This is a genomic window from Chitinimonas naiadis (assembly GCF_054780835.1).
The window spans coordinates 1,015,302-1,236,689 of record NZ_BAAGVO010000004.1 but is presented as its reverse complement, the minus strand read 5'-3'; the positions used below and the strand labels follow the sequence as shown (position 1 = coordinate 1,236,689).

Sequence of the window (221,388 nt, the reverse complement as noted above, 5' to 3'; positions counted from 1 at the left end):
ATGGTGGCGTTTTTCAGGCTGGCTAGCTGCTTGTAGCGGCCCTTTTTGGCCAGGACTTTCTGGCTGGTCACAAAGTAGCCGGTACTGAAATCCATGTCCCGTTCTGCCTCCGGTGTCTTACCCATGTTGGCGATCAACATATCCACCTTGTGGAGCTTGAGTTGCTTGACGCGTTCAAAAGGCTCCACGCTGACGACCTCGACCTTCACCCCCAGCTCCTTGGCAATGGCGAGCGCAAAATCCACGTCATAGCCCGAGATGGAGCCATTAGCATTCCTTACCCCGAATGGGACGACGCCCACATTCACGCCGACTGTCATCTTTCCTCGCTTGAGGATATCGGCAAGACCGTCTGCCAGCGCAAACGACGGGAGCAGCAATAGTGCGAGCACTAGGGGTAGTTTTTTCACGAACGTACTCCAGTCAATAAAGAAGGGCCGGGTGGTCAAAACCGTTATTGACGGTTGGCCGCTGCATTCAGGTTAGTAGACCCGACACCGCTGCACAAAGGTACGCTGCTAAACGTGAATATCGTGGTGGAGCTTGGGGTTGGGTCTTGTATTTTGCGTGGTATCGGCATGCAAAATACAAGACGGTATGCGGGCTCAGATCTTGTTTTCGGCCAATGCTTCTCTGGCGCGATGCCCAGCGGGGATTACGCCCTGGCTTGCTTTTGGGTTGGCCATCACCTTGACCGAAAGGTTAGACCGCGCGCTTTGGTTTGGCGACGAATCCGCGCTCCACATCCCCGTTGAATCCAACTGACTCATAGAGCCTGTGTGCTTCAGCGCGTTGTGCGCCAGACAGGAGCATGACTTTGTAGCAGCCCAGCGACCAGGCTAGCGCGAGGGCGTGTTCCAGCACAACGCGTGCATGGCCTTTGCCGCGATGGGCTGATAGCGTGACTACGTGTTCGATGACGCCATAGGGACGTGCGCCGCTCGCGAGATTGGGAATGACGGCCAGCGTACAGGTGGCGACCAGCACTGCATCTACCTCGCAGACAAGCACATGCACATAGCCTTGGTTGAGCAGATTTGAGAAGCTCGCTGCTGCAATGGCGGGAGCAAGTTCGGGATCATGTGGCCTCAGCTCCCGATAGAGCGCGAGGATGCCTTCAAGGTCTTTGGTCTCAGCTTTGCGGACGCTCATTGTCATCTCTCAAGCCCTTTGTCGCGATCCTGTCCGTAAACACCTCCCAATACAAGGCTGTGCGAGGCATACGGCGCAATGTCCTGCGGGGATTGCGCCCTACGGGCTTATTAAAGGGCAGCTTTGGACTGTAACGTCGACCGAAAGGTTAGGCAGCGTTGCCACGAATTGCTTCCCTAATGTGTGCATTCGTATTCACAAGGCGCTGTAGTAATAGCAGCGACTTAGAAATGAGTTCCTCACTACGGTCTGGATCGATCCAATGGCCGTTGAACTTACCGCCGTGATAGAGATTGTTTCGTACACGACGAATGTGAGCGAATAAGGTCTGCGCGGAACGTTCGGTATCAGCGACAACACTCCACTCAACAGCGCCATCCAGCCAGACTTGGCGTTTTGGAGGGCGTTCAAAGATATAGGTCCTGGCTTCTATAACGCCTTGGTTCTGATCGGAAAGAAGGACCGTCCCAACTTCGTTTGCAAATCTATCCCAATCAGCTTCTGCTGCGCTCGTCTTCTGAGCGGCCCGCCCGTAGCCCATGGCTTTCAACGCGTATTCGTATTGGGCGAAGAGCTTGAAGAACTGAAACGCTAGCTCGTCTAAGTGGGCTGACATAACTGAAGTTGCCTAACAGTGTTTATACGGACAGCCCGTAGGGCGCAATCCCCGCAGGGCATTGCGCCGTATTGTTGCGTATCGGCGCGAAAAATACCAAGCGGCACAGGCTCCACCTTGGTGATGATTAACGCTGCTCCGCCGCAATCAATCCCTTGCCCGGCCGGCGCTTGGATTGCACGCCCGAGTGCCAGCACTTGGGGCAGACGGCCAGGTAGCGGTCGTTGCCGCCGATCTCGATCTGCTTGCCCTCGGTGACCCGCTTGCCGTTTTCGTCGATGCGCATATTGTGCCGGGCCTTGCCGCCGCAGCCGCAGATGGTGGGGAGCTCCTCGATCTCGTCGGCCAGGGCGAGGAGATAGGTCGAGCCGGGGAAGGGCTCGCCCAGGAAGTCGGTCCGCAGGCCATAGCAGATGATGGGGATGCCGTACACATGGACCAGGGTGTGCAGTTGCAGCACCTGTTCGCGGGTCAGGAACTGCGCCTCATCGATGAAAATACAGGCGACATCCGGCGCCAGCCGGACGATCAGGTCCAGGTCGAAGCGGGTGCTGGTATTGAAGGTGTTGGCCTCGCGCTGGATGCCCAGCCGGGTGGTGATCACGCCGCTGCCATCGCGCGTATCGATCTCTGCGGTGAACAGCAGCGGCACCATGCCCCGCTCGACATAGTTGTGCGCCGCCAGCAGCAGTATGCCGCTCTTGCCGGCGTTCATGGCGGCATAGCGGAAGTAGAGGTTGGCCATGGGGGCTCCGGAATTCAGGGTCAGTGCTTGTATTTTGCCTTGCGGCGGGATGCAAAGTACAAGACTTGGCTCGATATCCCCAACGATTCTTTGGGACAAAACGCCGCGGAGACCGTCTGGCTGGCGGGTCACGCTGCTTTGTAACCGGTGTGGCGGTTTACCCAGCCAGTGCCCGGCTTGGCGAGTGCTTATGCGTCCCTGGGGGAAGGCGCTGCGTTAAGCGGGATTGTTGGCGCGGTCGTGCGGCTCATCCTCCCGCGCTACTCGTCATCCAACCCTTTGCCATCAAGAATCAGCGGTATGGCCTTCTCGACCCGTGAGGCTCGCGTCTTGGATTGCTTGGCCGTAGAGAAGTGGAGCAGGTAGGCACGCTGCCGGCCAGGGGTCAGTGCCTCGAACGCGGTTTTCAAGGCGGGCGTGCTGTCCAGCTTGATCTGGAATTCTTCAGGAATCGCGAACTCTGCGGTCTGCTTGAATGGCACCTTCAGGCCGGCCTTTTCTACCGCAATGGCTTCTTGCACATAAGAGCGCAAGGTTGCTTCCTGTTGGGTGACTTCCTGCAGGCTGGTGAACCGTATCTGGCGTGCTGCTTGCACGTTCTCGGTCTGGATGACGAGCACGCCCTTCGGGTCCTTCAATAGCGCGCCCTTGAAGAACAGTACCGCGCAGTAATCCTTGAAGCCATGTATCAAGACGATATTGCTGCCCTCGGCAACGTAGCAGGGCACGCCCCACTTCAGTTCTTCGGTCAGCTTGCAATCCAGCAGGATCGCTCTCAGCGTCTCGAACTCCTCGCGCCACTGCTTGGTCTTGCTCAGGAATGCATCAACCTTGGGGTTCATCTTCTTGTTCCTCCGGGAAAAAATCGTAGCGGCCGATGGGGTCATTTTTGTTTGCCCTGCCTCGGTACGGGTCAGGCAGGTGGCTGGACTCCGGCATCACTATAGATCGGGTTGTACTTGTTCCCGCACCGTTGCTACCTAGGGTGGGGCATGGCGCCCACTGTGCGACAGCCGCTCTGCGAGGCGGCACCTTATGCGCTACCTTGTTTTTGCCAACAAGGCATCGTAACGCCGCTTTTCCTCCGGCGTCAGCAGGGCTTCGAAGTCGCGTTGTGCTTGCAAGGCGGCTGGGTCTTGCGCATTGAACTGGTCCACCGCCTGGATGACGGCCAGGCCCAGATCGGTCTTGTTGCAGGAGACGTGCAGCGGCAATAGCTTGGTGGCCCCCGTGATCGGGAAGTAGTCCAGGGCGGGCAGCTCCGGGTTGTTGCGGCGCAAGTATTCGGCCTCGACGGTATAGACCAGGGTCAGGTCGAAGCGGTCGCGTACCATGATATGCAGCAGGTCCCGAATCGATGCGGTACCGGTCTCCCGAAAATCTCTGAATATCTGTGGGCGACTGGTCCGTAGTGTTTCAAGCTGCTGGTCGATGGCCTCGCCAAAACGGCGGGCCGGGTAGATGCCCAGTGTGTATTGGCCACGGTTCAGTACCTCGACCAGCGGGATTTCATCTCCGTCCAGCTCCTTTTTCAAGGAGTTGCCGATCTTGCGTGTTGCCACCAGGCGAGGGGGCAGCAGGAACATGAAGGGGCGTTGGGCAAACACGGCGTAGCGTGTACGTTCCGGGGTGCTGAGCCGGCTGACGGTGCAGGACGGCTGCGCTGTTTTCATCAAGGCGTCGCGGCGTTGAAAGCCCACTACATCGATACTGTGCTGAAACTGTGGCAAGCGCTGGATCACGGTTTGCATATAGCGATCCATCAATCCACGGTCGCTATCCGGGCCGCTGTGTATCTCGTAAGGGGGGAAGTCGATGGCCAGCCAATGTATGGGTGACGCCGGTTCAGCCCGGGCCGGTGAGGCGAGCAAGGCGATGGGCAGCCAGAGCAAGGTGTAGGCGATACAGCGTATCCACGTCACGTCGTGTCTCGGGGCGATGTAGGGGCAGGCGGCACTGGTACTGCCTTGGCGCGCGGCTTACCCGTCGCATGCTGCTCCAGGAGAGGCAGGAGCGGGGTGCCTGCCGCTGAAATATAGGGTCATCGATGCCGTTTTTGCCAATCCGTTTGCGCTTGGCGGCGTTAGCTGTTGCAGGGCTGACCTACGATCTGCGGCTGCGCTGTGCCCTTGCGGGGTGAGCGCTATACCGGTTTCACGCCGGTGATGCCGCTAGTTGGCGCCTGCCAATTCTTGATACTTCTGATTCCACCATACCACTAACAGTCGATGCTGCTCATGCGTGACCCAAGTCAGGTTTGCCGGGTCGTTGGGGTCGCCGCCAAAGGCCAGTGGGGTGACATACCACTTAACCCTATCGGTGAACCTGCCGTCCCACTCCAGTTGTGCAAATTGCGGCAGCGTAAAAGGCTTGGTGTGATTCGCCAGCAAGGGTACCGATGGGACGGTGAACAAGTGCCCGGTGCTGTCCCGCACCAAGAGATCATCCCAACCACGAAGGCCTATAACCATGGCGTCTGGCATCGTGCCACCTAATGGGTACTGCGCCGTGGCTAGGCTTGCTTCTTCTTCATCAAACAGGACGAGATACTCGTCGCTGAGCCAGCCTTCTCTCAATCTTTTTCCTTGGTAGTTGGTTGCTCGGACTACGCCAATACGGAGCCATGCTCTTCTGAGATTGGGCCTGACGCGCTACGACCCGCAGATCACCGGCAGTAAGCTCCCGCGCAGGCATGATGGCATGCTGAGCCAGCACCTTGACATGGTCTGGGAGACCGCGAGCGTGAACGGGTATGGCAGCGTTGGCATCCGGATTTGGCCGATAGCTGCGGGGAAGTATTTACAGCAGCCTCCAAGACATTTGATAGGCGGGACCGGATGTCGCGTATCTTTGTTGGCCTTCGATGTAAATCACTTGTGCTCTCGCTCGCTTAGCGCCTTGAGGTGGTGCTGCGCGACAGGCTGCTAAAAGTAAGTCGATTTCGTCCCATCGTTTGTTGACGCCAAGATGTCCCGGATGGGTCTTACTGCTGACTAGTCCGGCTTCGTATTGCTCGTTCCAGGTAACGAATATTTCCCACTGTTCTTGCTCAAGAGCAAGCTCCGAATCCTCGATGGGCCACACTAGAAATGTTCCCATGTACTCATCTTCTTGTTCGTCGTACTGGGACCAAAACCTATGGGGTTTGCCATTAAGGTCTGTCACACCAACACGCGGGCCGTCGTACCACTCGTTTTCGACATAGACCCGCTGTGGGGCACTGTACTCAAGAATCAGCGATGTCATTATGGTCTTCATGTGCCGTTGATAAAAAATGTGAGTGACCGGTTTGCAGCGACGACATCGAGCGGCCGCTACTGGCCGAAGCCTGTCCCAACCTGCCAAGTGCCCCAAGGGCTGCTTAGTAAGCAATACCTGACCCCAAGCGTACTGTAACCAGGCATCCGGTTATATCCTCCATATGGGGACGGCTGCCGACCCAAAGCGACGATACCTACATGGAGAAGTGGACACTAACGTTTGCGTCGCTCCATGGCGGCAATAAGCTGATACAAGCGCCGCTTATTGTATTGCTGGAGCAAGCACGGATAGAGGTTGCCGATAGTATTGAAAAAAACAAAGCTGAGACCTGTCTTCGGTCCGTATGCGCCCCAGGCGTAGATCGTCAGTACCATCATCACAGCAAAGCCCACCCAATGGGACACTTCCGCGGTCGCAATGTGCTTTCGAATCTCCTTCAGCAATTGCAGGTCACGATGCTTCGGCAGCTTGATGTTGGTATTGAAAATCCGTAGCGGCGTCGCTAGCAGAATCTTCCGAAACCACTCGACCCCAAGACTTTCATACGTCTTTGAATCCGCAAACAAGTAGCGCGCGCTCATCCATCCGTAAAACGGCATCCGGCGCAGCACAAGATCCGCGAGGGCGCCGATGATGAACGACAGAAACATGACGGCGATTGCGTTGTTGAGAAGTGTCATTCTTTATTCCTCAAGTATTCCCGAATGTCTGGGTTACGGAGGTCGCGCATTGGTTTCTATGCATAACGTTGGAGGTAACGGCAGTCGGAACTACGAAGCAGCGGAGGGGACGCAAAGCGAAAATTAGGGTCAGGCCTTTAATTTTGAATATGTATGCATCGCAAAATACAAAACCTGACCCTGAATTTTGCGGTCTCACCCCGGCTGCCCGGCTCGGGGGAGCCGGTGCCAGGTCTTGCAATCACACATAGCTTTGTTGGATTGCAAGACCTGCCCCCGAGTTGCGCTCAAGCGGACGGCAGCTAGGTCGCTCTGTAGCGAAAGCGAAAGGGAGACGGAACGTATATGTCATCAATAGTTTGGCCAATGAGTTCCGATTCAATACTCTGAATCGGCAGTATGGCAAAGAAGCGCTCACCTACAGCGAGGCGGCGAAGACTATGATCGGATACGATCGATAGAAATCCACGAGACCACTCTTCATTCTCTGACCATGCGTGCTCGAAGTGTTGGAGGGCGAGTACAACATTCGGTGCTTCGATTTCGAAGCCATCTCGTAGTGCTGCCAAATTCCTTGACTGGGGGTCGAGTGAGTAACCGAACTGCTCTTGCCAACAAAAGTACTCACCAAGCCGGGCAATAACTGGGGAGATACCGTTCAGGAAGTTGAAGCTGAGTAAGGAGTAGCCATTGTTTTTGAGCCACTCCTCACAAGAATCCATCGTAGCCGCTTCAACCGTGGCAATACCACGGCCTACAACAATCCCCCAAATGTCCGGATTGTCCCAAATAATATTCGAGAACGCTGTCATTTCAGGTACGACCAAACTTGTCTTATAAGAATTGAAATTCGGCTCAACCAACCTGCTCATGGCTGAACGTGCGAATGTCTGTTCTATGGCGGGCAGTCAATCGGCCGCTCAGGACCGAACGGCGACACCACGCAACACTCGCCTCAACAGCAGAATACCAACCCTAAGCGCTCACCAACAGCACGGCTTGTTGAATCGGTAAACAAGCACCGGCATCGCCGGTCAGTGATCCCGGAGTCTGTGCGGTGCTACGCCCTTCGTATCAAACCGCCACCTCTTCCTGCGCCGATTCCGCATCCTCGCTATACCACTTCCTCCCCAGCGCATTCATGCCGTTGAGCACGTCCTGCAGCTCCAGGCCGCGCTCGGTCAGGGTGTAGCTGACTTCCGGCGGGATGGTGGGCTTGTAGTCGCGTTTGACCAGGCCTTCTTCTTCCAGCATGCGTAGGCGTTCGGTCAGGACCTTGGCGGAGATGCCGGGGACGGCGCGGTTCAGGGCGCCGAAGCGTTGGCTGCCGTGGGTCTGCAGCACCCAGAGGATGTAGGTGGTCCAGTTGCCCATCAGCACGCGCATGATGCGCAGCACCGGGCATTTGACCTCGTCGTTCATGGGCATGAGCTGGCTCCGTCACTAACTTACAAAAAGGTAACTACTTACGAAAGTATACCACTGTGGATATAGTGAGCACACTTATCAAACACAGGAAGTCCTGACATGAATGAAATCGCCATCGTCTATCACAGTGGCTACGGCCATACCGCCGTCGTTGCCGAGGCTGTTGCCCGCGGTGTGAACAAGGTCCCGGGTAGCAAGGTCACGCTGATTCCGGTCGAGCAGATCGACCAGCATTGGGATTATCTGAACGATACTGCCCAGGCGATCATCTTTGGGGCGCCGACCTATATGGGCAGTGCGTCGGCCCAGTTCAAGACCTTCATGGATGCTTCCTCCAAGCACTGGGGCAAGTGGCGCGACAAGCTGGCTGCGGGCTTTACCAATTCCGCCTCGCAAAGCGGTGACAAGCTGGCCACCCTGACCCAGCTGACCATCTTTGCCATGCAACATCATATGGTCTGGGTGGGCCTGGGCCTGATGCCGGGCAACAACAACAGCAAGGGCTCGCCGGAAGACCTGAACCATCTGGGTTCTTTCCTGGGTGCCATGGCGCAATCCAATGCCGATCAGGGTGCGGATGTCGCACCGGCTGCCAATAGCCAGCGTACGGCCGAGGCGCTGGGCGAGCGGGTGGCGACGGCAGCGGCACGCTGGAACAAGTAAGTTTTTTTCGTAATACCCCCACAAAGACAAAAAACCGGCGCGTAGCCGGTTTTTTGTTTGCGGTATCCCCGCAGGGATGGGGATGCGACGCTTACTTCGGCGCCTTGGTGGTGCGCAGGTAAGGCAGCTTGATGTCGATGCTGCCGTACTTCTCACGGGCCTGGTCGTCGTTGAGGGCCAGGGCGACGATGACGTCCTCGCCGGTGGTCCAGTTGGCGGGCGTGGCGAGCGGTACGTTGTAGGTCAGTTGCAGGGCATCCAGGGCGCGCAGGACTTCGGCGAAGTTACGGCCGACCGACATCGGGTAGGTCATGGACAGTTTGAGCTTCTTGTCCGGGCCGATGATGAAGACCGAGCGAACGGTAGCGGTATCGGCAGCGGTACGGCCGTCCGGCAGATAGGCCTCGGCCGGCAGCATGTCGAAGGCCTTGGAGACGGCCAGGCCTTCGTCGGCAATGATGGGGAAGCCGGCCTTGGCGCCTGCGACCTTTTCAATATCACCCTTCCACTTCTGGTGGGCTTCCACGCCATCTACCGACACGCCGATCACCTTGGTGCCACGCTTGGCCCACTCATCTGCCAGTTGGGCGACGGCACCGAACTCGGTGGTGCAGACGGGGGTGAAATCCTTGGGGTGCGAGAACAGGATGGCCCAGCCCGAACCGATCCAGTCATGGAACTGGATGCTGCCCTGGTCGGTATCGGCGGTGAAGTTGGGGACAAGGTCGTTAATACGCAAAGCCATGTTCGTTTCTCCTGGTGATCGTGTTTTGGATCGTTGTCGGCATCGTTGGGCGTGGAGTGATCCCATGCTCAGACGGCGCATCGGCTGAAAAGTTGTCCCGCTAGGGCAAATGGTCAGACGCTACCGGGACTGGCCGGGCAAGGCGCTTAGCTGATTACGGGTATTTTGATCCAACCCGGGGCTGGTCGCCTAGCGTACTGCTCATGTCGGTCCCGTGCGGGCAGCGCTGTTTGGCAGCGTAGGGAGTATAGGCGGCCGCCAGGAAATGTCGCGTGCTTGCTGGTCGCACCGATATCTGCCTGGCGCTGGGGGTAAAGTACAACGTCTGCGCATCGGGTGAAGAGGATGTTTGATCACCCTAAAACCGATGACGTAAGATGGTTCGTATTGTCAGCGCCATGCTGCTTGCGCGGGCGATGGCGTCGTCCCCTCAACATGAGAAAGCGCTGCCGGCATTCTCCGTGCCGGTCGGTGACCCTGGCTACCCATGACTTCCCCCGTCCTCAAGCATTTTCTCGACGAAGCTGCCGCACGAAGCTGCAAGCAGTCCGATCCTGCCGATTGCGTCATTGTCCTGGCGCCACTGATGCTGGATCTGGTCGACCAGGCAAGTGCCTTTCTGGAGCCGCAGCACTATCGCAGCAACGAGGCGACCTACTCGCGGAACCTGATCTACAGCGCGCCGGATGGCAGCCTCTCGCTGTACGCCATTGTCTGGCTGCCGGATCAATGGACGCCGGTGCACGATCACGGCAGTTGGGGCGTGGTCGGCGTGGTCGAAGGCGTGCTGGAGGAGCGCAGCTACGTGCGCTTGTCGCCGGACCGTGGCGCAGATGAAGACATCAACCTGGTCCGCGGTGGCACGATCCTGTTGCGGCATGGCGCGGTGACGAGCTTTGTTCCGAACCCCGACCATATCCATATCACCGGCGTTCCCCGGGAGCGGCCGCGTGCTGTCAGCCTGCATCTCTATGGCCGGACGATGAACGACTTCAATATCTACGACGTGGAAGCCCGTACCCGTCGTCGTATCAGCGTGGCGCATAACGAGAGTTGAGCCGGCGAGCCCGGACCGTGCGGTGGTGGAAGGCGCCTGGCGTCTCCATCCTAAGCGGGGGCGGGGTCATCCCATGACGTTCATCTGCGCGAATGATGCCTTGCTTGCTGCCAACCTGATACGAAGGTAACCTGTGTAGGTAACCTTCGTATTGGGTGGTGATGAGCGTGAACGAATCTACCAATGAGGCAACCCAGGCGCTGGCGGCGGAATTGCGGCTGGCGATGACGGCGCTGGTTCGTCGGCTGCGGGAGAAGGCTCACCTGGCGGATGACCTGACCTGGGCGCAGTCCCGGGTGCTGTTCCGGCTGGAGGCCGATGGCCCGGCCACGGTCACCCAGTTGGCCAAGGCCGAGGGCATGCGTTCGCAATCGATGGGGGAGGTGGTCACCGCGCTCCGGGCAAGCGGCCTGGTCGGCGGCATGCCCGATCCGAACGACGGGCGGCAGACGGTGCTATCGCTCACCGAGCTTTGCCGCGAGAAGATGGCCGCCACCCGCGCGGCCCGACAGGATCTGCTGTACCAGGCCATCCAGGCCAGGCTCAGCCCGGCGGAGCAGACGGAACTGGCCTCGGCCATCGGGCTGCTCAAGCGCCTGGTCGACCTCTAGGCCCGCCATCATGACCAGCCAGCGCCTTTCAGCATTGACGACAACCGCGACGGAGCCGACCGCATGAATCCCATGTTCCGCTCGCTGGCAGGTTTCAACTACCGGACCTGGGCCACTGGCGCGCTCGTCTCCAACGTGGGGACCTGGATGCAGCGCACGGCGCAGGACTGGCTGGTACTGGCCCAGCTCACACCGCGCAATGCCACGGCCGTCGGCATTGTCATGTCGCTGCAGTTCGGCCCGCAGCTGTTCCTGCTGCCGCTGACCGGCTACGTGGCGGACCGGTTCGACCGGCGCAAGCTGCTGTACTTCACCCAGGCGGCCATGGGGCTGCTGGCCTTGGGGTTGGGCCTGCTGACTGTGACCGGCCTGGTGCAACTCTGGCACGTGTATGTGTTCGCGCTGTTGCTAGGCTGCGTGACCGCCTTCGACGCTCCGGCCCGGCAGACCTTCGTCTCCGAACTGGTGGGGGAGGAGGATCTGCCCAACGCCGTGGCGCTCAATTCCACCTCTTTCCACGCCGCCCGCATGATCGGCCCGGCCACGGCCGGCTTGTTGATCGCCTCGATCGGGACGGGCTGGGTGTTCCTGGTCAATGCGCTGACCTTTGCCGCCGTGCTGTGGTCGCTGAGCCTCTTGCGGCTGCATGAGCTGCACCCGCGCCACGAGAGTGGCAAGAAGGGGAGCGCCGGCATTGTCGAGGGCTTTGTCTACGTCTGGCGCCGGCCTGATCTGAAGGCCGCGCTGATCATGCTGTTCATTGTCAGCACCTTCGGGCTGAACTTCCCCATCTATATCTCGACCATGTCGGTCACGGCCTTCCACGCCGGGGCGGGGGAGTACGGCGTGCTGTCGTCCGTCATGGCTATCGGTTCTGTCAGCGGCGCGCTACTGGCGGCCAAGCGGGGTAAGCCCACGATGGCGATCCTCCTCGGTGGGGCGGGATTGTTCGGCCTGGGCTGCATGTTCGCCGCAGTGATGCCCAATACCTGGCTGTTCGCGCTCACCCTGGTGCCTATCGGCCTGTTTGCGCAGACTTTCATGGTTTCTTCCAACAGCCTGGTGCAGATCAGTACCGATCCCGCCATGCGCGGCCGGGTAGTGGCCATCATGATGGCGGTGGCTCTGGGCGGAACCCCGCTTGGCGCCCCGGCGGTCGGCTGGGTGGCGGATCACCTTGGCCCACGGTGGGCGATGGGGGTCGGGACGCTGGCGGGCCTCACTGCCGCGGCCGTGGGTCTGGCCTATCTCAGAAAGCATCGCCGCCTGCGGTTGAGCATGAGGGGTTGGCGGGTGCAGGTGCATCTGGATCCCCTCGCGAGCTGAGCAAGCGGTGTTGCAAGCACCGGTTCGGTAGCCACTCGGGATGCGCCGCTGGTCGCGGCACCGGCCGGCGTGGGCTATGAAACAGGTATCCCCTTAGCCGGGCTGGTTCGGGAGCGTGCCAGCGGCCTGTGGGGTGGGATGCCCCGAGATGCCTTACGAGATCGTCCACGCGATAGGTTCCACCGCCTATTTTGTCTTCGCCGTCCTGTTTCTCTGGATGAGCCGGATACCCAGGACCAACCCGGGCGCCGGTTGGTGGGCCTTGGCCATGCTGTTCGCACTCTTGTCCCGGCTGGTTTTTTTGGTCCTGCTGCCACAGCACGGCACACCGCTGATCATCACCACCTACGCCGCCCTGAATGTGCTTGAGAAGCTATGCCTCGTGAGCGGGCTGGTGCGTTTTTTCAGTCTGCCGGTGGGGCTGAAGCGCTTCTGGGTGGCGACGCTGGCGGTCGAGGCCTGGCTGCTGATCGCCTGGCTGGCCGAGTTGGCACCATGGCTGCGCGGCTTGGGCCTTGCGCTGTTCAACGCCGGCATGCTGGCCTATGTGGTGAGCGTGGTGCTCAGCCAGCGTCATGCCCTGCCATCATCCCGATTGATGCTGGTCACCGCCGCGGCCAGCGGATTACTGATGGTGCACTGGTTGTCGGCCTTTATCATCATCGAGAAGGTGCCAAGCTGGTTGGTCAACGGCTTTTTGCTGGGTACGGTGCTGGCGCTGGTACAGTATTTCTCGCTGCTGGCTGCGGTCTTGCTGAGCTTTCAGCATCGGCTGCTGGCGGCGGAAGCTAAGGCGCTGGACATGGCTTTCCAGGACCCGCTGACCGGGCTGAACAACCAGCGCTACATGAGCGCCTTGTTCGAGAAAGCGCTGATCCTGGCCACCCGGCCGCACCAGTTGCTGGCGGTCTTCTATATCGATCTTGACAACTTCAAGCCGATCAACGATCAGGCAGGCCATGGTGTGGGCGATGAAGTCTTGCGGATCGTGGCGGACCGTCTGCGCAAAACCACGCGCAGCACGGATATCTGCGCCCGCGTAGGGGGCGATGAGTTCGTGGTGATCTGCACCCAGCTGGATCACCAGGAACAGGCCAGCGATATCGCCGGCAAGCTGCTGCATGAGCTGACCCGCGCCATCCCGGTGGCGGGCAGGGACTATGTGCTGGGTGCCAGCATCGGGATCAGCCTCTGCCCCTTGCATGGCGATTCACTCCCCACCTTGCTGGAATACGCCGACCGCGCGATGTACCAGATCAAGCGTAACGGCAAGAATGGCTACCAGGTCTACGGTGCCGATGCCGTTATCGAGCCCGCCCAGGTGCAAGCGGTGGACTAGCGAGGAGTGCAGCGGCAACCTGATTGTGGCGCCGCCTGGCTCCCGTGCCTGGTGGCATCGATTACGCCTGCTTGATCAGGTTCTGCAATATCAATGGGCCACCCAGCTCCAGCATGCTGGCGGCTTCCGTACTACTCCCCAGCGTGATCGGTGCAAAGCCCAGCTGGTCCACCAGCTCGCGGACCGTGGCGCTGGCTGCTTCATGCCGGCTCCATACAAACATCACACGGCGACCACCATCCTGGACGGGGTCTTTGGCCAGCAAGCCGGCAGGTAGCTGGTTGAATGTCTTGACCACGCGTGCGGCGTTCAAGCTGGCGGCCACCACATCGCTGGAGGCCTCGCCACCCAGCTCCTCGGGCGAGACACCATAGGTGTTCATCGCGTCGATCACGATACGGTTGTTCCAGTGAGGAACGGCGCGTGCGAGCTCTGCGTGGGCCCGGAATGGTATGGCAAGGATCACGATATCGGCCTTCAGGGCCTCCTGCAGGGGCTGGGGCGTAACGGTACTGCCCAGTGTCGCGGCCAGCCCGGTGAGGCTCTCGGGACCCCGACTATTGGCAATGGCGACGGGGATGCCTTTGCGTGCGAATTGCTGTGCCAGTGCGGTGCCGAGCTTGCCTGCGCCAATGATGGAATAGGTCATGGTGTGTCTCGCTGTAAAAGATGGGGGTGGTCAGGCGGTCAGTTCGGCAACGCGCTGCAGCGCCTGTGTGATGGCGGCGTCCTTTACCTCGGGGCCGAACGCAACCCCCTCTGCCCGAACGACGGTCGTATCGGTCACCCCCAGAAATGCCAACAGGCTGGTCAGGTAGCGCTCGTGATGTTCCAGCGCCGCCGCCGGGCTGCCGGGCGAATAAACACCCCCTCGCGACGATGCAATGAAGGCTTGCTTGTTTTTCAACAGGCCTTCGGGACCTTGGGCGGTGTAGTGGAAGGTCTTGCCTGCGATTGAGATTCTGTCGATCCAGGCCTTGAGCGGCGTTGGGATGGACAGGTTGTACATGGGCGTACCGATCACCAGGATGTCAGCGGCAAACAATTCTTCCAGGTAGGCCGCGCCTTTGGCCAGATCAGCCGCCAGTACCGCATTGTCATGACTTGCGCCTTGCAGCGCGGCGAGATGGGGACCGGAGAGATGCAAGGCCGGATCGGCGGCGAGGTCGCGATAAGTGACCTGGATGCCGGGATGCAAGGCAACCTGCCGAGCAACGATGGCGGAAGACAACTGACGGCTGACCGATGCGGTACCGAGGATGCTGGAATCAAGATGAAGAAGATGCACGACGAGGGCCTTGGAGAGGAGCTGAATGTGCCGGGCATGGTGCACTGACAAATGTACTCAGAAAAGACGGTATATTGAGATGTATTCCATCTGTTTTTGAGATGCATGGAGGCCGTATGCTGGATGGTGTTTCACTGGATCAACTCCGGACCTTTATTGCGGCGGCGGACGAGGGGAGTTTTTCCGCTGCGGGGCGCAAGCTCAACCGCGTGCAATCGGCGGTCAGTGGCTGGGTCGGTAGTCTGGAGGCGCAGATCGGCGTCACCCTGTTCGACCGCACTGGTCGCTACCCGCAGCTCACGCCGGAAGGCGCACTGCTGCTGGCCGACGCCCGCAATATCGTTGCGGGGGTCGATACGCTCAAGGCGCGGGCCAAGCTGATGGCATCCGGGCTGGAGCCGGAGTTATCAGTCGTGGTGGACGTTTTCTTTCCTACCGCAGTCATCAGCGACGTGGCGGTGGCCTTTGGCCAGCGCTTCCCGCTCACCCCCTTGCGGCTCTTTGTCGAGGGGCTGGGTGCGGCCTACGAGCCGGTGCTGGACCAGCGCTGCAGTCTGGGCATCCTGAGCAGCCTGCCTGTGGCGTTCCCGTCTTTGATGAGCGAGCGGCTGGGGTCGGTCTCCCTTGTCATGGTCGCAGCTCACGATCACCCTCTCGCTGCGATCAAGGGTCGTATCCCCCAGCGCGAGTTGGCGAAGCATGTGCAGCTGGTACTCACTGACCGTTCGGCCTTGATGGCCGGCAAGGACTACGGTGTGATGTCCCCGCTGACCTGGCGACTGGCCGACCTGTCGACCAAGCATGCATTTCTCAAGGACTGCGTGGGCTGGGGCGGGATGCCACGGCATATGGTGGAACGGGATATCGCCAGTGGTGCGCTGGTGACACTGGATATCGATGGATTGCCGCAGGACGGCACGATGCTGACCATGTCGGCAGTCTATCCCGCAGCATCGCCGCCGGGACCTGCGGGGCAGTGGCTGATCGACACGGTGAAATCCTGCTTTGCCGCACGCACGGTCATCGGTTCGGGCTTGGGCACGTAGGCGGTCCAGGGCATTGCCCGGATGACAAAGCAAAGCGCCCCGGGGATCGTCGGATCTCCGGGGCGCTGCGCATGGCGGGTACTCAGGGGTAGCCAGTCACTGGCGTTTGGCTACCCGTGTGGCAATTAGCCGGCAGTCTTGTTGGTGTGCTTGGCAGCAACCTTGGCGTGGTGCTTCTTGGCAGCCTTCTTGCCGGCGTGTGCGGCCTTGGTCGGCTTGGCGCTGGCGGTCTTGGTCACGGCCGGCTTGGCGGCAGGGGCATCGGCAGCATTGGCGGCGAAGCCGGTCAGGGCGATGGCGGCGGTAATCACGGTGGCGAGCAGCTTGGTCATGGTCATTCCTCAGGCAGTTGAGCTATCCGGTCCCGGTCGTTGCGTACCGCAGCGGCCGTCCTTGGTGTACACAATAGGCCGCCAGGCTTAACGAATTCTTATGGTCGACTTTGGTGATTTTCCCGCGGAACATCAGGTTCTGTTTAAGTCTTGCTTAACCTTGCGGTGGGGCGGTTCGCCGCACGATGAGGCCCCGTTTCCCTCACTCAACAGGCCACATTCCAGGGCATGTAGTCCTGCCCCAGGCTGCGGAACTCCACATGGGCGCGGTACAGCGGGTAGGTAGGCGGCTTGCCCTGGAAGGCCGTGGTACGGAAGACGGCGACGATATCCAGCCGGCCTTCCTGCGGGCGCGGGTAGACGCGGTCGATCAGGAGCGGATCGCGGGTCAGGCCCATGCCTTGCCGGCAGCTATGGCCACCAATCAGGCGGCGTGCGCCGTCGGTCATCGTGGTGCGGTGGCGGAATACGTACCGCACCATCCAGCGGGCGGCATTGTTATCGAAGGTGATGGCGGACTCGCTGGCCGGGCAGGCGGCGTTGACCGGTAGCCAGGCACGGTAGTCCGGCTGGGTGATCTCATGGCCGCCAGCGGGCTTGAGGGTGATGCGATAGCCGTCGGCCCGGCAGAGGCCGGAGACCAGGCTGGGGGCAGCGTACAGACTGGCCACCGTGGGCAGGGTAGCGTTCCCCTTCTCCGTAGCAGGGAAGGTCTGGATATGGATGGTACTGCGGTCGATCGCGACCGATCCCGCCAGAGAGCGGATGGCCTGCTCAATGGCAATGCGCTCTGATTTGTTGGGCTGGCGATTGGGTAGCTGGGCTTCACTGGCCGGCACGTGCGCGGAGAGCACAAGCAGCAGGGTGAGCGAGACGCGGTGCACGGGCGAGAGACTGGGCATGGGTCGGTAGGGTGATCCGCTAGGCCGTTGCTAAGCAGGGCGGGATGTCGTCCTGCGATGTTGGGTACCACTGGTCGGGAATGTAGCAGCAGCCCAGGCAGCGGCGGAAGCGTTTTGCACCAGGCAAGGCCATGCGCGTGGCGGTTTCTGACAGTTTTGGGGAGCATGCCCGTTCAGCGCCAACTTGCTGTACATCCCCCATATGGAGGAAGCCATACCGTTTCAGGGCGAGTAGGGTGGCTCCAGCAGAAAAGACGGCATTGCGATGGATCCAGGGTGTGGTTCGCCGGGGCATCGTCCACATGACCGCCAGTCTGCACAGGGGTCTTCTGTAAGCAAACTTCCACTTGAAGCCGGAGAGAGGAAGCTTGCTGGTATGCGAGTCAGTCCTGCGCTACCGAGCCAAGATGCCTGCCCGCCTACCCAAAGAACACCGGCCGTTCCTCAGGATCGGCAATGGTTGTGCGCTTGTCCGTCGCCCCTGAGGGCGGTTGGTGATTGCCATCGTTTGGCATTCATGTTGTACCAACCAGTACGGAGGAAGATATGGCGGAATCCCGCTTGATACTGTTAAAGATCATTGCGCGCTTGCACCCTCAGGTATGGGAGGTGGTAGGTGGGGGGCCTCTTGGGCCGCATTCCCACGCGCTGTCTCATTTGGCGAAGGCCGGTCCCTCGCCCGAACCCTGGCGTGCGGGGCCGCACCCGGAACCCTGGCGCCTGGCCCATGAACATAACTGGTTGCTGCAGGGCCAGTTGGCGGCGATCGATCTGACTCGCCGCATTACCGATGCCGCCTCGTTGACCCAAGTCCAGGGTGGCGATGGTGCCGGGTTCATTCGGGCAGTGCTCGACGACGGCTGGGGTATTGAAGGCCGACCGCTCGAGCTGCATTTCCCACGCAAATGGTGGCATGGCTGGGTAGAGCCACCACCGCGGCCGGACGAGCTTGATCTACTGTCTGTCTTTGGGGCTGCTGGCGTGTCGTTCGCGACGCTGAGCGAGCAGATCAAGGACGAAGCCTTGAGCAAGGCGGTGGCCGGTGCAGGGTTACGGCTGCTGGATATGGCGGTAGAAGCCGGTGGTGCGCTCAACAAGCATCGTGCTTGAGGCGCTCAGTTTGCCTGCCGCAATGGCGGTTCATGGTAATCCGTAATGACAAGGCCGCCGCGCAATACGGCGGCCGTGTTTTGTCGACGACCTCTTGTCTAGACCTATGGCGAACTGATACACAAATACGGCGTCATGCCCTGTGGGGATTGCGCCCTGCGAAATGGCAGGGCCGCGACTTTACACAGGCAGATCGCTATGCGGATGGTGTTTCAATCCGCCGCAGACGCCACATCCCGAACGGGTTGGTGAACAACGAGTCTTCCTCGTACAGCTCGCACGGCTCGGCGCTGATCCGGTAGCGTGGCGAGGTCGCGTCCGCCGCGAAGGTCTGTCCGCTGCGGATGGTGGGGGCCTCGCTGACCAGATACCAGCAGAAGGTGGAGACGAGCTTGCCCGGGTCGTCTGCGTCATCTGCATCCACGATGGCATCCGGCAGGCCGAGGTTATGCATGCCGCAGGAGTAGACCGCGTCGCTGACCACATTGAGCACATACGCGCGGTAGGCGCTGAACAGGTATTGCTGTTCACTCATGGTCAGCCAGGCGCTGGGGCTGTGGGCGATGCCGCTGCTTTCCACCTTGACGCCATAGCCACCCGCTTTGATCAGCGCACTGGCGGCATTCATGATGGAATCGGCCGCTTCCCGGCTACCGCCTTCGCCCACCAGATAGAGCACCATACGGTGGTCCGCGATGCGGGCCATGTCGTCCGTATTGGCCCAATGGGGGCCGGCAGCGGCGAAGGCGCGTGCCATGCGCGGGTCGGGCTCGTGTACCTCCAGCTCGAAGAAACTTTTGTCGGCCGTGTTCATCAGCAGCATGCCGACAAACAGGTAGCCCTCGCTATGCTCGACCAGGCTGGTAATCAGCGTATTGCGGTCCTGCCAGGGCCCCGGTATGCAAAGAACGGTCTGGACGCTGATGGCTTCCTCGCCCTCGGTACTGTCTGGTGTCATCGTGCTCATGCGGATTGATCCTGCTGCGCTTGCGTTGACTCCTCCGCGACCGCAATCAAGCGCCAGACGCCGTAGGGGTTGTGGCTGGCATGGTCGTCCGGGATATGGGTACAGGGTTCGCTATAGGCACGGAACGGCCGGCCGCGTTGACCCACGCTGTAGTCCGCCGCTTCCTTGACTTTCAGCTCGCCTGTGATCTGCAGGCGGTTGAAGGTAGTGATGACGTCCATGACCTCATCCAGATGCAACGAGGGGGCATCGATGAGGGTGTCCCGAAGGCCGAAGTGATGCATGCCCACGGACTGGATTTCATCGGCGTTGCGGTAGGTCACCAGCGCGCGGAAGGCACGTGTCTCCGGTAGGCCTTGGGCAAACTGGCGCCAGACCGGGGCGGTGTGAGCGAGCTGGTTGAGCTCCAGCAGCACGCCCATGCCCCCGGCGGCGATCACGGCATCGGCCGCTGCGATCAGGGTGTCGGCGTCTTCCTGGGATTGGCAGCGCAAGCTCAGTTTCAGCACAAAGGTATGTGACGCGAACTGATCCAGACCCGGGGTGCCGTAGCGGGTATCGCATAGCTGGGTAAAGATATCGGCCAGATCGGTGACCGCGCGCACCAGCGTCATGTCGAGTTCTTCGCCGGTGGCGTTGACGATCATGCTGTCACGGGTGAACGAGTATTCGTCCGGGGCTGCGGCGAGGATGGCATCCAGGATGGCCATGGGATCGGCCCAGGCGCCGGGGATCAGCAAGGTGGCCACAGCGCCTTCGCTCGCGGGCTGTGCGATCTGATCGGCCGGGGCGTTTGAGGCGGGCTGATCATCCCACTGCTGCTTCACAGGGGTCAGCCGCCAGACGCCAAAGGGGTTGAAGGAGGGATCATCCCGTTCATACAGCCGGCAGGGCTCGGCAGACAGGCGATACACGCCAAGGTTACCGGTGTCTATCGTGTCGCCATTCGTAAACGGTTGCCGGCTGCGGAGCACCGTCTGGCCCGCTGCGTGTAACAAACTTGCCGGTTGTTCGCTTACACCGCGGGTAAACACGATGTCCGGCAGTCCAAAGAAGTGCATGCCGGCGGTGTGGGTATCCTGATGGTCGACGGCGGAGACAAAGGCATAGAAGGTGCCGAATCCCGGTGGTGGGGCCGCGGCGCAGTCGAGCCAGTAGTCGGGACCGTGGCCGACAGCGGTGTTTTCTACCAGGACACCCAGGCCACCCGCCTTGAGGATGACCGTGGCGGCCTCCTGCAGTGCGTGTACGTCGATTTCGTCACCGCAGCGGCTGATCAAGGTGATCACGCTGCGATGCTGGCCCAGCCGCGCCAATTCGGTCTTTGAGACACTGCTGGATCGCGCGAAACGCCGGGCTAGTTCCGGATCGTGCTGGCCCAGGGAGAGCTGGAAGATGACCTTGCGCCGCCGATCGATCAGTGCGGTGTCGTGCAGTTCATAGCGATCGGCGAAATGCGGCTGCAACTGGCTGGTGAGTTCTTTCCAGCCTGCCCAGGTGCCGGGGATGGTCAGGTAGATGTCGAGATTATCGAGGTCGTCCTCCTGCACGTCCTGATTCGGCTGCGCCTTGTCGGCGTCGATTTCTATGTCGAAGTGAGTCTGGAGCAGTTCACTGACCTGATCGTATAGCGTGTCGATCGCAGCCTGATGTTTGCTGCCATTGAACAGGCGTGCGTACCAGGGGGCTGCCGTGCTAATCAAGCAGCCCCAGATCAGGTCGTCGTGCGCCTTGCTGCCATCGGCATTGCCGTAGCCGGCTGGGTCCTGCTTGGCAACGCAGCGTAAGCGTAAAGCGGTAGCTGGCCCGGTAAGGACGGCGGTCCAGCCCCAGTCGTCCTGATACACCAGTCCTTCACCACGATAGGCTACCGTGTAGCCCAGCGGTTTGAGATGGTTGAGCAGCCAGTAGATCAGCGGTTTGCCATAGCGGAACCCCCGATCGTCATCGGGCTGGATATCGTAGAACGGATCGTTTCGGAAAAGGAGTCGCTTTTCAAGCATGGGAAGGTCACACGGGCAAGGGGCTGGGAAGATGTCGTGCCAAGCTACGGGCTTTGTCTGGCGCGGCTTTGGGCTAGCCGAGTGTCGCAGGCCGGCGCGGGCCTGAGAATCCTCAAAATGGGGGAAAGGCGCGGAAAAATCGCCTTTTTTTGCGCCCTTGCCATGCTGGCCGGGGCCTATGGCGCAAACGCGGCTTGGCGCTGGCGCAATTTGCTGCCGATACTGGTGCAGGCGTAGCCGGGTGGCTACGACAGACTATCGGCCGAGGAATCCTTGTGCGCATCTTGCCGTTCCAGTTCAGCACCGAGAGTGCCACGCTCTGCGTCTACGACCTGGGCGCGCTCAAGCACAGGCTGGATTCGGAAGAAGACTGGTGGAGCTGGCCGGTGGCCACCCAGTTGCAGGAAGCCAATGCGGGCCATGTGCTGTTTGTCGATGTTGGCGCGGATGGCGCGCACGACGGGCATATCCAGTTCGAGCCGCTGGCGCACTTCGCCCTCGAAGGCTGGCTCAACTGCCCGACGGGCCGGTTGTTTGTCGGCTCGGCCGATGAAGTGACCGCCGAGGGCAAGGAGCCCGAGTGTGCGTTTGGCGGCCTGTTCGTGTCGGTCCCCGTCGGGGCGGTCCACCTGCAACTGGCGCGCTCCATGACCGGCACCCTGCAACTGGCGTTGCTGACCAACCAGAAGTTCACCAGCAACCGCTATACGCGGCCGTTACGGCTGGCGTAACCGCGCAGCACGCCCGTTGCAGGGGATGCCCAACAGCAAACCCTGTGGTCAGTGTGCATCGCCTTCGATGGGCGTCAGCACCGGGGCTTTCTGCTTCTTCAGCAAGACCACCACAAAACGGGCCGGCTCCGTGGCGCTGGCATTGCGGCCGACGACGTGGATGTCCTTCGGGCCTTCGTAGAAGACATCGCCCGCCTTGAGCGTGACGGCTGGTTTGCCCTTGAGCTGCATCTCTATCGTACCCTCCAGGACGTACACGAAGGCATGGGCGTCGTGACGATGCACCATGTCCTTGGCGCCAGGTTCGTAGCTGACTTCCAGCATCAGGCCTTCCTTGCCCGGATAGTCGGACAGCTTCTGGCTGAGCAGGGGCTTGACCTCGGCCGCGTAGGCCGGGAACGGCACGAGCATCGCGGCGAGGGCAAGGCTCAGGGTTGGGGTGAGTCGCTTCATGATGTTCTCTCTGAATGGATAGGCAGGGCGCGCGCGGTGCGGCTCCCCGCCGTGCGGCCACGGGAGAGCCGCAGCCGGGCTGCGACGGGTTGACACCCCTCAGGCGAGCTGGGCCTTGGTCAGACCAAATGCCTGATCCAGCGAACCGGGTACCGAGCGGAAGGCGATATTCACGCGGTTCCAGGCGTTGATGGTCATGACGGCGTAGGTCAGCTCGGTGAGCGCCTTCTCATCGAACTGCTCGCGGGCGTTGGCATAGGCACTGTCGGATACACCGTCGGCAGCCAGTTGGGTCAGCGCTTCCGTCCAGGCCAGGGCGGCCCGTTCGCGGTCATTGAACAGCGTCGATTCTTTCCAGATCGTCAGGTGATGGATGCGCAGCGGACGCTCACCGTGGATGGTGGCCTGCTTGATGTGCATGTCCACGCAGAAGCCACAGCCGTTGATCTGCGAGGCGCGGATGGCGATCAGGTCCTGGATGGTGGATTCGATCGAGCTGTCGTGTACTTTCATGGAGAAATCAACGAGCTGCTTGAAGAGCAGGGGGGCTTGCTTGCTGTAGTCGAGACGCTGGGTCATGATGGCTCCTGGGTGTCAGATGGATGAGTGAGTTGGCTTGGGCACGATGGCATTTCGCCCTTCTCACCTCATAAGACGTGGGGACTTTCCGTCCTGTGACACTTCAGGAGAAATTTCTGCATCCGGCGCTGCCGGGTAACAAGAAATTCATTGGCAATCCTTGGCCGACATCGCGACGACTGCCTAGTATTGCTAGATATCCAAGGAGGACGCCCGGCCCTTTCCCGCAAGGGATGCCCGCCGCGCGATTTGATATCCATGCCTAAACCCTTTCCCGCAGGTGCTGTGATCTACGCCAAGGACCTGGCATCGGTCCGGGACTTCTATGTCGCCGTGACCGATCTCAAGCTGGTTCGTCTGGAACCGGATTACGCCTTGCTCGAGAACGCCACCTACCAGCTCGTCATCCACGCCATCCCGCCTGTTTACGCAGCGGACATCACGATAGACAACCCGCCCAAGCGACGGGAGGACACGGCGATCAAGCTGATCTTCCTGGTCAACAGCATTGCGGCGGCCCGCCGCCTGGCATTGCAGCACGGCGGCATCGTGGACCCGAAGCAGCAGGAGTGGCAGTTCCAGCGCTATCTGGTGTGCGATGGTCATGACCCGGAAGGCAATGTCATCCAGCTCCGTGAATGGCTGACCGCCATGGTGGAGTAGGGCGCTTGGCGGCAGCGGGCTTCCTGTCGCGCGGGTTACGCGTCCTGTCCCGCACTGGTGGCTATCTGGCCTGGGTCGCCTGCGCCTTGCTGCTGGCCGGCTCCTGGTACAACTTCCATGTTTATTGCGAGAGCTTTGGCTGCATGGGCCTGGGCTTGCTCTGGTTTGCCTGGGTCGTCGCCTTGGCGCTGGCCCTGCTGTTGGCCACGCTGGTGCTGGCACTACAACGCCGCCATCAAGTGACAACACGGCTGACCTTGTCAGCGATGGTGGCGATGGCGCTGCTGGGGGCAGGGCACGTTGGCTACTGGGTAGTGCATCGCGTGGGGTGATGGGGACACGATGCGTTAGGTGTGTGGCAACGCACAGACGGTGAGCGACACCATAAGGCAGGGTGATGGGGTCGTACCCGTCCTGACTCCCGTAGTCTGCGGACAGCAGGCGTTCCCTCTGAGGCCATCATGAAAAAATCGCACTCGAAACACGCGTCGACCAGCAATGCCAAATCGAACGTACCGTCCGCGCCGCCGGTAGGCGTCAAGCACACCTCGGCCCTACCGCCCTTTGGTGTTAAGCCGACGAACAAGCCTGCGGGTAAGTAAGCCACTTCGCCAGGCTTGCCTGGCGGGTGGGTTGAGTGCTCCGTGAGGCTGGATGGTGCTGGGGTGGTGATGCTTAAGCCTCGACCTCCAGCAAGCGTGCCTTCAACCGCGGTGTGGCGAAATCAAGAAAAGCGCGTAACTTCAGCGGCAGGACACCCTGTCCAGCGTGGACAAGACTGACAGGCAGCGGTGGCGACTCAAATGCTTCGAGCATGATCTTGAGGTTGCCGGCGCGCTTGGCGTTCGCCATCTGATAGGACAATACACGTGTGAGACCAACGCCTGCGACCGCCGCATCGACTGCAGCTTCGGCGGTGCTGACGGCAAGCCGGGAGCGGATGGGCACGGTGAATTCCGACTTGCCGGACATGAAAGTCCAAACCTGCCTGGATGTCACCTGCTCATGGGTAATGCAGGCATGCCTTGCGAGTTCGGCGGGGTGCTTGGGCATGCCGCGCTCAGCCAGGTACGCTGGGCTGGCGCACACCACCCGGCGCACGGTACCTATCCGTGCCGCGATGAAGCTGCTGTCAGGCAGCTCTGCAATGCGCACGGCGACATCAATGTGATCTTCAAGCAGATGCACGACCTGGTCGGTCAGGACCATTCGCACATCGATGTCGGGATAGGTCTTGAGAAAATCCGCGACTACCGGCAAGACGTGCAGGCGGCCGAAGACGATCGGTGCAGTGAGGACCAGTTCGCCTTTGGGTGCCGCATATTCCCCGGATGCCGCGCGTTCCGCTTCGCCCACTTCTTCGAGAATCCGCCGGCACGCGGCGACATAGGATAGGCCGGTTTCGGTCAGCACTAACTGCCGCGTTGATCGGTGCAAGAGGCGGGTTTGCAGATGCGCTTCCAGCTCGCCAACCTTGCGGCTCACCGTTGCAAGCGGCATCTTGAGTTGGCGTGCCGCAGCAGAAAAACTACCGGCATCGACTACCGCCAACAAGATCGACATCGACGCTAAACGATCAGCCATATTCTCATTTTCTGGGAAGATGATTGCCAATCATGCGGGATTATCCTTTTTGATGGAAGGCGATAGCATCGCCAGCGTGTGCCCATAACGTGGAAAGTGTGCGATGACGACGCTGGCAAGCCCCGATCCGGAATCCCGACGTAGTTTGACTTCAATCAGGAATTTGCCCGTCAATCTGTTCGCGTCGGTCATGGGCATCGCCGGGCTTTGCCTTGCGTGGCGGCAAGCCAGTCACGAGTTTGGGGTGAGTCCGCTGATTTCCGAAGCGGCGGGTCTCCTCGCCGTGGTCGTCTTCCTGGTGCTGGGCGTTGGGTATCTGGTCAAAGCGCTCAAGCATCCGGATGCGGTGATGGGTGAGTACCGACATCCCGTTGCCGGTAATTTCTTTGGCACGATCACGATCGCCATTCTGCTGCTGTCCTCGGTCGTCGCTGAACGGAGCCGGACTGTGGCAGAGGTCATGTGGACATTGGGTGCCGTGACGACGATCGCACTCTGTTTCGCGATCGCGAGCCGGCTGCTGCAAGGAAAGATCGATGCGGCTCACGCCGTGCCCGCCTGGTTCATTCCGGGCGTGGCCACCTTGGATATTGTCGTTGCCGGTGGAACCATGCCGATGCCCTGGGCGCATGAAGTAAACCTGTTCGCGATGGCCGTGGGCACGATGATCGCGCTCTTGTTCTTTACCATGATCATGTCGCGCATGATCCATCATGAGCCTTTGCCTGCCGGCATGGTCCCGTCACTGTTGATCCTGATGGCACCGTTCGAGGTGGGGTTTCTGGCATATACCAACATGACACAGCACGTCGATACCTTTGCTGGCTTGCTGTTTTACTTTGGTCTTTTCCTGTTTCTCGCGCTGGCGCCCAAGGTGTTTCGCAGCGGCGTACCTTTCGCCAGCGGCTGGTGGGCAATCAGCTTTCCGATGGCAGCGCTGACAAGTGCGGCGTTGAAATACGCCATGTTTGTTCAGGTCTGGCCGGTGCAGTTGATGGCCCTCGGGTTGCTCACCCTATTGAGCGTGACGATCGTGGTGCTCTTTGTCAGAACGCTGCAGATACTCCTCAACGGTAGGCTGCTCGCTGGTTGAAGTGGCAGCTAGTTCGCCAAGTGGGATTTGGCGGGGCTCCCCGTAAGTGTGGGCTTAATGAGGTGGTCAATATGGCCCAGGCGCTGGTGCCGCGCGTAAGTTCTGGCTCGGATGACGATACGATGACTCAAGCACTGCCGGACGTGATGTCGGCCGGGCTGAGCGTCGTTTTCTGTGGGATCAATCCCGGCCTGAGGGCGGCTGCAAGCGGCCGCCATTTTGCAGGGAGCGGTAACCGCTTCTGGCGGGTATTGCATCTGGCCGGCTTCACGTCCGAGCAATTGCAACCCGGGAACGATACGGAATTGCTGGCCTACCGCTGTGGCTTGACCACTGCCGTTGCGCGGCCGACATCACGGGCTGATCAGCTATCTCGGGGTGAATTCCTTGAGGCAGCAACGGCGCTATGTGAGAAGGTCGAACGGTATCGACCTGCTTGTATCGCCTTCCTCGGGAAGGCCGCCTATGCCGCTATTTCGGGTCAGCCGGCCGTCTTGTGGGGGCGCCAAGCCGCGACGTTGGGCGGCGCGACAGTGTGGGTGTTGCCCAACCCGAGTGGCTTGAACCGTTCATTCAGCTTGCATGACCTTACCGAGGCTTATCGAGCGCTGTTCCTGGCGATGGATTGGCGGTCGTAGCGCGGGGTCTTTGCCTCTATTTCGGATAGCTCGCAATGCAAAATGCAGGACCCGGCCCTCGCTTGTTAGAACAGTGCCTGCTAGTGGTTTAAGTTTTGCATCTGACTGTCCAAAGCCAGCTCATCGTGAATCTTCAAAACTGGCAAGAGGGGAATACCGCTTGTTGTCGCTTAAGTGTCCTTTCCATCAAGGAAAACATACAGCTGGGCGATCTTCCCATCTCGAATAATCGCCAAGTCGACACCGGTGTATCGGGGTGGCTCACCGGCAGGACCCGAGCCAAAATGCAGCCGTACGCCGTCTGCGACTACTTGAGGAACGCTATGCGGCGTGTAGATAAAGCTCGGGTGGGTTGCCCTGATTTCACCTGCAATGTGATCTAGCGCTTGGTGCCCAACAAAGCGACCTGCCGGTAAGGAGACCACGCAATCTTCGGTGTATAGCTCACCGATTGCAGTGCGACGCCGCTCCGGGTCCCCCTCACCAAATACCTCCTGCAAATTACGCAGCAGCAACGTTTCTATCTCGTACGACATATCCGACTCCTTGTGCTTAAAGCTGCAGAATTGCAAGCCGGAAGCATGGTAGTGGCGTCATGCCATATCTGCCAGTACGCACCTTTTTGTAAGTGTAAGCAGGGAGATTGCTTGATGAGTACCCCCCCATTCAGTTGCGGCCTGGAAGCCGTGGTCCATCTCATAGGCGGTAAGAGGAAGCTGCTGATCCTCTTCCATCTGAGCAGCAAGCGGTGCCGGTTCAGCGAGTTGAGGCGTCTACTGGGTGATGTCAGTGAGAAGGTACTGAGCCAGCAACTGAAGGAAATGACGCGAGACGGTCTAGTCCGGCGAATTGACTTCCAAACCGTACCCCCCCCATGTGGAGTACGAACTGGAAAACTTCGGGATCGAAATGGGCCAAGCCCTACGACCGGTTTGTGATTGGGGCACCCAAAACATGGACGTGATCGCATCTATCGCTAGTGTGCGAGCCAAGCTGGGGTCTGAGGCACCAGGTATGGCGCACCGCGAACCGCTAGAAACCTGAGTAGGCAGGAGGAAGTCGCCGCAAGCGCCAAGACAACCCTATGCACTAACTTTTTGGTGCGTACTATTCAATTTGTCATTGCTGCTCGACAATGCCTGCTTTCTAGTGACAGGACGATGTGATGATGAACGGACAAGCCAACTACGAGTTCGCCCAGGATTTTCTGCAAAAGCTGGGTCAAGGCGACGCGCACTCGCTCTCGATGCTTTTCGCACAGGATGCAAAGTGGGAAGTGGCGGGTGACGTCGGCGCACTACCTTGGCTAGGAAAGAAACAGGGACCGGGCGCGATTGTCGATTTTGTGCGAGATATCTCAGTACTGATCACAAGCGTGCGTCTTGATGTTCACGATATCGTGTCGAATGAGCATCGTGCACTGATCCTGGGAGAGCTTGCCTCCATCGTTAACGCTACGGGTAAGTTGATCGAAACCACGTTCGTCCTTGTCTTGGATATCAACGATGGATTGATCCGTCACTTCCGAATGCTGGAAGACAGCTTTGCCGTTTCGCAAGCGGCGAGAGGGCGCGAAGCCTAAGTCGTCACTCCATTGCCGGACGGCAAGATTCCTTTCAATGAGTGGGTGTGTAAGCACTCGCCAGCCCCTTACGAGCGGCCACGCTATGCATCTAGACCAACCAAATGAACAATGGACGATCGTTGAATATCTCCCGGAACATGAAGCCGGAGTTATCGACTTGATTCTGACTATCCAGAATGTGGAGGCCAATCTGGATATCTCGATAGACCAACAGCCCGACCTGCTGGATATTGCAGCGAACTACACCGGCTCTGGGGGCGGCTTCTGGGTCGCCCTGAGTGAGGGAGGGGGCGTTATCGGCTCGATCGGGCTGCAATACGGAACCGAGACCGTCGGGATTCTGAAGAAGTTCTTTGTCGAAAAAGCCTATCGCGGCGCGGACATTGGCGTTGCTTCAGCACTGTTCGATAGATTGATCGAATTCGCCAACGCGCGGGATATCCAGACAGTCATCCTGGATACCCCGGCCCTCGCAAGTCGATCCCATACGTTTTACCGTAAGAAGGGTTTCCGACAGATAGAGAAAAGCGCGGTACCGATACACTATGACTACCCAGATCGTGGTTCTCTGTTGTTTCGCCTTGACCTCTAGCTCCCTCCCATCTAGCGAAGGCTCTAGACCTATCTGCAGCGCTGCTAGGCACGCATTGCAGGCGCTATGGATCATTGCCCACCATGCTGGCCCCACTTGGGATACGCTTGCTCCATAAAAAACCGACATCCATGTTGTTCAAATCAATGCGAGATGTGTGGCATGACCGAAATCTTTGAGGGCCAGTGTCAGTGCGGTGAAGTGCAATACCGCGTTACGGGCGCCGCCGCTACGCTGTTCGCGTGTCACTGCACTGAGTGCCAACGTCAATCAGCGAGCGCCTTTGGCATGGCGCTGTGGGTACGCAATGCCAAGGTTGAGCTCGTCAGCGGTGTGCTTCATGAGTGGGTACGTCATACGCCCGCCGGCAAAGAGATGGCGTGCAGTTTCTGCCCGACGTGTGGGACACGCGTGTTCCACAAGATGCGTGGGCAAACCGAGCTGCTGAGTATCAAGCCGGGTACGCTGAACGACACAAAGGCGTTGGTGCCAGTAGGCCATATCTGGACCGCCAGTAAACAGCCCTGGGTTCATATCCCAACTTCAGTACTTCAGTACGACGGCAATCCGTCTGGCTATGAAGCGCTGTTTTCTGCTTGGCGGGCTGCGCATCCGTAGCGATATTCAGAAAGCGGTTGGTAATCGCTTATTTTCGGTTTGTGTCAGGAGGAAGCGTTGCGGCCTGGCTTTGGATTTTGTATGTCCGACCTCCCCCGGGATAGGACACATCCGTATTGGAGATGGCTGGGTAGAGGTATGGCAGGAGGGGCAATCAACCCGGTATCCGATTAGCAGCGTCAAAGTCATTCACACCATTCCGGAGCGCGATTGGAACCCGTACCTGCTGAAGAGGAATTTTCAGCCCCATCCTCCCTCAATTGGCTGACCAATATCTTCTTCTACCTGGAAGCATTTTCAGCGATAGCAGGCTATATGTGCCTAGTCATTACTATAAGTGGGCAGCTAATTGGCTGAGAAAGTTCGATACCTTTGGCAGTCGAAGGTGGACTATTGGCCGACGAGTCAACTCCGTCACATATAGCAATAGTAGTCAATGACCTCCGGAATCGACGATCAAGTGCACCGGAATCCGGAGAAAAAGCCGCCACGGCGGTGATTCAGGCGCAATTTGTAGATTGAAAGATTGCCGCGTCAACCAGGCTTAATGCAGGTCATATTTTCTCCGGATTTGCTGTAACTCGCCGGTTTTCTCTAGGGTAGTCAGCGCAGCATTCAAGCGTGCCCGTTTCTCGGGTGCGAGGTGTACTGAGGTCGCTACCAACTGCAGGTCGATCTTGAAGATCACGGGCAGAATTCGGATCTTGTCTTCCAACATGCCATCGTGGATATACCGCTTGAGCGTGACATCTGAGTGGTAAAAGAAACGCCCACGTCCAGCGAGAAGTTTCCTCAGGTTGTCGCGGTTGCTGGGGGCTCCGGCATCCACGATCAAGCCGTCCTGCGCGCGCAGGAAATCCACAAAAGCGGTGCCCATCGTGGCGAGGACGATGCCCGCTCTGCCTAGACGCCGGATATCCTCCAGGTTGCTTACATCCATCGCATCGTTCCGTAGCACGGCGACCTGATGTTTGATGGAATAGAGGGCGGGGGAACTGACAAAGTGCATATTGCGCTCACGCTCCGGGGTTTTGAGCAGCCCAAAAAACACATCCAGTTTTCCGTCTGACAGCTCCTTGTCTATCCTCCCTACCGGCTTTTCCTGGTCCAGGCCCTGGAACTTCAGGTCTGGGTCGATGCGCTCAAGCGCACGGATGATCTCGAAGCAAATGCCAGGGGCCTGTGGATTGGCAATGTCGAACTTCACGGTATTGTTTGACTGTCGCGCGGTGTGAAGTACCAGTGGCGTTGCAGCACTCTGAATATTTGTTAGCAGGGTCAGCAGAATCGGTAAGTAGGCGGCGTACTGCATGGTGAGCTTGGTGCTTGTCATGGAGTGTCCTGCTCGCCGCTTGGGGGCAAGCCTTGGTTACAGCGTAAGCCCGGCATATCACATGCCGCAGGATGCTTGTTCAGGTCTTCAGTTCAAGTACTGCACCTTGTGCCAGGCTTGACAGTGCGTCGAGATCCTCTGTGGCGAAGGTATAAAGCCGCTTTCTCCCGAGCGTGCCTGCCCGATGCGCGACCAGGAATCGGGGGTTGAGTTTGATGTCTCCCAGTTGGGCGTGTTCCGACAAGCTGAAATCACCTTCATCGACGGTGCAGGCGATCAACATGGCGTGCTTTTCGTTCCGGATGATCTGCTCTATCTGAAATTGCATGATGTCTCTCTCTTACTCTCCGTAACGGATGTTTCCCGGCTTTCGCCTCGCTAAGGCTTGTCAGCGAACCCAGATCGTCACCTAAGTGCTGGAACGCCTGCTCATGTCGGTGACTGGCTCTGCGTTACCCAGCTTTTGCCGTTGTGACCAATATCCGGCAATTCGTGTGAAGCCGTAACTCGGACCTCTCCCAGGGGGACCTAGGAAGCTCCCTTGCCTCGTCCGTGAAGCGGGCGCCAATCCTGTGGTGGATAGAGCTAAAGGTGCGATGTAGATGGCACGTAGAATGGCCGCTCGTCCAGAGATGGGGGGCGCTACTGTGGACTATCCATTTCTAACGCTGTGCATACCTTCTCTTGTGCAAACTGTCGCAATCCACAAGCCTTGTTGCGTAGGCTTGCTAGGATTTCGCTGGTAAAACCACGCTTCCCCACAGGAGACAAGCATGCGTCAACCACGATCGCCGCTCCGCCGCCCGCTACGTGCTGCATGTCTTTCGCTCATGTGTCTGTATGTTGGGACCTACGCCGAGGATCTATCGCCCAAGGCTGCCAAACAGGCCGATTGCCATGTGGGTATCTACCGCCTGCGCGACCAGCGCGTGGTGGATATCGGGCTATCTGGCGGTGGCAAGCTGCGCTGGCGGCAAGAGGATGGCACCAGCGGTGCGTTGACCGAGGGCACGGGCGGCAACTGGAACAGCACGTTGGGCTGGACTGGCCGGCCGGATGGCAAGGTGATTTGGCTGTCTGAATGTGCAAAGGGCGAGATCCGGTTTGATGGCATCGTCGGCAAGCGCATTGCCTTCGATGTGACCGAGACGACATTCGAGAGCCAGGGCACCCGGCTCGCTGGCCGGCTGGTCATGCCCAAAGGACATGGCAAGGTGCCGGTGGTGGTGCTGGTGCATGGTGCGGAGTTCGATGCCGCACGTGACGTCTACGCCCTGCAGCGCATGTTCCCGGCTGCCGGCATTGGCGCTTTCGTCTACGACAAGCGCGGCACGGGTGCATCCGGTGGCACGTATTCGCAGAACTTCGACCTGCTCGCCAGTGATGTGGTCAAGGCCACGGAGGTGGCGCGTCGCCTCGCTGGCAAGCGCGCCGGCCGGGTGGGTTACCAGGCGGGCAGCCAGGGCGGTTGGGTGGCGCCCATTGCTGCCACACGCACCCCGGTGGATTTCGTGATCGTCGGCTTTGGCCTGGCGGTATCGGTGCTGGACGAAGACCGCCAGGCGGCCGAACTCAATATGACCATGAACGGCTTTGGCCCGGCCGAGGTCGCCAAGGCGCATGAACTGACCGATGCGACAGCGGTGATTGTGGCCAGCGGCTTCAAGGAAGGCCTGGCTGAGTTCGACACCTTGCGCGAGCGGTATCGGGACGAGCCCTGGTTCAAGTATCTCAAGGGGAATTTCAGCTTCCTGCTGCTGGGCATGCCCACTGCCGACATTCCCATCAAGGGCCAGGCCTACAACTGGGGCACTCCCTGGCACTACGACCCGATGCCTACGCTACGCAGCGTGACGGCCCCGCAGCTCTGGATACTGGGCGGCGAGGATATCGACGCCCCCTATGCCGAGACCCTGCGCCGGCTCAAGACCCTGGCCGCCGAAGGCAAACCGATCAGCACCGCGCTTTACCCGACAGCCGAGCATGGCATCTATGAATTCGAGACCGGCAAGGATGGAGAGCGGCTATCGACGCGCAACTCGGCCGGGTATTTCCGGCTGATGCGGGATTACATACTTAAAGGGAGGTTGAGTGATAAGTACGGGGCGGCTGAACTGACTGTGCCGAGATGAGTGCTGGTGGATTACGCCTTCGGCTTATCCACCCTACACTGGTTGCTTGTGATCGGCTGCGGCGTGGCAGCCGCCATAAAGAATAGCCGTCCCAATCACTTAGCTGAGCCCGGCTTCGGTCTTGACTCCAGATAATGCTCCAGCCAGTCATGCTGGCCATACTTGCGCATGATCTGCTCCAGCGCGCCGGTGCGGTGCAGTTTGAGCAGGCCTTCGTCGAATTTCCTGGCGATCTCCGGGGCTTCCTTGAGGGCGGGGGAGAGGGCGAAGTAGACGTGGCTTTCGCTCACGCATCCGGCTTCGCGCAGCTTGATCGATGGCTGTCGGGCGAGCAGGTATTGCACCAGGTTGGTGTCTTCGATAAAGGCATCGAGCCGGCCCAGCATGACCTTGCGGGCGATCTTCTCGGTCAGGCCTTCGCCGCCGTGGACTTCAAAGCCGGCAGGGTTTTTCTTGATATAGCCGTCGATCTCCGCGCCGTAGGAATAGCCCTTGATGACGCCGACCTTGCGACTGTCCAGCGAGCCGGTACCGCTGTATTGCCATGTCTGGCCGGGCGTGGTGTAGACACAGTATTTGTCGATCGCGATGGGCAGGGTGGGGAAGACGAATCCGGGTGCTTCTTCGCGGAAGGCGGAGGAGATGGCATGGAGGTGGCCCAGCTTGACCTCGTTCAAGGCCCGGGCGTAGTTCATGTTGATGTATTCGATCTGATCGCCCTGCGGGGTGAAGATCGCTCGCAGTATGTCGATGGTAAAACCTTCCTCGGCCGCGTTGGCGGTACAGCTGAACGGGCACCAGTAGCTCGGCGACGCCACCTTGATGGTCTGGGCCCAGGCGGGCGCGGCCAGGATGAGCAGGCAGAACGAGAGGCTTAGCGCCTGGGGCTGGGTGACGGTCATGGGATCGACTGCTGCAGGGTCATCGTTTTGGGCCGGGTTGTCTGGCTGCCGCGTAGCGGCGGCGCGTCAATCGACTATAGGGCGAGCGAGGGTGGTTTTCCAGCATGCCCTTGCCACGGTTATCATCTTGCCTACCCTGGCGATGATGCTGGGATACGACAAGGCTGGAGCACGACGAATGGATGGACCGCTGCGCCGAACCGAACTGGGCAACCGTACCTTGCAGGAGCGCGAGGCGGGCAAGCGTTTACCGGCGCGGCTGCGCAGCCTGCTGTTGCAGGTGGATGGCGAGCGTACCGGTCTGGCGCTGAAGGCGCTGGCGGCGAGCCTGGGGATGCCGGACGACAGTCTGGCGGAACTGGTGTCGCGGCAGTTGATCGAGCCTGCGTCCGGGGAATCCGGCGTTACGGTGGCTCCCGTAGACCATGAACAGCCCGATGCCGTTGTCGCTGCTGAGATAACCGACAACCCGCCGATCGAGACGCCTGCCGCACCGATGAGCGAGCGGGAGGCCTTGATGGCGGCCTTGTCCGTGTCGATCAGCGAGACGCGCCTGCTGGTGCCGGCGCCGGTGCTTGCATCGCCCGCCGCAACGGATAACCCGGCGGAAGCCGACCTGCCGCCAAGAATCCGGAATGCACGTGACAAGATGCTGGGGGTAGCGGCGATGATCGCCGGTCTGCCGGGCCTGGATATGCGGCAGCAGATCCGTGAATGCCGGGATGTCGAGACCCTGCATGCGGCCTATGCCAAATTACGGCTGGTCATGCGGCATGGTTACCGGGGAGATGACGTGGACCGGATACTGGACCCGATCAAGCGGATGTTGCCGCAGCTGCCGGCATCTGAAACCTAGCGCGGGCTCCATATCATCTCCACGGTAAGGCGGGTACGTGAATGACAACAGCCCACGGTGGTCGCGGGCTGTTAGTCGGCTGCCAGGTTGCGGTAGCGCGGGACTAGGCTTCCGGTCGTTCTTCGGCCCAATGCGCTTCTGCCGCTGCAGGCCCTTCTTCCACCGTTTGCGTCGCTTCTGCCCCTTGTGTCTCTTCTGCTGCTTGCATTGCTTCAGCCTGCTCGGCTTCTGGCTGCGATGTTTCCTGCTGTGCCTCGCGCGTGGCCTCGGTCTGGCTGGCTGCGGCGAGGTTTTTCTTGCGCAGGGCCCGTACCCGTTCCAGGAACTTGGTGAAGGTGGCGCGTTCCTCCGGGAAGTGGATCAACCCCTCCTGGAAAGCAGCCTCGGCTGCGGCGAGCTGCTCTAGTTGCATCAGGCATTCGCCCTTGCTGAGGAAGGCCACCATGCCGTGGGGGTTCACCTTCAGGGAAAGCTCGAAGTCGGCAATGGCTTCCTTGTAGCGACCGAGCTGCATCTGGGCCAGGCCGCGGTTGTCGATTGCCTCGTAGAACAATGGGAACAGCTCGATCGCCTTGCCGTACTCGACGATGGCGGCCTTGAACTTCGCGTCTTCCTCGCGCAGCTTGTTGGCGCGGCGGAAGTGCTCGTTGGCCTCGTGGACAATGTCCTTGGCGCTCTGGCCGGTCAGGCTGACATAGCGCGGAAAATCGGTGTGCTTGAAGTACTCGACCAAGGGGACCAGCTCGTCGGTGGTCGGCGTCTTGCTACCGATGGATTCCCAGCCCTCGTTGAAACTGCTGGCCAGTATGGGTGCATGCGGCAGCAGCACGCTCGCCTGTTGCAAGGCGTCTGGCGTGGGCTTCTCGTCCGTGGTGGTGTAGGTCAAGCAGTGGGCGGTGGCGCTGCCATCGGGCAGTTTGTCGACCGCAAGTATCTTGACCGTCGTCCAGCCTTCTTCACTGTGCTGGGTGATCAGATCACCGGCCTTGAGCGGAAGATCCTGGCCTTCCCGGGCCTGGTTGCCCGTCAGCGTGAGGGCCGACAGCGTATTGGAGACATACTGGCCGGCGGCGCTGAAGACAGAAGCGATACGATTGGTCATAGGGCCTGTATTCAAAGTGAGCGGGATAGCTTGCTTTATACGTCACTTTTTATGAATACGGCATGAATTAATGCTGATCGCATAATTCAGTGTGCGCTAATGTTGTATCCCGTTCGCAGCAGGCCTTATACAGACTCGATTTGCTGGCCGGTCAGCGCCATTTGCTGCTTGCGTGACAAGCCATGCAAGGCCTTGCGATAGGACCATGTCACCAGCTCCTGCAGGTAGTCCTCGGGAAAGCTGCCGACCTTGACGATGGTCACCCAATGGAACCGCCCCATATAGCGTGCAGGCTTGACGCCGGGGATATCCGTCAGCTCCAGGAACCGCTCCGGCGTGGCGCGGAAGCTGAAGCGCCAGCGCTCCGGATCAGACAATTTGAAGTAGGCGAACTGCTTGTCGCCTATCGAATACACCAGCACATTGCCGGGCGGGCCATAGGTCTTGCTGGTCGCGCCGGGAAACTGGCCGCAGAAGTGCTGCAGTGCTTCGGTATCCATGGGCTTCCCTCGGCGGTTGTCGAAGCCCGGCAATGTACACCGATCCCTGTCTGGAAAAATATTGCAACCAAATGGTTGCATTTTGAATGGGGTGGTTCCAGAATGAAAAAACGCAACCAAATGGTTGCTTTTAAAGGAGCCGGATCATGAGCCATTATCAGCAGCAACTGATCATCGAAGCAAGCCCCGCCGCCGTCTATGCCGCCCTGACCACGCCCGAAGGCCTGCGCGGCTGGTGGACGGAGGATTGCGACGTCGCCACCCAGGCCGGCGGCATGCTGAAGTTCCGTTTTGGACCCAACCAGAAGGCCATGCGCATCGAAAAGCTGGAGCCGGGCCGGCTGGTGCACTGGCGTTGCACCGAAGCGCACCTCGCCCGCGACGAGTTCTCGCACAAGGATGAATGGGTGGGGACCGAGCTGAGCTTTCAGTTGGCTCCGGCAGGAGAGGGCCGTACCCGGCTGGATTTTGCGCACCTCGGCCTGGTCCCGACGCTGGAGTGCTACGAGCTATGTCATCGCGGCTGGCAGCATTTCATGGGCAGCCTGCAACAGTATCTGCAGAAAGGTCGCGGCACGCCGTATGAGCTGGCGCCGGACGGTGCAAAATGCGTGCACTGACGCGCTGAACAAAACCTTCTGGCGTTGCGGTGCCTTGGCGGTATGGTCCGCGCTTGCACGCCACGCCAGAACCGCTACGCTGAATTTTTCTGGTGGTTTTGAAGATCAAGGAAAGCAATATGGAACAGGGATCGGCTACGGATCGCATCGAGCGCAAGATCGTCATCCAGGCGCCGCGCGAGCGGGTGTGGCGGGCGCTCGCCAGTGCTGAGGAGTTCGGCAACTGGTTCGGCGCCAGCATCCAGGACCAGACCTTTGCGCCCGGCAAGCGGGTACGGGGCCAGGTGACGGTGTGCGGGCATGAACATGTCTATTTCGATGTAGTGGTCGAACGCATGGAGCCGCCAACGCTGTTCTCCTACCGCTGGCATCCGTCACCCATCGACCCGGCCGTGGACTACGAGCTGGAAGAGCCGACGCTGGTGACCTTCACCCTGCAGGAGATGGCCGACAAGACGACACTCCTGACGGTGGTGGAAACCGGCTTCGACAAGCTGCCACCACACCGCCGGCTGGAAGCCTTCCGCATGAACAACAACGGCTGGGACGCCAAGGTGAAGTGCATTGCCAACCATGTCATCCAGTAAACAAACAGGCCAGGGGGCCGGTGTCTCCGCCATCGTGCAGGCGAGCGGCACGCTGGCCCATATCTTCGCCGCCCTGGGCGACCCGACGCGTCTGAAGCTCGTTGCCGTGCTCTGTGCCGGCGGTGCGTTTTCCATTGCCCAGCTCACCGCCAGTACCGAGATCAGTCGGCAGGGGGTGACCAAGCATTTGCAGGTACTGGCGGATGCCGGCGTGGTGCGCGACATCAAGCTTGGCAGGGAGCGGCTGTGGCAGTTGGAGCCGGGACAGATCGAGGAAGCCCGCCGCACGCTGGAGATCATCGGCCAGCAGTGGGAGGTTGCGCTGGGCAAGCTTAAGGCGTTTGTGGAAGGCGCCTGAACGGTTCCGTTACGTGTCTTTTCAGATCAACCTATAAGGAGGATGGACATGAAATACCTGGGAAGCTGCCATTGCGGCAGGATCAAGTTCGAGGTCGAAGGCGAGATCGAATCGGCCACCTCATGCAACTGTTCGATGTGCCAGCGCAAGGGCACGCTGATGTGGTTCGTGCCGCGTAGCGCGCTACGCCTGCTGACACCGGAAGAAAATCTGAGCACCTACCTCTTCAACAAGCACAAGATCCAGCATCGTTTCTGCGCCAACTGCGGCATCCACCCCTATGGCGAGGCCGCCGCCCCGAATGGCGAGGAGATGGCGGCCGTCAATCTCCGCTGCATCGAGGACATCGACCCGACGGCCTTCCCGGTCCATCACTACGATGGCAGGGCGCTCTGATCGTCAGGGAAATACGGCGCAATGCCCTGCGGGGATTGCGCCCTATGAGGTCGTTGTGCGAGCCGGAAAATGAAAGACATGATGAAGCCGTTGAAAGACATCCGCTATTTCGAGTGTACCGAGGTCCCGGGGCCGGGGAGGGAGATGCCCGGGTCGTCGGGTGCCTTGATCGCCATTCCCAAGACGGCCGCTATTCTCGGACAACGGATTGCCTGCCTGCTGGAGGCGGAAGGTTTCTCCGTGGGGGCATACGACCATGTCTATATCGCCTTCACCCCCAGCCTGCCGGTGGGCGAGGTGGTGCCGACTGATTTCGGTTATGAGCGCTGGCAGCGCTATACGGCCTATGGTCTGCCTGCGGATTTCAACGCACTGTCGGACGAGGCCAAGTACCAGCGCATACAGGATGCTACCTTCGAGGTGCTCGCTGCGCTGCGACCGGAGGACCAGCCCATCCTGGCAGGCGTGAGAGCACGTCTCGAAGCCGACGGTGAGCGGACGCGCATACTCCGCGCCAGCAAGGACACCAAGGCTTACCGATTCGAAGTCTGGTTCGATATCCCGCGGTGGCGATCGACCGCGCATCTCTATGTGCTGGCACGGGACAAGGCCAGCGGCACGGTGCTGGCAGCGCCGCCTTTTCCGCTCAAGGATTACGAGGATGTATTCCCGCTGGTGGCGGGCATCACCTTCGTCAAGGAGGTGCTGACCCTCAAACCACGCCCCTCCTTCAATGCCGGCCTGTCTACCCGGCATTACGCGACGCCCATCCAGTTCCCGCTGTCGGCATTCGTTCCCCTGGCTTGAGATCAAGCCAGGTCTTCCCATTTGGCGTTGAGGGCGGGACGGCGGGATGGTGTATCCACCCACGCCCTTGACGGAGACGGCCGGCCTGTCCCCCGTAGGGGACAAGAAGCCTTACAGTGCTGGCCTATCCTTGTTCACCCAGGCCTGTACCGATGGCCGTTGCCATTGCCGCTTCGCGTAGTCGGCCAGCTTGGCCGGTACGGCGTCGCCGTTCAGTACCAGCCGGTTGAGCATGAGCGCGAGGTCGACGTCGGCAATGCACCAGTCGTCGCACAGGTAGTCCGCACCGTCCTTCAGGAGCGCATCGGCCGCTGCAAACAGCTTGGCGGCGGACACTTGTGCGTCGGCCGAGAGCGGGGTGCTGCTGGGGCGGTAGAACACCACTTCGGTTGAGCGCTCGTTACGGATCGGCATCAGGTCGCTACGTATCCAGGCCTGCACCTGCCGGGCGCGGGCGCGTTGCCGCGGGTCCGCCGGGTAGAGCGATGCGCCGGGGAAAACCTCACTGATGTATTCGGTAATGGCGGAGGATTCCGACAGGGCAAAGCCATCGTGCACCAGTGTCGGCACGCGCTGGGTCAACGAGGTCGCGGCGTAGGCCGGGTCGCGATACTGCGCAGTGGCAAGGTCCAGGGTCTTCAGCTCGAACGACAGTCCCTTCTCCTGCAGGGCGACAAAGGCCGACATGGCGTAGGGGCTGATGTAACGGTTATCGGTGTAGAGCGTCAGGGTGGGAGTTGTCACAATGAGGTCCTGTTGGAGAGAGGTCGGCCCTGATTGTGCACTGCCGGCGATGATCCGCAAATCGTCTTCTATGGCGATCGCGAAAGCGAGCGCCCACGCGCCCGTCAGCGCGGCCAGGCCGGCGTGACGACGCGTTCCGTCTCGCTCACATAGGGGCTATCGAGCTCGCGGGAGAACAGTTTTTCCAGCTTGAACCGGAGCTGGGCAAGGTTGATCACTTCCTGCGCGGCCAGTTCCGTGATCGCGTCCCGCTCCTGCCCTGGGTGCTGGCCGAAGTAACGCTGGCAGGCCTCAAGCAGGCGTGCCGATTGAATGGGGAAGGAGGTCGCGAGGGCCAGCGCTGCCAGCCGGAACACCTGCGCCTCCCTGGCGTTTTCAGGCGTGAAGTCGTGCGCAAGCCCTGCCCTGGCACAGCGGTCCAGAAGCCGGTCATCCAGCGCCAACGAATGAAATTGCGATGCCATGGAACGTACCTCGGCACGTCAGGTAAAGAAGCGCGGGACGGCGCGCTTCGCCCGTTTTTCACTCTAATGCAGGCCACTAAGGCCTATCCAGGCTTAGCGCGCGGCACCCAGCGTCAGCGTACAGATCCAGTCCTTGATCAGCGCGATATGCTGCTGTTCCTGTTTGAGCGCCTCTTGGAAATCTTCCGCCATGAAGGTCAGCCCGACCTGTTCGGTCAGCTTGACCAGCAGCTCCCAGCCCGCGCTATCGGCCAGTTCGGTCGATAGCAGCGCGCTCAGGCGGGATTCAAATCCCGCGTGCGGCACCGTCATCATCTGCGCGGCGGTACTGAATGAGATCGTGCTGAGATCATCTGCCGACGCATGAGGCGGGGTAGGGCTGCCCAGGTAATCCAGCGCCTGTTCCAGCAAGATGGCGTGCATAGCTTTTTCCTGCTGGATGCGGCGCAGGCTATCGGGCGGGGTTTCCGCCTTGGCGCCGCTGCAGAGGCTGCCGGCACGGCGCAACATGTCGAGGCACGCTTCGTCCATGCCGGAGCCGTATCTTGAGACCAGCAGGTCGTACAGGTGCGAGCCGGCCGCCACTGCCGCCAGCCGCTCTGCAAGCTTTTCGATCAGCACCGGTGGTACATCCAGCACATGGGTCAGCACGGGTATGGCATCGGCGATCTCTGCCAACCCCCGTCCACCGACCAGGAAGTCCGCCGCCTGGGCCTCGTCCCTTTGTGGATGGATAGGCCGGTCACTCAGGGGTGGGAGCCCATGGGGCTGAAGCGGAATCGCCGGGATGTCGTTCTGCGGGACTTTTGCGATTTGAGTTTGCATGGCGGGCTTTCTGGTAGATCCGGCTGGCCGCGCGGGGCTTGCGCGGGTGCCGGGATGCCTCCATTCAGCAAACTCCGGGCCAGCTCTTGGCAGATCCAGGCGTAGCAGCCCGTAACCCGCCTGGAGTGGGCGAGGCAAGGCGCTGCGCGTGTAAGAAAGGGATACCGGTTTTTCCTTCTTACCAAACGCCGGAGGTGAGGTGCCACCACCAAGGACGGGGTGCCTTAGGGCAGGCCGCTTGCGGATAGGGAACGGGGTTTGCTCGGAGGTGGATATCGTCCCTTCACGCTCACCGCATCTGCGATGTCAGGCTGTGTCTGGGGCCTCCCTGCTGCGGAGTACCCGAAATGCCAACCCATCAATACGAAGGCTTCCATCCCGAATTACTGGCCGAGTTCCTGTGCCAGCGGCTGGCGTTCGAACATACCTGCATCGAACTGCACGATGCGTTTGTCGCAAAGTATTTGTTTTGTGTTCCGCTTTCCCTCGCCATGCTGGCAACCACCCCTGCCACCTGGGCGGTGGAGCGCGGGGTGATGCCGCTGTGCATCCTGCGGGAACTACGCGGCGGCAAGCAGGCCTTTCTTGATCTGATCTCGGAGACGCTCTCTACCCTTGAGATTGCGCCCGGCTCCCCCTTGCACCATGCCGACGATGCGATTGCCACGGCGGCCGATGCCCTTGCCCTGGTACGGGACGACCGCACCGAGCTGACATCCAGCCTGTCGGTACTGGTCGTGGCCGAGAGCATGGAGAGCGTCAGCCTGCAATTGCTGGTCGATCTGCTCAAGCAACTACGTGAGTACCGTTTGGCCCATCGCTTCCAAGGCGCCATCTACATGAAGCAGGTCCACCTCACGCTGATGATCCGCTGGCTCGACATCATGTCGATGTCCGCCAGTGTGGGGCGCTGATCCGCTAGCCGTACCCTCTCCCCGGCCGATCAAAAAATTGCCCCGCATGTGCGGGGCAAATATTGCGCGACAGGTGCGCAGGAAGTGCAAGCAGAAGCTTGCGGGGGAGACACGGGTGGGTGTTCAGTCAGTGCGTAAAGCATGCCGCATCGGCGATATAGCCCTGGTAGCCATCCAGGACGCCCACCTCCGGTAACTCCTCCGCATCCGGCGCGCGGCGCGCAGCCTGATAGATATAGCGAGTGATAGGCGCGCGACCGGCAGATTGCCGGTGCTTTGGCGTGGGCGCATCCAAGGTCTTGCAGGTGGTGGCGTGGGTGCTCATGCATACCTCCTGAAACGGATGTTATCGGGGGTGATAATGCGGGTTCAGCAAGCCGCATACCAGACGGCGCTATCTGCCTGTCCGCCCCCACCTTCAGGCCGGGCAAGGCCAGGGATGCGGCACTGATGTGCCGGTCATTGCAGAAATTACACGACGCTGTGCGGGCTTTGCATGGCTGCATCTTTCCATCGGCCCGCGGCAAGGATCACTGACGGATTAAACGTGCAAAGAAAAGCCCCCGTGGACGGGGGCGGAGGCCATGGAACAGGAGTGGGAGGAACCCAGACCATGGGCCGGTTTGCCTGGAGTGTTCAGCGCGCCGACGCGATGATCGTTTGCAAGATTGATGCCTGGCCGATTGCAACGAGCATGGTTCCCCCGCGAGCGGGCGTGCGGTATCCGCTGCCTTCGGGCACGGGGAACGGCGCTTGCTGTGTCAGGACGAGTCAATACGCTGATACGAAAAAGCGAGGGAACCATGCAAAATCTGGCAGGCAAACAACAGGATGGCTACAGTGCTTCCGCCCGGTATCTGGAGGACATCAGCCATGGCTGGCTGAACGAGGTATGGGCTTGGAGCAATGGCTCGGCCCTGGCTGAATACGAAGGTTCGCGCATGGTGGTCGGGCATGGCGGTTCGGCTTCCTGGCCGGTCATGCAGCAGCCGGCAGATCAGTCGTTCGATGCTGCAGGACAGGATGAATCGGCCCGCGGTGGGGACGCAAGCGGTCAGCCATGATGGCTCTGCACTGGTTGGTTCCGTGGCCTCACGCTGGGCGGGGTACACGTGTCATACCGCAGGGTAGGCCGACGTCTGCCCTGCGGCGCACACCACCTACTTCCGCTGGCTCCGGTCCTTGATGCGTTCGGCTGCTTCGCCGTCGCCGCCCATGGTGCTGCTGCCTTTCATGCGGCCGGCTTCCCGGTCACGCTCGGATTGATCCCCGCCACGGCTGGCCGTCGTACTACTACCACTACTACCCTTGCCAGCCTGGCTGCGTTTACCGCCGCCGGGTTGTGCGCTGCCGGTGATGGCGGCCCGGTGCATGCCCGCGGTGGCACGCTCCTGGCGTGCGGCTTCCCGGGCCAGCTCCGTGTCGAACTCCTGTACCAGGTCGCACGGAGGATGCGGTTGGTCATCCGGGGCGGCCTGGCTGTTCTGGCGAGCTGGGCCATGGCTATCGAAGCTGGCGTGGCCGTTATGCAGCTTGGTGCGGGATGGGTCGTTTGCCATGATCTTGTCCTTGTGATGGGCGCGCTGTGATCCTTCGTACCCAGGCAGGGATCAGCGGCGGCGAAGGGAGCCTGGGTGTATGGGAGATGGGCAAAGCCCGTGCCCTACGCGCAGCGCGGTGGATCAATGCGAAAACTACAGCGGGCGAGTGCCGGAATTGAGATGCTGATCGAAGGGGTCGGAGATGCCGGTGATGGCGTTGCTGGCCCCGGCCATTTCGCCGGCATTGGCCATGTCGGCCAGGAAGCTGCCATCCTGATCCAGGATGACCATCCCGAAGGCCTGGACATAGAAGTTGGCCAGGGTGGCGGGGTTCTGGCAAAAGAGGATCGCCCGGCGGTGTGATTTGGCGGCGCTGGCCTGTGTGGTGAAAAGGGGCGAAGGCAGGGCAAGGCGTGAGCGCGACGGTCGTAGCGTTGGTGTCACGCCACCTTAGCCAGGTTTGTAGGCCATTACGGTAACAATCTCGGGAACATCAGTTCTGGCTGGCAAGTGCCCTGGCCATCTCCAGGTGATGCCTCAATGGCGGCAGTGACTTCTGCGCCAGGGCCTGCAGTTTTTTATCTTGGTCGTTACCGGCCTGCCGCTCGAACAAGGCCACGGTTTCTTCATGTCCCTTCAATGCGGCCTCAGCATAGGCCTGATCAAAGTCAGCGCCGTGCAAGCCTTCCAGCTTGTCGATCACGCTGGCCTCCGGCTGCCTGGCGCGCGGCGTGATGCCACTGGCCTTGGCGGCGGCCCGCACGGCACGGTTCAGCCTCGCATGGTCGCCGATCATCTGCTGCGCATAAGCCTTGATCCTGGCGTTGGTGGACTTTATGGCAACCAGCTCGCTGGCAGCGATTTCCGTGAGGCAGGACTGGATAGCCTGATCCACGAAGCTCTGGTCTTCCAGCCTTGCCGGGACCGTCTCGGTCCTCACGGTTGCCGCGTCGGGCGAGGTGGCGGGTTGCTTCTCGTTCGCCGCACCCGACATGGACAACAGGAACAAGGCAAGGAGTGTGAGCTTCATTCAGGGGGCTCCGGTCAGCGGCGGGAAGCGGCAGGTGCGTGCGGGTTGCGCGCATGAAAAACGCGAGGTCGGACCTCGCGTTGATGACGCTACTGCTTAGCGACTATTTCTTGTTGTCGCTTGGGCTGCGCTTGCCTTCACCGCGGGTTTCCTTATCCCCCTGCGTCTTGCCTGAGCCGGTGGTGGCGTTGCGTTTGGTATCAGCCGGTTTGCTCTGACTGCTTTGACCACTCTTGCCTTGGTTGTTCGAAGCCATTTCAATGTCCTTTCTACTATCTGGAAAAAGGTCCACATACGGAAAATGGACCCACTATCGCGGCAAGACAGAATGGCAAATGACGTGCCCGGGGCGGAAGGGAGGCAGGGAGTAGGGGGGCCGAAAACAGGCGTTGCGAGCTCCGCCTTCGGCCACCCAACCTGAAGGGGAAGCAACAGGTCGGGCCTAGCCCCTGCCGTGCAGGCACGGCGACTTGATCGTAGCTCATTTCATGCCAGATGGATAAATACAATCATGGCCCGCTTATCGGGGCTGGCGAATGCAGCAAATGCCCAGCGCGATGTAGGTTTTACCTGGCGTGCGGCTTACTTGCTGGCCCGTGAGATCGCCATATTGATCGCGCCCTGGATCTCGCTCATTTCGACCGGCTTGATCAGATGCATATCAAACCCGGCCGCGAGCGAATGCTCGATGTCGGTGAGCTGTCCGAATCCCGTCATGGCCACCATGACCGGCCTGGGTTGCCGTTGCGACAGTCGCAATTGGCGCAATACCTCAAAGCCATTCATCTCCGGCATCGCAATATCCAGCAGGACCAGGTGGGGCGCGAAGTCATGGGCGACATCCAGCCCGGGTGCGCCCGCGTAGGCTGTCCGTACCATGTGGCCCGCGTACTGCAGGAGGATAGCAAGGCTATCGGTGGAGTCCCGATTGTCGTCGATGATCAGTATCCGGATCTGCGGGCTGGCGTAGCCGGTGTTGCTGTCGCCCGGGGCCTCGGTCGTCGCGGCAGCCGGAGGGAGGGGGAGATGCAGCGAGAACATGCTGCCTTTCCCCAGGCCAGGGCTGCTGGCGGCGATACGGCCGCCGTGGAGCATGGCAAGCGAGCGGCACAGGCTCAGGCCCAGCCCCAGGCCGGCCTCGTGGGATTTGCCGCCGTGATCCTCCTGGACGAAGAGATCGAAGATCGATTCGAGCATCGATTCGGAAATCCCGCAGCCCTGATCCTCGACGCTGACCAGTACCGCCTTGCTATCCAGTGCGATCCGTACCGTGATGACGGAACCGCTGGGAGAAAACTTCGAGGCGTTGTTCAGCAGGTTCTGCACGACCTGCACCAGGCGTATCTTGTCGGCCTGCAGGATGATGGGTGCCCGCGGGGCCTCGACACGGACCTGCTGTTGCCGACTCTCGGTCAGGGGCCGGGCGGCCTCGATGCTCATGGCGATGATATCGGCCAGCTCGACCTGTTCGAGCTGCAGCAGCAACTTGCCGGTGGTGATCCGGCCGATATCGAGCAGATCATCCACCAGGCGGGTCAGGTGGGTGAGCTGGCGGTCTATCAGGTCCCGCGCCTGTGCAATCTCGGGGCTGATGGTGCGCGTCAGTTGCATCAGGCTGACGGCATTGCGGATAGGCGCCAGCGGGTTGCGCAATTCGTGGGCGAGCGTGGCCAGGAACTGGCTGATCAGGCGGCTGGAATTTTCCAGTTCCTCCAGGCGCTTGCGATCGCTCATATCGCGGGTGACCTTCGCGAACCCGGTCAGATTGCCGGCCTCGTCCCGCAGGGCCGTGATCACGACATTGGCCCAGAAGGTCGAACCATCCTTGCGGATGCGCCAGCCTTCGTCCTCCACCCGGCCGGAGCGGATGGCCTCTGCCAGCTCCCGCGTGGGCTTGTCTGCCGCATTGTCCTCGGCATTGTAGAAGCTCGAGAAATGCCGGCCGATGATCTCTTCGGGCTGATAACCCTTGATACGAATGGCGCCTGCGTTCCAACTGGTGATATAGCCTTCCGGATCAAGCATGAAGATGGCGTAGTCCTTGACGCTCTCCACCAGCCGGCGGAAACGTTCCTCGCTCTGATGTAGCTTCGCTTCTTCCTGATGCTTGGGCGAGAGATCGTAGAGCCGGAACACAAAACCCTGCGGCGCGCCGGCTGGTGCATGCAGGGCGTTGACGTTGATCCGCGCCAGGAAGGTGGAGCCGTCCTTACGCAGGCGGCGGCCTTCGTCGTCGGCGCGCCCAGCTTCGGTAACCTGGGCGAGCGTGCGGGCCGGCAGCTCCTGCTGGATGGCTGCCGCCGTGTAGAGCACCGAATGCTGCCGGCCGATGATGTCATCCTCCTGGTAGCCGAAGATGGCCTCGGCGCCTGCGTTCCAGCTACGAATCCGCCCGTCCGGGTCGACAATATAGATCGCATGGTCGAGCATGGATTCGACCACCAGGCGATAAAATTCCTCGTCGTTGTTGAGCGGCGGGACCGCTTGTTCGGGTATCGGCATGGTGCGGTGCTATTTCGTGGTTGGCAGTTTGCGGGTCTGGCTACAAGCACAGGTCCAGCCGAGGGACCCTAAAGCAAGGCAGATGCCAGCTAGGGCTATAGCCTCGCCAGCGGTTACGCCGGCTGTTAATTCACGGATGCCGCCGTGCTCCGCTGGTTGCTACCCGTTATCCTGGGGATGCCGGTAGGCCCGGCTTCGCGTACATTGCCTGCCTCGCAGGGTGGGACCACCGGCCTGCCCGATCTACCGTGCAATACAAGCAAGGAACACCATGCGTTACCTGTTTTTGGGCCTGATGGCGCTCCTCCTGGGGGCGTGCAGCCTGGCCCCGACGACGAGCAAGGTCGTCCGCTTCGATCATCCGCCCAGTGAGGCGGACCTGGGCATCCTGCAGACGCGTGTCCTGCAGGCGACGGGCGAGAAAGCCCGCTGGCTGCCGCTGGAGCCGGGCGCCTACCGTCTGAGCAGCTATGCCTTGCCGCCGGACGAAAGTCTCAACTATCTGTTCAACCACCAAGGTGTGTTCCGCGCGCTGGCGCCGGACGGCCAGGTGCTGCTGACGGCAGGGCAGGTGGCCGAGATGCTGGCCAAGGCCACCGAGGACGGCCGTACCGTCTTTCATTTCGCGCTGACGCACGAGGGGGTCGATCATCTGGCGGCTTTCGCCCAGGCCAACCCGGACAAGACCCTGCGCTTTGTGCTGGATGACGAGCTATTGGCCGAGGTACCGATAGGCGGCCTGGTGCAGGCCGGCAAGATCCAGCTCACGCTTGCACGGCCGCCGGCCCAGGCTGGCTTGACGGCCGTGGTGCTGCGTACCGGCAGCCTGTCGGCGCCGATCAAACTACGCTCCATTGCACCGGGTGAAGCTGCAAACGCCTAGAGATATTGGAACCGCCGACCTGGCATGTGCATCGTGGCGCCAGACCGCACTGACGGTGGCCTGGCCCGGTGCGGTTCTACATCGCGGGAATGGTAGTTGCCCACCATCGGGGTAGCGGCGTTACCCGGACGCCGTACCCGATGGAGGACGCAAGATGCCCACCACGCGAGCCCACAAGGCGACTGCCGCCAATAGAGCCACCACCCGCAAGCAGACCGAGCCCGATGCCATCGAGCTGCTGAAGGCCGACCACAAGCAGGTCAAGAAGCTGTTCAAGGACTACGACAAGCTGATCGATAAGGGGGATGCCCGGCAGCGTGCGGCGCTGGTCCGGCAGATCTGCCAGGAACTGATCGTCCACACCGAGGTGGAGGAAAGCATCTTCTATCCGGCCCTGCGGCAGGAGGACGACACCGACCGGCTGCTCGACGAAGCGTTGGTCGAACATGCAGGGGCCAAGGCATTGATCGCCCAGCTCGGCGACATGAAGCCCAGCGACCCGCTCTATGACGCGAAGGTGATCGTACTGGGCGAGTACATCAACCATCACGTCAAGGAAGAAGAAACCGAGATGTTCCCGCTGGCGGCCAAGAAGAAACTCGACCTCGCAGAACTGGGCGAGGCCATGAGCCGCAAGAAGGAACAACTGACCAAGGGCGCCAGCAGGCTGTCCTGATTCTCTCCCTGCTTACCCCGGCCCACCGGCGATGCCTGCCCGGTGGGGCAGGGTAGCTCCGCCGCCCGGCTTTCCGGCGGTGTACTTCATCCTGTTGCTTGCCATGCGCCGGTTTTCCTGCGACAACGCCGCCTGTTTGCACGACGCGCACAAGAGCACACCATGAGCACCGAATTACAGATCGAAGATATCCAGGTCGGCGAGGGCAAGGCCGTGGTCAAGGGCGCCTTGATCACCACCCAGTACAACGGCTATCTGGAGGACGGCACCAAGTTCGACTCCTCCTACGACAAGGGCAAGCCCTTCCAGTGCGTGATCGGCTCCGGCCGGGTCATCAAGGGTTGGGATATCGGCCTGATGGGCATGAAGGTCGGCGGCAAACGCAAGCTGTTCGTGCCGGCGCACCTGGGCTATGGCGAGCGGCAGATCGGCGCGCAGATCAAGCCCAATTCCAACCTGATCTTCGAGATCGAACTATTGGAAGTACTGACGCGGGACGACTGAAGACGGCGATCGGTATCGGGGTTGGGACGCCCTCAAGTGCGCAAACCACCCACGATGCCAATGCGGGACGAGGGCAGGGCGTGTAGGGCTGGCAGTGGCTTTCCCATTGGGATTGCGCCGGATTGATCACCACCTTGCTCGTATTTTAGTCTTTTCTTATCAAGCGCTTGAATGGCACTCGTGGTAAGTTACGGCCCCTTTTGTCCCGGCAGGCCCAGACCTGCCGGCTTCTGCACAGATACGCCGTTATGTCCGCCGATACGTTGACCTTCATCTTCTCGCTGCCCCAGGGCAATGCCTACCTGCCCATACGCAATGGCGAGCATCTGCACAAAGCGCATATGCAGGCCTGCGAGGCCAGCGCGCTGGCGTCCGAGCAGGGCGACTATCGCCTGCAGCGCCCCGCGCGGGAAGTGATGGGGTCCACCCGCAACGATTACGCCAACGATTGCATCCGCCGCATGGCCGATCTCTGCTCGCTGCCGGCGCTCGCCTTTCTGGGCGGGGAAGTGTTCGATCGGGTTGTCCATCGCGAGGAACCTGACGGTACCGGCGGTACCTGCCGTGGCGGCGATGAGCGCATCACCACCCTCGACAAGACCAGCCTGACCGTTGCCATGCATGCGCTGCGCTCGCTGCTGAGCTGGACGGCAGCCCAGCCCGAACGGCTGGTCACGGTGATGGCCGGCTGGCGGCTGCAGGATATACAGGAAGCCGTCTACAGCGACGTCGTCTCCACCTGCCCCGCGCTGGACCACGGGCGCATACGCTACGCCGGCGATGGCGACAGCCCGGGCTATGTCTTCGCCTACCTGCGCTCCGTGCTGTGCATACTGGAAGACGCCCACAAGGCAGGTGACGTGGTGGTCTTCTCCTACGCGACGCCCTAGCGCGCTGGCCGGGCATCCTGGTGGAACCAGAGTTCGCTTCGCGTGAGCGGCGTATCCGCCGGCAATAGCGGGTTCTGCAGCTCGATCACCCGGCGCTTGTTCAGGTTCAGCTGCGCGATTGTCCCGTCGTGATAACGCTGGAACAGGGCCTCGAAACTGCCATTCCGGATTGCGGCTTCCAGCCCCTGCTCAATGGCCGTGGCAAGACCCTGATTGTGCTTGTTCACAAAGAAATAGCGCGCAGCGGGGTAGTGCAGCAGCAGGGTCGGTTCGATGGCCAGCCCTTCCGATTGCGAGCTGGCGGCCTCTTCCAGTACCTCAATGACCGAGCGGGGGAAGTAGTCGATCTTGCCGCTGGCCAGCTGCTTGAACAGCCCGTCGTAGCTGGAACTGCCCGTCACCCGATAGCCGTTGAATTGCAGGATTTTCAGATCCGGCCAGTCATAGCCCTGGCCGGCGTTCAAGGTCTTGAGCTGCGATGCTCCACGCACACTGGCGAACCGCGCCAGATCATCCTGCCTCACCAGCGCGACCCGCCAACCCAGCAAGCCCTTGTCGATAGGAATACGGATGGCCAGCAACTGCTGCTCCCGCTCGCGCGAGGTCATGGACCACAACACATGCACCCGCCCGGTGCCGGCCGCGACCTCGGCAATGGACCGGCTCTGGAACATCGTCAGTTCGGAAGGCTGCAGGGTATAGCCCGACCGGCTCTGCGCCAGGGCTAACTTGAGCAGTTCGATAGGAAAGTCGGAGCGCCTATCATCTGCCGTCTCGGGGCGTGGGTAGATGACGGTCTGTGCAGGGCACAGGGTGGCCGCGAACGTCGCCGCTGCCGCCAACGCCAGCGTGATCAGGTAGGGCCGAATGTGCCTGTGCTTGACGCGCACATGAGTCTCCCGCCATGTCGTCGTGCTGGCGTACCGCCCGGTTTCCCCCAGGCTGGCCGCTTAAGCATCCGGACACTGTCGATCCCACTATAGGCAAGGTCGTCGGCTTTTCACGGATATGTCGGCTTGCCTGGGGCCGAGCGGATAGGCGGTAGCAGCCCGTAGCGGCACGAGCCCTGGACGTAATCAGGCCTGGCTGGCCGGCATGGCGGCCAGATCATCCCAGCCCGGCACCCCGCTGAAGCGCGCCACCAGAAAATCCAGCAGGGTCCGCAGGGTGGCCGGCACATGGCGGCGGGACTGATACACCCCCCAGATGATCAGCTCCGGTGGTTGCCAGCCCGGCAGCAGGGCCACCAGTTGCCCGCTGCGTATCAGCGGGCCGACGAGATAGGTCGGCTGCAGCGCAATGCCGGTGCCGGCCAATGCGGCCTGCGTCAGCACGGCGGCGTCGTTGGCGCTCAGGTTGCCGCCGACCGGCACGCTGCTCTCGTCGCCATCCCGCACAAAGCGCCACTCGCCTTTGCCAAAGTTCGAATACGTCAGGCAGTTGTGCCCGGCCAGGTCGGCCGGCTGCTGCGGCCTGCCGCGCTGCGCCAGATAGGCCGGGGCGGCACAGACGACGGAGCGGCAGGGGGCAATACGGCGGGCGACCAGGTTCGGGTCCAGCTCGCCGGCAATGCGGATGGCCAGGTCGATCCGGTCCTCGACCAGGTTGACCGTGCGGTCCCCCACCATCATGTCCACGGTCACTGCCGGGTAGCGGGCGAGGTAATCGCTCACTGCCGCAGCAAGGTGGGCTACGCCGAACGACATGCTGGTGGTGATGCGCAACTGCCCACGCGGCACGTTATCGCGCTGGCCGGAGGCCTGCTGCATATCGGCCGAGAGTTCCAGCATCTGCTGGCAGCGGCCCAGACAGGCCTCGCCCGCCTCGGTCAGCGAAACGCGGCGGGTGGAGCGCTGCAACAGGCGCGTGCCCAGCCATTGTTCCATCTCGGTCACATAGCGGGTCACCATGGCGCGAGACATGTCCAGCGTATCCGCCGCCGCGGTAAAGCTGCCCCGGCGGGCGACTTCCGAGAACACCTGCATGGCGATCAAACGGTCCATATGTGCAATATAAGAAACAATATTGCGCAGTTTGCGCGGTTTATTGGATCGAAACAAGCAACTAAAGTGCGTCCCATCACAACGAAACGGGACCACCAGCATGAAAACTCTCCGCACCCTCGCCCTCACCGCCACCCTTGCCGCCGCAGCCATCGGCAGCGCCTTAGCTGCCGCCACGACCGACGCACCCCTCCAGCTCAAGGTCTACAACGCCGACGGCAACAGCTTTCACGTCAACTCGGTACTGCTGACCGGCAAGCAGGACGCCGTACTGATCGACGCCCAGTTCACCCGCGCCGACGCCCACCGCCTGGTGGCAGAGATCCTGGCCAGCGGCAAGACGCTCAAGACCATCTATGTCAGCCACGGCGACCCGGACTACTACTTTGGCCTGGAAGTGATCAAGGCCGAGTTCCCGGATGCCAAGGTCTACGCCAGCGCCCCGACGGTGGCCTGGATCAAGAACACGGTCGAGAAAAAGCTGGCCTACTGGGGCCCCAAGATGGGCGCCAACGCCCCGCGCAAACCCATCATCCCGGCCGTGCTGCCGGCTGGCGGCCTGAGCCTGGAAGGCCAGAAGCTGGAAGTCGTGGGCCTGGACGGCGATACCCCCGAGCGTAGCTTTGTGTGGGTGCCCTCGATCAAGGCAGTGGTCGGCGGCGTGAACGTCTACGGCGGCCTGCACCTGTGGACGGCCGACGCTGCCACCCAGGAAAAGCGCGCCGCCTGGCAAGCCATCCTGAAGCGCATCGATGCCCTGCACCCGACCACCGTCGTGCCAGGCCATGCGGTATCGCTCAAGGAAGGCGGGATGGACGCCGTCAATTTCAGCACGGGTTACCTGCAGCGCTTTGAGCAGGAGGCCGCACAGGCACCGAACGCCACCGTGCTGATCGAGAAGATGAAGGTCGCCTATCCGGATGCCGGCCTGGGCATCGCGCTGGATATCGGCGCCAAGGTCAGCAAGGGCGAGATGAAGTGGTGAGGTGGGTTTAGCTAAAGTGGGCTTGAAGTCGACGATTTGAAAAGACAAGGCGCGGGGTGATGATCACTCCGCGCCTTTGTCTTTGGTGGGCAAGCTCTCATACGATGACGCTTATGAAATAAAACATTAGCTTTCCTCAATATGGAGGATGCGGCGCACTGCATATGCATGCCATCATCCGCCGCCATTGTGATCCAGGTGCAGCTTGGTACCAGTGCGCGTGCCGATCGCCGCTTCATGCTTTGCCATGCCGTTTTCTATCCAATGCCCCTATCTACTTGCTGGACTATTGAATGAAATATCTTCTGGCTCTTGTGCTCTTCCTCATGACCTCGCTGGTAATGGCAGCAGGGGGAGAAGATCCGAATTACATCTATACCTATACACCCAACTGGTGGGTGGATTCTGGTGCGGGCTCGCCCTGTCAGGGGCCATCACCCGACGCAGCTATCGCTTCCGCAAGCTGTCAGGAAATGATTCAGCGTAATGTTGCTCTCGGCAACATACCGCCCCTAGGGCGGTGCCACAAGGTGATTTATAGCGAGGATGGCTGGAGTTATTACCGCATCTATTACTTTGATCCCGACCGTTGCACAGGAGGCGGGAACACCTATTTCCTCCTGTTTGGCGGCTGCGCCACGGGCTGGGAATGGGGCATGAACTACAGCAAGAGCCCGGCCCAGGCATTTTGTCGCAAGAAGTTGCCAACCTGCCCCGAAGGCCAGTTCATGGGTCCTTCCTCTGGCACCTGCCGCCTCATCTGCCCCGACGGCCAATACCTCGTCAGTGGCAGCGGCTCGCCCGGCGCCTGCAAGCCGAAGCCACCCGGCAAGCTGCCCGACGATGCCGATCCCGACATGGGTAAACCCGATACCTGCTCCGGCAACCCCATCAACACCGCCACCGGCAACAAGTACCAGCAGGAAGTCGACAGCCCGGCAGGCACCGGTGTGCCCCTCGTCCGCAGCTACAACAGTAGCGATCGCGCTTCCTGGCCAGGTCTGGGCACCGGTTGGCGCCATAACTGGAATGCGCGCGTTGTCCCCGTTTACGCCACCGCCACCCAGCTATTGCCACCCAAGCCGGCCGACGTTGACCCCGACTTCCCGGAGTGGCCCACCTTCTCGACGGACCCCAAGCTCACGCTGGTCTACTATCGGATCGACCGTTCGGACGGCGCCTCGGTCAGCACCGACGCCAATGGCGTCCTCATCGACCCCAGCAATGCCTTGCGCCTCAGCGTCAGCAAGCTGGCCGATGGTTTCCTGGTCTCCGATGGACGCAGCACCGAACGCTACGATGCCAGCGGCAACCTCATCTCGTTGCAGCAGGCCGGCGGCCGCCGCTACACCCTCAGCTACAACGGCAGCCGGCTCAGCACCGTCACCGACATCGATAGCGGCCGCAGCCTGCAGTTCAGCTACGACAGCACCGGCAACCGTCTTGTCCGTGTCGACAGCGGCAGCCAACTGCTTGCCAGCTTCGGCTACGACGCCAACGGCCTGCTCAGCCAGGTTACCCATGCCGACGCCACCACCCGCCAGTACGTCTACGACGACGCCAACGCCCCCGGCAAGCTCAGCGGCATCATTGACGAAGCCAGCAACCGCTATGCCACCTGGGCCTACGATGCGACCGGGCGTGCCGTCAGTTCCGAACACGCCGGCGGCGTCGAACGCTACAGCCTCACCTTCGGCACCGATGGCAGCGGCCTGAGTAGCTGGACCGACGAAACCGGCCCGCTCGGCGCTACCCGCCGCTTCAGCTTCCAACTGCTCGGCAAGCGCAGCCTCTACACCGGTACCAACCAGCCCGCCACCAGCGGCTGCCAGGCCGGCATCAGCCAGTTCGGCTACGATACCGACGGCAACCTCACCAGCCAGCAGGACCTCGTCGGCAACACCACCACCTACACCTACGACCCGGCCCGCAAGCTCGAAACCAGCCGCACCGAAGCCGCCGGCACCACCTTGGCCCGTACCATCAGTACCGACTGGCACCCCACGTTTGCGCTGCCCACCCGCATCACCGAGCCGGGCCGCCGTACCGACCTGAGTTACGATGCCGCCGGCAACCTGCTGACCCAGACCATCACCGACCTGGGCAACCAGCAAAGCCGGACATGGACCTACAGCTACGACAGCGCCAACCGCCTCTTGAGTAGCAAGACCCCGGCCAACCTCAGCACCAGCTACACCTACGATGCCCAGGGCAACCTCGCCACCGTCACCGATGCGGCCGGTCTCGTCACCCGCTACACCCAGTACGACGCCAACGGCCTGCCGCTGACCCTGGTTCGTCCTGCCGGCGCGTATTCCTCGGTCACGATCAAGCTGCAATACGACGCCATGGGTCGCCTCACCCAACGGACCGAAGGCAATGACGTCACCGTCTACGCCTACACCTCCACCGGCCTGCTACGGGATGTCAGCCTGCCGGATGGCAAGCAGCTCCACTACGACTACGATGCCGCCCGCCGGCTGACTGCCGTCACCGACAGCCTGGGCAACCGCATCGCCTACACCCTCGACGCCATGGGCAATCGCACCCATGAAGCCATCAGCGACAGCAGCGCCAGCCTGCAAGCCATGGTCGCCCGCATCGACACCGACCGCAGCCCGCTGCTGTCCCCCACTACCCAGAAAGCGCGCTGACACCATGACCCGCTTCCGCACCCTCATCCTGGCTGCCGCCGTGGCCGGCGCCCCCCCGCTGTCCGCCGCCGTTGTCCAATCCATCGACCGCCAATACGACAACCTGGGCCACCTGCTCAAGGAAACCTATCCCAACGGCGGCTGGCAACAGTACAGCTACGACGCCATGGGCCGCCGGCTGACGCGCACCGACCACCTCGGTCGTGTCACCCAATACAGCTACGACGCCCTCAACCGGCTTAGTACCGCTACCGACGCGAGCCAGGGCATCACCCGCTACAGCTACGACGGCCGAGACAACCTGGTCCAGGTCACCGACCCGCGCGGCCTCGTCACCCAATACCAGTACAGCGGCTTTGACGACCTGATCACCCAGACCAGCCCAGACACCGGCAACAGCAGCGCCAGCTTCAACGCCGGAGGCCAACTGGTCAGCCAGACCGACGCCAAGGGTCAACTGACCCAGTACGGCTATGACACGGCTGGTCGTATCAAGACCGTCACCTATGCCAATCAAAGCACCAGCACCTATCGCTACACCGGCCCCAAGCTCGTCGGCATCGACGACAGCAGCGGTGCGCTGAGCCTGAACTATGACGACTATGGCCGGATCAGCATCCAGAACCGCAAGGTCGGTGCGTTCAACTACACCATCAGCTACACGCGCGATGCCAAGGGCCGCATCAGCAACCTGCGCTACCCCAGCGGCCGTGCGGTTCGCTACAGCTACAACAGCGCCGGCCAGGTCAACCAGATCGACAGCCAGCTCGGCACCGGCCCCATCCTCACCCTGATCAGCAACATCGCCTACCGCCCCTACGGCCCCGCCCAAAGCTGGACCTACGGCAATGGCCTGCAACGCACCAGCAGCTACGACCAGGACGGCAACCTCACCGGCCTCAGCCTGGGTGACAGCACCGTCACCCTCAGCTACGACAAGGCCGGCCGACTGACCGGCCAAACCATCAGCGGTGGCTGGTGGCAACGGCTGCTGCAAAGCCTCGGCATCAACGCCGGCCAACAGGACCAGTACGAGTACGACAGCCTGGACCGCCTCAGCAACTGGCAGGACGGCACCACCAGCCAGCAGTACGACTACGATGCCAATGGCAACCGCCTGCTGCTCAAGCGCAACGGCACCGCCTACCCGCAGTTCGTCCAGACCGCCAACAACCAGCTCGTCTCACACGCCGGCCCCAGCCCCGAGACCTACAGCTACGATGCCAACGGCAGCCGCACCGCCGACAACCGCGGCACCTACCTGTACGACGCCCGTGGCCGGCTGATCCAGGCCGGTGGCGCCAGCTACACCCTCAACACCCAGGGCCAGCGCACTGGCAAGACCTACCAGGGCCAGACCACGCTGTACCACTACGATGCCGCCGGCCATCTGGTCGCCGAGACCGACAACGAAGGGCACACCCGCAAGGAATACATCTACCTGGCCGACACCCCGGTCGCGGTGATCGACGCCGACCAGAGCGTGCGCTACATCCACAGCGACCACCTGGGCACGCCCCGGCTGCTGACGAACGCCAGCCAGAAGGCCGTCTGGGCCTGGCAGGGTGAACCGTTTGGGGCGGACCAAGCCAACGAAGACCCGGAGAGCACCGGCACCAAGTACAGCTTCAACCTGCGCTTCCCGGGGCAGTACTACGACGTAGAGACGGGGAACCACTACAACCTGAACCGGGACTATGATCCGAAGGTAGGGCGGTATGTGCAGAGTGACCCGATTGGGTTGGCGGGGGGGATTAATACGTATGGGTATGTTGAAGGTAATCCGCTGAGCTACGCAGATCCGTCAGGCCTGTCTCGATATATTGCGATACCAGTAGGGAATCCTCAGTACAAATCCGCAAGTAAAGTACCCGATCTAAATTGGGCCCTGACTATTGTTAGTCATGGAAACAATAACACCATGTCGTCTCATGATGCAGAATGGTGGTCCAATTTCATTCAGAATGACTTGCAGAAAGAAGAGTTATGGAGACCAGGCATGCCTGTGGTTTTACATGCTTGTAATACAGGTAACGCCAGTTGGGCAAGTAAGCGACCATTGATTGCGGCGGAGCTTTCTCGGCGCTTGGGCGTGCAGGTGGTTGCTCCGGAGGGATATATTTTTAACTATTTGTGGCCATTTGATGGGGTTGAGATGAAATCCCCTTATGATAGTGGGCTATTCGGTCTTCCGGGAGAGCCGGGGTCTTGGTGGCTATTTAATCCAGATGGTACTAAGGAAAATTTAGGAAGGAAATTTCCATGATAAGAATCCGAACAAAATGGAATTTTGTTGCTATCGCAATAATTATTGCAGTGGTTGTAATTTCCTTTTTCCTTGTTAAAGATTTTGCCTTTGGCACATGCTGTGACGAAAGGTTGAATGATGCTGGTTTGTCTTCCTTGATTGGCAAGGCGAAAGCTGGTGATAGTGAGGCGTCATTTGCTCTGTTCTCACATTTTGATTCTATGGGGGATAACTTGTCAGCGCTGCACTGGCTGAGAATTTCCGCCAGTCAAGGGAGAGAAAGTGCAAATAGTAGGTTGGTGGCGTTGCTGCTGGCTAGCTCGATCCCGTCAGAAAGAAAGGAGGGCGCGGAGTTGATATTAAGTCAGGCTAAAGCTGGTTCGGCTATTTTTGAATATCAGCTAGGCAATGAGATTTACGCAGGTAAAATTTTTGAGAAGAATCAAGAATTGGCCTCTGACTGGTGGGCGCGGGCGGCAAATCAAGGTTACAAAGATGCGATGATTAGATATGCAAGGCATATTGCAGAGACAGCCGAGACAAGCAATGAAGTCGCAAGTGCGATGGCTTGGGGGAGGGTTGTGAAATTATGTGCGAGTAAATGGGGTGAGGATAAGGTTGTCGATATATTGAAAGTAATTGATCAGAAAAATTCTTCTTTTGCTTCAAAGGATGAACTGGAGGGTTTGGCTGATTCGCGGTTTGCAGAGCTTTGGAATAAGTTGAAAAATAGTACCGCTGAGAAGAATATGAAGGATCAGCGTTTCTGTGCATACGATCAAAGGTGAAGAGGAGTGCACCGATATAGAAAATAGGGGGGCAGGCCACGATTCCGTAGAAATAATAAAAATAGTGGACAGACCACGATTTCCGTAGAAATAATCGTGGTCTGCCCCCTATTTCCTCTTGCCGCTCATAACGCGCTCTGTGGTGGATGATATGGTAACTAACGAAATAGAAAACTTAATCAAAGATGAGCTTAGTAAAAATTGGGGTCAGGTCTTGCAATCCAACAAATTCATGTGTGATTGCAAGACCTGACCCCAAATTTCGAGGGCCAGACCACGCTGTACCACTACGATGCCGCCGGCCATCTGGTCGCCGAGACCGACAACGAAGGGCACACCCGCAAGGAATACATCTACCTGGCCGACACCCCGGTCGCGGTGATCGACGCCGACCAGAGCGTGCGCTACATCCACAGCGACCACCTGGGCACGCCCCGGCTGCTGACGAACGCCAGCCAGAAAGCCGTCTGGGCTTGGCAGGGCGAACCGTTTGGGGCGGATCAAGCCAACGAAGACCCGGAGAGCACCGGCACCAAGTACAGCTTCAACCTGCGCTTCCCGGGGCAGTACTACGACGTAGAGACGGGGAACCATTACAACCTGAACCGGGACTATGATCCGAAGGTAGGGCGGTATGTGCAGAGTGACCCGATTGGGTTGGCGGGGGGGATTAATACGTATGCGTATGCATTGGGCAATCCTCTTACGTACATTGACCCGTTGGGATTGGCGAGTACGCTCGACGACTGTGCCGGTAAGAACGCTGCCGCTTGTGCTGAGGCGGGCATTGCGCCACAGGCTCCTGCTGCTAGCTCGTTAAAAGAGATCGCGTCTACGTCTGAAGTGATTGCAAAGGGAAGCCGGATTCGTAAGGTTGAGCAGCTTTGCGAGAAATTCGGTGGGAAGGCTAAGGATTGGGTTAAGAAAAAGGGTTGGGATAGCTATGGCAATGAATGGCATTGGTATGAGAACCAAGGTCGGAAAGTTGGCTGGAAATTGGCTGGCGAACTTGATCCCTTCTTCTAATAATGAAGGTTTAAATGAAGGTTAAAGCAAAGCTAACAGTGCATGAACACTTGCTGGATGAGAGTGATCACAGATGCCTCTCGCCTGAACAGATCTATCCCGTCGTTGGTATAGATAGCACTTCATTCCGCGTCATAAATGATGCAGGGGAGCCAGTTCTATATGCGAAAGAACTCTTCGATATTGTTGATCCGATAGTCCCGAATGATTGGGTCGAGGAACGGGATGGGGATGAGTACTACATTGATCCCCCAGAGTTCTGCGAGCCAGGATTCTATGAGGATTACTTTGACAATGTTGAATATGCATTGGAGAAGTTCAATGCATACAGACGACTCCATGGCCTTCCCGAGAGAAAGGATAGAAATAGATCTACGCATTGAATTTGAGGTCAGATACAAAAATTGGGGTCAGGTCTTGCAATCCAACAAATTCATGTGTGATTGCAAGACCTGACCCCAAATTCCGAAAAAAGTAAGCTGTGCGCGGGGGCGGCTACACGGGTCACAACGAGGGCAACCTGTATCGCGGCCGTTAAAATTGCGTATGCTATTTGTCGCAGAGCAAACGCCCCAAGATCTATCAGCGGTGGCCATGTAGACTCATGGCTTGATGGGCTGGGGTCATTTCTGCATGACCTACTAGGTGGCACATAGCAGGCTTTGTGGGTTGGGAGGTGGCCATTCCTGGTCACCTCTTCTCGGTTTACCAGCTTGGTAATTAAAGATTGGTGTGGGATGAGATACTTTCACTACTCTGATATTGACCCGAAAGAACTCGAATCTGAGTTTCACAGGGCAGGCGTTGTAAGAGTAATTCTAGGCAAGAAAGATGGTGACAAACTTATCGAAATGATGAAGGACCGGATCGATATTATTTCCGGCGAAGGATTCGATCGGTCCTTGATCGTTGAGATTTTGTTTATTTTTATTGATGCACTTAAGAGCCTTTTCCGACATAGGCTTGGAGATGTGCTTGCATTTTGGGGGACGGAAAAGATTGTTAAAATAGAGGTGATTGATAACAATCAGTATTGTTTCGAATTCAAGAAGAGGATTTAGGGGAGACCGCGAGGTCTCCCCTTGTGCCATCTATGGAGAGCGACGTTCGCGTAAGTATGGCGTAGATGGTAAGCCCGGGATCGATATCGACAAACCACATCAAGGTTACGATAAGCCTCATGTGCATGAGTGGCCTAATGGGCAACGTGAGCATCCTGGGCGGGATGTTTCGCCTGTCGATTTCCCGCGTCCCCCCAGTCCTTGAGAGAGCATGAGCATGAAAAATTGGAATTACTTGGTCGAAGCGGATCTAACCATGCTGTAGGTTTCGGCTGAAAACCGTACGGTGACGTTGTCGATCTCCGATAAACAGGGTGGACGTTGGGCAGTAAATGCCGAGGGAGTGGATGATTTTTTGGTGACCGACGTGCGTCTATCAAACATCATTGACCACGTCACTTATGTTGCGAACCCCTCTGAAGTTACTGATGAAATTAAGGAGAAAATTTACTACTTGATGAGAGCGGAAGAGGCAAACGCTGACAGCCTTAATTGGCAACCGCTAGAAGACAAAGTGGACGCTCTACGTTCAGGTAGGCTTTGTTTCTTTCATCTAGAGCCAGTCTATGGAGCACAGATACTCATGCTGGCCGAAGTAGTAGCGCTCACGTCCACGTCTACTAGCCCTTCTTGAGGGAAAGATAGGGGATAGACCATGATTTTCGTAGGAATTATCGTTGTCTGTCCTTGCCCAGCTTTCTAGATTGGCAAAAAGAGCGTATAGAAGATCGCGGTGAAGATATAGAGGCTTACGAATACTTTATCACTATGGTGCATAACACCCTAGAAGAAGTGTTGGGTGTTCCATAAGGCTATTGAAAAGTGGGTGCAGGCCGCGATTTTCATGGGAATAATCGTGGTGTCTCCTCTATTTACTTGGAAATTGGCTTGATGAAACATGTGACCCAAGTTAGTAACATCCGACAGAAATTGTGCACTCATGAGGAGTTGCTTCGGGAAGCAGAGCAGAACTACGAGTGTGACAATATGGAGGTCGCTATTTCGCAGTTCCTAGCACTCGCCGAAAACGACTGTGAAGAGGCCTTTCTTTACTTATCGCTTATCTACCGTGACGGTGATGGAGTAGGAAGAGATGAACTAACGGCAGCCAGATATAAGAGAAAATACGTTCAAAGCATTAAGGCGAAGGCGGAAAGTGGGATTTCTGCCTATCAGCTTAAACTGGCATATATTTTCCAGTTTGGCGATGGCGTTGCTATTGACGACGCCCGTGCGTTCCAACTTTTCTCTGAGCTGGCAAGAGAGGGGCTAGGTGAGGCGCAGTTTCATCTGTCTCGCATTTACGCACATGGCTGGTGTGGGCAGCATGTTGATCCTGAGTTGGAATTACTTTGGCTAAATGAAGCTGTTAAGTCGGAATGGCCAATGGCCCTTTACTATTCAGCTCTGTTTTTGGTGGAAGATTCTGCCTCTGCTGAATCACTATCACACGCAGTAGCACTGATGAAAAGGTCAGCAGAGCTTGGATGCTGGCAAGCGAAGGAGTATTTGGAGAGAGGCTGAGTATTTTTCTGAAAATTGGGGTCAGGTCTTGCAATCCAACAAATTCATGTGTGATTGCAAGACTTGACCCCAATTTCTGGCATGAAGCTAATGAAGGAGTACGCTGAATGCAAGAGAAGCTGCCAAAAATGACTAGTCAATCTGTGCGAGAGAAAATTCCCGATAGGAACGACTGGGGTGATATTTCAGACGATTTTGATACCAAAGACGCATTCGATGTTTTCTTTGGAAAGTCTAATCAAGACGCTCGTCACTATTTTCTTGAGGATGTTCAAGCTCGGACGCAGGAACTTAGATCAATGCCTCGCACCCCCTTTATGTATTATTTGTTAGGGTTTTGTGATGTGGTTTTGTCTGGAGACTTTGGGGCTGAGCATCCATTTGATATCGCGAATTGCTATATGAGCATAGTGATGGATCGTGCTGTTAATAATGCTGCATCGATTTCCTCGATTTTTAATGAGATTGACCCCGTCCTGACTTATCTTGCAGAGAATCAGGAAAGCTTGGGGGCTGATGTAGATATATTCGGTGATTTCAGAGGGAAATCTGACTTAATAAGAAAGTTAGTGCGAGAATCTACATAGCAGAAAAATAGGGGACAGACCACGATTTCCGTAGAAATAATCGTGGTCTTCCCCCTATTTCCTCGCTATTTCTTCTTGCCGCTCATAACGCGCTCTGTGGTGGGTGATGTGGTAACTAACGAAATAGAAAACTTAATCAAAGATGAGCTTAGTGAAGAGCACTATCATCTCTCCATATCTTCAAGGAAAGAGCGTGATGGGTTTTGGATTGTGCGTGGAACCGTCTCTCGACGTGATTCAGATGAGGAAGTAGGAGGCAAGCAGGTCTCAGGAGTAAGTGAGGAGCTTGCCCTGTCTGCACTTGTTGGACCGTTGCGTGAATATATAGAGTCACTCCCGGTTCCGCCCTATGAGTGGGGAAGGACAGAATTGCGAAAATTGCTGGTGGATTATAGAAAATTCAACAATGAATTAACTTTTATCCTTGCAAACTTACAGAAATCGCTCGCTGCTGGAGTTCTGTCTGAGCAAGACTTGCATGCCGCTTACTGGGCAGCACGGGAATATGCTACTAAAGGTAGCGTGATGATTGGGCATCGGCTGGCCGTGTTGCCTGAGAATGATCAAATTGATCTTATGACCTCAAGTGAGGCTGTTTACCTAGACCCAACAAATCCGTGGAATTTAGATGATTTGGACGGTAGGAGTGCGTTGTTCGAATTTTTTGCCGCACCTTCGAAAGCCGTAGTCGTTGCTCATGAAACGCATTTACGACGATTAGAGGAAAGTGCTGGGTAACAAGCGACCAAGGGCACACCCGTAAGGAATACATCTACCTGGCCGACACCCCGGTCGCGGTGATCGACGCCGACCAGAGCGTGCGCTAAATCCACAGCGACCACCTGGGCACGCCCCGGCTGCTGACGAACGCCAGCCAGAAGGCCGTCTGGGCCTGGCAGGGCGAACCGTTTGGAGCGGATCAAGCCAACGAAGACCCGGAAAGCACCGGCACCAAGTACAGCTTCAACCTGCGCTTCCCGGGGCAGTACTACGACGTAGAGACGGGGAACCATTACAACCTGAACCGGGACTATGATCCGAAGGTAGGGCGGTATGTGCAGAGTGACCCGATTGGGTTGGCGGGGGGGATTAATACGTATGCGTATGTGGGCGGTAACCCACTGAGTGGGATTGATCCGCTGGGCTTGATGGATATGGGCCATCTGCCGCCACCTCCGGGTCTGCCTAAAGAGCAGAACACTTGTTCTCGTGATTGGTCCAACTACTGGAGTGATTACGCGAATTTTGTCGACACATATGCGATCAATGTTGGCCCCTATGCAGCAGCGATGGCTGGTGGGCTGATGCCGAAGAGATGGGCCCCGGCGACTGGATTTAGAGGGCCACTACTTGGATCGTCCAATCCGTTGACTAGCATTCCTCGTGGTTTGGGTGTTCCAGGCATGGGTGGTGTGATACCCCGCTTGGGGACGGCCGCAATCGGGTTGGCAACCATCGGGGCTGGTATGTATGACGCGACAATTGAACTGGAGGGCCTTCTCTATGCCATCCCAAGCCGCGATTCCAACTCAAGCTGTTCGTGCAGCAAATAGGAGGCCATCATGGAAGCTTGGTTATTAGTCCTGTTTTTGCTCTGTATCGCGGCCATCTGGCTCTTCCGGGCACATGCCAGAAAGTCCTTCTTAAAAGGACGTGAGCCGAGGCAGCTCGTGGAGATTCATGCGAAAGTGCAGGACCAAGTTTCTAAAGAGGTGTTCAACGAAGTTTGGTCGAAGGTTGGAGAGGCGTTCACCATTGATCCTCGCCTGATCGAGCCAAGCGATACGTTGAAAGCCCTAAGCAGCGTTGATAGCTGGGACTTGGGAAAAGGCGAAGACGCCTTGAGTCAGTGGATCGAGCAGGAGCGGTTTGGGAAGCCTCCGGCCCTTGCCACAGTGCTCGACTTGGCGAAGTGGGTCCAAACTAGTCGATTGAGCCGAGCGTAGAAGCTGGCACCGTCAGCATAAAGACCGTAGGGGTGATCCCTACGGCCTTTAGTCGTCTTGCCGCCCCTGGCCACCCTCACTCCGCCCCCGTGAAATTTGGGGCCAGGTCTTGCAATCCAACAAATTCATGTGTGATTGCAAGACCTGACTCCAAATTCGCAAAAAAGTGTGACAAAGAAAAGTACGAGAAATGTGTGGCTGAGAAAGTTGCTGAAGTTGGAAAGTCTCATCCGTATGGAGTCGCAACATATAACTGTGTTTCTTGGGCCCGAGAGGCAATTGTGCAATGTCAGGCTAGTGCATGTGAGTAATTTCAGGTGTATTGTATGAATCGAAAAATAGAACTGCTTTTAGTTTTAGTTTGTGGCCTGCTCGCATTTGACCTTCAACTTGCATATTTTGGTGGCTACTCTGTCTTCGTGCAGAATGGCCCAGCATTTCTAAGTGTTGCTACGTTAGGATCTGTTGTTTTTTTAATTGCTGTAAGCGCTAGTTCTCTGCGGTTTCTTGTTTCGCGGGCTTGGCGAAAATTGGGCGTGCTGGGGAGTATGGTTGCCGCATTTGTCCTGCTGGATGTTTTTCTTGCCGAGTACGTGGCTGGGGATAAAGAAGTCCTCACAAAAGACCATGTGGAACAGTCGTTAAGATCGAGCAATGATAAGATTGTGTTTTCTGATTCTCATGCTAAAGAGGCTTGGTTCGTAGGGAGTGCGCCCGTGACAAGGCACTGCCTTGTGGCATCTTCCATGTTGAAGAAAGTTTTCTTCTTTTATGTGGAGAAAGGTTCTGATTCATTTCTTGCTAGTGCTTATTTGAATGGCCCGGTCGAATTGACCCTGCTGGATAAAAAGAGAGAAAAACAATGGGCATGTCTTCCTGGTCAAGTTGAATCATGGTAAGCCGGAGTTGGTCTCAATACTGCTTGGTAAGGCCGAAAATACTCTCCCAGACCTCCGAAAGTTCACCGCAAACCTCTTGGGTGGCTATTAAGTTTCGTAACAAAATTTGAGGTCAATTCTTGGAGAGTAGAGGATAGACCACTATTTCTTAGAAATAATCGCGGTCCGTCTCCTATTTTGGAGTAAAAATTGGGGTCAGGTCTTGCAATCCAACAAATTCATGTGTGATTGCAAGACCTGACCCCGATCTCGATAAGTCTCCTGCTGACCTAACATATACACCTTAAGGCAAAATATGAATGCAAAAAGCCAGATTTCAGCAGCATTAATTTCCAGCAGAAACATTCTGCTGGAAGGACACCTTAACGATAGTGTCTTAGACTGCCTTAAGGAAGTAATTGAAAATGTGGATTCAATATCCGTTACAAGTACCAGGAGAATAATTGAATTTTGTGTTCCTGAAGTTGTAAGGCAGGTTGAAGATGCAAATCTTGTAAGCGCTGGAATGATTTTGAACCTAATTCATAATCTCCCATTGGATTCTGCAGATGAACAGAAGTGGGACTTAGATTATTTTCTATCAATGGAATTATCTTCATTTTTAGAAAATTATGATGAGATAAAGTCTGCACAAGAAGTGATTCTCCATATTTGTGGTCAACTGGCCGCTTATAAAGATCGTGGTCGACAGTAAGAATGCTGGTGAATTCCTGGTTTTAACTGCTGACGAACTCGAGTTTCATACTGGCCATTACAGTTGGGTTGGCGGTGTCAACGACCACGATTTTCATATGGAAATCGTGATCTACCCACGCTGTACCACTACGATGCCGCCGGCCATCTGGTCGCCGAGACCGACAATGAAGGGCACACCCGCAAGGAATACATCTACCTGGCCGACACCCCGGTCGCGGTGATCGATGCCGACCTGAGCGTGCGCTACATCCACAGCGACCACCTGGGCACGCCCCGGCTGCTGACGAACGCCAGCCAGAAGGCCGTCTGGGCCTGGCAGGGCGAACCGTTTGGAGCGGATCAAGCCAACGAAGACCCGGAGAGCACCGGCACCAAGTACAGCTTCAAACTGCGCTTCCCGGGGCAGTACTACGACGTAGAGACGGGGAACCACTACAACCTGAACCGGGACTATGATCCGAAGGTAGGGCGGTATGTGCAGTCGGACCCGATTGGGTTGGCGGGGGGGGTTAATACGTATGGGTATGTGGGGGGGAATCCGCTGAGTTATATCGATTCACAAGGCTTAGCAGGACGGGGGCCTAACCATAGTCAATCATTGAGAAATAACCCGGATGACTGGTTTGGAGAAAACGGGTGGGATGGCTGGCGTAGTAAGTACAATGGAGATGGTTCCCACGACAGAAAAATGGCGGAGCGTTGCAACGAACTGCGTAAATGGATGAAGGATATTTGTATTACAGATCCTGTTGTGAAAGCAAAAGCAGAGGCTGCTAAACAATGGTGCGACAACAATTTCCCGGGAGGGACGGCGACAGCACCTATAACATCAGTGCCGCCTGTGAATAATAAGAGCGACACCGCAAAAGATGTGCTGGAACTTGGCGCTGCTTATTGGATAATTAGTGAAGGGCTGCGTGTACTTTTCCCACCGAGAAATTTAATTCCAATACCATGATCGTTGTGAGATTCTTTGATGCTAAGTGAGAAACAATGAATATTGAAGAGGCGTTCAATACTGCGTATAAGCTGGCGACTACGGATGATGATCCTGTGGCCTCGATTGCTCTATGCCGCGAAATATTGGAAAGTGATCCATCGCATCAAGATGCAAGAATGTTGCTTGGGTGCTTGCTAGCGGATTCTTCTAAGACTCAAGACATAGATTCAGCTAGATATCACTTCATGTTTGCGGTGAAATCAATTGCAGCGCAACTTGCACCGGAGGCATGGCTTGAAGAGAATCCTTTGTATCAGTTGGGGTTGCTGGAATTAAAAAATTCTAAGCCCGCACTGGCTGCAGTTTTATTTGCCATAGACATAATAAAAAACAAAACCGAAGCCTCGCACACGGAACTAAAGAAGGTTTTGCATGGAGAGTCAGCGGGACAGAGCGAAGAGATGTTTAGCCTTATTGAAGACATCTTGAGGTTGCGGAGTAAGTAGGCGATGAAGTGCCGGTAGTTGCCTGGTCAATGGCGAAAATAGGGGGCAGACCACGATTTCCGTAGAAATAATCGTGGTCCGTTCCCTATTTACTCCTTTACTCTTCCTCTATTCGCCTAGAAAAACAGTTAACCTATGAAGGCAAGAGATATATTGCGCGAAGTTTCTGAGAAAAAACTAAGTGAGAGCGATGCGGAGCAAGTGCTTGAGTCCTTGTTGGATTCGCCACAAGCTGCAGAGATTGAGACTTTGCTTGGTTTTTCTAGAACGGAGTGGACTGCTTACGGGCAAGGCGCTCTTATAAGCGAGTTGGCGTCTTGGCGAAAGAATGGATGGCCCGCACTATGTTTAGTCTGTGGGGCCAAGATAGATATCGGAAAATTTGGCTGGAGAGTTATTGAGAAGGAAGAGAGAACAGGTTTAAAGCATATTAGGTGCCCCTGATTTAAGCGTTGTAGGTCTTTTGGTCTGCACTGCTGTTGCATATTAGGCCGGCTGATCCAGGCCGGTGGCGCCAGCTACACCCTCAACACCCTGGGCCAGCGCACCGGCAAGACCTACCAGGGCCAGACCACGCTGTACCACTACGATGCCGCCGGCCACCTGGTCGCCGAGACCGACAACGAGGGCCACACCCGTAAGGAATACATCTATCTGGCCGACACCCCGGTCGCGGTGATCGACGCCGACCAGAGCGTACGCTACATCCACAGCGACCACCTGGGCACGCCCCGGCTGCTGACGAACGCCAGCCAGAAGGCCGTCTGGGCCTGGCAGGGTGAACCGTTTGGGGCGGACCAAGCCAACGAAGACCCGGAGAGCACGGGCACCAAGTACAGCTTCAACCTGCGCTTCCCGGGGCAGTACTACGACGTAGAGACGGGGAACCATTACAACCTGAACCGGGACTATGATCCGAAGGTAGGGCGGTATGTGCAGAGTGACCCGATTGGGTTGGCGGGGGGGATTAATACGTATGCGTATGTGCGCGGCAATCCAGTTAGTAGAATTGATCCGAAGGGGCTATTTGATGAAGTTCATCACCTAGAAATAACCAAATCAGTTCTCAATGACGCAGGTTGGCCTTGGGACAAACGTAATGAGATGGCGCAACTCGTTGCCGACGTAGATATTTTACCTGGGTCGCAAAAACCTGATTATGAGCACTCCCCGTGGCATGCGATGTGTGCTCCAGGGCAGTCTTCGGAAGACTCCGATGCCAGGAGGGAGGCACTGACAAGTAATGCATTGCAGAGCTGCAAATTATCGGATCTTGCAATGGCAATGCATGCCGCCCAAGATAGCGCGGCGGGCGGACATAAGCAGTGTCAGGTTTGGAATGGGCGTGTTTCGTTGGCTCATTTAAAGGCGGATATTTTTCCAACTAAAGATGCAGTTAACGAAGCGTTGTCAAAGAGTGCAGCTATACTCACACAATTTGAACAAAAATGCGGGTGCGGAAAATGAAATGTTGGGCAATTAAGCTTAATGGCTTTATTGGTATTTCTATTCTCTTTTTTTCACTGTTTGGTTGCGCTAAGCAAGAGATTATTTCCGAGTATAATGGGGAGGTATCTACCTGTAAGCTTACAGTGCCACCAATGGATTCAGGTAAAAACTCAGTTCATGGGAGATTTTTGTATATTTACCCTCGAGTTGTCGCAAGTAATTACACCGGCTGTCAAACTATGTGGGATCAAGACGGTAGGAAATTGATGGTGCTAGCTATGCGCGATGGTCACCCCGAAAAGCTGAGTGTAAGTTATGGTGTTTCGCCGGAGAGTGTGGAAGAGTTCACGTGTTCTTACAGTCATGATGAGTTAATAAATAAAGATGAAAAGCGTTGTGAAGAGTTCGACAAACAACGCGAATTTGGCGGCCTTCTTTTTGAAAGCAATCAGTTGAGTTCGGCAGATCCCGCTTATGAGGTTTTGGTTAAGCTACGAGCAAAATAGCAGGGACTGCTGGGGTTGTTTTTTGTGTTTTTCGTCAATAGATTATTGGCAGACCTGATTTTTCAGGAGCTGTGGCCGGTTGATCTAGGCCGGCGGCGCCAGCTACACCCTCAAAACCCAGTGCCAGTGCTGGGCCAGCGGAGGATAGGGGGTAGGCCATGATTTCCTTAGAATATAATCGTAAAAATTGGGGTCAGGTCTTGCAATCCAACAAATTCATGTGTGATTGTAAGACCTGACCCCAAATTCGTTGAGAGGTGCTAGTGTTACAGCGCCTAATAAATCTGTTTGGTTTCTGGAGACAGGGCCAATACCAAGACCGTATGGGCATAAGAATGATGATATTCATGCTCCTATGAGCATTAGGGATCCAGGTGCTTACGTTAAATTTTATTAATAAGAAATGACAAAATATATGTCTTTGCTGCCCAGATTTTCTTCGGTTTTGTTTTGTTTCTTCCTTGCTGCCTTAATTCAAGGTTGTAGCGACTCAACGCCTCAGCCAGTTTCTGGTCCTTCCTATTGTCAGGGATTTGATGAGAAAGGAATGGAAAAAATTGCTCTTTCTGGGGAAATCTCTGCATTAAGAAAGGTTCGAGATTATAGTTTTGATTGCAAGATTGGAAAAGAAACTGAAGAAGTTTTAAAGTGGTCCTCGCTTGCTGCGAAGTATGGAAATGAAGAGGACAAGGAATTTCATCAGAAGTTGTTGCGTGTTCATCGCAAATCAGACTTGGCTAAGTAACCAAAATAGGGGACAGACCACGATTTTCTTAGAAATCTCATGGTCCGTCCCGTATTTCTCCTTTCGGTCGACCGGCCTATTTGCCCGGCGCCGGCAGGAACTTCACCAATGCCTCAAGCACCGACTGCGGTTGTTCTTCTGCTACCCAATGGCCGGAATTGGCGACCTGAACCACCGTCACATCCTCGGCCACGTGTTTAAGGTGCTCGCCGATGATCGGGCCAAAGCTCTGGTCGCCCCCCAGCCCCAATACCGGCATGGTCAGCTTTTGCTTCGCGAACTCGCGGTTTGCCTTCGCGTCTGCCGGGAAGGCGCGGTAGTACTCAAAGCCGGCGCGTAATGCACCGGGTACCGCGTATTGGCGGGCGTAGACGTCTTCGGCTTCGGTGGTAAAGGCGCTGGCATTGACCGCCTCTGAATTGTGGAACCACTTGAAGAAAGCCTGCTCATGCCCGGCGATCAGCATTTCAGGCACGTCCTGCACGGCAAAGAAGCGGAAGTGCCAGGTACGGGGCGATTGGGTGATTTGATCCCAGGGCTCGATGCCTGGCAGCGGTACATCCAGAATGGCCAGTCGGCTGACCTCCTTCGGGTACTGCGCCGCATAGGCATAGGCGACCATGCCGCCGAGGTCATGGCCCACGACATGGACAGCCGGACCCAGATCGAGCTTGGCGACCAGGGCGTGGATATCCTCCGCGACCACGGTTTTCTCATAACCGGTGGTGGGCTTGCCCGTGTCTCCCAGGCCACGGATATCCGGTGCCAGTACGGTATGGCCGCGCGCGACCAGTTGCGGCATCACATAGCGCCACATATAGGAGGTTGACGCCCAGCCATGCAGCAGCACGATGGGCGTGCCGCGCCCTTTGGCGAGCAGGTAGTGGTAACGCACGCCGTTGATCTCCAGCTTGCCGTCCTCGATCTTGCTGGTCGCTTGGCTGCTGGTGGCGGGTGGGGTGGCAGCATGGCTGCTAAAGCTGCCCACGGCCAGAATGGCAGCGAACAGGGTAGGAATGACGTTGCGATACATGGCGATCTCCAGTCTGGGTCATGAGGGGGCTGGCCGAACGTTGGCTACTTGCATCGCCGGCCTGATGGGATTCATGCTAGGCCTACGGGTCCCAGCAGACGTACCATCCCGTTGCCCACAACGTTCGATGAAATCGCACGTATTGCCCATCCCCATAAGAGGGGGGGCCGCGTTACCCCCTTTGTTTCCCACCGGCGAGGGCGTGGCGTACCAGGCATGTCGCCCCTGGTGACACTGCCGCGCTGCTGACGGCTAGTGAGAAGTACGGGGGCTCGGTGTGAGCATCAAGTCGCCTCGGGCGGGTTACACCGCCTACCAAGGGGCTGAAGGGAAAGAGAGAGATAGGCGAGAAATAGGAGATAGCCCCCCTATTTCTCTGCGCCAGATGAAGCGCACTGTCCGTGCGCTATTTATGCCTGCGTGATGGAGAGCAGCTCGGTGCCGTATGAGTTATCGACGGTGCAACGCCACACGCCGCCTACGTCGAGGCTGAATACATAGGTAGCCAGCCGCTCGGCGGCGAAGGGCGTGCCGTCTGCCTGCTTGGCGCTGAGCTGGGTGCGGGCCAATACCAGCGCGGTATTGGCGCCTTCAATGATCTGCATGTCACCTTGCTTCACAACCAGACTGTGGTTGAAGTAGCCGGCAATGGCCACGAAGGCCTGCCGGATCTGTGCCTTGCCGGTGACGTTCATACCTGGCTTGACCACCAGCGTGGCGTCGTCGGCATAAAAGTCCATCAGGCTGTCGAAGTCTTCCCGGTTGATTGCCTGGTCGGCTGCTTCGACGCGCTGTTTAACCGCGTGTGATGTCATGTCCATCTCCTGAGGTATTGCGACGGTATCCGGCAGGCTGGGGCATGAAAAAACCCGCCTGCTGGGGCGGGTTGCTCATTGCCGTTTCTTCCGACGCGCGCTAACCCACCATGGCTGTAATGGTGCGAATAATCAGCGTGATCGTTGCGCGGGAAAGTTTCATGCTGCAAGCGTATGTCGATGGTGGCATGCCTGTCAACGTGCGTGCCCTGGTGCAAATTACGCTGTAAATACAAAGGGCTGTCGTTATGGGCTCGGTACGGGATGCGGAGGTGAAGGCCTGTCAGCGCCGGATGAAGTGGTAAGCTCCCCCCCAACCCTGAACCCAACCCCGTTGATCCATGCCTAGCCCCGGTGCGCCACTCAGCCCCAAGCCCTCCTGGATCGCCCTGAATGTGGTGGTGTTGGGGGCCTGCCTGGAATTACTGCTGATTGCCATTGGGCTGGCAGAGCCGACCCGCGACAGCCTCCACCTCTGGGATTTTCTGCTGAGCGTGGTCTGGTCCTGGTGGGTGTGCGTCAACCGCCGATACTTGAAGCAAGGTTTCGCTTTTGGGTTCGATGCGCTGGTCTTTTTTGCCTGGCCGGTGCTAGTGCCTTACTACCTGATCAAAAGCCGCGCGGTCCGCAACTGGCCTACGGCAAGGCCTGTTTGGATGCTCTATGCCTTGCCTTTTGTGATTGTGCTGGGCTGGGTTGCGGTGAGCATTGTTTAGACGGGTAGCGGGTGTTTGGCACACGCATGAATACGGCGCAATGCCCTGCGGGGATTGCGCCCTACGGGGCTAAACGCCCGCGTTGTTGATCCCGCGAGGCCTGCCGGGGCTTCTCTTCCCGTACCCACATATCGAGTGCATCGAAACGCACGTCGCCTCGCTAGATCGTGCCGCGGTGTCAATCTGGCGCGACAACCCGTATCGCCCGGCTACCTATCTTCGCCCCGGTGACTTCATCGATGGCGACCGGTTGGATTTCCGTTCCGGCTTCGGCATCGAAGAACCGGGTGAGCTTGCCACCGCCGCGGTATTTCCGTCCCCAGGCACCAATCATGAACAGCGCTGGCAGAAAGTCCTTGCCGGCCTCCGTCAGCACGTATTCGTCGCGCGGTGGGCGCTCGGAGTAGCGCCGTTTATCCAGCAATCCCTCCTCCGTCAGCGTCGCCAGCCGTCGGGTCAGCATCGTGGGGGCGATGCCAAGGCTTTGCCTGAACTGATCGAAGCGGGTGAGGCCTGCGTGCGCATCCCGCAGGATCAACAGGCTCCAGGCATCGCCCAGAAAAGCCAGGCTGCGCGCGATGGGGCAAGCATTTTCCGCAATTTCTTCTTTGTTCATATCATTTTGATAGTGACTTAGTATCGATTTGGTAGTAACGTTACTTTCAAATTGATAGTAACACTCGCCACCAGGCAAGTCACCCAACAAGGAGATTGAACAGATGAGCAAGATTGGAATGGGCGTAGCCCTTGTCACCGGAGCATCTTCAGGCATAGGCCGTGCAACGACCAAGGCTTTGCAGCAGGCGGGTTACCGTGTTTTTGGTACCAGTCGCAAAGCGGCAGCCGGGGACGTGCATGGCGTCACGATGCTGAGTTGCGATGTGACGGACGAGGCGTCGGTACAGGCCATGGTGGACGAAGTCCTCAATCAGGCGGGGCGTATCGACCTGCTGGTCAATAACGCCGGCATCGGTTTGCTGGGTGGGGCGGAGGAATCCTCTACAGCGCAGGCCCAGGCGCTATTCAATGTGAATGTCTTCGGGGTCACGCGTGTGACCAACGCGGTCTTGCCGACGATGCGTAGTCAGGGCAAAGGCCGGATCATCAATGTCAGCTCAATACTGGGCTTGATACCGTCCCCCTTCAACGCGCTGTATGCCTCGACCAAGCATGCGGTCGAGGGGTATTCCGAATCGCTTGACCATGAGCTGCGTACGCAGGGTATCCGGGTCGTGCTGGTCGAGCCGGGCGTGACCCGTACTTCGTTTGAAGAAAACATCGTCAGGCCGGATCGACCGCTCTCCGTCTATGACGTGGTTCGGCCACGCATGGAAGCCTTGATGCGAAAGTGGGTCGATGCCGGGGACGCCCCGGAAGTCGTGGCGAATACCGTGGTGGTGGCAGCAACCGATGCCGTACCCAGAAGGCGCTACACCGCCGGCAAGCAGGCAGGGCAGGTCCGTGCGCTGCGCCGTTTTTTTCCTGAATCCTTCGTCGACAAGAGCCTGCGGAAGTTCAACGAACTGCCCGCCTGACAGGCGGTAAGAGGCCGCCAGTGGCCTTCCACTACCGATGAAGCCAAGGGCTTGTCCATTTCCTTTCTAGTTTGGAGAAAATCATGGTGATTCTCGCCGCTCCCGTATTTGCGCTCGTCCTCTCTCTTTTTGGCTATGGTGTAGTTCACGACCGCCATGCCGTGGATGACAAGCCACAGCACGATGTACCCCTTGCTCGCGCAGGGGGCGAACTACCGCCGCCGGTGGCAAGCTTGCGCACTGGCGTGGAACCGAAAAATATCGGCCCGCAGTTGCCGGCTCGTTCCGATGGTGAAGCCTTGGTTGCTGCTGCCCGACCCGTGAATGGCGAGCGAAAGGCGGACGCACAATGAAGGCATTCGTGGTTGAACAGTACGGAAAGAACCGACCCTTGCAGGCAAGGGAGATGCCGGAGCCGGAACTGCGGGAGGACGACGTCCTGGTTCAGGTCCACGCCACGAGCGTGAACATGCTGGATGCCAAACTCCGGGATGGTGAGTTCAAGCTGCTGCTGCCGTATCGCTTGCCGCTCATTCTGGGTAACGATGTGGCGGGTGTTGTGGTGCGGGTCGGGCCAGGTGTGCGGCGCTTCAACGTCGGCGACGAGGTCTATGCACGGCCCGGCAAGGATCGCATCGGCACGTTTGCGGAGCTGGTGTCGATCAAGGAAGCGGACCTGGCCATCAAGCCGACCTCGCTGAGCATGGAAGAGGCCGCCTCCATCCCGCTGGTGGCCTTGACTGCCTGGCAAGTGCTGATCGAAAAAGCGGACCTGAAGCCGGGCCAGAAGGTCCTCATTCATGCGGGGTCCGGTGGCGTAGGTACGCTGGCCATCCAACTGGCAAAACACCTTGGTGCCAGTGTCGCGGCAACGACGAGCACCAGGAATCTGGAATGGGTCAAGGCGCTTGGCGCGGATGTCGTCATCGACTACGCCAAGGACGATTTTTCCACCGTGCTGCGGGATTACGATGTGGTGCTCAATAGCCTGGGCGGCGACGTACTGGAGAAGTCGCTGCAGGTCCTGAAGCCCGGTGGGCATCTGATCTCGATCTCCGGCCCGCCAGACCCGGATTTTGCGAAGGAGATCGGCCTGCCCTGGATACTGGGACAGGTCATGCGCCTGCTGAGCTATCGTATCCGCAAGCAAGCCAGGTTGCGTGGCATCCGGTATTCGTTCCACTTCATGCGGGCCAGCGGAGACCAGCTGCGCGATATCGGCCGGCTGATCGACGCCGGGATCATCCGGCCCGTCGTGGACCGTGTCTTTCCGTTCGAGTCGACCAACGAAGCCATGGCTTACGTTGAAAAGGGACGCGCCAAGGGCAAGGTGGTGATCAAGCTGAAGTAAGCAAGGTGCCCCAGCGATGGGACAGGGCGCTGCCTGGGGCATGGCGCACGGCAAGGCTGGTGCGTTAGCATCCGGCCCATGCCTCTTCTCCATACCCGCCCGTTCCGACTCGCCATCATCGGCCTTGCCAGTAGCCTGCTGTTTGCCGGTTGCAGTTACAACATCGAGCACAAGGACCTGTTCCACCTCAAGGACACGCGGGTGCCGGTGGCATCGCTCAAGGTGCTGCGGCCGGGCGATGCCGAACGTATCTCGCCGCTCTCGATTGAGACGATGGGGTACACGTTCAAGGGGTATAAGTTCAAGGTCGACAAGCCCAAGCGGGTGATTCTCTACTTTGCCGGCAGTGGCTACGGTGCGCCCAGTGCGATGGGCCGCGTGGTGGCGACCCTGGCAGATGAGGCGACCGATGTCTACTTTCTGAGCTACGGCGAGAAGAACGATGCCCCGCCCACGGTTGCGGCGGTCTACGATATGGCAGAAGGCCTGGCGGGCTTTGCGGCAGGCTTGTCCAATGTGGATACGGACCATGTCTACGCGGTGGGGCACAGTTTCGGCGGCTGGGTCGCCCTGCATCTGGCGGCCCGTCATGATGTCGGTTGCGCGGTGCTGATGGGGCCCGCGACCGATGTGGTGGAGACCAGCTATTCCATCCTGCCGGGGTTTGCATCAGCCCTCGTCAAGTTCAAGACCTCCAGCGATATCGCCCTGCTCGATAGCGTGGCAATGGCCCACCAGACGCAGGTTCCCGTACTGGTGATCAGCTCCAAGGTTGACCAATATACGCCCGAGCGTTTTGCGCAGCGCATCTACGATAGCCTGGATCTGGCCAAGGGCCGCGAGATCTATATCAGCGACACGGTGGCGCACGAGTCTTATCTCCGGGATGAGGCGGTCACCAGTCATGTGCGTAGCTTTTTGAGCCGCAAGTGCGATGCGCCGCCGGTGCCGCCAACCTAAAGAACCGATACGCGTTTCAACCCCTGTTTACTATCTAACCAAGATGCTCATACCGTACCTGAAAAAGAAGTTCGTCGAGTACGCGGTCAGAAAGTGCAAAACCAAAATCTGCTGGGTAGCTAGCGCGGTGGGCGATCGGCCGTTGTTCGAGCACCGTGCTCGCGCCGTGGCGGTGGATCTCGGTTCGGACTACGTCGAGATTCTGGCGGGCTTGTTTCATTCGGAGCACTCGCCGCCGCCGGAGCTGGCCCATCAGTTTCCAGGCCTGGGGCAATGGGTGTCGGCTCGCCAGTTTGCCATCTTCGAGGTCTTTTACTTCGTTGGTGAGCCTGCGCTACCGGTACTGAGGCGGGTTGCATTTGGTGTGTACGACTGGACCCAGGGGAATGCGATCGAAATTCTCTGTCGCCTTGCAGCGGATGGTATCGACCGCGCTAATACCCTCGACGCACTCAAGCGGCAACTGCCGGATATCCAGGATGAGGCCCTCTACTATGCGATCGGCCCCTTGATCCGCCGGGCGGAACAGAACCCGAGCGTGCGGGAAATACTGGATGAGCTGCTGGTGGTGCCTGAGTTCAGGGATTCGTACGAGTATTTCCTGTCCAGCAATGCTTGAATCGTAGTCGTCGGGAAAGGGTCTGTTTCCCCCAAGCCCTGTTGCCTATGCTCTGCCAGCCCTGATCATGGTGCCCCAACTTCTGGTCGGCCTGGTCTTTGATTCGCCAATTCTTGGCGAGGCACGTTCGCACCGCATGGCGACTGGGCGATTTGGCAGGGCTCTCCGGCGTCAGCCGCCAGTACTGGCATTTCGTTGCATCAAAAGAGGTGTTCCCTGAGATCCAGAAAATGGTCCGGTTGGCTGCACAGAAAACGATCGGGCTGGCGTTGATCGCCGCATGTGACGTTGAAAATCGTCTCTGAATAGTACTGGCCCGAGTAGGTTGTATGCCGGGCATTGACCACCAGGCGGGCAAACTCGCCCTGCATCAGGCACAAGGCTTTCGGCTTCGGGTAGCGCTTGGGTTGTCCTGAGTTGGGCGTCCCTGCGATGCCTAGGCTGAATGCCCCATCGGGTGCGGCAGCGATGCGAAGTTCTTGCTCAGAATGGGGTATGAATTGCTTAGTCTCCGTGCTGATCAACTGCGGCTGAAAATCTTCCCATTCCGCTAATCGATAGCGCTGCGTAAGGTACTTGGCAGGTGACGAATCAAACGGGAATGCGCGGACTAAAGCGACACGCTCATTGGCCTGGGGCGCGCCACGGGTGGCTTTGGTCCAGAGGATCTCGATCATTTGAACGGTCAACATAGGGGCACGATCCTATGTCGGCGTTGTCATGGCCGCAATATCAGGATGCCCGATGGCCTGTTCATATAGGTGATTGGATTATGTCCTGCTGGTCGATTCCGCTGGCTGGGCTTCAATCTTGCGACCCTCCAAACCAATCAAGACTGCCAGAACGATCAACCCTGCCGCCACCGCAAACGTGATGCGCATGCCATGGGCTACGGCAGCCGGGCCTGCCGTGGTGATATCGGCCGCTTCGGACGCAAAGGCGAACACCGCGCCCATGAGCGATGCACCAGTGATCAGCCCGAGGTTGCGCGAGAGGCTGAGCATGCCGGAGATCATGCCGCGCAGATTAGGGAGGATGCCGGCCATCACGCTGGTGTTGTTGGCGGTCTGGAACAGGGCGTAGCCCATGGTGGTCAGGACGATGGGGGCGATATAGCCGGCCATGCCGACGCGGGTGGGCAGCAAGGCCAGCAGCAGACAACCGGCAACCACGCCGACTAGGCCGAGGAGCGTGAGGTGCGGCGCGCCGAAGCGGTCTACCAGTCGGCCGGCGGGTACGCCGGTCAGTGCGGCGGCGGCCGGGCCGATGGATAGGGCGATGCCGACCAGGGTGGTATCGAGACCTAGCGCACGCGCCAGATAGAACGGCCCGACCACCAGGGTTGCCATCATCACCGTGGAGACCAGGGCGCTCATGGCGAGGCCGGCGCTCAGGGTAGGGTCACGGAACAGGTCCAGGCGGATCAGCGGGGTGGCAGACCTGGATTCGGCCAGCAAAAAGGCGCCGGTGCCCAGCATGGCGGCCAGCAGCAGTGCCAGGTTCAGCGGCCCCATATGGCCTCGCCCCAAGGTCATGGCGAGGGCGTAGGCGGCAAGCGTGAGGGCCAGCAGGATCATGCCGGGGTAGTCGAATGCGGTACTGCGGCTTGGCTTGCCGGTGCGGTCCTGCGGCAGGAAGCGGTAGGCGAGCAGCAGGGCCAGGAGACCCAGCGGCAGGTTGACGAGGAAGATGGCGCGCCAGCCCAGGCCGGCGATCAGCAGGCCGCCGAGCGATGGCCCCAGCGCGGTGCCGATGGCGGAGGTGGTGCCGAGCAGGCCCATGGCGCTACCGCTTTTCTCCTTGGGTACCGTCTCGCCCACCATGGCCATGGATAGCGCCATCATGCTGGCCGCCCCCAGGCCTTGCGCGCCCCGGGCGGCGATCAGCCAGCCGAGCGACGGTGCCATGCCGCACAGGACTGATGCCACGGTGAACAGTGCGATGCCGGCCAGCAGCAGGCGCCGGCGGCCGATCAGGTCGCCCAGCCAGCCAACGCTGACGATCAGGGTGGTGATGGCCAGCAGGTAGGCGAGGACGATCCACTGCACTTGCTGGAACGATGCACCAAAGGTCTGCGCCAGTGTGGGCAGGCCGACGTTGGCGATGCTGGTGCCGAGCGAGGACAGCAGCATGGCGAGGGACAGACTAGCGAGCGCGCCGCGTACGGCGGGCGCGGGTGTGCGATCCGGGACGTTGACGGTGCTGCTGGCCGGGTGGGCGGTGTTGGCGTGCTTCAAGATGAATCCTTTGCGTCTCGCGCAACGGCGCGATCTGGCACAGAGCTTAGGCTTCTGCTTGATAAGGCGGAAGACGCAGCATTTGCACTTTATTCATGCATATGACGCCATGTATGGATGATTCTGCGCTATCGTCTGCCTATGACCCTACCTGACCTCAACCTCTTGATTACGCTGGATGTGCTGCTGGCGGAAGGCAGCGTTGCGCGGGCGGCGCAGCGGCTGCGGCTCAGCCCGTCTGCCATGAGCCGGGCGCTGGCGCGGCTACGTGAGACGACGGGTGATCCGCTGCTGGTCCGTGCCGGGCGAGGGCTGGTGCCCACGCCCAGGGCGATGGAACTGCGTGAACGGGTCAGCCTGCTGGTGCAGGAGGCGACTACCGTCTTGCGGCCGGCAGAAGCGCCCAATCTGCAGCAACTGGTACGTACCTTCACGTTGCGGACCCGCGATGGCTTTGTGGAGAACTTCGGCCCGGCGCTGATGGCACGCATCGGTGCCGATGCCCCCGGTGTGCGGCTGCGCTTCATGCAGAAGCAGAACCGGGACAGCACCTTGCTACGGGACGGGACGGTTGATCTGGAAACCGGCGTGGTGGGGGACCAGACCGGGCCGGAGCTGCGGGTGCAGGCCTTGTTCCGTGACCGGCTCGTCGGCGTGGTGCGCCTGGGTCACCCCTTGAGCAAGGGAAAGGTCACGATGGCCCGCTATGCCGCCGGCCGGCATATTGGCGTATCGCGGATCGGGCAGGACAAGGGGCAGATCGACGATGCCCTGCAAACCTTCGGCCTGGAGCGGGAGATTGCGACTGTCGTCGGCGGGTTCTCTACCGCGCTGGCGCTGGCCCGGGGATCGGACCTGATCGCCAGCGTGCCGGAGCGGCATACCGGCAACCTGCGCGCCGGCCTGTGCAGTTTTCCGCTACCGGTGGCTATACCGGAGATCACCGTCTCCCTGCTCTGGCACCCGCGCTTGCATGCCGATCCCGTACACCGCTGGCTGCGTGCCTGCGTGCGCGAGGTGTGCCTCGCGGGGCTGGATGCATCGTCCGGGGCGTTGCCGCTCGCCGATGAGGGAGCGGACTAGGGCGGGGTGGCATATTCGGGCCGCGCTGCCAGGCCACGCTTCATCGCATCGATCAACAACCTGACCTTGGGCAGGGCGTAGCGGCGTTGTGGGTAGACCGCCCAGACGCCGGCATTGGGTGGCTGCTGCTCCGGCAGCAGGGCCACCAGCTCGCCACGGCGCAGGGGATCGAGCACGTAGTAATCCGGTAGCTGGCAGATGCCAAAGCCGCGCAGGGCAGCGTCCAGCACCGCCTGGCCACTATTGCAGCGCCAGTTGCCGTTGGCTTTGAACATTGTCTCGCCATCCCCCTGCCGGAACAGCCAGGTATCGCTGGTCCCGATCAGGCAGTTGTGCTGGGCAAGGTCCGATAGCTTGCGCGGGGCGCCGTGCCGCGCCAGATAGGTCGGGGCGGCGCACAGGTACATGACACGCGGCGCCAGCCGGCTCGCGACCAGGCTGGAATCTGTCAGCCGGCCAAGGCGGATGGCCAGGTCGAAGCCTTCGTGGACGATATCGATGGTGCGGTTGGTCAGTTCGATCTCGACCCGCAGTTGGGGATGATCGGCCATGAAATCATTGACCATGGGCACGATGAATCGCTCGCCGTAGGCCACGGCGGCGGTCATGCGCAGCAGGCCGCTCGGGGCGCTCTGCAGATTGCCCAGGCTCTGGAAGGCTTCGTCGCGTTCCTCGACCAGCCGCTGGCAGCGGTTCAGCAGGGTCTGGCCAGCCTCGGTCAGCGAGACGCGGCGGGTCGTGCGGTAGAACAGCCGTGCTTCCAGCCTGGCCTCAAGCTGGGCCACCTGCCGGCTCACATAGGATGCCGATACCCGCAGCCGTTCGGCCGCGAGCGAGAAATTGCCGCATTCGGCCACGGCCACAAATTCGTCGATGCCTTCCCAGCCGCGCATGGTGTTTGTCCTGCTCGCATAATCAAGCCGCTATTATTGCTCATTGGCAATAATGATTTGCCAAAAGACGGTTTATCGACTTAATTGGCCTCAATATACTGCCGCTCTTGTCATCCTCCTTTGTGGAACGCTCCCCATGACCATCAAGTCCCGCGCCGCCGTTGCCTTCGCCGCCAATGAACCCCTGCAGATCGTCGAAGTCGACGTCGCACCGCCGAAGGCCGGTGAAGTCCTGGTCCGTATCGTGGCCTCGGGCGTGTGCCATACCGATGCCTTCACCCTGTCGGGTGATGATCCGGAAGGCATCTTCCCCAGCATCCTGGGGCATGAGGGCGGCGGCATTGTCGAGGCTGTCGGCGAGGGCGTGACCTCGCTGGAAGTCGGCGATCATGTGATCCCGCTGTACACCGCCGAATGCCGTGAGTGCCGTTTCTGCAAATCCGGCAAGACCAACCTGTGCCAGGCCGTGCGCGCCACCCAGGGCAAAGGCCTGATGCCGGACGGTACGACCCGCTTCTCCTACCAGGGCAAGCCGATCTACCATTACATGGGCTGCTCTACGTTCTCCGAATACACCGTCCTGCCGGAAATCTCGCTGGCGAAGATCCCCAAGGATGCGCCGCTGGAGAAGGTCTGCCTCTTGGGCTGTGGCGTCACCACCGGCATTGGCGCGGTGCTCAATACTGCCAAGGTGCAGGCCGGTAGTACGGTCGCCATCTTCGGCCTGGGCGGCATCGGCCTCGCCGCCATCATCGGCGCCACCATGGCCAAGGCCTCGCGCATCATCGCCGTCGACATCAATCCGGCCAAGTTCGAGATTGCCAAGCAACTGGGCGCGACAGACTTTGTGAACCCCAAAGACCACACCAAGCCGATCCAGGAAGTCATCGTCGAGATGACCGAAGGCGGCGTGGATTACTCCTTCGAGTGCGTTGGCAATGTGCAGTTGATGCGCGCCGCGCTGGAGAGCTGCCACAAGGGTTGGGGTGAATCGACCATCATCGGCGTGGCCGGTGCAGGTCAGGAGATCAGCACCCGTCCGTTCCAGCTGGTTACCGGCCGCGTGTGGCGTGGTTCCGCCTTTGGCGGCGTGAAGGGCCGGACCGAATTGCCGGGCTATGTGAAGAAGGCCCAGAGCGGCGAAATTCCGCTCGATACCTTCATCACCCACACCATGCGGCTGGAAGAGATCAACACGGCGTTCGACCTGATGCACGAAGGCAAGAGCATCCGCACCGTGATCCACTTCTGATCAAGCGGCTCCGCTTGGGGGCTGGATCAGGATCAACAAAATGGCCACCCGCTGTTGCAGCAGGGTGGCCGTTTTTTTTGCTCATGGGTAAAGATGGTGGACCGATCACAGTGCCAATACGGCGCAATGCCCGCAGGGCATTGCGCCGTATTCCTGCTACGCCAACCGGGTTGCTGCGTCGGTAGCCCTTACATATTGGTCTTGATGTGTTCGATCAACTGGTCGAGCGCGGCTGACCAGCCGTGTTCGAACCCCATCTCGATATGCTTCTGGCGGGTTTCTTCGTCTTTGTGGATGGCGACGGCGGTGTAGCGGGTGCGCTCCGGGCTCAAGGGATCGAGCAGCAGCATGGCGGACATGAACGGGTTGGGGGCAGGGCGGTAGCCCGGTAGCAGGGCGTCGGTCCAGACCAGCTTGCGCTGGGGCACGATTTCCAGGAAGCAGCCGATATTCGGGAAGATCTGCCCTTCGGGAGAGCGCATGTCGGTACGGAAGATGCCGCCCGGGCGCAGGTCGATTTCGCATTCCGACACGCCCCAGGGGCGCGGGCAGAACCATTGCTTGAGGTGCTCGGGTTCGGTCCAGGCGGCCCAGACCAGTTCGTGCGGGACGTCGATCTCGCGTTCCAGTACCAGATCCAGCTTGGGGTTGGGGGTCCAGAGGGTGCTGTTGCTCATTTTTTCGTCTCCTTCAGTTTCAACAGGTATTGGTCCAGCCTGTCCAGCCGGCGCTCCCACAGGTGCCGTTGCGTAGCGAGCCAATCCTCCGCCTGCCGGAAGTTATCCGGCGCCAGCTCGAAGGTGCGCACGCGCCCGCTCTTGCTCGATTGCACCAGGCCGCTTTCCTCCAGGATCTTCAGATGCTGGACAAAGGAGGGCAGGGCCATGTCGAAAGGCGCGTGCAGCTCGCTGACCGAGGCGGCACCGCGGCTCAGGCGTTCCAGTACCTGCCGACGTGTGCCATCGGACAGGGCCTTGAATACCAGGTCGATCGGTTCTGCGAGGTTGGACATGGTGCTGGGCTGCTTGGTTTTGTGGCTGCCAGACCAGCATAGCAAATACTTAGGAAAAAAACTAAGTATTGAAAGAAAAACTGACAAGCGCGGGTAGTCCGGTAGCGGTTCCTGACGGCGGTAGCGCTATGGTTTTGTGCCACCACCTGCTGTGCTTTTAGGCGTGATCAGGAGCGCTTGATGGTGAAAGTGAACAGCTGACACACTACCTTGTCCTCTTGTGAGTCTGGTGGTAATGGTTTGAGCTTGGCTCGTTTCAAGGCCATGCGGACGGCACTGTCGAATACCTTGGCTGGCCTTGAGAACACGATTTGAGGAGAGAGCAGATCGGTTGTTTCATTGCGCTCAAAGCGTGCCAATACAAAGCCTTCCTTCCCATCATAAAGTGCCGTTTCGGGATACTTCCCTTCGGGCAGTTCCTGGTAAATCGAATTTAGGGTGCGAGACGGTGCTGGGTTATTGAGATTCCACTCAGACTGTACTTCTACAACGACCGAGGGCTTTCCTGCTGGCAGGTCAAAAGAGATACTGTTGACCACTTTACCGGCAACCGGTTTGCAGTCCTTGATCAGAGGGTAATAGACCCACCACTTGGCGACTGCCTCGAAGGCGGCATCAAATTGCCCTGGAGGGTCCGACTTCAGGATGCTGTAACCGGTACTAAAGCCCTGCTCGTCAATCTGCATTTCAACCAGAAGTTTGCCCGTTACCTTGTTGGTCAAGGCTTCGGCCGGGTACTCCGGTGCGGTAATGAGCTGCGGCCGGCCAATGATCCCGGCATCTCCTATCAGCTCCCCCGCCATGACTGGCAAGGCCAATGTCGTTACGAGCAGGAGCAGTGTGAAGACATGAGGCATGGTCGTGACTGATAGGGAAATGGGCGGCTAGTCTCGCAGCTCATCGCTGGACTGTGAATCCTCCAAATGAAGGAAGGCAGGCGCCGGAGCCAACCTTCCTCCCTTGCCGCGGGACGGCTTACTTCAACCGCGCCAACAAGGCCTGCCCCACCTGCAGGGCCGACGCCGGGTTCTGGCCGGTGATCAGCTCGCGGTCTATCACCACGTTGGCGGTCCAGGGTTGGGTGTTGCTGCTGTATTTGCCGCCGGCAGCTTCCAGCGCGGTCTGCGGGTAGAACTTCATCGTGCCGCCCTTGAGCAGGCCCTTGGCCTGTTCTTCTTCCTGATTGCTGATTACCGTCATGCGGTAGCCGGCGTAGGTCCAGCCGCTCTGTGCTGGCTTGGCACCTTGCTCGAGCTTGGCGGTAAAGGTGGTGGCATCGGCCAGGGTAGCGATCAGCGCGATGGGGCCATGGCAGACCAAGGCGGTGGTCTTGCCCTGCTGGTGGAAGTTGTTCAGCAGGCGGCCCAGCGCAGGGCTGGTCAGCAGGTCCTGCATGGGGGCGTGGCCGCCGGGGATGTAGACGGCGTCGTAACGGCCATAGCCGATCTGTTCGACCCGGGCGAGGCTGATCACCGGCGAGCGGTCCTTGGCGGTGATCGCCAGTTGATCGAGCAAGGCACGGTGCGTGGCCAGGGCGGTGGCGTCGCCATTGAAGTACATGGGGTCGACCGAACTCTGGTCCAGTGCCGGTGCCTGGCCCTTGGGGGTAGCGAAGGTCACCTGGTGGCCGGCATCCAGCAGCAGCTTGACCGGCTGCATCAGCTCGTTCAGGTAGAAGCCGGTGGCGAAGACCTTGCCGTCCTTCAGGTCGAGATGGTCCGAATCTGACAGGACAACCAGCACATTGCCGGCGTGGGCGGCGGTGGTGAACAGGGTCAGGGTGGCGGTGGCGATCAGGGTGTGGCGCAGTGTCATGAGGGAACTCCGGTTGGTGAGGGGTTGGCCTGCCCGAAGCGCAGGCGTAGCCGCGCCCTGCCTGCCTTTGCAGGCAGGGCGTGGATGAATGGGGTGTTGCTGCCGCCGGGTAGGACGGCGCGGGGTTTAGTGGCCGGTCTTGCCCAGCAGCAGGTCACGCAGCGCGGCGCCTACCCCGGCAGCCGACTGCGGGTTCTGGCCGGTGACCAGGCGTTCATCGACCACGACCTGGCTGGTCCAGTTGGCGGCTGGCTGGTGCAGGGCACCGTGTGCGCTGAGCTGGCTGGCCAACAGGAAGGGGACGGTGCCATCCAGGGCGACGGCGCGTTCCTCGTCATCGGTAAAGGCGCTGACGCGCTTGCCGGCGACCAGATACTGGCCGTTGCTGAGGGTGACGTTCACCAGCGCAGCCGGGCCGTGGCAGACGGCGCCCACTACCCCGCCGGCCTCGTAGATGTCCCGCGCGGTGCGTTGTACGGCCGGGCTGTCGGGGAAGTCCCACATCGCACCGTGGCCGCCGGCAAAGAAGATGGCCGAATAGCGATGGGTATCGACCTTGTCGAGCTTCAGGGTGTGGCTGACCGCGTGACGAAAGGCCGGGTTGTGCCAGTAGCGTGCGTTGATCGGGTCACTCTCGTCCAGCCCGTCGACCGGTGGCTCACCACCCTGGATGGAGGCGAACTCGACCGCGATGCCGGCGTCTTCCAGCTCGGCCAGCGGGTGGGTGACTTCGCCAAGGTAGTAGCCGGTCGGCTTGCCGGAATCACCTTTGACGCCATGGCTGGTCAATACGAACAACACGGGCTTGAGGGTATGGGCTTGGGTCATGCTGGCCTCCTGAGGTAATCAATCGAGTGACGACACTGTATTGACTTCACTGGAGGAGATAAATTATCAATCTGCTAAATGATTTTTCCTTTTGAGGCATGAATGACGCGCCGATTTGATCATCTGGGTGACGTGGAAGCCTTTGTGGTCGTGGTGGAGCAGGGCTCGCTCACGGCGGCGGCTGTGGCGCTCTCGACCACGCCGTCGGTCATCAGCCGGGCCATTGCGCGGCTGGAGGCCCGGCTGGGCAGCCAGTTGCTGCGGCGGACCACCCGCAGCCAGGGCCTGACCGATGCTGGCAGCCTCTATCTGGAACAGGCGCGCATGGCGTTCTCGTTGATCGACGACGTAGAGCGCGCTATCCAGGGCCAGGACGGCGAACTGAGCGGCCATGTGCGGCTCAGCGTGCCCACCACCTATGGCCACTACCGGCTGCCACCGCTGTTGCAGCGCTTCAAACAGCAGTATCCGCAGGTACGTGTGGAGCTCAATATCACCAATCGCAATGTCGATCTGGTGGCAGAGGGCTTCGATATGGCCATCCGCCTGGGGCAGTTGCCCGATAGCGGCCTGATCGCCCGCAAGCTCGAAGACGCGCCGCTGTGCCTCGTGGCCGCTCCCGCCTATCTGGCGCAAGCCGGCACGCCGCGCAGCCTGGCTGATCTCGCCCGCCACGCTTGCCTGCCGTTCGTGATGCCCAGCACCGGTCGCATCGGCCCCTGGTGGTTCCGTCAGGGGGGCGAAGATATCGATTGGTCGGCCACGCCCGCCATTGAGGTATCGGACGATGTATTGGGCGTGGTGTCGCTGGCCGAGCAAGGCCTGGGCATCTGCCAGACCTATGACTTCATCGTGCGCGACCGGTTGGCGCGCGGCAGGTTGGTGGAGGTGCTGCCCGAGCTGCGCGGCCGTACCCGGCCGTTCTCGTTGATCTACGCCCCGCACCGGCGGCTGTCGGCGGCGTCACGGGCCTTGATCGACGTGCTGGTTGGTAGTGCAGGCTGATCCCGTGCGAATTCCGTCTTGCCTGCTACGCTGAGATGAGTCTGGCGGCAGGGAGTCGCCACGTATATCCATCTTGGGGAGGGCATCGTCATGGCATCGACAGGACAGGCTTTGGCGGCATTCGGCTGCGCCATGCTCGTGGGGGCGCTGGCCGTACAGGCCGATACGCGGCCACAACTGCAACGCAAGATGCTGCTCAGCGAGCCCTCTGCCCAGGCAGGGGTGGATGTGGTGCAGGCCGAGGTGACCATCCCTGTCGGCGGCGTGGCCGCCATGCATACCCACCCGGGGGACGAAGCCAGCTATGTGATATCCGGCACCGTGGAGCTGCGCATCGGCGACAAGCCACCCGTCACGCTCACCGCCGGCCAGGCCTTCCATATCCCTGCCAATATGCCGCATAGCGCCAGGGTGATCGGTGAGGAGCCGGTCAAGCTGGCAGGGGTCTGGTTCGTGACCCACGGCGCCTCGCTGGCAACGCTGGTGCCGGCTGTGCAATAGGCACCGTTGGGCGGTCAGCCCTGCCGCTGCCCGGCGCATGGGCTATGCCGGTAATTTGATCAGCCTTGTCGATATGGGATGGAACAGACCGATAAACGCGCCGAGGCGGTAGAAACGCCGGCGCTGGAGGAACTGATCGGGGTGCGGCGTGCGCACCTCGACGCCAACGGGATGCCGGGGTGCCAGCCGGCCCGCTGGGGGCTGGCGCTCTCTGGTGGCGGGATACGCAGTGCGACTTTCTGTTATGGGCTGATCACGGCACTCGCCAAGGCCAAGGTGTTATGGCGCTTTGACCTGATGTCGACGGTATCGGGTGGTGGTTATATCGGGGCCATGCTCGGCCGCATGGCGCTGGCGACCTCATCAGCCAAGGATCTGCAGGACAAGCTCGGCATCGAGGCCGAGGCCAGCCATCACCGCCGGTGGCTGCGCGCCAACAGCCGGTATCTGATTCCCCGTGGCAGCCAGGACTGGCTGTTCGCCATCGTCACCTTCCTGCGTAATCTCGCCGGCGTGCACATGGAGCTGGGCGTGCTGGGCATGTTGCTGGGCTGTGTGCTGGGCGGGGTAGACCTGATGGCCTGGTGGACGCTCGACCAGTGGATCAAGGACCCGCTGATGCACTCGGGTCCTACCACGCCGCTGGATATCTGGAAGCTCGTCTCGCCTTGGCCCACCTTGTGGCTGCTGTTGCCCCTCCCCATGACCTGGGCCGTGGGGGCGGCGCTGTGGTACTGGTATATGCCGGCCGGCATCCATCGCCCGGAGCAGGCGGATGAGCGCCGCCAGAATGTGACCGAACAACTGGCGGTGGCGCTCAATGTCTGCGTGGCAGTATTGATGCTGGGCGCGATCGACTGGGTGGCCTGGCGGATTGCCAACAAGCCCAGCCAACTGGTGCTGCTGGGAGCGGGCTTCACCGTCATCCTGGCTGTCCTGCGCACGCTGCTGCCGCTGGTGCAGCAGGGCGGTACCTCGATCAGTGATTTCCTGCGCCAGCGGCTGCCGCTGGTGATGGACCTGGCCGGCAAGTTCGGCATCCTGATGATCGTCACCTTCTGGACGGCGGTGGTGCACGCGGTGGCCACGCGTTATGTCTGGAATGCCGATCTGGAGCAGGTGGATTTCCTGCGGGCCACGCTCGCCTTGTTGCTGATGGCAGGGGGCGCCCTGAGCTGGCTGCTGCTCTCTGGCCGCAGCCTGGAGTTTCTCAACCGCTCCTCCCTGCACCACTTCTATCGGGCCCGGCTCTCGCACGCCTACCTGGGGGCGGCCAATCCTGCCCGTACCGGCAACTCCAAGGTCACCCATACCCATGCGGCGGACGACGTACCGCTAGGCCAGTACGACCCGCACGCCCACGGCGGGCCGGTGCATATCATCAACGTGTGCATCAACCAGACTTTCCAGCATCACGGCCTGCATAACCTGGATCGGCAAGGCGAGCTGATGTCCATCGTCGGCCCCGGACACTACCGGGTGGAGGGGCACGATTGGCGGCCTCTACGGGGGGAGGCTGCCGCCACGCTGGGAACCTGGATGGCGGTATCGGGCGCGGCAGCGGCCCCGGGGCTGGGCTGCGCGACGCGGCCGGGGCTTGCCGCCATGCTGACTACCCTGGGCGTGCGATTGGGCTACTGGTGGAATGCCGGGCGCGATGGCGAGCCCTTGCCCTGGTACGGCCGCTGGCTGCCCAAGTACAGCTATCTTTTGTCTGAGTTGCTGGCGCAGTTTGCCGGCAGCAACAGCCGCATCCAGTACCTCAGCGATGGCGGCCATTGCGAGAACACCGCCGCCTACCCGCTGCTGGTCGCGCGCTGCAAGCTGATCGTGCTGGCTGATTGTGGCGCGGACCCGGAATTCCGCTTTGGTGATCTGGAAAACCTGATCCGCCGCGCCCGGATCGACCTGAATATCGACATCCGGTTTGTCCGGCCCAATGTCAGCGGCGCGGAGCTGTTCGGCTCGCTCGACGACCTTGCCTCCTCCAACAGCCCCGCCTGCATTGCCCTGGCACGGGTGGACTATCCGGATGACCCGGAGCCCGGCGTGCTGGTGCTGGTCAAGCCCAATCTTACGACCGGCCTGCCGGAGGACCTGTACAACTACAGCCGCGATCATCCGCGTTTCCCACATGAGACGACGGCCGACCAGTTCTTCGACGAGGCGCAATGGGAGAGCTATTTCTCGCTCGGGCGACACCTGGGGACAGTGCTGGACGAGGCCAACCTGCTTGCCATGCCGGACAGGGTGATCAAGGAGTCGAAACTCGACGACCATGCCGCAACCCAGTTGGGCAGTGCGCCCAAGAGCGATTCGCCAGGCGAGGGGAGCAAGCCGGTAGGGCAGTTGCGCCGGCCCAGCCGTATCGGTGCCAAGTCCGCCGCGACGGCAGGGCTGGGGCTGGGGGTGATGTTCTCGGCGGCGTCCGGTCTGTGGGCTGCGTTCCAGAATGCCAGTGGCGAAGATGGTGCCAATAACCAGATCGACCCGCAGTTGCTGCGCCCCTTGTACAACACCTATGCGACCCTGCCGCTCGCGCCGTCCGATGACAAATCCACCGAGTCCATCGGCCGCATGGCGGCGCAACTGATGACGGTCTGGCAGACCGTGCGGACCAACCATCAGGACACGGCCTTTCAGCGCAACAAGGAGGCGCTGGACATGCTGCGCACCACCTACGGGCTTTGCCAGCCCTTGAGCGGCAAGCTGGCGGTCTGCCGTACGCTGCTTTCTACCTTTGAGTGCCCGACCGAGCCGGTGGTCTCACCGGTCAGTCAGAACTTCGGCTACTGGGCGCGCGACGAGCCCGGTGGCTCGCCCCGGCGCAAGGCCAGGGCACATAGCTATTGCGAAGCAGCCGACGGCCTGGGCGAGGAGGCGGTCGTGCCGCCACAGCTGGCTGCCGCGCAGGTTGCGCCTCCACCGCCGCCCGCGTTGCCGAGTACCGTGGGTAGCGGTGGCGGTAGCATCGTCGGCACGGTGATCAGCCGGGGCAGCGGGAGCGTTGTCTTGCCGGCGCCCGTTACCTCGGAGAGGACGGTTCCGGCTCCGCCTGCCGCTGTGGCGCGCCCGGCAGCCCCTTTGCGCGGCGCCTGCAGTGGCGTGACAGTATTCGTGCAGGTCTATGGCCCGCAGGGCAAGGAAAACGTCGCCAGCCTGCGCGCGCGCTGGCGTGCTGCGGGGGCGGATGTCCCTTCGATCGAGGATGTCGCCGACACGGCTCGACGACAGGGACGCGATACGCCGACCCCCTATAGCCAACCTACCGTCATCTACCACCTGGCCGATTCAAAATCCTGTGCCGAGACACTGGTGAGACTGGCTACGCCACCACTGCCGCCTCTGGCGGGGGACGCGGCCAACCGGCTTACATCGGCTGCCGGCACGTGGGAGATCAAGCCGCTCGATAGCCGCTTTACCGGCTCGAAGAAGACGGTCGAGGTCTGGTTGCCGCCTGCCATCGTCCAGCAGGGGTTTGATCGCTGGGCCGACTATGGCGGTTACTGCTATCAGGAGAAGATCGCCCAGCGGCCGGGTGTGGCGTCGTTCGGCGTGCATTGCCACCCAACCCGGCCGGCCTGTGAGGACGCACGCGGCCCCAACCCCAATGCGCTCCAGTCCGCCTGTACCCAGGTGGTGCTGCCCGGTAATGGCAGGACGTTGCTGCCCTTCAACGGCTGGGGCGGCTCGCGCTACAACCTGGCCAACGGGGTGTTTGCCGCACCATTCCCGGCCCTGCCCGATAGCGGCAAGCCCTAGCCGGATGGCGCCTGCCGCTGTGCGTTGGCGGCAGGGACCAGCGGCCCGGATCAATCCTGCGCACTTGACCCTGCGTCGTTATTGGTCTTTAATTTCTGTAAAGACAGAAATTAAAGAAATAGTGATTCGAACCTGCCCTTGGCGCGGCCTCGCCTGCCTGGGCCCAGCCGGATCACCCAACGGGGAAGGGCAAGGCCATGCGTACTGCAGTGACAAGAATCTGGCTGGTCAGGTGGCTGTATGCCGCCGCGATCGGGCATCTGCTGGTGGGGGTGCTCTTGCCCTGGATAGGCAACCTGCCGGTGCTCGATGGTTACCATCGTGGCATCGAAGCGGCATTCTGGGGCGATGCCGCGCCCGCCGCTGCCAGGGCGCAGCAAGTATGGTGGATAGGCCTGTTCGGGCCGACGGTCCAGGTGGTGGGGCTCTGGATGTGGCCCATGGTGGCTTTTGCCGACAAGCATCGCAGTGCCACGCTGTGGGGCTGGCTGATCGCCGGGATCGTGCTGTGGGCGCCGCAAGACATGCTGTTCTCGCTGAGGGCCCATTGCTGGCCCCATGTATGGGTCGATACGATCGCCTTGCTCGCCCTGCTGCCACCCTTGTTCTGGCTCTGGGCGCAGGATCGTCAAGCGGGAGTATTAGCGAACCAATAAGGCTTGATAGCTTTTCGGACTTTGCATGCTATTTTCCCGGCCTTCTTGCCTGCGTCAGGTCCCCGATCTACCGCATGATGCGGGCGTGAAGCCGATTTCCAATTTGATAAAAAATACGATGAAACGACTGATCAAAACCCTGCTGCTCTCGGCAGTCCTGCTGAGTGGCTGCGCAACCCGTAATGTATCGTCCTCCTACACACTCGATCCCAATGGCAGCAAGGGCATCATCGTGGCTTCCGTGACCTATCAGGGGGCTTACTCTGGATATGGCGTGTTCTACCGGAACATGAATGCGAGTGGAGGCCGGCCGGCGCTGCTGGAGGCCGGCCAAGGCATGATGCTGATTCCCATCCCGGAGAAGAGCGATTTTGGTTCGGCTGCCAAGGGAAAGCTGATCGTCGCCGAACTGATGCCTGGCGACTATGAAGTCTTTGACTGGCGTGTCAGCAGTGGACCGGCAACGGTGACACCAAGAAACAAATTCAGCGTCCGCTTCAAGGTGGAGCCGGGCAAGGCGGTGTATCTCGGCAATTTTGACTTTCTGCAGACCGCACGCCTGGGGCTGACAGTGACCGGCGCAGAGCTGAGCTTGCGCGGGGAGATGGAGCGCGATCTGGCTGTGCTGAGGGACAAGTACCCGACGCTTTCTGATATCCAGTTCTCTGCGGCGGCCTCTTCAGGTGCGTTGATTTCCAGGCTCGGCGGTGTGGACGGGGTGCACTTCGATATCCGCGTACCGCGTTGATCGATAGGCCGCCCGGCAGCTCGCTCACGAACCGGCCCGACCGCTGCTTCACACGACAACGGCGCAGTCCCCATGAGGGATTGCGCCGTTGTCGTTTCTAGGCAGGTGATCTTGCCCACCCACCTTGGCCCTGCGTGCCCGGGTCAGCCCTGGCGAGCCGGGTTGGGGGCGACATAGATGCGTACCTCGCCCGCATCGAACCCCGCCGGTGCAATGGCACCCAGCGCCACGACGCCTTCGCCATGCAGTACATCCACATGCCAGGAGAAGACCGATCCGCCTTGCCGGATGGTGATGGTCTGGTCGTTGGTCACATTGATCCAGCGTGTTTGCGGGTTGATCTCGACGGTCAGGTCGGGGCTGTGTGCCGGGTCTGCATAGGTGGCAGGGTGAGGTGCGGCCACGGCGGCAGTTGCCAGACCGGTTACAACGAGGCCGATGAGCCAGCGTGGGGACATGGTTTGCTCCTTTCAGATCAGCGTGATGGTGACGTTGATATTGCCGCGTGTGGCCTTGGAGTAAGGGCAGGTCTGGTGTGCCGCCTCGACGAGCGCCTGGGCGACTTCCTGCGGCAGGCCGGGCAGGCTGACGTTGAGCCGGGCCTGAAGGTGATAGTCGTTGCCCTTGGTGCCGAGGTCGACTTCGGCCTCGACCGCGGTATCGCCCGGCAGCTTGATCTGCATCTTGCCTGCGGCCAGCCCCATGGCGCCGATAAAGCAGGCTGACCAGCCGGCTGCAAACAGTTGCTCGGGGTTGGTGCCGGTACCGGCACTGCCGGGTGGCGAGAGCTTGATGTCCAGGCGGCTATCGTTGCTGATGGCCTTGCCATCGCGCCCGCCTTCGGTGCGGGTCTTGCCGGTATAGAGAACCTTGTCCAGTTGAGTCATTTGTCTTCCTTTCATTACGGTTGGGTCGGGTGAAGCAGCGGCTTGCCTGCCTGTTGCCAGGTGTGGCCTGTCCTGCAGGTGGTCAGCCCGGGCCGGGAGATATCGGGCGGGGAGGCATGCAGTCAGTCCGGTTCTGGAATGGCTGCATTTAAGGCCTGGAACGTATCCGGGATGTGTCCCGAAAGGCCGTCGGTGCAATGTTGTGTATCCCGGCCGGGGGCAGATACATGGCGATACAAACGTCGTTCCGGCCTTGGGTATAAACGCTCCGTCCCCAGCAGACGGGGCGATGGATGAGGGGCCGTAAACAGGTGTCAGGACGCCTTCCAGCAGGACCCGGCACTCAGGCAATACCGTCAACCCAAGACACGACGATCAACCGACCCAGAAGGATGAGGTAGCAACCATGAAGACCATGAACCGTACCCCGCGTCATTTCCTCGGCTCCGCCCTGTTGAGCCTGGCCGCTTTGCAGGTGAGCGTGAGCGCCCACGCCGGCACCCAGCGCAGCCCGATACCCACCGGCGCTGCAGTAAAGACGGTCAGCGGTGCAAGCAGCGCGTTTGCATCGATCAAGCAGATCGACGCGGGTGAACTCAATGTGGGTTATGTCGAAGATGGCCCGAAGGACGGCCCGCCCGTGATCCTGCTGCACGGCTGGCCCTACGATATCCATAGCTATGAGGATGTGGTCCCGCGCCTGACCCGCGCCGGCTACCATGTGTACGTGCCCTACCTGCGCGGCTACGGAACCACGCGCTTCCTGTCCGCAGCGACGCCGCGCAACGGCCAGCAGGCCGCGCTGGCATCGGACATCATCGCCTTCATGGATGCGCTCAAGATCGACAAGGCGGTGATCGCCGGTTATGACTGGGGTGCACGTACGGCCGACATCATCGCGGCGCTCTGGCCCGAGCGGACCAAGGCCCTGGTATCGGTCAGTGGCTACCTGATCGGCAGCCAGGAGCTGAACCGCAAGCCGCTACCGCCCAAGGCGGAGCTGCAATGGTGGTACCAGTTCTACTTTGCCACCGAACGTGGCCAGGCGGGCTACCAGAAGTACACCCATGATTTTGCACGCCAGATCTGGGAGCTGGCCTCGCCGCAATGGCACTTCGACGATGCCACCTTCCAGCGCTCCGCGACGGCCTTCGACAACCCGGACCATGTGAGCATCTCGATCCATAACTATCGCTGGCGCCTGGGTCTGGCTGAGGGTGAGGCCAAGTACCAGCCGCTGGAAAACAAGCTGGCGACCTTCCCCAGCATTGCCGTGCCGACGATCACCCTGGAGAGCGACGCGAATGGTGCGCCCCACCCGGACCCCAGCACCTATGCCAAGCGCTTTACCGGCAAGTACGAGCATCGGCAGATCAGCGGTGGCGTCGGCCACAACCTGCCGCAGGAGGCACCGCAGGCCTTCGCTCAGGCGGTGATCGACGTGGATCGGTTTTGATCTCTGTGGGGTGAAGGCTATCCCCGTTATCCCCGTACGCTGCAGGTTGCAGTCCCAGCAGAGGTCTCTCCTGGAATCGCCGTCTTTGAGGGCTTTCAGGCTTTAGCCTGTGGCATCACACCCCTGGCACTGCGTTGCGTGCCAGGGGTAAGTGTGACTAGACGGTGAAGCGCGCTACCGAGGAGCGCAGGTTGCTTGCAAGGCTCTCCAGCTGCGCCACTTCCCGATTGGCAGCGTGGACGGCGGTAGCAGAATTCTCAACCATATGCGCAATGCGCTCCACGTTGTTGGCCACACTGTTCGTGGCGGTGCTCTGTTCCGATGTCGCACTGGCTACATCGCGAATCTTGTCCAGGGTGTCGGCGGCCCCGGTACCGATCTCCCGTAGCGCATTGGCCGCTGCGGTTGCTTTTTCAACACCGAGTGACACCTGGGGGGTAATCGCCTCCATGCTGTCGACCACTGAGCCGGTATCGGCTTGTATGGCATTGATCATGGAGGTGATCTGCGAGGTGGCCTGGCCCGTACGTTCGGCCAGTTTGCGCACTTCATCCGCGACGACGGCAAACCCCCGCCCTTGCTCCCCGGCACGTGCTGCCTCGATCGCCGCGTTGAGCGCCAGTAGATTGGTCTGATCGGCGATTTCCTTGATCACGCTGGTAATACCGTTGATCTCGCGCGACCGTTCCACCAAGCCGCCGATCAAGGCGGATGCACTATGTACCTGCACCTGAATCCGTTCGATTTCATCAGCCGCCTGCGTTACCATTTTTTCACCGGCCACTGCCAATTCGTTAGAGCGTTCCGAGTTCCGTTCGGTCTCGCGGGCACTGTCTGAAATCTGATCGACACTGACAGACATCTGCTCGATGGCTGCGGCGGTAGCGGTCGTAGCGTCCGAAGATTGTCGCGCCGAGAGATTGATCTCCTTCATCTGCCCACTCAGGGTTGCCGAGGCGCTCCCGACCCCGTTGGCGCCATTCTGGATATGCAGAATCATCTCTCGCAGGCTGCACTGCATGCTGGATACGGCGCCGACCAGGCTGTTGGCGTCCCCCTTCACGTCAATGGTGTGGGTCAGGTCACCCTTGGCAATACGCAGCGCTGCTTCGGCCGCATAGTTGGGCTCGCCACCCAGAAGTCGATAGATAGAGCGGGCCATGTAAACAGCCAGGCCGATAACGATCGCAAGGACCAAGATACCGATCACCAGAAATTGCAGGGCGAGAGACCAGAAGGTGCTGTTGATGTCATCGATGAATGCGCCAAAGCCGATGGTCCAGTTCCAGTCGCGAATTTTTGCAATACCGTTGAGCTTGGGCGAATCAACCTTGCTGTCTAGCCGCTTTGCGGCGACTTCCACAACCGCGAAGTCGGTGTTGGCCAGTGCTTCCTTGTAGACCTCCACCGTCATTTTGCCGTTGGGCAACTTGGAGCCAAGATCAATCTTGCCAAGTTTGCGTGGATCGGGATGAACCAAGGTGAAGTTGTCTTCGCGCCGTACGAAGATGTAATCGTCACCATTGTGCATCCCCTTGAGCGACTGGATCGCCAGTGCCTGGGCTTGTTCAGTGCTGATTTTTCCTTCCTGGGCCATCGTCTTGTAGAAGTCAATCTGCTTGACGGCGAGCATCACGATGGTACGGATCTGATCGGTCCGTTCTTCCATCATGGTGGCGCGAAGCATGTAGAGCCCGAAGGCGGCGATGATGATCAGCCCCAGTGTTGCGCTAGAAACAATAACGGCGAGTCGCGATGAGAGCTTCATACGAAATCCTTTGTTATGAACGCAGCTATGCCGACTTTGAAGATGCTTTTCAACGAGCACTGCGTAGTGCGGGACCGGTACACAGCCACTCGTCAGCCGGTGGGGTGTTTGGTTCACCTGCTGTCATTCTCCTCGTTTCCCTGCAAATGGAAAGCTGGGAGTGCTCCCTGGTGATGCCTAGGTAAACTACGGGTGACCCTGATTGGCTGAAAAAGCGCAAGTACAAGAAAATTTTCTTACATAACAGGTTCTTATAGCATCCTGTTTGGTTTCCACCTGGCTTGGCAGATCTGTGGACACCTCATGTTCCGGTTACAAGGCACCCAAGTACCCAGGGTTACGTTAGTCGCTGATCTGCTCATTTCTTGCAGACCTGCTTGTTCGACAACGGGTGCCAGCTCTCGCGGTACTTGAACAGCATCAGTACCTGGGTACAGTTGCGGGTACGCACCTGTATCTGGCTGATGTGCAGGAAGGGCATGCTCAGGAAGTGGGCATCGAGGAAGTCTGTATCGGCGCAGGCGGTGGCGTTGTGGGCATTCCTGGGCGAGCAGGCCTCGTCCGGGTTGCTGTAGAGGTTGGCCTGGGGGATTTCATTCTTGATTTGCGCCAGGATCTGCGGGCTGACAGCCTTGCCGTCGATCAACAGATTGACGCGGGTAGCCGACTTGGGCCAGGTGTAGTCGAGCGATGCCTGCGCCGCCGCAACGGTGGCAGCTTGTACTTCGTTGCCATCAGCCGGGTAGGGCGCTCTGGCATGTAGATAAGCCAGCAGGATGACGGCGGTCAGGAACCCACCGATCAGGCCGGTGACAAGTGATGTTGCGGATTTCACGTTGGAGTTCCTGCGTTGGAGTGAGCCTGCCATGTTCGGTATGCCACGGTTCGTCGTCAAGGTTGCTGCGTCGAAGCGTGGCTGTCGAACAAACATCAAGCCTTGTTGAACAAGTCCGTATCGACGAACTCACCCTTCACCATGCTCCAGAAATCCTGCGCCAGACCTCGCTCTACGTAGGCGTAGGGCAGCCAGCCGTAGCCTGCTTCACCCCAGGCGGTGCCCCAGGAGTTGCGGATCAGCAGCGCGCCCTTGCTGGTGCCGATCTTCTTGCTGTCGTCGTAGCCGACCGCCAGCACTGCGTGACCGCCCTCCAGCGTATCGCCCTTGCCGGGGAAGGGGATGTCACCCGTGCCTGCGCCGACGGCGGGGATGCAACTGTAGACCGAGAAACCGAACATGGCGGGGAGCTGGGCGGCGAGGTTGGTCTTGATGTTGACCAGTATGTCCTTGGGCAGGGTGCCGGGCGGGTCCAGCCGGTAGTAGTCGATGGCCTGATAGTTCTGCGCGAAGGAGAAGCAGAAGCTGTTTGGATCGTCATCATAATGCTTGGGATCGTAGGGCCAGTACTTCTCTGGCGGGATGCCGAACAACACCAGGGCCTTCATCGTGTCGCGCAGGTAGGCGCCGCTATCGCCCTTGAACTGTAGCAACTGGCGGGTGACCTTGTAGAGGAACAGGCGGGAGGCATCGATATGTTTGCCGAAGGCGCGACGCTCGTAGTATTCGTACATGCCGACGCCCGCGTTGGCGGTACAGGAGCTCAGCTGGCCCTGATCTTCAACGGGTGAGCACCACTCGCGCAGATCGACCTTGGTCGGGAGTTTCGTGGTGGTGGCTTTCTTTAGCGGGACGGACTTGGCCAATACCTTGGCGACGGTGGGGGATTCCTGCGTGTGGTCGCGGAAGTCGGGTAGATCGCTATGCCAACCCAGACCTTGGCCGTGGATGGTTCTCATTGTCATGTCTCTCCTGGCTGAAAACAGAGCCCGCGTCGTGGCGGCACGGGACCGTGGATTTCGAAAGGCTCGTAAGATAAGCCCTGCTCGCAAAGTCCACATCATCCAGATAGATGAAAAACCGGTTTATCGCTGCGCGATCTACCGGTTTTTTGACAAGAGGTGCAGGTAGCGCGGGTTCAGGCTGCGCTGAGCTGCTGGTTGTTGCGGGTTGCGCGGGCCAGTTGCCAGAGGCTGACGGCGCGGGCCAGGAAAAGACCGCTGAGCAAGCCATAACCCACTGCAATGATCGCGACGCAGAACGTGTTGTGACGCAGGGCCGGTTGCATGATCAGGGTGACGGTCACCACGTACTTGCTGAGGAAGATCACCAGCATCAGGCTCAGCGGTACCCAACTGCCTGGCAGGGAGAAGCTGCGGCTTTCAGGCAGGTACTGTGCACTTTGCCAACCCAGTTGGCGATAGGCGCTGGCACAGAGCAGCACGCCAGCCAGCCACAGCGCGTAGGCTTCCGGCTGGTTGCCAAAGCTGGAGACGATGCCGTTGAAGGAGAGGCCCAGCATGATCAGCGGCAGGATGCTGGCACGCAGTTGCGACACGGTGCGTGGGCGGGTTTGCTGAAAGCCCAGGCCGCACAGCACGGCGAACAAGATAAAGACCCAGGTGGGGGTATGTTGCAGGATGGCGAGGATCATGTTGGCGTCTCCGGTTGGAATGACGCCAATCTAGGGACGGCGACGGCGACTGCGGAGCGATTGCGACGAATCGACATCGGGTTGGCGCGAGTCGACCGGAAAGCGCGTGAACAGAAACCCCGATGGCAACGCCGAGCGAAGACCGCTTAGCGGTTCGCATCCTCAAGGCGCCGTTGGAAGCCTTGCGCACCACGGCTGAAACCACAGGCTTCGTAGAAACGCTGCATGCCCTCCTGCACGGCATCGGTCATCAGCATGAGTTTGTAGCAGCGGCGGAAGTCGGCAATGCGGATTGCCTCCTCCAGCAGGGCGCGGCCTATGCCCTGGCGGCGGTGGCTGGGGTCGACCACGATGTGTTCGATGATGCCGAACGGTCGGGCGCCATGCATCAGGGTGGGGCAGATATAGAGACTGCAGCAACCAATGATCTGGCCACTCACTTCGGCCACCAGTACTTCCCCCCTGTTCTTCATGCTCTCGAACTGCAGCATGGCGCTGTGTGGCTCGACAGCAGGCTGTGGCTCGCTATCGAACTGCGTATAGAGGTATAGCAAGGCAGGGATGTCCAGCAAAAAAGCGGGACGGATGGCGTGCTTGGGCATAAGGGGCAGCCGATGGCGGCTGCCGGTACCTGAAGGTTGAGGGGCTGACTGTAAGTTTAATCGACATCTGTTGCTTTAGATTAGGACAATTGCATAGTGTCGGAAAATATACGATCAGATCGACTGGCGGGCCGTCCGGCCTGGACCGGAAATGGCAATGCAGAAAGGATGGCTTGCCATGTGAGACCACGCCATCCTGGTACAGAGGTGGGTGCAAGTGTGGCCAAGGTGGCGCCAGGGATATCCGCATCCTGAGGATGCTGGAACCCCTTGACCCTGCTCGTTTCCTATCAAGGATTGCGGATCTTGCGCTCGTTCACGATCAGCTCGTTGATGATATTGAACATGCGTTGCTCGTTACCTGCCTGGTGCGGCGATGTCATGTATTTGCCGTTGATGATGAAGGTGGGTACGCCGTCAATCGCGTAGGTCTTGGCGAGCGTCTTGGCACGGCTCAGTTGCGAGCTGATGCCGAATGACTTGTAGGTGCTCTCGAACTGCGCACGGTTGATGCCTTGTTTGGCAACCCAGTCGAACAGGGTTTTTTCATCCCGCAGCTCCAGCTTTGCAACGTGGACCGCATTGAATACCGCGCCCTGATACTTGGGCAGCAGGCCCATCATGCGCAGCGTGGCAAAGAGCTTGGCGTGGCCGTCCATATCGCTGCGACCATCCCACAATATATGCTCGCGACGGAATACCACGTCCTTAGGCAGCGTCTTCTCCCAGGCTTCCACCGTCGGTTCGATCTGGTTGCAGTGCGGACAGCCGTACCAGAAGAACTCGATCACCTCGATCTTGCCGGGTGTTTCGGTTGGCTGTGGCTTGGCCAGGAATTTGACCGGCGGCTCCTTGCTATGGTCGGCCGCGGCAAGGCCGCAGACGCTGGCAAGCGCCAGCCCCAGCATGACCAGGGCTTGGCCCAAGTGTCGCTTGGTAATCATCATGTGTTTCCTCTCTCGTTTCTGGTTTTGGGAAGGGGTGACTGCCCGGTTGATGGCTGCCGTGCAGGGATGCCCCGCGCGCCATGCAGGATAGCCTGCAGATCGGCCGGGATGGGCATGGCCGCGAAGGCACTGACATTGGCGCCACCGGTATTGCCGATCGGGAGCCGGCCGCTGAGGTGCCCCAGTGGGGTCAGCAGCAATCGCCAGAGTTGGCCGCGTATCTCACGTGCATCGCGGCGGGTGATGGCGACGCGCAGCATCCAGCCATGCACGCGCAGATGCGCTCCCAGCGCACCCTGGCCCAGGATGTGCGCACGCTCAAGCTGGGTGAACGCCGCCACCAGCTCACCCTGGTGAAAATCGAGGCGTGCTTGTTGCAATGTCTGGCAAAAGGCTGACTGGATTGCGGCGGGTAAACGCATGGGTGACGCCCGGCTGGGAACAGGCTGTCATTGCACAGCCTGAAGTGGCTACAGGGTCAAGCGCTATTCGCCAGCCTCGCCTGCCATCGCGTCCCATTGCGCCCAGCTTTGCACCCGGCCGGGGAAGGCCACGGAGTGAAAGGGCCAGTCGCGCGCCAGCCAGTCTTGCAAGGTGGTCAGGACGTCGGTGGGTAGGAGGGTATGGTGCAGTGACGATAGCCAGAAAAAGGCCTGGGCCTGGAACATTTGCTTGCGCGGGTCGTGTGCCAGCCGGGATTTGATCCGGCGGAGATAGACGCAGCCCAGATAGTCGCTACCGGTCGGGTCCAGCAGGGCGTAGGCAAAGGCGACTCGATCATGGAACTCCTGCTCATGCCGTGCGAGGTCGGCCAGGTTTTCCTCGTAGCTGATCTGCGCGTCGGGCCAGTCATTCTCAGGGCCAAAGACATGACGTATGTCATCGGCACTTGCCCGTACGGCGCGGAAGTCTTCGTCTGCATGCTGAGGGGCAAGTACGACCAACTGGAAATCCTTGAACCGCGCGATGGCGGGCGGGGTGTAGGCGTCGGGGACAAAAGACATGGCGTCGCGGGATTCTCGGTTTGAGATGCTGAAGTTACTATAGGGTTGGCATGCTCGTGCACAGGAGGCACACATGAAAATCGGCGAACTGTCCCTGGCGGCGCAATGCACGGTAGAAACCATACGCTACTACGAAAAGGAAGGCTTGCTGTCCGCGCCTGAGCGTACGGCGGGCAACTACCGCAGCTATGGCGAGCCGCATGTCGAGCGGCTGCGCTTTATCCGCAATTGTCGGGCGCTGGACATGACCCATGGCGAGATCCGCACCTTGCTGGGCCTCAAGGACCAGCCCGCTGCTGGCTGCGGTGAGGTCAATGCCTTGCTGGATGAGCATATCGGCCATGTGGATGCACGTATCCAGGAGCTGATGCAGCTGAAGGCCCAACTGAGCGAGATTCGCCACCGTTGCGATACCGAGCAGGCGGTGGGGGATTGCGGCATCCTGCAGGGCCTGGCGGCGATGGACAGCGAGGAACGAAAGCCGCGGCATACCCATTTGGGTTAGGTCTTGTTCGTCAGTCTGGTAGCCAGCTTGCCAGTCGATAGCAATGGGTCAGTGAAGTCAAGATTTCTGATTTACTGTGTATGCCTACGCACGATCTCGTCGTAGCTGCCGTCGGCCTTCATGCCCGCGAGTGCGGTATTGAACTGTTCGATGATCCGGTCTGCATCCGGGCGTTGGCGGCTGACGGCAAAATGCAGTGGCAGGGTAAAAAGTGGTGTGTGGTTGAGCACGATCTGCTTGAGCTCGGGTAGCGTAGCAAGGCGCTGTTGAAGTTGGTAGCGCGCGATCAGCTCGTCTTCCAGAACCAGATCCACGCGCTTGGCCGCGAGCTTGCGCAGGTTTTGCAGCACATTGTCGGTCGGTTCCACCTGGAACGATGTGTCGGCGATGAAGGCATCGTTGTAGTCATAGCCGCGGCCTACGCCGAGGCGAAGTCCTTTGATGTCTGCCAGCGTTTTCCCGCCGTCGTAGCTGCCGTGCCGATACAGCAGGACCATGCGGTTGGATAGATAGGGTTCACTGAACCGCAGCTTGTCTCGGCGTTCCCTGGTCGACCATATCGCCACAACGCCATCAGCGTGACCTTTGTAGGACATGGCCAGTGCGCGAGCCCAGGGGGCGATGGTGATCCGACTGTCGTAACCGGCACGCTTGAGGGCCGTCGTTACCAGCTCACTCGCAAGGCCTTGCTGGGGCAAGGTCTCACCGGTGTAGGGTTCCCAGTAGTTGGCGATCAGGTTCAGCGTATTGGGTACGCCGGAGGGATTGCCTGCCGCCAGCGTGGTGGTGAGCAGACACGACAACATGACAAACCATGGGCAACGCATTCGGTAATCCCTTGTGGTGTGTCTGCAGGTATAGCTTGGTGGTGTCACCTGAACAAGCGGGATGCCAAGAAGGTTAAAACAAAGCCCGGCAGCCATCTGGCTGCCGGGCTTTATCTTGCCTTGCCTTTGCTGGCGAATGCCAGCCTCAATCAGGCATCAATCTTCAAGGTCACACCGGCGCTGCTGTAGGTCGGCGTCACGGTAAAGCCCTCGACCACGATCTTCTCGAACTTGCCGGTCTGGTTGCCGCTGGTGACGATGTTCAGCGTATCGCCCACTTTGGGCTTGTAGCCGCCCTGGAAAGTCACATTGAGCGTACCGCCGACAATCGCGAACAGCTTGCCCACGGCCAGGGTGCCCTGGTTGTTGGCACCCAGGCGCAGGGTCAGCGTGCTGCCGGTCTGCTGGGTGTAGTTGCCGGCGATAGTCAGGCGGTCCGCCGCGTTGATCACCACGGTGCCACCACTGCGCACATACACATCACCCTTACCGAAAGCCGTGGCGCTATCGCCCTGCAGGGTGCCGCCGAACACATCCGAGCCACCGCTCCAGCTGTTGTTGCCTGCGAGGCGCAGGGTGCCGGTGCTTTGCTTGGTCAGCTTGCCGGCGCCGCTGATGTCGTTGCGCCAGGTATCCAGTGCATTGAAGCCGCCCTGGCTCGCATCCATGCTCACCGTCACGTCACCGTCGAAGCGACCGTAACCGTCGGCCGCGGCAAACAGGTTCAGGCGGCCCCAGCCTTCGGCGTCGTCCATGGCCGGGTAGCCCGATGCAATGGCGGTGGTCTTGAGCACTACGCGGCGCTGGTTGGCATCGAGGTAGGGCAGGCGGGTTTCCAGCAGCACTTCGGCGCTCTTGGGTACCGTCGCGCCCTTGGTCTTGTCGGCAATCTGGCTGAAGCCAAAGGTCATGCGGCGCTGGTAGTTGCTCTTGTTGGTGGCGTAGTCGGCAAAGCGGTCGGTCGCGACGGTGGCTGAGTGGGCAAAGTCGTTGAATGCCTGCAACGTGGTGGTCTTGCTGGCGGCCATTAGTGTCGTGTGCGCCTGCTGGTAGGCGGCAGCCTTACGATTGGCATTGCTGTCCGCTGTGACCAGGCTCGCTGCGGCGACGGAGGTGCCGAGGATACGACCGCCGATCACGTCCAGCGGCGAATGCATACCGGCCAGGATGCGGCTCTCACCCAGTTCCATGCCGCGGCTCAGGATCTCCTGATAGCGCTCGGGTACCACGTAGGCCATGGCAATGGCGTTGCGGACCGACTCTGCCGTATGGCCGCTGACAAAGCCACCGTCGGTGGTCGGTGTCGTACTCTTGGCGGGTTCCAGCGCCGGTACCACCTTCACGCTGCTGCTCCAGCGCCAGGGGCGGGCGTACTTGTAGTAGCGCTTGGCGGGTTCAGTGGAGCCGTTGGTGCCGATATTGCTGATGAAGTCGACCACGGTACCGAATTGGGTATTGGCGGTGCCACCCACGCCCACGTTGTTACCGCTGTCGTTGTACAGCACAGTGGTTGCATCGGCCGGGATGCCGTTGATCGAGGTGGTCTGCTGGGCCGCAGCGCGCCAGGCATCGGTCAGCGGGCCCAGGCTGTCGGAGACGCTATAGGCCTTGCCGCGACGGTCATCCTGGTAGGCCATCAGTTCCTGCGCGGCCGTGCGCTTGCCGGTGGCGTCAACCACGTAGGCGATATTGGCATCCAGTACCGCCTTGTTGACGGCCGTACCGTCGGTGGCGTCACCCGGAATCCCACTCCAGCTCGAGGCCACGACGGCCGGGAAGCTGCCGTTGGCCGGCGCGGCGGCGCCTGCATCCACCAGCAGCGTGCTGGGCTTCCACAGGTCCAGCATGCCGGTCAGCACGCGCACGCCGGCATTGGTTTCCTTGGTGGCGTAGCGGGCATCGCCACGCTGGTTGCTGTAGACGAAATCCACAAAGGCGGGCACGGCAGTCGCATCGGCCACCGGGGCGGTATCGACCGTGCCGAGTCCGGCCGGTGCTGCGGGGATGGCTGGCGGGGTGGCAACAGCGTCTTCGCCGCCGTTACAGGCGCTTAGCACCAGTGCGGCCAGGGCCGCCGCCAGCAGTGAATGACGGAATGGGAGAGGGTGATTCACGGGTGGCTTCCTTGGTCTCGTGGGACGGATATCGATAGATAGCCGGTGAGAATAAGAATCAACCATGACAGGATGATGAAAGCTAGCTGTAAGGTTTGGAAATTTTCGGCATGCGGAAGATGACGGCACTATCCCCGCTTTTCTCAGCATTCAGGCGGTGAAAATCAGATTTCTGCCGATAGGCATGGCGAGGCAGGGCGATCAGCATGGGCAGGTATCTTGAGGCCCATCCTGCCTATGCCTGGCACAGCGGATGGCGCTGTTCCCATACCGCTATCGGAGAAGCCAGTGATCCAGTTCCTTTACAACATCCCCAGCGCGGCGATGGCCACCATCGTGGCAGGCTCCACCTTGGCCATCGTCATGGGGGGCTATGCCATCGCAACCCGTTTCAAATTGGTCCTGCTTGATCCCGAGCAGCGCGCCATGATGATCTCCATGGTGTCCATCATCACCACCATCAATTCGCTGATCGTCGCCTTCGCTGCGATCAGCGTCTGGGATGCCTATAACGATGCCGACCGGACCGTCGCTGCGGAGGCGACCTGTGCCGGTGAACTGGCGCGGGATCTCTCAGCGTTCAACTCACCTGCAGCAGATGTTGCCGGGCGTGCACTCCGAGCTTATATGGAGCATGTGATCCACAAGGAATGGCCGGTCATGCAGCAGGAGAGCCGGCAGGATCCGGAGACCGAGAACCTGTTTGAGGCGATGTTCGATGCGGCAAACTACATCGCCCCGACCGATACTCGCCAGACCGTCCTGCTCGGCGAGATCCTGGCCCGTACCAACGAGATGGTGAAGCACCGGCAGCAACGGATACTGACGCTGGATATCTCCATGCCGGCCACGTTGTGGGCGGTCATGCTGGTGGTCAGTGCCTTGTCCTTCCTGCTGCTCTACGCGCTCCCCCCAACCGCATTCCATAAGTTGTTGATTGGGTCTTGGGGGCTGACACTGGGGCTGACCTTCTTCTTCGTGCTCGCGGTCGACCGACCCTTTGCCGGCGAAGTGAGCGTCAGCCCCGAGCCATTCCAGAAAACGATCAATGGGCTGGTGGCCAACAGAACCTGGCCGGCGCAGAGTGTGGCGCCGTGATGATAGGCTAGCGGCGCGCGCAATTTCCTGCTGGACATTGCGCCGTATCCTCTCCCCTCTGACTTCGCGCCGTCGTCCGGATCGTGTCCTGGCGCACGGCAACCTCAGCATTCCGCGCTATAGATTCCGATTTCTACCGATATGTCCCACCGACCCGCTTTGCCATCATGGCGATGTCGTTAGGGAGGGCACCCCGCAAGGTGGGGCGCATTGTGTTGTTCGCTGCCACAAAGGGCATTTCGGGGAGATAGCAATGATTCAATTCATGTACAACCTGCCGAGCGCTGGCATGGCGGCTATCGTGGTGTTGCTCACGCTGGCTGTCGTCTTGGCGGGGTATGGTGTTGCCAGCCGTTTCAAGCTTGTCCTGCTGGATCCCGAACAGCGCGCCATGATGATTACCATGGTGTCGATCATCACTACCATCAACTCATTGATCGTGGCATTCGCAGCGATCAGTGTCTGGGGAGCCTACGACGATGCAGCGCGCGATGTGGCAGCCGAGGCAACCTGCACGAGTGAGCTGGCGCGTGATCTGTCAGCGTTCAACTCGCCCAATGCCGACGCTGCCGGTCAGGCCTTGCGTGCCTATATGGAGAGTGTGATCAAAGACGAATGGCGCAGCATGCAGCAACAGCAGAAGTCGAATGCCAGGACCCAGAAGCTCTTTGAGGCCATGTTCGATGCCACCAACAAAATTATGCCTACTGACGCCAGACAGACCGTCCTGCTGGCGGAGATACTTGAGCGCAGCAACGAGATGGTCAAATTCCGGCAGCAGCGCCTGCTGACATTGGATGTTTCCATGCCGGCGACGTTGTGGGCTGTGACGCTGGGTATCAGTTGCCTGTCGTTCCTGCTGTTGTATTCATTACCCCCCTCGCGATTCCATGTCCTGATGGTGGGCTCCTGGGCTGTGACCCTCGGGTTCACCTTCTTTTTCATCTTGGCGGTAGACCGCCCGTTTGTGGGCGAAGTCAGTGTTACCGCCGAACCTTTCCAGAGAAGTATCGACGCGCTGGTGGAGAGTCGGACCTGGCCGGAGGTCGCGGTGATGCCGTGACGATTGCAGGTCAGGGGAGGAGGCAATCCCCCTATTGGCATTGGGCGATATCATTCGTCTCTGGTTCTGGTTTCGATTGCCATGGCGGCACCACGGGCGCGTTCTCGCGTTTCATCTAGGGCATCGTGCATGCACTCTTCGATGAGATGTGATGGCAGCTGTGCGATATCCAATAGCCCGCTAACCACGTCGTTTCTGCATAGGGAGCAAGGTGTATGTTCGTAGGCCCACAGCATTGCCCCTGTGAGTTCGGGAGTGCGGTTCTCCCCGAAGATATCCAGTAGTCGGAGGACCAGGCTGTGGGCTTCGTACTCGTCCGGATTGAGTCGCTGCAGTGCTGCCAGTATCAATGAGCTGTCCTGCGGCAGGTAATTCTTGACGAAGAGACGGAAGACTTCTGAGTCAGTCGCAGAGAATCCATCGGCCTGGATTTGCGCTCGCGCATAAATGCCCACTTCTGGCGCATTGCACTGCGCAAGCGCGGTGTGCGTGGCATCGCGTACGGATTGATCATGAGAGGCGGCCAGACTCCATATTTTTTGGTCCAGCCCAGGCAGCGGTACTTTTCGGAAGACTCGTAAAAGGCGTTCACAGACATCCTCGTCAGGCTCAACCAGCAAGTGGCGATAGACTTCCGCGAGCTCTTCCTCAGTAGCAGCCATGCCAAAGCGTTGGTAATAGATCCCAATCTGTTTTTTCACTTTTGCAGCGGAGAGCAGCGATTCTAACGGGAATGCTTTCCGAGTTTCTTCAAGGTACATCCGCTGCCGATCTTCCTTTGTAAGCGGCGCTGTGTCGTTGGATATCTTGTCCCGCTGCTTGAGAGACTCCAAGTAGACTGCAACGAAGATATCGAATTTTGCGAGTCTTTGCAGAGTGACCATCGTGCTTGCTACAGCCTGGGCATCGGCGAGCAGGTCCCCTGGCTCGTCTATCCATGCCTGAGGAGTTTGCTGCAGCAAGCGACCAGCGCGCATGGCGTACTCGACAGCCACGCTTTGTCCATCAAGTGAAGTCAATGCCCGCCAACCGCAAGGTGACTCAACCTGCAAGAAATCCTGATCAAGTACGTATGACCTCAATGCCTCTGCGGCTTGATCGTCTCCGTAGATGGCCATCTGCCCTGCAAGGTCACAGAGATACTCCATATCTGTCGACTCGCCGCACTCTGCCAGTTTGCCGAGAATTGCCGAAGAGATGGTCGGGTATTCGGGTGTCTGTTTGAAGAGTGCAAACATCCAATCTGCCCGTGATGGCTCGCATTGCGGGTCGTGTGCAGGGTTGTCCAAACAAGCAGCCACTACAAGGTCCACTACGTCAGCCAGGCCATGTTGCTGAACATACCGCACGGCATCGCCGCGGCCATGCGCCAATACTTTGGCGAATTCAATTCGAGATAGTTTGAAGGTCTTGATGGTGATGCCCTTGGTTAGCAGATTTACTGTGTTAAGGCGTTATATGGAGCTCAATGTCGCGGGCTTACCCGTTCGCAGCAGGCAGCCAGAACGAGGACTTCAGAAGTCATGTTGGGGTTCCTGGGAGTATATGGACCGCATTCTGCCCTATTCAACAATGCCTGCCCTTGACTGATACATCCCCTTATTTGGTTCAGACAGATGATTATCCATAATGAGTTGGCGACCCGGCCGGGTGGCACGCTCTGCCAGCCGGGCCAACACCAGACCATCAAGGAGGCATGGATATGAGCATGAACGAGAAAGCCCAGGCGGAGCATCTCTGGCTGGCGCGGATGATAGGCGACTGGGAGTACGTCTCCGAGTGCGATATGGGGCCGGATGAGCCGGCGACGGTCATGAAGGGCAAGGAGACGGTCCGCCCGTTTGGCGAGCTGTGGGTGGTGGGGGATGGGGTCTGCGAGGCAGGCGAAGGTAGCTGGCGGTCCACCATCACGCTGGGCTACAACTTGGCGGAGAAGCGCTTCGTCGGCACCTTTGTGGCGGATATGATGACCCATCTGTGGATCTATAGCGGCTCGCTCGATACCACGACCGACACCCTGACCCTGGACGCCGAAGGTCCAGATTTCACGACAGGCAAGACGGTGCGCTATCAGGATATCGTCCAGCAACTTGGAGCGGACAAGCGCACGTTGTCGTCCCGCGTACTGAAGGAAGACGGGACGTGGGTGAACATCATGAGGGCGAGCTATCAGCGCAAGGGCTGATGCTGGTTATGCTGGTCAGCGCGCCGACATGGGCGCTTGGCCGGCAAAAAAATTCAGGCGTACTGGAAACCCTGCAAGGCTGGTAGCAGCTGTGACTCGGTCAATTCATGTCGCAGACTTACCACATGCGCCAGTTCGACCATCGTGTTATTGAGGGGCGGATGAGCCTTCCAAAAACTTTCGGGGATTCCCAACACGCTAACAAGCAAGTCGCCTGGATAAAAGTTTCCTTCGGCGTAAGGATTGTCCATGAGTAGATTGAGCGCTATCGGGACCAAATAAGGAAGGCCGATTTTCTGACCAATGAGCAAGCGTACTCCTTCGGTATCCAGGGTGTTCAGTGGCACTTTGCGAAGACGTTGTGATTCCTGTACGACGTGCGACGGAAAGGGGTCATGCGGCCAGGAAATACCCTCCAGCTGCTCAATTGATAGTGAATGGTCGTGGGGTTGCATGAGGGAAGTCCTGGTGCCGTTGGGGCATTGCGCCGTATCTTTTTTAGTCAAACGTATTGTTCTTGCTTGAAAAAGTCCCTCTGAATGCGATGACTCTTTTCCAGGTAGGCATCACCGCAAGGCGTTGCATCAACGGGTCGAGATGCTCGACTTCGCCTTGGGTGATGATCGTACGGGTTGCGTTGTGAACAACGACATCCCGAGCGTAAGCCGCAATCAGAAACTCCGGTCGAACGTTGTTTGCTCCCCACTCCGGAAAGGCCGGCATGTAGTCGAATCGCAGATCGCCTGGAATCGGGATTTGCCCGCGAGAAAACCAGTCCTCGGTCGCTGCGACGACGTACCAGTCACCCAGCATCTCATGTGCGATCTCGATATCACCGAATTCCTGAATGCCTTCGATTACGGCAGACAGGATGACTGCCAACGAAACATGTCCCTGGTCGAAGAAAAACAGCGGGTTAGCTCTTGCCCATTCGATAGGGGTCTCGTGGAAACGAATATCCTGCGCGCTGCTGAGAGGCATCGTTTCTCCTGGTTAACTTGCCGAGGTCGGCTGCAAGAAGGCTTGATCATCCTTTGTAGCCATCACCATTCTGCTCTGTCATTAGCCATGCCGCCATTCGTCCGCAAGACCACTGCTCGCTATTGGCTCAACGTATCGCAGTCAGGCTGCTGGTAGGGAGGATTGCGCGCGGCGGTGTCCAGGGCCTCGCCCTGGGTTGTGGCGTTGGTAACGCCCGGACGTGGTGGTACGGGGTCGGGCAGGCTCGCGATGGCGCTCACAGCCTGCAAGGCGCGGTAGGCGGCGGCTACCTGGGCGGAGCTGGCGTTGCGTTCGGCATATAGCATGACCTTGCCGGGCCTGAGGTGCTGCAGTTGCGCGGTCAGCTCGGTTTCGGAAGGGCTGTCTACCTTGTCCGGCCGATAGCCACTGGCGGTGACGATCAGGACTGGTGGTGTCTTGTCATCGGCATGGGCTAAGCCTGGCCCGGTGACCAGGCCCAGCGCGAGCAGGCTCGCCATGCAGGGCAGGTATCGGTGGCTTGGTCGGTGCAGCTTGTGCGGCATGTTCCGGTCTGGGCGTAAGGGCTGTCGCCTATTGTTCCGCATGCCCGCCGCGTTGGCATCCTCCAGGCAGAGGATGGCTGCGCGGAAAGATGGAACAAGTTGTGTGCAATGGCCGTTGCCGGTAAGCCCCTGTAAGCCGCGTAAACAAATGTTTCCAGCTGCTGCGAGGCGGCATGCCGATGGGATACAAGGAATATACCCTGGCTGCATGGCCGGGCCCACAACAGGAGAGCGAACCATGAAACGCATGTCTGTGATGTTGACCGCACTGGCCGCCGTAACCGTACTCCCCGCGCTAGCCGACGTGGCCACCCCGGGCCTGGATGCACGGCAAGCCAGGCAGGAACAGCGGATAGAGAACGGTCAGGCCAATGGCTCCCTGACCGACAAGGAAGCCGCCCGGCTGGAGCGCAAGGGTGACAGGGTAGACCGGCGCGAGACGCGCATGGAGGCCGATGGCAAGCTGACGGCCCGCGAACGGGCCAAGCTCAACGGTGCGATGAACGCCCAGAGTGGCCGCATCTACCGGCAGAAGCACGACCGACAAGGTAACTGATCGCGGTGTTCGGGATCACAAAGGGCGGGTGCCGATGCGGCCCCCGCTTTTTTCATGGGGGCCCTCCGGCATGCCACGCGCTTACTCTGCGCGCTTGTTACCGGTGATCATGCTGGCAACCAGGTTCTCGCGATGACGCCGGCTTTCCACCAGCGCTGCGGCCACATGCAGGATTACGCAGCCTAGCAGGGCATTGGCGAGGATTTCGTGTACTTCCTCCAGCCATTCTTCGCCAAAGTAGGCGTCGGTTCCCATCAGGTAGCCGGTGGTGCCCAGGCTCAGGATCAGCAGCCACATCAGCAGCATCATGACGGCACCGGCGGGATTGTGGCCGACCACGCGCGGCTGTTCGCCGATCATCATCTGCTTGAGGTAAGGGATCAGCCGGCCTGGCGTGGGGAACCAGTCGGTGAATCGGGCGTGACGGCTGCCGACAAAGCCCCATATAACGCGAATGGCGATCAGGCTACAGGCGAGGTAGCCGAGCCAGCGGTGTGGCCGCTCGCCTTCCTCCAGAATGAACAGGTTAGCAACCACGCAAGCGGCGACCAGCCAGTGCGTCAGTCGGACAGCGATGTCCCAGACGCGTACGGTGGTCGCTGGCTGGTTTGTGGATCGATGCATGGCATCCTCCCGGATATGCGGTGAGGCAAGCCTCCCCGCCTGGTAGATCAGTCACCTTGCTTGATGATGGCGAGGGTCTTGGCGTCGAAATAGATTTCTACCTTCTTGCCCGCCTTGTCATGGCCGTAGATCTCGTAGCAGTTGCCGGATACCTTGAATTTCTTGATCTTGTAACCGTCCTTTTCCAGCTTGGCGCGGGCGTCGGATTCCTTCATCCATTCTGCCTTGGGATAGGCGGGGCACTCTGCCGAAGCGCTGGCAAGGTGAGAGGCAAAAGCGAGTGCGAGTGCAGCGGCGATGGCACGATATTGCATGGTGTTGTCCTCTGAAGTGGTTAACGGCGACATCATCAGAACACCCGGTACTTAATCGAGCGTGAAGTACACACGGGATTGCCCCCGTACTGCTCCCAGGGGGGGACTAGGAGCCTACCGAGTAGGAATGGCGACAGCAGACGCTTAGTCTGCGAGGCATCAAGGAGGAATGCGATGCCTGACCTGACTGCTCACCAAGAACGCTATCTGGATGTGGACGCTGCCCTGCGCCAACTGCGTGGCGATACCGCCACCCTGTGCCTGCTCGGTCATTTGTATGAAGGGGAGCTGCCGGGTTATCTGATCGCTATCGACCGGGCCCGCCGACCGGAGGCCGACCGTCAGGCATTGGCCAGCCTGTTGCTAAGATTGCGGGCAACATTTGGTATGTTTGAATGCGAGGCGGGCCAAGCTGCCTGTATCGATTTGCAAAGCAGCCTCAACATGCCGGAGCCTCTGCCAAACGCTGCCTTGGTGACGCTTGAATCGGTATTGATCGGTATGGCGGCAGAGTTGTCGGCCTACAGTCATCGCATGGAGGTGTGAGATGTCTCTGTCCCGATCTAACGCGTTGCGTTTGACCATTGCCCTGCCGTTCTTCCTGCTGGCCTTGCTGCTGGGCCTCTGGTGGGCGACCTTGCATGCCATTGACCAGGACCGGAAACTGGCGTTGGACGGCTACCGAACCGATAGCCAGAACCTGGTTCGCGCATTGGATGAGCATGTGGATAGCCTGACGCGTGAAGTCGACCAGACCGTGCGTTTCTTGAAGTATCGCTTCGAGCGCTCACCCGGTACGCTGGATATCATGAACCTGCTGGGCGAGGAAGTGATCATCGATCGCTATTACACCCAGTTGGGCATAGTCGACGCCGACGGTGTCCTGATCATGACCAACAAGACACCGTTCAAGCGGGTCAATGTCGGGGATCGGGAGCATTTCAAGGTGCATCAGCAAGACCCCAACCGGGGTCTGTTTATCAGCAAGCCCATCCTCGGTCGCTCGTCAGGCAAGTGGTCGCTGCAGTTTACGCGCCGCATCGATAAAGCCGATGGCAGCTTTGGCGGAATCGTGGTGGTCTCCGTAGACCCATTCTATTTCACCGATCTGTATCGGGATGTCGATACAAGTATTGGGGGCGGCATCATGCTGGTGGGGCTGGATGGCGTTGTCCGCGCCAGCCGCAATACCGATGTCGCCAAACTCGGTGACAAGGTCGATCAACTGGCCTGGTTTCAACGCGTGAAGTCGGAGCCGGTGTTCCAGATGCAGACGCAGGATGCGCACGGCTTGGACATTCTGGTGACGGCCCGACACTTGCGTAATCAGCCGGTGGCTGTTGTGCTGCAGGAGCGGCTTGCCGATGTGCTGTCGGAACATTTTCAGCGCAAGCAGGGAATGCTGCAGGCAGCGACGATCGCAACCATCCTGCTGCTGATTTCGGGTGGGTTTATCTACTGGCTGGCATTTCGCTTGCAACGCAGCCAGTCAGCGGCAGAGTCGGCCAACCGGATGAAGTCTGAATTCCTGGCCCAGATGTCGCATGAGCTCCGTACCCCTCTCAATGGCATCCTGGGTGCAGCCGAACTGATCGCCGACGGTAACGACCTGGCCGAGGACAAGCAACTGGCGGGGCTGATCCAGCGCAGCGGACAGCAACTGCGTGAGCAAGTCGATGCCATTCTGGACCTTGCCCGGCTGGAAGCTGGCAGACTGACGTTACGTAAGGAAATGCAAAGCCTGGGCACTCTGTTGGTTGAGGTCTGCGATACGCATGAACCTTTTGCGACCCAGAAAGGACTACCCATTCTGCGCCGTTGGGACGATGCAGAACTGGGTCAGGCCATGGTGGATGGCGTGCGACTGCGCGAGGTGCTGGGTAATCTGCTGCACAATGCCATCAAGTACACCCAAACCGGTGAGGTATGCGTGAATGCCGAACGAGAGGGCGAGCAGTTGCTGGTGACGGTCAGCGATACGGGCATCGGTATTGATGAGGAAGACCAGGCGATCGTGTTCGAGAAGTTCCGGCAGGTGGAGCGCTTTGCCACGCGGCACCATGGCGGATCCGGTCTGGGACTCGCGCTTGTACGAGAGCTGGTACAACTGATGCAAGGTAAGATACACCTGATATCAGCGCCGGATCGTGGCAGCCACTTCACCATCATGCTGCCGCTGGAGGACAAGGGGGCATGATGAGTGAGTCCGGACATGTTGCAGACACCATCCTGGTGGTCGATGACGAGGATACCAATCGTCGGATCGCCACCTTGTTTCTGCAACGGCAGGGTTATCAGGTCGTAGATGCCCGTGATGCTGCTTCGGCCTGGGCGGCGATGCAGTTGCATGAATACAGCTTGATCCTGCTGGATATCAGCATGCCCGGTGAGAGTGGCCTGGAATTGTGCCGACGGATACGAGCGAACTATCAGCGGCGGCAGCCAGCCGTGGTGGCCTATACGGCCCATGCCATGGCCATGGAGCAGAGCGAGATACTGGCGGCTGGTTTTGACGACATTGTCACCAAGCCTATTTCAAAGCAGGTCTTGCTGGACAAAGTGGCGCAGGCGCTTGCAACTCGCGCAGGATGATCGTCATTTGGCGCCAGTATGCCCTGGTTGAGTAGATATATTGGATGGAAGGTACTGATCCAATTGATAAAACTCAGTATTTTCAACATCCGCTTGTGCCATGATGGTCATGAGGTACCGATCGCCGAGCGTCAGGTCTGGCAGCCCGGCAGGATGCCCGTGAACCACGGAGGATGTCGCAATGCCAAGGATTCATCTCAAGGCGACCGAAGAGATCGAGGACTATGTGCTGGAGCAGCGCCGGCATGATCGTCGTACGGCGCCGGGCGAGGTTGGTGAGGATTGGCGTTGGGCCAATCAGTTACTCAACACCAGCGATAGGCGCGCAGCCCCCCGTCGTCTCTCCGACGTTAAGAAGCGTTCTTCGCACTGATCGGCTTACCTAAGGTTCAGTCGGCCCCAGGGCTGGCCGTGGCGGCATTGTGGCTAGCGGCGGTCTTCAAGAGTGCCAGGAGGTGCTTGTGGGGTACATCGGCCAGTCGTCGCAGGTATAGACAACCCTTGCCCATCTTGATCTTGCCCAGCGGGGCGAGCAGATCGGCGTGCAGGTTGAGATCACAGCCCAGATAGAGCGTGAGATCCGCCTTGCGGGACGCAAAGCCCAGTAGAAAAGTATCGCCCTCACGACCGCTGTCGTAGCGATAGTGCAAATCCCCAAAGCCCACCATCGTTCCCCACATACGTGGGGGAGCGCCCGTGGCTTCCCGCATCATGGCAATCAGCGCAATGCAGTCTGTGCGCCGGTCTTCGCTGGGCAGCGCGGCGAGATAGGCAGCGAGTTCGGCATCGGCCGACAAGGTGGCGGGATTGCTCGTCGCCATGTGCGGTGTCCTGTTGTCTTGCGGAGTTGCTTGATCAGTGTAGACGGCACGAAGTGAATCGTCTGCGGTATCAATACCGCTAGGTGGCGCGAGCGGGTATCAGCACTCCATATCGGCACGCTTTTGCTCGTATTCCTCCCGGCTGATCTGACCTCGTGCGTAGCGCTGATTGAGTATCTGCAAGGGTGATTGTTGCTGATGGGCAGTGCGATCCGGCGACTCTAGACTCATGCGTACCAACCGGACGACAGAGGTGATGCCCACGATGATCAATACCAAGACTACCAAGGTGGCAATCCAGCCCAGCCCCATCATGCCGCTGGACAGGCTGAACCAGTCCACGACCTGAGCATCGGGTGTCGGCTGCGGGATATTCATGGTTCGCACTCCCTTTCGGGGCCATCTCGGGATGGCGTATTGCGATGCTGCCATGAACCTCCGGGCGTTGATCTGCGCAAGATCAAATGACCATCATATGACCCTACATCACGCCATACTTTCGTTGTATGCGTTGCAGCTCACCACTTTTGGCAAGCGCTGCCAGGGCTGAGCTGAGTCTAGCGACCTTATCCTCACTCAGTTGCCGGCTTGTGACCAGCATTTGTGGCTCGAGTCGGAACACGGCCGGAAGGATGCGTACCTGACCGACCAGCTTCTGATCTCGGATATAGCGTTTGAGCGTGGTATCGGCCTGGTAGAAGAATCGCCCGCGGCCAGCCAGCAGTTTCTTGAAATTGTCGACATTGCTGTTGGATCCGATATCCAGGATCAGCCCACCTTGCCGCTTGAGGTAGTCGATATAGGCGGTCCCCATGGGGACCAGGATCAGCCCGTTCTGGCCAAGTGCACGGATATCCTCGAACGTCTCGACAGCGACTGAGTCGTCCGCCCGAACGGCGACTTGATGCCGGATCACATAAAGCGGCGTGTGGTCGATGTAGCGCATCTTCTGCTGCCGATCGGCCGTCCTCAGCAGTCCAAAGAACACCTCAATCTGGCCATTGGCCAACTCGCTTTCAATCCGGAGCAAAGGCTTTTCCTGATCCAGTCCGGTGAAATGCAGGTCGGTATCGACCCGTTCCATCGCCCGGAGAATCTCCACGCAGATGCCCGGCTCATCGGTACTGGCAAGGTTGAATTTCACGCTGTTGCCCGCCTGGCTGGCGGTACGCAACAACAAGGGTTCGGCCGCATGGCAGAACAGGAAAACCGGGATCAGGCTGATGATCAGGCGACGCATGACGGGAAGCGTGGCGTGCTGGGGCTTTGAAGGTTAGGCAATGCTGTCGAAATAGCCAGCGCCGCTGGTAACGTCTATTTGCAATTTCTGTCTTCTGTAATTGCATTTGCACAAATATAATAACCGGCTTACGTACGGGGAGAGCCGTGGCTCGGCGACATGGCGGCTTCCCGATGGTTGAGCTTTTTGCGAGAGGTGATATGGCAACAATCCCGACGATCAAGACGCTGGTCCCGCTGCTGTCGGGCCTTACCCTGCTGGGCTGTGCCCAAGTGCCCCAAAAGACAACGCCGCCCATTGCGCAACCGGAGCCGCCCAAGGCCCAAGCTGTCGCACCCGTTGCCGTACCTGAGCCGGTGGTGATTGCACCGGCACCCGTCGTCACGCCGCCGCCCGCTGCCAGCACCAAGGGCGTACTGCTGGGCCGCAGTTACCACCGCGCCTATATCTCGCCGCGCGTGGTGTTCAACGGCTGGGCCGTGCAGCAAAAGGTCAATCTGGGTGCTGACTCGGGGCGGGATTTTTTCTTGCTGGCCAAGGTGAACCGGCGCATTGCCGTGCTGGCTGACAAGGGCGCCAATATCGGCGGGGTGACGTACAAGTACACGGTCAGCCAGGAAGTGCCGGTGCCGGATGAGTACAAGACTGCCCCGGCGCTGGCCTGCAAACTGCCACCAGAACAGGATCGCGATGTGTTGGCGCTCATGTCGCCCGACGAGACGGCGCGCGCCGCATGGGCCTTGCAGCCTGATGATGTTGGCCACCTGCGGCAACTGGATGCCAGCGAATTGGGCAACCTGCGTTGCACCAAGCCTGCCGTAGCGCGCAAGCCTGCTGCCAAGCCGAGCAAGAAGAAGCACCACAAGCGGCGCTGAACGCTGGGATGCCTACAGCACCCTGAAGGCCAGTATGGCCACCAGAGTAGGTGGCACGGCGGCGGCGAACAGACCCAGGGGATGGATCGCTCCGTCGTGGAACTTTTCGCGCAGTATGGCAATGCCGGCCGGGTTGGGTGCATTGGCGATGATGGTCAGGCCGCCACCGGTCACCGCACCGGCGACCAGCGCGTACTTGAAGTCCGGTGTCAGCCCTTCGACCAGTGAGCCGAGGTAGGTCAGGGCGGCGTTGTCGGTCACGGCCGTCAGGGCGGTTGCGCCGAAATAGACGGCATCTGCACTCATGCTCATCAACAAGGGTTGCAGCCACCATTGCTGCTGCCCACCCAGCACTACCAGCCCGGCCAGAAAGAACGCCACCAGCAAGCCCTCGCGCAGGATCAGCCGGTCCTGGTAGCGCTCATAAGCACTGGCGACCCCGAGGAAAAACAGGAACAGGCTCATGAACACGGCCGGGTGGTGGGCAAACACTACCACCCCGAGCATGAACAAAAGGTGGGCCAGCATCAGTGATTTCGGCACTGGCGTGCCGGCACCATCGCTCATATCTGTTGCGAGCCTCGCCAGTTCCTTGCGAAACAGGAGGGCGGTGATCAGGGCATTGCAGATGACTGCTGTGGCGGCTTTCCAGCCGAAGGTGGTCAGCATGAAGCCAATATCCCAGTTCCACTTGGCCGCCACCATCAATACCGGTGGCGCAGCAAATGGCGTGAGCGTGCCACCGATGGAGACATTGACAAACAGTACGCCCAGAATGGCGTACTTGAAGCGGTTCGAAATATCCGTCCCAAGGTAACGATCACGTAGGACCAGGGCGGCGAGTGTCATGGCGGCAGGCTCGGTGATGAAAGAGCCGAGCATGGGAACCAGCGCCAGTACGACCACGAAGTGCGACATGCTGGCCGGCAAGGGTACGACACGCGCGATGGCCTTCACGCAACCTAGCGCCACTTGCAGGACGGGCCGGGTACCGGCGATCACCATGATGGCGAAGACAAACATCGGTTCGGTGAAATTACGGGTATCAATGTACTGGGTCGCCGCCTTGCTACCGTGCAGCGCAAACATCACCAGCATCAGGATCATGGCCCAGAAGCCGAATACCACCTCTACCTCGGCCAAGAGGTGCCAGATACCGGCGTGACGAGGTCGGGTATGGGCCAGATGCTCGAAGAACTTGGTCGAGAAAGTATGGATCAGCGCAATGGCGAAGAGCGCTGCTCCGATCATCTCTAGGGGGGTGGGGTTCAAGGGCTGCTCTCACGGTACGGTGATGCCGGTAACCGAGTGTAATCACCCGACTGCGTAATCACCAAGCCGTTGCACCACTAAGTAGTGCCTGGCCATACCGTTGGGAGCGAGGTGCGTTGGGGGCTATGGATATAGTTCAACCAGCTGCGCCTTGCTAAGTAGCTTCAGATCATCGAGCGTGTTGGGCAGGAAAGTATAGAGCCCGCTGCTATCGGGCTGGTCGGTGGCGGGGTGACGCTGTTTGATGAAGTAGGTCTGGATCGAGACGTCGCCCAGTCGCGCATGTTCGGTCAGGTGTATCGGGCCGTCGACCAACTGACGGGCGATCAGCATGCCACGCCGCTCGTTCTGGAGGATGTATTCGATGCGAAACGTCATCGGCGTCAGTTTTTTGGAGTAAGGCATCAGTCGTCGACCTCAAGTAGCACACCACCCTCTTCGTCCCAGTTGACTCGCGTGATGCCCGGACTCTCTTGCTCCAGCCGACGCAACGCTGCCTCCTGCTGGCTCAACCTCCCCTCGGCAACCCTTACCGTATCCGCCAGGCGCGCGTTTTCCTGCTGCAGCTCGCGCAGCCTGATGGTCTGGATCACCGCTTCCCTCAGGTCGAAGTCAACCCAGGGCTTGCCGATGAATCGCTGGATCTGTGCCGCATTGATAGCCTGGATGAGTCCTTGCAGGTCGGCATACCCGGATAGGATGATCCGGGCCGCGTCCGGCTGGTGTTCCCGCATCTGGCATAGAAATTCCACCCCCGACATTTCCGGCATGCGGTAGTCGGAAATGATCAGGTCGATGGGCACATCGAAAGCATGGTGCAGTGCCTCCGTGGGCGAATTGAAGGGATGCAAGGTCAGTGTGATAGCCTGGGTGGCAAGCTCCGGCTGTCGATTGGAGAGGGCCCGGCTCAATGCCGAGAGGATATGGGGTTCATCGTCTACCAGCATGACGTGGTACATGATCAGCTCCTTGCCTGGACGTGAAGGGTGAGGGGGCGCCCGTCGGACTGCTCGAAGTGCTGGATCTGGTTGATGATGCGAGCATCAAGCTCATGATCGCGTGCAAGCAGCAGCACGCCGTCCGGACTGGCGAGATCCCGCGTCAAGCGCATGCCGGGTAGCAACTGCCCGGGCCTGACGGCGATCTCTTCTGTTTTTGGCGCGGATTTATCCTGATGCAGCACCTTATCCAGTGCATCTGCCACCCGCGGGTCGTAGCGCTTGCCAGCGGATTTGGCAATGGCACGATTGGCGTCTTCTGCACTGAGTTTGACGGTCTGCAGGCTGCCGCTCTGCAACCCTTCATAGTCGTTGGCGACAGCCAGGATGCGTGCGCCGAGCGGAATAGCATCGCCTGCCAGATTGTCGGGGTAGCCCAGGCCGTCATAGCGCTCATGGTGGGAGCGAATCAGCAAGCCGGTTCCCGCCAGATGTTCCAGCGCCATCAAGGCGGCTTGGCCATTGGCGGCGTGGCGGACAAAGATGCTCCGCTCATCGGCACTCAGTTCGCTGAAAGCCTTATGAGCAATGGCGTCCGGAATGCCGATCTTGCCGATATCGTGCAGCAAGCCTGCCAGGAAGATGTCGTGGACTTCGGCATCGGTGCAGCCCAAGTGCCGCGCTATCTGTCTTGCCAGATCGGCAACCCGGCGCGAGTGACCCGCCTCCTTGCCTTCTCGTAACTCGATCAGGTTGGTGAACACCTTGATACTGGTCAGATAGCTTTTCTTGAGCTTGTCGTGAGCTTGTTCCAGAAACGCCATAGTCTGCTTGACCTCTGCAGTCCTGGCCTCGACACGTTGTTCCAGGCCGGCATTCAGCGCTTTCAGTTCCTCATTCTGTTGCCGGGTCAGTACCTCCAGCGCCGTTGCCTTTTGGCGCAAGGCCTGCATCTCCAGCCCGTCCCGGAGCAGGTTGAGCATGGCCACATCGTCCCATGGCTTGTTGATGTAGCGGTAGATGGCGCCCTCGTTGATGGCCTGTATGGTCGACTGCATATCGGCGTAGCCCGTGAGCAGGATACGCAAGGCGTCCGGCTGCCTTTCGCGTGCCGCTGCCAGGAACTCGGCGCCATTCATGCCGGGCATGCGCATGTCAGAGACGATCAGGGAGGGGTGCTCGGTATCGAGCAGTGTGAGCGCATCGGCGCCCGAGTTGGCCGTCACGATGCGCCAGGGTTCGTTGCGAGTCAGCCGTCTGAGCGCAGAGAGGATGTTAGGCTCGTCATCTACCAGCAGCAGAGTGGGGATACGTTCGATGCCGGCGATGGTGACACGAGGATCGAATGTGGACATGTTCATGGCGCACCTCCTCAGGCTGCAACGGCGATGTTCTGGTTGACTGGCAAGATGACTTCAAAGCGGGTGCCTTTGCCGGGCGTGCTTTCGACTCGGATGTCGCCGTGATGCTTCTTGACGATGCTGTACGAGAGCGACAGGCCCAGCCCGGTCCCCTTGCCAACGGGTTTGGTTGTGTAGAAGGGCTCGAAGATGCGACGGATGACATCGGGCGACATGCCACAGCCGGTATCACTGATCCTGATCCAGACTCTGTCGCCGTCAAGACCCGTCGCAATGGTGATGGTGCCGCGTGCTTCGATGGCATGCGCAGCGTTCACCATCAGGTTCAGAAAAACCTGATTCAGTTGAGAGGGAAGGCACTGCACGGCAGGTAGTTGACCGTACTCATGTACGACTTCAGCCTTGTATTTGATTTCGTTGCGGACAATGTTGAGCGTGCTATCCAGGCAGTGGTGCAGATCAGCAAACTCCCATTCTTCTGCGGTATCAACCCGGGAGAAGTCCTTCAGGTCCTGGACGATCTTCTTGACCCGACCTATGCCTTCGTGTGATTCGCTGAGTAATTGCTTGATGTCCTCACGCAGAAATTCGATATCAGCGCGCTGTAGCGCTTCATCCAGTGCTGGTGATATCGCTAGCGCGGGGTCTTGCCGGACATGGCTGGCGTAGGCGTCCAACAAGCCAAGCAGCTCATCCACATAGCTGCCCAGCGTTCCGATATTGGAATTCACGTAGCCGATGGGGTTATTGATCTCATGCGCTACGCCAGCGGCAAGCTGGCCGATCGAGGCCATTTTCTCGGATTGGATCAGTTGGTGTTGTACGCTTTCGAGCTCACCGTTGAGCTTCTCTAGAGCCTCGTTTTGCGCCTTGAGTTGCTGCTCCTTTTGCTTGGTCTCGTGGATATCGCGGGCAATGCTGGAGAAGTGCTTGACCCGGCCTTTGCCATCTTGCTCAGCCAGGACGACCAGCGAGACGGGAATTTCAGTACCGACTGCGTCGTACAGTGTGGATTCACCACTCCAGCTACCGCGCTCCATGGCAGCCGGTATGGCGGTTCCCATCAGATGGCGGCTGGCATGGCTTGGCAGGTAGTCCGGCGTGAGCGTCTGGCCAACATCCTCGTCTGCAGGGATGTTGTAGAAGCGGCGTGCCGCAGCATTCATGTACAAAACACGGCCGTCGTACTCGGAGATGCCGATGATGTCTGTGGTGTTCTCGACAATGGAGACAAGGCGGTCGCGCTCTGCGGTCATGGCCTCTCTGGCGCGAATGTCGGCGGCCAGTTCGGCGTTACTGGTTTCCAGCTCACGTGTCCTGGCTGCCACCGCTTGTTCAAGCGCCTCGTTCTCTGCCGCCAATTGACGCTGGGACTCACGCGAACTGGTCAGGTCATGGCTGATGTGAAAGAACTCAATGTGACCTTCCCGCCCACGCAGTGCCACGATACTGGCCTGCCAGTAGCAATAGCCACCATCCGGCCGGCGTACCTGCATTTCACCTCGCCAGGATTGGCCATCTTGCAGTTGGGCCAGTAGCGCTTCACTATCGATGACATCCTCGAACCGGGCATCGAGCGCCTCGTAACCCTGCCCGATCAATTTGCGGGCATTTTGACCAGACAGACGCGCAAACATTTCGCTGACATAGACGAAGCGTCCCTGCTTGGACAGGCGGGCCACCATGGCATGCTCATGCATGGCTTCCCGTTCCGATTCCACCTCATACAGTATTGCCTGCAGGTCGTGCAGCATCTCGTAGTAGGGGTTGATGTCGTAGGCGTACCAAACCAGGCGCTGTGTATCACCAAAGGCATAGCGGCCGCAAACGCGCCGACGGCAACTGACCTGCCGGTGTTCATCGAAGTGCTCATAGTCAAATGAGAGCGCATCCTTCTCAGAACTGAGCGTGACATAGGCTTGCCGGCACTGATGCCATAAAGCCTCGGGTACCGCTTCTCGCATGGCCATTCCCGCCAGGGATGCCTGAGACTTGCCCAGCCACGCTGCCAGCGACTGATTGGTGTTGGTGAGATAGAGTGCGCGGTCGGTTTCCCAGAACCAGTCGGTATTGGCAATGCTCATCGTTATGCTCCTACCGCTGTTGTGGGCTCGATGGCTTCTGCGTGCAGCAGAGCAAGTACCTGTTGGCGACTGGTCGTAGCCGATTCTGCCAAGGCCGCTTCAGATATCCCCAGCCTCAGCCAGGAAGCCAGGTGCAGGTCATCGGTTCGTTCGTCATCGTTATCCAGCCGATTAGCCAGCGCGATCAGCAATACAATGCCTTCCATCTGACCGTTGGGGGCATGGTGGTGGCGTATGGCCTGTTCGATCCGTTCCGGGTAATGCCAGATACGTGCGAGTTCTGCGCCAACATCGGCATGATTGAAACCGAGTAGCTGTTGTTCCAGCTCCGTGATCGGACGCTGTGTGATGTAGTGGGATTCCAGCACCGGCATGTAGTGCTCGGCGAACTCGCTGATCAGCACAAAGCGGCCAAAATCGTGTAAGAGTCCGGCGACAAAGGCGGTGTCCTGGCTTAAACCAGTCAGGTTGGCCAGGTTGCGGGCCAGGTAGGCGACCATGAGGCTGTGCTGGCGCAGCTTGTCGCGTGTTTCCGGGTCGAGCGAGAGCCGGCTTAATTGCGACATGGTGATCATCGCCGTAACAAAACTCTGGGTGTTACTGGTACCCAGTACACGCAAGGCTTGCCCTACGCCCTCCACCCGGCCGGCCACCCCGTAAAAAGGAGAGTTCGCTACCCTCATCAGGCGTGCCACGAGCGTCGGTTCATCCTCCAGCTCGTGCGCGATGGTCTCGAGGCTGATCGCTTGGCTATCGAGCATGCGCAGGATGTCCCGAAGGTGATCCGGCATCGCCAGCGTGCTGGAGATGTGACTCGCCACATCGATCAGTTGCAGTGGAAGACGCGCTGCGTAGGACATGATGGGCTCTCGATGTGGTGGGGGTAGAGGCAGGCGATGAGTCCTTCTTGGAGGGCCGGCTGCGGAGCGAGCAGACATTCCAGCCAATAGTTGCCGCTAGCGAGTGCGATCAGGCTACGACTACGGGCAGTACCGCCCAATGCTTGCTGCAGTTTGTCCTGCAGTACATCAGGCAGGCTGTCGGTCAGGGATTGGCCGGTAAGACCGCCGGTTTCCGGCAGCCAGTGGTGAACCATGCGGTTTGCAAAGATGATCAGTCCGTCGTCGCTGAGGCTGATGACCCCGATGGGTAGCATGTCGAGCAGTTCGTGAACCTGCATCAATGAACTTTGCTCGAGTCGAGCATCTCCACTGTTACGGATGACTTCCCCTTCAAGGCGCTGATTGAAGGCTTCCAGTTCGCGATTTTTGTCCTGCACTTCCTGCATTAGCAACGCGTTTTGGTGCCGTAGCTCCAACTGTTCGAAGGCATCGAGCACTTGCGCGCGCAGCAGGGCGTCGTCCCAGGGCTTGGTCAGGAACTTGTAGACAGCACCGCGATTGATGGCATCGAACACCGAGTTGAGTTCGGTGTAGCCGCTAAGGATGATACGGATGGTCTCCGGGAAGCGTTCGCGCACATGGCCGAGGAACTCGGCGCCGGTCATCTGCGGCATGCGCTGATCGGAAATCACGACGGCAACTGGATGTTCCTTCAGTAGCGCAAGACCTTGCTCGCCCGATGTGGCGGTCAGGACTCGATACCCCTCACGACGAAATATGCGCTGCAGCGCCGCCAGGATATTGGGCTCGTCATCTACCAGTATCAGCACCCTGTCCATGATCCATCTGCCATATTGAGCACGGCAATGCGCCGTTGTCGGCAATATCGCGGATTCAGGGTGACGGCGTAACTCGGACGACTCCCAGGGGGAGCCTAGGGATTTCCTTGTCTTGCGACAGACTGGCTCACCAGGGGCTTAGTCCTGCTTGCTGGTGCGCTCCGCTGCCACCAGCCATGCACGTAGCAGCTCGGCCAGCACCTCCCGCGCCTCGGGCTGTAGTGCCGAGACGATGCGATGCTCGTTCTCCAGATGGACTTCCACCGCCCGATCGATGCAGGCGAGGCCTTCCTCGGTCAACTGCACCAGAAATCCGCGCCGGTCGTCCGGATTGGGCAGGCGCCTTACCCAGCCTTTCTTCTCCACCTGGTCGATACGGTTGGTCATGGTGCCGGAGGTGATCATCATCGTGGTCATCAGCGCGGTGGGGCTCAGCGTGTAGGGGGCGCCGGAGCGGCGTAGTGTGGCGAGTACATCGAAGGACCAACTGCTGAGATTCAATCCTGTGAGCGCGCTATCGACCTCGCGCTCCAGATAGCGGCCCAGGCGTCCGATCCGGCCGATCAGGCCCATGGGGGAGGGGTCGAGATCTGGCCGCTCACGGCGCCATTGGGCGAGGATGGCATCAACCTGATCCGTGGACGGACTGGTCGGCGAAGCGGAGCGCTTGGGCATGGTGGTGCCTCGGTGAAAAATTGATATCAACTATCTTGACGTGAAGGTACTTGGCTTGCAATATATGTCTCGATATCAAGATAGTTGAGGTCGAGATGAGTACGCAAACAAGGGATGTCGCGCTGACGGCATTAGCCCCCATTTTGTGGGGTACAACCTATCTGGTTACATCGCACTTCCTGCCTGTGGGCCTGCCCATGACGTCCGCCATGCTGCGGGTATTGCCGATAGGCATCGTGTTTTTGCTGTACACCCGCCTACTGCCCAAGGGGGACTGGTGGTGGAAGGCCCTGGTACTGGGGATACTCAATATCGGCTTCTTTCAGGCCATGCTGTTCGTGGCGGCCTACCGCCTGCCGGGCGGGGTTGCCGCCACCGTGGGGGCTGTCCAGCCGCTGGTCGTACTGCTGCTGGCCATGCCACTGCTCAATGAGCACCCCAAGCCTGTCGCCATCGTTGCGGCACTGGTCGGTATGGTTGGGGTAGGCATGCTGGTACTCACACCTGCCGCCAAGCTTGATTCCGTCGGCCTGCTGGCCGCACTGGCTGGTTCATTGTCGATGGCCCTGGGTACCTTACTGACCAAGCGCTGGCGCTCACCGGTGACACCGCTGACCATGACTGCTTGGCAACTGACGGCGGGTGGCTTGGTGCTGCTGCCGGTGGCGTTGTGGCGCGAGAGCTGGCCAGCTCAACTGAGCTTGAACAATATGCTGGGCTACGCCTGGCTGGCGCTGATCGGCGCCGGTGTGGGCTACACGCTGTGGCTGCGCGGCGTGGCGCGCCTACCGGCCGGGCTGGTGACACCGTTGGGCCTGTTAAGTCCGGTCAGTGCCACGGTGCTGGGCTTTGTCTGGGCGGGAGAGCGCTTCTCGACCCTGCAGGTCGCCGGGGTGGTGCTGGTGCTAGGTGCGGTCTGGGTGAGCCAGATGGCGCGTCGGGCCTGATGGCACATGCAGGCTGTTCTGCTCGCGCGGCCCAAAAAAGCCCGTGATCACCCGCCAGATTGCGGCAATACCGAGCAGGGCAAGCGCGATGACTACCACCGTGGTGATCCAGCCCAGGCCCAGGAGGCCCATACCCAGACTGAACCACGGTACGCCGCTGGTTTCCGGGGCAACCGTCAGGATGTCCATGATGAACTCCTCGGAGGCCGATGGGGCACGGCCCCTGTCAAGGTTGGACTACGAAACGCCGGGGAAGTTTGCCGGATTACTGCGCACCATACCTACGTTGTATGCGTTGGAGCTCGCCGCTCTTGGTCAACTGGGTCAGCGCGGCCGCCACCCGATCGATCTTTTCGCTATTCAAGTGAGGGGAGTAGGCGACCAACTGGGGCTCGATGCGGAACACGGCCGGCAGGATACGGACTTTGTCCGCCAGTTTTTCGTCGCGTATGTAGCGCACCAGCGTGACATTGGACTGATAGAAGAACCGTCCCCGTCCGGCCACCAGCTTACGGAAGTTGTCGGCATTATTATTTGCGCCCGCATCGACGATCAGACCAGGCTGGGTTTTGAGGTATTCCGCATAGGCGGAACCCATGGTCGTTAGAACGATGCCGGCACTACCTAGTGCCCGTATATCGGCGAAATTATTGACGATCACGGAGTCATCCGACCGGACTGCTACCTGATGCTGTGCGTTGTAGAGCGCCGGCTGATCGAGAAAACGTACTTTTTTCAGGCGTTCCGGCGTCTTGATCAGGCTGAAAAAGATATCGAGCTGACCGTTGGCAAGCTCCAGCTCGATGCGGGGTAGTGGCCGGTCCTGATTGAGGCCGACGAAGTGCAAACCAGGGTCGATGCGCTCCAGCGCACGGATGATTTCGACACAGATGCCCGGCTCCTGAGGATGGGCGAGATCGAACTTCACGGTGTTGCCTGCCTGGCTGGCAGTCCGCAGGGTGAGCGGCTCTGCCGCAAGACAAAGCGAAACCAGCCCTGGCAGGATCACGGCCAGCATGCGCATGTCGACGTCTCTTCTCCGGGTTGTTATGGCTTGAGCGTAGGTGATGTTGGCCGGTTTGCCAGCTTGCGACCGTCCATCGAACAAAAAAGCCGTTTTGGATCAGTTGGATAGCAGGTTTCTATACTGACTCGCCACCTTGGCATGACAGGAAAGGGAAGAGAAAAATGAAACTTGCTAAGCAGTTGTCCGCCTTTGCAGGCGCATTGGCCCTCGCGATGACCACGCCCGCGGTCCTGGCGGGGGAATCGAGCTACACCGAAGGATCGGTCTGGGAGTTCTCGCAGATCAAGGTTGAGCCCGGCCAGTTCGAGAATTACATGGATTTTCTGGCTGGGCAGTGGAAGCGGCTACAGGAATTCAGCAAGAAGGAAGGCGTCCTGGTCTCCTACCACGTGCTGGCGGTCAACAATGCCCGCCAAGGGGAACCCGACCTGATCCTGGCGCTGGAGTTCAAGGACTACTACAGCATTGCTCAGCGGCGTGAGTTCCAGAAGAAGATGGAGACCTACCTGGCCGCCGACGCCCGAAAGATGGAGGGGGAATCCGGCGAGCGTAAGGTCATGCGCAAAATATTGGGTGGAATGGAGTTGCAGGAACTGAAATTGAAGTAGCGCCCAATGCTGTTGGATTCTCGCAATATTTGCTTAATGCAGGATTGCTCGACTAGCATTGTTTACAAGCTGTCTTGTACAAAATAAAGGCTGGGTAGTGCGCTCGATACGGACATTCGCATCGCCGTTCGCGCGCACCCGGCCTTTATTAACTAGGCCAGAGCTGCGTTTACGGATATTTGATCTGGGTCAATGCGCCAGATTGACTGCCGGCCTATATCAAAGATCAGCGTATCCAGTCAGGGCCGATGATGCAAAAGCAGACTCAGGGCAAGCCGTTCAACTTGAAGCGATTTTTTGTACTCGTCAACATTGCGGTCGTACTGATACTGATTGTCAATCTTGTCATGTTGGCCGTCGTATTCGTCAAATTGAAACATGATAATGATGCTGCCGACCTTTCAGGCTCGATGAGCCGCAATCTGTCCGAGTTGCGCTTTGATGTTGTGCAAGTTCAGCAGTTCCTGACCGATGTCTCTGCCACGCATGATCCCGACGGATTTAAGGACGCCTTGGCGTTTCGAGGTAAAGCCGAACAACAGTTGCAGCGGCTCCGATCACTCGACCCTGCTCAGGATGTCGAATGGCAGGCGCTGGAGGTTGAAATTCGTACGCTGTACGACACCGGTGTCCAGATGGCCAAAGCTTACATGGAAGGCGGCTTGGAGGCTGGCAATGCGGTCATGAAGCAGCCGGGTAGCGGCTTCGATAGTAGTACCGAAAAAGTGACGGAACGGCTGGATCGCTTGACCGCTGTGCATGACAAGGAGCGAGAAGTTGCTGACAAGGAGGTGGATCTGCAGCTAGTTCGCTTGAGCTGGCTGGGCGCCTTTTGCGCGATCATTCTGCTGTTAAGCCTTCCTGCCATTACGGTTTACGCCTACTTACGTATTCGGCGTCAGTTGGGTGGAGAGCCTGCAGAGGCCGTGCTGCTGACCCAGCATCTTGCGAGCGGCGATCTGACGTTGGGCCAGGGTACGGATGCGCCATTGAGATTGCCCTCGGTCGAGGATAGTCATAGCGTGATGGGGAATATGGGACAGATGGTTGGCAACCTGGCTGACAATCTGAGACTGATCCAGCAGGTCAGCCAGCAGATCGCGATCTCGTCCTACCAGATTACCGAGATCGGCCGAGAGGTGGTCGAGAGCAGCAATACCCAGAGTAAGCAATCGTCTGAGGTGGAAGCTGCCAGCAATGCGTTGACCGATGCTTCTCGCCAGGTACAGGCGCTCTCAAACGAGGTACTGGATCAGGTTGCGGCGACGAATGGTCATGCCCAACGCGGTCTCAATGCCGTGCAGGACAACCATCGCGAAATGCAATCCATCGCGGGACGCGCCAAGGAGGCCGAGGGTAAGGTTGGCGAGCTTGCCAATTCTGGCAAGCAGATTCAGGCCATCACCCGTGTGATCAGCGAGATTGCCTCGCAAACCAACCTGTTGGCGCTGAATGCAGCGATTGAAGCAGCCCGGGCAGGCGAGACAGGTAGAGGATTTGCCGTGGTAGCGGACGAGGTGCGCAAGCTCGCGCAGCGTACCGCAGATGCGACGACAGAGATCACGGGGATTGTGGAAGGGCTGTCGCGTTTGATCGCGGAGAGCCACCTCGCCATGAATGCGATCTTGCACAGTACCCAGGCGGGTATGGCACAAGCGGAGTCGACCACTATCACGATTGAGGAAATCGTGGGCAGTGCCTCCACCACGTCTTCCGTCGCGCAACAAATCTCAGCGTTGATCGTCAATCAGATCGAGAGTGTCTCCCAACAGCAAAGTCGATTGCATCGGCTCTACGAGACATTAGCCCAGAGCACCGGTCGGGTGCATACCACCAGTACCATCAGCGACGATTTGTACAAGCTGACAGGACGTTTGCGCGCTGTGTTGGAGACCTTCCGCTTTCATCAAGGCCCACCGCCCAAGCCGGCGCAGCATGAGAAGCGCACGGCACCTCGTGCTCAAAACCACGTTATCGTGAATGTGATAGCCGACGATGAAATGATGGAATGCGTGACCGTTGATCTCTCCATCACCGGGATGAAATTACGTCTACCTCGTGCCTTGGATGCCAAAGCAAAGCAATTGCTTCTGGATGTATTCACACCCTTCACTGATCTGGATGCCTACCGCAACCAGACACCGTTACGACTCCCCGCCAGGATAGCCTGGCAAGAGAAAGGAGAAGGCGGCTATTTACTGGCGGTTGAGTACACGGGGACAAGAACCAGGCAGGAGGAGCAGCGGTTGAACGAGTGTTTTGATTTCTTCAGCCACGCTCCCGAGTTTCATGCTGCGAGTACCTCCCCGGCCTGACGCGACCTGTCATGCACTCGCCTTCTCGCCGCTATAGTAGGTACGTTGGGTACATTGGAAGGTAGTTCAGATGTGCTGTTCCAGGCCGTTTACTTGGTCTGGCGCTTTATGCGTATTAATGGCAGCAGGTAACGAGAACATACTCATGTCTGCACTCCTTGATAGGCGAGCACCTTGGGGTTTCTGGCTCCTGGCTTTGCTGGTCGTCACGCTATTTACCACGCCCATGTCGTCCGTTGCTGCAACGACGATGCTGGTCCGGTTTGCGCCGGAGAAGGACTATGGGCCTTTTGTTTATCAGGACAAGGCGGGTCGAGTCAGAGGACTTTCGGTCGATATGCTGGGGATCATCGGCCGTAGTGCGGGGATGAAGATCGAGACCCTACCTGCCTGTAGCTTGTCGGAAATACTACCGATGGCTCAGCGAGGTGAGGTTGATCTTGTGTCATCACTTCGTCCCACCCCGGAACGTGGTGAGTACCTCGATTTTTCTCGTCCGTATGTCACGGTTCCCGCCGTACTACTGATGCGCAAAGACGCATCGTCGGATAGCAGCTTGCTTACTTTGGCGAAGCAGTCGGTGGCCGTGGGGAAAGGCTATGCCGTTGAGGGCTTTCTCCGGGAAAAATTTCCCGATGTCCATTGGGTGGCCGTTGCCGATGATCTTACTGCAATCAAGGCGCTGCTCAATGGGGAGGTTCGGGGAGTTGTTGCGGATATTGCCAGCATCAACTTCGTGATCGGGCAACACAAGTTCAATGGTTTGCAGGTGATCGGACCGGTCGGCTTTGAATATGCGCTTTGCTTTGGATTTCGCAAGGATCGGCCGGATATCGGGGAAGCGCTCGAGCGAGGCATACGTGATCTCAATACATCGGAGCGGGACAAGGTCATCCAGCAGTGGATGGATGTGCCATCGTTGCAGGTTGTCGATGCCACCAAGGACAAGCTGAAACGGTTTGCTGCGTTGTTGCTGTTCAGCGCCGCTTTGTTATTGCTCACACTCTATCTGCGCCACAAGCGGCGGCCATCATGATTCAGACCACCGATGACAGGACGACGCACACCGAATCGAGGTGGCGCGTGGCGGCAATGACCTTGTTGACTGCTTTGTCGCTGGCACTCGGGGGCATTTATCTTTCCCGACTGCCTGGCAGTATCGCAGCCATCTGGTATGCCAATGCGGCTGTTGCTGTGTTGCTGCAACTGCGCCCACTTCGTGAAACGGTGCTGCTATTGCCGTTAGTGGCAGCGGGTTATGTCATTGCGAGCCTGATATACGGTGATTCATTCGTCCTGGCTCTCAATTTTCTTCCCGGCAATTTGTGTGAAATTGCCTTGTCTTCCTACTTGCTGCGGCGCCACGGGTACAGTGCGGAATGCCTGTTTGATCCTGTGTTGCTGGTTCGTACACTTTTGCTGGTCGTCGTACTGCCGAGCATCGTCGGTGCAATTATTGGTGCCCCATTGCTGGCGGTCTACGGCCTGGCCTCCTTTGACAAATTGTTCGTCAGTTGGGTGTTAGGCAGCAGTATCGGCGGGCTTGCTGTCTTGCCACTGGGCTTGGTCTACCTGACACAGGGCGCCGCTGGCCTGCGTAGTGCACTGCTGAAAATTGAGCTGCTGCCTCTACTGCTGTTTGCCTTGGCCGTCTCGGTTTACGCCCCGGTATCGCTACCATTTCCCTACGTCTATATCTCCGCGGCGCTGGTATTGGTGGCGTTGGCGGGCCAGTTCTCTGCCATTGCAGTGACCTTGCCATGCACATCTTTGACCTTAGGGATATTGATCGCCTTGGGTCAATTTCAGCCCATACCGTCAATCAATGCTTGGGGCGAGGTACTTTTTTACCTGCCCTTTGCCATCGCCATGCTTCCCCCCTTACTCATTGCCGCGGCGCTACAACGCGTGCAGCAAGCGAATTTGCAATTGGCTGAACGAGAACATAACTTCCGGACGCTCTACACCAATACACCGGTGATGATGCATTCGATTGATACTGAGGGAAGATTGATCAGTGTCAGCGAAGCTTGGCTGGCACGCTTGGGATATCAGCGGGATGAAGTATTGGGACGCCAGTCCGTCGAGTTCCTGACGCCGCAGTCCTTACGCTATGCGAAAGAGGTGGTGATTCCTGCATTCCATCGAGATGGCCAGGTCAAGGATGTTGAATACCAGATGGTCACTCGGTCGGGTGAGATTTTCGATGTCCGGCTCTCTGCCATATGGGAGCGGGACAAGGCGGGAAAGCCGATCAGAACGCTGGCGGTCTTGACCGAAACCACCGAAGAAAAACGTCTGGCCAGAAGTCAGGCAGAAGATGGAGAGCGTTTGGCTGCCATCCTCGCCGGGACTGATGCCGGCACCTGGGAGTGGAATATCCAGACCGGCGAGGTGCGATTCAATGACCGCTGGTTGGATATCGTTGGCTACCTACCCGGCGTATTACCTGCTCCCAACGATATTCAATTTTGGGAATCTCTGGTACATCCAGACGACCGTGCAGGCGCCGCTGCCACGCTGGCACGACACCTTGCAGGCGACGCGCCCCAGTATCACGTTGAAGTACGTATGCGTCATAAAGCGGGATACTGGGTCCATGTCCTCAACCGTGGCAAAGTCATGCGGTGGACCGATGATGGTCTGCCGGAATGGATGTACGGCACGTTGCTCGACATCAGTGAGATGAAACGTGCGCAACAAGCGGCGGAGGAGGGGCAGTTTTTCCTAGAGAGGACGGGCCAGATTGCCGGGGTGGGTGCCTGGTCGGTTGATCTGATCGAGAACCGGGTACATTGGTCGTCTCAAACCTGCCGCATCCACGATCTTCCTGTTGGCTACCAGCCAAGTTTGCAAGAAGGCTTGCGCTTTTATGCACCAGAAGCACGCCCTGCCATAGAGCAGGCTGTCGAGATGGCGATAACGCAGCAAGCGCGTTGGGATCTTGAATTGCCCTTGATCACGGCTGCCGGTCGTGACATCTGGGTTCGCTCCGTCGGCGAAGTAGAGCTTGATGCTGCTGGCAAGCCAGTACGGCTGATGGGGGCTTTTCAGGACATCACCTCGCGCAAGGCAGCGGAAACGCAGCTCAACCACCTCAACGCGCTCTTGAACGACGTTCTGCAGTCAGCATCTGAGATCGCCATTATTGCTACTGATCTGCATGGCGTTATCCGGATATTCAATCGGGGTGCTGAGCACATGCTCGGTTACGAAGCAGCGGAATTGGTCGATCTCAGATCTTTGCTGGTGCTGCACGAACCTAAAGAGATTGAGGAGCGTGCCAAGGAACTGTCCGGAGAACTGGGAACCCCGATCACCGGATTCAGGGTACTGAGCCAGCTGCCATTGCTGGGTCAGATCGAGACCCGGGAGTGGAGCTGGCTGCGCAAGCGCGGTGCCCGTGTACCCGTTTCCCTGGTGATGAATGCCATGCGGGGACGCGACGGTGCTGTTACTGGCTATCTGGCGATCGCGACCGACATTACCTCTGAGCAGAAACATCGCCAGGCATTGACGGCCGCGAGGGACCAGTTGCTGATGGCGGCCGAAGTGGCCGAACTGGGTATCTGGACTTGGGCATTGGCGGATAATTCCCTGCAATGGAACGATCGGATGTTTGAGTTCTACGATCAACCGCTGTCGCTACGCGCGACCGGCCTTAACTATGATCATTGGCGCTCCCGGGTTCATGCTGATGATGTAGCGGCTGCAGAAGCAAGCTTGCTTGCTGCGGTGGATGGGCAGGGTAAGTACGATCCGATACTGCGTGTGGTTCGGCGAGATGGGTCTATACGTTTTATCCAGGCGGGGGCGCAGATTGAGCGCGATGAACTAGGCCTGGCCGTGCGGGTGACGGGTATCAATCGGGATATCACAAACCAGTTGCAACTCGAGAGCAACCTGCGGCTTGCCAAGGAGCAGGCGGATGCCGCCAGTGAGGCGAAATCATCGTTTCTTGCCAATATGAGTCATGAAATCCGTACGCCGATGAATGCCGTTCTAGGTATGCTGCAGCTGGTTCAACGGACGCAATTGTCTGCGCGGCAACAGGACTATATCGACAAGGCAGAGGGCGCTGCAAAATCCTTGTTGGGGATACTCAACGATATCCTCGATTTCTCAAAGGTTGATGCGGGCAAGATGTTACTGGACATCCACCCGTTTGATATTGAGCAACTGATGCGGGACCTGGCGGTTGTCTTGTCTGGTAATCAGCATGGCAAGCAAGTTGAAGTCCTGTTTGACCTCGATCCTGTCATGCCAAGACATTTGCTGGGGGATCGATTACGGCTACAACAGGTTTTGATCAATCTTGCTGCTAATGCATTAAAGTTCACTTTAAAAGGAGAGGTGGTCGTCACGATTCGCTGTATTGAAAGTATAGGCAAGCGAGTCAGGATGACGTTCTCCGTACGGGATTCGGGTATCGGTATTGCACCGGACCAACTGCAAGGCATTTTCGAAGGGTTCAAGCAGGCAGAAGCATCAACGACACGTCGGTTCGGTGGAACTGGTTTGGGTCTCGCCATCAGCAGGCGATTGGTGGAGTTGATGGGTGGCACCTTGAGTGTTCGTAGTGAACTCGGCGGGGGAAGTGAATTCTCGTTTCAACTGGATTTTGATATCGCCGAGGATAGCGCTTCGCTGTCCATGCACACACCCAATAGTCGACCTCTCAATGTTTTGGTCGTGGATGACAATGTCGCCGCACGCGAGGTCATATCACATATTGCACAGGCGGAGGGCTGGAACGTGCTGGAGGCCCAGGGCGGAGAGGCGGCCTTCTTTCAGCTGGCGGCTGCCCGACTTGCAGGCCGTCCGATCGACATTGTCCTGCTGGACTGGCAGATGCCTGGAGAGGATGGCCTGCAGATTGCCCGCGATATCCGGTCTTCCAGCTGGGAGAGCAAGCCCCCGGCTGTGATCATGATCACAGCGTATGGGCGCGATGTCCTGGCGGAGGCTCAGTTACGGGTTGACGTACCCTTTATCGAGTTCCTCACCAAGCCCATCACGCCCGTACAACTGAATGGTGCCGTTGCCCGCGCAATCTCTGGTGTGCAAATTGTCCACCAGCGGACCGAGGAACCGCGACGGCCACAACGATTGTCTGGTCTGCAGCTTTTGATTGTTGAGGATAATGCCCTTAACCGCCAAGTCGTGTCTGAACTGCTTGGCGCTGAGGGTGCTTTGATTACCTTGGCATGCGGTGGGCTGGAGGGGGTCGACATTGTATTGCGCCATCCTGATCGGTTTGATCTGATCATCATGGACGTTCAGATGCCGGATATTGATGGGCTTGAAGCGACGCGGCGGATTCGTGCGGTTCCGGCATGCAGAACGGTGCCTATCCTTGCCATGACTGCCAATGCGTCGGCTGCGGATCGTCAGGTGTGCCTCGATGCTGGCATGGATGAGCATATCGGCAAACCCATCGATCTGGAGGCGACGGTGGCGGTAATCTGCAGCTTGACAGGGCGTGAATCCCGCCCGCTTTCTCGTGTCGAGAAAGCAGCGAACCCATCGGGCCGTCGATCTCCCGACGACTGTCTGGATAGCGCACTGGCGCGCCTGGGTGGTGATACTCAATTGTATGCGTCGATACTGTCGGCACTCTCACTCGATTGCGAGCGCTTGATCGCGAGTGCGGAGGTCGGCCGGGCCAAGGCCGACTGGAAGCAGGTAGCCATGGATATGCACACCCTCAAGGGGAATGCCAGCACGGCGGGGGCTTACTCGCTGGCACGATATGCTGCCGAGATTGAACAGCAAGTACGGCAACAACCATCGGTAGCGGTGGGTGAGGATGCGCTCATGCGATTGCGTGAGTTGGCAAGGCAGAGCCATACCGCCTTGCTGAACGCATTGCAGCAACGGGATGACTATCTACCGCTGCCACAAGCAGTCGATACCGGGCGATTGACTACCGATAAGGAAGTATTGCATTCGCTGCTGACGCTGCTCGATAGTAAAAATATGCAGGCGCTTCAGGTCGCCGATGAACTGGCCCGGTCCGTTGATCAGATCGAGGACCCTGCGTTGATGGCAGTATGCGCCCGTGTCAATGCACTGGATTTCCCTGCTGCGGCGATCGCGCTTCGTGAATGGCTGGGTGCCCGCTCCCCAGAGCAATCCTGAGGAGCGTGCTGCGGGCTAGTGGCCGTGGTCAGATACATGGGGACCGTTCTATACCAGCGTGGTATGCCACACGGTCAATGTGCCTTTGCAGCCTTCTTTTCCGGCTTCTCCATCATTTGTTGCGCAGCCCTGATGCCTGCAGCCATGGCGGGGTAGGTGCCCATTGCTTGCAGTGTGTCCTGCAGCATGGTGTTCAAGGGCATGCTATTACCATTGGCACTGATGGCCTCGGTTGCGGCCTTTTGCCAATCGGCCAGGGCGACCTGGCAACCCTTGGCGAAGTCAGTCTGATGGCCCAGCATGGCCTCGGCGACTTCCTGGACTTCCGCCAGGTGCGCTTCCATGCAGCGGCGGAACGCATGCGCGGGTAGGGTCGACAGGCTTTGCCAGTCCTGCGCCTGTGTCAATTCATCGACCTCTGCCTGGGTTTCTTCCACTGTGCGGTGCATCGCCTTGACCCCGAGCGCCAACCATTGCTCGCGGTTTTCCTGGATCAGTTCGCTGGTCCGCAACCACAGAGATAGCTGTGCCTTGATCAAGGTGACGGGCATGTAGTTCATCGTGCTGTTTGTGTTGCTCATGACGTGCTCCTTCAGTTGGTTCAAAGTCAGGCCATCAGGCTGATGGTCTTGCGAAATCGTGCCAGCGAGGCGCTGAACAGCACGCAGCCGATCACGAGAATGGCGAGGCACTGCGGCCAGATCACAGATAGATCGGCACCGCGATAGAGAATCGCTTGTGCCGCAGTCACAAAATGGGTTGTAGGTGCGGCAAGCATGATGTCCTGTACCAGTTGCGGCATGCTTTCGCGCGGCGTAGTGCCGCCGGACAGCAATTGCAGCGGTAGCAGCACAAGCACCAGCAACATGCCGAACTGCGGCATGGAACGCGCTACCGTCGCAAGAAAGATGCCCATGGAAGTGGTTGCAAAGAGGTGCAGGCTGGCAACCAGCATGAACAGTGCGATCGACCCCTGGATGGGTACCCTCAGCGCCAGCTGTACCACGAAGATCAGCGCCACGAGGGCTGCCATTGCGACGACCAGCCCCATGGACCAGACCTTGGCCAGCATGATCTCGGCGGGTGTGACCGGCATGACCAGCAGGTGCTCGATGGTGCCGTGTTCACGCTCGCGTATCAGTGCCGCTCCGGTCAAGATGATGGACAGCATGGTGACGTTGTTGATGATCTCCATCAGCGAGCCGAACCAGGCGTGTTCCAGATTGGGGTTGAAGCGCATGCGCAGGCTCAGCTCCGCCGGCATGGTGGTATTGCCGCGATAGCGCTGCAGGAACTCGCTGACCTCGCCATTCACAATCTGCTGGATATAGACGTTGCCAGTGAAGGCCTGACTCATGCGGGTGGCGTCCACGTTGAGCTGGATTGCCGGCGCCTTGCCGGCCAGGACGTCGCGCTGGAAGTCGGGTGGAATATCGAGCACGAAGGTGTAGCGGCCGGCATCGAGCCCGGCATCCACTTCGCTCAACGAGATCATGTCGGGCGTCTTGAAATGGGGTGGGTAGAAACTCGATACGATGCGGGCGGAGAGGGGCGAGGCATCTTCGTCCACGATTGCGATGGGTGCGTTGTGCAGGCTCTCCGGCATGGCGGTTGCCGCGACATAGATGGCGACGGTGAAGGTGTAGACGATGAGGACCAGCATCATCGGGTCGCGGATCAGGCTCCAGAGTTCCTTGATGCCAAGCCGGTAGACATGGTGGGCGGCCGTATGCATCTCAGGCCTCCTGCTTCTTGAGCAAGCCGATGGCGCTACCCAGGATCACCGGGATGGCGACGAGCAGCGGCCAGAAGCTATCGATCAGGCTGGCGGCATCCAGCGCCTTGCTGAACACGCCGCGGCTGATGGTGAGGAAATGCGTGGCAGGATAGATATGGCCGATCAGCGCACCGGTGCCTTCCAGCGACGACACGGGGTTGAGCAAGCCGGCAAACTGCACGCAAGGAATAATGGTGCCGATCATGGTCACGAACATGGCGGCAATCTGGCTGCGTGTGAAGGTGGATGCCAAGAGGCCAAAACCCGTGGAGCAGATCACAAACAGTAGCGCTGCCAACGTGAGCGTGGCAAAGCTCCCCTTGATGGGGACGCCGAATACCGTGACGGCCAACCCGGCCAGCAGGAAGAAATTGAGCATGGCCAACACGATGTAGGGCAGTTGTTTACCGAGCAGGAATTCACTGCGGGTCACCGGGGTCACGTAGAGGTTGATGATCGATCCCAGTTCTTTTTCCCTCACCACCGAGAGGGCGGCCAACATGGCTGGGATCATCATCAGCAGCATGGGGATGACGGCGGGCACCATGGCGGGCAGGCTTTTCACATCGGGGTTGTAGCGATAACGGGTTTCGATGCTGCCGGGACTGGACAGACGTACGCCAAGCCGATGACGGGCCATGTCCACCAGCCAGAGTTGGTGCATGGCTTGCACATAGCCGCGTATGGTCTCTGCCCGGGTCGGCATGGCACCATCTACCCAGGCGCCCACTTCTGCCTGGCCGCCTCGTTCCAGCGTGCGGCCAAAACCTGCGGGTAATTCGATGGCCAGGGCCAGCTCGCCAGCGCGCATGCGACGGTCGAGATCCGCATAGTCGGCGATCGGCGCTTTTTCGATGAAGTAACGCGAACCGGAGAGGTTGAGTGCGTAGTTCTGGCTCAACGCCGTCTGGTCGCGATCCAGCACTGCGTAGGGCAGGTCCTGTACATCCAGGCTGATACCGTAGCCGATGATGAACATGAGGATGGCGGTGCCGAGCAAGGCCAGCGTAGCGCGAACCGGATCGCGCCGCAGCTCGAGGGTTTCGCGCTGGGTGTAGCTCAGGGCCCGGGCAAGGCTGAAGCCCCGCCTGCGCTTGGGTGCCGCCTGCGGTGGTGCTGTGGTGGGGGAGGCCGTCGGCATCTCGTTACTCGCACCGGTTGCCTCGACCAGATAGTCGATGAAGGCGGCTTCCAGCGTCTCGCATCCACGATGCCGGATCAGTGCGGCGGGCGTATCGCTGACCAGTACCTTGCCGGCGTGCATCAGCGATATCCGGTCGCAGCGCTCGGCTTCGTTCATGAAGTGGGTGGAGATGAAGATGGTGACCTGATCCTTGCGGGCCAGGTCGATCATCAACTGCCAGAACAGGTCTCGGGCGACTGGATCGACACCCGAGGTGGGCTCGTCGAGGATCAGCAACTCAGGCTTATGGACCATGGCGACTGCCAGGGAGAGGCGCTGGCGCATGCCAAGCGGTAAGCTCTCCGGCAGTTGGTCGATGACCTCCGACAGGCCAAAACGGGCCACCATTTCGGCGACGCGACCGGGCAGGGCATCCGGGGGGACTTCGAACAGGCGGGCATGCAGGACGAGGTTCTGCGCTACCGTCAGCTCGCCATAGAGCGAGAACGCCTGCGACATGTAGCCGACACGGCGGCGCGTCGCCATATCGGCGGAATCCACCTCGTGCCCGAACAACCAGGCATGGCCGGCCGTGGCGGGCAGCAGTCCAGTCAGCATCTTCATGGTGGTAGATTTGCCGCAGCCGTTCGACCCCAGGAATCCGAAGATCTCACCACGACGAATGCGGAAGGCCACATCGTCGACGGCCACGAAGTCGCCAAAGCGCATGGTCAGTCCTTGCGCTTCGATTGCAACCGGTGTCTGCTCGTTCTCGAGCAGCGGCGGTACGATCACGGCTTCGTGACCACGACGTTTTTCCTCTGGCAGCAGTGCAATGAAGGCGGCTTCGAGGTTCAGACTGGCAGTGCGTTCCAGCAGCGAGGCGGGCGTGCCACTAGCCAGCACGCGGCCGGCATCCATTGCGACCAACCAGTCAAAGCGTTGCGCTTCGTCCATATAGGCGGTTGCAACAATGACGCTCATGCCTGGCCGCTCGGTGCGAATACGTTCGATCAGGTCCCAGAACTGGCTACGCGATAGCGGGTCGACCCCGGTGGTGGGTTCGTCGAGGATCAACAGGTCGGGATCGTGGATCAGGGCGCAGCAAAGTCCCAGCTTCTGCTTCATGCCGCCCGACAACTTGCCAGCAGGCCGATCCAGGAATGACTGCAGCCCGGTGCTGCGGGTGAGTTCATCAATCCTGCGACGCCGCTCATCCGGCCCATGTCCAAACAGACGGGCGAAGAACTGCAGGTTTTCCTCGACCGACAGGGTAGGGTAGAGATTCTTGCCCAGACCTTGGGGCATATACGCGATACGAGGGCACACGGCATCGCGATGGCTGGCATCCGCCATGCTGCCCGCCAGCGCCGTTACCACGCCATCCTGGACCGCGCGGGCGCCCGCCACCAGGGATAGCAGACTGGATTTGCCCACCCCGTCCGGGCCGATCAGGCCCACCATGCAGCCCGCAGGCAGATCAAGGTCGATCTGGTCCAGCGCCAGCGTCTTGCCATGATGCAGACTGACGCCCTGCAATCGGGCAACCACGGTGCCCTGGTCGGCCGGTGTACTCACTGCGGTACCTTCACGGCAAGATCGGCGGGCCAACTGGCTTGCGGATCAAGCTTTATCCACGCCACGCCCGGCAAGCCGGTCTTGACCTGTTTCAGATGCTTCTGCAGCAGGGCACGATCGATTTGTGACTTGACGCGAAACATCAGTTTTTGGCGTTCGCTGGTGGTTTCCACTGTCTTGGGGGTGAACTGGGCGGTACTCGCCACAAACGAGACGCGTGCAGGGATCACATACTGCGGTGCGGCATCGAGCACGATATGGACCTCGCTGCCGATGGCGAGCTTGCCGGCGCTCGCTTCCGGTACGAAGAAGGTCATGTAGACATCCGACAGGTCCACAAGATTGAGTACCTTGCCGCCGCTGGGCAGTACTTCGCCCGCCTGGGCAACGCGGTACTGCACCCTGCCATCGCGCGGCGCGACGAGGGCGCTGTCGTCAATATCGGCCTTGATGCGCGTGACTGTGGCTTCAGCCGCCGTCACGGTTGCCTTGGCGCCCGTGACCTGGGTGCGGGCGGCGCTGATGGCGGATTCCGCCGCGGCGACCTGGGCACGCGCCGCCGTGACAGCCGCCTGCACGCTACGGACGCGCGCGCGGTCATCGTCGAGTTCCTGGCCGGATGAGGCGCCTTCCTGGGTTAATGTCTCCGAGCGCGCGAGCCTGCGCTGCGCGGCATCCAGCTCGCTTTCGCGCTGCGCGACCAGGGCCAGCGCTGCCTGCCTGTCGCTTTCACGTACGGCGACCTGGGCTTCCGCGCTCGCCACGCTGCTGATGGACTGCTGCTGGCGGGCAAGGGCCTCGGCACGCTGGGCCTCCAGGGTCTGCACCTGCATATGGGCCAGGGTCTGGCCCTTGACCACGAAGTCGCCCTCGTCGGCCAGGATATCCTGCAACCGACCGCCGAGCTTGGTGGCGACATCGATCTCCGTGGCCTCGATGCGGCCATTGCCGCTGACAAAGCCGGTGCCGGGGCCGGTCTGCCGCATGGCCTTCCAGGCATAGGCGGCACCGCCGACCAGCAGGACCAGCAGGATGAGCGGGGCTAGGCGTTTCTTGAGTTGGGGTGTCATGGTCGTCATGGCAAGGAATCAGGGTTGGGCAGAGGCGCGGGTCGATGTACTGGAACCACCCCCCAGCGCGGTGTAGAGACCGACACGGCTGGAGAGTAGCGCCCGACGTGTCTGCACCAGTTGCTGCTGGGCAGCCAGCAGGTCGCGCTGGGCATCCAGGACTTCCAGGTAAGCGGAGGCGCCGTTGTCGTAGCGCAGTTGCGACAGCCGCGCGCGTTCGGTCTGGGCGGAGAGTGCGATCTGTGCGATGGCTAGCTGCTCTGACAGCCAATGTCGCGCTGCCAGGGCGTCGGCCACATCCCGGAAGGCGGTCTGTACGGTTCGCTCGTAGTTGGCGACGGCGATGTCGCGGCGGACTTCCGTCAGGCTCAGATTGGCCTGGCGACGGCCGGCATCAAATAGGGGCAGGGTCAGGCTGGGCGAGAAGCTCCAGGCCCGGCTACCCGGCTGGAACAGGCCATCGAGTTCAGCGCTTGCGCTGCCCAATACACTGGTCAGGGCGATGCGCGGGAGGAATGCGGCGCGTGCTGCGCCGATCTGGGCGTGGGCAGCCTTGAGCTGGTGCTCGGCGGCGACGATGTCCGGTCGATTGACCAGCAGGTCCGAGGGTAGGCCGGCATGGATCTCCTCCAACATGGCTTGTTCATCCAGTCGCAATCCCTGCCTGGGTAGATCGGGCTCGGTGCCGACCAGCAGGGTCAAGGCGTTGAGTTGGGTTGCCCGGGCTTGTTCGAGCTGTGATGCCAGTGCCAGTGCCTGGGTCAGCAGGGTCTCTACCTGGGTAAGATTCAAACGGGAGGTGGCGCCGACAGCAACCCGTCGTTTAAAAATGCGCAGGGATTCAGCTCGGCTGCTCACGGTCTCGGTAGCCAGTGCCAGCCGTTCGTCCAGTTCCCTCAGGGTGAAATAGCTGTTGGCGACCTGGGCAATGAGACTCAGGGTGACGGCGCGATGCGCGGCTTCGCTGGCCAGGTAGTTTTCCAGGGCGGAGGCCTTGAGGCTGCGTACACGGCCCCAGAGATCCAGCTCCCAGCTCGCCATACCCACACCAGCTTGGTATTGGCTACCGAGTAACGGTTGGCGGGTGAGGTTGAGATCGGCCGGAGTGCGCGAACGCGCTTCGCTCGCTTGCAGGGCCAGGGTCGGAAAAGCTTCCGACTGCTGAATGCCATAGGCGGCGCGGGCTTCCTCTACCCGCAGCAGGGCGATGCGCAGATCACGATTGTGTGCCAGCGCTGAGTTGATCAGCGTCTGCAATTGCGGATCAGTAAAGTAACCTTGCCAATCGAGCGCTGCCGCCCCCACGCCAACGCGTGGACCGGGAGTAGGGTAGGCCGCCGCCACCGGCATGGCCGGTTGGGTATAGGCCGGAGCAAGGCTGCCGCAGCCTGCCAGCAGCATGAGCGAGACGATCAAGGTGAGTCTTCGCATGGCTATTTCTCCAGCACGTAGTGGCCGGGTGCGTCGTAGAGGCATGGGTAGTCTGTGGATCCGACGTTGGGTGGCTTGACCTGTTTGCCCGAGCGGGTTGCCAGCCAATCCTGCCAAGCTGGCCACCAGGAGCCCTCGTGCGCATTGGCCTGCGCCAGCCAGTCGTCTGGGGGTATCTGGTTGCCGCCTGCCAGGCGCACCTGTAGCTGGTAGTGACGTTTGGAGGCACCTGGCGGGTTGACGATACCGGCGTTATGCCCACCCGAAGTCAGGACGAAAGTCAGCTCGGCGGCGCACAGATGATGCAGCTTGTAGACCGATCGCCAAGGCGCGACATGATCCGTAGCCGTGGCTACCATGAAGATCGGCAGGTTGATATCGCTGAGCGCGATGGGCTTGCCCTGCACCGGATAGCGGCCCTCGCTCAGGTCGTCGTTGAGAAACAGCCGACGCAAGTATTGCGAATGCATGGTGGCTGGCAGGCGAGTGACATCGGCATTCCAGGCCATCAGATCGTTCATGCTGCCTCGCTCGCCCAGCAGGTACTCGTTGACGACACGTGACCACAGCAGGTCATAGGAGCGCAGCATCTGGAAGGCGCCGGCCATCTGGCCGGCCTGCAGATAGCCGGTTTGGGCCATCTGTGCCTCGAGCAGGGCGACCTGGCTCTCATCGATAAAAAGGCCCAGCTCGCCCGGCTCGCAAAAGTCGGTCTGGGCCGCAAACAGTGTCAGGGAGGCAAGCCGCTTGTCACCGTCCCTGGCCATGGCCGCAGCGGCGATGGCCAGCAAGGTACCGCCCAGGCAATAGCCAACCGCATGCACCGGGCGTTCCGGGACGATGTCATTGATCGCCGCCAGTGCGGCATAGACGCCCAGGCCGAGGTAGTCATCCATACCCAGGTCCCGATCTGCTTCGGTCGGGTTTTTCCAGGATAGACAGAACACCGTGTGGCCGTGATCCACCAGATACTTGACCAGGGAGTTGTGCGGAGACAGATCCAGGATGTAGTACTTCATGATCCAGGCCGGCGTGATCAGGATCGGTTCGGCATGGACGGTTGGGGTCGTGGGTGTGTACTGGATCAGTTCCATCAACCGATTACGCATGACCACCTTGCCAGGGGTGATGCCCAGGTTGCGGCCAACGGCATAGTCCTCGGTGCCCGCTGGCGGCGCATGGCTGGCCAGTCTCTCCAGGTCGTCCAGGCCATGCAGAAAGCCGCGGACCAGGTTCGCGCCATGTTCGTCCAGCGTACGCTTGAGCACGACCGGATTGCCGAGTAACTGGTTGCCCGGCGAGTACAGGTCAAGTAGCTGGCGGGCGATATAGGCCACTACTGTCTCGTGGTGTGCATCCACGCCCCAGACGTCGTGGGTTGCCGCAGCCCACCATTTTTCAGTCAGCAGGAAGGACTGATGCAGCAGGTTGAAGGGCCATTGGCGCCATTCCTCCGCCATAAAGCGCTTGTCCTGGGCCGGCGGTACCACGCAGCAGTGGGTGGATGCCGGACCGTTCAGCAGGCAGTCCCGTGCATAGCTCGCCAGTTGCGCCTGCTGTTGCCATGCCAGTTGCGCCAGGCCCAGGCATTTGCCGGGGGAGATGGCGAGATGGACCGCCCAATCCGTCCAGGCCAGCAGGACGGAGGCCAGCGACAGGGAGCCGGTATTACGGGCCAGTGCGGCGTGGATGGGTAGATCGATACGATCGAGCGCATTGCTGACGAGATGGCTGGGTAGTGTGGGCGAGTTCATGGGTTGCCTGTGCCGGGCAGATGCTGCGCTTGCGACCGGTCGATGGTTGATTCCTGACCGCCCTAGGCTGACAGAACCAGGAGGGCGAGGGCTGACCTAGGTCAAAGCGGGATCAGATAGTCGGGAAACGTTGATGCTCGACCGGCTGGGAATTTACGCATGCTTTGCTACGCTGAAAGCCGCGCCAGCCCCTTTCGGAGACTCTTATGTCGTTTGCCTGTCGTTGCGGTATTACTCTGCTGCTTGCCTTGCTGAGCATGTCTGCCATGGCGGACATGCTGAAGGGGCCGGGTGAGGTACGGGAATTGACCAACCAGGTCATGGCCAAGGTGGGCGGTGGCGATACGCAGGCTGGCTTTCGGTTGGCCAAGCCCTACCTGGTCATCTCTCCAACTGATTTCGAGGCGACCCTCGACCAGATACGCAAGCAGCAGACGCTGATCGACCAGCGATTCGGCAAGACCATCGGTGCCGAGTTCATCAGTGAAGAAAAGCTGGGGGAAAGCCTGATTCGCATCGTTCAGTTGCAAAGGTTGGAACGGCACGCATTGCGTTGGAGTTTCTACTTCTATCGCAACAACGAGGGCTGGATGCTGGATACCTTCAGGACCGATGAGGATATCAGGCAGTTCTTCCCTTAGATCACCGAGAGACTTGCGCTGGAGAGCGCCGGGCAGTCGCATGACCGCGTGGTGCCCCTACATTGTCGATGCCCGTAGCGCCATGCCATTCACCACCCCAATCGACCCCCTGCCGCCCTTCGACGGTGGCTGCGCCTGCGGTGCCTTGCGCTATCGTCTGCATGCCTTGTCTCTGTTCGTGCACTGCTGCCATTGCACCCGCTGCCAGCGCGAGACCGGTGGCCCGTTTGCTCATCATGCGATGATCGAATTCACGCAGATGTCCACCCTCTGCGGCGAGCCGGAGTTCGTACTGGTGCCTACCGACAGCGGTGGCCGACACTGGGTGGCGCGCTGTCCGGTCTGCCGCACGGCGCTATGGAACGAGCACGGCTCACGCAAGGCCATCATCCGCTATGTGCGCGTAGGCACATTGGACCAGCCCGCCTTGTTCCCCCCGCTGGCACACATCTACGCCCGTTCCAAACAACCCTGGGTCGTCATCCCCGCGGATACGCCAGCTTTCAAGGCCTATTACGACACGCCCAAAACCTGGCCGACGGAGAGCCTGGCACGGTATGCGGCGGCCAAGGTGGTTAAAGCGGCAGAAAAAAAAGAGGCGTAGCGCAGTGAAGGCGCGCGTGGTGCCTTTTGTCCACCCTCCATCATTTCGTCACCTTGTGCTGGCATCATCTTGGCTTCGCCCGCACCGACCCTTGCTATTGCCATGCAGACATCCGCCCCCATCGTCATCGATGAACTCGATCATCTGGTCCTGACTGTCGCCAGCATTCCGCGTACGCTGGATTTCTACCGGCGCGTGCTGGGCATGGCGGCGCAGGAATTCAAGCCGGGCCGTTATGCGCTGCACTTTGGCGAGCAGAAGATCAACCTGCATGAGATCGGCAAGATCGTGGACCCGAATGTCCGGCATGCGACGCCTGGCTCGGCCGACCTGTGTTTCCGTACCCGTACGTCCATGGATGCCGTGATACGCCATCTGATCGAATGCGGCGTGCGCATCGTGCAGGGGCCAGTCTTGGCGACCGGGGCGCGGCGCAAGTTGCAGTCGGTGTATTTCTACGACCCGGACGAGAATCTGATCGAGGTCGCGAACGAGGTGGGGTAGGGCTCGGGATTCACTCGTTCCCGCCGGTCGCGGGAGAGTACGGTGTGGTGATGGAGTCACAAACCGCAGTGCCGGTAGGACCCAGCTTGCGGCCTACCACACCTCGCCCTAGTGGTTCGCCGCATGTGGCACCCAACAATTGTGGGTTGTGGTGACTGGCTAGAGTATCCACTCCAGTAAAAGTGCGTTACTGGAGACCTCATCATGAAAAAGCCGTTCTACCGCAGCTTGTACGTGCAAGTGCTCCTCGCCATTGCCGCCGGCGTGTTGCTGGGCCACTTCGAGCCCAAGCTGGGGGTGGATCTCAAACCCCTGGGGGATGGCTTTATCAAGCTGATCAAGATGATCATCGCGCCGGTGATCTTCTGCACCGTGGTTGCCGGTATTGCCGGCATGCAGGACATGAAGAAGATCGGTCGGGTCGGTGGCAAGGCCCTGCTGTACTTCGAAGTGGTCTCCACCATCGCGCTGGCCATCGGCCTGGTGGTCGCCAATGTGCTGCAACCGGGCAAGGGCTTCAATGTCGATGTCACCAAGCTCGATACCAGCAGCATCGCCAAGTTCACCGAGAAGGCGCAGTCGCTGTCCACGGTGGATTTCCTGACCAACATCATCCCTACCACCTTTGTCGATGCCTTTGCCAAGGGTGACATCCTGCAGGTGTTGCTGATCGCGGTGATGTTCGGTTTTGCCCTCTCGGCGCTGGGTGCGCGTGGCAAGCCGGTGCTGCACGCGATCGAAAGCTTGTCTGAAGTGATCTTCGGCATGGTCAACATGATCATGAAGTTCGCGCCTATCGGCGCCTTCGGTGCCATGGCCTTCACCATCGGCAAGTACGGCATCGATTCGCTGCTGCCCATGGCCAAGCTGATGGGTAGCTTCTACCTGACCTGTGCGCTGTTTGTGCTGGTGGTGCTGGGCCTGATCGCCCGCTACACTGGTTTCTCCATCATCAAGTTCATCGTCTACATCCGTGAAGAGCTGCTGATTGTGCTGGGTACCAGCTCGTCCGAGAGTGCCTTGCCCAAGCTGATGCAGAAGCTGGAACGCATGGGTTGCGCCAAGCCGGTGGTGGGCCTGGTCGTGCCGACCGGTTACTCGTTCAATCTGGATGGCACCAATATCTACATGACCATGGCAGCGCTGTTCATTGCCCAGGCGACCAATACTGACCTCACCCTGGGGCAGGAACTGGCCATTCTGGCGGTGGCGATGCTGACCTCCAAGGGTGCCTCAGGCATCACCGGCGCCGGCTTCATCACCCTGGCTTCCACGTTGGCCGTGGTACCGACGGTACCGGTGGCTGGCATGGCGCTGATCCTGGGTATCGACCGCTTCATGAGCGAATGCCGCGCGCTGACCAATATCATCGGCAACGGCGTGGCCACCGTGGTGGTGTCGAAGTGGGAGAAGTCGCTGGATGTGGAACAGATGAATGCGGCGCTCAATGGCGAAGTACCGGTGACAGAGGTTGAGGCTGCCGAAGCTGAGGCGAACCTTGGGCTGCCGGTAAGCCAGGTGGTCAGCGCCTAATAGCGGCTAAGTACCGACGAGGCGCCAGGTGTGGCGGGCGATGACCAGGTCTTCGTCCGTCGGGATCACCCAGCTGCTTACCCGACTGCCCGGCGTACTGATACGCCGGGCATTGTCTTTATTGGCGCCCGCGTCCAGCGTCAGCCCCAACCAGGCACAGCCTTGCCCGATGCGGGCCCGAAGTTCGGGATGGTGTTCGCCGATACCGGCTGTAAAGACCAGGGTGTCGAGTCCCCCCAGGGCGGCGGCAAGCGAGCCAATCTCGCGGACGATACGATAGGCGAACAGTGCGATCGCTTGTTCCGCGGCCGGGTCACCGCTTGCCAATAGGGTGCGCATGTCACCGCTGATGCCTGAGACCCCCAGCAAACCAGACTGGCGGTACAGCAGGTCTTCCAGGCGATCCACATCCATGCCGGGCTGTCGCAGCAGGTAGACCAGCAGACCGGGGTCCAGACTACCGCAGCGGGTGGCCATGGGTAGGCCGTCGAGCGTACTGAAACCCATGGTGTTGGCAACGCTGGTGCCATCCAGTACGGCCGTGAGGCTGGCACCGGCTCCCAGGTGGGCAATGATGATCCGACCTGCCGCGGCATCGGCATCCTGCTGCGCCAATGCCGTCATGAGGTATTCGCACGACAAGCCGTGAAAACCATAACGCTGAAGGCCTTGCTCGCTGAGCGCATGCGGCAGGGCATAGCGGCGGGAAACGGCCGGGGCGCCCAGGTGAAAGGACGTGTCGAAACAGGCCACCTGCTTGAGTGCGGGCTGCCGTGTAGCGATGGCGGTCATCGGCGCGAGGTTGTGTTGCTGATGAAGGGGGGCGAGTGGGATCAGCGCCTGAAGTTGCGTCATGATGCTATCGTCGACGATGACCGGCGCGGCGTAGGTATGACCGCCATGGACGACCCGGTGGCCGACCGCACGCAAGGTGTCTTGGCCCAGATGGCCGTTGATCCAGCCGATCAGATCACCGACTACGTCTTCGTGGGTGGCCCTGGCGTTCCAGCGGGTATCGACCAAGGTCTCGCCTTCGGCCGTATGCGCCGTCAAGCGCGGTCCGGTGCCGATGGCTTCCAGGACCCCGCTGGCCGTTTCGATCAGTTGCGCATCGCTACCTTGGTGGTACAGGCCGAACTTGATGCTGGAAGAGCCGGCGTTGAAGACCGCGACGGCATCACTCACCGTAGTACGGCGGGATCGCCGACTCCATAGACCGCATCCCGTTCTTCTATGCTGAGCAGCGTTTCCAGCCCGATGGTCAGCGTCGCGGCGGCGGCTTTGAGCACGTGCGCCCAGGTGGCGCCATTGGCAAACTGCATGCCGAAGGGATCCAGCGTGCCGCCTCGGTTGCGAAAACCCAATGCTGCCGTGTGTTGCGGACCGGTATCAATCCGTCGCATGGTCCCCAGCAGCGGCTCCGGTCGCGTGTGGCCCAGTATCACGCGAGCCCGGCTATGGTGGGGGAACAGTTCAGCCACGGCCTTGTCGCTCAGCACCGTCGCCGCTTCGTGCTCATCGCGCGGTTGCCGCAGCCGACCAGGCTCATAGACATAGACAACAGCATGGGCGATATCACGGGCATCCAACCGTTGGGAGGCACGTAGTACCTCGCTCAGTTGGTAGGCGCCTACCGCGACCAGGATCAACTTCTCATCTGCCGAGCCGCTGCCGACCAGGCGCATGGCGCCTTGCGCAACCAGCTGCTGGCTATCAGTCGTATGCAGGCGCAAGGGAACGGGCCGTTTGGGTGCGACGACGCACCAGATCTCGCCACGACGTCGATAGCAGGCATCCATGGTTGCGACGGCCGTGTTCCAATCGGGCGGGAACACCACACGAGCCCGGTCGCTCATTTCCGACATCCAGACTTCTGCCAGCGTCGTATCCTGATGCGAGAGTTCGTTCTTGCCGTTCTCCCAGGCGTGCGAGGAGAGCATGACCGGCCAGGATAGCCAACCGGCAGGGCGGCCGACTTCCGTCAGTTGCCGGGCAAAGTTCACCTCCTGCCGCATGGCACCCAGCATCTTGACGGCAAAGGCCTCGTAGCTGACCACCAGGTTCAGACCCGCCTTGTTGGCAATCACGGCGCTGACTACGGCCTCTTCGTTGAGGGCGGTGATCACCTTGCCATCGATGGCCTCGGGCGAACCTGTCTCCGGGTGGGTCGCCCGGTGGTGGAATCGGTCCAGCGTGTGACCCATGCCATTGCTGCGCAGCTCGTCAGGGTTGCCAACGCGTACCCGCAGGTCAGGGTTGGCGTCTGCCACCGCCAGGAAGGCTTGATCGGCGCCTTGCATGGGGGAATGCAAGGTGCCGGTCATCTCCTGCCAGGGGAGGAGCGCTGGCGGGATATAGCGGGGCGCGCGCTGCGTGAGGGCGTGGTCACGTTCCTGTGGTCGGCCATCCTGCTCGTGCGTGCGCAAGCGGGTCACGCTGCTACGCAGTTCAACCGGGTTGACCCAGAGTCTGGCTACTGCCGCATTGAAAATCTCGCGCAGGGCCTCGTCCTTCGCCGGATTACCACCGAGTGGCAAGTTGTGCGCAAGGTTGGTACCCGCTCCAGGGAAGCCATATCCCTTGGGTGCGTGGGCAATGGTGTAGGGCAGGCGTACCGGATAGCTGTGCAGGCCAGCTTTGATCGACTCGTTCTGGCTATTGAGGGCCTGTTCCATATTGAGTATGGTCCAGGCGAAAGCGGCAGGATCGGTCCCGTCGATCTCGACCGGTTCAAAGCCGTTGAGTCTCAGGTGGTCAATGAACCAGGCCACGCCACCGTCCTGCTCCAGGGAACTGCGTTGCTCAATCCGGCGACCGTTCAGGATCATGACCGGCAGCGCCATCCCGCAATCCTCACCACGCCACCAGCGCGGCGCCCAGTCTGAGCCACGTTGTTCCTCGAAAGCACCGTCGCTCAGAAAGGCGACCAGGCTCTCTCCGGGTAACGGCGCATGCACGTACTGCAACTCGCCAAAGCCCAGATAGCCACCCTCGATCGTGCCGCCTGCGGTGTGCGCATTGACATGACTGCCCAGCGGTACGGCTGGCCGGCCCAATGAGTCGATCGCGTAGCTGTAGAAGTCCTTGCAGAGCTGGGTCAACCCTTGATCGGTGCAGCTATAACGGCTGGCTTGCTCAGGGTGCAGATTACCGATGATCACGTTGACGGCGTCAATCGCCGCGACGCAGTGACCTTGCCCCATCATCCAGGCGCGCGTGTTACCGCTGAGCGCATTGGCGAGGAGGTAGCCCACGTAGGCCGGCACCATATTTAGGGCGCCGCCGGTATGGCCTTCTGGCACCGGCTTGAAGTCGTCGACGTTCAGCGGCTCGCCATCCATGCGGATATGGCGTGCGTAGGTCATATGCGCCACCAGCCACATGGCGGCGCTGCAGACCCTGTCTGCAGCGATCAGGCAGGCCAGCATGGCGTCAGCCTTGTCGGCGCCGCCACGCTGCACGGCCTGATCCAGCAATCGCTGCACACGGCGCTGGGTGTGGGGATCGTGCTGGATCACGCCGTAACCCTGGGCCCAGTGGTCAAAAGCGGGACCAAACTGCCCAGGCTGCGGCGCCAGCGGAGGCGGGGTAACGCTATCGGACAATGGGCGTCGGTAGGGGAATCCACGATGACCATCGCGTTTGTGGCTCAGCTCATCTTGCGGAGGGATGGGGGCATGGACCGACAGGTCGGGTTTGTTCATCGCGTGTCTCTCCTACCATGGGGGTCATGGTTTGTCTTTATTGTTCGTCGTCCGCCCCCGCATGAGCTTGATATGGGTCAAGTAGCGTGCACGGATGATCGTTACAGACTAGTTCCAAATAACGACATCTGCACCGCACGACGGCGTATGGTCAATCAGGTTTGCCCAAGGGCAGTCGCAGCCTCACTACGCCATCGGCCGCGTCTTCCTGGGTACTGAAGCCCAGGTGCCTGGCCAGTTCCACCATGCCGTGGTTATCGATCAGCGTCTCGCCGACCAGGGCTCCGATACCGCGCTGGCGCCAGTAGTTGATCAGTTTCTGCAACAGTAACCGGCCTAGCCCCAGCCCTTTCATGTCAGAACGCACCACGATGGCGAATTCGGCTTCGAGATTGTCGGGGTCACTGATGGCGCGGGCGACCCCCAGCGTCAGCGGCTTACCATCCTGATCCTGGCTGGTGGCAATGAAGGCCATCTCCCGTTCGTAGTCGATCTGAGTAAAGCGGGCGAGCTGGCTATGCGCTGGCTGCGCGAGCACACCAAAGAAGCGGGCATGGATGTCGTCCGGCTTGAGCGCGGCAAAGAACACCCGGTGCTCGGGTTCATCCTCCGGCCTGATCGGGCGCAGCTGCAGGCGCCTGCCTTGCCAATCCAGCCATTGTTCCTGGTCTTGCGGGTAGGGGCGGATAGCCAGCCTGCTGGTATGGCTACCGCTGGCGGGCACCACGACAATCCGGGCGTCGAGTGCCATCACGCCGTTGGCGTCGGCCAGGAGCGGGTTGATGTCGAGTTCCGCGATTTCCGGCAGCTCGCATAGGAGTTGCGATACCGCCATCAGTACGGCTTCGATCGCTGCATGATCGGCCGGCTTCTGGTCCCGATAGCCCGCCAGCAGGCGGGCGATGCGCGTGCGCGAAATCAACTCACGCGCCAATACCCGATTGAGCGGTGGCAGGCCAATGGCCCGATCGCCGATCACCTCTACCGCCGTGCCCCCCTGGCCAAACAGGATGACCGGTCCAAAGGCCGGGTCGGTACTGGCGCCGATGATCAGTTCAAAGCCCTGGCGGCGGATCATCGGTTGCACGGTGAATCCCGTCAGCCTCGCCGTCGGCTGCAGCTTGCCGATACGAGCCAGCATCCCTTCTGCGGCAGCTTGAGCGGCTTCAGCGGTCAATAGGTCAAGGGCGACGCCACCGACATCGGATTTATGATTGATGTCCGGTGAAAGGATCTTGATCGCCACCGGCAGGCCCAGTTCCTGGCTCATGCTGGCTACTTCGGCTGGCGTGGTGGCAATCCGGGTTGGCGTGGTCGGGATGCCGTAGGCCGCCAGCAACGCCTTGGCTTCGGGCTCATTGAGCAGGGTTCGCCCTTCGGCCTGGGCCGCGGCAATCAGCTTGCGAGCGGCGCTGCGATCGGGAGTGAACTCGCCCGTGGCCGCTGGCGGCGTTTCCAGCAGCAGTTCCTGGTTGTGCCGGTAGTTCACCAACTGCAGGTAAGCCCGGGCAGCTTGCTCCGGGGTATCGTAGGTCGGTATGCCTGCTTCCCGGCACAGTTGGCGAGCGCCGGCGACGGCCTCCCCCCCCAGCCAGCAGGTGAACACGGGCTTTTTGGATGCCTTCAAGGGTTGTATCAGGGCTTCGGCGATTTCCTGGCTTGGGACGATGGCGGTGGGAGCCTGGATAAACAGGATGGCATCGCAGGCGGGCTCGTCCTGCAGTGCATCCATCGTCGCAAGGTAGCGCTCGACCGGTGCATCGCCGATGATGTCGACTGGATTGCCGTGCGACCAGGTGTCGGGCAGGGCCTGGTTAAGCCGTTGCAGGGTTGTTTCGCCGAGATTGGCGAGGATGCCGTCTCCCAGCCCTACGGCATCCGCCGCCAGCACGCCGGCACCGCCGCCGTTGGTCATGATCACCAGTTGCTCGCCCGTCAACGGCCGTGAGCGGGCGAGGGTCTCGGCGGCATCGAACAGGTCCTCGGTGGTGTACACCCGTAACATACCGGCGCGGCGAATCGCGGCGTCGTAGACGGCATCGGCCCCCGCCAGTGCACCCGTGTGGGAGGCCGCAGCCTTGGCCCCTGCGGCAGCCCGGCCGGATTTGACCACCAGGACCGGCTTGTTACGCGCGGCCGCGCGGGCAGCCGACATGAACTTGCGTGCACCGCGTATCGATTCGATATAGAGCAGGATGGCGCCGGTCTTCGGGTCACTGGCGAGATAGTCCAGTACATCCCCGAAATCCACATCGGCACTGTCCCCCAGTGAAATGAAGTGAGAGAACCCGATGCCCTGCGCGTTGGCCCAGTCCAGTACCGCCGTGGTCAACGCACCGGATTGCGAGACAAAGGCCAATTGACCTGTTTGGGCGTTGGCATGGGCGAAGCTCGCGTTGAGGCCGATGCCCGGTACCAGTAGGCCCACGCAATTGGGACCGAGGATGCGCAAGAGATACGGCTTTGCCGCATTCAGCATGGCGTCCATCGCCCGCTCTCCAGAGGGCAGCGTTGCCTGGTTGAGCCCGGCACTGAGCACAATGGCGGCTCGGCAACCCGCCTCACCCAGTTCGGTGATTAGTCCCGGCACGGTGAGCGCCGGTGTGCAGATGACTGCGAGTTCCGGTACTTTGGGCAGACTCTCGATCGTGGGGTAGGCCGGAATACCCATGAGTTCCTTGTACTTGGGATTGACCGGCATGACCTCGCCGCTGAAGCCGCCATGCAGTAGATTGCCCAGGACGGTGGCACCTACGCTGCGGGGGCGGGAGGAGGCGCCGACCAGGGCAACAGACTTGGGCTGGAACAGATGATCAAGATTGCGGACGCTCATGGGCGGCAGGCCTCGTGGGGATATTGAGTTTGATCATAGGCGCTGAAATCGGGGCTGCATTTGATCTGGCGCAGATGAGCGGTCGCATGACGGGACTAGATTCATAGCGGCGGCGTGCGTGGGTATGCGCTGGGGAGCGGACGATGGCGCGCGATGCGATGGTGGAACCCGGCTTGAGTGGCCTGACCGAGGCACAGGCGGCCGAGCGCTTGGACCGCGATGGCCCCAACGAACTTGCCGATGTTGGCAAGGGTGCCCTGTGGCGCATCGTCCGGGAGGTGGTGACCGAACCCATGTTCCTGTTATTGCTGGGCGCGGGTGGCATCTACCTGTTGCTCGGCGATGGTAGGGAGGCGGCGATGCTGCTCGGATTCGTCGTCCTGATCATTGGCATCACCATCTTGCAACAGCAGAGGACGGCGAAAGTCCTGGAGCGGCTACGAGACCTCTCCAGTCCCCGCGCCCTGGTGTTACGGGATGGTCAGGCACGCCGGGTGCCGGGCAGGGAACTGGTAGTAGGTGATGTGGTGCTGCTGGCCGAGGGTGACCGGGTGCCGGCAGACGGTGTGCTGTTGACCAGCAATGAACTGGCGATGGATGAGTCCCTGGTCAGTGGGGAGTCCAATGCAGTCCATAAGCGCATCGCTACGGCGGCTGAGTTGTCGGTACCGGTACCGACCCAGCAAGGTGAAGAGGTCAAGACACCGTGGGTACATGGTGGGTCCATGGTGGTGCAGGGTCAGGGCTGGGCCAGCGTGACTGCCACCGGTCAGGCCAGCCAGCTTGGACGTATCGGGCAGATGGTGGGCGAGATCGATCCGCCGCCCTCACCCTTGCAGCGGGAGACCCGCAGGCTGGTGCAGCGTATCGTCCTGATAGCGTTCGGCGTGTGTACCTTGGCCTTGTTGGTTGATGGCTTTAGCCGTGGAAACTGGCTGGCGGCATTGCTGGGCGCGATTACGCTGGCGATGGCGTTGTTGCCGCAAGAACTGCCGGTCATCCAGACCGTCATGCTGGCCCTTGGGGCGCGCCGCATCGCCGCTCAAGGTGTCTTGACCCGGCGGCTGGACGCAATCGAATCACTCGGTGAGACCACGGTGTTGTGTGTGGACAAAACCGGTACGCTGACGCAGAACCGCCTGTCGGTGCGAGCCTTGTCGGTAGGGGATTCGGTGTTTATGGTAGATGGCGTGGCGCCATTGCCCGAGGCTTTCCACACGCTGCTGGAGTATGTGGTACTGGCCAGCGAGATTGCCCCGCATGACCCGATAGAGCAGGCCTTCCATCTCTATGCCCAGGGAACCCTCGAGGGCACCGAGCATTTGCACGAGGATTGGTCCTTGCGGCAGGAGTATGAGCTGACACCTGCCTTGCTGGCCATGACCCATTCCTGGGCGGCACCTGACAGGGATCATTACACGCTGGCCTGCAAGGGCGCGGCCGAGGCGGTGGCGGATCTGTGTCACTTCGACACCGAACAGATGGTTGCCCTGCGAGCCCAGGTGGCCCGCCTCGCCAGTCAGGGCTTGCGCGTACTGGCGGTGGCTTCGGGTCGCCACACCGGGGATAGCTGGCCCACGCATCAGCATGCGTTCGACTTCAGCTTCCTGGGGTTGATCGGCCTGGCTGATCCGCTACGACCACAAGTGCCCCAGGCGGTGGCAGATTGCCGCAAGGCGGGTATCCGGGTGGTGATGATCACGGGCGACGACCCCGGCACTGCCGCCACCATTGCCAGGCAGGCCGGGATTGCTGCCGATGAGGTCCTGACTGGCAGCGAGCTGTTGACCCTGGATGACACTGCACTCGTCGCCCGCGTGAGTCAGGTCAGTGTATTTGCACGGATTCGGCCAGAACAGAAGCTACGGCTGGTTGAAGCATTCAAGACACGTGGTGAGGTCGTCGCCATGACCGGTGATGGCGTGAACGATGCACCTGCCTTGAAGGCGGCGCACATCGGGGTGGCCATGGGCAAGCGCGGAAGCGACGTGGCCCGCGAAGCCGCCACACTGGTGTTGCTGGAAGATGACTTCACCGCCATCGTGGAGGCGATGCGGCAGGGGCGGCGCATCTATGCCAACCTGCGGCGTGCCGTGGTCTACACCATCGCCATCCATCTGCCCATTATCGGACTGGCGATGGTGCCGCTGATGTTCGGGCTACCCATCCTGCTTGCACCTATCCATGTCATGTTTCTCGAGCTGGTGATCGATCCGGCCTGTTCCCTGGTATTTGAAGCCGAGCCCGCCAGCAAGGATCTGATGCGTCACCCACCACGACGCCGCGCCAGTGCCTTGTTCGATCGCGCCACGATGCTGCAGAGCCTGCTGCAGGGGAGTGCGCTGACGCTGGCAGCGGTGGCGGTCTACCTGCTGGCGCTGGACAGCAGCAATCCTGCCGACGCTGCACGTTCATTGGCGTTTGCCACGCTGGTGCTGGGGAATCTGGGACTATTGTTTGCGGGGCGCCCTTTGAGTCGGCCAACGCCGGTGTTGCTCTGGGTCAGCGTGGGAACCGTGCTGGCCTTGCTCGCTGCCTTGTGCGTACCGCAGCTCGCCCGGGTGTTCCACTTTGCTTCACCACCGTTGGCGCATTGGTTACTCGTCGCCGTGGCGGTACCCGTCGGGGTGATCCAGGCAGTGTGGATGGGCAAGCTGGCGACCTGGCGCAGAGGGTTCAGACCAGCAGCGCCCACAGCGCCATGATGGCTGTACTACTGGCTGCCAGCAGGGGCCATACCACCCGCATGCCAAAGGCCCTGCCGCCGATGCCAAACGCGAGGGCCAGCTTGAAAACCGTGTTGGATAGCAGCGCCAGTACGATCGCGATCAGCACCGGCTCCTCCAACAGCCGCTGTTGATTGAACAGATGCAGGCTGGACAGCGTGATGGCATCGACATCGGTCGCGCCCGATACCAGCGCGACGGCGTAAAGACCCCGATTGCCGGCCTCATGGCTGAGCCAGCTACTGGCCAGCAGGACCAGGCTGTAGAGAAACGCAAAACCCAAGGCGGTCTTGAGTTCGGTTGGATTGCCTGCGGTCCGCGGTCCGCTCGTGCCGTGCTGCTCCCGCAGACCCGGTATTGCCGCCAGCAGGCCGGCGATCAAGCCGCAGCCCAGCATGGTGGCCATTTCCCCTGCGAGTCTCGGTGCCGCAATAGCACCAATGACGGCCAGACGGACCAGCACCGTGAGATTTGCCAGTATGACTACCGTACTGCCGAACGTGGGTTGGTGAGCATCCAGCCTTGCCTGACGAGCATGGATCAAGGTGGTGGCGGTACTCGATACCAGGCCGCCGAATACCCCGGCGATCACCGTACCGGCCCGTTCACCAAACCAACGCAGCGCCAGGTAGCCCGCCAGACCAACGCCCGAGATGAGGACGACCATCAGCCAGGTCTGGTAAGGGTTGAAGGCCTGGTAGGGGCCATATTCCTGATCGGGCAGCAAAGGCAGGATCACCAGGCTCAGCACCGCGAACTGCAGCATGGAGCGCAGGTCGTCCGGACTCAGTCGCCGGGCTATACCGGCCAGCTCAGCCTTGAATTGGAGCAGTACGGTCGCCGCCACGCCGAGCATGACCGCGAGCCCGCGTTCCTCAAACCAACAGAGCGCACCCAGCAGGTAACAGAGCATGAGGGCGACTTCGGTGGTGGTGCCGGGATCGTTATTGTCGGTAGGCTTGAGCAGATAGGCGGCGATGATGGCCAGTGCGACGCACAGCAGGCCCACACCGACCAGCCAGGTTGCCTCCAGCCGTTGGGCCAGCAAGCTGCAGAGTGTGCCCAGCAGGGCGGTCAGTGCAAAGGTACGTAATCCGGCACGTGCCGCCGGGCTGCGCTCCCGCTCCAGACCCATGAGCAGGCCGAGCGCGAGGCTGGTCGCAAAGGCTGCCAGAGGGTGGAAGGCGGAAGGGTCGAACTGGCTGAACAGGCTATCCACGGTCGCGCCCCCTAATACGCTACAGCCAGGAACGGCCGGCGAGGTGACCTCATAGCCAACCCAGGATATGGGGCGCTTTGCGCGGCATGGGTTCAGATTGACTCAAAGGGGTACCGACGATGATGGGCGCAACGGCAGTGTGATCAGCGGGTATGCCGAGTTCGGCCTTCATGACCGGGCTGTTGAGGCCGGCAACGGCTGATCCGATGACACAACTTCCCAGGCCGATCGCAGCGGCGGCCAGCATCAGGTTTTCAGCCGCGAGCCAGCAGTCGGCTTCGACAAACGGCCCCTGCCGAACGCTGCAGATGACGATCAAGGTCGGCGCATTGTAGAAGATATTGAAGTCCGGCTGGCCGAACAGTTCCAGCAGATGCCGGCGTTCTGGACCGGAGGTTGGTGTCTCCGCGATCACCTGTTGTTTTGAGATCGTGGAGAGCCGCTTCAACAATGCCGGCGATTGGATGATCAGGAAGGACCAGGGCTCGCCATGGAGGGCCGTTGGTGCCAGGACGGCGGCATCCATCAGCCACTGCAGGGTGCTCTGATCGGGTGGTGTCTTGTTATAGGCGCGCACCGAGCGGCGTGACCGGATCGCATCCAGGGTGTTGAGCATGTCCGGGCTGGGTATCACGGTCACTCCAGGGGTTGGCCGGCTGGGGCTTAATGAGACATCAGTACAGGCAGGGTCATGCTGGCGAGCATGGTGCGGCTTGCGCCACCCATGGCCAGCTCACGTAGGCGGGAGTGGCCGTATAGGCCCATCACGATCAGATCCACGCCCTTGTCGGCGCTCCAGGACAGCAGTACCTCGCCGATATCACGGCTGAAAGCCGTCTCCCGCACCACATTGACCTTGATGTCATGCCGTGCCAGGAAGAGTGCGATATCGGCGCCCGGTTGCTCACCGTGTTCCTTGGGGCCGATCTCCGGGCTGATGGTCAGTACCGTGACCTTCTCAGCACGTCGCAGCAGGGGAATGGCATCGGTCAGCGCACGTGTGGCTTCCCGGCTACCGTTCCAGGCAACGACCACATGCTTGCCTACGGCCTGGAAGTCGCCCGTATAGGGGAACATGAGAACTGGCCGGCCAGAGGCCAACCCGACTGACTCCGGCAGGTTGGCCGGCAGACCATCCACCGGGTTACCTGGATCGGTTTGGCCCAGAATCACCAGGTCATGGTAGCGGGCGCAAAGATTGATGGCCTCGACGGGTCGACTGATGATCTGCTGCCACTCGCTGCGTTCCCGATAGGTGTGGGTGATCTGCTCGAACTTGGCGCGGGCGCTCTCTGCATCGCGCTCGATTTCCTCGTTGATCGAATAGAACACTTCGGCTGCGGCGGGGTAGGGGCCGACCAGCGCAATATTGGGAGAGGGCGCCACAAACAGGCCGGTCAGGTGGGCATCGTAGGCCTCGGCCAGTTGCAGGGCGAAGCGAACCCGTGCCGTGCTGCGCAGGCTGCTGTCTACATGGACCAGAATGTTGCGGTAGCTCATGATCTACTCCTCTGTTATGGGTGCTGGGTACGATATTTTCATGTTGATTCAGTTACTTGTGGCTTGATGTTAATCAAGCTGGTTGCAGGTTGGCGTGGGTTGAGTCAGCGGTAACTGACCATCTCCTCAAGCGGGCGGCGACGCTTGGGGGCAGGGATCACGGCGCGGTAACCGAAGGCGATCGGCAGGGCGATACAGAAGCGGGCGGTATCGACTTCCAGGGCGTGCTCGACGGCAGGCGCATTGAAGTCCCAGATCGGGCAGCTATCTATCTCTGCCGCTGCGGCAGCCAGCATCATATTGGCTGCGGCGACGTGACATTGGGCTGTGCTCCAGGCCGCAATGTCGCGACCTTCCACCATATGCGCATAGCGCCGCTCCAGGTTCTCCAGCAGTGCGGCACCGTCAAACCCACGTTGCAGCATCTCCTTGCAGTAATAGCTGCCTGGTCTCAGGTCAACGGTACGAGCAAGTATCACGACTACGGTACTGCAACTGGTGAGTTGGGGTTGCCCCCCACAGGCATGCTGGAGTGCGGTCTTGGTGTCGTCGTCGGTGACAACAATGAAATGCCAGGGTTCGATGCCCATGGCTGAGGGCGACAGCCGACCGGCTTCCAGTATCTGTTCCAGTTGTGGTGGTGGCAGGGTCTGGTTGGACAGGAACAGCTGACAGGAATCCCGATAGTTCAGCACTTCCAGCATGGGGTTCTGCATGTCTCTATCCTCCATCGTCATCGTTCGGGCGGGCTTGCCCATATCGCCAACACTAGGCTTCTCTGGCTCGGTGGCGTTGATGTAGATCAAGGGAGTAGAGCGACGATCCCACCGTTCGTCTCTTGATGCAGGTCAAGGCTGCGCGCTCGCGCGGGGCCGATACTGGTCCCGTCAAAAGGTGGCGTATCAAGGGGCTGCAATGAGCATACGACTGCAATTTCTCGGGGGCACCGGCACGGTGACGGGCTCCAAGTATTTGCTGGAAGCCGAAGGTATGCGGCTGCTGATCGATTGTGGCCTGTTCCAGGGTTACAAATTGCTGCGGCTACGTAATTGGTCACCGCTACCCGTAGACCCGGCCACCATTGATGCAGTCGTTCTCACGCACGCCCATCTGGACCATAGTGGCTATCTTCCGCTGCTGGTACGAGATGGTTATCGGGGCCCTGTGTATTGCACGGCGGCCACACGGGAATTATGCGAAGTCCTGTTGCCGGACAGTGGTCGCCTGCAGGAGGAGGAGGCCGAGTACGCCAACCGCAAGCACTCTTCCAAGCATTCTCCCGCCATGCCGCTGTACTCCGAGGCAGATGCGCTGGCCTGCCTAGAACAGTTCAAGGATTGTCCCTTCGATCAGGAGATCCGCCTGGGGCAGGACGTCACCATACGGCTTTGGCCTGCAGGGCATATCCTTGGCGCGGCGATAGTCGAGCTCAATATCAAGGGCCGGCGCATTGTGTTTTCCGGTGATCTGGGACGCCCGCACGACAAGGTAATGAAGGCGCCGGTCGCCATCAGCCAGGCTGATTGGTTACTGGTTGAATCCACCTACGGTGATCGGTTGCACGAGCAGGAAGACCCGCGCGTCAAGTTGGGGCAGATTATCCGCCGCACCGTGGCGCAGAGCGGCGTGGTACTGATCCCGACGTTTGCCGTCGGACGCGCGCAAAGCCTGCTGTACCTGATACACCAGTTGCAGGCCTCGGGCGAGATTCCCAAGGTGCCGGTGTTTCTCAATAGCCCGATGGCGATCGATGCAACCGAGATTTTTCTGCGCCATCAAGGTGAGCACCGACTGAACCAGGCGCAGTGCGAGGCGATGTGTCGGGGGGCTGCGATGGTGCATAGCGCAGAGGATTCGATCGCCCTCAACAAGCGGCACGGCCCCATGATTATCCTGGCCGCCAGCGGCATGGCAACGGGTGGACGGGTGTTGCATCACCTCAAGGCTTTTGCGCCGGACCCGCGCAATACCATCGTGTTCTCGGGTTTTCAGGCCGGGGGCACGCGAGGAGCCGCCATCCTGGGTGGCGCGTCGCACATCCGCATCTTTGGTGAAGAAGTTCCCATCCGCGCCAGCGTGGAAAGCCTGCCCAACTTCTCTGCCCATGCCGATGGCAGCGAGATCGTGAACTGGTTGCGCGGATTCCGTTCACCCCCGAGGCAGACCTTCATCACCCACGGTGAGCCGAATGCGGCCGATACCCTGCGCCGACGTATTGCCGACGAACTCGGCTGGAACGTTTGTGTGCCCGACTATCTGCAGTCCATCGACCTTGACGCATGATCAGCCCTCAGTCCTTGTTGCGATTCAAACCACTGGGTATCGATGCGGCCAGTGAGCATATGGTCTACATGAACCCCGGTTGCCATGTCTGTCGCTCGGAAGGTTTTGCAGCCCAGACCCGGCTGGTCGTGAGCGCCAACGGGCGTAGCCTGATTGCCACGCTCAATACCGTACGCAGTGGTTTGCTCGATATCGACCAGGCGTCGGTCAGCGTGGCGGCGCAGCGAGAACTGGGCTTGCGGGCCAATGACCTGCTGCAGTTCTCCCATGTGCCGGTACTGCAGTCCGAAAGCTTCCTGCGCGCCAAAATCTATGGTGAAAGACTGACGGCTGAGCAACTCTCCGCCATCGTCGGCGATATCGCGCAGGGTCGTTTGTCCGACCTGCACCTTGCTGCCTTTGTTGCGGCTTGCGCCGGCGAGCGACTGGATCTGGACGAGACCGTGGCGATGACGCGCGCCATGGTGGCGGCCGGCGAGCGCTTGCAATGGCACCGCTATCCGGTCGTGGACAAACACTGTGTCGGCGGGCTGCCGGGTAACCGCACCACACCGATCGTCGTCGCCATCGTGACCGCCGGCGGCCTCTTGATGCCGAAGACCTCGTCCAGGGCGATCACTTCACCTGCGGGTACGGCCGATACCATGGAAGTGCTGGCACCCGTGAATCTCGATCTGGCCGCCATCCGCCGTGTGGTGGACCGAACAGGTGGCTGCGTTGTCTGGGGGGGCGCCATGCAGTTGAGCCCGGCAGACGACATGCTGATCCGTATTGAGCGTCCCCTGGATCTGGACAGCGATGGTCAATTGGTCGCTTCCATTCTCTCCAAGAAGCTGGCCGCGGGCTCCAATCGTGTCCTGATCGATCTCCCGATCGGCCCGTCGGCCAAGGTGCGCGATGTGCAGACTGCGGCGCGGCTCGCCACCCGGTTGGTGGCGGCTGGACAGCGGCTGGATATCGACGTGCGCATCGAAACCACGGATGGCACGCAACCCGTTGGCCGCGGCGTTGGCCCCGCCCTCGAAGCGCGCGATGTATTGCAGGTGCTGACACTAGACCCCTTGGCACCCTCTGACCTTCGCCAGCGTGCGCTGGTACTGGCGGGCAGGGTGCTGGAGATGGGTGGCGTAGCCGTGGAAGGGCAGGGTCTGGCGCAAGCGACCGCGCTACTCGATAGCCGCAAGGCCTGGCATCAGTTCGAACTGATCTGTGAGGCACAAGGGGGCTTACGGCATGTTCCGGCCGCACCATTGACCGAGCCGATACTGGCCGGGCATCACGGCCGCATCGTGACAATCGATAACCGGATGCTCGCGCGGATTGCGAAGCTGGCCGGTGCGCCGCAATCCAAGGCAGCCGGGCTGGACTTGCACGTCCGCCTGGGGGATGTGGTCGAAGCGGGCCAACCGCTTTTTACCATCCACGCCGAGGCGCCCGGTGAGCTGCAATATGCACTCGCCTATGCTAACGAGCACCGTCATGTCATGGCACTGGAGGTGTGAGATGGTTACCCAGCTGAACAAGCAAATCGTGTTGCTGACCTTTCCCGGCAATGAGGTGACTGGGGCTGCGCTGGCGATGCGGTGGGGTGCACTGGTGCAGCCGGTCAAGTTGCATCGGTTTCCAGATGGGGAGACGCTGGTCACCGTTCCGACCGATCTCGACGGCCGTAGCGTGGTACTGGTCTGCAGTCTGGATCGCCCCGATGCCAAGCTCGCTCCGCTCTTGTTTGCGGCCGATGCGGCCCGCGAGCTGGGTGCCTGGCAGGTTGGCCTGGTCGCCCCCTATCTGGCCTATATGCGGCAAGACGTCCGCTTTGAGCCGGGGCAGGCTATCAGCTCGCGCACCTTTGGTCGCGTGCTGTCGCAGCAATTCGATTTCATGATGACCGTGGACCCACATCTGCATCGATATGCGGACCTCGGCGAGATCTACAACATACCTACCTACAAAGTAACCGCCGCGCCGGCGATTGCCGACTGGATCAAGGCCAAGATCGAGCGTCCCTTGCTTGTCGGGCCCGACAGCGAAAGCGAGCAATGGACGGCAGCGGTCGCAGACCGGCTGGATGCACCGTATATCGTGCTCGACAAGATCCGGCATGGTGACCGCGAAGTCGAAGTATCGGTACCGAACATCGATGCCTGGCGCGACCATACTCCGGTCCTACTTGACGACATCCTCTCCACGGCGAGGACCATGATTGCAGCGGTAGTGCGCCTGCGCCAAACCGGCCTGCCACCCCCCATCTGCATTGCTGTCCACCCGATTCTGACCGGGGATGCACTGGCCGATCTGCAGGCAGCAGGAGCCGCGAGGATCGTGAGTTGCAATACCATCAGCCACCCGACCAACGCGATCGATGTCACGCCTCTGCTGGCGGATGCGCTCTGGCCGGTTGCGCACTTGCAGGGGCAATAAGCAGGTTCCGATGGATCGTCCGGCTTGCCCGCCAGAGTCAGCCGCCAAGGAGTTTTATATGGTCAAGACCGTTGATGTCATCCAGTCCGCAGAGCAGGAGTCTGATAACGGCGCGCCGTTCCAGGGACTGATCCATTACGAACGACAGTTGCCCATACGGCAGGTGTCCTACTACCTTTGTGGCGAACTGAAGGAGCCCCAGTTCTACACTGAGCTGTTCTATACCTTGCGCACAGCGAGCGAGACCGATGTGATCTTCCTGCACCTCAATTCCAATGGTGGGGATTTCGATACAGGTTTGCAGATCATCAACAATATGATGGCCTCGGCAGCGCATGTGATCACGGTGCTGGAAGCGCGCGCCTACTCGATGGCTGCCTTTATCTTCCTGGCGGGAGATGAGTTGGTGGTACATGACAACTGCCAGTTGATGTTCCATATCTATTCCGGCAGTTTTGTCGGCAAAGGCAATGAGCAGCAGGCGCAGGTCATTGCGTTCAGCAACTGGTTCGAGAAAGTCATGAGCCGACTGTGCACGCCCTTTCTCTCGTTGGCCGAGATCGGCAAGGTGCTCAAGGGCAGTGATCTATGGATGGACTCTGACGAAATACGGCGCCGCCTTGACAAGGCGCAACGCGCGCCGAGCCATCCGACGCCCGTCGGTAAGCGTCGTTCTGCCAAGGCAGATACGAACCCATGAAGCGATAAGCAAGCGATGCATCGCGTGAGCTCGCTTTGATAATCATCAAAGGGGATGGCCCGCCTCAGGGGTATTTTTAACTTGACGCCGCGTGAACTAACCTCGGCGCCAAGTCGCCCGGTAGTCTCACCGGGTAGCGTAATTCATCCTTGCTGGAGGTGCATGATGTCCCATCTTACCGTGACTGATCCCATCACCAATCGTATGAACCGGTTGCTGCAGAATTTCTGGCACCCGGCATCCAACGAGCTGTTCCGCAACGATTTCCTGCGCAACGAGGGTGCGCTAGACATGAAGCTCGATGTATCGCAGGACGAGAGTAACTACATCATTCGCGCCGATATCCCCGGCGTGAAAAAGGAAGACATCCATATCGACGTGGACGGCAAGCTGGTGAGCATCTCGGCCGAGGTCAACAAACAAAACGAAGAAAAGAAGGGCGAGGCCGTCGTCTATACCGAGCGTTATCAAGGTAAGGTGTTTCGCAGCTTCCGTCTGGATACCGATGTCGACCAGAGCAAGGCCCTGGCCCAGTACAAGGATGGCGTGCTGGAGCTACGGTTGCCCAAGGTGACCCAGGTCAGTACCAAGCGGATCACCGTCTCCTGAGCGCGCTGGCGGAGGCTGCCAGCATGCTGGCCATGCAATCCCTGGCGGCGGGTGAGCCACTTCAAGCGACTAGCCTGCCCATTCCGGTACCCGGCATGGGCCAGTTGCTGATCAGGGTGCATGCTTGCGGCGTGTGCCGTACCGATCTGCATGTGGTGGATGGCGAGCTACCGCAGTGCCGCCACCCTGTGACGCCCGGGCATGAGGTGGTTGGCACGGTGACAGCCCTTGGGGGGGCTGTATCAGGTTTCCAACCAGGTGAGCGAGTCGGTGTTCCCTGGTTGGGCTTCAGCTGTGGCGCTTGTCCGCATTGCCGGGCCGGTCGGGAAAACCTTTGCGACAACGCCTTGTTCCACGGCTGCAGTTTGCCCGGGGGCTACGCAGAGTATGTCTTGGCAGATGCCCGTTATGTGTTCCATTTGCCTGATCAATACAGCGATGCGGAGGCGGCCCCACTGCTTTGTGCCGGACTCATCGGTTATCGAGCACTCAAGCAGGCTGGCAACGCCAGTCGCCTGGGCATTTTCGGTTTTGGTGCTGCGGCGCATATCGTGACCCAGCTTGCCCGCTATCAGGGGCGCGAGGTCTATGCCTTTACGCGCCCGGATGACACCGCTGCACAGCAGTTCGCCCTGCAAATCGGCGCCAGTTGGGCGGGATCGAGCGACGAGCGTGCGCCGGTTGAGCTCGACGCGGTGTTGATATTCGCACCCGTCGGCAGCCTTGTACCTGCCGCCTTGGCTCAGGTGCGCAAAGGTGGCAGTGTCGTCTGCGCCGGCATACATATGAGCGATATTCCCGGCTTTCCCTATTCACTGCTGTGGGGGGAGCGACGGCTGCTATCCGTCGCTAACCTGACACGTGCAGACGGGCTGGAATTTCTGGAACTTGCGCCCAAGGTGCCGGTACAGGTTCATACCGTTACCTACCCGCTGAGGGATGCCAATGTCGCGCTGGAGGATTTGCGCCATGGCCGCTTGAGTGGGGGGGCGGTCTTGCTGTGCGGGAACACCACGTCAGTACCGCCTCCCCGTGAGCCTCAATAGAAATACCGCGTGCGTTGCGCTTCTTCGCTGTTGGGATATTGCTTGTGCAAGAGCTGGAAGGCCTGCTTGGAGGTTGGCGTATCGCGCATACCGTAGCGCGAGGCATAAACCAGCTTTTCCAGGATCGCCGGTCCCTCGGCAAACTTGGGCTGCTTGCGCATCCAGGGCAGGATCTGCTGGCCCATCCAGGTGGTACTGTTGACCTTGCTCAGGGTGAGCAGGGCCGCTTGTTGCTTGGCCTGCTGCTCTGCATTATGGAAGGCCGGTGTCCCGCCCCAATGCATGCCGGACCAGGTCTCCTTCCGTACCGGACCGGTAAAGCTGGTCCGGGTGTAGTAGTCGTCGCTGGTATTGATGACCGCGATCTGCTTGAGCAGCATCAGGCGAGCGATCTCGAACCGTGCTGCCTCCGGCGAAGTGGCCTTGGCGACGGCTTCACTGGTCAGTGCTAGTGGTGCCCAGACCTTGATGGCAGCCTGCTCCAGCACCGGGTCGGGCAGGAAGCTCGCCCACAGCAGCGCCTGCGTAGCGAGCAGCCGCTGGGCCGATACCGGGAGCTTGCTATCCTGCGCCAGCTCCAGCAGTTCCTGGCCATCGAGCCGCTGGGTCAACCAGGTGAGGGTTTCGTCGTCGATGAAGTCTTCCGGTTTCTCCGGAGAGAAGCTCGCGTAGGCATCACCCATATAGTCACGACCCAGCGCCGTGCGTACCAGATGCTGGCCCACCTGTTTCAGCGATGGTGCGGCCAGCATCTCCAGTTGGTCGAATGCCTGCCGGGTGCCGAGCGATGCCGTCTTGCGCTGAGGCGCGACGGCAGCCAGCTCGCTACGTGCGGCAGGGTAATCCTGGCGGCACAGGGCCAGCCGGGTACGTTGCCAGGCAAAGTGCAGATACAGCGGGTGGTCCGGTTTGTATTCGCGGCTAGCCTTGATCAGCTCGTCGAGCTGGGCCGGGGTATAGCCACCGTTCTTGCCGTCGGCGCTTTTCGGCACCGCTGTCATCAAGGCGCTGGCCAGCCAGACCGGGCTGCGGCTTTGCTGCCAGTTGGTCAGCATGCGCTGCGGTAGTTGTTCGGTTTCGGCTTCGGACGCATATTCGCTGCCGACGCTGCGGGTGGCATACAGCCAGTCGTCCCGGTAGATGGCGCCGTCGAGTATCGCCCACATCCAACGGGTACTGGCGACCCAGCTGTCGATGTCCGCCACCGGCTCTTTCGCATCCATCTGTTGCCAAAGTCCCAGATAGACCCCTTTGGGATCGAAGCGGGTCGTAAGCGCGTCGTACAGCCCGCGTGCGGCCTCCTTCACGTCTTCATCCTTGGCGTCTGCCGCCACGGCCTTGAGACGGACCGCCATCGCATGCTTGGGCCACTCGGCCGCATCCGCGACCAGGTTCTTGTAGTCAGCCGGCTCGCGTACATTCTGCCGCCACCAGCTACGTACGATCAGATAGCCTGCCCATTCATGCCAGGCCGATGTCTTGTCCTTGGCAATGGCCTCGAAGGCCTGGCCGGCTTCTTCCAGCTTATCCTGGTAGAACAGCATGGCAGCAAGCTGATAGGCACGGTCCTGCTCCAGCCACTTGGGGGCCTTGGCCGGCAGGGGCGGCATGGGGATCAAGGGCTGGTTCTTGTCGCAGGCCGAGAAGACGCTGTCCTGGCTGCTGACCCAGAGCCTGACCCAGTCACCCTCCTTGCCGTGCGCCTGCTGGCGCTGCGCCAGGGTTTTGGCGGCCAGTTCGAAGGCGCCTGGCTGGCAGTTGTCGATATAGGCATAGCCCGATCGCTCCAGCCAGCCGGGTGAGGGCGGCTGGGTCGGGTTGGCCAGGCCAAACTGCTTGCGGGCGGTGATCCAGGCCTGAGTGCCATATTCGACGGTGCTCGCTGGCGCACTATCCACCCCCGAAGGGTTGCGTGGCTGTAGCAGGGCGGCGAGGTTGGCATCGGAGGCGGGCTTCAAGCCCTTCGCCTGGCGGTAGGCCAGCATCAGGTAGCTGCGGTCATAGCTGGGCCAGAGTACGCCCAGCTGCCCCTTCAGAAAGCCCGGCATGGCGTCCGGCTCCGGCTGCACATGAGAGGTGCCGACGCGGCGGTCATAACCGTCGCCGCCGCCCGATGCCTGAGCCGGTGCCTGGCTGAACAATGTGGCCAGCAGGAGGGCGATGGGCAGCATCCCGGTGCTGGCGCGGTGCTCCAAGAACATGATGTTTTCCTCAGGATTCGTGATGTTGTTTTCAGGGGGCGTTGCCATCGGTGACAAGGCTTCCATGCAGGTCCTGCCAGCCCGGCAGGCCTTCCAGCATGCTGGCGCGCCAGGGCTTGGGTGCAAACAGGTAAAGCCGGCGTGTCTTGAAGGCATCGAGCGGGCGCTCACCCAGCCCGGCTGCCATGCCGTGCCATTCATCGATCGACAGCCCGGCCGCGCTGCGGCAGACGGCGGGCAGCAACGTGGGCTGCAACATGCGTTGCCGCCACAGGCTGCGCTCTGCCGGCCCCATGCGGAAATACATGGGCACCACCTCATCCACCGGCAGGCTGGCAAGCCAGGCTGGGTCCCCGCACCAAGAGGCCAGCGCGGTGATGGAGAGATGTATGCCGGCCGGCAGTTTGGCACGCAGGGCCGTCAAGACGGAACGGTAGAAATCCCGCTGCCCGCTGCGGGCTTCAAAATCGATCTGGACCTGGGTCAGCGGTGCGGTGGGCGTGCCCAGGCGCTGGATGCTGGCGGCCAGGGTATCGGCCCAAAGCGTAACGGCCTCATCGCCCAGCATTGGCGGGTAGCGTCGGTCGAACGCCTCGATATGCAGTACCGGTAGCAGGGGCGTGCCGGGTGGTACGCGCAGCACGGCGTTCCGGCCGGTAACCTTGAAGGTGCTGCCCTGAGCATCGAACTGTGCAGCAAAGTAGGCCACGCCATGCCCCGGCGGCAGCCAGCGCAGGTCTTCGGGCCTGTCCCAGGCCCAGAGCCAGGTGTCGGCGCAGGCAGGGACGACGGTCAGTAGCAGGATGAGGGTGCGTAGGACAATAGTCATGCGTTACGTGGACGAACCGACGTGGAAGTTGCTCGGCCTGAAATCGATGGATGCACGATCGTGTGCGGTCCGATTGTGCCGGTTGGCATAGTAGACAAACCGGTCCGCCAGGGGCTGCGGGGGCAGTATGCCTCTGGTTGATCTGTCGGGGATAGGCTTTGAAGGTAAGGCGGGTGGTATGCGGATGTAGAAGCTGCCTGCGCCAACGTGAGGTCGGGGCGTTCCGCCGCAGTGATCAGGCCAAGGCCAGCCTGGCCTGGGAGAGCAGGCCGGCAGCCTGTTCGGACGACAGGCCGCGAGAGAAATACTGCAGGGCAGCGCGCTCGTCGGACAAGGGAAGATCGCGCCCCAGCTTGCGGCCTACCGCTGCCAGGTAACGACTCTCGCGTACGGCGGCAACGATTTCGCAGCGCGCGTCCCGCTCGAAGCCCGCTCCCTCCAGAAACAGCACGAGGACTTCCTCCCGCTGCGTCAGTTGGCAGGTCTCGGACGGCAGTGTTTGCGTGGGAAAGAATGCGGCGGACATCGCAACTCCTTGTTGGCAATGAGATGCAAGGCACAATCTTACACCACGCTGACAGGAGGGCGGTGTCCCAAACCTTGATCCAGATCAAGCTTGTGACGATAGGTCGATTCTGGCCTCGCGCGACTTCAGCACAAAAGACAAGGCCCACGCCGTTACCTTGCACAGGGGCGAGGTGACGGCGTGGGCCTGTCAGGCAGAACGGCAGGCTGTTGTAGCTCAGCCTGCGGCAGTCTTAGTAGTAGGACAGCGGCAGGACCTTGCCCGACTTGTCGCGGATGGCGGCAATCGCGGTCGAGGCCTTACCCTGGACGCTGTCTGGCAGCCGGACAAAGGCTAGCGAATTGGCCAGGCGGTCGCCCTTGAGGAAGCCCCAGACGAAGAAGTTGGCGGCAACCGTTGCCTTCTGGGCATCTTCCGCCACCGAAGGCATCATGACAAAGGTACCCATGGTAATCGGCCAGCTACCGGCGCCGGGTTTGTTGACCAGCGTGTCTTCAAAGTCGCCACGGCTGGGCCAGGCGCTGTTCATCAATGCTTCGGTGAAAGCCTGCTTGTCGGCCTTGATGAATTTGCCTGCCGCATTGGCGAGCTTTACGTCGGTCAGGTCGTTTTCAAGGACATAGGCGAAATCCACATAGGCAATGGAATAGTCGCGGCTCTTGAGCGCAGCGACGACGGCATCGCTGCCCTTGACCTGCGTGGTGGCGTCAGCCCATTTCAGGGTGAAGCCGGTGCCCAGCGAACCCTTCCATTCCTTCGATACGCTCGACAGGTAATTGGAGAAGTTATACGTCGAGCCCGAACCGTCCGAACGACCGATCACCTGGATGGTCTTGGCCGGCAGGGCAATGCCTTCGTTCCTGGCCACGATGGCGGCATCGTTCCAGCGGGTAATCTGACCCATGAAAATCTTGGCCAGCAAGTCGCCGTCCAGCTTGAGCTGGCCGGCCTTGACACCCGGCAAGTTCACGACCGGCACCACGCCGGTGATGGCGGTCGGGAAGACAACCAGGCCGGACTTGGCCAGATCGGCCGCCGAGGGGGGCACATCTGAGGCGCCGAAATCAACCTTGCGATCCTTGATGGCCTGCAGTCCCTTGGAGGACCCAATGGCATCGTAGCGAACAGTGCCGCTGGCTGCGCGCTGGTAAGCATTGGCCCAGACGGAGTAGAGCGGGGCAGCAGCAGAAGAGCCTGCACCACTGATTTCGACACCCCAGCTAAACGGTGCCAGCAAGCCACAGAGGGTGGCGATGATAACCGAACGACGCATTGCCTAATTCCTTGATACAACAGACCTTCTCTGCTTGATGAGCAGGCAGGTTTGAGACGATTTTTGGGGCGTGGATAGTCTCATAGTCAAGGTGGCGCGGCGAGGCCATTTGGCGGTTTGATGACAAATAAATGGCATTTTTGTGAATAAAAACGATCAAATGGCAATTGTGGCTACCCACAGGTGGGTGTCGCCGTAGGGATGGGGTGCTTGAATGTAGATGGCCGTCCAGGTTGCGGGGCTGAGACCAGCTTGCCCTCTCGCGACTACTTCTGAAGCCATCGTCGATTTAATGCTTGTCACGATATCGCATCAGCTACTGCCTGCCGGATGGCGACACTTGCACACTGGACATAGCGGCCCCCGAAGTCGCCATCGCACAGGACCTTTCCTCCGACGGCATCAAGGCAGCCATTGTTGGCGCCCAGCAGGGGAGGGTGATGTACCCGGAATTCATGCGTCTGTCGCAGGCGGCAGGTTGCGTGGGGTATACCGTGTGGCTAGCAGGCCGGCATGTCAGTTATTACGGCCGTAAGGGTGAGGTACATATGGAACGGTTTCCGGATTAAACGCTGTACCAAACCGCCACGCTTAAAGGCGGCATTGCTAAGCCAGCTGAAGCTCGTATCGTAAGCGTTCAATGCCCAAGGTAATTGGCCCTAGCAATATGAGTAGGCAACGCAGCAGAAAATGGCGTCGAGCCAGCGCGATAGAAATGGCAGGTAACCCCTGAACCGTACGATTTGCAATCCTGAGCTGTAGGCGACGAGCGCTGTTGAGTTGGGTGAAATGGGCGGCTGAGCCTAATAAACGCTGCAGAAACCGGGCAGAAACGTTGGCCGCTGGTCCGCTGATTGCAAGAACAGGCTGGTCGGGGCTTTGTCGGTATTGAGCCCAAAGTTCAGCCAGGGTTAACGGTGGATAGAGGCTGTCTGGCCGTAGACCTTTGCAAACCTGATCCAATGCGACTAATTCGGCCCGCATGGCTAGCTGGTCTGGCAGCTTGATATCCCACACGAGGCCTGCGCGCTCAAGCAGCATCAGCATCCACCAGCCGGGGTCCCACTCACCCGCAACCAGGCCTAACTTGGCAGAGCCAGGATAGGCATGGTGGTTGTTGTGCCAGGATTCACCCATGGTCAGCAGTGAAGTGAAACGGATATTACGACCCTGTACGGCAGCCCCTCGAACTTCATAGTGCATGCCACCATGATTGTGGGCGAAGTAACCGATCAGCCAATGACCGCACACCCCTGCTGTGACTCGTGCACAAACACCCCAGAATACAAAGCCCCAGCCGCCAAACGCATATAGCAACAAAGCTGGGGGCAGTTGCTGCAGCATCCAGGTGTGTTCAAGGAATTGATAGAACCTGTCGTTGGCGATACGTGGCTCCAGAAGCAGGCTTGGTTCATGGTCGAGTTGTAGTTCGCAATGAAGTTGCCACCAGCCGTCACGCCAGAAGGTACGGCCATGGCGTAGGTAGTCATGACAATCTGGCAGGCGCTGCGCGTAGTCGCGAAGATCATGTTGCCTCAATAGTCCGAGCGGGCCGGCAAGGCCCACCTGCACACCACAATAAACCAAGGTGTATTCCAGCCATTTCGGGCATTGGTAGCTGTCATGAATCAGCTTGCGGTGGCTTCCTAGCGAATGACCCAATAGTAGGACGGCACCGGTTGTCAGAACAAACACGCCGAAGGCGACCCAACTGAAGGTAAGAGCACCACCCATGACCGCGCCAGCTGTCATGCCCAACAGCCATAAAGACTTATGCGGGGAGTAACGGACGACGCCATTGATTACGCTGTCCAGCTCTGTCGCGGTTATACGGTGACTTTTCAGGCTATCCGGCAGGCTGCTCATGGTAGGTGCATCCTCGACTTCAGGTTGTTTTCCGACGCTTGGTGATATTGCGGGACTCGTGTTTGAGTGGTGCCGCGACGGGGCAAAGCTCGAACATGAAGCCAGTCAGGCTGTTGACCAGACTATCTTGCTGCAGGCGGTAATAGACGAATTGGCCGCGCCGCTCACTGGTAACCAAGCCGGCGTTCTCTAGCACAGAAAGGTGCCGGGAAACGGCGGGCGTGCTCATCGCAAAGCGCTCGGCCAGCTCAGAGGTGGTCAGCTCCGCAGATGACAAGTAAGCGAGAATTTGCCGGCGCGGGCTGGAGGCGAGGGCTTCGAAGGTTTTGTCGAGATGAGTAGCCATTTAACATTTAACTTATTTGTTAATTATTTTATAGCCGTAGGTGAAGCAGGCTGTCAATGCTGAATGTGTGCTGCTACGCTCTGCACATACTGTGGGATACACAGAAACGGCATGAATGGACTATCAACGTGCCTGGCTGTTTGCCTGTTGTTGAGCGGTGAAGGTGCTTGGGCTACTACGCCCGTTGTAATGACGCCAAGGCAGATCGAGAACCAGGTCGAAACGCACCGTATCGCTGGAGATAGGGCCTATCACGTCAAGGATTGGCAGGGCGCGCTTACTTCCTGCAAAAGCGGGTTGGAGGTGCTTGGCGCTAACTACTACGATCCCGCAATCCTTATCGAGGACGATACGGGTCAGAAGCTGATGGCCGGGTGGACTGAAGAGCATGAGGGACGCATATCGAATGCTGCGACACTCTATTGCCGTATGTTGAAAGTGCGGTTGCAGCTATATCAGGATAGGACCGCAAGACAAAAGGACCTGTCAGGAAAGTAAGCCTGTCAACGACACACCGCCAGACCGAGTTGTCGCAAGTGTTTACAGAACACTATGTCTTTGCCAAAACCCCCTGGGCTCACTGAACATCCAACGGCATCAATTTCCCATCCACTTTCACCCCCAGCCGTATCGGTCGCGGCGGCCCGTTTGGCGGGATGGTGGCCTCGACCCAGAGTTCTTCATTGGGGGCTCGGATCGACGGGTCAACCGCATGTTCCGGGATGAAGTAGGCCACGGGCTCGGCGAGTATCCAGCAGCGTTGTGTGCCGCAGCGGGTTTCACGGATCTGCTGGTGGCCGGCTTCGTCCGGAATGGCGACGAGGGCGTTGTTGCGGATGCCGAGCCGGATGCGCTTGTCGTCGTAGTCGTGACCGGGTTGCGACTGATTATCTTGTTCCAGTGTGAGCGACAGCCGGACATACCGGCCACGGATAGGCAGGTCCGGATCATAGGGCAGGGTCTTGATCCAGACGTGTGGATAGGTCTCGCGGTCGATCAGGAACTTGGCGCCGACACTGCCGACCAGCAAGGTCTGTATCAGGGCGATCAACAGGCCCTGTTTGAGGCGGGTCATGGTTGTGCTCCCATGCGGGCGATCAGGCGGCGCCGGAGTTTTTCCAGCAGCCAGCCGCCGATCAGGAACAACAGCCCGCCTACGACCAAGCTGGCGGATCGGTTCAACTTATCCAGAATGCTGGAGAAGTAGAAGCCGGTTGTCGTGCAGGCAAAGGCGATGATGCCCAGGTTCACGATCAGGGTACGTTGTACACGCACCCCCCAGGTGGCGATCCCGACCGACCCGAGCGCGTAGAGGCCGTAGAGGATGAATTCGTCTTCCCGGTGGTCCCACTGGAACTGGACCAATACGAGACTCCAGAGCAGCGGCAGGATCAGCAAGACCGCGCTTCGCCGCCGCAGGAAGAAGGCGACCAGGCAGGGCAGGGCCAACGCGATGATCCAGGTCAGGTACTGCCCGTTGTAAGGCGTCGCCGTTTGATCGACGTGGCGCCAGGTGATGTTGGCAAAACCAAGCAGGATGCAGGACGGGATCACGGCGATGGCACCCAGCCAACTCAAGGTACGCCGCCATGCGGGGTCACCATCCTTGATCTGGGCGGAAAGGTAAGCCAGTGCGAGCAGCACGGTGCCGATCACGGGCGCTGCGCTGTGATCGAATGAGTAGGTACGGACGAGACTCTCGGCCCATTCGCCCCATAGCCAGGTGGGGACCAGGATGGCCACCAGCAGCGTGTGTGGCCAATCCTTGAGCAAGGCCAGCGCACAGGCTGCGCCGAGGGCCCACATCAGCAAGGCGGAAGGCCAGTGCTCCGCCATGTTGAAGATCTGCCCGGACTCAACATCAAGCGCATCCCCTCCTTCCTGATCAAACGCGCCGCGCAGGCGCTGACGCGAGACGCGGAGATCGCACTACGGCCGCTGGGCATCGGCATGGCCAGCCTGCCGGTGTTGGCGGCGATCCGTAAGGGCGAGGCCGCTACCCAGGCGGAGCTTGCCCGGCTGCTGCATGTAGAGCAGCCCTCCATGGCGCAGACACTGGGGCGACTGCAGCGCGACGGCCTGATCCAGCGCCGGCCCGACCCCAACCATGGTCGTGCGCAGCTGGTGGAGCTGACGGATCGGGCGAAGCAGCGCCTGCCGCAGGCCAAGGCCGCACTCGGGGAGGGGAACGCTCGTGCCATGGCCGGTTTCAGTCCGGAGGAGGTCGAGGTCTTCGTCGACTTTCTGCTGCGTGTGAATGCCAACCTGGGCAACGATTTGTGAGGCCGCCGTGGCGGCCTCAACACCTATTTGAACCTCGAGGTCTGTTTTGACAACGTCTACTTATTCAAGCAGCGATCAGCTCAGCTGGCGCCTGCTCAGTCCCGTGCTCGCCATCGTGGCGATCGATGCACTGGCCATGGCGGTGGTGCTACCCCTGCTGCCGTTCTATTCCATCCACCTGGGCGCCAGCCCTTTCATGGTCGGCGCCTTGTTCGCCGCCTTCTCGCTGTGCCAGTTCCTGGCGGGCCCGGTGCTCGGCAGGATGTCCGACCGCTATGGTCGCAAACGGGTACTGCTGGGTAGCCAGATCGGCATGTTCATCAGCCTGGTCCTGCTGGCTCTGGCCCAGAACCTCACCATGGTGTTCGTAGCCCGTATGCTCAGTGGTCTCTCGGCCGGCAACCTCTCGGTCGCCTCGGCCTACGCGGTGGACCGCAGCACCCCGGCGACGCGCAAGCAGGCTATCGGCATCGTTTCCATGGGAGTGGGTATCGGCCTCATCATCGGGCCCACGCTCAGCACCTTTGCCAGCCACCTCTCCCATACCGCGCCCATCTGGATCGCGGCCGGCGCCGCGGTGCTCAGCATCATTGCCAACCTGGTGCTGCTCACCCATGAGCTCCCTCCGGCCAAGCCGGCAATGGCGCAGGGCGCCAAGCAGGAAAGCCTATGGACCGGACCTGCACTGGCGGCCTTCGGGCTGCTGGCCATGTTCTATCTGGTGTTTAGCCTGTTTGTGACCGGCCTTGCGCTGTTCCTTGGGGCGCGTTTCACTTGGGATGGACATGCCTTCGGCCCTGCCGAGGTGGGTGTACTCTTTGCGCTGACCGGCGCGGTGAGCGTCTTCACGCAACTGGTGGTGGTCAAGGCGGCGAGCAGGCTCATGGGCGATGGCACACTGATCGTGGCGTGCTTTCTTGCCTTGCTGGTGGCTTACGCAGGTTTGGGGCTATCGAGTGGCTACGTGCTACTGGGTACCGTGTTGGTGCTCTCGGCGCTGGCTACCTCGCTGCTGCGTCCCACGCTTGCGGCGGCGCTCTCTGCGACGGCACCGTCGCATCGGCAAGGGGAGGTGATGGGCCTTAACCAATCACTGATGGCCGTGAGCAATATCATCGCGCCGCTGCTGGGTGGCTTGCTGATCGATCACCATCTCTACGGTGGTTGGGCCTACACGGCGGCGGCTGGCGCGGGGGTGGCCGCGCTGGCGGCATTCTTCCGCTACTACCCCGTAAGGTCCCAGCCGCAATTTGCCGCGCAGCCGGATTGACCGCGATGGGGCAGGTTCTGCCCCATCTGTCGTTCAGTGTGACATCAGCACCGGTACGGTCATGCTCGACAGCATGGTCCGGCTCGCCCCACCCATCACCCATTCCCGCAGGCGGGAGTGGCCGTAGAGCCCCATCACGATCAGGTCCACGCCATGGTCGGCCGACCAGGACAATAGCGACGCGCCAATGTCGCGACTGAAGGCAACATCTTGCTCGACCTGCACCTTCACATCGTGCCGGGCCAGGTAGAGGGCGATATCGGCGCCGGGGACTTCGCCGTGGCCGTCGGGGCCGATGTCCGGGCTGACGGTCAATACCGATACCTTGGCAGCGCGGCGCAGCAGCGGCAGGGCATCGGTCAGCGCACGGGTGGCTTCGCGGCTGCCGTTCCAGGCGACCAGCACATGCTTGCGGTTGTTGGCGACTTCACCGGTATACGGCAGGACCAGGGTAGGCCGGCCGCTGCCAAGCACCACACTGGGGACGAGGTCCACCGGTAGCCCGTCCAGCGGCACGCCGGGCTCGGTCTGGCCCAGGATGATCAGGTCGTGATAGCGGGCACTCAGGCACAAGCCGTTGACCGGTACCCCAATATGTTGCTGCCAGCTGCTGCGCTCGCGGTAGGCGCGGGTGTACTGCTCGAATCGTGCCCGCGCGGCCTCGGCATCGCGCTCCAGGTCCTGGTGGATGGCGTAGTAGACCTCGGCCGCGGCCGCATCCGGCCCGACCGGGGCGATACCCGGCGCGGTGGCGACAAAGATGCCGGTGAGATGGGCATTGTAAGAATCGGCCATCTGCAGGGCGAAACGTACACGCGCTTCGGACTGCTGACCGCTATCGACGTGGACCAGGATATTGCGATAGCTCATGGTGCGCTCCTGTCGGGACGGAATACCAGCTTGTAGGCTTTGACGATCCTTGGCGCCTTGATCGGCGTCAATCAGTCGTCATCCTGCGCGTTTGCAAAATACGTACCTGTCCGCGCGGCACGCAGCCTGTATCGGGTCGTGATTTTCAGGCTGGGCAGGCCTCGGCTACCTGTGCCTGGCTGAGCTGATGAAATACAGGCAGGACTTCCTGCGCAATCTCTGCCATGACGTCCGCAACGGGCCGCTGGCTGCGGCGGAAATGCAGGCCGACATGCTGCACGCCCGCGGCCTGCATGGCATGCAGCTCTTCGATCAGACCATACCGCCCGACGGCTGCGCCAAAGCGGTGGCGCTGCGGCGGAGCATGCGGGTCGGCCAGCAGGTCGAGGTGGATAAAGCTGATGTAGGGTTTGTCACCAGCCACGCTGCGCCATAGTGCGCTACGGCGGACGTGATCTTCCGGCGTGCCGGGGTAGGCCAGCCAGCCGTCCATGTGTTCGCCCACCCATTGGGCGCTTTGCAGGGCCAGGCCGGCCACCAGCAAGGGGAGCGGACGTTCCAGTCGAGGCAGCATCTGCACGCCCGCAGGCAGTCTGGCGGCACCACCGTCGCGCAACAAGGTAATCTGCTCACGAAAGTTCGCGCCCCGGTTGGCAAAGTCCCGCTCGAACAGGGGATATTCGATCGGCCGGTCGCCGCTGGCCACGCCCAGCAGCAGGCGGCCGTTGCTCAGTTGGTCAACCGTCGCGGCAGACTTGAGCGTGAGCAGCGGCTCGCGCAGCGGCAGCACCACGGCGGCGGTGCCGAGCAATATCCGGTCGGTGATGCCGGCCAGGTAGCCCAGGTAACTGAAGGTTTCGAATACCTGTGCGGCGTCGCCGAACTGCGGGTCGTAGACCGGTACATCGCGTACCCACAAGGCACGGAAACCCAGTTGGTCAGCCAGTCGCGCGAGAGACGCATGCTGCTGCAGATCCGGCTCGCCCGGCAGGCGTGGGGAGGCCAGGCGGGCCAGTTGGCCCGTGGGCGACCAGTCATTATCCAGCGGCAGCTCGATGCCGATGCTGAGGCCCCCCTGTGTCAGTTTCTGCAAGGTAGTTTGCATGATCATCCTTGATGAGGCGCTACCCCAAGGGGGTAATCCTTGCCCCTGGGGTAACGGTCTACTTAATCCCAAGCAGGTGCCAGACCATCCGGGTCTACCAGCCGCCCTTTGCGCTCCAGCGCAGCGATCTCGTCCATGTCGGCCTCGGTCAGCTTGAGCCCTTGCGCCAGCAGGTTGCTGGCCAGGTTCTCGCGCTTGGTGGAGGACGGGATGACGGCGTAGCCCAGTTGCAGCGCCCAGGCGAGCACCACCTGCGCCGGGGTGGCGCGGTGACGTTCGGCGATGGCGATGATGACCGGGTCTGCCAGGACCTTGCCGTAGGCGAGGGTCATGTAGGAGGTGATGCGTATGCCTTGGCTACGGGCGAATTCCGCTACCTTGCGGTTCTGCAGATAGGGGTGCAGCTCGATCTGGTTGGTCGCTATCTCGCCCTGGCCCACGGCGGCGATGGCCTGCTGCATGAGATCGATATTGAAGTTGGAGACGCCGATCAGCCGGGTCAGGCCCTGCCGCTTGGCTTCGGCCAGGGCACCCATGTATTCGGCCAGGACGACTGGCTGGGCAGGGGCCGGCCAGTGGATCAAGGTCAGGTCCACTTGCTCGGTACGCATCTTGCGCAAGCTCTCCTTCAGGCTGGGAATGAGCTTGTCGGCGGCGTAGCTGTCGGTCCAGATCTTGGTGGTGATGAACAGTTCGTCACGGGCCACGCCGCTGTCGGCGATCGCCTGGCCGACTTCCGCCTCGTTGCCATAGATCTGTGCGGTATCGATCACGCGATAGCCCAGTTCCAGACCGGTGCGGACCGAGTCGATCACGACCTGATCCTTGAGCCGGAAGGTGCCAAGACCGAAGGCGGGGAGGGTATTGGTATTCATGATCATTCCTTTTTTGGGTGGGGCTGGAAGCGTGGTTCCAGCCTTGTTCTGGTTTTATCAAAGCGTGTCGCTATCAGTGGCCAACCGGTACCGGGCCATCAAAGCGGATCGGAATCCCCGCTTTACGGTCCAGCTTGCCGCTCCAGGTCGTCAGTGCCAGCGATACCAGCACGACCAGGGCACCGATCCACGGGGTATGCATCAGCCCCAGATGGGTCACGATCAGGCCACCGGCCCAGGCCGCACCGGCAATGCCGAGGTTGAAGGCCGCAATATTGAGACCGGATGCCACATCGACCGCTTGTGGCGTAAAGCGTTCGGCCTGCTTCACCACATAGACCTGCAGGCCGGGCACGTTGCCAAAGGCGACGGCACCCCACAGCAGGATGGTGACCAGGGCCAGCCATTTGCTGGCGGCGGTGAAGGTCAGGGCGAACAAGACGAGGGCCAACAGGGCGAAGATGATCTGCAAGGCGGGAATCGGGCCTTTGCGATCGGCCAGGCGGCCACCCCAGATATTGCCCACGGCGACCGATACACCGTACACCAGCATCACCCAGCCTACCGAACTGGCGCTGAAGCCGGAGATGTCCTGCAGGATGGGGGCGAGGAAGGTGAAGGGAATGAAGGTGCCGCCGTAGCCGATGGCCGTCTTGGCATAGACCAGCAGCAGGCGTGGTTCGGCCAGTACGCGCGCTTGCGTCAGCAGCGAAGCGGGCGGGGTATGGGCGAGCGTCCTGGGGATGAACATCAGACTGCCGATAAAGGCGATCGCACCCAGGCCGGCGACGGCGAGGAAGGTCTCACGCCAGCCGAAGTGCTGGCCGATGAAGGTACCCAGCGGCACGCCGGTCACCAGCGCTACCGTCAGACCGGTGAACATGATGGCAATGGCGCTGGCTGCTTTCTCCTTGGGGACCAGGCCGGTGGCGATGGTCGAGCCGATCGAGAAGAACACGCCGTGGGCCAGACCGGTCAACACCCGGGCCAGGATCAGCGATTCATAGCCTGGCGCCTGCCAGGCCAGCAGGTTGCCAGCGGTGAACAGGGCCATCAGGCTCAGTAGCAGGGTCTTGCGCGGCAGCTTGCCGGTCAGTGCGGTGAGCACCGGGGCGCCGATGGCAACGCCCAGCGCGTACAGGCTGACCAGGAGGCCAGCCGAAGGCAGGGTGATGTTGAGGTCGTTGGCGACCGTAGGCAGCAGGCCAACGATCACGAACTCTGTCGTACCGATGGCAAAGGCGCTGAGGGTCAGCGCCAGCAGGGCAATGGGCATGGCGATACTCCGGTAAGAGATGACGGAGCGGAGTATGGCGATGTCGTTGTTGCAGAAAAATACGGTTTACTGCAAAGGATTGTTGATTTTTAGTCCATAGTTCGGACGGTTGATTTGATGCAACTGCCGGCGGTATGGATTACTGATTCCACCAAGGCATGAACTACAACGCGTCGTTCCCAAGCTGCTCCAGCTTGGCAAACCACTTTTCGGTTGCGAGTGGCTTGAGGCTGGCGGCCATGCCGATCAGTGTGGTGTTCACCGGGTCAATGCCGACAAAGCCGAGGATATTGTGTTCCAGTGATTTGAGGCTATGGGCATGGTAGTACCAGCGATAGATCATTGCCGGCATGCCCATGGTGACGATGAGGCGGGCGGAACGGCCGGTGAGACCCTTGTGGGGGCGCCGGGCGCTCCCTTCATAGGTGAAGGCGAAGCCAGGACGGGCGACCTGTTCCAGAAAGCCTTTGAGCAGGGCGGGCATATCACCAAGCCATAGTGGGAACAGGAGTACCAGATGATCTGCCCATTTGATGGATTCTTGGGCGAACAGGATATCGGCGGGGGGCGAGCTGTGCTCCCATTCCTGCTGACTGCGCACCAGCCCGAAATCCAGTTCGGCGACATTGATATGCCGCAACTCATGACCACCCGTCTTCGCGCCCCTGGCATAGGCGGATGCCAACGCATGGCACAAATGCCGCTGGCTACAGTCCGGATGGCCCTGGATCAGGAGGATATGCTTGCCCATGCTGATGCCCCTGGCTTGGTATTGAGCAACTAGCCTTGCACGGTAAAAGCGAAAGCAGTTTGATCTGGCGCAATCGTACTGCTTACTTTCCGCGTAGTTCCTTGCGTATCAACAGTTTCAAGCCCGACCACACCTCGCTGACCGCGCAGACCTTGACGTCGACATAACCCAGTGGCAGGCACACGTCGCGGATGACATCCTCGGTGATATCGGTCGGGACCTTGGCGGCTTTCTTGGGCCAGGATATCCAGATGGCAGCGTCGGGCCGGATGCTATCGCGCATGTGTGCCAGCTCGAACGCCAGCTCCGCTCGCTCCGCAGTGAACAGATGGACGATGTCGGTCTGGACGGAGAGGGTATCGACAAACGTGATGTCCGGCGGCAAAGGTGCCAGCCATTCCTGGTAGTGTTCCGGCGCGTTGATGGCCAGCACCTGCGTACAGGCAACCATGCCGAGCTTCTTGGCGAGCGGGGTGCCGGAATAACCGGCGTTGGGGTTGCTCATGAAGGGTCTCCGGTTGCTGGTCGGCATTGGGCCGCATCGCTTCACCCGCAGGATACTTGCGACGCGCTATTGCCCCGCTTGCCGGCAGATCTGATCCAGGCCCGTTGGCGAGCGCTGCACGGTTAGAGTCGGGTCGCAGAGGATATTGATCCGGGTTTCTTTGCTGCGCCAACTAAAAATGCCACTCCCGTAGCGCAGGGGCTCACCCGGCGTCTGAAAACAGACCTGCGTGAGCTGGCCCTGGCTCGAAGGCGGGTTGATGCCGGAGATGAGATAGTCGGTCTCGGACCGGGCTGCGATATGGAAACGCCCTTGTACATCGGTGGTAGTAACCTGGACTGCGTTGTGGCAAGGGGCTGGCTGGTCGGCGGCGGTGCCGATCAGGACTGCAGTACCCTGGACGGGAATACCTCCTACTGAGAGGCTGCCCTGTATCTCTGGCGTCGTGTAGACCTGATGCGGAAAGGGCGCGCAACTGGCCAGCAAGATGGCGGTGATGGCGGCAAGGACGGTAGTCGACGATGGCATGGCATCAGGGCGAGACGATGGGGTATTGGTCAGCGCTCTATCCGAGCTGACATTGCGCACGATGACGCGATCGGCAGCATGCTGGATGTAGATCGAAGGTCGCAGGGAGGAAAGCACGAACGGCCGGCTCATTGTTAAAGCGGATAGGTGAGGATAGCAGCGATGAATCCCCTGGCGCTTGCCCCGCGGGCTACCAATGCCTGCGGTGAGATGAAAAGTCTGTGCTAGCCTTTAATATATTTTATGTTTCTCTACTTGATGATCCTGCCATGCGCTTGTGGGCTTTGTTCCTGCTGATATTGACAACACCCGTCCAGGCGACGGAAGTATCGATGGCATTTGGCGAGAAGATTCCGCCCTTTTGTTTTCCGCAGACCAATTCCGGCATCGAGCTCGAAGTAATCGGCGAGGCGCTGGCCTACAAGGGTCACGTGCTGGCGCCACATTACTATCCGTTTGCCCGTGTACCGGTGGCCTTCAAAGGTGGCCAGGTGGATGCGGCCATGACCGACCTGGGCGAGGACATGACACCCTTTGGCGGCTATTACGGCGACCCTGCAGTGCTGTACGACAATGTGCTGATCACGCTCAAGCGTCGCAAACTTTCCATCCACAAGCCCGAGGATCTCAAAGGCCTGACGGTGGTGTCATTCCAGGGCGCAGCCAACCGCTACCCGCAGTGGTTGAACCCGCTCAAGCCGGAGGGCCGCTATATCGAGCAGAGCGATCAGGAAGTACAGGTCAAGACCCTGATGAAGGGTCGCTACGACGTGGTACTGAGCGACCGTAATATCTTCAAGTACTTCTCGCTGCAATTGAAGCGGCAGGGCTTCGAGATCCTGCCGGTTGAAGAACATGCTTTCACCATCCTGAACCCCATGGACTACCGGCCGGTGTTCCGTAGCAAGCAGGTAAGGGATGATTTCAATGCCGGGCTCAAGCAGCTCAAGAGTAGTGGGCGCTACCAGGCGATCTACGATAAATACCTGAAAGAGTAGAGACGCTCAGGGGCTGAGCCTGCCCAGTCTGGCCGCAGCGGCGTTGGGGGTGATCTGGTAGGCCATGCCGCCCAGAAGCAAAGTGGCCGCAAGCAAGGCGAGGACGATGCGCAGATCGAATGTCCTGCCACGAGCCTGCGGTGACAAGGGCCTGGCGAGTAGCAGGCCGACCAGAAAGCCACTCAGCAGCCCGCCGATATGTGCGGCATTGTCGATGCCCGTGCTGGCAAAACCGTAGAACAGATTGAAGGCGATGAACACCAGCGTGCTGTTGCGGTGAGCGTTGACGATAGCAGGGGGCACCGCGCTGCCGGGTTTGATCATGAAGGCCAGCATGCCACCGAAGACGCCGAAGATGGCGCCGGAAGCGCCAGCGCTGTGAACCTGCGGGTTCCATAGCAAGCTGGCCGCGCTGCCGACCAGGCCGGCGATGACATACAGCACCAGGAAATGCAGGCTGCCGTACATGCGCTCCACCATGGGGCCGGTCTGATACAGCGCCAGCATGTTGAAGGCCAGATGCAGGATGCCAAAGTGGATGAAGGTCGAACTCAGCAGCCGCCACCACTCGCCGCCCGTGGTGAGGGAGCCGTAGTTGCTACCCCAGCGGACCGCCACCGCCGGATTGATCTCCACCAGCCCCGCGCCAGCCAGCAACATGCCGATGAAGACGAGTAGGTTGAGCCCGACCAGGATGGGCGTGATCGGCGCGCGGGGGCTGAGCTGGCCCAGCCTGTGCAGGAAATCGGATTGCAAGTCACGGGACATGGCGCGTCTGTTCCAGGAGTGGCCTGCCTGGGAGTGTAGGCCGAGGGTATTCAGCTTGCCGGATTCGATGCTGCCGAGCACCTGCGTTCATGTCGTCACTGGGCTAGCATGTCCTGTAGTGGTACACCCGCGTTGGCCGATGCTTGTGTGGAGGCTGCATGATTGCCCGATTCCTGATTGACCAGAGTTTCCTGCTCGAGTCCCGCCAGCGATTTGCCGTTGAAGGTAAGGTCATCGATGGTACTGCCCGGCCGGGCATGCATTTGAGAATCGCCATGAATGACCGGTTCTCGATGGATTGCCTGATCGAGGCGATTGAGCCGGCCTCGCACGGTGAGCCTGGCGCGCTCGCGCTGCTGGCGGCCTATGCCGATGATGAGGAAGGCCGGCTGCTTGGTGCCTTGAACCTCGATGGTCAGGAGGTCCTGCTATTCGCGCCGGGCGCCTGAGGGCTATCGGTCCTTGAGCTCGGCCAGCAGGTAATCGATCAGTACTCGGCACTTGGGTGTTAGCCGGGTGTTGGGGGTGTTCAGCAGCCAGGCGGTTCCCTGGTAGGCGCCCACGAACTCCCACTCCGGCAGCACGGTTACGGCACTACCTTCGGCCAGGGCGTTGGCGGCGATGAAATACGGCAGTACCGCAATGCCCAATCCACCCAGCATACCCTCCAGCCGTACCTCGCTGTGATTGCAGACATAGCGCCCGCGCACCGGTACGGTCAGGTGATCCTTGCCATGCCGGAAACTCCAGTTGGCATCGCTGGTTGTTTCGCCCAGGTAGAGGCAATCATGGGTGGCGAGCTCGGCGGGATTATGCGGTGTGCCACGTGCGGCCAGATACGCCGGAGCGGCGCAGAGCACCTGCCGTACCGGCATCAGCCGACGGGCGACCAAGGAGGGTGGTGGCTGATCCGCGACCTGTATCATCAGGTCGACCTCGTCGCCGACCGGATTGAGCATGCGGTCGTTGAGGATCAGTTGCACGTTCACATCGGGGTAACGGTCCAGAAAGGCCGGCATCAAGGGGTGGATCACCCTGCGTCCAAAGGCCTTGGGCATGCTGATACGTACCAGCCCGCGTGGTGTTTCCTGTGCGCTCTCGGCCAGGGCGACGACATCGCGGGCGGCGGCGACCATGGTGGCACTGCGCTGGTAGACATCGCTGCCGGCATCGCTCAGGCGCAACTGGCGGGTGGAGCGTTCCAGCAGGCGCAAGCCCAACTGCCCCTCCAGCCGACTGACCGTGCGGCTCACGGCGGAGGGGGTCAGCCCCAGTTGCCGCGCCGCGGCCGAGAAGCTGCCGCAATCCACCACCCGTACAAAGATGGCCATGTCGGGCAGCAGCAGGTCAAGTCGATTTATTCCCATGGCGCACAACTGATGTTCTGAATGGCTGGATTATCAGCTTTATCGTCAGGTTTGATAATGCCCCTTCGTGCTCGACCCCCTTGGGTCGCGCTTGATCGATCGTATCGAAGGGGCAAGACCATGGCAGAACTCCTGCTGTTACTGGTGGCGGTGGTGTGGGGGACCAGCTACGGCCTGGCCAAGCAGGCGCTGCTGTTCTATCCGGTGCTGGGCTTTTTGGCAGCACGTTTCTGTCTGACCTTCGTCCTGCTGCTACCGGCGGTCTGGCGGGAGCTGCGGCGCCATCCCGGCATGGCCTTGCAGACCGCCGCACCGCTGAGCCTGATGCTGCTGGGTATCTTCCTGTGCGAGACCTGGGGCGTGGCGCATACCACCGCCGCCAATGCCGCCTTCCTGATCAGCCTGTGCGTGGTGCTCACGCCCTTTGTGGAATGGTTGCTGCTGGACCAGCGCCCGGCGAAAGCTGCCTTCGTGGCGGCCGGGGTCTCCTTGTGTGGCACGCTGCTGCTGACCGGCAGCCTCACGTTGGGGCTGAATCTCGGCGATGGCCTGATGCTGGCCGCCGCCGTATTGCGGGCGATCTTTGTCTGCATGACCAAGCGGCTGACGGCCGACAAGCCTATTTCTTCGCTGGGCCTCACTGGCCTGCAGACGGGGATGGTGGGGCTGGCCTGCCTGGGCATCGCCATGCTGTTACCCACGCCGCTGCCTGCCTTGCCCAGTGCGCCAACCTTCTGGCTGATCGTGCTCTACATGGTCCTGTTCTGCACCCTGTTCGCCTTCTTTGCCCAGAACTGGGGCATACGCCACAGCGGGCCAACCCGCGCCGCGCTGCTGATGGGCAGCGAGCCACTCTGGGGCGCCGTGTTTGCCATGCTGTGGCTGGACGAAACGCTAGCGCCGCAAGCCATGCTGGGCGGCGTGCTGATCCTGGTGGCGAGCCTGTGGGCGGTGATGCCGGCGAGAGCACCCGCGCCAGCCGAACCGGTTGCGGCTGCTTGAGTGATGTATTTTCATCGCACTCCTCCATATGGAGGAGGTTAACTTTCCCGCTTCATGGCACCATCTCGCGGTGTTCGTGGTCTTAGTCCTATCAACCACAATATCCACGAACCGGGGGAGCCCATGTTTTTGTCCAAGTCCAGCCTGATCGGCACCGCCAAGGTGTTGCTGGCGCTGGCCATCATTGGTAGCACGGCTGCGGTTGCAAGCCGCCCGCTGCTGCCAGACGTACCCGTCAGTACCCTGGTGATCTATGGCGTGCTCGCGCTGATCGTGTTGACCGCCGCCTCGGCAGCGCTGCTGGTCGCTTCACTCACCTTGCGCCAATTCATCCTGCGCAAGGGTGGCATGGATACCCAATGGCTATGGTTTGATCGCGATCCCAAAGGCCTGGTCGCCTTGCGTCGCAAGGATGATGCGGATCAATAGCCGCCCGAGCAGTTGGTTTTTTCCGGTTGAACCCGTCCCGTGCCGGGCGCTAGACCCCTATTCAGTACCGATGCCTTACCCATACGCCTTCCCCATGACGATGCGACGATATCTGCTGGTTCTCTTCACAACGCTTGCGTTGGTCGCTTGTGGCCGCAAGGAAGAAGCCGGTGGCGGAGGGCCGATGGCAGACGCCGTGGCGAGCCGTGGTGGGGCGCAAAGCTACCTGGCTTACGAGCACACGCTGGAGCTGGCGTCGGAGGAGGAGAAACTGGCCTCGCTGTTCGCCCAGGCCCAGGCGCTCTGCAAGGCGGCCGCCGCCGACGGCTGCGTGATTCTGGATTCGCATATCCGCACCGGCAGCAATGCCTATGCCTCGCTCAAGTTCCGCGCCAAGCCCGGCGGCGTGCAGAATCTGATCGCGGACCTGGGCAAGCAGGGGGAGGTCACCGGCCAGAGCACGACCGCCGAGGATCTGGGTGGGCCGATCAAGGACAATGCCCGGAAGCTGGCCATGCTGCAGGAGTACCGTGCCAAGCTCGAATCGCTGCTCGCCAAATCGTCCGCCGATGTGGATGCCCTGATCAAGCTGAACAAGGAGCTCGCGCAGGTCCAGAGCGATGTGGAGGCCTTGAGCGGCGAGCAGGCGCACCTGATGCAGCGGGTTGATACCGAGATACTCAACGTCAATATCAGCACCGTCGGCCACCGTTCGTTCTGGTCCCCGATTGTGGAGGCTGGCCAGTCTTTTGGTAGCAGCCTGTCGCAGGGCATCTCGATGACCATCACCGGCATCGCCTACCTGCTGCCATGGTTTATCGCCCTGATCCTGGTCGTTTGGGCTGGTCGCAAGCTGTGGCGGCGCCGCAAGCCATGATGGCGCGGTGCCGAGTCATGAACCCAATTGAAAGCAGTCTGTTGAGATTAGCCTTGATCCCTTCTTTGCGTGGCAAGCCATCCTTGCTGGTGGGTGTCTTGATCCTTGCGATCAGCGGCTGCTCGTCCAAACAGCTCTATCTATCGGGCCAGAACTGGCAGCAGGAAGAATGCAACAAGCAGCCCGATATGCAGGCCCGGCAGCGGTGCCTTGCCAGGGCCAATACCTCGTACGAGGATTATCGGCGTGAAACAGGCGCCACCAGGGACGCCAAATAGCTGGCAATGCCAGCGGTAGAGAGGATTCAGACGCATGCAGATGGCAGACATTCCGTTCGGTACCACAGACTGGACAACCGTCGAGCGTACCGAGCACCCAGGTGACAGTGGCAAGGCCTACTGGCGTACCCAGCAGTTCGGCAATGTGCGGGTGCGCATGGTGGAGTACACGCCCGGCTATGTGGCCGACCATTGGTGCGTGAAGGGCCATATCCTGCTGTGTCTGGACGGTGAGCTGCATACCGAGCTGGAAGACGGCCGTCGCTTCACGCTCAGACCCGGCATGAGCTACCAGGTGGCGGACAAGGCCGAGCCGCACCGGTCGTCGACCGAAGTTGGAGCTAAGCTGTTTATTGTGGACTGACCCACCCAGCTGGATTTCGTCTCCATTGCCAAATAGCCGTACATGATCATGAATACACCTGTCCTTATCCGTGAAATGTGCCTGGATGATGCTGTCGCTGTGGCCGAAATCCTGCCGGAGCTGGGCTATCCGTCAACGGTCGATGAGGTCGTGCTGCGTTTCGAGCGTCTCGGTGCCGTGCCGGACAACCTGATCTTCGTGGCCGAAGTGGAAGGCTGGGTCGTCGGCCTGTGCCAAGTGCAGGGTGTGCGGCTGATCGCCAGCAATGGCTATGCGGAGATATTCGCCCTGGTCGTGGCGGGGGGCTTCCAGCGTCGTGGCATAGGCCGCCTGCTGGTGGACAAGGCCCATGAGTGGGCACTGGCCACGGGCTACCAGCGCCTGCGGCTGGGCTCGGGTGCGCACCGTGAAGAGGCGCATCGGTTCTATGAATCACTGGGCTTCAGCAAATCCCGGCCGGGCTATGTGTTCGAACGCCCCTTGCTGGGCGGCATAGAGCCGCCGACAGTCACCTGACTGCCGCGTGGCATCTTGCCCGCAGTGATAAGATAAACACGGCGTTCCGGGCTGGCGGGCCTATGCTGTGTCGGTATTCCCGGCCCTCGTCTGAGTGCCGGTGCGATGGTCCATCCCAGGAGCGATCAATATGGCAGGCAAGATTCCCGTGCGGCATGACGATGTACGCGGTGTGACCCGCCTGGGGGTGGATGCCACGCTGGGCGTCATCGACCTGGTCGAGTCCATGCACCAGACCATCGCCAGCCGCATTCCGCTGGTCGGCAGCAAGTCGACATCGGGTCGGACCCGCGGCCTGACCGGCTTTGTCTATCGCCGGGTCCGTGGCGTCACGCAGATGGTCGGGGGGGGTATCGATGCCGCCTTGTCCCGGCTGGTCCCCTTGTTTGGCAACCATGGCTTATCCCCGGCGCGCGAGGCAACGGTGGCGGCCCTCAATGGCGTGATGGGGGACTATCTGCAGGAGAGTGGCAACCCGTTAGCGTTACCGATGCGTTTTCGCTCGGCGGGCCAACCCCTGTTGCCGCAGAAACAGGCGCTGGCGGCCGCACTGCCGCAAGCGAGCGGCAAGCTGCTGGTGCTGATCCACGGCCTGTGCATGAACGATCTGCAATGGCGGCGCCACGGCCATGACCACGGTGCTGCACTGGCGGAGGATGTGGGCTGGACGCCGATCTACCTGCACTACAACAGCGGGCTGCATATCTCTGCGAATGGCCGCAGCCTGAGCGGGCAACTTCAGGCCTTGCTGGATGCCTGGCCGGTTCCGATCGAACAATTCGCCATCCTTGGTCACAGCATGGGGGGCTTGCTGGCGCGCAGTGCCTGTCACCATGCCGCGCAAGCGGGGCAGGGCTGGCTGGCTCGCCTGGACAAGCTGGTTTTTCTTGGCTCACCCCACCACGGCGCGCCACTGGAGCGCGGTGGTCATTGGGTGGATATGCTGCTGGGGGCCAATGCTTATTCAGCTCCGTTCAGCCGTCTGGGCAAGCTGCGCAGCGCGGGGATTACCGACCTGCGTCACGGCAACCTGCAGGATGCCGACTGGCAAGGCCAGGATCGCTTCGCTCACCATGATGATCGTCGCCTGCCTCTACCGCTGCCCAAGGGGGTGGCCTGCTACGCTATCGCCGCCAGTACTGCCAAGAAGCCCGGTGCGCGGGGTGAGCAACTGATCGGCGACGGCTTGGTGCCACTGGCCAGCGCTCTGGGTCAACATGCCGACCCGCGCTTCGCGCTGGATTTTCCAGCCAAGCGGCAATGGGTGGGGTACGGCATGAACCACCTGGAACTGCTGGACCATGCGGATGTGTACTCCCAACTGAAGGTGTGGCTGGGAACCGACAAAACCTGAGGGTATGTCGTTAAGTTCGTGGTACTGCAACAAGTTGCTTGTAGAGTCGTGGGCCGCGAGCGAAGACTCGTACCACAACAGGGAACAGGGACATGACTACCGCGCCGGCTGCCTGGGAGCAGCGGATTGCAGCGCTTTGGAAGACGCTGGACGAGATTGAGCCGGGCGAATTTGTCGCACGCATCGACGCACTGGTGGCCGAACTGCCGGCGGGTAGCGGCATCGGCTTGTTCGAGCAAGCCTGCGCGCAGGATTCCACCGGCCACTCTGATCGTGCCGTGCCGCTCTACCGTGCAGCCCTGGCGGCGGGGATCACCGGCATCCGCCGTCGGCGTGCCACCATCCAGCTGGCCAGCTCCCTGCGCAATCTGGGCGAGGCGGAAGAAGCCGTTGCCCTCCTGAGCGTGGAACTCCATACCGCATCGGATGAACTGGATGGCGCCGTACGAGGCTTCCTGGCTCTGGCGCTGGTCGAAGTCGGCCGCGAACGCGAAGCCGTCTCGCACAGCCTGACCGCCCTTGCTCAGTACCTGCCCCGCTACAACCGCTCGCTGGCGCGCTATGCGGAGGGCCTGCTGGCGGAAATGGAATAGCCCCCAAACTTGTGGGCTTTCCCTTGATGCACTGAGTGGGCGCTGGGCGCCCACTCGAACTCACTTCTGGCTGGCGCGTTCCGCCGCCTGCCGGGCCCGCAGGGTCGTGACATTCTCGTAGCCCACGCCCCAGTTGTCGGTATCGATCTCGTCGATCACCACAAAGGTGGCAGCCGGGTCCTTGTTCAGCACTTTCACCATCAGGTCGGTGGCGCCCTCAATGAGCTGCTGTTTCTGCTCACGGGTAACACCTTCGCGGGTGATCTCGATCTTGATATAGGGCATGGCACTATCTCCTGGTTAAAGTCAGGTTGAAGTCATTGCTACGCGATATGCGTATAGAGCTTGTTGGCGATCAGCCATCGGCCCTCCTGCCGTATCAGGGACAGGAAGTCCAGGTAGTTGAAGTCGAAGATCAGGCACCGCACCTTTGCCATGGCAGTTTCCCCTGCTACCTCGATCGACAGCACCTGCATGAACCTGGTCTGGCCCAGGCTGGCGGGACTGTCGCGGTTGGCGACAGCATCGAGATAGGCTCCGAGCGGCCGGCAGGACGTAGCGCCCCTGACCTCGCCGAACAAAGCCGCCTGCGGGTGGAAGACGCTACGCAGGGCAGCGACATCGCCTGTGTGGATACCGTCGAAATACACCTCGAGCAGATCCAGAATCTCAGCGTGAACAGACAGGCCGCCCTCCTTGCGTGTGCCGGGTCCGGAAACGGCTACCATTTGCCACTGCTCATCCCGCCATCGACCGGCAGGACCACGCCCGTCGTGAAGCTGGCATCCGCCAGATACTGGACGGCGTTGACGATCTCCTGGGTGGTGCCGATACGGCCGGCAGGCTGCAGGGTGTTGAGAAAGCCGTGCATGTCCGGCGTGTACAGCGGCGTATCGATGATGCCGGGTGCCACCGCACTGACCTGGATGTTGTAGGGCGAGAGTTCCAGCGCCAGTGCCTTTGTCGCCTGGTTGATGCCGCCCTTGATCAGGATAGGCAGCGTGGCCGGGACATTGAGCAGCGGCTGGCTGGCGATGCTGGCGGTGATGTTGATGATATGGCCTTGCCTGCGTTCGATCATGTGGCGGGCTGCTGCTTGCGATGCATAGACAAAGCCCTTCAGGTTGGTATCGACCAACGCTTCCAGCTCTTCCGGTGTGTAGCTGATGAAGGGCTTGGCGTTGAAGATGCCGGCGTTATTGATCAGTACGTCGACCTTGCCGAACTGATCGACCGCCCGGTTGATCAATCGGGTGGCGGTGGCCGGGTCGGCAATATCACCTTCGACCAGGGCGAAGTTGTCGGGATTGCCGAGGCGGGTCGCGGCAGCCACCAGCCGGTCCAGCGTGCGGGCATTGCCGACAACCTTGTCACCGCGCGACAGATAGGCCTCGGCGAGGGCAAGGCCGATACCGCTGGAGGCGCCGGTGATGACGATGGTTTGTGCTTGCTTGCTCATGATGTGTCCTTTCAGGTTCAGGAAGATCGAATGGCCCGCAGAGTCGGTACGCTGGTCTGCTGGTCGGTGAGCGCACTTTATTTGTGTTCTGATTGGTGATAAATGTGTTTGATATCACTTCAATTGATACATGGTGTAATGAATTATGAAGCGCCAGTTTGATGACCTGCTGCTGGGCAGCATTGAGCTTTTCTGCCTCGCAGCCGAGCTGGGCAGTTTCTCTGCCGCGGCGAACATGGCCAGCGTCACGCCGGCGGCGGTGAGCCGTTCCATCTCGCGGCTGGAGGACAGGCTGGGGGTCAGGCTGTTTGTGCGCACCACCCGGCAGATCCGGCTGACCGAAGGTGGCCGTGCCTATTTCGAGCAGTGCCGACAGGCGCTGACCCAACTGGTCGAGGCGGAGCGTGAGGTATCGGGCCAGCAGCAAAAGCCGGCCGGCCTGCTGCGCATCAGCGTACCGACGACCTATGGCCATTACCGCCTGCTGCCCTTGCTGCCGGCATTCCGGGCGCGGTTCCCGGACGTGAAGGTCGACGTGCATATCAGCAACCGCAATATCGACTTCGCCGAGGAAGGCTACGACCTGGCAATACGGGTCAGGGCACCGGCGGATTCGCAGATGATCGCGCGGCATCTGGAGGATGCCGAACTGGTCACGGTGGCGAGCCCGGACTATCTACGCCGGGCAGGGGAGCCAACCTCGCTCGCACACTTGCGCGAGCATGACTGCATACAGTTCGAGTTACCGAGCAGCGGCCGGATGATTCCCTGGCTATTCCGGGAGCAGGGCCAGGATATGGAGCTGCTGACCGAGGGCGGATACCGGATATCGGACGATGTGCTGGGTGGTTGCACCCTGGCGCGCAGTGGTGCCGGCCTGTTCCAGGCCTATCGCTTCGTAGTAGCGGAGGATTTGCGCCGAGGTACCCTGGTCGAGGTACTGCAGACCTGCGGCGGGCGCTCGCGTCCCTATACCTTGCTCTACCCGCACAACCGCTTTGTCCCCTTGCGGGTACGGACCTTCGTGGATTTCCTGCTGGCGCATGATTTCGGGCAGCCTGATCCGGAGGCGGGTTGATGACCGGGATCACCTGGGGAGGCGTGGTGCGCACAGGCCACTCCGGCAGGGTGGCTTGTGGGTGAAGAAGCTATTCTTCCGGCTTCTGTTCCTGGTCAGTCTCCGTACCGTAGAACAACACCCCTAGCTTGATCTTCTCGCGGCCCGATGCCACCCGGTGGCGATTGGTATCGCGTAGCGAGTAGACGCAGCCGCAATACTCCTGCTGGTAGAAATTCTCGCGCTTGCTGATCTCGATCATGCGGGCCGAACCGCCGCCCTTGCGCCAGTTGTATTCCCAGTAGTGCAGGCCGGGGTAACGCGCCGCAGCCCGTACACCACAGTCGTTGATCTGGTTCATGTTCTTCCAGCGGGATATCCCGAGCGAGCTGGTGATGACCTGAAAACCATGCTCGTGGGCATACAGCGCCGTACGCTCGAAGCGCATGTCGAAGCACATGGTGCAGCGTACGCCCCGCTCGGGTTCATTCTCCATACCCTTGGCGCGGGCAAACCAGTTGTCGAGGTCATAGTCCGCGTCCACGAACGGAATACCGAACTTCTCCGCAAAGCGGATGTTCTCGTTCTTGCGCAGCTCGTATTCCTTCACCGGGTGGATGTTCGGGTTGTAGAAGAAGATCGTGAAGTCGATGCCCGAGGCCTGCATGGCCTCCATCACTTCACCCGAGCAGGGTGCGCAGCAGGAATGCAGCAACACCTTGTTCTGGCCCTGCGGCAATGGCAGTGGGGTGCGTTCGACATCCTGCGTCATGGGCGCGGCTTCTCATCGGTGGCGGGCAGCGGTTGCCGGGCCAGGTCAATAAAGGCTTCGAGGTAATCGATGCCCAGTTCGTTCTCCCGTGCGCCAAGAAAGATCTGCTTGGCAATGCCCCGAGGCCCGAGGCGGACCGGCAGTACATCCATCTTGTCGGCGTACTCTTCCACCAGCCAGCGTGGCAGCGCGGCCACGCCACGCCCGCTGCTGACCATCTGCAGCATGATGTCGGTGGTTTCGATCACCTTGTGGCGCTTGGGGGTGATGCCCGCCGGTTGCAGGAACTGGTTGTAGATATCCAGCCGGTCGATGGCGACCGGGTAGGTGATCAGCACTTCCTCGCCCAGTTGCGCGGGCTCGACATGGCCGGCCGTTGCGAGCCTGTGATGGCGGCTGACCACCAGTACCTGTTCGTAGTCGAATACCGGCTCGAAGTGCAAGCCCGGCTTGTACAGGGGGTCCGGCGTGACCAGCAGGTCGATCTCATAGCCGAACAAGGCCCCGATGCCGCCGAACTGGAACTTCTGTTTGACGTCCACATCCACGTCCGGCCACTGCGCCAGATAGGGCGCGACGATCTTCAGCAGCCACTGGTAGCAAGGGTGGCACTCCATGCCAACCCGCAGCACACCCCGCTCACCCTCGGCGTATTGCCGCAGGCGTTCCTCTGCCAGCTCCAGTTGCGGCAGCAGCCGGTTGGCGAGCTTCAGCAGATAGCTGCCGGCTTGCGTCAGGCGCAGGCTGCGACCTTCACGCAGCCAGATATCGGTACCGACCGACTGCTCCAGCTTCTTCATCGTATGGCTCAGGGCGGACTGCGTCAGGCACAGCGTGCCTGCCGCTGCCGTCAGCGAACCCTGACGGTCGACTTCGCGAATGATCGCGAGATGGCCTCTTTCAAGCATCACGGTCCATGAATGAAATTAATTGATTGTTGAAACAATACCATTTTACTTCATGGTTTGTCGTTCCTAACATGGCCCCATTCTCATTCCACCAGGTAAGGACACACGGCATGGTCACGACACACAACCTCGGCTTTCCCCGCATCGGCGCGAAGCGCGAACTCAAGTTTGCGCTGGAGACCTACTGGAAGGGTGCCTCGTCCCGCGACGCGCTGAAAACCCTCGGTGCACAACTGCGCCAGCGTCACTGGGAGAACCAGTCCGGTCTGGATCTCGTTCCGGTGGGCGACTTTGCCTTCTACGACCAGGTTCTGGACATGAGCTTCACTTTGGGCAACCTGCCCGAGCGGGTGAAGGATTTCCACGGCGATGCGCTGGACAACTATTTCCGCGTGGCACGTGGCCGTTCCGCCCAGGGGGCCGAGGAACATGCCCATTGCTGCGGTGGCGTTGCCGCCGGTGAGATGACCAAGTGGTTCGATACCAACTACCACTACATCGTCCCCGAATTCACCGCCGCCACCGAATTCAAGCTCGATACCTCGCGCCTGCTGGCGCAACTGACCGAAGCCCGTGCGCAGGGCGTCAAGGCCAAGCCGGTCATCATCGGCCCGGTCAGCTATCTGGCACTGGGCAAGGCCAAGGATGATTCCAACAAGCTGGCCCTGCTGTCCCGCCTGCTGCCGGTGTACGCCGAGCTGCTGAATGCGCTGGCCACGCAAGGCGTGAGCTGGGTGCAGATCGACGAACCCATCCTGGTGACCGAGCTGGACGCTGATTGGCAACAGGCGCTGCGCCAGGCCTACACCACGCTCTCGACCGGCAAGCTCAAGCTGCTGTTGGCAACCTATTTTGGCCAACTGCAGGCGAACCTGTCGCTGGCATGCGAACTGCCGGTAGCCGGCCTGCATCTGGATGCGATCAACGCACAGGGTGAAGTCGAGGCGCTGATCGCCCGTCTTCCGTCCGACCGCGTGCTGTCGCTCGGCGTCATCAACGGCCGCAATATCTGGAAGAGCGACCTCAATGCCATCCTGAACTGGCTGGAGCCGGTAGCAAAGCAATTGGGCGACAAGCTGTGGATCGCACCATCCTGCTCGCTGCTGCACGTGCCGGTGGATCTGGCCAGCGAACAGAAGCTGGATGCCGACGTGAAGTCCTGGCTGGCCTTCGCCCTGCAAAAGCTCGACGAACTCAAGATCCTGGCCATTGCACTGAACCACGGCCGTGCCGCTGTATCGGCCGAGCTGGAGGCCAACCAGGCGGCCATCAACGCCCGCCGCAGCTCGCCGCGCGTCAACAACCCTGCCGTCAAGGCCGCTATCGCCAAGCTGGATGCTGCGCTGGGCCAGCGCAAGAGCGCCTACGCCCTGCGGGCCCCCAAGCAGGCTGCACGATTGCAGTTGCCGGCTTTCCCGACCACGACCATCGGTTCCTTCCCGCAAACCGCAGAAATCCGCCATGCACGCAGCCAGTACAAGGCCGGTGAGCTGGACGAAGCGGGCTACACCCAGGCCATGCATGCCGAGATCGAACGTAGCGTGCGTGAGCAGGAAGCCCTGGGGCTGGATGTGCTGGTGCATGGCGAAGCCGAACGTAACGACATGGTCGAATACTTTGGCGAGCAGCTCGATGGCTATGCCTTCAGCCAGTTCGGCTGGGTGCAGTCTTACGGCTCGCGCTGCGTGAAGCCGCCCATCCTGTTCGGCGACATCAGCCGTCCCAAGGCCATGACGGTAGCGTGGATCAAGTACGCCGCATCGCTCACCCAGAAACCCATGAAGGGTATGCTGACCGGCCCGGTCACCATCCTGAACTGGTCCTTTGTCCGTGACGACCAGCCGCGCGCCGCATCGTGCTACCAACTGGCCCTGGCGATCCGCGAGGAAGTCCTGGACCTGGAAAAGGCCGGCGTACGCGTCATCCAGATCGATGAAGCCGCACTGCGCGAAGGTCTGCCGCTGCGCAAGTCGGAATGGCAAGCCTACCTCGACTGGGCCGTGGAATCGTTCCGTATCACCGCCAACGGCGTGGAAGACGAAACCCAGATCCACACCCATATGTGCTACTCGGAGTTCAACGACATCATCGGCTCCATCGCCGATATGGATGCCGACGTGATCACTATCGAGACCTCGCGCTCGGACATGGAGTTGCTCGACGCCTTCGACCACTTCAACTATCCGAACGAGATCGGCCCCGGCGTGTACGACATCCACTCGCCCAACATCCCGACGCAGGAGCACATCGTGCACCTGATGAAAAAGGCTGCCGAGCGTATCCCGGCCGAGCGCCTGTGGGTGAACCCGGATTGTGGCCTGAAGACCCGCCAATGGTCGGAAGTCGTCCCGGCCCTGACCAATATGGTGGCCGCTGCCAAGACGCTCCGCGCTTCGGTCTGACCTTAGCCCCGGTCTTGTCCCGCAAAACATCCCGAGCCATGCTCGGGATGTTTTGTTTTATCCGGCATGCCGTGCGAAACGGGGCGACAGAAGCGGCCGGGCCAAAGCCGTATCGGAATCCGCACCCCACAGTAGCGATTGCGGATCGCACCGTGCTTTCCCCCATCTGGGTGAGGCTTTCCTGCGGCCAACATGGCACTATCCACGCCAGTTGTCCGGTAGGGCTCGCAAGAGGGCCGGCAGCCAGCAAAGCGGTGACGGCATTCCGATGGTGGTCGGCGTCCCTCACCATAAAAGCAAGCCAGGGAGAAAAACTTGAAGCAAACCTTACCCCGCCCCTCGGGCGCCTTTATCGCCGCCTCCTGGGCTGCACTGATCGTCGGTGCCGCAACCTATCTGGCCGGCCTCTGGAACGCCGCCATGCTGCTCAACGAGAAGGGCTACTACTTCACCCTGCTGATGTACGGCCTGTTCGCCGCCGTCTCGTTGCAGAAATCAGTACGCGACAAGCTCGAAGGCATCGCCGTTTCCGGTCTCTACTTCGCCCTGTGCCGGGTGTCGCTGGCCGTCTGCCTGCTCTTGCTCGGCGTCGGCCTCTGGAACGCCAGCCTCAACCTGAGCGAGAAGGGCTTCTATGCCATGTCCTTCGTGCTGAGCCTGTTTGCCGCCGTGGCGATCCAGAAGAACGTGCGTGACGTGGCGGCACTGCGCGGCCTGGGCGAGTATCCGGATACGCAGCGGGCGGGGTAGTGAGCCATTGTGCCTACTGACCTCTACTGCTGGCGTTGCGACCGGGTGATACCCATGCTGGATGAGGCCGAGTGGCCCAAGTTGGCTGCGCTGCTTAATCGAACAATCCCTGAGCTGACGGCGTATATGCAAGCTCATGGCGTTTCGCTAAGCGAAGCACAAGCATGTGGGTTTGATTCCAGAGCGCTAGTTTACTATCGGTCCATTACCGGCTTTACCGAAACCAATGTCAACGCCCTATGGCACCACAGACTTAGCCTTTACGGGCCATTGTGTAAGGCATGTGGCAAACCGTTGAGAACCCCGAGTGCCAGGCATTGTGCTGCGTGCGGTCATGGGCGCGAGAGCGAATTGATGCAGGGATAGGGGAGGGGCAGGCAGTGCGAGGCAAGCCACAATTTTCAAGTTGGTATGGTCGCGGCTTGCGAGCAGTTGTCAGTGTCGCGCTAATCAGTTTGGCCTACGCCGACTCAATATCCCCTGCTGTGGGTGCCCAATCCTTTCTGCAATACGCCAATGAGCTTGCGGATGCAGTGCCTTGTAAACCGGATGGCGTAATTGATGCAGCAATCGGCAAGCGGTTCGATGAGGCGCTGGCTGACCGCTATACCCTCGACCAATTGAAGGCGCTGGATGAGGGCAGCTTGTTGCTCCTGCACAAAGCAGCCATCAAAGCCTCGTCAGCATCGCGCGATGCAGCCCATATCAAGGCTCAGGCGCTGGTGCTCGAAGAGCTAGCCAGGCGTCAGCTTGCTGAGCCGCGGTATTACGATTGGTTGTTTCGGAGCTATGTCGATGGCCGGATGTTCAGCGAGGCACGCGCGTTGCAGCTTGCCCATCCTTCCAACGGGATGGAGCGCTTGCCCGAGGTGATAGACCCCGCCGGTTTACCCGGCAAGACGCCCAGGCTGTGGGTGGTGGATGATCAGCAACGCCGGCTCGTATTGCAGCCTTTCGTCCCTGAGACCTTGCAAGTGATAGCCGTAGTCCACCCAAACTGTCAATTCTGCGAACGTGCTTTTCAGGCGATTGATGCGGACCCGGTGTTAGCTAAAGCCTTGGGTCATCACGTTACTTGGCTTGCACCTCAGGCCGGTACGCTGGATTTCGACCTGATACAGCAATGGAACCGAGATCATCCCCGACGGCGCCTGGCGCTGGCCGTAGCCAACCAGGATTGGCCGATGGTAGATACCTGGGCTACGCCGGCCTTCTACTTCCTCAAGGCTGGAAAGGTAGTGAGCAAGGTCGGGGGATGGCCGCCAGAGGGGCGCAGGAGCGAGCTACTGTTGGCGTTGAAGGCATTGGGAATGCGGTTGTGAACTGTCCACCATCGCCGTGGGTTGGATCATTTCGTCCGGAACGCCTTGGTGGGCTATCTTGCTCAAGACCTTGGCTACGCCCGTTCGTTGGAGCAGCCCACCCAGGAGTCCTGGGTGTTTTGGCATTCCTCGGCGTTTATGGTTGCGCTGAAATCCGCTTCAGCAAGGTCTGCACCAGCTCATCCCCGACATAGGGGTTGTCAGGCAGGCTGATATCCGGGGTCAGTAATTCCGGCTTTGCGGCGCCGGAGGGGCGGATCAGCAAAAAGCGGGGTGCGCCGATCTCCAGCCCCGTATTCGGTAAAGCCTGGCTCTGGACGCCGCCGCTTTGCAAGGTGCGGGCGTAGCCTCCGGTGCCGACGACCTTGCCGAAGTCATAGTCCTGAACCACGTTGCTGAACAGGATGGCAGACGAGTAGGTGTTGTCGCCGACCAGGACATAGGTCTTGCCGTGGAAATGCAGCGGGCCCTCGGGTTCCAAGCCTTCCCATGTCTGGATCGTGCCGGCGATCACGTCGCCCACCTGTTCGGTGCCGCTTTGCCGGCCAGCCAATACCTTCTTGAAGTAACCGGAACCGCCCTTGTAGGGCTTGTCGGCGATATAGCGCAGCAGGCCTTTTTTCCACAGATCGTCATCGCCACCGCCGTTGGCACGAATGTCGATGATCAGCTTGCTCACCTTCGCATCGCGTATCGCGGTAAAGGCACGCTCAGTAAAGGCGAAGTAGCGCGCCTTGTCCTCCCAGTAAAAGCTGTTGATCGTCAGCAGGGCGGTGTTGTCTGGCAGCAGTGCAAACTGGAATTGCCGATCAAAGTCGTTATCGGTCGCGATCTGCGCGGGTGTCTGCGTGCCGGCGGCCAACTGTAGGGTCTGAGGGCGATCACCCTGGTGGAGGGTCAGCGTATAGCGCTCCGGGGCGTCGTAGCGCTTCCAGTAGAAGTATGCCCAGCGTCGTGAGGCGATGTTGGCGCGGAATGCCAGCGTGTCGCCATGGGTGCGGTCCAGGATGGCGGCCACGACATCGCCTGCCTTCCGACCATTGATCGTGTCGATACGTGCGCCGGCCAGCGGGGTCGGCTTACCGCCCAGCTCGGCCCGGATATAGACCTCGCCGGTCGGGTCGACATGGACCTCATAGGGGAACAGGCCGCCACCCGCCTTCAGGTGCGCCAGGACCTGGCCGCGCCAGTCGGGCTGGGTAATGGCCAGGTGGGCATCGGCAAAGACGGGGTTCAGCGTGGCCAGCACCCGCCAGGCTTCATCGCGGGTCATCGGCTTTTGCAACTGAACTGCAACCCGCCGGTAGGCCTGGGTCAGTGCCTCGTGCGATACCGAATGGCGTACATCCGGATGGGTACGGCTGATCATCGTCTGCATGGCCAGGAAATCCTGCTGCAACTGGCCGACGTCGTAACGTACGGCGGCAGGGAGCGCTGCGGTCTCTGCCGCTTGGGCGCCTGCGGGCCAGAGGGCGGCGAAGGCAAGTAGGGCAAGGCCCAACGTGGTCTGCATGTTTCTCTTTCTCTCGTGATCGGTCTTGTCGTAGCTCGGCACCGTCTTGATGGGAGCCGGCGGGCAGGCAGTTTGGCAGAGATTGCCGGTGCCTTGCAGGCTTGCGCATGGTTGGGCGCGATGTCTGTGGCGGGCTCGCACCGGCTGCCGTAACGAGGTCGTCATGAGGCCGCAAACCAGATGCAGCCTGGGCTGCGGTATAAGTACCTACGCTATAAACGGGCGCAAACCGCCCGTCCGGGCTACGATGCCGGGTTTGAAACATGCACCAAAACGTCCAATCATGAGACGTTGCTCATCAGCCGCAAGAACAAAGAGGAAGAAACATGCTGCGCAGCCCTGCCCAAGCGTTACCTTGTCCCATGCCTGATCAGGCGCCTGCTGGCGCCGATGCGGGCAGACCGGCAACGCGGAGAAGGGGGCTGCGCGCCCTCCTGCCCACAGTCATGCTCTCGTTGCTGGCGCTGGGCGTCCAGGCCACCAGCCTGACCCGCTTTACCCCGCAAGGGGAGGTCGCCAACGTCAGCCAGGTGTCGGTCGGCTTCGATGCCCCGGTGCAGCCCTTGGGCCAGCCGGATGCGCCAGCACCCATGACCTGGTCCTGTACCGGTGCCAAGGTGAACGGCTATGCGCGCTGGATAGACCAGCAAAGCTGGGTGCTGGATTTCAACTCCCCCCTGCCGGCCGGTGTGCGCTGCGAGTTCAAGCCGGTTGCCGGGCTGAAGGATGCGGAAGGTGCCGCCATCAAGACGGTGGCCAACTACCGCTTCAATACCGGTGCACCTGAGATCAATGCCTGGATCAATACCGGCGAGCGGGATGCCTACGCTATCGACGAAGAGCAGGCCTTCTTGCTGCAAAGCACGACCGCGCTGGATATGAGCAGTATCGAGTCCCGCGCCTGGTGCGGTGTGGAAGGGCTGGGCGAGAAGGTGCGGGCCAAGCAGGTTGCGCCCGCGCTCAAGATGGAAATCCTCAAAAAGCAGAACCAGCAGGCGGAGGTCAACAAGATCGTCGTGCTCAAGTGCGCGCAGAGCTTGCCCTCCGGCGCGGTGGTAGTGCTGCATGTGGATGCCGGTTTCAAGACGCTGACTGGCCTTGCCAGCAAGCTGCCCTTGCAGCGTGAGTTCAGGGTTCGGCAGGCGTTCTCGGTCACCGTCAATTGCGAGCGCGAGAATGCCGATGCCGATTGCGTGCCCTTCACCCCGATGCAACTGCGCTTCTCCGGCCAGATCAATCCGGAAGATCTGACCAAGATTTACCTGGTGGGCCCGGATGGCAAGAAGTGGCAGGCCAAGGCGCTGGAAAACGACTACTACGAAGGGGATGGCGAGCCGACGACCACGGCGGAGTTCGCCGGGCCGTTCCCGCCCTTGAGCAAGTTCACCCTGCAGGTACCGGCGAAGCTGCGCGATGCCGATGGCCGCACCCTGACCAACCGTGATCGCCTTGCTGCCGTCACGGTCAAGACTGGCGACTATCCGCCCTTGCTCAAGTTCGCTGCCGATTTTGGCGTGGTGGAACGCAATGCGGGCGGCCTGCTGCCGGTCACGCTGCGTAATCTCGAGCCCGCCGTGGACGGCAAGCTGGCAACCGCCGATGGCAGCAAGCCCGGCACCGCCGCCAAGGTGCGGTTGCTGCGCTTGACGACCGATGAAGAGATCATCGCCTGGTCGGCCCGTGGGCCGGTGTTCGAGAATGGCAAGGACAGCGATGGCGAGCGTGATTATCGCGAGCGTTCCATCCTGCGCAACGAGCCCAAGGCCCGTACCCTGCTGCTACCCAAGCCCAATGGCGCCAAGCCGATGGAAGTGGTCGGCATCCCGCTCGGTGAGCCAGGCTACTACGTAGTCGAAGGTGAATCGCGCCTGCTGGGTGACCGCCTGATCGGCAAGAAGGCACCAATGTTTGTGCAGACCCGCGTGGTCAACACCAACCTTTCGGTCCACCTCAAGCTCGCGCCGGAAAACCAGCTGGTCTGGGTTACCGCGCTCGATACCGGCAAGCCGGTGGCCGGTGCGCGCATCTCCGTACGGGATTGCAACGGCGTGCAGGTGGCCTTTGGCGATACCGGTGCCGACGGCGCCATGGCGATCCGCCGTGCCTTGCCTGCGCGGCCTAGCCGCTGCAGCTATGGCATCTACGGCTATTACGTGTCTGCCCGTGCCCGCATCAACGGCGTGGACGACATGGCCTATGTGCTGTCGAGCTGGCAACGCGGCATTGAGAACTGGCGCTTCCAGCTGCCGGGCGGCTATGCCCTGCCGGAAATCATGACCCATACGGTGTTCGACCGCGCCTTGTTCCGCGCTGGCGAAACCATCCACATGAAGCACTTTGCCCGCCGCCACACCACGGGCGGTTTTGGCGCGGTCGCCAATGACGACCTGCCCGGCAAGGCCGTGATCCAGTTCGATGGCGACGACCAACAGTTCGAACTCCCCCTGGTCTGGAAGAACGGCACGGCGGAATCCACCTGGAAAATCCCGCCCGAAGCCAAGCTGGGGCGCTACTGGGTGACCTTTGCCAAGACCGAACAGAAAGCCTCGAAGGTCTATGGCGAGGACGACAATTACTGGGGTGGCAGCTTTATGCGCGGCGGCAGCTTCCGCATCGGCGAGTTCCGCCTGCCAGTACTGAAGGGCGAGGTGAGCTCGGGCAAGCCGGCAGTGGCCAGCAAGGAGTTGCCGCTGGACCTCAAGCTGACCTACCTCGCTGGTGGCGGCGCCAGTGGTGAGAAGGTACGTGTACGCAGCCAGCGGCGTTGGAGCGCAATCACGGTCCAGGACCTGGACAACTACACCTTCGGCAGTGCACCGCTGGACCCGGCCCGCATCAAGGCTGGCGAGTGGTACAACAGCACCAGCGACAGCACCGCGATCTTTGACGACCAGCGCGACCTGCAGCTCGACAAGAGCGGCACGCGCCGGGTGACGGTGAAGGACATCCCGCAGTCGTCCCAGCCCGGCACCATCTACAGCGAGATGGAATTCTCCGATCCGTCGGGTGAGATCCATGCCGCCAGTACCACGACGGCCTGGTTCCCGGCCTCCGTGGTGGCCGGCGTGGCGACAGATTCCTGGCTCAAGCCGGGTAGCCCGGTCAAGGTCAAGGTGGCGGTGGTCGATACCCTGCTCAAGCCCAAGGCCGCAGCGTATTCGGTCCATGTCTGGCACCGGCAATCCTTCGTGCACCGCAAGCGTCTGGTGGGTGGCTTCTACAGCTATGACCAGAGTTATGAAGTGCAGGACATGGGAGAGGTCTGCAAGGGCAAGACCGATGGCAAGGGGCTGGCCGGTTGTGAGTTCGCTCCACCCAAGCTTGCTGCCGAGCAGCAGGCCGGGGAATTGATCATTGAAGTCAGCAGCCGCGACGAAGCCGGCCGCCTGAGCTACGCCAGTACCAGCGTCTGGGCCGGCATGGCCGACGACGGCTGGTTCGACCAGGGTGATTCCGACCGGATTGACCTGATCCCGGAAAAGAAGGCCTACGAGCCGGGCGACACCGCGATCTTCCAGGTCCGCTCCCCGTTCCGCGAGGCCACCGCCCTGGTGACGGTGGAACGCGAAGGCGTGATCGACCGCTTCGTGACCACGGTGAATGGCGCACAGCCGACCATCAGCGTGCCCATCAAGCCCAACTATGGCCCCAACGTCTATGTGTCGGCCCTGTTGATACGCGGCCGGGTAGGGGACGTACAACCCACCGCGCTGGTGGACCTGGGCAAGCCGGCCTACAAGCTGGGCATCGCTGGTATCCGCGTTGGGCAAAGTGGTTACGCGCTCGGTGTGACGGTCTCGCCGGAAAAACCGGTCTACAAGACGCGCGAGCAGGCCTCGGTCAAGGTCAAGGTCACCAAGCCTGATGGTACGCCGGCCAAGAACGGCGAGTTTGTCCTGGCGGCAGTGGACGAAGCCCTGCTGGAACTGGCCCGCAATGACTCCTGGCAGATACTGGCCCGCATGATGACCGAGCGGGGCTACGAGGTGGAAACCTCCACGGCCCAGGCCGAGGTGATCGGTAAGCGGCACTTTGGCCTCAAGGCCTTGCCGGCAGGCGGTGGCGGCGGCAAGCAGGCTACCCGCGAGCTGTTCGATACCCTGATCAAGTGGGACGCTAACGTCAAGCTTGATGAGCAGGGCGAAGCCATCGTTAAACTGCCCTTGAATGATTCGCTGACCACCATCCGCATCGTCGCAGTCGCGACGCAAGGCAACAGCCTGTTCGGCACTGGCTGGGCGCGCATCCGCACCACCAAGGATGTGCAGCTGTTCTCCGGCCTGCCACCTGTCGTGCGTGATCCGGACCTGTTCCGCGCCGGCTTTACCGTCCGCAACCTGAGCGACGCACGTGACAGCATTGTCGTCTCGCCCACCGCCAGCGTGAATGTTGGCGGCAACCGTGTCGCCATCAATGGTCTCACCCCGCAGACCGTCACCCTGGATCCGGGCGAAGGCCGTGAAGTCGCCTGGAACCTGACTGTGCCGCAGGGTGCGACGGCCATCGACTGGCAGATCGGTGCACGTGGCCAGCGTGGTAGCGAGGATGGCCTCAAGGTCAGCCAGAAGGTGCTGCCGAGCTTCCGGGTATCGGTACAGGCCAGCGTGCTGGAACAGATCAACGGCAGCTTCAACGTGCCGGTGAAACTGCCGGCCGATGCCCTGCCGGGCCGTGGTGGCGTAGAGGTTTTCCTCAAGGGCCGCCTGGGTGCCAGCAGTGATGGCGTACGCGACTATATGGAAAGCTACCCCTACATCTGCCTGGAACAGAAGGTTTCCAAGGCCATCGGCACCGCCAGCCGTGCCCGCTGGGCAGATGTCATGAGCCATCTGGAGACTTATCTCGATACCAATGGCCTGGCTGCCTACTACCCCAATCCCAGCCAGTACAACCGGCCGTCCATACCGCTCACGGCCTATCTGCTGGCCGTCGGCCATGAGGCGGGCTATGCGATTCCGGACGAGCCGCGCAATCGCATGGTGGCGGCACTGGCCGGCTTTGTGGAAGGCCGTATCCAGGAGAACCCCGAGGTGCGTTGGACCAAGGGCAATGACCTGGTGATGCGCAAGCTGCAGGCGCTGGAAGTCTTGTCCCGCTATGGCGAGGCGACCCCGGCACGGCTGGCTACCATCCAGGTCGACCCTGCCCATTGGCCCACTGGTGCGCTGGTGGATTGGCTCAACATCCTGCAACGCAGCGAGCAGCTGCCCAACCGCGACAAGCGACTGGCCGAGGCGGAACAGCTCCTGCGCACCCGCCTGGTCACCTCCGGCACCATGACCCAGTTTGCCAACGAAAGCGCCGACTACTGGTGGTGGATGATGGTGTCGCCCGATGCCACGGCCGCCCGAGCGGTCAGCGCCCTGATGGAGCGGCCGTCCTGGCAGCGTGATGTACCCAAGCTGGTGCGCGGGGTGATGTCGCGTCAGCGCGGTGGCCACTGGAACACCACGCCGTCCAACATCTGGGGTTTGTTGATGCTGGACAAGTTCGCCAAGAAGTATGAGAAGACCCCTGTCCGTGGCAGCACGGCCATGACCCTGGCGGGCAGCACCACGCCGGCCCAGTCGCTGGACTGGGACAAGGCCAGCGCCGCCGTGGCCAATAGCAAGGACGTGCTCGATCCGGGCAAGGGCTTCCGCTTCAACTGGCCTGCCGCAGGCACGGGTACGGTCAACATCACCCAGAACGGCACCGGCAAGCCCTGGGCGACCATCCGCACCCTGGCCGCGCGCAAGCTCACCGCGCCGGTCTACAGTGGCTTCAGCCTGACCAAGAAGATCACCCCGCTGGAACAAAAGGTGCCGGGCCGCTGGAGCCGTGGCGACGTGGTACAGGTGGAGCTGAACATCAACGCCCCCACCAGCTGGACGTCCGTGGTGATCAACGATCCGGTGCCGGCAGGCGCCACCATCCTCGGCTCTGGCCTGGGTGGGGATTCGCAACTGGCACAGAGCAATGAAGCCACGACCAGCAGCTGGGCGAGCTATGTGGAGCGTGCCTTCGATGCCTACCGTGCCTACTACGGCTATTTCTGGAAATCCGCCCGGGTGGTGTATTCCTTCCGCCTCAACAACGCGGGGGATTTCAAGCTGCCGCCGACCCGGGTAGAAGCCATGTACGCGCCGGAGAACTTTGGCGAAGCACCGAACGAGGATTGGCATGTCGGGCAGTAAGCAGAACAGGGCGGTGCACAGCTTGCTGTGCGCTGCCTTGCTGGCGGCAGGGATCAACCATGCTGTCGCCGCCGAGGTACCGAGCTACGCCAGCGTGAAGGCCGCCTACCGGACCAGTGACTGGCTGGTGGCTGACCGGCAGGGCACCCCCTTGCAGGCGGTGCGGCACGACTACGGCGTACGCCGGCTGGCCTGGGTCTCGCTCGACGAAGTCTCCCCCACCTTGCGGGTGGCCCTGGTCACTGCCGAGGACCAGCGATTCTGGGACCACGGCGGGGTGGACTGGGCCGCACTGGCACAGGCCGCCTGGAGCAACCAGAAGGGTGGCCAACTGCGTGGTGCTTCCACGCTGACCATGCAGCTCGCCGGTTTGCTGGACCCGGCCTTGCGGGCGGCACCTGGCTCGCGCCGCAATCTCGAGCAGAAGTGGGACCAGGCGCTGGCCGCCCGTGCCATCGAACGGCAATGGAGCAAACGGGAAATCCTGGAGGCCTACCTGAACCTGATGCCGCTGCGTGGCGAGGCCACTGGCCTCAATGCCGCCAGCCAGCTCTGGTTCGGCAAGTCGCCCGATGGACTGGACTGGACCGAGGCGACCTTGCTGGCCGCCCTGGTGCGCCAGCCCCAGAAGGTCGCCGAACGTGCCTGCGGCATTGCCCTGGCGCTGGATGAAGCCGAACTGGGCGCCGGCAACCGGCCGGATTGCCGCACCGTACGTGCCCGTGCGCTGATCACCCTGGGTGACAAGCCCACCTACAGCCAGGTCGGCAAGGTCGCCCTGGCGCCGCATATCGCCCGCAAGGCACTGGAGGGTTGGGGAACACGACCGGCCCCGGCCAAGGCGGTGGAGGGCATGCCGGTCCTGCGTACCACGCTGGATGCCCGCATCCAGCGGCTGGCGGTGGAAAGCCTGGGTGCCCACCTACGCGAACTGCGCCGGCAGAATGTCGAGGACGGTGCCGTGGTGGTGCTCGACAACGCCACCGGTGCCGTCGTCGCCTGGGTTGGCTCCAGCGGGCAGATATCCGATGCACCGCAGGTGGATGGTGTGCTCGCGCCCCGGCAGGCTGGCTCCACGCTCAAACCGTTTCTCTATGGCCTGGCGCTGGAACAGCGGCGCATTACGGCGGCCTCCCTGCTGCATGATTCACCGCTGGCGCTGACCGCCGCCAACGGCGCCTATGTGCCGCAGAACTATGACCGGCAGTTCAAGGGCTGGGTCAGCGCGCGTACCGCACTCGCGTCCAGCCTCAATGTGCCGGCGGTGCGCACGTTGCTGCTGACCGGCGTCGATCCCTTCTACCAGCGGCTTAAGGCGCTGGGTCTCGATACCCTGGACAAACCGGCCGACCATTACGGCTTTGGCCTGGCACTGGGTGGTGCTGATGTGCGCCTGCTGGACCTTGCTAACGCCTACCGCGCGCTGGCCAATGGCGGGCAGTGGACGCCGGTCGCCCCTTTGCTGCTGGCCGATCCTCGTCCCGCCGTCACACCCCGCCGTGCCTTGTCGGGCGAGGCGGCCTTCGTGATTGGTGACATATTGTCCGACCGCGGCGCCCGCGCCTCGACGTTTGATCTGGAAAACACCCTGGCGACGCGCGTCTGGTCGGCCGTCAAGACAGGCACCAGCAAGGACATGCGCGACAACTGGTGCATGGGCTTTACCCGCCGGTACACCGTGGGTGTCTGGGTGGGTAACTTCTCGGGCGAGCCGATGTGGGATGTGTCCGGCATGCACGGCGCCGCACCGATCTGGCGTGATCTGGTGCACGCCCTGCAGGAATCCGACCCCGGTTCGCCGCCCAAGGCGCCGGCCGGCCTGGTGGCCAGCAATGTGCACTTTACCGGCGTGCCGGAGGCCGACCGGCGCGAGTGGTTCCTGCGCGGTACCGAGAGCCGCGAGATCATCCGCACCGATCTGCTCACCGCCCAGGGGCGGCCGCGCATCAGCTACCCCGGCAACGGCCTGGTGATCGCGCTGGATCCTGATCTGCCGAGTGCCGTGGAGCGGGTTGTCCTGCGAGCCGAGCCTGCCGGCGACGACTATCGCTGGCAACTGGAGCGTACCCAGCCCAAGCCTTGCCGCCAATCGCTGGCCCCGGGTGAGGCCTGGGCGCCGCAGCCGGGTAGCTGGACCTTGCGTTTGCTGGGGACGGACGGTGGCGAGCTGGCCAATCCGGTGCGCTTTTCGGTGCGTGGCAGCACCAAGCGGCCATTAGTGTGCGATGGGGCGGAGACCGTCACCGCCGCCCACTGACCGCGACGGCCTAGACGAGATTCAGGTCGACCAGGCTCTGCGCCATCGCCGGGGCGGATTCCGTCACCGGTAGAAAGCTGATGCCCAGTGCCTTGCGGGTACGACTATTGTCGAACCGTACGTAATGGCTCAGTTCGGGGACGACGCTGCGGGCGGCGGGGTCGAACATGCCGATCAACCGCACCAGGAAATTGGGTAGCTCACCACGCGGCACCTTGCGCGCCTTGTCGCCGAGCCGCGCCTTGATCGGCCGCATCATGTCGCTGAACCAGGCCGTCTCCGATACTGCCAGGTAGCGCCCACCGCTGGGTTCGCGCGTCTCCAGCGCCAGCCGCTGTACCTTGGCAACATCGCGCACATCCACAACCGGGAAGGAAAGCTTGGGACAGCCCGGATACTTGCCACGCAGGAACATGCGGATGATCTCGCCGGAACTGCCCAGGTCCTGATCGAGCAACGGGCCCAGTACAAAGCCGGGGTTGACGCTGGCGTAGTGGATATCCGCCTGGGTCAGTACCAGATGATCACGCGCTGCCCGTTCCGCCAGGGTCTTGGAGCGGGCATAGGCGCCTACACCCTCACCATCGAGCACCGTCCAGTCGTCCTCGGTAAACGGTACGGTGCGGCTCTTGGGGTGGCCATATCCCACCGCCACGGTGGAGGAGGTCTGCACAAAGCGCGGTACGCCAGCGGCAATCGCCGACTTCAGCACCCGCATCGTGCCGTCGACCGCCGGCCGTATCAGCTCGTCCGGGTCCTTGGGCTCCCCGACCGGAAACGGCGACGCCACATGCAGCACGCCATACACACCCTCCATAGCGGCTTCCCAGCCGGCATCCGCCAGCAGGTCCGCCTCCACCAGCTCCAGCCCGGTGGTGTCGCAATGCCGTGCCAGTGTCGCCTTGACTTCATTGGCCTTGGCCAGGCTGCGCACCGTACCGCGTACACGGTAGCCATGCGTCAATAGCTCAATCGCGCAATGCTTGGCGATAAAGCCGGAGATGCCGGTGATGAGAATCAGTTGTGCAGCCATGGTGCGCCTTAGCGGGTGAGGTGGTCACAGCATAGACCACCGGCCGGGCGGACACCTTAATCCGAGGAACTCGATGAACCGCTGTCGCAGGAACTGCTGTCGCTACTGGAGGAGCCACTTTCGCTATTGCTGCTGCATTCGCCGGGTGCAGCGTCCCAGCTTGAGGTATCGCTCGTCATGATGGGCATGAACACCGGGTCGTAAGCCTGGCTGGACGAGCTGCTGGCGTCCGCCGCCGAGGCTCTGCGTTTTCGGAACAAGGCTTTCAGCATGTCGAACATGGTGTGCTCCCGGTTGGCCCGATGGCTTCGTTGTATCCCACACCACAGAGTGTGGCAGAACGGTAGCGGGAAGGGCACCGGGTGCGATGCACGGATGGTCAAATTCAAACCGACGCGATAGGCTGGAAATACCCCATCCGCCGCGTATTGCCATGCCCAAATTGCTGGAAGCGCAGTACCAGATTTGCGCCAAGTACCAGACCGTCACGGTCGCGCCAGAAGACATGGTCGCCGTCGCGATGTCGACACTGGGCCGCATGCCCATCCACGGTACGCGCATCGAGCTGGAGGAGGGCGAGAACATCAGCTGGTTCATCTACTGCGGCGAGTTCTCCGAAGACCCTGATTTCTACCAGCCTATACATACGACACACTTGGCGAACTACTTGCCGCTGGTGCTGAAGTACCTGCGCCTGCCACCCGGGGCGAATTTCATCATTGATGATCGCGGGTATGAGGATGTGTGGATGGTGGAGACTTCGCAGGAGTAGACCGGTACCTTGCTCGTCCCGGCCTCCCCCTTGCGGGGACATCTAGCCTACAAGTGCCCGCCATGTCACCCGCAGCATCCGTAAGGCGGCAAAAGTGTTTTGGCGGCTATCGCCGCGAGGCTTGCACTATGTGCAATTTGGAGCGGGAGTGCGTCCCGCAGCCGCCTTACTTTCTACCCAACGTACCGCGTCGCCGGAGAAAGTAAGCAAAGAAAAGGCGACCCCGACAGCGCCGCCCCTGCGGGGTCCCTTGCGCTTCTCACCCGTCTCGGCCGGAGAGCGAAACTCGCCGGCAAGCCGGCTCAGACAACGCTCCCCGGACTACCCCGAGACGGGCTGCGATGCTCAGCGGCGCTCACGGGGACCCGGGCACTCCGTAGCCTGGCGTTGCGCTGTTCTGTCACCGCTGCCTATGGTTTTGTAGGGTGGACAAGCGCAGCGCCTTCCACCAACGTAGCTCGCATGCACCCAAGACCAATGTGCAACGTATCTCACATCGACCTTAATGCAACGACCCCGGCCCATCCCGATAGATCGCCCGGTACTGCTGTAAACGGCGTGCCAAGACCTCGGCCCGTTGTGTACCTGGCAGATACTCCGCCCGCACCGGTGGCTTCTGGCAGATGGTCGCCGCGTCTCCACCGCATGCCAGCCAGCCCAGCCGCGCGGCACCCAGCGCGCCACCGGCCTCGCCACCGTGATGTGTGACGATACGGGTCTGCAGGATGTCCGCAATCAACTGTGCCCAATACGGGCTGCGTGCGCCGCCGCCCATGAGGGAGAGGGTGCTGACCTCGGTCCCTGCCTCGTGCAGGGCATCCAGGCCATCCTTGAGGCCGAAGGCGACGCCTTCCAGCACCGCGTAGCCCAGCATCGCCCTGTCGGTTGCGTGAGTAAGGCCGTGGAAGACGCCCTGGGCGTAGGGGTCGTTATGCGGTGTGCGCTCACCGGAGAGATAGGGCAGGAAGATCGGGGCGTTGTCGCAGGCGCTGGTGCTGAGGGCGACCACTTCGGGCAGCAGGGTGGCTTCGTCCGTCCCCACCAGCTTGCACAGCCAGCGCAGGCAACTGGCGGCGGAGAGGATCACGCTCATCTGGTGCCAGCGGCCGGGCAGGGCATGGCAGAAGGCATGCACGGCCGATGCAGGGTTGGGGCGGAAACGGTCGTTGACGACAAACAGCACGCCGGATGTCCCCAGCGAGATAAAGCCGTCCCCCGGTTCGGTCGCGCCGATGCCGATGGCACTGGCGGCATTGTCGCCCCCGCCGCCAGCGACGATCACGCTGCTGGCCAGGCCCCAGCGCTCTGCCAGCGCGGGCTTGAGCCGACCGGAGACTGCATCCCCCTCCACCAGCCGCGGCATATGGCTGCGGTTGAGGCCGGTTGCGGCGAGCATGACATCGGACCAATCGCGCTTGGCCACATCCAGCCACAAGGTGCCGGCTGCGTCGGACGGCTCGCTGGCTTTCTCACCCGTCAGTTGCAGGCGCAGGTAATCCTTGGGCAGCAGCACGGTGGCCGTGCGGGCGAAGATGTCCGGCTCATGCCGGGCCAGCCACAGCAGCTTGGGTGCGGTAAAGCCGGGCATGGCGAGATTGCCGGTGATCGCCAATAGCTCGGGGGTACTTTCGGTCAGCGCGATGCATTCATCGGCGCTGCGCATATCGTTCCAGAGAATGGCGGGACGCAGGACCCGATCATCGGCATCCAGCACCACGGCGCCATGCATCTGGCCGGAGAGGCCGATGGCCTGGATCGCCGCAAAGGGGCCGGGGTGCGCCAGGCGCAGTTGGTCTATCGCCTCGCAAGTGGCCTGCCACCAGGTGGCAGGGTCTTGTTCGGACCTGCGCGGCTGCGGCCGGCTGACAGTCAGCGTAACGCCTGCACTGGCAATCACGCGGTTCTGCTCGCTCAACAACACCACTTTGACCTCGGACGTACCCAGGTCGATACCTAAGAACATGCCTTGCTCCGTGTCGGGTTCGGGCCGTCGGTTAGACGGTTTGCTGCTTGGCCAGCCACTGCTCCGCGCGGCTGATCGCATCGCGCAGCAGTGCGGTGAAAGCGGGCTTGCCGGCGAGTGGTCCCCACAGGCTTGCGTCGCCCGCATAGACGGCGATCGGGTCGTCCGCCGTCAGCATGGCGCGGGTGGCGGCCGGGTCCTGGATGCCATCCTGGTAAGTGTACGGCAGGCTGCCTGCCGCCCAGCGCTGCAGGAACAAAAAGAACAGCGCCGGCAGCATGGCAGTGCTGTACGGAATACTGCCACGGGCAAAGCATTCCTGCAGCGTGGGGGCGATAAAGCCGGGCATCTTGCTATAGCCATCGGCCGCTACGCGCTGGTTGCTGTCCTGGATATTGGGGTTGCTGAACCGGTCGATCACCGTATCGCGGTACTGGGTCAGGTCCAGCGGGCTGGGGGTAAGGCAGGGGATCACGTCGTTGGTCACGTAATCGAGCGCCAGCTGCCTTATGGCCGGGTGCAGAGTGCCTTCGTGGATATACGTGAGGCCCATCAGGGTACCGGCCCAGGCAATGCAGCTATGGGTGGCGTTGAGGATGCGGATCTTCGCTTCCTCATACGGCAGCACCGATTGCACCATCTCCACGTTGACCTGCTCCAGCGCGGGCCGGCCGGCGATGAACTGATCCTCGATCACCCACTGGATAAAGCGTTCACCCATCAATGCGCAGGGGTCGTCCACGCCGGTCGCCGCCAGCACCCGGGCACGTACTTCGGGCACTGGGCGTGGGGTGATGCGGTCCACCATGCTGTTGGGGCTGCTAGTGTGGTGCTGCACCCATTCGCGTAGCTTGTCCTCACCGCGCAAGGCCAGAAATTGCAGTAGGCCGAAATGAAAGCGTTCGCCGTTATGGCGGAGGTTGTCGCAGTTCAGCAGCGTGACCGGGCCGTTATCCAGCGATTGGCGGCGCCGCAAGATGGCCGCGAGTGTGCCGTAGATGGTGCGATGGCCGCCTTCCAGATCGACCAGCAGGTCAGGATTACCGGTATCGAGCTGATGGTGTTGGTCCAGGTAGTAGCCGCTCTCGGTCACGGTAAAGGAGATGACGCCGGTCTGGCTATCTGCGCCAACTGCGACAAGGCCGGACAGCGTCGAGTCCCAGGGAATGATCCGCTCGATCGACCGGATGCTCTCGTACTGCCGGTTGCCCCGGGAATCCACCGTCTCTAGGGTATAGCGACCGTTCTGTCTGGCCAGGGCATCGAGCAGCGGCGACATGTCGTCGCGGATATTGCCCAGTGCCAGCGTCCAGCTGGTATCGCCGGATTCGCGCAGCCGGTGCAGGTAGACGGCCTGGTGGGCGCGATGGAAAGAACCGGCGCCGATATGCAGCCAGGTGTGGGCAGCGGTGGGGGTGGACATGATGGCTCCCATTTATGGTTGGTACCTGGCTCGTTGTGGGTTGAGCCGATACAACAAATTCATCTGTGCGGTGGGTGCTTCCAGCGGCCCCAATTTCGTTGTCTGCACCCGCAAGGGGTAGGCCGAAGTAGTAAGGCGCTTTCAGCACCAACGACTTCGCTCGCTAGGCGCGAGCGAAAAATGCCAACGCGCATACATGGGTATGTAAGGCGGCATTTTTCATGAGCAACGACGCATGGCGGCGAAAGTGGGGTTGCTGGGAGCACCCACTAGGCGGCTTGTTGGAGTCGCACCCTCGCCAGCGCCTGCCCCTGGGCATCGAAGAGATGACACCGCTCCGGGTCCGCTGCCAATGTCAGCGCCTCGCCATGCGCATGTTGTTCGTCCTCCGGTATCCGCACGATCAGGCCGTCCGGTGCGCCATCGCATTCGGCATACAGATAGGCGTGGTCGCCGAGTGATTCGACGGCCGTTACGCGCGCGGCAATCGGCCCGCCTGCCTGTGGCTGCAGGTGCTCCGGCCGCACACCCAGGGTCACGGTATCGCCGACCTTCAGGCTGCCCGGCAGGACCGATACCGCCTGCATGCCACCCGCCAGGGCGACATACACATACTGGTGGTCCAGCTTGGCGACGGTACCGTCGAGGAAGTTCATCTTGGGCGAGCCGATAAAGCCCGCCACAAAGCGGTTGGCCGGATGGTGGTAGAGCTGGTGCGGTGTGCCGGCCTGCTCGATACGACCGCCGGACAGCACCACGATCTTGTCGGCCAGGGTCATGGCTTCGACCTGATCGTGGGTCACGTAGATCATGGTGGTCTTGAGCGTGTTGTGCAGCTTGGCAAACTCCAGCCGCATCTTGACCCGCAGCGCGGCATCGAGGTTGGAGAGCGGTTCGTCGAACAGGAATACCGACGGCTCGCGGGTGATGGCCCGGCCGATCGCCACGCGCTGGCGCTGGCCGCCAGAGAGCTGCTTGGGCTTGCGGTCCAGCAGATGGTCGATATGCAGGATCTTGGCGGCCTTCTGCACCGCCACGTCGATCTCGGCCTTGGATTTGCCGGCGATCTTCAGGCCGAAGGCCATATTGTCGTACAGCGACATATGCGGGTAGAGCGCATAGCTCTGGAACACCATGGCAATGCCGCGCTTGCTGGCCGGTACATCGTTCATGCGCTTGCCGCCAATGGTCAGCTCACCGCCGCTAATCGCCTCCAGGCCGGCAATGCTGCGCAACAGGGTGGACTTGCCGCAGCCGGACGGGCCGACGAAGACCACGAACTCGCCGTCGGCAATTTCCAGGTTGATATCGCGCAGGATCTCGGTGGATTCGTAGCGCTTGTGCAGGTTGCGGATACTGAGGCTGGCCATGGTGTGGTCCTTGTCTCGGAATAGTAAGGGGAGTGTCTCAGCCAGCGGCCAGGGCGCTGAGCCTGGCCTGGAGCTGGGTCATCTGGTCGAATACGGCAACGGCACCGGCGGCCAGCAGTCGCTGCGCGGCATCGGCCTCATCGTGGCGGGTGCCGGTGAAGCCCAGCACCGTACAGCCGGCTGCGGTTGCCGCCGTGGCGCCGGCCACGCTGTCTTCAATCACCAGGCAGCGGGCAGGGCTGGCCCCCATGCCTTGCGCGGCGGCAAGGTAGAGGTCAGGTGCCGGCTTGGGGCGGTGGGTCGCATCGGGCGTGTGGACATGCCCCTGGAACTGTGACCACAAGCCATGCTGGCGTAAGCCGGCTTCCACCCGCTCATGGCTGCTGTTGCTGGCCAAGGCCTTGGGCAGGGTGATCTGGGCGATGGCCGCCTCTACACCCGGCACCATGGGTACGCCCAGGCTGCAGCGGGCTTCCACCTCCGCCCCCAGTGCCTGCAGGGTGGCGTGGTCGAGCCGGATATCCAGCTCGCGGGCGAGTTCCGCGCCGATATCGAAAATGGTCATTCCCAGCCGTGGCCGCAGGAAGGCGGCCAAGGCGCTGCGCTCGTGGCGGCTGCCCAGCGCATCCAGCAGCGTGGCGAGCGCAACGGCCTCGCTATCGAGCAGCACGCCGTCACAGTCAAAGATCACATGCGTGAACGGCTGGCTCATTTCACCGCCCCGAAGGTCATGCCACGCACCAATTGCTTCTGCGCCACCCAGCCCAAGGCCAGGATGGGCGCGATGGCCAGCAGGGAGGCGACCGACAACTTGGCCCAGAACAGGCCTTCCGGGTTGGAATACGAGGCGATGAAGACGGTAAGGGGCGCCGCATTGCTGCTGGAGAGATTGAGGCTCCAGAAGGCCTCGTTCCAGGAGAAGATCACCAGCAGCAGGGCGGTGGAAGCCAGGCCCGGCAGGGTGGTGGGCAGCAGCAGGTGGAACATCTCCTGCCAGGCATTGGCACCGTCGATGCGCGCGGCTTCCAGGATCTCCTTGGGTACTTCGTTGAAGTAGGTGAACGCCATCCACACGGCAATGGGCAGGTTCATCAACGTGTAGACGATGATCAGCCCGGTCACGCTATCGAGCAGGCCGGTCTGCTTGGCCATCAGGTAGATGGGGATCAGCACGCCCACGGCTGGCATCATCTTGGTGGAGAGCATCCACAACAGCAGCTTTTGCGTGCGCTTGTTGGGGAAGAACGCCATCGAGTAGGCGGCCGGCACGGCGATCAGCAGTGACAGCACCGTCGAGCCGAGCGAGACCATGACCGAATTCTTGACGAAGTCCACATACTGGCTGCGGGCGAACACCTCGCGGAAGCTATCGAGCGTGGGCTGGAACAGCAATGAGAGGCTGTAGGCATCCTGCTCGGTCTTGAACGCAGTGATGGCGATCAACAGGATGGGGAAGAACATCAGCGCCGCCACGCTCCAGGCCAGCGCGCCGACCCAGACTTGCTGCAGATGATCGCGGTTCATTGGTCGTACTCCCCACGCAGGTTCCTGGCCAGCATGCGGACCAGGAAGAACGAGACGATATTGGCCAGCACCACGGCGATCACCCCACCGGCAGAGGCAATGCCGATATCGAACTGCTGCAGGCCGATGGCGTAGACCAGATAGGTCAGGTTGGTGGTCTCGGTCCCCGGGCCGCCGGCTGTGGCGGTGAAGATCTCGGCAAACACCGCCAGCAGGAAGATGCTCTCTATCATCACCACCACCGCAATCGCACGGCGCAGGTGGGGCAGGGTGATGTAGAAG

General features: G+C 60.4%; 234 protein-coding genes (2 of these 234 running past the window's edge). 108 read left to right on the top strand and 126 right to left on the bottom strand.

Annotated features, from left to right (window positions below):
* The 11 genes from ACYVHK_RS12045 to ACYVHK_RS11995 all read right to left on the bottom strand — a co-directional run.
* On the bottom strand, positions 1–410 hold the 5' portion of the coding sequence (locus tag ACYVHK_RS12045; protein WP_460531924.1) for a type 2 periplasmic-binding domain-containing protein. Its footprint begins 382 nt before the window's first position; only the first 410 of its 792 coding nucleotides appear in the window; it begins with the start codon at positions 408–410; the stop codon falls past the left edge of the window.
* 292 nt (positions 411–702) lie between these two features.
* Entirely contained in the window at positions 703–1,152 is a 450-nt protein-coding gene (locus tag ACYVHK_RS12040; protein WP_460531921.1) for a GNAT family N-acetyltransferase, read from the bottom strand.
* Positions 1,153–1,300: 148 nt separating this feature from the next.
* Positions 1,301–1,768, bottom strand: coding sequence for a hypothetical protein (locus tag ACYVHK_RS12035; RefSeq protein ID WP_460531918.1), 468 nt, complete (start codon positions 1,766–1,768; stop codon positions 1,301–1,303).
* Between the two features lie 127 nt (positions 1,769–1,895).
* On the bottom strand, positions 1,896–2,513 hold the full coding sequence (locus ACYVHK_RS12030; protein ID WP_460531915.1) for a thymidine kinase: 618 nt from the start codon (positions 2,511–2,513) through the stop codon (positions 1,896–1,898).
* A gap of 260 nt (positions 2,514–2,773) precedes the next feature.
* Entirely contained in the window at positions 2,774–3,355 is a 582-nt protein-coding gene (locus tag ACYVHK_RS12025; protein WP_460531912.1) for a YdeI/OmpD-associated family protein, read from the bottom strand.
* A 198-nt stretch (positions 3,356–3,553) separates the two neighbouring features.
* Positions 3,554–4,435 (bottom strand): TIGR02285 family protein, encoded by an 882-nt coding sequence (locus ACYVHK_RS12020; RefSeq protein ID WP_460531909.1) that lies wholly within the window; start codon positions 4,433–4,435, stop codon positions 3,554–3,556.
* Between the two features lie 249 nt (positions 4,436–4,684).
* Positions 4,685–5,089, bottom strand: coding sequence for a hypothetical protein (locus tag ACYVHK_RS12015; RefSeq protein ID WP_460531906.1), 405 nt, complete (start codon positions 5,087–5,089; stop codon positions 4,685–4,687).
* Positions 5,090–5,312: 223 nt separating this feature from the next.
* Positions 5,313–5,759 carry a hypothetical protein gene (locus tag ACYVHK_RS12010; RefSeq protein ID WP_460531903.1) on the bottom strand — a complete coding sequence of 149 codons (447 nt, stop codon included), beginning with the start codon at positions 5,757–5,759 and terminating at the stop codon, positions 5,313–5,315.
* A 227-nt stretch (positions 5,760–5,986) separates the two neighbouring features.
* On the bottom strand, positions 5,987–6,454 hold the full coding sequence (locus ACYVHK_RS12005) for a glycosyl-4,4'-diaponeurosporenoate acyltransferase CrtO family protein (RefSeq protein WP_460531901.1): 468 nt from the start codon (positions 6,452–6,454) through the stop codon (positions 5,987–5,989).
* Between the two features lie 302 nt (positions 6,455–6,756).
* Positions 6,757–7,326, bottom strand: coding sequence for a hypothetical protein (locus ACYVHK_RS12000; protein ID WP_460531899.1), 570 nt, complete (start codon positions 7,324–7,326; stop codon positions 6,757–6,759).
* Between the two features lie 202 nt (positions 7,327–7,528).
* Positions 7,529–7,882: a winged helix-turn-helix transcriptional regulator gene (locus ACYVHK_RS11995; protein ID WP_460531896.1), complete on the bottom strand. Its 354-nt coding sequence runs from the start codon at positions 7,880–7,882 to the stop codon at positions 7,529–7,531.
* Between the two features lie 99 nt (positions 7,883–7,981).
* Between ACYVHK_RS11995 and ACYVHK_RS11990 the strand changes: the two genes are divergently transcribed.
* Positions 7,982–8,545: a flavodoxin family protein gene (locus ACYVHK_RS11990; RefSeq protein ID WP_460531893.1), complete on the top strand. Its 564-nt coding sequence runs from the start codon at positions 7,982–7,984 to the stop codon at positions 8,543–8,545.
* 91 nt (positions 8,546–8,636) lie between these two features.
* Here the strand turns inward: ACYVHK_RS11990 and ACYVHK_RS11985 are convergent, their stop codons facing one another.
* Positions 8,637–9,290, bottom strand: a complete 654-nt coding sequence (locus ACYVHK_RS11985; RefSeq protein WP_460531891.1) for a peroxiredoxin — start codon at positions 9,288–9,290, stop codon at positions 8,637–8,639.
* 487 nt (positions 9,291–9,777) lie between these two features.
* Between ACYVHK_RS11985 and ACYVHK_RS11980 the strand changes: the two genes are divergently transcribed.
* From ACYVHK_RS11980 to ACYVHK_RS11965, 4 genes are all read left to right on the top strand, one after another.
* Positions 9,778–10,347, top strand: a complete 570-nt coding sequence (locus ACYVHK_RS11980) for a cysteine dioxygenase family protein (RefSeq protein ID WP_460531888.1) — start codon at positions 9,778–9,780, stop codon at positions 10,345–10,347.
* 167 nt (positions 10,348–10,514) lie between these two features.
* Positions 10,515–10,958, top strand: coding sequence for a MarR family winged helix-turn-helix transcriptional regulator (locus tag ACYVHK_RS11975; protein WP_460531885.1), 444 nt, complete (start codon positions 10,515–10,517; stop codon positions 10,956–10,958).
* 63 nt (positions 10,959–11,021) lie between these two features.
* Positions 11,022–12,284 (top strand): MFS transporter, encoded by a 1,263-nt coding sequence (locus tag ACYVHK_RS11970; RefSeq protein ID WP_460531882.1) that lies wholly within the window; start codon positions 11,022–11,024, stop codon positions 12,282–12,284.
* A 148-nt stretch (positions 12,285–12,432) separates the two neighbouring features.
* The gene (locus tag ACYVHK_RS11965; protein WP_460531879.1) at positions 12,433–13,623 is read left to right on the top strand and encodes a diguanylate cyclase domain-containing protein; all 1,191 of its coding nucleotides are present in this window, start codon (positions 12,433–12,435) and stop codon (positions 13,621–13,623) included.
* Positions 13,624–13,684: 61 nt separating this feature from the next.
* Here the strand turns inward: ACYVHK_RS11965 and ACYVHK_RS11960 are convergent, their stop codons facing one another.
* Positions 13,685–14,272: an NADPH-dependent F420 reductase gene (locus ACYVHK_RS11960; protein ID WP_460531876.1), complete on the bottom strand. Its 588-nt coding sequence runs from the start codon at positions 14,270–14,272 to the stop codon at positions 13,685–13,687.
* A 30-nt stretch (positions 14,273–14,302) separates the two neighbouring features.
* Positions 14,303–14,911 (bottom strand): FMN-dependent NADH-azoreductase, encoded by a 609-nt coding sequence (locus ACYVHK_RS11955; protein WP_460531873.1) that lies wholly within the window; start codon positions 14,909–14,911, stop codon positions 14,303–14,305.
* 116 nt (positions 14,912–15,027) lie between these two features.
* Here ACYVHK_RS11955 and ACYVHK_RS11950 point away from each other — a divergent pair, with 116 nt between their 5' ends.
* Positions 15,028–15,957 carry a LysR family transcriptional regulator gene (locus ACYVHK_RS11950; RefSeq protein ID WP_460531870.1) on the top strand — a complete coding sequence of 310 codons (930 nt, stop codon included), beginning with the start codon at positions 15,028–15,030 and terminating at the stop codon, positions 15,955–15,957.
* A 125-nt stretch (positions 15,958–16,082) separates the two neighbouring features.
* Here the strand turns inward: ACYVHK_RS11950 and ACYVHK_RS11945 are convergent, their stop codons facing one another.
* Both ACYVHK_RS11945 and ACYVHK_RS11940 read right to left on the bottom strand, forming a co-directional pair.
* The gene (locus ACYVHK_RS11945) at positions 16,083–16,289 is read right to left on the bottom strand and encodes a hypothetical protein (protein WP_460531867.1); all 207 of its coding nucleotides are present in this window, start codon (positions 16,287–16,289) and stop codon (positions 16,083–16,085) included.
* A 206-nt stretch (positions 16,290–16,495) separates the two neighbouring features.
* Positions 16,496–17,191 (bottom strand): hypothetical protein, encoded by a 696-nt coding sequence (locus ACYVHK_RS11940; RefSeq protein WP_460531864.1) that lies wholly within the window; start codon positions 17,189–17,191, stop codon positions 16,496–16,498.
* Positions 17,192–17,737: 546 nt separating this feature from the next.
* Here ACYVHK_RS11940 and ACYVHK_RS11935 point away from each other — a divergent pair.
* Positions 17,738–18,301, top strand: a complete 564-nt coding sequence (locus tag ACYVHK_RS11935) for a hypothetical protein (protein WP_460531861.1) — start codon at positions 17,738–17,740, stop codon at positions 18,299–18,301.
* A 196-nt stretch (positions 18,302–18,497) separates the two neighbouring features.
* On the opposite strand, the gene ACYVHK_RS11930 is transcribed toward ACYVHK_RS11935, so the two are convergent.
* Together ACYVHK_RS11930 and ACYVHK_RS11925 are read right to left on the bottom strand one after the other, a co-directional pair.
* Complete coding sequence (locus tag ACYVHK_RS11930) at positions 18,498–19,268, bottom strand: hypothetical protein (RefSeq protein ID WP_460531857.1); 771 nt, start codon at positions 19,266–19,268, stop codon at positions 18,498–18,500.
* The gene (locus ACYVHK_RS11925) at positions 19,265–21,271 is read right to left on the bottom strand and encodes a hypothetical protein (protein ID WP_460531854.1); all 2,007 of its coding nucleotides are present in this window, start codon (positions 21,269–21,271) and stop codon (positions 19,265–19,267) included. The genes ACYVHK_RS11930 and ACYVHK_RS11925 overlap by 4 nt, the downstream gene beginning before the upstream one ends.
* A 275-nt stretch (positions 21,272–21,546) precedes the next feature.
* On the opposite strand from ACYVHK_RS11925, the gene ACYVHK_RS11920 reads away from it, so the two are divergent.
* Positions 21,547–22,002, top strand: a complete 456-nt coding sequence (locus tag ACYVHK_RS11920) for a DUF6386 family protein (RefSeq protein ID WP_460531851.1) — start codon at positions 21,547–21,549, stop codon at positions 22,000–22,002.
* Between the two features lie 48 nt (positions 22,003–22,050).
* Here the strand turns inward: ACYVHK_RS11920 and ACYVHK_RS11915 are convergent, their stop codons facing one another.
* Together ACYVHK_RS11915 and ACYVHK_RS11910 are read right to left on the bottom strand one after the other, a co-directional pair.
* The gene (locus ACYVHK_RS11915; protein WP_460531848.1) at positions 22,051–22,455 is read right to left on the bottom strand and encodes a cupin domain-containing protein; all 405 of its coding nucleotides are present in this window, start codon (positions 22,453–22,455) and stop codon (positions 22,051–22,053) included.
* Between the two features lie 99 nt (positions 22,456–22,554).
* A complete protein-coding gene (locus ACYVHK_RS11910) occupies positions 22,555–23,034 on the bottom strand; it encodes a carboxymuconolactone decarboxylase family protein (RefSeq protein WP_460531845.1) in 480 nt (159 codons plus the stop codon).
* Positions 23,035–23,292: 258 nt separating this feature from the next.
* Here ACYVHK_RS11910 and ACYVHK_RS11905 point away from each other — a divergent pair, with 258 nt between their 5' ends.
* Positions 23,293–23,697: a VOC family protein gene (locus tag ACYVHK_RS11905; RefSeq protein WP_460531842.1), complete on the top strand. Its 405-nt coding sequence runs from the start codon at positions 23,293–23,295 to the stop codon at positions 23,695–23,697.
* A complete protein-coding gene (locus ACYVHK_RS11900; RefSeq protein ID WP_460531839.1) occupies positions 23,673–24,029 on the top strand; it encodes a hypothetical protein in 357 nt (118 codons plus the stop codon). The genes ACYVHK_RS11905 and ACYVHK_RS11900 overlap by 25 nt, the downstream gene beginning before the upstream one ends.
* A gap of 343 nt (positions 24,030–24,372) precedes the next feature.
* On the opposite strand, the gene ACYVHK_RS11895 is transcribed toward ACYVHK_RS11900, so the two are convergent.
* Positions 24,373–25,311 (bottom strand): LysR family transcriptional regulator, encoded by a 939-nt coding sequence (locus tag ACYVHK_RS11895; RefSeq protein WP_460531835.1) that lies wholly within the window; start codon positions 25,309–25,311, stop codon positions 24,373–24,375.
* A 73-nt stretch (positions 25,312–25,384) separates the two neighbouring features.
* Between ACYVHK_RS11895 and ACYVHK_RS11890 the strand changes: the two genes are divergently transcribed.
* Entirely contained in the window at positions 25,385–26,374 is a 990-nt protein-coding gene (locus ACYVHK_RS11890) for an SLAC1 anion channel family protein (protein ID WP_460531832.1), read from the top strand.
* A 71-nt stretch (positions 26,375–26,445) separates the two neighbouring features.
* Positions 26,446–27,012 (top strand): mismatch-specific DNA-glycosylase, encoded by a 567-nt coding sequence (gene mug / locus ACYVHK_RS11885; RefSeq protein WP_460531829.1) that lies wholly within the window; start codon positions 26,446–26,448, stop codon positions 27,010–27,012.
* A gap of 170 nt (positions 27,013–27,182) precedes the next feature.
* On the opposite strand, the gene ACYVHK_RS11880 is transcribed toward mug, so the two are convergent.
* Entirely contained in the window at positions 27,183–27,548 is a 366-nt protein-coding gene (locus tag ACYVHK_RS11880) for a nuclear transport factor 2 family protein (RefSeq protein ID WP_460531826.1), read from the bottom strand.
* Positions 27,549–27,593: 45 nt separating this feature from the next.
* On the opposite strand from ACYVHK_RS11880, the gene ACYVHK_RS11875 reads away from it, so the two are divergent.
* The 4 genes from ACYVHK_RS11875 to ACYVHK_RS11860 all read left to right on the top strand — a co-directional run bounded on the left by ACYVHK_RS11875 (position 27,594) and on the right by ACYVHK_RS11860 (position 29,807).
* Positions 27,594–27,950: a winged helix-turn-helix transcriptional regulator gene (locus ACYVHK_RS11875; protein WP_460534053.1), complete on the top strand. Its 357-nt coding sequence runs from the start codon at positions 27,594–27,596 to the stop codon at positions 27,948–27,950.
* Positions 27,951–28,177: 227 nt separating this feature from the next.
* On the top strand, positions 28,178–28,594 hold the full coding sequence (locus tag ACYVHK_RS11870) for a nuclear transport factor 2 family protein (protein ID WP_460531823.1): 417 nt from the start codon (positions 28,178–28,180) through the stop codon (positions 28,592–28,594).
* An 85-nt stretch (positions 28,595–28,679) separates the two neighbouring features.
* Positions 28,680–29,189, top strand: a complete 510-nt coding sequence (locus ACYVHK_RS11865) for a GNAT family N-acetyltransferase (protein ID WP_460531820.1) — start codon at positions 28,680–28,682, stop codon at positions 29,187–29,189.
* 162 nt (positions 29,190–29,351) lie between these two features.
* On the top strand, positions 29,352–29,807 hold the full coding sequence (locus ACYVHK_RS11860) for a GFA family protein (protein ID WP_460531817.1): 456 nt from the start codon (positions 29,352–29,354) through the stop codon (positions 29,805–29,807).
* A gap of 544 nt (positions 29,808–30,351) precedes the next feature.
* Here ACYVHK_RS11860 and ACYVHK_RS11855 read toward each other — a convergent pair.
* Both ACYVHK_RS11855 and ACYVHK_RS11850 read right to left on the bottom strand, forming a co-directional pair.
* Entirely contained in the window at positions 30,352–31,140 is a 789-nt protein-coding gene (locus ACYVHK_RS11855) for a substrate-binding periplasmic protein (protein WP_460531814.1), read from the bottom strand.
* A gap of 79 nt (positions 31,141–31,219) precedes the next feature.
* Positions 31,220–31,468 carry a hypothetical protein gene (locus ACYVHK_RS11850; RefSeq protein WP_460531811.1) on the bottom strand — a complete coding sequence of 83 codons (249 nt, stop codon included), beginning with the start codon at positions 31,466–31,468 and terminating at the stop codon, positions 31,220–31,222.
* Positions 31,469–31,913: 445 nt separating this feature from the next.
* Here ACYVHK_RS11850 and ACYVHK_RS11845 point away from each other — a divergent pair, with 445 nt between their 5' ends.
* Positions 31,914–33,272 carry an alpha/beta hydrolase family protein gene (locus ACYVHK_RS11845; protein ID WP_460531808.1) on the top strand — a complete coding sequence of 453 codons (1,359 nt, stop codon included), beginning with the start codon at positions 31,914–31,916 and terminating at the stop codon, positions 33,270–33,272.
* Positions 33,273–33,367: 95 nt separating this feature from the next.
* Here ACYVHK_RS11845 and ACYVHK_RS11840 read toward each other — a convergent pair whose 3' ends face one another.
* Positions 33,368–34,174: a substrate-binding periplasmic protein gene (locus ACYVHK_RS11840; RefSeq protein ID WP_460531805.1), complete on the bottom strand. Its 807-nt coding sequence runs from the start codon at positions 34,172–34,174 to the stop codon at positions 33,368–33,370.
* 178 nt (positions 34,175–34,352) lie between these two features.
* Here ACYVHK_RS11840 and ACYVHK_RS11835 point away from each other — a divergent pair, with 178 nt between their 5' ends.
* Positions 34,353–35,030, top strand: a complete 678-nt coding sequence (locus ACYVHK_RS11835; RefSeq protein WP_460531802.1) for a hypothetical protein — start codon at positions 34,353–34,355, stop codon at positions 35,028–35,030.
* A 103-nt stretch (positions 35,031–35,133) separates the two neighbouring features.
* Here the strand turns inward: ACYVHK_RS11835 and ACYVHK_RS11830 are convergent, their stop codons facing one another.
* Both ACYVHK_RS11830 and ACYVHK_RS11825 read right to left on the bottom strand, forming a co-directional pair.
* Complete coding sequence (locus ACYVHK_RS11830; protein ID WP_460531799.1) at positions 35,134–36,132, bottom strand: tetratricopeptide repeat protein; 999 nt, start codon at positions 36,130–36,132, stop codon at positions 35,134–35,136.
* A 125-nt stretch (positions 36,133–36,257) separates the two neighbouring features.
* A complete protein-coding gene (locus ACYVHK_RS11825; protein WP_460531796.1) occupies positions 36,258–36,632 on the bottom strand; it encodes an MmcQ/YjbR family DNA-binding protein in 375 nt (124 codons plus the stop codon).
* Positions 36,633–36,778: 146 nt separating this feature from the next.
* Here ACYVHK_RS11825 and ACYVHK_RS11820 point away from each other — a divergent pair, with 146 nt between their 5' ends.
* The 5 genes from ACYVHK_RS11820 to ACYVHK_RS11800 all read left to right on the top strand — a co-directional run bounded on the left by ACYVHK_RS11820 (position 36,779) and on the right by ACYVHK_RS11800 (position 39,400).
* On the top strand, positions 36,779–37,252 hold the full coding sequence (locus ACYVHK_RS11820) for an SRPBCC family protein (RefSeq protein WP_460531793.1): 474 nt from the start codon (positions 36,779–36,781) through the stop codon (positions 37,250–37,252).
* 119 nt (positions 37,253–37,371) lie between these two features.
* Positions 37,372–37,839, top strand: coding sequence for an SRPBCC family protein (locus ACYVHK_RS11815; protein WP_460531790.1), 468 nt, complete (start codon positions 37,372–37,374; stop codon positions 37,837–37,839).
* Positions 37,826–38,197: an ArsR/SmtB family transcription factor gene (locus tag ACYVHK_RS11810; RefSeq protein WP_460531787.1), complete on the top strand. Its 372-nt coding sequence runs from the start codon at positions 37,826–37,828 to the stop codon at positions 38,195–38,197. Before ACYVHK_RS11815 ends, ACYVHK_RS11810 begins: the two co-directional genes overlap by 14 nt.
* 48 nt (positions 38,198–38,245) lie before the next feature.
* Positions 38,246–38,593 (top strand): GFA family protein, encoded by a 348-nt coding sequence (locus ACYVHK_RS11805; RefSeq protein WP_460531784.1) that lies wholly within the window; start codon positions 38,246–38,248, stop codon positions 38,591–38,593.
* A gap of 78 nt (positions 38,594–38,671) precedes the next feature.
* Entirely contained in the window at positions 38,672–39,400 is a 729-nt protein-coding gene (locus tag ACYVHK_RS11800; protein WP_460531781.1) for a hypothetical protein, read from the top strand.
* A 111-nt stretch (positions 39,401–39,511) separates the two neighbouring features.
* Here ACYVHK_RS11800 and yfcF read toward each other — a convergent pair whose 3' ends face one another.
* The 3 genes from yfcF to ACYVHK_RS11785 form a co-directional block, all read right to left on the bottom strand.
* The gene (gene yfcF / locus ACYVHK_RS11795; protein WP_460531778.1) at positions 39,512–40,144 is read right to left on the bottom strand and encodes a glutathione transferase; all 633 of its coding nucleotides are present in this window, start codon (positions 40,142–40,144) and stop codon (positions 39,512–39,514) included.
* 104 nt (positions 40,145–40,248) lie between these two features.
* The gene (locus ACYVHK_RS11790; RefSeq protein WP_460531775.1) at positions 40,249–40,608 is read right to left on the bottom strand and encodes a hypothetical protein; all 360 of its coding nucleotides are present in this window, start codon (positions 40,606–40,608) and stop codon (positions 40,249–40,251) included.
* A 93-nt stretch (positions 40,609–40,701) separates the two neighbouring features.
* Positions 40,702–41,433: a hypothetical protein gene (locus ACYVHK_RS11785; protein WP_460531772.1), complete on the bottom strand. Its 732-nt coding sequence runs from the start codon at positions 41,431–41,433 to the stop codon at positions 40,702–40,704.
* 347 nt (positions 41,434–41,780) lie between these two features.
* Between ACYVHK_RS11785 and ACYVHK_RS11780 the strand changes: the two genes are divergently transcribed.
* Positions 41,781–42,347, top strand: a complete 567-nt coding sequence (locus tag ACYVHK_RS11780) for a hypothetical protein (RefSeq protein WP_460531769.1) — start codon at positions 41,781–41,783, stop codon at positions 42,345–42,347.
* A 127-nt stretch (positions 42,348–42,474) separates the two neighbouring features.
* On the opposite strand, the gene ACYVHK_RS11775 is transcribed toward ACYVHK_RS11780, so the two are convergent.
* Positions 42,475–42,672 carry a hypothetical protein gene (locus tag ACYVHK_RS11775; RefSeq protein ID WP_460531767.1) on the bottom strand — a complete coding sequence of 66 codons (198 nt, stop codon included), beginning with the start codon at positions 42,670–42,672 and terminating at the stop codon, positions 42,475–42,477.
* A gap of 478 nt (positions 42,673–43,150) precedes the next feature.
* On the opposite strand from ACYVHK_RS11775, the gene ACYVHK_RS11770 reads away from it, so the two are divergent.
* Entirely contained in the window at positions 43,151–43,411 is a 261-nt protein-coding gene (locus tag ACYVHK_RS11770) for a hypothetical protein (protein ID WP_460531764.1), read from the top strand.
* 96 nt (positions 43,412–43,507) lie between these two features.
* On the opposite strand, the gene ACYVHK_RS11765 is transcribed toward ACYVHK_RS11770, so the two are convergent.
* The 5 genes from ACYVHK_RS11765 to ACYVHK_RS11745 all read right to left on the bottom strand — a co-directional run bounded on the left by ACYVHK_RS11765 (position 43,508) and on the right by ACYVHK_RS11745 (position 47,420).
* Positions 43,508–43,906 (bottom strand): hypothetical protein, encoded by a 399-nt coding sequence (locus ACYVHK_RS11765; RefSeq protein WP_460531761.1) that lies wholly within the window; start codon positions 43,904–43,906, stop codon positions 43,508–43,510.
* 135 nt (positions 43,907–44,041) lie between these two features.
* Positions 44,042–44,332, bottom strand: a complete 291-nt coding sequence (locus ACYVHK_RS11760) for a hypothetical protein (RefSeq protein ID WP_460531758.1) — start codon at positions 44,330–44,332, stop codon at positions 44,042–44,044.
* A gap of 49 nt (positions 44,333–44,381) precedes the next feature.
* A complete protein-coding gene (locus ACYVHK_RS11755; RefSeq protein WP_460531755.1) occupies positions 44,382–44,918 on the bottom strand; it encodes a DUF4142 domain-containing protein in 537 nt (178 codons plus the stop codon).
* 103 nt (positions 44,919–45,021) lie between these two features.
* Entirely contained in the window at positions 45,022–45,174 is a 153-nt protein-coding gene (locus tag ACYVHK_RS11750) for a hypothetical protein (RefSeq protein ID WP_460531752.1), read from the bottom strand.
* 326 nt (positions 45,175–45,500) lie between these two features.
* Positions 45,501–47,420, bottom strand: coding sequence for a PAS domain S-box protein (locus tag ACYVHK_RS11745; protein ID WP_460531749.1), 1,920 nt, complete (start codon positions 47,418–47,420; stop codon positions 45,501–45,503).
* A 271-nt stretch (positions 47,421–47,691) separates the two neighbouring features.
* Here ACYVHK_RS11745 and ACYVHK_RS11740 point away from each other — a divergent pair, with 271 nt between their 5' ends.
* From ACYVHK_RS11740 to ACYVHK_RS11725, 4 genes are all read left to right on the top strand, one after another.
* Positions 47,692–48,303, top strand: a complete 612-nt coding sequence (locus ACYVHK_RS11740) for a preprotein translocase subunit SecD family protein (protein WP_460531746.1) — start codon at positions 47,692–47,694, stop codon at positions 48,301–48,303.
* 154 nt (positions 48,304–48,457) lie between these two features.
* Entirely contained in the window at positions 48,458–48,979 is a 522-nt protein-coding gene (locus ACYVHK_RS11735) for a hemerythrin domain-containing protein (RefSeq protein ID WP_460531743.1), read from the top strand.
* 162 nt (positions 48,980–49,141) lie between these two features.
* Positions 49,142–49,483, top strand: a complete 342-nt coding sequence (locus ACYVHK_RS11730) for an FKBP-type peptidyl-prolyl cis-trans isomerase (RefSeq protein WP_460531740.1) — start codon at positions 49,142–49,144, stop codon at positions 49,481–49,483.
* 248 nt (positions 49,484–49,731) lie between these two features.
* On the top strand, positions 49,732–50,373 hold the full coding sequence (locus tag ACYVHK_RS11725) for a hypothetical protein (RefSeq protein WP_460531737.1): 642 nt from the start codon (positions 49,732–49,734) through the stop codon (positions 50,371–50,373).
* On the opposite strand, the gene ACYVHK_RS11720 is transcribed toward ACYVHK_RS11725, so the two are convergent.
* A complete protein-coding gene (locus ACYVHK_RS11720; RefSeq protein WP_460531734.1) occupies positions 50,370–51,263 on the bottom strand; it encodes a substrate-binding periplasmic protein in 894 nt (297 codons plus the stop codon). The two genes, ACYVHK_RS11725 and ACYVHK_RS11720, sit on opposite strands and share 4 nt — an antisense overlap.
* Positions 51,264–51,449: 186 nt before the next feature.
* A complete protein-coding gene (locus ACYVHK_RS11715; protein WP_460531731.1) occupies positions 51,450–52,376 on the bottom strand; it encodes a LysR family transcriptional regulator in 927 nt (308 codons plus the stop codon).
* 100 nt (positions 52,377–52,476) lie between these two features.
* Here ACYVHK_RS11715 and ACYVHK_RS11710 point away from each other — a divergent pair, with 100 nt between their 5' ends.
* The 16 genes from ACYVHK_RS11710 (at position 52,477) to ACYVHK_RS11635 (ending at position 68,236) form a co-directional block, all read left to right on the top strand.
* On the top strand, positions 52,477–53,361 hold the full coding sequence (locus ACYVHK_RS11710; RefSeq protein ID WP_460531728.1) for an MBL fold metallo-hydrolase: 885 nt from the start codon (positions 52,477–52,479) through the stop codon (positions 53,359–53,361).
* 656 nt (positions 53,362–54,017) lie between these two features.
* Positions 54,018–56,015 carry an RHS repeat domain-containing protein gene (locus ACYVHK_RS11705; protein WP_460531726.1) on the top strand — a complete coding sequence of 666 codons (1,998 nt, stop codon included), beginning with the start codon at positions 54,018–54,020 and terminating at the stop codon, positions 56,013–56,015.
* 4 nt (positions 56,016–56,019) lie between these two features.
* Positions 56,020–58,281, top strand: a complete 2,262-nt coding sequence (locus ACYVHK_RS11700; protein ID WP_460531723.1) for an RHS repeat-associated core domain-containing protein — start codon at positions 56,020–56,022, stop codon at positions 58,279–58,281.
* Positions 58,278–59,051 (top strand): tetratricopeptide repeat protein, encoded by a 774-nt coding sequence (locus tag ACYVHK_RS11695; RefSeq protein ID WP_460531720.1) that lies wholly within the window; start codon positions 58,278–58,280, stop codon positions 59,049–59,051. The genes ACYVHK_RS11700 and ACYVHK_RS11695 overlap by 4 nt, the downstream gene beginning before the upstream one ends.
* 240 nt (positions 59,052–59,291) lie before the next feature.
* The gene (locus ACYVHK_RS11690) at positions 59,292–60,077 is read left to right on the top strand and encodes an RHS repeat domain-containing protein (protein WP_460531717.1); all 786 of its coding nucleotides are present in this window, start codon (positions 59,292–59,294) and stop codon (positions 60,075–60,077) included.
* A 14-nt stretch (positions 60,078–60,091) separates the two neighbouring features.
* Entirely contained in the window at positions 60,092–60,460 is a 369-nt protein-coding gene (locus ACYVHK_RS11685; RefSeq protein ID WP_460531714.1) for a hypothetical protein, read from the top strand.
* Between the two features lie 354 nt (positions 60,461–60,814).
* On the top strand, positions 60,815–61,138 hold the full coding sequence (locus ACYVHK_RS11680) for a hypothetical protein (protein ID WP_460531712.1): 324 nt from the start codon (positions 60,815–60,817) through the stop codon (positions 61,136–61,138).
* Between the two features lie 891 nt (positions 61,139–62,029).
* A complete protein-coding gene (locus ACYVHK_RS11675; RefSeq protein ID WP_460531709.1) occupies positions 62,030–62,662 on the top strand; it encodes a tetratricopeptide repeat protein in 633 nt (210 codons plus the stop codon).
* A 107-nt stretch (positions 62,663–62,769) separates the two neighbouring features.
* The gene (locus ACYVHK_RS11670) at positions 62,770–63,249 is read left to right on the top strand and encodes a hypothetical protein (RefSeq protein ID WP_460531706.1); all 480 of its coding nucleotides are present in this window, start codon (positions 62,770–62,772) and stop codon (positions 63,247–63,249) included.
* A 42-nt stretch (positions 63,250–63,291) separates the two neighbouring features.
* The gene (locus tag ACYVHK_RS11665) at positions 63,292–63,987 is read left to right on the top strand and encodes a hypothetical protein (protein WP_460531703.1); all 696 of its coding nucleotides are present in this window, start codon (positions 63,292–63,294) and stop codon (positions 63,985–63,987) included.
* 89 nt (positions 63,988–64,076) lie between these two features.
* On the top strand, positions 64,077–64,802 hold the full coding sequence (locus ACYVHK_RS11660; RefSeq protein ID WP_460534051.1) for an RHS repeat-associated core domain-containing protein: 726 nt from the start codon (positions 64,077–64,079) through the stop codon (positions 64,800–64,802).
* A 9-nt stretch (positions 64,803–64,811) separates the two neighbouring features.
* Positions 64,812–65,195, top strand: coding sequence for a hypothetical protein (locus ACYVHK_RS11655; RefSeq protein ID WP_460531700.1), 384 nt, complete (start codon positions 64,812–64,814; stop codon positions 65,193–65,195).
* A 326-nt stretch (positions 65,196–65,521) separates the two neighbouring features.
* Entirely contained in the window at positions 65,522–66,094 is a 573-nt protein-coding gene (locus ACYVHK_RS11650) for a hypothetical protein (RefSeq protein ID WP_460531697.1), read from the top strand.
* Positions 66,095–66,389: 295 nt separating this feature from the next.
* Positions 66,390–66,788 (top strand): hypothetical protein, encoded by a 399-nt coding sequence (locus ACYVHK_RS11645; RefSeq protein WP_460531694.1) that lies wholly within the window; start codon positions 66,390–66,392, stop codon positions 66,786–66,788.
* 63 nt (positions 66,789–66,851) lie between these two features.
* Positions 66,852–67,748, top strand: a complete 897-nt coding sequence (locus ACYVHK_RS11640) for an RHS repeat domain-containing protein (protein WP_460531691.1) — start codon at positions 66,852–66,854, stop codon at positions 67,746–67,748.
* A gap of 35 nt (positions 67,749–67,783) precedes the next feature.
* Positions 67,784–68,236: a hypothetical protein gene (locus ACYVHK_RS11635; RefSeq protein ID WP_460531688.1), complete on the top strand. Its 453-nt coding sequence runs from the start codon at positions 67,784–67,786 to the stop codon at positions 68,234–68,236.
* 486 nt (positions 68,237–68,722) lie between these two features.
* On the opposite strand, the gene ACYVHK_RS11630 is transcribed toward ACYVHK_RS11635, so the two are convergent.
* A complete protein-coding gene (locus ACYVHK_RS11630) occupies positions 68,723–68,869 on the bottom strand; it encodes a hypothetical protein (RefSeq protein ID WP_460531685.1) in 147 nt (48 codons plus the stop codon).
* A gap of 42 nt (positions 68,870–68,911) precedes the next feature.
* Here ACYVHK_RS11630 and ACYVHK_RS11625 point away from each other — a divergent pair, with 42 nt between their 5' ends.
* The 3 genes from ACYVHK_RS11625 to ACYVHK_RS11615 all read left to right on the top strand — a co-directional run bounded on the left by ACYVHK_RS11625 (position 68,912) and on the right by ACYVHK_RS11615 (position 70,936).
* Positions 68,912–69,703 carry an RHS repeat domain-containing protein gene (locus ACYVHK_RS11625; protein WP_460531682.1) on the top strand — a complete coding sequence of 264 codons (792 nt, stop codon included), beginning with the start codon at positions 68,912–68,914 and terminating at the stop codon, positions 69,701–69,703.
* A complete protein-coding gene (locus tag ACYVHK_RS11620) occupies positions 69,700–70,191 on the top strand; it encodes a hypothetical protein (RefSeq protein WP_460531679.1) in 492 nt (163 codons plus the stop codon). The genes ACYVHK_RS11625 and ACYVHK_RS11620 overlap by 4 nt, the downstream gene beginning before the upstream one ends.
* 415 nt (positions 70,192–70,606) lie before the next feature.
* The gene (locus ACYVHK_RS11615) at positions 70,607–70,936 is read left to right on the top strand and encodes a hypothetical protein (RefSeq protein ID WP_460531676.1); all 330 of its coding nucleotides are present in this window, start codon (positions 70,607–70,609) and stop codon (positions 70,934–70,936) included.
* A gap of 76 nt (positions 70,937–71,012) precedes the next feature.
* Here the strand turns inward: ACYVHK_RS11615 and ACYVHK_RS11610 are convergent, their stop codons facing one another.
* Positions 71,013–71,969, bottom strand: coding sequence for an alpha/beta fold hydrolase (locus tag ACYVHK_RS11610; RefSeq protein WP_460531673.1), 957 nt, complete (start codon positions 71,967–71,969; stop codon positions 71,013–71,015).
* A gap of 410 nt (positions 71,970–72,379) precedes the next feature.
* Positions 72,380–72,784: a YybH family protein gene (locus tag ACYVHK_RS11605; protein ID WP_460531670.1), complete on the bottom strand. Its 405-nt coding sequence runs from the start codon at positions 72,782–72,784 to the stop codon at positions 72,380–72,382.
* Positions 72,785–73,179: 395 nt separating this feature from the next.
* Here ACYVHK_RS11605 and ACYVHK_RS11600 point away from each other — a divergent pair, with 395 nt between their 5' ends.
* Entirely contained in the window at positions 73,180–73,500 is a 321-nt protein-coding gene (locus tag ACYVHK_RS11600) for a hypothetical protein (protein ID WP_460531667.1), read from the top strand.
* A 178-nt stretch (positions 73,501–73,678) separates the two neighbouring features.
* Here ACYVHK_RS11600 and ACYVHK_RS11595 read toward each other — a convergent pair whose 3' ends face one another.
* Positions 73,679–74,116: a winged helix-turn-helix transcriptional regulator gene (locus tag ACYVHK_RS11595; protein ID WP_460531664.1), complete on the bottom strand. Its 438-nt coding sequence runs from the start codon at positions 74,114–74,116 to the stop codon at positions 73,679–73,681.
* Positions 74,117–74,219: 103 nt separating this feature from the next.
* On the opposite strand from ACYVHK_RS11595, the gene ACYVHK_RS11590 reads away from it, so the two are divergent.
* The 5 genes from ACYVHK_RS11590 (at position 74,220) to ACYVHK_RS11570 (ending at position 77,965) form a co-directional block, all read left to right on the top strand.
* A complete protein-coding gene (locus ACYVHK_RS11590) occupies positions 74,220–75,035 on the top strand; it encodes an oxidoreductase (RefSeq protein ID WP_460531661.1) in 816 nt (271 codons plus the stop codon).
* A gap of 83 nt (positions 75,036–75,118) precedes the next feature.
* The gene (locus ACYVHK_RS11585) at positions 75,119–75,388 is read left to right on the top strand and encodes a hypothetical protein (protein ID WP_460531658.1); all 270 of its coding nucleotides are present in this window, start codon (positions 75,119–75,121) and stop codon (positions 75,386–75,388) included.
* Positions 75,385–76,386 (top strand): NADP-dependent oxidoreductase, encoded by a 1,002-nt coding sequence (locus ACYVHK_RS11580; protein WP_460531655.1) that lies wholly within the window; start codon positions 75,385–75,387, stop codon positions 76,384–76,386. Before ACYVHK_RS11585 ends, ACYVHK_RS11580 begins: the two co-directional genes overlap by 4 nt.
* Positions 76,387–76,464: 78 nt before the next feature.
* Positions 76,465–77,346, top strand: coding sequence for an alpha/beta hydrolase family protein (locus tag ACYVHK_RS11575; RefSeq protein ID WP_460531652.1), 882 nt, complete (start codon positions 76,465–76,467; stop codon positions 77,344–77,346).
* 142 nt (positions 77,347–77,488) lie between these two features.
* Positions 77,489–77,965, top strand: coding sequence for a hypothetical protein (locus ACYVHK_RS11570; protein ID WP_460531649.1), 477 nt, complete (start codon positions 77,489–77,491; stop codon positions 77,963–77,965).
* A 200-nt stretch (positions 77,966–78,165) separates the two neighbouring features.
* Here the strand turns inward: ACYVHK_RS11570 and ACYVHK_RS11565 are convergent, their stop codons facing one another.
* Positions 78,166–78,657: a hypothetical protein gene (locus ACYVHK_RS11565; RefSeq protein WP_460531646.1), complete on the bottom strand. Its 492-nt coding sequence runs from the start codon at positions 78,655–78,657 to the stop codon at positions 78,166–78,168.
* A gap of 78 nt (positions 78,658–78,735) precedes the next feature.
* Complete coding sequence (locus ACYVHK_RS11560) at positions 78,736–80,202, bottom strand: MFS transporter (protein ID WP_460531642.1); 1,467 nt, start codon at positions 80,200–80,202, stop codon at positions 78,736–78,738.
* 141 nt (positions 80,203–80,343) lie between these two features.
* On the opposite strand from ACYVHK_RS11560, the gene ACYVHK_RS11555 reads away from it, so the two are divergent.
* Entirely contained in the window at positions 80,344–81,285 is a 942-nt protein-coding gene (locus ACYVHK_RS11555; protein WP_460531639.1) for a LysR family transcriptional regulator, read from the top strand.
* Here the strand turns inward: ACYVHK_RS11555 and ACYVHK_RS11550 are convergent.
* The gene (locus tag ACYVHK_RS11550) at positions 81,282–82,178 is read right to left on the bottom strand and encodes a LysR family transcriptional regulator (RefSeq protein WP_460531636.1); all 897 of its coding nucleotides are present in this window, start codon (positions 82,176–82,178) and stop codon (positions 81,282–81,284) included. The genes ACYVHK_RS11555 and ACYVHK_RS11550 overlap by 4 nt on opposite strands.
* A gap of 136 nt (positions 82,179–82,314) precedes the next feature.
* On the opposite strand from ACYVHK_RS11550, the gene ACYVHK_RS11545 reads away from it, so the two are divergent.
* Positions 82,315–83,430, top strand: coding sequence for an S-(hydroxymethyl)glutathione dehydrogenase/class III alcohol dehydrogenase (locus ACYVHK_RS11545; RefSeq protein WP_460531633.1), 1,116 nt, complete (start codon positions 82,315–82,317; stop codon positions 83,428–83,430).
* Positions 83,431–83,618: 188 nt separating this feature from the next.
* Here ACYVHK_RS11545 and ACYVHK_RS11540 read toward each other — a convergent pair whose 3' ends face one another.
* The 5 genes from ACYVHK_RS11540 to ACYVHK_RS11520 form a co-directional block, all read right to left on the bottom strand.
* Positions 83,619–84,107, bottom strand: a complete 489-nt coding sequence (locus tag ACYVHK_RS11540; RefSeq protein WP_460531630.1) for an SRPBCC family protein — start codon at positions 84,105–84,107, stop codon at positions 83,619–83,621.
* Complete coding sequence (locus ACYVHK_RS11535; protein WP_460531628.1) at positions 84,104–84,442, bottom strand: ArsR/SmtB family transcription factor; 339 nt, start codon at positions 84,440–84,442, stop codon at positions 84,104–84,106. The genes ACYVHK_RS11540 and ACYVHK_RS11535 overlap by 4 nt, the downstream gene beginning before the upstream one ends.
* Before the next feature lie 167 nt (positions 84,443–84,609).
* Entirely contained in the window at positions 84,610–85,299 is a 690-nt protein-coding gene (locus ACYVHK_RS11530) for a TonB family protein (RefSeq protein WP_460531623.1), read from the bottom strand.
* A 118-nt stretch (positions 85,300–85,417) separates the two neighbouring features.
* Positions 85,418–86,257, bottom strand: coding sequence for a type 1 glutamine amidotransferase domain-containing protein (locus ACYVHK_RS11525; RefSeq protein WP_460531620.1), 840 nt, complete (start codon positions 86,255–86,257; stop codon positions 85,418–85,420).
* Between the two features lie 126 nt (positions 86,258–86,383).
* Positions 86,384–87,085, bottom strand: coding sequence for a type 1 glutamine amidotransferase domain-containing protein (locus ACYVHK_RS11520; RefSeq protein ID WP_460531617.1), 702 nt, complete (start codon positions 87,083–87,085; stop codon positions 86,384–86,386).
* 102 nt (positions 87,086–87,187) lie between these two features.
* On the opposite strand from ACYVHK_RS11520, the gene ACYVHK_RS11515 reads away from it, so the two are divergent.
* The 5 genes from ACYVHK_RS11515 to ACYVHK_RS11495 all read left to right on the top strand — a co-directional run bounded on the left by ACYVHK_RS11515 (position 87,188) and on the right by ACYVHK_RS11495 (position 93,757).
* Positions 87,188–88,090 carry a LysR family transcriptional regulator gene (locus ACYVHK_RS11515; protein WP_460531614.1) on the top strand — a complete coding sequence of 301 codons (903 nt, stop codon included), beginning with the start codon at positions 87,188–87,190 and terminating at the stop codon, positions 88,088–88,090.
* Positions 88,091–88,180: 90 nt separating this feature from the next.
* Complete coding sequence (locus ACYVHK_RS11510) at positions 88,181–88,591, top strand: cupin domain-containing protein (RefSeq protein ID WP_460531611.1); 411 nt, start codon at positions 88,181–88,183, stop codon at positions 88,589–88,591.
* 78 nt (positions 88,592–88,669) lie between these two features.
* The gene (locus ACYVHK_RS11505) at positions 88,670–92,353 is read left to right on the top strand and encodes a patatin-like phospholipase domain-containing protein (RefSeq protein ID WP_460531608.1); all 3,684 of its coding nucleotides are present in this window, start codon (positions 88,670–88,672) and stop codon (positions 92,351–92,353) included.
* 197 nt (positions 92,354–92,550) lie between these two features.
* The gene (locus ACYVHK_RS11500; RefSeq protein ID WP_460531605.1) at positions 92,551–93,009 is read left to right on the top strand and encodes a hypothetical protein; all 459 of its coding nucleotides are present in this window, start codon (positions 92,551–92,553) and stop codon (positions 93,007–93,009) included.
* An 85-nt stretch (positions 93,010–93,094) separates the two neighbouring features.
* Positions 93,095–93,757: a hypothetical protein gene (locus tag ACYVHK_RS11495; RefSeq protein WP_460531602.1), complete on the top strand. Its 663-nt coding sequence runs from the start codon at positions 93,095–93,097 to the stop codon at positions 93,755–93,757.
* 143 nt (positions 93,758–93,900) lie between these two features.
* Here ACYVHK_RS11495 and ACYVHK_RS11490 read toward each other — a convergent pair whose 3' ends face one another.
* Together ACYVHK_RS11490 and ACYVHK_RS11485 are read right to left on the bottom strand one after the other, a co-directional pair.
* Positions 93,901–94,215 (bottom strand): CzcE family metal-binding protein, encoded by a 315-nt coding sequence (locus tag ACYVHK_RS11490; RefSeq protein WP_460531599.1) that lies wholly within the window; start codon positions 94,213–94,215, stop codon positions 93,901–93,903.
* A gap of 12 nt (positions 94,216–94,227) precedes the next feature.
* Complete coding sequence (locus tag ACYVHK_RS11485) at positions 94,228–94,644, bottom strand: organic hydroperoxide resistance protein (protein ID WP_460531595.1); 417 nt, start codon at positions 94,642–94,644, stop codon at positions 94,228–94,230.
* Positions 94,645–95,050: 406 nt separating this feature from the next.
* On the opposite strand from ACYVHK_RS11485, the gene ACYVHK_RS11480 reads away from it, so the two are divergent.
* Positions 95,051–96,100, top strand: a complete 1,050-nt coding sequence (locus ACYVHK_RS11480) for an alpha/beta fold hydrolase (protein ID WP_460531592.1) — start codon at positions 95,051–95,053, stop codon at positions 96,098–96,100.
* 157 nt (positions 96,101–96,257) lie between these two features.
* Here ACYVHK_RS11480 and ACYVHK_RS11475 read toward each other — a convergent pair whose 3' ends face one another.
* From ACYVHK_RS11475 to ACYVHK_RS11440, 8 genes are all read right to left on the bottom strand, one after another.
* Positions 96,258–97,928 (bottom strand): methyl-accepting chemotaxis protein, encoded by a 1,671-nt coding sequence (locus ACYVHK_RS11475; protein WP_460531589.1) that lies wholly within the window; start codon positions 97,926–97,928, stop codon positions 96,258–96,260.
* Between the two features lie 298 nt (positions 97,929–98,226).
* Complete coding sequence (locus tag ACYVHK_RS11470; RefSeq protein WP_460531586.1) at positions 98,227–98,703, bottom strand: hypothetical protein; 477 nt, start codon at positions 98,701–98,703, stop codon at positions 98,227–98,229.
* 95 nt (positions 98,704–98,798) lie between these two features.
* A complete protein-coding gene (locus ACYVHK_RS11465; RefSeq protein WP_460531583.1) occupies positions 98,799–99,668 on the bottom strand; it encodes a C1 family peptidase in 870 nt (289 codons plus the stop codon).
* A gap of 173 nt (positions 99,669–99,841) precedes the next feature.
* The gene (locus ACYVHK_RS11460) at positions 99,842–100,378 is read right to left on the bottom strand and encodes a DUF6622 family protein (protein ID WP_460534049.1); all 537 of its coding nucleotides are present in this window, start codon (positions 100,376–100,378) and stop codon (positions 99,842–99,844) included.
* Positions 100,379–100,503: 125 nt separating this feature from the next.
* A complete protein-coding gene (locus ACYVHK_RS11455; RefSeq protein WP_460531580.1) occupies positions 100,504–100,959 on the bottom strand; it encodes a GNAT family N-acetyltransferase in 456 nt (151 codons plus the stop codon).
* A gap of 290 nt (positions 100,960–101,249) precedes the next feature.
* Positions 101,250–101,906 carry a thiol:disulfide interchange protein DsbA/DsbL gene (locus ACYVHK_RS11450; RefSeq protein WP_460531577.1) on the bottom strand — a complete coding sequence of 219 codons (657 nt, stop codon included), beginning with the start codon at positions 101,904–101,906 and terminating at the stop codon, positions 101,250–101,252.
* Positions 101,903–102,328, bottom strand: coding sequence for a DUF3703 domain-containing protein (locus ACYVHK_RS11445; RefSeq protein ID WP_460531574.1), 426 nt, complete (start codon positions 102,326–102,328; stop codon positions 101,903–101,905). Before ACYVHK_RS11445 ends, ACYVHK_RS11450 begins: the two co-directional genes overlap by 4 nt.
* A gap of 63 nt (positions 102,329–102,391) precedes the next feature.
* Positions 102,392–102,910, bottom strand: a complete 519-nt coding sequence (locus ACYVHK_RS11440; RefSeq protein WP_460531571.1) for a hypothetical protein — start codon at positions 102,908–102,910, stop codon at positions 102,392–102,394.
* 73 nt (positions 102,911–102,983) lie between these two features.
* Between ACYVHK_RS11440 and cadR the strand changes: the two genes are divergently transcribed.
* Positions 102,984–103,415 carry a Cd(II)/Pb(II)-responsive transcriptional regulator gene (gene cadR / locus ACYVHK_RS11435; RefSeq protein ID WP_460531568.1) on the top strand — a complete coding sequence of 144 codons (432 nt, stop codon included), beginning with the start codon at positions 102,984–102,986 and terminating at the stop codon, positions 103,413–103,415.
* A gap of 71 nt (positions 103,416–103,486) precedes the next feature.
* Here the strand turns inward: cadR and ACYVHK_RS11430 are convergent, their stop codons facing one another.
* The 3 genes from ACYVHK_RS11430 to ACYVHK_RS11420 form a co-directional block, all read right to left on the bottom strand.
* A complete protein-coding gene (locus ACYVHK_RS11430; RefSeq protein ID WP_460531565.1) occupies positions 103,487–104,242 on the bottom strand; it encodes a substrate-binding periplasmic protein in 756 nt (251 codons plus the stop codon).
* Between the two features lie 149 nt (positions 104,243–104,391).
* Positions 104,392–106,356 (bottom strand): acid phosphatase, encoded by a 1,965-nt coding sequence (locus ACYVHK_RS11425; RefSeq protein ID WP_460531562.1) that lies wholly within the window; start codon positions 106,354–106,356, stop codon positions 104,392–104,394.
* Between the two features lie 82 nt (positions 106,357–106,438).
* Positions 106,439–106,564, bottom strand: a complete 126-nt coding sequence (locus ACYVHK_RS11420) for a hypothetical protein (RefSeq protein WP_460531559.1) — start codon at positions 106,562–106,564, stop codon at positions 106,439–106,441.
* An 80-nt stretch (positions 106,565–106,644) separates the two neighbouring features.
* Here ACYVHK_RS11420 and ACYVHK_RS11415 point away from each other — a divergent pair, with 80 nt between their 5' ends.
* Together ACYVHK_RS11415 and ACYVHK_RS11410 are read left to right on the top strand one after the other, a co-directional pair.
* Positions 106,645–107,454: a bestrophin-like domain gene (locus tag ACYVHK_RS11415; protein ID WP_460531556.1), complete on the top strand. Its 810-nt coding sequence runs from the start codon at positions 106,645–106,647 to the stop codon at positions 107,452–107,454.
* Positions 107,455–107,707: 253 nt separating this feature from the next.
* A complete protein-coding gene (locus tag ACYVHK_RS11410; protein ID WP_460531553.1) occupies positions 107,708–108,517 on the top strand; it encodes a bestrophin-like domain in 810 nt (269 codons plus the stop codon).
* Between the two features lie 50 nt (positions 108,518–108,567).
* Here the strand turns inward: ACYVHK_RS11410 and ACYVHK_RS11405 are convergent, their stop codons facing one another.
* Positions 108,568–109,755 (bottom strand): hypothetical protein, encoded by a 1,188-nt coding sequence (locus ACYVHK_RS11405; RefSeq protein ID WP_460531550.1) that lies wholly within the window; start codon positions 109,753–109,755, stop codon positions 108,568–108,570.
* A gap of 470 nt (positions 109,756–110,225) precedes the next feature.
* Between ACYVHK_RS11405 and ACYVHK_RS11400 the strand changes: the two genes are divergently transcribed.
* Complete coding sequence (locus ACYVHK_RS11400; protein ID WP_460531547.1) at positions 110,226–110,702, top strand: DUF1579 domain-containing protein; 477 nt, start codon at positions 110,226–110,228, stop codon at positions 110,700–110,702.
* A gap of 53 nt (positions 110,703–110,755) precedes the next feature.
* Here ACYVHK_RS11400 and ACYVHK_RS11395 read toward each other — a convergent pair whose 3' ends face one another.
* From ACYVHK_RS11395 to ACYVHK_RS11385, 3 genes are all read right to left on the bottom strand, one after another.
* Entirely contained in the window at positions 110,756–111,157 is a 402-nt protein-coding gene (locus tag ACYVHK_RS11395) for a contact-dependent growth inhibition system immunity protein (RefSeq protein WP_460531543.1), read from the bottom strand.
* Positions 111,158–111,200: 43 nt separating this feature from the next.
* Complete coding sequence (locus tag ACYVHK_RS11390) at positions 111,201–111,683, bottom strand: hypothetical protein (protein WP_460531540.1); 483 nt, start codon at positions 111,681–111,683, stop codon at positions 111,201–111,203.
* A gap of 119 nt (positions 111,684–111,802) precedes the next feature.
* Positions 111,803–112,183: a hypothetical protein gene (locus ACYVHK_RS11385; RefSeq protein ID WP_460531537.1), complete on the bottom strand. Its 381-nt coding sequence runs from the start codon at positions 112,181–112,183 to the stop codon at positions 111,803–111,805.
* A gap of 283 nt (positions 112,184–112,466) precedes the next feature.
* On the opposite strand from ACYVHK_RS11385, the gene ACYVHK_RS11380 reads away from it, so the two are divergent.
* Positions 112,467–112,784: a hypothetical protein gene (locus ACYVHK_RS11380; protein WP_460531534.1), complete on the top strand. Its 318-nt coding sequence runs from the start codon at positions 112,467–112,469 to the stop codon at positions 112,782–112,784.
* A gap of 81 nt (positions 112,785–112,865) precedes the next feature.
* Here ACYVHK_RS11380 and ACYVHK_RS11375 read toward each other — a convergent pair whose 3' ends face one another.
* The gene (locus ACYVHK_RS11375; protein ID WP_460531531.1) at positions 112,866–113,408 is read right to left on the bottom strand and encodes a cytochrome b/b6 domain-containing protein; all 543 of its coding nucleotides are present in this window, start codon (positions 113,406–113,408) and stop codon (positions 112,866–112,868) included.
* 47 nt (positions 113,409–113,455) lie between these two features.
* The gene (locus tag ACYVHK_RS11370; RefSeq protein WP_460531529.1) at positions 113,456–113,722 is read right to left on the bottom strand and encodes a PepSY domain-containing protein; all 267 of its coding nucleotides are present in this window, start codon (positions 113,720–113,722) and stop codon (positions 113,456–113,458) included.
* 174 nt (positions 113,723–113,896) lie between these two features.
* Here ACYVHK_RS11370 and ACYVHK_RS11365 point away from each other — a divergent pair, with 174 nt between their 5' ends.
* The 4 genes from ACYVHK_RS11365 to ACYVHK_RS11350 all read left to right on the top strand — a co-directional run bounded on the left by ACYVHK_RS11365 (position 113,897) and on the right by ACYVHK_RS11350 (position 116,687).
* Positions 113,897–114,268, top strand: a complete 372-nt coding sequence (locus tag ACYVHK_RS11365) for a hypothetical protein (RefSeq protein ID WP_460531526.1) — start codon at positions 113,897–113,899, stop codon at positions 114,266–114,268.
* A gap of 1 nt (position 114,269) precedes the next feature.
* Complete coding sequence (locus ACYVHK_RS11360) at positions 114,270–115,919, top strand: ATP-binding protein (RefSeq protein ID WP_460531523.1); 1,650 nt, start codon at positions 114,270–114,272, stop codon at positions 115,917–115,919.
* Positions 115,916–116,314 (top strand): response regulator, encoded by a 399-nt coding sequence (locus tag ACYVHK_RS11355; protein ID WP_460531520.1) that lies wholly within the window; start codon positions 115,916–115,918, stop codon positions 116,312–116,314. The genes ACYVHK_RS11360 and ACYVHK_RS11355 overlap by 4 nt, the downstream gene beginning before the upstream one ends.
* Before the next feature lie 181 nt (positions 116,315–116,495).
* Positions 116,496–116,687 carry a hypothetical protein gene (locus tag ACYVHK_RS11350; RefSeq protein WP_460531517.1) on the top strand — a complete coding sequence of 64 codons (192 nt, stop codon included), beginning with the start codon at positions 116,496–116,498 and terminating at the stop codon, positions 116,685–116,687.
* Positions 116,688–116,703: 16 nt separating this feature from the next.
* On the opposite strand, the gene ACYVHK_RS11345 is transcribed toward ACYVHK_RS11350, so the two are convergent.
* From ACYVHK_RS11345 to ACYVHK_RS11335, 3 genes are all read right to left on the bottom strand, one after another.
* Positions 116,704–117,135: a DUF1801 domain-containing protein gene (locus ACYVHK_RS11345; RefSeq protein ID WP_460531514.1), complete on the bottom strand. Its 432-nt coding sequence runs from the start codon at positions 117,133–117,135 to the stop codon at positions 116,704–116,706.
* Positions 117,136–117,234: 99 nt separating this feature from the next.
* Entirely contained in the window at positions 117,235–117,513 is a 279-nt protein-coding gene (locus tag ACYVHK_RS11340; RefSeq protein WP_460531511.1) for an SHOCT domain-containing protein, read from the bottom strand.
* 103 nt (positions 117,514–117,616) lie between these two features.
* Positions 117,617–118,375 (bottom strand): substrate-binding periplasmic protein, encoded by a 759-nt coding sequence (locus ACYVHK_RS11335; RefSeq protein ID WP_460531508.1) that lies wholly within the window; start codon positions 118,373–118,375, stop codon positions 117,617–117,619.
* 200 nt (positions 118,376–118,575) lie between these two features.
* Here ACYVHK_RS11335 and ACYVHK_RS11330 point away from each other — a divergent pair, with 200 nt between their 5' ends.
* Positions 118,576–119,250, top strand: a complete 675-nt coding sequence (locus ACYVHK_RS11330; protein WP_460531505.1) for a hypothetical protein — start codon at positions 118,576–118,578, stop codon at positions 119,248–119,250.
* 12 nt (positions 119,251–119,262) lie between these two features.
* Here ACYVHK_RS11330 and ACYVHK_RS11325 read toward each other — a convergent pair whose 3' ends face one another.
* The 8 genes from ACYVHK_RS11325 to ACYVHK_RS11290 form a co-directional block, all read right to left on the bottom strand.
* Positions 119,263–120,522 (bottom strand): putative Na+/H+ antiporter, encoded by a 1,260-nt coding sequence (locus ACYVHK_RS11325; protein WP_460531502.1) that lies wholly within the window; start codon positions 120,520–120,522, stop codon positions 119,263–119,265.
* 123 nt (positions 120,523–120,645) lie between these two features.
* Positions 120,646–120,927: a hypothetical protein gene (locus tag ACYVHK_RS11320; RefSeq protein WP_460531499.1), complete on the bottom strand. Its 282-nt coding sequence runs from the start codon at positions 120,925–120,927 to the stop codon at positions 120,646–120,648.
* Complete coding sequence (locus tag ACYVHK_RS11315) at positions 120,927–121,481, bottom strand: response regulator (protein WP_460531496.1); 555 nt, start codon at positions 121,479–121,481, stop codon at positions 120,927–120,929. Before ACYVHK_RS11315 ends, ACYVHK_RS11320 begins: the two co-directional genes overlap by 1 nt.
* Positions 121,482–121,483: 2 nt before the next feature.
* Entirely contained in the window at positions 121,484–122,821 is a 1,338-nt protein-coding gene (locus ACYVHK_RS11310) for an HD domain-containing phosphohydrolase (protein ID WP_460531493.1), read from the bottom strand.
* A gap of 11 nt (positions 122,822–122,832) precedes the next feature.
* Positions 122,833–124,905, bottom strand: coding sequence for an ATP-binding protein (locus ACYVHK_RS11305; RefSeq protein WP_460531490.1), 2,073 nt, complete (start codon positions 124,903–124,905; stop codon positions 122,833–122,835).
* A gap of 2 nt (positions 124,906–124,907) precedes the next feature.
* Entirely contained in the window at positions 124,908–125,765 is an 858-nt protein-coding gene (locus tag ACYVHK_RS11300; protein WP_460531487.1) for an HDOD domain-containing protein, read from the bottom strand.
* Positions 125,732–126,586, bottom strand: coding sequence for a response regulator (locus ACYVHK_RS11295; protein WP_460531484.1), 855 nt, complete (start codon positions 126,584–126,586; stop codon positions 125,732–125,734). The genes ACYVHK_RS11300 and ACYVHK_RS11295 overlap by 34 nt, the downstream gene beginning before the upstream one ends.
* 138 nt (positions 126,587–126,724) lie before the next feature.
* Positions 126,725–127,261 carry a MarR family winged helix-turn-helix transcriptional regulator gene (locus tag ACYVHK_RS11290; protein WP_460531481.1) on the bottom strand — a complete coding sequence of 179 codons (537 nt, stop codon included), beginning with the start codon at positions 127,259–127,261 and terminating at the stop codon, positions 126,725–126,727.
* Between the two features lie 95 nt (positions 127,262–127,356).
* Between ACYVHK_RS11290 and ACYVHK_RS11285 the strand changes: the two genes are divergently transcribed.
* Positions 127,357–128,208 carry an EamA/DMT transporter family protein gene (locus ACYVHK_RS11285; protein WP_460531478.1) on the top strand — a complete coding sequence of 284 codons (852 nt, stop codon included), beginning with the start codon at positions 127,357–127,359 and terminating at the stop codon, positions 128,206–128,208.
* Here ACYVHK_RS11285 and ACYVHK_RS11280 read toward each other — a convergent pair.
* Both ACYVHK_RS11280 and ACYVHK_RS11275 read right to left on the bottom strand, forming a co-directional pair.
* Positions 128,167–128,397, bottom strand: a complete 231-nt coding sequence (locus ACYVHK_RS11280; RefSeq protein WP_460531475.1) for a hypothetical protein — start codon at positions 128,395–128,397, stop codon at positions 128,167–128,169. The genes ACYVHK_RS11285 and ACYVHK_RS11280 overlap by 42 nt on opposite strands.
* 76 nt (positions 128,398–128,473) lie before the next feature.
* Positions 128,474–129,232, bottom strand: a complete 759-nt coding sequence (locus ACYVHK_RS11275) for a substrate-binding periplasmic protein (RefSeq protein WP_460531472.1) — start codon at positions 129,230–129,232, stop codon at positions 128,474–128,476.
* A 164-nt stretch (positions 129,233–129,396) separates the two neighbouring features.
* Between ACYVHK_RS11275 and ACYVHK_RS11270 the strand changes: the two genes are divergently transcribed.
* From ACYVHK_RS11270 to ACYVHK_RS11255, 4 genes are all read left to right on the top strand, one after another.
* Positions 129,397–129,843, top strand: coding sequence for a hypothetical protein (locus tag ACYVHK_RS11270; protein ID WP_460531470.1), 447 nt, complete (start codon positions 129,397–129,399; stop codon positions 129,841–129,843).
* A 251-nt stretch (positions 129,844–130,094) separates the two neighbouring features.
* Positions 130,095–132,158, top strand: a complete 2,064-nt coding sequence (locus ACYVHK_RS11265) for a methyl-accepting chemotaxis protein (RefSeq protein WP_460531467.1) — start codon at positions 130,095–130,097, stop codon at positions 132,156–132,158.
* Between the two features lie 145 nt (positions 132,159–132,303).
* Positions 132,304–133,194 (top strand): transporter substrate-binding domain-containing protein, encoded by an 891-nt coding sequence (locus tag ACYVHK_RS11260; RefSeq protein ID WP_460531464.1) that lies wholly within the window; start codon positions 132,304–132,306, stop codon positions 133,192–133,194.
* Positions 133,191–138,299 carry a PAS domain-containing protein gene (locus tag ACYVHK_RS11255; protein ID WP_460531461.1) on the top strand — a complete coding sequence of 1,703 codons (5,109 nt, stop codon included), beginning with the start codon at positions 133,191–133,193 and terminating at the stop codon, positions 138,297–138,299. Before ACYVHK_RS11260 ends, ACYVHK_RS11255 begins: the two co-directional genes overlap by 4 nt.
* Before the next feature lie 74 nt (positions 138,300–138,373).
* Here the strand turns inward: ACYVHK_RS11255 and ACYVHK_RS11250 are convergent, their stop codons facing one another.
* From ACYVHK_RS11250 to ACYVHK_RS11225, 6 genes are read right to left on the bottom strand one after another with little or no spacing between them, the layout of a single operon-like run.
* On the bottom strand, positions 138,374–138,880 hold the full coding sequence (locus ACYVHK_RS11250; protein WP_460531458.1) for a phasin family protein: 507 nt from the start codon (positions 138,878–138,880) through the stop codon (positions 138,374–138,376).
* 26 nt (positions 138,881–138,906) lie between these two features.
* Positions 138,907–140,034 (bottom strand): ABC transporter permease, encoded by a 1,128-nt coding sequence (locus tag ACYVHK_RS11245; RefSeq protein ID WP_460531455.1) that lies wholly within the window; start codon positions 140,032–140,034, stop codon positions 138,907–138,909.
* Position 140,035: 1 nt separating this feature from the next.
* Positions 140,036–142,777: an ABC transporter ATP-binding protein/permease gene (gene rbbA / locus ACYVHK_RS11240; RefSeq protein WP_460531452.1), complete on the bottom strand. Its 2,742-nt coding sequence runs from the start codon at positions 142,775–142,777 to the stop codon at positions 140,036–140,038.
* Positions 142,774–143,856, bottom strand: a complete 1,083-nt coding sequence (locus ACYVHK_RS11235; RefSeq protein ID WP_460531449.1) for an HlyD family secretion protein — start codon at positions 143,854–143,856, stop codon at positions 142,774–142,776. The genes rbbA and ACYVHK_RS11235 overlap by 4 nt, the downstream gene beginning before the upstream one ends.
* A gap of 9 nt (positions 143,857–143,865) precedes the next feature.
* Positions 143,866–145,278, bottom strand: a complete 1,413-nt coding sequence (locus ACYVHK_RS11230) for an outer membrane factor lipoprotein domain-containing protein (RefSeq protein WP_460531446.1) — start codon at positions 145,276–145,278, stop codon at positions 143,866–143,868.
* Between the two features lie 2 nt (positions 145,279–145,280).
* Positions 145,281–147,032: a PHA/PHB synthase family protein gene (locus ACYVHK_RS11225; RefSeq protein ID WP_460531443.1), complete on the bottom strand. Its 1,752-nt coding sequence runs from the start codon at positions 147,030–147,032 to the stop codon at positions 145,281–145,283.
* Between the two features lie 206 nt (positions 147,033–147,238).
* Between ACYVHK_RS11225 and ACYVHK_RS11220 the strand changes: the two genes are divergently transcribed.
* The 4 genes from ACYVHK_RS11220 to ACYVHK_RS11205 all read left to right on the top strand — a co-directional run bounded on the left by ACYVHK_RS11220 (position 147,239) and on the right by ACYVHK_RS11205 (position 150,314).
* Complete coding sequence (locus ACYVHK_RS11220; protein ID WP_460531440.1) at positions 147,239–147,673, top strand: hypothetical protein; 435 nt, start codon at positions 147,239–147,241, stop codon at positions 147,671–147,673.
* A gap of 40 nt (positions 147,674–147,713) precedes the next feature.
* Positions 147,714–148,277, top strand: a complete 564-nt coding sequence (locus tag ACYVHK_RS11215; protein ID WP_460531437.1) for a GFA family protein — start codon at positions 147,714–147,716, stop codon at positions 148,275–148,277.
* A 102-nt stretch (positions 148,278–148,379) separates the two neighbouring features.
* Complete coding sequence (locus ACYVHK_RS11210) at positions 148,380–148,781, top strand: VOC family protein (RefSeq protein ID WP_460531433.1); 402 nt, start codon at positions 148,380–148,382, stop codon at positions 148,779–148,781.
* A 204-nt stretch (positions 148,782–148,985) separates the two neighbouring features.
* Positions 148,986–150,314 (top strand): dicarboxylate/amino acid:cation symporter, encoded by a 1,329-nt coding sequence (locus ACYVHK_RS11205; protein ID WP_460531430.1) that lies wholly within the window; start codon positions 148,986–148,988, stop codon positions 150,312–150,314.
* 6 nt (positions 150,315–150,320) lie between these two features.
* On the opposite strand, the gene ACYVHK_RS11200 is transcribed toward ACYVHK_RS11205, so the two are convergent.
* The 3 genes from ACYVHK_RS11200 to ACYVHK_RS11190 all read right to left on the bottom strand — a co-directional run bounded on the left by ACYVHK_RS11200 (position 150,321) and on the right by ACYVHK_RS11190 (position 156,851).
* On the bottom strand, positions 150,321–151,499 hold the full coding sequence (locus tag ACYVHK_RS11200) for an acetate/propionate family kinase (protein WP_460531427.1): 1,179 nt from the start codon (positions 151,497–151,499) through the stop codon (positions 150,321–150,323).
* On the bottom strand, positions 151,496–154,018 hold the full coding sequence (locus tag ACYVHK_RS11195) for a phosphoketolase family protein (RefSeq protein WP_460531424.1): 2,523 nt from the start codon (positions 154,016–154,018) through the stop codon (positions 151,496–151,498). Before ACYVHK_RS11195 ends, ACYVHK_RS11200 begins: the two co-directional genes overlap by 4 nt.
* A 151-nt stretch (positions 154,019–154,169) precedes the next feature.
* Entirely contained in the window at positions 154,170–156,851 is a 2,682-nt protein-coding gene (locus ACYVHK_RS11190) for a bifunctional acetate--CoA ligase family protein/GNAT family N-acetyltransferase (protein ID WP_460531421.1), read from the bottom strand.
* A gap of 143 nt (positions 156,852–156,994) precedes the next feature.
* Here ACYVHK_RS11190 and ACYVHK_RS11185 point away from each other — a divergent pair, with 143 nt between their 5' ends.
* Entirely contained in the window at positions 156,995–159,556 is a 2,562-nt protein-coding gene (locus ACYVHK_RS11185) for a cation-translocating P-type ATPase (protein ID WP_460531417.1), read from the top strand.
* Here the strand turns inward: ACYVHK_RS11185 and ACYVHK_RS11180 are convergent.
* The 4 genes from ACYVHK_RS11180 to ACYVHK_RS11165 all read right to left on the bottom strand — a co-directional run bounded on the left by ACYVHK_RS11180 (position 159,528) and on the right by ACYVHK_RS11165 (position 163,012).
* A complete protein-coding gene (locus tag ACYVHK_RS11180; RefSeq protein WP_460531414.1) occupies positions 159,528–160,796 on the bottom strand; it encodes an MgtC/SapB family protein in 1,269 nt (422 codons plus the stop codon). The two genes, ACYVHK_RS11185 and ACYVHK_RS11180, sit on opposite strands and share 29 nt — an antisense overlap.
* Before the next feature lie 49 nt (positions 160,797–160,845).
* Positions 160,846–161,430, bottom strand: a complete 585-nt coding sequence (locus tag ACYVHK_RS11175) for a nitroreductase family protein (RefSeq protein WP_460531411.1) — start codon at positions 161,428–161,430, stop codon at positions 160,846–160,848.
* 29 nt (positions 161,431–161,459) lie between these two features.
* A complete protein-coding gene (locus ACYVHK_RS11170) occupies positions 161,460–162,296 on the bottom strand; it encodes a universal stress protein (RefSeq protein WP_460531408.1) in 837 nt (278 codons plus the stop codon).
* 104 nt (positions 162,297–162,400) lie between these two features.
* Positions 162,401–163,012: an NAD(P)H-dependent oxidoreductase gene (locus ACYVHK_RS11165; protein ID WP_460531405.1), complete on the bottom strand. Its 612-nt coding sequence runs from the start codon at positions 163,010–163,012 to the stop codon at positions 162,401–162,403.
* 199 nt (positions 163,013–163,211) lie between these two features.
* On the opposite strand from ACYVHK_RS11165, the gene ACYVHK_RS11160 reads away from it, so the two are divergent.
* The 6 genes from ACYVHK_RS11160 (at position 163,212) to ACYVHK_RS11135 (ending at position 169,355) form a co-directional block, all read left to right on the top strand.
* On the top strand, positions 163,212–164,579 hold the full coding sequence (locus tag ACYVHK_RS11160; protein ID WP_460531402.1) for an MBL fold metallo-hydrolase RNA specificity domain-containing protein: 1,368 nt from the start codon (positions 163,212–163,214) through the stop codon (positions 164,577–164,579).
* Positions 164,576–166,081, top strand: coding sequence for a thymidine phosphorylase family protein (locus ACYVHK_RS11155; RefSeq protein WP_460531399.1), 1,506 nt, complete (start codon positions 164,576–164,578; stop codon positions 166,079–166,081). The genes ACYVHK_RS11160 and ACYVHK_RS11155 overlap by 4 nt, the downstream gene beginning before the upstream one ends.
* 1 nt (position 166,082) lies before the next feature.
* A complete protein-coding gene (locus ACYVHK_RS11150) occupies positions 166,083–167,000 on the top strand; it encodes a ribose-phosphate pyrophosphokinase (RefSeq protein ID WP_460531396.1) in 918 nt (305 codons plus the stop codon).
* 58 nt (positions 167,001–167,058) lie between these two features.
* Entirely contained in the window at positions 167,059–167,700 is a 642-nt protein-coding gene (locus ACYVHK_RS11145) for a Clp protease ClpP (RefSeq protein WP_460531393.1), read from the top strand.
* Positions 167,701–167,865: 165 nt separating this feature from the next.
* Entirely contained in the window at positions 167,866–168,309 is a 444-nt protein-coding gene (locus ACYVHK_RS11140) for an Hsp20/alpha crystallin family protein (protein ID WP_460531390.1), read from the top strand.
* 23 nt (positions 168,310–168,332) lie between these two features.
* Positions 168,333–169,355, top strand: a complete 1,023-nt coding sequence (locus ACYVHK_RS11135) for a zinc-dependent alcohol dehydrogenase family protein (protein ID WP_460531387.1) — start codon at positions 168,333–168,335, stop codon at positions 169,353–169,355.
* On the opposite strand, the gene ACYVHK_RS11130 is transcribed toward ACYVHK_RS11135, so the two are convergent.
* The 4 genes from ACYVHK_RS11130 to pstS form a co-directional block, all read right to left on the bottom strand.
* Entirely contained in the window at positions 169,349–171,556 is a 2,208-nt protein-coding gene (locus ACYVHK_RS11130; protein ID WP_460531384.1) for a hypothetical protein, read from the bottom strand. The genes ACYVHK_RS11135 and ACYVHK_RS11130 overlap by 7 nt on opposite strands.
* A 31-nt stretch (positions 171,557–171,587) precedes the next feature.
* Entirely contained in the window at positions 171,588–172,385 is a 798-nt protein-coding gene (locus tag ACYVHK_RS11125) for a hypothetical protein (protein ID WP_460531381.1), read from the bottom strand.
* Between the two features lie 235 nt (positions 172,386–172,620).
* Positions 172,621–172,911 (bottom strand): hypothetical protein, encoded by a 291-nt coding sequence (locus ACYVHK_RS11120; protein WP_460531378.1) that lies wholly within the window; start codon positions 172,909–172,911, stop codon positions 172,621–172,623.
* A gap of 232 nt (positions 172,912–173,143) precedes the next feature.
* Positions 173,144–174,184, bottom strand: coding sequence for a type 2 periplasmic-binding domain-containing protein (pstS, locus tag ACYVHK_RS11115; RefSeq protein ID WP_460531375.1), 1,041 nt, complete (start codon positions 174,182–174,184; stop codon positions 173,144–173,146).
* 296 nt (positions 174,185–174,480) lie between these two features.
* Here pstS and ACYVHK_RS11110 point away from each other — a divergent pair, with 296 nt between their 5' ends.
* On the top strand, positions 174,481–174,753 hold the full coding sequence (locus ACYVHK_RS11110) for a DUF1398 domain-containing protein (RefSeq protein ID WP_460531372.1): 273 nt from the start codon (positions 174,481–174,483) through the stop codon (positions 174,751–174,753).
* Positions 174,754–174,790: 37 nt separating this feature from the next.
* Here the strand turns inward: ACYVHK_RS11110 and ACYVHK_RS11105 are convergent, their stop codons facing one another.
* From ACYVHK_RS11105 to ACYVHK_RS11090, 4 genes are all read right to left on the bottom strand, one after another.
* Positions 174,791–176,050 carry an acyl-CoA desaturase gene (locus tag ACYVHK_RS11105; RefSeq protein WP_460531368.1) on the bottom strand — a complete coding sequence of 420 codons (1,260 nt, stop codon included), beginning with the start codon at positions 176,048–176,050 and terminating at the stop codon, positions 174,791–174,793.
* Between the two features lie 19 nt (positions 176,051–176,069).
* Positions 176,070–176,396, bottom strand: coding sequence for an ArsR/SmtB family transcription factor (locus tag ACYVHK_RS11100; protein WP_460531365.1), 327 nt, complete (start codon positions 176,394–176,396; stop codon positions 176,070–176,072).
* Positions 176,397–176,973: 577 nt separating this feature from the next.
* Positions 176,974–177,471 carry a hypothetical protein gene (locus ACYVHK_RS11095; RefSeq protein ID WP_460531362.1) on the bottom strand — a complete coding sequence of 166 codons (498 nt, stop codon included), beginning with the start codon at positions 177,469–177,471 and terminating at the stop codon, positions 176,974–176,976.
* Positions 177,468–178,232, bottom strand: coding sequence for a hypothetical protein (locus ACYVHK_RS11090; protein ID WP_460531359.1), 765 nt, complete (start codon positions 178,230–178,232; stop codon positions 177,468–177,470). The genes ACYVHK_RS11095 and ACYVHK_RS11090 overlap by 4 nt, the downstream gene beginning before the upstream one ends.
* On the opposite strand from ACYVHK_RS11090, the gene ACYVHK_RS11085 reads away from it, so the two are divergent.
* The gene (locus tag ACYVHK_RS11085; RefSeq protein ID WP_460531356.1) at positions 178,221–178,679 is read left to right on the top strand and encodes a MarR family winged helix-turn-helix transcriptional regulator; all 459 of its coding nucleotides are present in this window, start codon (positions 178,221–178,223) and stop codon (positions 178,677–178,679) included. The genes ACYVHK_RS11090 and ACYVHK_RS11085 overlap by 12 nt on opposite strands.
* A 46-nt stretch (positions 178,680–178,725) precedes the next feature.
* The gene (locus ACYVHK_RS11080; RefSeq protein WP_460531352.1) at positions 178,726–179,949 is read left to right on the top strand and encodes an MFS transporter; all 1,224 of its coding nucleotides are present in this window, start codon (positions 178,726–178,728) and stop codon (positions 179,947–179,949) included.
* Between the two features lie 33 nt (positions 179,950–179,982).
* Here ACYVHK_RS11080 and ACYVHK_RS11075 read toward each other — a convergent pair whose 3' ends face one another.
* The 7 genes from ACYVHK_RS11075 to ACYVHK_RS11045 all read right to left on the bottom strand — a co-directional run bounded on the left by ACYVHK_RS11075 (position 179,983) and on the right by ACYVHK_RS11045 (position 185,976).
* Positions 179,983–180,819, bottom strand: a complete 837-nt coding sequence (locus ACYVHK_RS11075; RefSeq protein ID WP_460531350.1) for a universal stress protein — start codon at positions 180,817–180,819, stop codon at positions 179,983–179,985.
* Positions 180,820–180,964: 145 nt separating this feature from the next.
* On the bottom strand, positions 180,965–181,924 hold the full coding sequence (locus ACYVHK_RS11070) for an LLM class oxidoreductase (protein ID WP_460531347.1): 960 nt from the start codon (positions 181,922–181,924) through the stop codon (positions 180,965–180,967).
* Between the two features lie 62 nt (positions 181,925–181,986).
* Positions 181,987–182,799: a 2,5-didehydrogluconate reductase DkgB gene (dkgB, locus tag ACYVHK_RS11065; RefSeq protein ID WP_460531344.1), complete on the bottom strand. Its 813-nt coding sequence runs from the start codon at positions 182,797–182,799 to the stop codon at positions 181,987–181,989.
* A 73-nt stretch (positions 182,800–182,872) separates the two neighbouring features.
* Entirely contained in the window at positions 182,873–184,075 is a 1,203-nt protein-coding gene (locus ACYVHK_RS11060) for an MFS transporter (RefSeq protein WP_460531341.1), read from the bottom strand.
* A 163-nt stretch (positions 184,076–184,238) separates the two neighbouring features.
* Positions 184,239–184,826, bottom strand: a complete 588-nt coding sequence (locus ACYVHK_RS11055) for an NAD(P)H-dependent oxidoreductase (protein WP_460531338.1) — start codon at positions 184,824–184,826, stop codon at positions 184,239–184,241.
* 82 nt (positions 184,827–184,908) lie between these two features.
* Entirely contained in the window at positions 184,909–185,331 is a 423-nt protein-coding gene (locus ACYVHK_RS11050; protein ID WP_460531335.1) for a hypothetical protein, read from the bottom strand.
* A 66-nt stretch (positions 185,332–185,397) separates the two neighbouring features.
* Positions 185,398–185,976: a hypothetical protein gene (locus ACYVHK_RS11045; protein WP_460531332.1), complete on the bottom strand. Its 579-nt coding sequence runs from the start codon at positions 185,974–185,976 to the stop codon at positions 185,398–185,400.
* A 152-nt stretch (positions 185,977–186,128) separates the two neighbouring features.
* Between ACYVHK_RS11045 and ACYVHK_RS11040 the strand changes: the two genes are divergently transcribed.
* Entirely contained in the window at positions 186,129–186,857 is a 729-nt protein-coding gene (locus ACYVHK_RS11040; RefSeq protein WP_460531329.1) for a substrate-binding periplasmic protein, read from the top strand.
* A 6-nt stretch (positions 186,858–186,863) separates the two neighbouring features.
* Here the strand turns inward: ACYVHK_RS11040 and ACYVHK_RS11035 are convergent, their stop codons facing one another.
* Complete coding sequence (locus ACYVHK_RS11035; RefSeq protein ID WP_460531326.1) at positions 186,864–187,625, bottom strand: rhomboid family intramembrane serine protease; 762 nt, start codon at positions 187,623–187,625, stop codon at positions 186,864–186,866.
* A 158-nt stretch (positions 187,626–187,783) separates the two neighbouring features.
* On the opposite strand from ACYVHK_RS11035, the gene ACYVHK_RS11030 reads away from it, so the two are divergent.
* On the top strand, positions 187,784–188,074 hold the full coding sequence (locus tag ACYVHK_RS11030) for a hypothetical protein (RefSeq protein WP_460531323.1): 291 nt from the start codon (positions 187,784–187,786) through the stop codon (positions 188,072–188,074).
* Positions 188,075–188,077: 3 nt separating this feature from the next.
* Here ACYVHK_RS11030 and ACYVHK_RS11025 read toward each other — a convergent pair whose 3' ends face one another.
* On the bottom strand, positions 188,078–188,992 hold the full coding sequence (locus ACYVHK_RS11025) for a LysR family transcriptional regulator (RefSeq protein WP_460531320.1): 915 nt from the start codon (positions 188,990–188,992) through the stop codon (positions 188,078–188,080).
* 120 nt (positions 188,993–189,112) lie between these two features.
* Here ACYVHK_RS11025 and ACYVHK_RS11020 point away from each other — a divergent pair, with 120 nt between their 5' ends.
* The 8 genes from ACYVHK_RS11020 (at position 189,113) to ACYVHK_RS10985 (ending at position 194,405) form a co-directional block, all read left to right on the top strand.
* Entirely contained in the window at positions 189,113–189,994 is an 882-nt protein-coding gene (locus tag ACYVHK_RS11020; protein ID WP_460531317.1) for a DMT family transporter, read from the top strand.
* A gap of 123 nt (positions 189,995–190,117) precedes the next feature.
* Positions 190,118–190,423, top strand: a complete 306-nt coding sequence (locus tag ACYVHK_RS11015) for a hypothetical protein (RefSeq protein ID WP_460531314.1) — start codon at positions 190,118–190,120, stop codon at positions 190,421–190,423.
* A gap of 94 nt (positions 190,424–190,517) precedes the next feature.
* Positions 190,518–191,300 (top strand): DUF4349 domain-containing protein, encoded by a 783-nt coding sequence (locus tag ACYVHK_RS11010; protein ID WP_460531311.1) that lies wholly within the window; start codon positions 190,518–190,520, stop codon positions 191,298–191,300.
* A 17-nt stretch (positions 191,301–191,317) separates the two neighbouring features.
* The gene (locus ACYVHK_RS11005; protein WP_460531308.1) at positions 191,318–191,578 is read left to right on the top strand and encodes a hypothetical protein; all 261 of its coding nucleotides are present in this window, start codon (positions 191,318–191,320) and stop codon (positions 191,576–191,578) included.
* A 34-nt stretch (positions 191,579–191,612) separates the two neighbouring features.
* A complete protein-coding gene (locus ACYVHK_RS11000; RefSeq protein ID WP_460531305.1) occupies positions 191,613–191,942 on the top strand; it encodes a DHCW motif cupin fold protein in 330 nt (109 codons plus the stop codon).
* 48 nt (positions 191,943–191,990) lie between these two features.
* A complete protein-coding gene (locus ACYVHK_RS10995) occupies positions 191,991–192,458 on the top strand; it encodes a GNAT family N-acetyltransferase (RefSeq protein ID WP_460531302.1) in 468 nt (155 codons plus the stop codon).
* Between the two features lie 130 nt (positions 192,459–192,588).
* The gene (locus ACYVHK_RS10990; protein WP_460531300.1) at positions 192,589–193,812 is read left to right on the top strand and encodes an esterase/lipase family protein; all 1,224 of its coding nucleotides are present in this window, start codon (positions 192,589–192,591) and stop codon (positions 193,810–193,812) included.
* 92 nt (positions 193,813–193,904) lie between these two features.
* Complete coding sequence (locus tag ACYVHK_RS10985; RefSeq protein WP_460531297.1) at positions 193,905–194,405, top strand: tetratricopeptide repeat protein; 501 nt, start codon at positions 193,905–193,907, stop codon at positions 194,403–194,405.
* A gap of 60 nt (positions 194,406–194,465) precedes the next feature.
* Here the strand turns inward: ACYVHK_RS10985 and ACYVHK_RS10980 are convergent, their stop codons facing one another.
* From ACYVHK_RS10980 to ACYVHK_RS10970, 3 genes are read right to left on the bottom strand one after another with little or no spacing between them, the layout of a single operon-like run.
* Positions 194,466–194,690: a tautomerase family protein gene (locus ACYVHK_RS10980; protein ID WP_460531294.1), complete on the bottom strand. Its 225-nt coding sequence runs from the start codon at positions 194,688–194,690 to the stop codon at positions 194,466–194,468.
* A 38-nt stretch (positions 194,691–194,728) separates the two neighbouring features.
* On the bottom strand, positions 194,729–195,133 hold the full coding sequence (locus ACYVHK_RS10975) for a nuclear transport factor 2 family protein (RefSeq protein ID WP_460531291.1): 405 nt from the start codon (positions 195,131–195,133) through the stop codon (positions 194,729–194,731).
* Entirely contained in the window at positions 195,127–195,864 is a 738-nt protein-coding gene (locus ACYVHK_RS10970; RefSeq protein WP_460531288.1) for an SDR family NAD(P)-dependent oxidoreductase, read from the bottom strand. The genes ACYVHK_RS10975 and ACYVHK_RS10970 overlap by 7 nt, the downstream gene beginning before the upstream one ends.
* A gap of 145 nt (positions 195,865–196,009) precedes the next feature.
* Here ACYVHK_RS10970 and ACYVHK_RS10965 point away from each other — a divergent pair, with 145 nt between their 5' ends.
* Complete coding sequence (locus ACYVHK_RS10965; protein ID WP_460531285.1) at positions 196,010–196,942, top strand: LysR family transcriptional regulator; 933 nt, start codon at positions 196,010–196,012, stop codon at positions 196,940–196,942.
* 70 nt (positions 196,943–197,012) lie between these two features.
* On the opposite strand, the gene ACYVHK_RS10960 is transcribed toward ACYVHK_RS10965, so the two are convergent.
* Together ACYVHK_RS10960 and ACYVHK_RS10955 are read right to left on the bottom strand one after the other, a co-directional pair.
* On the bottom strand, positions 197,013–197,693 hold the full coding sequence (locus ACYVHK_RS10960; protein ID WP_460531282.1) for an epoxyqueuosine reductase QueH: 681 nt from the start codon (positions 197,691–197,693) through the stop codon (positions 197,013–197,015).
* Positions 197,690–198,601, bottom strand: a complete 912-nt coding sequence (locus tag ACYVHK_RS10955) for a LysR family transcriptional regulator (RefSeq protein ID WP_460531279.1) — start codon at positions 198,599–198,601, stop codon at positions 197,690–197,692. The genes ACYVHK_RS10960 and ACYVHK_RS10955 overlap by 4 nt, the downstream gene beginning before the upstream one ends.
* Before the next feature lie 110 nt (positions 198,602–198,711).
* Between ACYVHK_RS10955 and metE the strand changes: the two genes are divergently transcribed.
* The 3 genes from metE to ACYVHK_RS10940 all read left to right on the top strand — a co-directional run bounded on the left by metE (position 198,712) and on the right by ACYVHK_RS10940 (position 203,075).
* Complete coding sequence (metE, locus tag ACYVHK_RS10950; protein WP_460531275.1) at positions 198,712–201,003, top strand: 5-methyltetrahydropteroyltriglutamate--homocysteine S-methyltransferase; 2,292 nt, start codon at positions 198,712–198,714, stop codon at positions 201,001–201,003.
* Positions 201,004–201,318: 315 nt separating this feature from the next.
* Positions 201,319–201,753, top strand: coding sequence for a YiaA/YiaB family protein (gene yiaA / locus ACYVHK_RS10945; RefSeq protein WP_460531272.1), 435 nt, complete (start codon positions 201,319–201,321; stop codon positions 201,751–201,753).
* A 281-nt stretch (positions 201,754–202,034) separates the two neighbouring features.
* Positions 202,035–203,075: a hypothetical protein gene (locus ACYVHK_RS10940; RefSeq protein ID WP_460531269.1), complete on the top strand. Its 1,041-nt coding sequence runs from the start codon at positions 202,035–202,037 to the stop codon at positions 203,073–203,075.
* Between the two features lie 136 nt (positions 203,076–203,211).
* On the opposite strand, the gene ACYVHK_RS10935 is transcribed toward ACYVHK_RS10940, so the two are convergent.
* Positions 203,212–204,588 carry a S41 family peptidase gene (locus ACYVHK_RS10935; RefSeq protein ID WP_460531266.1) on the bottom strand — a complete coding sequence of 459 codons (1,377 nt, stop codon included), beginning with the start codon at positions 204,586–204,588 and terminating at the stop codon, positions 203,212–203,214.
* Positions 204,589–205,034: 446 nt separating this feature from the next.
* On the opposite strand from ACYVHK_RS10935, the gene ACYVHK_RS10930 reads away from it, so the two are divergent.
* Positions 205,035–210,764, top strand: a complete 5,730-nt coding sequence (locus ACYVHK_RS10930; RefSeq protein WP_460531263.1) for an alpha-2-macroglobulin family protein — start codon at positions 205,035–205,037, stop codon at positions 210,762–210,764.
* A complete protein-coding gene (pbpC, locus tag ACYVHK_RS10925) occupies positions 210,751–213,021 on the top strand; it encodes a penicillin-binding protein 1C (RefSeq protein ID WP_460531260.1) in 2,271 nt (756 codons plus the stop codon). Before ACYVHK_RS10930 ends, pbpC begins: the two co-directional genes overlap by 14 nt.
* A gap of 10 nt (positions 213,022–213,031) precedes the next feature.
* Here the strand turns inward: pbpC and ACYVHK_RS10920 are convergent, their stop codons facing one another.
* Together ACYVHK_RS10920 and ACYVHK_RS10915 are read right to left on the bottom strand one after the other, a co-directional pair.
* On the bottom strand, positions 213,032–214,054 hold the full coding sequence (locus ACYVHK_RS10920) for an SDR family oxidoreductase (protein ID WP_460531257.1): 1,023 nt from the start codon (positions 214,052–214,054) through the stop codon (positions 213,032–213,034).
* A 56-nt stretch (positions 214,055–214,110) separates the two neighbouring features.
* The gene (locus ACYVHK_RS10915; protein WP_460531254.1) at positions 214,111–214,335 is read right to left on the bottom strand and encodes a hypothetical protein; all 225 of its coding nucleotides are present in this window, start codon (positions 214,333–214,335) and stop codon (positions 214,111–214,113) included.
* 152 nt (positions 214,336–214,487) lie between these two features.
* Between ACYVHK_RS10915 and ACYVHK_RS10910 the strand changes: the two genes are divergently transcribed.
* The gene (locus ACYVHK_RS10910) at positions 214,488–214,826 is read left to right on the top strand and encodes an immunity protein Imm33 domain-containing protein (RefSeq protein WP_460531251.1); all 339 of its coding nucleotides are present in this window, start codon (positions 214,488–214,490) and stop codon (positions 214,824–214,826) included.
* A 502-nt stretch (positions 214,827–215,328) separates the two neighbouring features.
* Here the strand turns inward: ACYVHK_RS10910 and xylB are convergent.
* The 6 genes from xylB to ACYVHK_RS10880 form a co-directional block, all read right to left on the bottom strand.
* Positions 215,329–216,789 carry a xylulokinase gene (xylB, locus tag ACYVHK_RS10905; RefSeq protein ID WP_460531248.1) on the bottom strand — a complete coding sequence of 487 codons (1,461 nt, stop codon included), beginning with the start codon at positions 216,787–216,789 and terminating at the stop codon, positions 215,329–215,331.
* 31 nt (positions 216,790–216,820) lie between these two features.
* Positions 216,821–218,212: a mannitol dehydrogenase family protein gene (gene dalD / locus ACYVHK_RS10900; protein ID WP_460531246.1), complete on the bottom strand. Its 1,392-nt coding sequence runs from the start codon at positions 218,210–218,212 to the stop codon at positions 216,821–216,823.
* Between the two features lie 269 nt (positions 218,213–218,481).
* Positions 218,482–219,582 carry an ABC transporter ATP-binding protein gene (locus ACYVHK_RS10895; RefSeq protein WP_460531243.1) on the bottom strand — a complete coding sequence of 367 codons (1,101 nt, stop codon included), beginning with the start codon at positions 219,580–219,582 and terminating at the stop codon, positions 218,482–218,484.
* A 37-nt stretch (positions 219,583–219,619) separates the two neighbouring features.
* Positions 219,620–220,294, bottom strand: coding sequence for an HAD family hydrolase (locus ACYVHK_RS10890; protein ID WP_460531240.1), 675 nt, complete (start codon positions 220,292–220,294; stop codon positions 219,620–219,622).
* Positions 220,291–221,106, bottom strand: a complete 816-nt coding sequence (locus tag ACYVHK_RS10885) for a carbohydrate ABC transporter permease (protein WP_460531237.1) — start codon at positions 221,104–221,106, stop codon at positions 220,291–220,293. The genes ACYVHK_RS10890 and ACYVHK_RS10885 overlap by 4 nt, the downstream gene beginning before the upstream one ends.
* On the bottom strand, positions 221,103–221,388 hold the 3' end of the coding sequence (locus ACYVHK_RS10880) for a carbohydrate ABC transporter permease (protein ID WP_460531234.1). The gene runs 647 nt beyond the window's last position; the window shows 286 of its 933 coding nt (coding positions 648–933); the start codon falls outside the window, past its right edge; the stop codon is at positions 221,103–221,105. Before ACYVHK_RS10880 ends, ACYVHK_RS10885 begins: the two co-directional genes overlap by 4 nt.

Coding starts and splice junctions, on each gene's coding strand:
- ACYVHK_RS11225 (WP_460531443.1), bottom strand. CDS start 147,032: ATGAACTCGCCCACACTACCCAGCCATCTCGTCAGCAATGCGCTCGAT.
- ACYVHK_RS11370 (WP_460531529.1), bottom strand. CDS start 113,722: ATGCAATATCGTGCCATCGCCGCTGCACTCGCACTCGCTTTTGCCTCT.
- ACYVHK_RS11300 (WP_460531487.1), bottom strand. CDS start 125,765: ATGTCCTACGCAGCGCGTCTTCCACTGCAACTGATCGATGTGGCGAGT.
- ACYVHK_RS11120 (WP_460531378.1), bottom strand. CDS start 172,911: ATGTCCGCCGCATTCTTTCCCACGCAAACACTGCCGTCCGAGACCTGC.
- ACYVHK_RS11035 (WP_460531326.1), bottom strand. CDS start 187,625: ATGTCCCGTGACTTGCAATCCGATTTCCTGCACAGGCTGGGCCAGCTC.
- ACYVHK_RS11990 (WP_460531893.1), top strand. CDS start 7,982: ATGAATGAAATCGCCATCGTCTATCACAGTGGCTACGGCCATACCGCC.
- ACYVHK_RS11365 (WP_460531526.1), top strand. CDS start 113,897: ATGCCTGACCTGACTGCTCACCAAGAACGCTATCTGGATGTGGACGCT.
- ACYVHK_RS11635 (WP_460531688.1), top strand. CDS start 67,784: ATGAATATTGAAGAGGCGTTCAATACTGCGTATAAGCTGGCGACTACG.
- ACYVHK_RS11515 (WP_460531614.1), top strand. CDS start 87,188: ATGACGCGCCGATTTGATCATCTGGGTGACGTGGAAGCCTTTGTGGTC.
- ACYVHK_RS11745 (WP_460531749.1), bottom strand. CDS start 47,420: ATGCCGATACCCGAACAAGCGGTCCCGCCGCTCAACAACGACGAGGAA.
- ACYVHK_RS11245 (WP_460531455.1), bottom strand. CDS start 140,034: ATGCATACGGCCGCCCACCATGTCTACCGGCTTGGCATCAAGGAACTC.
- ACYVHK_RS11870 (WP_460531823.1), top strand. CDS start 28,178: ATGATGAACGGACAAGCCAACTACGAGTTCGCCCAGGATTTTCTGCAA.
- ACYVHK_RS11095 (WP_460531362.1), bottom strand. CDS start 177,471: ATGACCCGCCTCAAACAGGGCCTGTTGATCGCCCTGATACAGACCTTG.
- ACYVHK_RS11590 (WP_460531661.1), top strand. CDS start 74,220: ATGAGCAAGATTGGAATGGGCGTAGCCCTTGTCACCGGAGCATCTTCA.
- ACYVHK_RS11810 (WP_460531787.1), top strand. CDS start 37,826: ATGTCATCCAGTAAACAAACAGGCCAGGGGGCCGGTGTCTCCGCCATC.
- ACYVHK_RS11585 (WP_460531658.1), top strand. CDS start 75,119: ATGGTGATTCTCGCCGCTCCCGTATTTGCGCTCGTCCTCTCTCTTTTT.
- ACYVHK_RS11160 (WP_460531402.1), top strand. CDS start 163,212: ATGAGCATACGACTGCAATTTCTCGGGGGCACCGGCACGGTGACGGGC.
- ACYVHK_RS11135 (WP_460531387.1), top strand. CDS start 168,333: ATGCTGGCCATGCAATCCCTGGCGGCGGGTGAGCCACTTCAAGCGACT.
- ACYVHK_RS11845 (WP_460531808.1), top strand. CDS start 31,914: ATGCGTCAACCACGATCGCCGCTCCGCCGCCCGCTACGTGCTGCATGT.
- dkgB (WP_460531344.1), bottom strand. CDS start 182,799: ATGAATACCAATACCCTCCCCGCCTTCGGTCTTGGCACCTTCCGGCTC.
- ACYVHK_RS11965 (WP_460531879.1), top strand. CDS start 12,433: ATGCCTTACGAGATCGTCCACGCGATAGGTTCCACCGCCTATTTTGTC.
- ACYVHK_RS11275 (WP_460531472.1), bottom strand. CDS start 129,232: ATGCGCATGCTGGCCGTGATCCTGCCAGGGCTGGTTTCGCTTTGTCTT.
- ACYVHK_RS11775 (WP_460531767.1), bottom strand. CDS start 42,672: ATGAGCACCCACGCCACCACCTGCAAGACCTTGGATGCGCCCACGCCA.
- ACYVHK_RS11375 (WP_460531531.1), bottom strand. CDS start 113,408: ATGCATCGATCCACAAACCAGCCAGCGACCACCGTACGCGTCTGGGAC.
- ACYVHK_RS12025 (WP_460531912.1), bottom strand. CDS start 3,355: ATGAACCCCAAGGTTGATGCATTCCTGAGCAAGACCAAGCAGTGGCGC.
- ACYVHK_RS11490 (WP_460531599.1), bottom strand. CDS start 94,215: ATGTCCCCACGCTGGCTCATCGGCCTCGTTGTAACCGGTCTGGCAACT.
- ACYVHK_RS11360 (WP_460531523.1), top strand. CDS start 114,270: ATGTCTCTGTCCCGATCTAACGCGTTGCGTTTGACCATTGCCCTGCCG.
- ACYVHK_RS11210 (WP_460531433.1), top strand. CDS start 148,380: ATGCAGACATCCGCCCCCATCGTCATCGATGAACTCGATCATCTGGTC.
- ACYVHK_RS11520 (WP_460531617.1), bottom strand. CDS start 87,085: ATGACCCAAGCCCATACCCTCAAGCCCGTGTTGTTCGTATTGACCAGC.
- ACYVHK_RS11650 (WP_460531697.1), top strand. CDS start 65,522: ATGAATCGAAAAATAGAACTGCTTTTAGTTTTAGTTTGTGGCCTGCTC.
- ACYVHK_RS11440 (WP_460531571.1), bottom strand. CDS start 102,910: ATGTCTTTTGTCCCCGACGCCTACACCCCGCCCGCCATCGCGCGGTTC.
- ACYVHK_RS11710 (WP_460531728.1), top strand. CDS start 52,477: ATGAAAACTCTCCGCACCCTCGCCCTCACCGCCACCCTTGCCGCCGCA.
- ACYVHK_RS11105 (WP_460531368.1), bottom strand. CDS start 176,050: ATGAGCAGCCTGCCGGATAGCCTGAAAAGTCACCGTATAACCGCGACA.
- ACYVHK_RS11685 (WP_460531714.1), top strand. CDS start 60,092: ATGAAGGTTAAAGCAAAGCTAACAGTGCATGAACACTTGCTGGATGAG.
- ACYVHK_RS11030 (WP_460531323.1), top strand. CDS start 187,784: ATGATTGCCCGATTCCTGATTGACCAGAGTTTCCTGCTCGAGTCCCGC.
- ACYVHK_RS11855 (WP_460531814.1), bottom strand. CDS start 31,140: ATGACAAGCACCAAGCTCACCATGCAGTACGCCGCCTACTTACCGATT.
- ACYVHK_RS11530 (WP_460531623.1), bottom strand. CDS start 85,299: ATGCCTCATGTCTTCACACTGCTCCTGCTCGTAACGACATTGGCCTTG.
- ACYVHK_RS11535 (WP_460531628.1), bottom strand. CDS start 84,442: ATGTCCAACCTCGCAGAACCGATCGACCTGGTATTCAAGGCCCTGTCC.
- ACYVHK_RS11450 (WP_460531577.1), bottom strand. CDS start 101,906: ATGATGATTACCAAGCGACACTTGGGCCAAGCCCTGGTCATGCTGGGG.
- ACYVHK_RS11230 (WP_460531446.1), bottom strand. CDS start 145,278: ATGCGAAGACTCACCTTGATCGTCTCGCTCATGCTGCTGGCAGGCTGC.
- ACYVHK_RS11815 (WP_460531790.1), top strand. CDS start 37,372: ATGGAACAGGGATCGGCTACGGATCGCATCGAGCGCAAGATCGTCATC.
- ACYVHK_RS11205 (WP_460531430.1), top strand. CDS start 148,986: ATGAAAAAGCCGTTCTACCGCAGCTTGTACGTGCAAGTGCTCCTCGCC.
- ACYVHK_RS11195 (WP_460531424.1), bottom strand. CDS start 154,018: ATGAACAAACCCGACCTGTCGGTCCATGCCCCCATCCCTCCGCAAGAT.
- ACYVHK_RS11740 (WP_460531746.1), top strand. CDS start 47,692: ATGCGTTACCTGTTTTTGGGCCTGATGGCGCTCCTCCTGGGGGCGTGC.
- ACYVHK_RS10890 (WP_460531240.1), bottom strand. CDS start 220,294: ATGAGCCAGCCGTTCACGCATGTGATCTTTGACTGTGACGGCGTGCTG.
- ACYVHK_RS11940 (WP_460531864.1), bottom strand. CDS start 17,191: ATGCCCAGTCTCTCGCCCGTGCACCGCGTCTCGCTCACCCTGCTGCTT.
- ACYVHK_RS11265 (WP_460531467.1), top strand. CDS start 130,095: ATGCAAAAGCAGACTCAGGGCAAGCCGTTCAACTTGAAGCGATTTTTT.
- ACYVHK_RS11260 (WP_460531464.1), top strand. CDS start 132,304: ATGTCTGCACTCCTTGATAGGCGAGCACCTTGGGGTTTCTGGCTCCTG.
- ACYVHK_RS11860 (WP_460531817.1), top strand. CDS start 29,352: ATGACCGAAATCTTTGAGGGCCAGTGTCAGTGCGGTGAAGTGCAATAC.
- ACYVHK_RS11345 (WP_460531514.1), bottom strand. CDS start 117,135: ATGGCGACGAGCAATCCCGCCACCTTGTCGGCCGATGCCGAACTCGCT.
- ACYVHK_RS11970 (WP_460531882.1), top strand. CDS start 11,022: ATGAATCCCATGTTCCGCTCGCTGGCAGGTTTCAACTACCGGACCTGG.
- ACYVHK_RS11615 (WP_460531676.1), top strand. CDS start 70,607: ATGTCTTTGCTGCCCAGATTTTCTTCGGTTTTGTTTTGTTTCTTCCTT.
- cadR (WP_460531568.1), top strand. CDS start 102,984: ATGAAAATCGGCGAACTGTCCCTGGCGGCGCAATGCACGGTAGAAACC.
- ACYVHK_RS11220 (WP_460531440.1), top strand. CDS start 147,239: ATGTCGTTTGCCTGTCGTTGCGGTATTACTCTGCTGCTTGCCTTGCTG.
- ACYVHK_RS11950 (WP_460531870.1), top strand. CDS start 15,028: ATGCTGGATGGTGTTTCACTGGATCAACTCCGGACCTTTATTGCGGCG.
- ACYVHK_RS11335 (WP_460531508.1), bottom strand. CDS start 118,375: ATGCGTCGCCTGATCATCAGCCTGATCCCGGTTTTCCTGTTCTGCCAT.
- ACYVHK_RS11420 (WP_460531559.1), bottom strand. CDS start 106,564: ATGCTGATCGCCCTGCCTCGCCATGCCTATCGGCAGAAATCTGATTTT.
- ACYVHK_RS11675 (WP_460531709.1), top strand. CDS start 62,030: ATGAAACATGTGACCCAAGTTAGTAACATCCGACAGAAATTGTGCACT.
- ACYVHK_RS11155 (WP_460531399.1), top strand. CDS start 164,576: ATGATCAGCCCTCAGTCCTTGTTGCGATTCAAACCACTGGGTATCGAT.
- ACYVHK_RS11680 (WP_460531712.1), top strand. CDS start 60,815: ATGAGATACTTTCACTACTCTGATATTGACCCGAAAGAACTCGAATCT.
- ACYVHK_RS11790 (WP_460531775.1), bottom strand. CDS start 40,608: ATGGCATCGCAATTTCATTCGTTGGCGCTGGATGACCGGCTTCTGGAC.
- ACYVHK_RS10980 (WP_460531294.1), bottom strand. CDS start 194,690: ATGCCCTATATCAAGATCGAGATCACCCGCGAAGGTGTTACCCGTGAG.
- ACYVHK_RS11400 (WP_460531547.1), top strand. CDS start 110,226: ATGAACGAGAAAGCCCAGGCGGAGCATCTCTGGCTGGCGCGGATGATA.
- ACYVHK_RS11575 (WP_460531652.1), top strand. CDS start 76,465: ATGCCTCTTCTCCATACCCGCCCGTTCCGACTCGCCATCATCGGCCTT.
- ACYVHK_RS10955 (WP_460531279.1), bottom strand. CDS start 198,601: ATGCTTGAAAGAGGCCATCTCGCGATCATTCGCGAAGTCGACCGTCAG.
- ACYVHK_RS11725 (WP_460531737.1), top strand. CDS start 49,732: ATGTCCGCCGATACGTTGACCTTCATCTTCTCGCTGCCCCAGGGCAAT.
- ACYVHK_RS11215 (WP_460531437.1), top strand. CDS start 147,714: ATGACCGCGTGGTGCCCCTACATTGTCGATGCCCGTAGCGCCATGCCA.
- ACYVHK_RS11255 (WP_460531461.1), top strand. CDS start 133,191: ATGATTCAGACCACCGATGACAGGACGACGCACACCGAATCGAGGTGG.
- ACYVHK_RS11705 (WP_460531726.1), top strand. CDS start 54,018: ATGAACTACAGCAAGAGCCCGGCCCAGGCATTTTGTCGCAAGAAGTTG.
- ACYVHK_RS11465 (WP_460531583.1), bottom strand. CDS start 99,668: ATGACAATGAGAACCATCCACGGCCAAGGTCTGGGTTGGCATAGCGAT.
- ACYVHK_RS11735 (WP_460531743.1), top strand. CDS start 48,458: ATGCCCACCACGCGAGCCCACAAGGCGACTGCCGCCAATAGAGCCACC.
- dalD (WP_460531246.1), bottom strand. CDS start 218,212: ATGTCCACCCCCACCGCTGCCCACACCTGGCTGCATATCGGCGCCGGT.
- ACYVHK_RS11350 (WP_460531517.1), top strand. CDS start 116,496: ATGCCAAGGATTCATCTCAAGGCGACCGAAGAGATCGAGGACTATGTG.
- ACYVHK_RS10970 (WP_460531288.1), bottom strand. CDS start 195,864: ATGAGCAAGCAAGCACAAACCATCGTCATCACCGGCGCCTCCAGCGGT.
- ACYVHK_RS11780 (WP_460531769.1), top strand. CDS start 41,781: ATGCCAACCCATCAATACGAAGGCTTCCATCCCGAATTACTGGCCGAG.
- ACYVHK_RS11730 (WP_460531740.1), top strand. CDS start 49,142: ATGAGCACCGAATTACAGATCGAAGATATCCAGGTCGGCGAGGGCAAG.
- ACYVHK_RS10995 (WP_460531302.1), top strand. CDS start 191,991: ATGAATACACCTGTCCTTATCCGTGAAATGTGCCTGGATGATGCTGTC.
- ACYVHK_RS10930 (WP_460531263.1), top strand. CDS start 205,035: ATGCTCTCGTTGCTGGCGCTGGGCGTCCAGGCCACCAGCCTGACCCGC.
- ACYVHK_RS11945 (WP_460531867.1), bottom strand. CDS start 16,289: ATGACCAAGCTGCTCGCCACCGTGATTACCGCCGCCATCGCCCTGACC.
- ACYVHK_RS11960 (WP_460531876.1), bottom strand. CDS start 14,272: ATGACCTATTCCATCATTGGCGCAGGCAAGCTCGGCACCGCACTGGCA.
- ACYVHK_RS11025 (WP_460531320.1), bottom strand. CDS start 188,992: ATGGGAATAAATCGACTTGACCTGCTGCTGCCCGACATGGCCATCTTT.
- ACYVHK_RS10910 (WP_460531251.1), top strand. CDS start 214,488: ATGCCCAAATTGCTGGAAGCGCAGTACCAGATTTGCGCCAAGTACCAG.
- ACYVHK_RS11875 (WP_460534053.1), top strand. CDS start 27,594: ATGGTAGTGGCGTCATGCCATATCTGCCAGTACGCACCTTTTTGTAAG.
- ACYVHK_RS11285 (WP_460531478.1), top strand. CDS start 127,357: ATGAGTACGCAAACAAGGGATGTCGCGCTGACGGCATTAGCCCCCATT.
- ACYVHK_RS11510 (WP_460531611.1), top strand. CDS start 88,181: ATGGCATCGACAGGACAGGCTTTGGCGGCATTCGGCTGCGCCATGCTC.
- ACYVHK_RS12040 (WP_460531921.1), bottom strand. CDS start 1,152: ATGAGCGTCCGCAAAGCTGAGACCAAAGACCTTGAAGGCATCCTCGCG.
- ACYVHK_RS11805 (WP_460531784.1), top strand. CDS start 38,246: ATGAAATACCTGGGAAGCTGCCATTGCGGCAGGATCAAGTTCGAGGTC.
- ACYVHK_RS11620 (WP_460531679.1), top strand. CDS start 69,700: ATGAAATGTTGGGCAATTAAGCTTAATGGCTTTATTGGTATTTCTATT.
- ACYVHK_RS11765 (WP_460531761.1), bottom strand. CDS start 43,906: ATGGCAAACGACCCATCCCGCACCAAGCTGCATAACGGCCACGCCAGC.
- ACYVHK_RS10935 (WP_460531266.1), bottom strand. CDS start 204,588: ATGCAGACCACGTTGGGCCTTGCCCTACTTGCCTTCGCCGCCCTCTGG.
- ACYVHK_RS11130 (WP_460531384.1), bottom strand. CDS start 171,556: ATGTTCTTGGAGCACCGCGCCAGCACCGGGATGCTGCCCATCGCCCTC.
- ACYVHK_RS10990 (WP_460531300.1), top strand. CDS start 192,589: ATGGCAGGCAAGATTCCCGTGCGGCATGACGATGTACGCGGTGTGACC.
- ACYVHK_RS11405 (WP_460531550.1), bottom strand. CDS start 109,755: ATGTTTGCACTCTTCAAACAGACACCCGAATACCCGACCATCTCTTCG.
- ACYVHK_RS11060 (WP_460531341.1), bottom strand. CDS start 184,075: ATGCCCATTGCCCTGCTGGCGCTGACCCTCAGCGCCTTTGCCATCGGT.
- ACYVHK_RS11605 (WP_460531670.1), bottom strand. CDS start 72,784: ATGACATCACACGCGGTTAAACAGCGCGTCGAAGCAGCCGACCAGGCA.
- ACYVHK_RS11320 (WP_460531499.1), bottom strand. CDS start 120,927: ATGCCTTACTCCAAAAAACTGACGCCGATGACGTTTCGCATCGAATAC.
- ACYVHK_RS11550 (WP_460531636.1), bottom strand. CDS start 82,178: ATGCGCGGCTGGGAAGGCATCGACGAATTTGTGGCCGTGGCCGAATGC.
- ACYVHK_RS10960 (WP_460531282.1), bottom strand. CDS start 197,693: ATGACGCAGGATGTCGAACGCACCCCACTGCCATTGCCGCAGGGCCAG.
- ACYVHK_RS10920 (WP_460531257.1), bottom strand. CDS start 214,054: ATGGCTGCACAACTGATTCTCATCACCGGCATCTCCGGCTTTATCGCC.
- ACYVHK_RS11165 (WP_460531405.1), bottom strand. CDS start 163,012: ATGCAGAACCCCATGCTGGAAGTGCTGAACTATCGGGATTCCTGTCAG.
- ACYVHK_RS11140 (WP_460531390.1), top strand. CDS start 167,866: ATGTCCCATCTTACCGTGACTGATCCCATCACCAATCGTATGAACCGG.
- ACYVHK_RS11565 (WP_460531646.1), bottom strand. CDS start 78,657: ATGTTGACCGTTCAAATGATCGAGATCCTCTGGACCAAAGCCACCCGT.
- ACYVHK_RS11910 (WP_460531845.1), bottom strand. CDS start 23,034: ATGACCCAGCGTCTCGACTACAGCAAGCAAGCCCCCCTGCTCTTCAAG.
- ACYVHK_RS11445 (WP_460531574.1), bottom strand. CDS start 102,328: ATGCGTTTACCCGCCGCAATCCAGTCAGCCTTTTGCCAGACATTGCAA.
- ACYVHK_RS11980 (WP_460531888.1), top strand. CDS start 9,778: ATGACTTCCCCCGTCCTCAAGCATTTTCTCGACGAAGCTGCCGCACGA.
- ACYVHK_RS11890 (WP_460531832.1), top strand. CDS start 25,385: ATGACGACGCTGGCAAGCCCCGATCCGGAATCCCGACGTAGTTTGACT.
- ACYVHK_RS11310 (WP_460531493.1), bottom strand. CDS start 122,821: ATGAACATGTCCACATTCGATCCTCGTGTCACCATCGCCGGCATCGAA.
- ACYVHK_RS11835 (WP_460531802.1), top strand. CDS start 34,353: ATGGATGGACCGCTGCGCCGAACCGAACTGGGCAACCGTACCTTGCAG.
- ACYVHK_RS10895 (WP_460531243.1), bottom strand. CDS start 219,582: ATGGCCAGCCTCAGTATCCGCAACCTGCACAAGCGCTACGAATCCACC.
- ACYVHK_RS11995 (WP_460531896.1), bottom strand. CDS start 7,882: ATGCCCATGAACGACGAGGTCAAATGCCCGGTGCTGCGCATCATGCGC.
- ACYVHK_RS11395 (WP_460531543.1), bottom strand. CDS start 111,157: ATGCAACCCCACGACCATTCACTATCAATTGAGCAGCTGGAGGGTATT.
- ACYVHK_RS11715 (WP_460531731.1), bottom strand. CDS start 52,376: ATGGACCGTTTGATCGCCATGCAGGTGTTCTCGGAAGTCGCCCGCCGG.
- ACYVHK_RS12005 (WP_460531901.1), bottom strand. CDS start 6,454: ATGACACTTCTCAACAACGCAATCGCCGTCATGTTTCTGTCGTTCATC.
- ACYVHK_RS12030 (WP_460531915.1), bottom strand. CDS start 2,513: ATGGCCAACCTCTACTTCCGCTATGCCGCCATGAACGCCGGCAAGAGC.
- ACYVHK_RS11010 (WP_460531311.1), top strand. CDS start 190,518: ATGACGATGCGACGATATCTGCTGGTTCTCTTCACAACGCTTGCGTTG.
- ACYVHK_RS11595 (WP_460531664.1), bottom strand. CDS start 74,116: ATGAACAAAGAAGAAATTGCGGAAAATGCTTGCCCCATCGCGCGCAGC.
- ACYVHK_RS11485 (WP_460531595.1), bottom strand. CDS start 94,644: ATGACTCAACTGGACAAGGTTCTCTATACCGGCAAGACCCGCACCGAA.
- ACYVHK_RS11695 (WP_460531720.1), top strand. CDS start 58,278: ATGATAAGAATCCGAACAAAATGGAATTTTGTTGCTATCGCAATAATT.
- ACYVHK_RS11185 (WP_460531417.1), top strand. CDS start 156,995: ATGGCGCGCGATGCGATGGTGGAACCCGGCTTGAGTGGCCTGACCGAG.
- ACYVHK_RS11580 (WP_460531655.1), top strand. CDS start 75,385: ATGAAGGCATTCGTGGTTGAACAGTACGGAAAGAACCGACCCTTGCAG.
- ACYVHK_RS11235 (WP_460531449.1), bottom strand. CDS start 143,856: ATGACGACCATGACACCCCAACTCAAGAAACGCCTAGCCCCGCTCATC.
- ACYVHK_RS11280 (WP_460531475.1), bottom strand. CDS start 128,397: ATGGACATCCTGACGGTTGCCCCGGAAACCAGCGGCGTACCGTGGTTC.
- ACYVHK_RS11055 (WP_460531338.1), bottom strand. CDS start 184,826: ATGGGCAAGCATATCCTCCTGATCCAGGGCCATCCGGACTGTAGCCAG.
- ACYVHK_RS11905 (WP_460531842.1), top strand. CDS start 23,293: ATGCCTAAACCCTTTCCCGCAGGTGCTGTGATCTACGCCAAGGACCTG.
- ACYVHK_RS11040 (WP_460531329.1), top strand. CDS start 186,129: ATGCGCTTGTGGGCTTTGTTCCTGCTGATATTGACAACACCCGTCCAG.
- ACYVHK_RS11355 (WP_460531520.1), top strand. CDS start 115,916: ATGATGAGTGAGTCCGGACATGTTGCAGACACCATCCTGGTGGTCGAT.
- ACYVHK_RS11670 (WP_460531706.1), top strand. CDS start 62,770: ATGCAAGAGAAGCTGCCAAAAATGACTAGTCAATCTGTGCGAGAGAAA.
- ACYVHK_RS11070 (WP_460531347.1), bottom strand. CDS start 181,924: ATGCAAACTACCTTGCAGAAACTGACACAGGGGGGCCTCAGCATCGGC.
- ACYVHK_RS11500 (WP_460531605.1), top strand. CDS start 92,551: ATGCGTACTGCAGTGACAAGAATCTGGCTGGTCAGGTGGCTGTATGCC.
- ACYVHK_RS12000 (WP_460531899.1), bottom strand. CDS start 7,326: ATGAGCAGGTTGGTTGAGCCGAATTTCAATTCTTATAAGACAAGTTTG.
- ACYVHK_RS11315 (WP_460531496.1), bottom strand. CDS start 121,481: ATGTACCACGTCATGCTGGTAGACGATGAACCCCATATCCTCTCGGCA.
- ACYVHK_RS11100 (WP_460531365.1), bottom strand. CDS start 176,396: ATGGCTACTCATCTCGACAAAACCTTCGAAGCCCTCGCCTCCAGCCCG.
- ACYVHK_RS11540 (WP_460531630.1), bottom strand. CDS start 84,107: ATGAGCAACAGCACCCTCTGGACCCCCAACCCCAAGCTGGATCTGGTA.
- ACYVHK_RS11050 (WP_460531335.1), bottom strand. CDS start 185,331: ATGAGCAACCCCAACGCCGGTTATTCCGGCACCCCGCTCGCCAAGAAG.
- ACYVHK_RS11610 (WP_460531673.1), bottom strand. CDS start 71,969: ATGTATCGCAACGTCATTCCTACCCTGTTCGCTGCCATTCTGGCCGTG.
- xylB (WP_460531248.1), bottom strand. CDS start 216,789: ATGTTCTTAGGTATCGACCTGGGTACGTCCGAGGTCAAAGTGGTGTTG.
- ACYVHK_RS11385 (WP_460531537.1), bottom strand. CDS start 112,183: ATGGCGAGCCTGCTCGCGCTGGGCCTGGTCACCGGGCCAGGCTTAGCC.
- ACYVHK_RS11430 (WP_460531565.1), bottom strand. CDS start 104,242: ATGCGTTGCCCATGGTTTGTCATGTTGTCGTGTCTGCTCACCACCACG.
- ACYVHK_RS11170 (WP_460531408.1), bottom strand. CDS start 162,296: ATGAGCTACCGCAACATTCTGGTCCATGTAGACAGCAGCCTGCGCAGC.
- ACYVHK_RS11930 (WP_460531857.1), bottom strand. CDS start 19,268: ATGAGCACGATGACACCAGACAGTACCGAGGGCGAGGAAGCCATCAGC.
- ACYVHK_RS11655 (WP_460531700.1), top strand. CDS start 64,812: ATGGAAGCTTGGTTATTAGTCCTGTTTTTGCTCTGTATCGCGGCCATC.
- ACYVHK_RS11380 (WP_460531534.1), top strand. CDS start 112,467: ATGAAACGCATGTCTGTGATGTTGACCGCACTGGCCGCCGTAACCGTA.
- ACYVHK_RS11985 (WP_460531891.1), bottom strand. CDS start 9,290: ATGGCTTTGCGTATTAACGACCTTGTCCCCAACTTCACCGCCGATACC.
- ACYVHK_RS10975 (WP_460531291.1), bottom strand. CDS start 195,133: ATGGTAGCCGTTTCCGGACCCGGCACACGCAAGGAGGGCGGCCTGTCT.
- pbpC (WP_460531260.1), top strand. CDS start 210,751: ATGTCGGGCAGTAAGCAGAACAGGGCGGTGCACAGCTTGCTGTGCGCT.
- ACYVHK_RS11925 (WP_460531854.1), bottom strand. CDS start 21,271: ATGCTTGAAAAGCGACTCCTTTTCCGAAACGATCCGTTCTACGATATC.
- ACYVHK_RS11700 (WP_460531723.1), top strand. CDS start 56,020: ATGACCCGCTTCCGCACCCTCATCCTGGCTGCCGCCGTGGCCGGCGCC.
- ACYVHK_RS11915 (WP_460531848.1), bottom strand. CDS start 22,455: ATGAAGCGACTCACCCCAACCCTGAGCCTTGCCCTCGCCGCGATGCTC.
- pstS (WP_460531375.1), bottom strand. CDS start 174,184: ATGCGTCGTTCGGTTATCATCGCCACCCTCTGTGGCTTGCTGGCACCG.
- ACYVHK_RS10940 (WP_460531269.1), top strand. CDS start 202,035: ATGTGGCAAACCGTTGAGAACCCCGAGTGCCAGGCATTGTGCTGCGTG.
- ACYVHK_RS11830 (WP_460531799.1), bottom strand. CDS start 36,132: ATGACCAATCGTATCGCTTCTGTCTTCAGCGCCGCCGGCCAGTATGTC.
- ACYVHK_RS11190 (WP_460531421.1), bottom strand. CDS start 156,851: ATGAGCGTCCGCAATCTTGATCATCTGTTCCAGCCCAAGTCTGTTGCC.
- ACYVHK_RS11555 (WP_460531639.1), top strand. CDS start 80,344: ATGACCCTACCTGACCTCAACCTCTTGATTACGCTGGATGTGCTGCTG.
- ACYVHK_RS11750 (WP_460531752.1), bottom strand. CDS start 45,174: ATGGCTTCGAACAACCAAGGCAAGAGTGGTCAAAGCAGTCAGAGCAAA.
- ACYVHK_RS11290 (WP_460531481.1), bottom strand. CDS start 127,261: ATGCCCAAGCGCTCCGCTTCGCCGACCAGTCCGTCCACGGATCAGGTT.
- ACYVHK_RS11880 (WP_460531826.1), bottom strand. CDS start 27,548: ATGTCGTACGAGATAGAAACGTTGCTGCTGCGTAATTTGCAGGAGGTA.
- metE (WP_460531275.1), top strand. CDS start 198,712: ATGGTCACGACACACAACCTCGGCTTTCCCCGCATCGGCGCGAAGCGC.
- ACYVHK_RS11015 (WP_460531314.1), top strand. CDS start 190,118: ATGTTTTTGTCCAAGTCCAGCCTGATCGGCACCGCCAAGGTGTTGCTG.
- ACYVHK_RS11800 (WP_460531781.1), top strand. CDS start 38,672: ATGATGAAGCCGTTGAAAGACATCCGCTATTTCGAGTGTACCGAGGTC.
- ACYVHK_RS11480 (WP_460531592.1), top strand. CDS start 95,051: ATGAAGACCATGAACCGTACCCCGCGTCATTTCCTCGGCTCCGCCCTG.
- ACYVHK_RS11785 (WP_460531772.1), bottom strand. CDS start 41,433: ATGCAAACTCAAATCGCAAAAGTCCCGCAGAACGACATCCCGGCGATT.
- ACYVHK_RS11295 (WP_460531484.1), bottom strand. CDS start 126,586: ATGGACAGGGTGCTGATACTGGTAGATGACGAGCCCAATATCCTGGCG.
- ACYVHK_RS11090 (WP_460531359.1), bottom strand. CDS start 178,232: ATGGCGGAGCACTGGCCTTCCGCCTTGCTGATGTGGGCCCTCGGCGCA.
- ACYVHK_RS11000 (WP_460531305.1), top strand. CDS start 191,613: ATGCAGATGGCAGACATTCCGTTCGGTACCACAGACTGGACAACCGTC.
- ACYVHK_RS11455 (WP_460531580.1), bottom strand. CDS start 100,959: ATGCCCAAGCACGCCATCCGTCCCGCTTTTTTGCTGGACATCCCTGCC.
- ACYVHK_RS11305 (WP_460531490.1), bottom strand. CDS start 124,905: ATGAGCATTGCCAATACCGACTGGTTCTGGGAAACCGACCGCGCACTC.
- ACYVHK_RS11825 (WP_460531796.1), bottom strand. CDS start 36,632: ATGGATACCGAAGCACTGCAGCACTTCTGCGGCCAGTTTCCCGGCGCG.
- ACYVHK_RS11410 (WP_460531553.1), top strand. CDS start 107,708: ATGATTCAATTCATGTACAACCTGCCGAGCGCTGGCATGGCGGCTATC.
- ACYVHK_RS10965 (WP_460531285.1), top strand. CDS start 196,010: ATGAAGCGCCAGTTTGATGACCTGCTGCTGGGCAGCATTGAGCTTTTC.
- ACYVHK_RS11900 (WP_460531839.1), top strand. CDS start 23,673: ATGGCTGACCGCCATGGTGGAGTAGGGCGCTTGGCGGCAGCGGGCTTC.
- ACYVHK_RS11340 (WP_460531511.1), bottom strand. CDS start 117,513: ATGAATATCCCGCAGCCGACACCCGATGCTCAGGTCGTGGACTGGTTC.
- ACYVHK_RS10885 (WP_460531237.1), bottom strand. CDS start 221,106: ATGAACCGCGATCATCTGCAGCAAGTCTGGGTCGGCGCGCTGGCCTGG.
- ACYVHK_RS11770 (WP_460531764.1), top strand. CDS start 43,151: ATGCAAAATCTGGCAGGCAAACAACAGGATGGCTACAGTGCTTCCGCC.
- ACYVHK_RS11250 (WP_460531458.1), bottom strand. CDS start 138,880: ATGAGCAACACAAACAGCACGATGAACTACATGCCCGTCACCTTGATC.
- ACYVHK_RS11645 (WP_460531694.1), top strand. CDS start 66,390: ATGAATGCAAAAAGCCAGATTTCAGCAGCATTAATTTCCAGCAGAAAC.
- ACYVHK_RS11020 (WP_460531317.1), top strand. CDS start 189,113: ATGGCAGAACTCCTGCTGTTACTGGTGGCGGTGGTGTGGGGGACCAGC.
- ACYVHK_RS10915 (WP_460531254.1), bottom strand. CDS start 214,335: ATGTTCGACATGCTGAAAGCCTTGTTCCGAAAACGCAGAGCCTCGGCG.
- ACYVHK_RS11145 (WP_460531393.1), top strand. CDS start 167,059: ATGGTCAAGACCGTTGATGTCATCCAGTCCGCAGAGCAGGAGTCTGAT.
- ACYVHK_RS11755 (WP_460531755.1), bottom strand. CDS start 44,918: ATGAAGCTCACACTCCTTGCCTTGTTCCTGTTGTCCATGTCGGGTGCG.
- ACYVHK_RS11330 (WP_460531505.1), top strand. CDS start 118,576: ATGGCAACAATCCCGACGATCAAGACGCTGGTCCCGCTGCTGTCGGGC.
- ACYVHK_RS11270 (WP_460531470.1), top strand. CDS start 129,397: ATGAAACTTGCTAAGCAGTTGTCCGCCTTTGCAGGCGCATTGGCCCTC.
- ACYVHK_RS11545 (WP_460531633.1), top strand. CDS start 82,315: ATGACCATCAAGTCCCGCGCCGCCGTTGCCTTCGCCGCCAATGAACCC.
- ACYVHK_RS11390 (WP_460531540.1), bottom strand. CDS start 111,683: ATGCCTCTCAGCAGCGCGCAGGATATTCGTTTCCACGAGACCCCTATC.
- mug (WP_460531829.1), top strand. CDS start 26,446: ATGGCCCAGGCGCTGGTGCCGCGCGTAAGTTCTGGCTCGGATGACGAT.
- ACYVHK_RS11505 (WP_460531608.1), top strand. CDS start 88,670: ATGGAACAGACCGATAAACGCGCCGAGGCGGTAGAAACGCCGGCGCTG.
- ACYVHK_RS11820 (WP_460531793.1), top strand. CDS start 36,779: ATGAGCCATTATCAGCAGCAACTGATCATCGAAGCAAGCCCCGCCGCC.
- ACYVHK_RS11125 (WP_460531381.1), bottom strand. CDS start 172,385: ATGACTATTGTCCTACGCACCCTCATCCTGCTACTGACCGTCGTCCCT.
- ACYVHK_RS12010 (WP_460531903.1), bottom strand. CDS start 5,759: ATGACATCGCTGATTCTTGAGTACAGTGCCCCACAGCGGGTCTATGTC.
- ACYVHK_RS11935 (WP_460531861.1), top strand. CDS start 17,738: ATGGCGGAATCCCGCTTGATACTGTTAAAGATCATTGCGCGCTTGCAC.
- ACYVHK_RS11075 (WP_460531350.1), bottom strand. CDS start 180,819: ATGAGCTATCGCAATATCCTGGTCCACGTCGATAGCGGTCAGCAGTCC.
- ACYVHK_RS11150 (WP_460531396.1), top strand. CDS start 166,083: ATGGTTACCCAGCTGAACAAGCAAATCGTGTTGCTGACCTTTCCCGGC.
- ACYVHK_RS11525 (WP_460531620.1), bottom strand. CDS start 86,257: ATGACACTGCGCCACACCCTGATCGCCACCGCCACCCTGACCCTGTTC.
- ACYVHK_RS11865 (WP_460531820.1), top strand. CDS start 28,680: ATGCATCTAGACCAACCAAATGAACAATGGACGATCGTTGAATATCTC.
- ACYVHK_RS11840 (WP_460531805.1), bottom strand. CDS start 34,174: ATGACCGTCACCCAGCCCCAGGCGCTAAGCCTCTCGTTCTGCCTGCTC.
- ACYVHK_RS11850 (WP_460531811.1), bottom strand. CDS start 31,468: ATGCAATTTCAGATAGAGCAGATCATCCGGAACGAAAAGCACGCCATG.
- ACYVHK_RS11005 (WP_460531308.1), top strand. CDS start 191,318: ATGAACCCAATTGAAAGCAGTCTGTTGAGATTAGCCTTGATCCCTTCT.
- ACYVHK_RS12035 (WP_460531918.1), bottom strand. CDS start 1,768: ATGTCAGCCCACTTAGACGAGCTAGCGTTTCAGTTCTTCAAGCTCTTC.
- ACYVHK_RS10985 (WP_460531297.1), top strand. CDS start 193,905: ATGACTACCGCGCCGGCTGCCTGGGAGCAGCGGATTGCAGCGCTTTGG.